Below are 230,686 nucleotides of genomic sequence, written 5' to 3'. Positions count from 1 at the left end.
GAAGTGATTCTTGCGTATACAGATTTATATTTTTGGGGTGAAAATATACCAAAAAATGATTACCAAGAATTAGCCAAAAAATACGTAGATGAGCTTTTAAAAAAGGATCAAACCTACTGGAAGGTTTATTATGCAGCAGCTCTTGTATACGGGCATTATGTTCAAAAAAACTATCTTTTAGCACTTTTTTATTCGTCAAAAGTTTTTAATTATGCAAAAAAATCGGTAGAGCTTGGGCAAGATCAATACCTTGCCCATCTTTTATATGGTATATTAAACCTTGAAACACCATTTGGGAAATTAGAACTTGCTGAAAAGCATCTTCTAAGGGCACTTGAGCTTAATCCAAACCATGTTTATACCTATGTAGAACTTGGAAAGTTGTATGAAAAGAAAAAAGAATGTAGAAAAGCAAAAGAGATGTATAAGGTGGCACTTAAAATACCTGGAATGAAAATTTGGAGTTATATAAACAAAGAGGGTAAAATAGAAGCAAGGCAGAGACTTTCGGAGGTGGAAAAGCGGTGTACAAGCGAATAAAAGGCACAGAGGATATTTTTGGAGATGATATTAAGTACTGGTATTATATTGAAAATGTTGTTAAAGAGACTGTAAGGCTATATGGTTATTCAGAAATAAGAACTCCCATTTTTGAGGCCACAGAGTTATTTATAAGAAGTGTTGGAGAAGAAACGGACATAGTCCAGAAAGAAATGTATACTTTTGAGGATAAGGGGCAAAGAAGCATTACGTTAAGACCTGAAGGAACTGCTCCAACCATTCGAGCTTTTATTGAAAATTCAATGATGGCAACGGGATTGCCAAAAAGATTATTTTATATTGGTCCTATGTTTAGGTATGAAAGACCTCAAAAGGGAAGACAGAGACAATTTCACCAATTTGGTATAGAATTAATTGGTTCTTCTTCGCCGCTTGCAGATGCAGAAGCAATAATTGTTGCTGATAGGGTTTTAAAGAATCTTGGACTTTTAAACTATACTATAAAGATCAATTCTATTGGTTGTGATAAATGTAGAGCAAATTATAAAAATGCATTAAAAGAGTATTATTCAGATAAATTGGATAATGTGTGTGATGACTGTAAAAGAAGATATAATACCAATGTTTTAAGATTGCTTGATTGCAAAGTTGATGTTGAATATGTAAAAAACGCTCCAAAGATTACAGATTATTTATGTGATGAATGCAAATATCACTATGAAGAGACAAAAAGATTACTGGATAATCTAAAAATTAATTATGTAGAAGATCCCCTTCTTGTGAGAGGGCTTGATTATTACAATGGTGTAGTTTTTGAAATTCATCACGGAGACCTTGGAGCGCAAAGTGCAATTGGTGGTGGGGGAAGATATGATAAGTTAATAAAGGAACTTGGAGGAAGTCAAACGCCGTCTTTAGGTTTTGCAATGGGAATAGAAAGGCTTATTATAGCATTAAAAAATGAAAAAATTCCAGTGGAAGATATAAAGAATAACGAAATATTTGTTGCTCATCTTGGAGAACAAGCAAGGATTGAAGCGTTAAAAATAGCCGAGGATTTAAGGGACAATGGCATATCTGTAGTATTTAGTACAATGGAAAGAGGTTTAAGTGCTCAATTAAAGCATGCATCTAGATTGAAATGTAAACTCTGTGTAATTGTTGGTGAAAATGAACTTGAAAGAAATGTTGTGATACTCAGAAATATGGAAACAGGAGAGCAAATAGAAATAGAAAGAGATTATGTTGTAGGAACAGCTAAAGAATGGATTGAAGAGTGATAGTATGAGCTATATAGAGGCAGTTATAGCTATAATCCTTGTTTTTGTAGCTGTAACTGCCGTTTTCACGTCAATTGAATATCAGCAAAAGATGTATTCTAAGATACTTGAACGTGAATTACTCCAATTGTATTCAGAAGATCTTTTCTGGTTGACTATTTATAACCTTCCAAACACAACACCTTTCGATTCCTTTGAAACCTACTATTCTACAAAAAGTGCATATGTTGTTAAGGACTTTGAAAAAGTAAGGAAAGATATTAATTGTATTACTTTTACATTTCCTAATGAGAAATCGGTGAATATATATTACTTTGATAAATAGAATATTTATAAACCAAAAGGAGGGAAAGCCCTCCTTTTTTGTTTTTTTTATATCTCTTTTTCTAATTCTAAATCTTTTAGATCTGTTGATTTTCCGAAAAATCTTAATATTGCCCAAATTAAAGAAAATCCGATTATTAAAGTAATCCAAATTGGCAAACCAATACCTACTAATATATACCCTATAAAAGCTATAATTGCAACTGTGACGGCATATGGTAATTGTGTTTTAACGTGATCAATGTGATCAGCAGATGAAGCCATTGAAGACATTATTGTGGTATCAGAAATAGGTGAACAATGATCACCAAATGTTGAACCAGTTAGAACAGCACCTAGAGTAGCAAACACTAATGTTGAAGGTTCATTTCCTGTATATGCAGCTGCTAAAGGAATAGCCAAAGGAAGCATGATAGCCATTGTTCCCCAAGACGTACCTGTTGCGAATGCAACTATTGATGACATTACAAATACTAATGAAGGGATTAACCATCCAGGCAATGATGATGAAACGACTTTTACTAAATAATCAGCAGTTCCTAGATCTGTTGCGATCGAACCAATTGACCAAGCTAAAATTAGTATTATCGTTGTTATGACCAATGATTTTGCTCCCTCTACCCATGCTTCTAAAGCTTTTCTCAAAGTCATAATGCCTTGGGAAACGGCCATTATAACTGCAACGATACTTGCTAGGGCGGATGCCCAAATTAGTGCGGCTGAAGCATCAGCGTCACCGAAAGCATTTCTAATTCCCTCTAAGCTAAATGGTTTTTCTAATCCTCCACCTGAATACCATAGGCCAATGAATGCGAAAATGATTAGTGTTAATATAGGGATTAAAGCATTTGAGACTTTTAAAGGAATATTACTGTTATCCAATTCTTTTTCAAAATCTGTAGATAACATTGGTTCTGCGTTATCTGCCAGGACTTTACCAGTTAACCTTGCTCTTTTTTCAGCTTCATACATTGGTCCAAAATCTCTGAGTAAAAGACCAACCATAAATACCATAAACAATGCAAACAAACCATACATTCTATATGGAATTGATTGGAAAAATATATTGTATGGATTCACATTTGTTCCTAAGGAATTAAAAGCATCTGAAATTAAGCCCAATTCATATCCGATCCATGTGGATATAGCTGCCATTGTTGCTACTGGTGCAGCTGTTGAGTCAACTATGTAAGATAATTTTTCTCTGGAAATTCTTAATTTATCTGTTAAAGGTCTCATAGTAGGGCCAACTATAAGAGTATTAGCATAATCATCAAAAAATACCACAACCCCCATTAAAGTAGTCACTAATTGAGCACTTCTTGGGGTTTTAGCCTTTTTTGCAAGAGCATTTGCAATAGCTCTTGTTCCTCCCATTTTTGCAATGACACCAACTAATCCACCAATGGTTAATGTGAATATAATAATTCCAGCATGCCAACTATCAGCTAGAGCATTTACAGGGTATTCAAAGGTTTTTGTGTAACTTTCAATAATTTTCATAAAAAATCCAGAGTTTGATGTTGTAAAAACATTGATTACAGCGCCTGAGAATACTCCTAATAACAAAGAAAGTATAACTTCTTTTGTTACAAATGCTAGGACGATAGCTAGTAATGGAGGAATAATTGACCAAATTCCATAGTTTACTGTTTTTGTTTCACCAGAATTTCCAAATGCTAAAGAGGCCATCAATAAAAATACTAAAAAGATAAAAGTTGCTAACATGTACTTTTTCTTCATTTTATCCCCCCTTAAAGTGTAGAATAATTTTCAAGCAGTAATTTTAGTAGTTTTTTAAGATTAATTAAATTGTTGTTTGTTGTAAAAGAAACATTTCTTTATCTTTACAGTAAAAACTCAGAGTAACATATACCTCAATTTAATTTTAACATAAATTAACACAATTTTGATATCCTAACTCTAAATATAGTTAAGTTAATTTTAATATTTAGAAATAGAATTAAATAATTAATAATGGGCTTTAAGAAAAGTATGAAAAGAGTTCAAAAATGTAAAAAGTTGGAAAATAAGTTTATTTGTTAGTAGCTAGAGAGTATTACAAAAGATTAAACTAAAAAAAATTATTTGACATTTAAATTCATATAAGATATAATTTCAATAGAATTGAAATAAATAGTGTTAAGGTGGGAATATGAATGAACTTTTAAAAATAATTTCATCACCGCAACTTTTTGAAGTACTCAATTTTTTGAAAGATAATCCAGACATGAATTCAAGTGCTATTGCAAAAAGTTTAGGTTATCATACTTTTACGGTTCAAAGGTATCTTGAAGTAATGGAAAAGTTTAACATAGTAGCATTTAGAGAGGAAAAAAAGATAGGAAGGCCTTCGAAAAAGTATAGATACATTGGGGGAAAAATCACTATTGATATAAATGAAATTTTGAGTATTTTTAAACTTAAAGGAAAAAGAATAAGGGAGAGATCAGGAGATTTTAAATATAGTTATGATTTAAATAGAGAAACAATAAAGGGTGTTATTTTAAATAAGGAAAAGATTAAATTTAATGAAATTGAAGGAAAGGTTTTGTTCTTAATTCCACCAGTTAATTCAAATGGAATAACAGCTTGTGAAATATCAGAAAAAATAAACATCAACGAATTTGATGTTTTATGTGCATTAAAAAAATTTCTTTCTTTGAATTTGATTGAGGTGGTTGAATAATGATTGAAACAATATTTACACTTGTTTTTATAGTATTCTTCAGATTCGTTGTTTTAAAATTTCTAGGATATGATAGAAAAAGTGTTTTATTAAAAGATAGTGAGTTTTGGTCGGTTTTGATATTTGTAGGTATAGTGCTTTCCATATTTTTGGACAAAAGTAATTATTTGTTGTATATTCTTGTTTTATTAGGTATTTTGATGAATGTTTTTAATTATATTAGTTATAGATTAACATTTACTTCAATGCTTTCTAGAATATTTATATTTCTAATTTTGCTGTTTCCTAAATACATTTGGATAATATCTATTTTTGCAATATTTAGTATTTACAGAATGAAAAAGACGCCTATATATAATTGGATTTATAATTCTAAAGTTGCAGAGCAAATTGCAAAAACTTGTGAAAAAGGAGAATATACAGGAAAACCTATTATTGTATTTACCCCGTTTAAAAGAACTGCTATTTTTTATGGAAAAGGTTTTACAGTAAATGTAAAGGAAGATAAAGCTATTTTTAGAATTTCTCGTAAAACACATAAATTATTAGGTTCTCCAAAACTAAGTGAGTTTTGCGAAAAATTTTCTGAATACATTAGGGGGTGGTTAAATGATAAAAGCAAGGAATTTAACTAAAAAATTTGGAAGTTTTGTAGCAGTGGATAATATTGATTTAACTGTTGAAAAGGGAAAAATCTTTGGATTTCTTGGTCCAAATGGTGCAGGAAAAACAACAACTATTAGAATGTTAACTGGTTCTTTAAGGCCAACAAGCGGAGAAATTGAAATTCTTGGGCTTAATATGAAAACACATGAGCTAGAAGTAAAAAGAAGAATAGGTGTAGTACCTGATGAGCCTAGGGTTTATGATCATCTAAAAGGATATGAATATTTAGAGTTTGTAATGGACATTTATAGAGTAAATGAAAAAGAGGTAAAAGAAAGAATACAGGAATTATCTGCTGCATTTGGAGTTAATTATTTGTTTAAACAAGTTTCAGACATGTCGCATGGTATGAAGCAAAAATTGATGCTTATAAGTGTTTTGATGAGAAAACCGGAAGTAATATTTTTGGATGAACCTACAGTAGGACTTGATGCAAAAAGCGCAAAGATTTTGAAAGAACTTTTGAAAAAATACGCTTCTCAAGGTACTACGATATTTTTGACCACACATATTTTGGAAATTGCCGAAAAAATGTGTGATGAAATTGCAATAATTGATAAAGGGAAGATAATTGCTCAGGGAACCATGGAAACTTTGAGAAATGGTGAGAATAAGTCTCTTGAAGATCTATTCTTAGAACTCACAGCTCAAGAAGAAGATATAAAAAATATTGTTGAAATGTTATAAGGGGTGAAATAATGAGAGAATTTATAATTTTATTAAAGTATTTGTCCAATCCTTATATGAATACTACAAAGAGAAAAAGATCTTCTGTAAGTAAAAATTTTTCAAAGCAACTTTTAGGTTATGCAATTGGTTCTATACCCCTTGGAATATTCGTGTTTATTTTTTCAAAACAGATCTTTGAAAAACTTTATATGGCAGATCCTGCGGCTTCAAGGCTTATGTTTCTTTTTTGGGTATCGATCTTGTCATTGTTTTTCATTGTAGGATTTATAGGTCTTGCGATGTATTCTCTTTCTCGAAATGATGAGCTAGAGATTTTATTAACGATGCCAATTTCAAGAACTACTTTAACAGTATTTCAGATATTTACAGCTACAATATCTCAAATTTATGTTCTCGTCTTTTTTGTATTTGTGACATTAGCTTATTTAATTGCAACAAAAGGAAACATTCTTTTAGGAATTGTACAATTAATTGTTCACCTAGCGTTTTTACTTTTATTATCATCTACAATAGCAATATTGATTGGAGGGAAAACTTCTAAATCATTTACAAGAAGGTTTTATATGATAATTGTTCTTTTATCAATATTCTTTTATTTCTTTGTAGTTGCACTAGTCGATGTTGATGTTGCAGAATTACAGAATTTAGTGAAAATGTTTTTGTTTTCTACAAAAGAATATAATATTTTGGCATGGAGTTTTATTTCAACAAGAACTTTGATTTTTTCAATTATATCGGCTGTAATATTATTTATGTTATTTAGAATGATATCCAGCAAAATTGGTTTTGAACCTGTTCAAAGAAGTTCTAAAAAAAGATATGATATAAAAGGGACAGGTTCAATTTTAAAGGCAATAATAAGGAAAGATTTAAAAGCAACTATAAGATATGAGCAGTTTTTATACTTTGTTTTGTATCCAATAGGATTTGGTATTTTTATGATGTTTATAAACAAAGATATTTTAAGCCCTATTATGTTTACAATTCCAATTTTTACTTTTTATATAGCACTTGAAACAGGTATGCTAATGATATCGGAAATTTCAAAAATAGAATATGTATCGGTATTCCCAGTTAAGTTTTCAACTCTTGTATTTTCGAAAATAGCTATACCTGTTTTGATTAATATTGTATTGCTTTTAATAATTTTTATTGTATCAAGCATTATTTTTACTTTAAAGCCAATAATGTTATTGGGATTATTATTCGCACTTTTGTTATTTGCAATGAGTTCTATACTTGGGGCATATTTTGCGATTTCATCCTCTAATTTAAAAATTATTAATATGAATAGAATTTTTTCCGTTTCACAAACTCTTATACTTGAAGCTGTTACCATGGGCCTTGCATTTGGAACAATATTACCACTAGGTATATTTATCCAGAAGCAAAGCTTAGAATGGTGGGGTTGGTTAATAATGATTTCTTCACTAGCAACAATAGTTTTGATTTCCATCTTATTTTTCGGAAAATTAAAAAAGAAAATAGAAATTAGACTATCTTAGATAAGAACTCCCCTTTCGGAAGGGGAGTTCTTCAAGATATTAATCATTGCCTTTTTTTCCGTTAATAAATCTTACTTCGCCTTCGCTCTTTAGCGGGATGGTTTTATATTTCAGGTTATGGTGTGAAATTATCTTTCTTAACGTTTTTGTTTTCGATCTCATAACAATAGATTCTGTTATAGCAACATTTTTTGAATACTTTACTCCTCTTAATAGATCCCCATCTGTAACACCAGTAGCTGCAAATATTACATTATCACTTTTTATTAAATCGTCTGTTTTGTATACTTTTTCAAGGTCATAACCTTTTTCGATTAAATCATTCCTTTCATTTTCATCTATTGGCCAGAGTTTAATTTGTATCTCTCCGCCTAAAGATTTTAAAGCAGCAGCAGCTAAGGTAGCTTCTGGAGATCCACCAATTCCTATATAAATATCAACATAACTTTCGGGTAAGGCAGTTGCTATTGCTGCAGCTATATCTCCATCACTAATAAGTTTTATTCTTGCGCCAACTTTTCTAACTTCTTCTATTATTTCTCTGTGTCTGTCGCGGTTCAATATTACAACGGTGAGTTCTGAAATATCTATATTTAATATTGCAGCTGCAACCCTTAGGTTTTCCCTTATCGATGCATTGATATCTAATTTCCCGGCAAGTTCAGGGCCTACTGCAAGTTTGTATGAATAAAAGGTGGGTAGATATTCGATTGCTCCCCTGTCAGTGGCAGCAATCACACTGATTGCGTTTGGAAGGCCATATGCGACAAGTCTTGTACCATCTATTGGATCAACAGCAATATCTAATTCTGGGGTGTTAGGTTCCCAATTTCCAACTTGTTCTCCGATATATAGCATTGGTGCTTTGTCTTTTTCGCCCTCACCGATTATAACAACACCTTGCATGTCTATATAGTCCAACATTCCACGCATAGCATCACTTGCTAATTTATCAACCATTTCTTTGTTTCCTCTACCTAAGTATTTGCTAGCCATAAGTGCGGCTGCTTCTGTTACCCTTACAAGCTCTAGCGTAATTTCTTTTGATAGTTGACTCATCGTTACACCTCCCCACAATTTACGGAGAAATTATAACATTATGTAACTTAAAAGTAAAACTTTTTTGATGCATGTATTCTGAAAAAATTTACACTTTATCAAAGATAATTACTGTTCGAGAGTCTTTTTCGCTGTATTATAGTCTATTTCTTTCCATTCACCCAGATCTAGATTAAAGTCATTTAGATAGAGGTTTCCTATTCTAATCCTTTTTATCTTTTTATATTTAAGACCTAAGAAACTAACAATTAACTTTACTTCATGAAATTTTCCTTCTGTAATAACTAACGAGATGGTTTCATCGTCGATTTTTGTAATTTTTGCAGGTTTAAATTTGATACCATTATTGAGTGTTATACCATCTCTTGCAATTTCAATCATTTCTTTGGTTAAGTCTCCTTCTGTTTTTACAATATATTCTTTTTCCACATTTGATTTTGGTGATATTACTTTGTGGGTGAAGTTTCCATCGTTGGTTATTAAGATCAGGCCTTCTACGTCTTTATCAAGTCTACCTACTATATGTAATTCATCAAGGTAAGGATGGTCTATAAATTCGAAGATGTTTCTTTCATATTCAGATTTACTTGATGTAAATCCTGATGGTTTATTAAAGACAATATAAACATTATGATGAGGTATTACCTCAATATCATCCACAAATACCTCATCATTTTCACCTACATTAAACTCAGGTTTTGTTACAACGTTTCCATTTACTTTTACTCTTTTTTCCTTTATTAGTTTTTTAACTTGTTTTCTTGAACCAACTTTTGCATTAGACAAAAATTTATCCAGCCGCATTTTTAATCGCCTCAATTACTTTTACTACTCTATAGTTTTCTTTTACGTCATGAACTCTTATTATATCTACATTTTTCATTGCTGAATATGCTGTTATGGCTAAAGTTCCTTCAAGCCTTTCTTCAACTGGAAGGTCCAAGATCATTCCTATCATAGATTTTCTACTTGCTCCAACGAGAACAGGATATCTAAGTTTTTTGAAATCATCAATATGTTTGAGGATTAAAAGGTTATCTATTAGTCTTTTTCCAAAACCAATACCTGGGTCAATTATAATTTTTTCTACCCCGTGTTTTTTTGAAAATTCAATTCTTTCTTTTAAGAATGTAATTATTTCACCTATTGTGTCTTCGTAAAAAGGATTTTGTTGCATATTCCTTGGTGTCCCTTTCATGTGCATTAGTATTACGGGACAATCATACTTTTTTGCTATTTTTACCATGTTTTCATCGAATCTAAAAGCGCTTATGTCATTTATTATATCAGCACCTAATTTAAGACTTTCCTCTGCCACTTTTGATTTGTAGGTGTCAACTGATACGATTATTTCAAAGTTATTTTTAATAATTTCTATTGCGGGAACAACTCTGTTTAATTCTTCTTCTAAAGATACTTCTTGTGCTCCAGGCCTTGTGCTTTCACCACCAACATCTATTATTTCAGCTCCATTCTTAATCATTTGAGAGACAGTATCGATTAGCCTATCACGATCAATTCTACTTCCAGGATAAAAAGAGTCTGGAGTTACATTAATTATTCCCATTATATAAGTGTGATCAAAATTAATTTCTTTTCCATTTTTTAATAAGTATTTCATATTTTCCCTCCTCTCTAATTATATTTTACCTTTTATATTAAATTTGTACAAATTAATAAAAAGTTAGTGCATTTTTTTATATTGAGGTATAATAATAGAGTGTATTAAATTTTTTAAGGGGGAATTATATGAATTTATTAAAATTTAGCACTAACATAAAAACGGTGGAAGTATCACAACCAATTTTTCTTGAAGGAAATAATGCCATAGGTGTTTTACTTATTCATGGTTATACTGGAAGTCCTCATGATATGAAATTTTTAGCTGAAAAATTAAATAAGGAGGGCTTTACCGTTTATGTTCCAAGACTTCCTGGTCATGGCACATCAAGCGAAGATTTTTTAAAAAGCAATCACAGAGATTGGCTTAGAAGGGTCATAGACAGTTATTTTGATTTATCTGGAAAGTGTAAAGAGGTTTATGTAGCTGGTCTTTCCATGGGAGGCGTATTAACATTAATTCTTGCAAGTATTTTTAATCCAAAAAAGATTGTTAGCATTGCAGGTGCAATTTTTACTACTGAAAAAAAGATAGCGTTAACTCCATATATTTCTCTTTTTTTAAAGAAAATAAAAAGAGAAGGATATAACGGAACTTATGAAAATAAAGATTTGCAGTATCTTTCAAAAGAATATTGGTCGTACAATTGGCCACTTCAGGCAAAGTATTTGTATAAATTAATGAAAATTGCTAGAAAAAGATTAAAATATATAAATTCTGATATTTTGATTCTTGCATCAGAAAAAGATATGACGGTTCCTCTAGAAGCTGCACATTACATTTATAACAACGTTTCTTCAAAAAGTAAAGAGTTGAAAATCTTTAAAAAAACAGGACATGTAATGACAAATGATATAGAAAAAGAAGAGGTTGCAGAAACAATTATTGAATGGTTTAAAAAATAGGAGGTGGAATTATTAAACTTTTTACCGTTGGTCCTGTTGAGATGGAAGAAGAAATTTTAGATATAGGTGGAAAGCCTATACCATATTTTAGGACATCTGAATTTTCTAAAATGATGTTGGAGATAGAGGATATTTTTAAAGAGGTAATAGATGCACCTGAAGATTCAAAATTTGCACTTTTGACTGCTTCAGGAACTGGTGCTATGGAAGCAGCTGTTATGAATATTTTTTCAAACAAAGATAAAGTACTTGTGATTAACGGAGGAACTTTCGGTGATAGATTTGCTAACCTTTGTAAAATTCACCAAATTAGTTATGATGAAATTAAATTATCCTTTGGTGAAAAACTCACAAAAGATCATTTAAAAAAATTTAATGGAAAAGATTATACGGGGCTTTTAGTAAATATTCATGAAACATCTACAGGACAACTATATGATATAGAACTTTTATCAGAATTTTGCCGTCAGAATAACATGATGCTTGTTGTTGATGCAATTAGTTCTTTTTTAGCCGATGAATTTAGTATGAAAAAGTATAATGTTGATTGTGTGATTTTAAGTTCCCAAAAAGCTTTAGCTCTTGCTCCGGGGTTATCATTTTTGTTTTTAAGTGATAGGGCTTATAAAAAAGTTTTAGAAAACGAAGTTAAAAGTATGTATTTTGACTTAAAAGATTACTTTCAAAACATGGAAAGAGGACAAACACCATTTACTCCAGCCGTTTCAGTTGTTTATCAATTATATGCAAAATTAAAGAGTATAAAAGAAAATGGAATAGAAAGCTATATTTTAAAATCAAAAAGTCTTTCACAGCATTTTAGAGAAAGTGTTAAATCACTTGTAAAGATACCAGATTACCCACTTTCAAATGCACTAACGCCAATTTTAGTTGACAATGCATTTGAGATATTTTTAAGACTAAAAGAGGAAGGAATATATGTGACACCAAGTGGAGGAAAGTTAAAAGACAAGCTTCTTAGAATCGGACACATAGGTAATCTTACAAAAAAGGATAATGAAGTTTTAGTATCATATCTAGAAAGGATGGTAAGATGAAGGCTATACTTCTTGCTGCAGGAAAAGGAACAAGAATTTCTAGAAAGATATCTAATATTCCAAAATCTCTTGTAGATATAAAAGGTAAACCACTTATATTGAGAACGATTGAGATGTTGAAGCATAATAACATAGATGTTTCGGTAGTTTTAGGCTATAAAAGAGAATTATTTTTAGAAATACTTGATGAAGTTAAAATTTATTATAACCCTTTTTATTCTGTTACTAATAGTATAGCTTCACTTTGGTTTGCAAAGGATGAATTTTCTGGGAAAGAAGATATAATAGTTGCAAACGCCGATGTTTACTGGGATGAGGAAATTTTGAAAACTTTGTGTAATTCAAAAGAAGACATTTTAATGTTGTACGATTCTTCTAGAAAAGAAGAAGGTGATTATTTATTTTATGTAGAGGATAATATACTAAAAGATCATGGAAAAGAGCTTTTGCCTGAAAAAATTTCAGGAGAATATGTAGGTGTGTCTATAATAAGAAAGGAATTTCAAGAAAAGTTTAGAGAAAGATTAGAACTTTTGGTTTCTCAAGAAAAGTACAATCTTTGGTGGGAAAATGTTTTGTATTCTTTCATTAATGAGAGAAATGTTTATGTTAAAGATATTAAGGGGTTATTCTGGGGTGAAGTAGATTACATAGAAGATTACCATAGGATTATAGATCATTTTAATGAACTTGAGGTGGAAAAATGAGATATAGAGAGATTATGAAGTATTTTGATACTCCAGCTGCACCAATTTGTTACGTTTTTGTTGATAGGATAGCTTCATTTTTTGTTTGGTTCAATGTTAACTTTTTGAAGATGCATCCCAATTATATCAGTATTTTATCTGGAATTTTTACAGTGTTTTCTGTTGTTAATTTTTCAAGAGGCTTATTTATTAAAGGGGCTCTCTTTTATTTTCTTGCGTTTTTATTTGATGCTATTGATGGCCCTTCGGCAAGGGCATTAAATAAAACGTCTATGCTTGGAGTAATACTTGAAGTTTGGACAGATTCATTGAGACTTGTTGGAAGTACCGCTGGGATTTCATGGTACTTATATAAAAGTACTTTAGATGAGAAATGGTTATTAATATTATTTATATGGCTTGTTTCATTTTCAGCAGGTCTTTGGCTTTATCCTAAAGCAAAAGAAAGTTTTAAAGATTTTAAGAAAGAAAAGAAAGTAGAAGGATACTACATTTCACCTGTCCCGACCTGGATGGATTATGAAATGATGGCGTTTTTCTTTTTACCTTTGTTTGGTCAAGTTAAGTTGGGGATGTACATACTTGTGATTGGTTATTTTATTTCTTCACTTGGCATGTCCGGATATTTACTTCTTTTGGGAGGTAAAAAGAAAGAATGAAGAAAAAATTAATATTAAACGCAATAATTGCAGTTGTACTTAGTTTGGGAATAATAATTGCCATACAGTTTTTTCAAGGCGATATATCTGGATTAAAAAATATACCAACATATATATTTATTTATACGCTAGTAGGTTATATTTTAATGTACCTAATTGGAGGGCTTAGCACAAAAATATTTTTAAAGGTTCTTGGATACAAAGTAAGGTATATAGATTGTTTTGAGAATTATTTTTTTGGTAACTTTTTCTCTTACATTACGCCCCTTTATGTTGGAGGGCAGCCTTTTCAGATTTATCATCTTTCAAAATTAGGAGTTAAGAGTGAAGATGGTACAAATTTTATTTCAACTAGGTTATTTGAGACTTTTGTTGTAAATATAATTTTGGATGTTTGGATTTTTAAATATGCATTTAAAAATTTGAATTTTGGAAATGCTAGTAAAGTTATAATTTTAATTGGTTTTATAGTTCAAGTTGCATTGACTGTAGCGATTTTAATTTTCATGTTTTTCCCACAGGTTTTTCGCTTTTTAATAAAACCGCTATCAAAATTATTTAAACTGGATTTGACAAAGTTAGAAAATTGGCTTTCAAATCTAAAAGAAAGTGTTTTTAATATGTGGAATAAGAATGCATACATAGTTTTGATTGATACGGCCTTTTGGTTTGTGATAGTTTGTTTACATGCCGTACCATTTTATCTGATGTTCAAACATTTTGCACATATGGATATTTCTTTTTTGAGACTGGTGGGAATTTTATCACTTATAAACACGGTTGCATATTTTGCCCCTACTCCTGGTGCAGCAGGAGGAATTGAGGGTATGTATCAACTATCTTTAAGAGGAATAATTTCTTCGTCTATAATTTCTCGCGCTATACTTTTGTGGAGACTTTTTAGCTATTATATTCCAATATTTTTAGGACTTGTATTCATATGGCGTATTAAGGATTGGACGCAAAGATAAAATATATAACCTTCTTTTTATACAAAACAATTTTTTAGCAAATTTGATACCAAATACATTAAAATTTAAAATACTACCACCATCTTTTTACTCTTTCCTTTTTTAGAGGAACCTTTTTTAATATATAAGCACTTTCGATTTTGGCATTTTCGTATATTTTTTGTGTTGGGCGTCTTGAAATCACATTTAGTACGTTAAACACAAAGATAGTTGGAGAAACATATTTTTGTGTTTTAACAGTTGCAAATATTGGGATTGCAAGCAGTCTAAGTATACCTTCAATTACAAAGTAAATTTGTAAACCAAAAATATGATAGTTATTAATATAAAAATTGTATTTGTTAAATATTGCAGCAAAATATCCTCCTGAGAGTGACCCTATAAGTCCACCTAGGCCTCCAAAAAAACCGAATACTGCAAAATACATAGGAGATATTCTCTTTGCTGCTTCCATTGGAAGTATTAATAGTGAAAGGTTTATTGCAGCCCAACCTACCCCAGATATTACGGCATCAAGTCCCATTGCAATTGGCCAATATTTTTCATTCATTAATATCCAAACAAACGGTGTTAAAGAGACAAGAAGAATACCTGAGATCATGACAGTTTTATTTCCTAATTTATCACTCATTTTACCCCATATAAAATAAAAAAGCATGGATATAAGTGTCATTACTATGGTTGCATAACTTATATATGTCATGGGAATATGAAGGTTTTTAAGCTGGTGGTATGAGAAAAATGGTGCGGTTAATAATAAGATAAAATTCCAATACATATTTGCAAATGCTAGTTTCAAAAAGTTTTTTTCACTAAAAACTTCTTTTAATTCACTAATAGTTCCTAAACTCTTTAAAGGTGGATCATCTACGGGAATTAACGATATAAGTCCCAAAATTGTTCCTATTAACTTTATTGAGATTACATATATATAATTATATGGTTCAGGAACATTGTCTATAATATATGAAAATAGATAGAAAATTAAAAGTGTTGAAAAAGAAATTAAAACACTTCTAATACCAAAATATCTTCCCCTTTTTTCAGATGGAATTATATCTGAAACAAGTGAAGACCAAGTGTTACCTGCCAATGAAGTAAAAGCTTGTGAAATTGCAAATGTAATTATTAAAATCATTGGGGATTTTTTACCAAGCATTATTGATATGACAACAACAAACCAAAGTAGCTTGAATGAATTGAATAACATTAAAAGTCTTTTACGGTGTTTGAATTTTTCTATAATAGAAGGAGTGACTATTTGAAGTAGCTGGAATACCATAGGAAAGGCAGCTGTTATACCCAAAAGCACTTCATTAAAATTAAAAAAAAGTGCAATAGAGGTAAAAACAACTCCCTGAGTTAAAATAAAATAAAAATTTGAAAATATTCCTTCCACTATTAATAAAGACTCATTTTTGGTCATCCTTTAATAACCCCCAGAGGAATTAATTTGGCAACTTTTTTAGAAAGATTTAATCTGTCTACAATTTCAACCACTCTGTCTATTTTCTTATACGCATCTGGAGCCTCTTCTAATATTGTTTTTTTAGATTTACTTTTAACTATTATACCTCTTTTTTGAAGGTTTGAAAGTACTTGATTTAAATTAAGTTTTTTTAAAGCTTGTCTTCTCCCTAAGACTCTCCCTGCTCCGTGGGCGGTTGATGAGAATGCAAAATTTTCGTTTGTTCCTACCATTACATACGAAGCAGTTCCCATATCGCCAGGAATTAAAACAGGTTGGCCGATGGATTTATATTTTTCAGAAATATCTGGATGATATGGCCCAAAAGCTCTTGTTGCACCTTTTCTATGGACTATTACCTTTTGATTGTCATGTTTTTCAACCTTTGCAATATTGTGTGCAACATCGTATACGATTTCAACTTTTGAATATTTGGAGAAAACTTTTCTTATGTAGTGTGTAATAATCTGCCTATTAGAAAATGCATAATTTGCTGCACAATTCATCGCAGAAAAATATTTTTGTCCTAGATCACTATCAAAATAAGCGTATGCAAGTTGTTTGTCTGGGAGGTCGTTATGTAAATTTCTCATCAGCTTTATATAATCAGTTGCAATTTGGTGTCCAAAACCTCTGCTACCTGTGTGAATCATTATTACTATTTGATTTTTATAAAGCCCCAAAATATTTGCTTTTTTCTCATCATATATTTCTTCAACTTTTTGAATTTCAATAAAGTGGTTTCCAGCACCAAGTGTACCTAGTTCTTCTCTGCCTCTTTCATATGCTGTTTTAGATATGTCTTCCATACTTGCAGGAGAAATTCTTCCAAAGTCTTCAATGTATTCTAAATCTTCAGAAAGTCCATATCCCATTTCAATTGTTCTTTTAGCTCCTTCTTCTATTATTTTTTTTAAAGATTTTTTATCAAATTTTTTTGATGTTGCTCCAACTCCAACAGGTATTACATTATAGAGCTCTTTAATAGTGCTTTCTATATATTTTTTAAAGTCATTATAGTCTATTTGTGTTTTAAGCAATCTAACTCCACAGTTAATGTCAAATCCCACACCACCAGGACTTATTAAATTAGAAAAAGCAGCAACACCTCCAATTGGAAATCCATATCCCCAATGAATATCAGGCATTGCATAAGCGGCTTTCACTATAGTTGGAAGAGAAGCCACGTTTTTAAGTTGTTCAATTGCTTCGGATATTTCTAATAAGTTGTCCGTTAAAACAAAAGCATCAACTTTCATATTCCCGGTCTTTTTTATTTTATGAATATACATTCTTATCCACCCCATAACTTAATAATTTCATTTGACAGGTCAGATTCATTAATTTGACTTGTTAAGAACTCTCCTATGATTTTTGTAGGTCTATTTGAAAGAACGTATATTTTATCGGATAACATTAATGCTTCTTTTAAATCATGAGTTACAAGAATAGTAGTTATATGATTTTTATCTATTTGAGTGTTTAGATCTTTTATTAAATCCCATTTTATGTGGATATCAAGAGATGAAAATGGCTCATCAAGTAATAGTAAATCTGGTTTAATAAGTAGTGCCCTTGCAAGATTTACCCTTTGCTTCATGCCTCCGCTAAGTTTAATAGGATAATAGTCTTTAAATTCGTATAATTTTAGAGATTTAAGAATATTATCAATCTTTTTACTATCTTCAGATACAAATTTGAGATTTTCATATATTGTTTTCCAGGGAATAAGCCTTGGTTCTTGAAAGATATATCCTATTTTATCAAAATTTTTCTCAATTTTTCCTTCAACATTTTCTAGACCTGCTATTATCCTCAAAAGTGTAGTTTTACCACATCCGGAGGGTCCAAGAAGGGCAACTTTTTCTCCTTTTGAGATTGAAAGGTTTATGTTTTTAAAAATGCATAATTTACCAAAGTTTTTGGAGACGTTTTCTAATTTAAGAAGCATAATAAAATTCCTTCCTTTTTATAATGAATTTTATTAGCCTTTCTGAAGATATTCCCAGGAGTATAGCAAATATAGTTAAAGCGTATACTTTTGGAACGTTTACATATTGTCTTGCCCAAGCAATTTGAACACCAATACCTTCATTCCCTGCTAGATATTCAGAGACTATTATAACTTTCCATATGTTTCCAGAGATGACCTCTAGTGCGGTAAATAGAAACGGAATTACTGAGCCTATGTAGATATCTTTTACTATTCTTTTTTTTGGAACATTATAAACATATGCCATTTCAATTAGTTTCTTGTCAGTATTTTTGACTCCTTGAGCTATTGCAAAGGTCGTGTTTGGAAGAAGTGATAGAACAGTTATTACAATTGGTCCTTTAAAACCAATCCCCCAAACAAATATTACTAAGACAAGCCAGGATATGACAGGCACTGACTGAAAAATAGTAAAAGCAGGTCTAAAAAGTTCGTATAGCATATCAAAAATTCCCATTAAAAAGCCAAAGAAAAAACCAAGAATGATAGTAAAAGCCAATGCAATAATACCTTTGAGTACTGTTGAAAGTAGAGAAGACCATAAGGTTTTGGTTTGGACAAGATCAATAAAAACCCTCCCTACAGAAATTGGTGTAGGGAGGATGAGTTGAGAATCTATTATTATCGAAAAAATCCACCAAATAAGGATGAATAAAATTAGTCCGTATAAAAATTTCATTTTAGATAGAAACCCTCGTCAGGTACTTGTGGAATGCCTTCTGGATAAAGTTCATGCATTGTTTTTAAAAAGTTGTGAACTTCATTTTTACATTCATTAATTGGTATATATTTAAATGTTGTTCTTTCCAGTGATTTTTTTAGAATAGCAGATGGTATAGGAAGATATTTACTTGTAATTTCAAGTGCTTCATCTATGTGACTATTTGCGTAGTCAACGCTTTTTTTGAATGTTTTTTCAACATCGTTTATTACGTTTTCAAATTCTGTAATTTTACCTACTACAAATAATCCTGCAATAGGAATACCTAATGATGAATTTGATATTTTATTCCATTCTTGTTGGAAGTCAAGAACTATTTTTCCACTATCGAGACACATTGATACAAAGGGTTCTGGAAGAGCTGCATAATTTATTTTCTTTGATTTAAAAAGTGCTACAATTTCTTGAGGAGCCGCATATGCAAATTTTACGTCAACATCTGGTTTAAGGCCGTTTTGTACCAAAAGATATCTAAGTAAAACATCAACTGTCTGTCCACGGCCGTGAGCAGAATATACTGTTTTTCCTTTAAGTGAACTTAAATCTTTAAAGTCTTCGTTTGCAATTAAATAAAAAACTTTCCATTCATGTACACCAACTAATTTTATGTCTACTCCGCTTGAATATATATTTGCTGCCGTTGTAATTGGAAGTACTACAAACTTTGAATAATTTGATGATACCTTTGAGATTACTTCATCTAGATTTTTCCAAAGCTCAATTGAAATTCCAACTTCTCCTTTTACTTTTTCGCCAAGGATAGGTGCTACTGGAAAAATAGTTGGGCCAAAAGGGTTTAATAAACTGATTCCAAATTGTAAAATGCTAAAAAATAGTATAATAGTAATAACTAATTTTTTCATATACATCCCTCCCGATTAATCGTTTAAAATCTTTTTTATAACATCTTTAAATCTTTTACCCCAAAAATATTCGTTGTGCTTTCCATCTTCATCTATTCTAAAATAAATTTTAACAGAAAAATCGTTTAAAAGTTCTTTCATTTTGTTTGCAAGTATTACCATTTCTTTATCTTCAAGTTTTCCCACATCCATATAGATTTTTCCTTTTGGAGGATTATCTTTTATATATTCAAAAATTTTCCCATTTGCAAAAAACAAAGAAGGACTCATTACAATTGCACCTGAAAATATTTCTGGATATTTTGCCAAGGCATATAAAGATATTAAACCTCCCATAGATGAGCCACCAATGAAAATTTTCTCTTTATTTGTTTTAAAATTATTGTCAATAAAGGGCTTGAGCGTTTCAACGATAAATTTTATGTAGGAATCACCTTTACCACCAGCTTTAAATTTTTCATCATACCATGGGCTATACTCATAAAGTCTATCTTCTGTGTTGTATATTCCAACAACAATGATTGGTTCAATTTCTCCTTTATTAATTAACTCATCTAATGTTTCATCTATCTTCCATTCTATTCCTATAAAAGATGTTTTTTTATCAAACAGATTTTGCCCATCGTGCATATAAATTACTGGGAGGTTTTCTTTATATTTTGGTGGGATATATACAATAATATCTCTAAAATTTTTTAGTTGCGGGGAATAAAAATTTTCATATTTTATTAGTTTTCCTTTCATATCACTAAATCCTTTTACAAATAACTTTATTTTAATATTATCTTTAAATATACGTGCAATTCTGACACTTCCAATTTCAGATTTCTCTTTGCTGCCTCTATTTACTGTAAATTTTATAACCCCAGAAAGGTCAGTCTTTAGGATATATTTTCCATTTTTAAACTCGAACTTAAAATTTGGATCACCATATTTCCAACTATTAAAAGAACCAGCTAAAAATATGTCATTTTCAACTTTTTCTAAGTTTTCTATTTCAAAATATACAGTATATGAAAATATGGAAGTTGTAATAGATAAAGTCAGAACTAAGAAAAAGAGTTTTTTCAAAAGAAAAGCCTCCTTGTATATTATAACACAAAAAGGCCTCTTATAAGAGGCCTTTTGGAGCAGGCGGTGGGACTCGAACCCACACCCTCCTCCTTACCAAGGAGGCGCTCCACCTCTTGAAGCTACGCCTGCAACCTGAAAATATTTTAACAAATTAACTTTTAATTGTCAATATCTTCGTTTTCCTCATCAACTATTTCAAAGTCGGACATTTCCTCAAACATTTTTGCAACTCTGTTAAATTCATCTTTGTCTTCGATAGTATCCAGGAATACATTTCCTTCTTTGTCAACTGTTTTCTTGAATATGTAGAGTTCTCCAAAATCTGTTATTTCTTCATTTTCTACAAATATTTCTTCACAAGCCCAATAATCTGAACCTTCATTTTCGATTTCGGCTAGTAGTATAAAGTTGTGTTCGTTTCCTTCTTCATCATAAAGTGTAAAAGCCTCTAAATGTTCGTGTTCGTGCTCATGTTCGTGATGGTGATCATGCATACTTTTCAACTCTCCTCTTTAAAAATTATTCAGAACAAGTATATCATAAATAAAATTATTTGTATAGTCTAGATACCGAAGCCAAAGCTAAAACTCAAACCAAACGAGTTTGCGTTGAATGGTGAAATATCGCGAGAAATAAGTTTTAAATTAATATTTAAGTAAATAATATGAATGTCAAATTCACTTCCAATAGTGTGTACAAATGCTTTTGCCGGGTTTATATAATCAATAAAGTAATATGGGTATAGAATTTTAAAGTTTCCATTAACAAATAATCCCGCTTTCCAATTAAGATTGGTGTTATCTAAAACATAGTTTCCTCTAACACCAAGGTTTATAATTTTTCCAGAAGTTTGTAAATATCCACTTATGTTAGGAACTTTAAAGACATAAATGCTGTTTTCTTGAAAATTTTCTAGTATAGCAGTTGCTTCAAAATTCGAAGAAATATCTAAATCAGATGCTTCATATGTTAATGTAGCTAGAGTAGTAAGAGTAGCCTTGTATCTGGCATTAGATGGTTTGATTTTTACGTTATTTATGGAAAAACCGAAGTTATTCGAATTATATCCTATTGAAAGAGAAACGCCTAAGTCATTTGCATCGAGTGAGTTAATAAAGTTATTTAAATCAAAATTATCAGAAGATATTTGATCCAATGGCAAGATTGAATATATACTTGCTTTGCCGTCTAAATTAAAGTATATTTCTGCAGGAGACGATGAAGAAGTATATTTAAAATATAATGTTTGTTGTTCATTTTTTACAGGTGTATAAAGAATAGGAATATATAGATAGGGTGCAACAAAAAATTTTCCAAGATTTATTGTTAAACCCATATTTGAAAATGAATTCGCAAGCAAAAATTTATTTTTATCATCTAGTTGATATTCATATGTGTTATCTATTTCTATGTCTCTGTTGAGAATAAAATCTTTAATTTCATCTGGAATAAACAATCCTAAGTTCCCTTCGACATTAAAGAATGGAGATACTGCAAAACCCCCTAGTTTAAATGTTCCGTATGCCGAGCTGTTAAATGATGAATAAAATGAAATCTTTTTTATATTGTTTAAATTCAATATTCCTTTATTAAGTAATATATTTAAATCTTTAATGGTTAATAGATCTTGTTTAAATAGTAAATCAACATAGAAGTTAGTACCAGCAAGGTAGAAATTTTGTTCTAGGACAAGGCCAGGGTTAGTATAGTTTCCAAAAGGATTTAAAATACTTGCAAAAATTGGGATAGATATTACAAATAAGAATATTAACGTTGTTTTTTTCATAATTACATCCCTCCTTCAAATGTAACGTTTGTTGCAACTTTCAAATCTAGTATTAAATACGGTGCGATGTCAATAAGACCTTCCGAATTAAATTGTATGAATTTTTCAGTAGGCAAGTAAACAGAAATATTTGGAGAATTTATTAATTCTTTTAATTCTGCGTTTGTTAAAGAAATTGTTGGTGTGGATTTTCCAATTAAAAATTCTTTCCCATTAATTGAAGCTTTTGCTTCTAAACCAGTTGAGTTTTCCCATTTAGCAAACGTTATTGTTGCAGAGTCAATTATATTAACCAATGGAGAAATATCACTTAAATCTAATGAATCATCATTAGCACTGGTGTACAATTCGATATTTTTTGTTGGTGTTCCAGAAAGTGGTATAGATACTAATGCATCAAAGCCAAATATAGAATCTTTTGTTAAAATTCCATCACTTGTTACAAGAGATGCTGAAATAGTAATTGATGAAGCATTTCTAATTAATTGTTCAATATAGTCACCTATATTAACAGTTCCACCATTTGAAGCAATTTCAAATGTGTTGTTAGATAACGATAAAATTAGAGTTGCATCTATTGAAGTATTTGTTGCAAGGAATTTTAACGGCATATCTATATCTAGTTCAAGACTAGAAAGAATATCAGAAGCATCTATTGTTGAAAAATCAACAAGTGTAGTTTGTGGTAGTATTTCTAATTTTTGAGATTTTACGTTGAAATTATCGAGATCAAATTTTGGAACAGAGATTATCAAATCAATACCGTAAGTTTTTCCCTTTTTTATATTTCTTATTATAGGTGTTCCAGTTGCTTCTACCGAAATATTTATTTGGCTAAGAGAGTTAAAGTCAAGGGTTTTAACATTGTTGCTTATTGTGGCATTTCCTGAATCACTAAGTAGAATTTCTTTGTTTTCAAAGAAGTTTGATTGGATATTTAATTTTAAATCGGATATATTAGTTGCTGCATAGTCCATATTTATCACAATAGTTGCATCGACAGAATTTAGAAAATCTTTAACTTTAGCGGGAATTTCAAATGATAAGTTCTGTTTCGAAGAATTTAAAAATTCGTTTGAAATTTTTGCTTGTTCAATTTCAAAATCATCAGAAAGGAATCCAGCAAATGAAATTTGATTGTCTGTAATTTTTCCTGAAATTGTTTGTAAAGTTATAGTGGCCGGTAGAGAAATACCTGAGAAATCTATATATGCTATTGTTCCAGAAGATGTTATAGCATTAGTAATTGTACTGTCAAAAACACTTCCGGTTACTTGTAAATCTGAGAGACCACTAAATTCTAAATTAACAGTTCCAGTTCCAATTTTTGTTTCAATTAAATTTTCAGGGAGTTCTATAGTTTGTGTAAAGTTAATTGGATAATTTTGTATTTCTATGATCGAAGCATTTGGAACAATCGAGTAAGTAATCGGTTTTGAAATATCTAAATCTACACTACTTCCCGAGAGTGTCAATGTAGCTTCTATAGTAAGAGGAACTGTAGAGTTTATTGATTTATTTTCATCGAAAGTAACAGGGCTTCCCGAAGCAACGATCTGACTTTCGGATTTAATAATGATCTCTTTTTCTAAATTTAAATTTGTAGCGTCAATAAAAAAATCAGATAGAATATTTCCAGAAAGTTTTATTTGATACTCTTTGGTGTCAAGTGCATTTAAGGATATAGGTGTTATTGCTATCTTAGAGTTTACACTATTTATACCTGTCCCCTTATCAACTTTTAAATTGACAAGCTTTACTTCAACATTTGCTGTAGTATATGCTTCAGAACCGGTATATGTTCCAACTAATGTTATTGTTTGCCCGTTTTCCAGTGTTAAATCTGCAACAGAATCATTGTTTTTAAATTCTTTTCCAGATATTATTATTCCCAATTCAAGATCTGGATTTGTACTTGTTAAAATTACATTTCCTGCATTAAGGTGTATAGAGGAGAATTTATCTGTTTCAAAAGTAACATCAGTAGATACAGAGCTTTGAGAGCTACTTAAGGGTATAGTAATAGATAATAAAGATAAATCGTCAAAAGATATAGGATCTAAGTTAATTTCCCCGGTTATTGATGGAACATTAGGTAAAGCGAGCGTGGTTGATTGTGTGACAATATCAAAAGCTTGATCAGCTGAGAATGAAAGACTTATACTATTTTTAAAATTTTCTAAAAAGTCATTAATTTGTTGTTCAAAATCATTTAGCAGATCTTTTGGAGAGAATTCTATATTTGTGGCATATTGTAATGTCACAGGATTTCCATCAATTACATTAATGGCTTGTTCTTGCATACTATTAAATAGATCATTAGTAATGTCTTTTGTTTCGAACTTAAAAGTTGTTATTGGTAATTCTACGTGTTTTGTATACTTGACTTCAATATTTTTAGGAAGTTCATTTGGAATTTTCAATCCACATGACCAAAGTAGAAAGGTTAAAACTATGAAAAAGATAAATAGATAAATAATTCTTTTCATATAAACCACCTCCAAAAGATTAAGTTTCAAACTTTGGTTTTACAAATTTTTCCCAATACGCAACAACAAATATTAAAAGAGGAACAGCAAAAAAGGTACCGACAAGGCCAAATATCTGATTTACAATTATTATTGCAATTATCATTAAAACAGGATTTAGGTTAAGATTCATCTTCATAACATTTACAAAAATTATGAAAAGTGCAAGATGAATAGCTATAACGAAAATATTAACAATGATAAATCCTTTTAGGCCAAGCGTTAGCGAGAATAAGAACACAGGTACATATTCAAAAAAGACTCCAACAATTGGTATTAAGTTTGTTATACCTGCCCAAAATGATAATATGGCTGCAAGATCCTTAAAGTAAAACGATGACACGATATAAAAAGCTATAGCTGTTATTACAGCATTAATTACTACAACGTTTACAAAATTAGAGAGAGTAGAGTATACTTTGTCAAAGAAAGTTGCCACATCATTTCTAATATCTTTCGGAAATAGATTAGGGAATGTGTTTTTTAACCATGAAGAGTATAGTAGGATGTATATTGTAAGTAAGATAGAGTAGAATATTGTTATAAAAAATGTAGGCGTTCCTTTTGCTACGTTATTTAGCAAAGAAGTTGTCAGATCATTCAATTTTGGCCTTACCCAATTCATAACGTCATTTACTCCGCTGAGAAGTTCTGGATTATTTTCAAGATAACTTTCCCATGCTTTATTCTCAAAGACCGAATTTATAGTAGCAATAAATTCTCCAAATTGTTGAGCTACAGATGGGATTATTAATATTATACCATAAATAATTATAAAAAAATAAATTATCAATCCTAAAATTATGGAAGTTTTTGTAGAAATCTTAATAAGTTTGAAAAATTTGGCAATTAGATTCACAATCAAAACTGACATTAATGTGAAAACAAAGATATTTAGAATTGTATCAAAAATAATGCAGAAAATAAGAAAAATTAAAGCATATATTCCAACAAAAAAAGCAGCCTTTAAATCTTTATCCTTCATGTAGTATAATCCTCCTTGAAATGTTAGGTTCAAAATATTGCCTTATTTCCTCCAGGTTGCTTGTTTTTCCGAGGACAACCATCAGTTTTATCTTTGCTTTTTGGCCTATTGGATGTTCACTCATAATAGCACCTTTTTTCCTCAAGTCAGCTCCTCCACCAGCATATCCATACACAGGGTATACTCTACCTTTAAAACATCTTGAGGTAATTATTACAGGTATTTTCTTTTCTTTTACAATTTCCTCAACTGCTTCTGCTACTAATGGTGGAACGTTTCCTCTTCCAAATCCTTCAAGTATTATTCCTTTATAACCTATTTCTGCGGCATATTTTAATAATTTTCCATCATCTCCAGTAAAAGTCTTTATTAGCGCCACCTTCTCTTCTATTTTATCGACTAAAATTTTTTCCCTTGTAAGAGATTTTCTAAAGAATATGACATTATCTTCATCAACAATTCCTAAGGGGCCGTAACCTGGAGAGTCAAAAGTTGCCACGTTGCTTGTATAAGTCTTTGTTACTTCTCTAGCTGCGTGGATTTCATCATTTAAACAGACCATTACCCCCATTTGATTAGCTTGCGGAGATAAAACTGTTAATACAGAGGAATAAACATTTCTTGGACCGTCTGTTCCCAGTTCGCCAATATTTCTCATAGCTGCTGTACAAACAACAGGTTTTTCAGATTTTAGAGTCAAGTCTAAAAGATAAGAAGTTTCCTCAAGTGTGTCTGTCCCATGAGTTACTACAACACCTATAACATCGTTATCTTTTAAAATTTCATCTATAGTTCTTGAAAGTTCCCACATTTTCTGTGGAGTCATATGAGGGCTTGGTATATTCGAAAATTCTCTAACTTCAATTTTAACACCAAGGTTTTTAAGTGAAGGTATTTCACTTATTAAAGCGTTACCCTTATCGTATGGAACTACCCCCTGTTCATTTTTTACCATAGCAATTGTTCCGCCAGTTGTTAATATTACCACCTTTTTCATATATAATACCTCCTCCTTACCCTGCTACCAATAATCATTCCATATATGAAACCACCTGCGTGAGCCCAATATGCAACACCTGAACCTGTTATGTTAGATAATGTTCCATTTAAGATTTGTATAGTAAACCATACAAAAAGATAAATAAATGCGGGAATTTCAATTAAAAATGGAACAAACCATATTACCAAAGAGACAATTTTTGAATACCAAAAATTAACAAAGTATGCTCCCATAACTGCGGAAATAGCGCCTGATGCGCCTACAAGAGGGTAAGGAGAGAAAAGATTAAAGGCCATGTGGAAAAATAATGCAAATAATCCACCTGTTAAATAAAAAAGAAGGTAGTTAAAATGTCCCATCCTATCTTCAACATTATCACCAAAAATCCACAAAAACCACATATTTCCAAGTATATGTGACCAACCACCATGTACAAACATATGTGAGATAAAAGGGAAAATAGGGTTTGAATAGATTATATTTTCTATTATATTCCATTGGTAAACATACTTTATTTTATTTGTTAATACGTGAGTATATCTCAGTGGAACCACACCATAGTTAAAGAAAAATTGTTGAAGTTCAGTGTTATTAAGTATTAACTCGTATAAAAATACGGCAACGTTTATAAATATAATAGTGTATGTAATGTACGGCTTTTTTCTGCTAGGTATGGTATCATACAATGGAAACATAAATCCACCATCCTTTCATTATGGCATGCTGTTAAGCCTTATATATAGTATTTGCCAGATTTTTAATAGTATAAAGCTACAGATTAAAAATACAATTAACACTATAGATATCAAATTTCCTTTTCTCATTTAACCACCTTTTAGAATCCCAAAAAATTCATGAGTAATTTGGGAAAATGTATAAAGTGCTTCTGCAGAGGGGAGGTAATCTAAGAAGCTGTTTCTATAGTCTATTGGATAATCACATACAATAGGAATTATATTTTTTTTTGAGTATTTTTCAAAGAGCATAATACTTCTTTTCATATGAAGAAATGAAGTTACAAGTATAATATTTTCAAAATTTTGTTCTTTTGATAGTTTTGATACAAAAATTGCGTTTTCTTTTGTTGTCCTTGCCTTGTCTTCAACAATTATATCATTAATATTTACACCGAAGGTTACTAAGATTTTTTTCATAATAGTACTTTCGCTAATTCCTTTTCCAATTACACCACCACTAATTATTATTGGAGCATTGGTTTTTTTATAAGTTTCAAAGCCTTTTAGAAGTCTTTTAAGCGTATGATTTCCTACTTCATATTTTCCGTCAAAAAAAGTGATACCACCGCCCAATATCACAATTACCGAATTTTGTGAGTCGGGAATATTTTTTTCTTTTATATAGAAACTTTTTGAAAGAAAATATACGAAAAATGGAGAAGAAATAAGATAAAAAACTATTGATAAAATAAGAAAAAATCGCCAAATTTGGCGTTTTTTTAAAAAATAATATATAGTTAAAAGAGAAAAAAATACTATTAAAATTCCAGGAAATTGCACAAAACTTCCAATAAACTTGTACAGGTATATCATTTTTCCCCTCCAAAGAAGTGCTTTCTTTCGGCTATTTCGTCTATATTTTTAATGTCTTTTCTTTGAAGTTCTATATATTCTTTATTTTTAAACCTTTCCTTAAGCTTTTCCAAAGATTTTCTTTCTTTTCTTTTTTCAAGATAGTCCTTTAAAATTTTTTCTTCCATTAATGATATTTCATAAAGCTTATCTTTTAAGCTTTCTATATATTTTTCTCCAGAGTTTTTAATTTCAAGGAGCATATTTAAATATAAACCGTTTATTTGCTTTCCAAAAATTTCATTTTCCAGAGATTTTAAGTAATCTACGGTTTTTTGAATTTCCTCTTCAATTTTCTTTTTTTCCATCCTTACTTTAAAAAGCTCTTGCTTTATTAATTCTTCTTGTTTAGATGCAAAGTCAAGCAATTTTTGTAATCTAAATTTCATATTCCTCTAAAAAATTCGAGAGTATTTTTACATATTGCTCTAGAATTTTTTTGCTTTCATTTGAAAAGGAAATTCCTGAAAAATTATCTATTGAAATATTTCCTATAACGTTATTTCCAACTTTGAATATTCCCAAAAGGGGTCTAAAATTTGGATCGAACATACCATATTTTTTAAATGTTTCCGCAAGTGGGCTTGTTGAAACTAAATCTTTTGCTCCTTCAATTTCGAATACTGTGTATCCTTCTTTTATCATCTCCTCAATTTTTTGACCGTATGAGGTTTTTTCTGGTGGAAATTCAAGTTTTGTAGCATCTTTGTATCCTACTTCGGCAATACATTTGTATTTTCCATCTTTTATTAACCACACAGTTCCTTTTTCTGCTTCAGGTATAATTTGAACAATATCTTCAAGCACTTTTTGGAGAAAATCTTCAAGTTTTGCTTTTTTCCATGAGATAACAGCTTCAACCATTTTTTCCATGGTTGTATAATATTGTTTTTTTCTTGCTTCGTTTTCTATCATTGACAAAACATTTTCAACTTTTGGCAATATTAAAGGAACAATGTAATTAGTAAGTTTAAGTGTAATTGGAGAGCTATTAATAACAACTTTGTATTCATCAAAGGGTATGACAATATATTTTACAGTATTTACACTAAACTCTTTTATTCCTTCCTTAGTCATTGCTTTCAAACATACATTTTCTGGAAAGAAACTTTTTATAATTTCATCATTTTTTATTAATGCATACTTTTCCAAGTGCATTTTTTCCTGAACTTTATCAAGGAGCCTTTCAACAAAAAAATCTTTACTCTCAAGTGGTGAAACTAAAAGTTCTCTAATTATTTCTGATACTTTTAGGTTGGCTTGAAGTACTAAATCGTTAAAATATCTCTTTGTTTCGTCAAATTCAATTCCTGCAACACCGTATGTTCCATCGCCAAGCCTAATTGGAATAACCACGACTCTGAAGAATTTGTCTTTGTATTCTTTTTCATACTCTTGATTTTTTTTCGATTTAATAACTTTTGATTCAATTTTTTCAGAAATAGTATTTCCAAAAATTTTTTGATCGGTTTTTCCTATAACCTTTCTATCATCAAGTTCATAAGTTTTTTTCCATTCCTTGTTAATCCAGACGTATCTGAATTTGTTGTCTTTTATAAATGCTGGTGATGGAAGTCTTTCAAAAAATTGTTGTAAATAAAATAGATGCCTCATACTACCTCCTCCAATCTTACTGGAACAACAGTTGAAATGTCATCAACTTTTGTAATCCCAACCATTATTTCTGCTGCTTCCATTACATTTTTCTTGTGCGTTATTAGTAAGATCTGTGCGTTTGAATTTTGCAATAAAGTTTTGAATCTTTCAGCATTAAATTCATCTAATGGAGCATCTGGTTCGTCTAAAACATAAAGTGCACTTGGTTGAGCTTCAAGAAGCGACATTAAAAGCGCAAGGCCGACCAGTGCTTTTTCGCCACCCGACAAAAGCTGCAGCTTTTGTGCTCTACTATTAGCTTTTGAAATAACTATTTCTATACCACTTTCTAAAACATTTTCTTTATCAAGAAGTTTAATGTCTCCTTTTCCACCAAAAAAAAGCTCTTCTATGTATTTTTTAAATGTCTTTCTTACAGTATTAAAGGTATTCATAAATACCTGTGTTGCTTCTTCGTCTGTTTTTTCTATTAATTCAATTAATTTTTGCTTTGCATTTTCAAGGTCCTTTTTTTGAAGCTCAAGCTCTTCGTATTTTTTTACAACTTCTTTGTATTCTTCTTCGGCTTCAAAATCAACGGGCCCGATGTATTTTATTTTATTTTCAAGGTCATCCATTTCTTTTTTTATGTTATTTACTTCCTCTTCTGAAAGCTTTATGACCTTTCTGTATTTTTCATCGATGTTTTCAATTTTCAGCTTTTTAGCTTGTATTTCAAGCTCAAGAGAGTGCATTTTTTCCCTGAGCTTTTCAGTTTCTTCGCGTAGTTTTTCCATCTTTTCTTCCGCTTCTTTTAGTTCTTTAACTTTATCATTTTTTCCACTTTTGTCTTCATTCATGCTTTTGAATAAAGATTCAGTTTCTGATTTTAATGTATTTAATTCTTGTTCTAATTCTTTTATGTTTTCTTCAATTGAGTTAATTTCGTCTCTCAAACTTTTTGCTTCTTTGGAAAAAGTGGATATTTCTACTTCGATTTCATCTTTTCTTTTCAAAGCTCTTGTAATTTCACCTTCGTATTGTAATTTTCTTTCGTATAGTGATCTAATTTCGCTTTGAAGTTCCATGTATTTTTCATTAATTTCTTCCAATTTTTCTTTATCTTCAAACATTTCTTTGTTTGAATCTTCCAACTCTTTCTTTAAAAGCTTTAATGTATTGTTAGAACTTTTTATTTCAGACTCTATAACTTTTATCCTTTCACTCATTCCCTGGACTTTTAATGAATAATCATTTTTTAACTTCTCAAGATTTTTAATTTCTTTACTCAATTCATTTTCAGACCTTACTAATTCTTGTAATAATCTTTTTGAAGATGAACTTTTACTTGAATATTCTAAAAGTTCGCTGTTTACTACCTCACTGTAATTTCTAAGTTCATCTAGCTTTATCTTAAGACTCTCTAGTTTTTTAATTATTTCCTCTTCTATCTTTTCCTTTTCAGTAAGTTCGTTTTTTAAATTTTCTAGTAAGTTTTTTCTGGCAAGGAATGACGTAGAATTTTCATATTTTCCTCCCGTCATTGCACCACTTGAACTTATTATTTCACCATCTAAAGTTGCTATTCTTAGATTGTGTTTTCTTTTTATATCTACAGCAATATCTATATTGTCTACTACAATGTCATTTCCAAATAGATAATTTAATAGTTTTTCTTTTTCGTCTATTTTTACTTTGACAAGATTTTTGGCAAAGTCAATTGCGTTTTTTGGAAGATTGATATTAGATGACTTTAGTGATATTAAATCCAAAGGTATAATAGTTACTCTACCGATTTTTTCATTTTTTGCAAAATTTAATATTTTTTTTGCAACCTCAGCACTTTCAACTACTATATGTTGTAATCTTCCTCCTAATAAAGCTTCTATAGCCTCTACATATTTTTCATCTGTTTCTATAATGTTTGCAACAACGTCAATAATACCGGGAAATTGATCTTTTTGTTCAAAAATCCTTTTAATAGCATTTGAAAAGCCTTGATATTCATTTAGTTGCTTTTGAATGACAAAAATCTCAGATTGTATTTCCTTTTTTCTGTGGACAATTTTTTCAAGATTTTCTTTTAAAAATTCTCTTTGGCCTGCTATAGATTGCATTTCCTGTTTTAATTGTTCTATTTCTTCAAGTAATTCCTTTGTCTTTTTATCATATTTTTCTGAGTTTTGCGAAAGTTCACTTATTTCTTCGTTAAGTTCCTTTGATCTTTCTAGCTTTGTTTCAAGCTGTTCTTCAACCATATTTAGTCTTTCCGTTAGATCAATTATTGATTCTGTTAGAGACTTTTTTTCGTTTTCAAGTTTATTTAAACTTTTTTCTAGTTCATCGTATTCATTTTTCTTTTTTAAAAGACTCATCTCTTTTTCAGAGTATTTTGAAGTTAATAAATTTCTTTCTTCTTCTACTTTTGATAAAATTTCTTCTTTTTCAAGGAGTTCTTTTTTTAAACTTTCAAGAATTAGATGTATTTCTTTTTCCCTTTCTGAGATTCTTTGAGTTTCTTCTTTTAGTGAATCAATTTTTGCCATTTTTTCAACATAAATGCTTTTAAGATCGTTAAGCCTGTTTGTATATGAGTTTTTGAGTTCAAGAAGTTGGTTTTGTCTTTGCTTTTGAGTTTCAAGAAGACTGGTGAAGTCTTCCATTTTTTTATTTAATTTGTTAAATTCTTCTCTTAGTATCGACCATCGACTTTCTGTTTCTGCAAGTTCATTCATCTTTTCTTTATATAGATTTTTATTTTTTAAATATTGTTCTTCCAATTCTTTTAGCTTTTCAGATTCAAAGGTATAAATAGCTCCAAAATATTTTTCTTTTAAGGCTTCTAACTTTTCAGAATATTCACGGTATTTTTCAGCCTTTTTTACCTTTATATATAGGCTTTTTTTATTTCGCTCAATTTCATAAATTATATCTTTTAGTCTTTCTATGTTTGCTTCTGTGCCTGCAAGTTTTGATAGTGCTTCTTTTTTTCTTTCAATATATACTGATGTTCCTGCAGCATCTTCAAATATTTTTTTTAGTTCTTGTGGAGTTGCCATTGCTATTTTATCTATTTTTCCTTGACCAATTATTGAGACAAGAGCATTAGATCCCAGCAAGGCTGTTATATCTTTAAGACGTGCACTTTCTCCATTTAAATAGTAAGTATTTTCTCCACTTGCATCCAATTTTCTTGCTATTTTATATTCTTGACCATTAAAATCGAATGTAAGTTCCACAAAAGCACTTCTTGCTGAAGGTGTTTTTCCATTTCCTTTAAATATCATGTCAAATTTTTCTGAAGCTCTTAATTGCTTAAGTGAGTGCTCTCCAAAGACCCATTGTATAGCTTCGACAATGTTTGATTTTCCTGAGCCATTGGGCCCTACAATTGCAGTTATTCTCGGAGATATTGGAATCTTTACGGGTCTGCCAAAGGATTTAAATCCATTTAAATAAATTTCCTTCAGCTTTATACTCAAACTTTTAGCCCTCCTACTTTTTCTTTAAATTTCTTTGAAATTTCAATAATATCTCCTGCACCTGCAAAAATATATACTCCGGGTTCTGAAGGTAAAATTTGCAATAATTCTTCTTTTTCTTGAACAAATATAGCGTCATTTATCTTTTCTACAATTAATCTAGCACTGATGCCATTTTTTGATTCAAATGCACCGTAAACTTCAGTAATGTATATCTTATCTGCTAATGATAAAGCTTCTGAAAAGTGCTTCCATTCTCTTTTTAGCCTTGAGTATCTGTGAGGTTGAAAAATTATTGTAATTTTTTTGTCTTTAAAAACGTTTTTTGCGGTTGAAAGTAAACTTTTAATTTCTACTGGAGTATGAGAGTAATCATCTATTATTATGATATCATTTTCATTAAATGATATATCGAACCTTCTTTTTGGAAGCGAAAAATCAGAAAATGCTTTTAGTACCAAATCTTTTTCATATCCCATTTCAAAGAGCAATGAAATTATTGAAAGTGCGTTGAGTGCGTTGTGAATCCCTGGAACGTTTAAAATAAAACTTTTCTCTCCGTATGGTGTATTTATTGTAATTTTTTGAGAAAATTTGTTATTTTCTATTTTATTTATTTTATAGTCCCCGTCATTTAGTCCGAACTTTATTGAATTATTTATTATATTATTTTCGACGTTTAACACACATATTTTAACATTTTTGCACGCATTTTCAAAACAACTGTTATAATGTTGTAAATTTTTAAAATTTTCTATGTGATCTCCCCGAATGTTAGTTATAATAAGATAATCAGGGTTATAGTTTTCAAAACCTGGTTGACTTTCATCCATTTCAAAGACTGCTATATTGCTTCCTTTCCTGTAGTTTCCGTGTTCTAACATTGGATGCGTTGAGCCCAGAAATACGGTGGGATCCTTTCCAAGTTTTAACAAAACATGAGCAAGCATAGCGGTTGTTGTAGTTTTCCCATCCGTTCCTGTAACACCGATTTTAGTGTATGGTCTTAAGATAGATATATGGTGTTCTAGTCTTGAAATAACAGGTATACCCTTTTCTTTTGCTTTTTTTACTTCTACGTTATCTTCAGAAACTGCTGGAGTTCTAACTATTAGATCTGCGCTATCAATATTTTCTGGAAGATGTGATTTGAAAACTTGAATACCAAGGCTTTCGAGATAATTTACACGTTCCGATGAATATGGGTCGGTTCCTGTAACTACATTTCCTGAGAAATGTTCGTGTATTGCTTGTGCACTCATTCCAATTCCGCCAATTCCAAGGAAGTGAATCTTCATTTTAACACCTCGTTTTTAATTTCTTTTGCTATTAAAATTGCTGGATTTTCCTTTGTTGATAATTTTCTTTCGCGGTTTGAAAGCTCGATAATTTTATTAATTATTTCTACAATATTTGCATCTTTTTCTCTTATAACGTATCCTAATCCGAGTTTTTCAATTTGCTTTGCGTTTTCTATTTGATGTGCTTCGGTAGAACCTTCCCATGGAATTATTATCGAAGGTGTATCAAAGAAAATTAATTCACTGACTGTTGTTGCACCACCTCTTGTAATAGCACATGAAACTGCTTTATAATAATCTGACATGTTTTCAATATAATCTAAAATTGTTAAATTTTCACTTTTACAAGGCACTTCTTTTTTTCCACTAGATAATATAAAATGATAATCCTTTAATTTATTTGAAAGTTTACATGCAAGTGAATTTAAAAATTCACTTCCACCGCTTCCTCCAACAATCAGAACGGTCTTTTTTTCAAAATTCAAATTTTCTTTATGACGTATTAGAATAGGATTTCCAGTTACAACAACATCTCTTTGAAAGTATTTTTTAGATTCCTCAAAAGACACAAACACCTTTTTTGCAAAGGAAGATAATTTAATGTTTGCAAGCCCAGGAATTACATTTTGTTCTTGAATAAAAAGTGGTATTTTTAGTTTTTTTGCAGCTATTCCAACAGGATAACTTACATATCCTCCTGTTACAAATACAATGTTCGGCTTAAATTTTTTGAGCTCTCTTAGAACAAGATTGTTAGCGTTAAAGATTTTAAATAGCCTTTTAATATTTTCAATAGAATAAATAGGTCTTTTAAGACCTTGGATTTTTAGAGAAACTGTTTTGTAATTGTAATCTTTTAAGACTTTTTCTTCTAGTTTTCCTGAAACTGTGAAGTACAAAACATCAATTGGGGCAAGCTTTTCAAGTTCTTTTAGAACGGCAAGTGCAGGATATAAATGTCCTCCTGTTACCCCGCCTGCAACCGCTATTTTTATCATTCTTTCCACACCAAATTTCTTGGAATTTTCCCTTCTAATGCATCTATTATATTTTCTGCAACCATTATAGACATCTTTTCTCTTGTTTCATATGTAGCGGATCCAATGTGTGGTAGTAATACTACATTATCTAATTTTTCCAAGCCTTCTGTAATTTCAGGTTCATTTTCATATACATCAAACCCTGCCCCAGCTATTTTTCTATCTTTTAAAAGTTCGTACAGTGCTTTTTCATCAACAATTGGGCCTCTTGCCGTATTTACAAGGATAGCATTTTTCTTTAAAAGACTTAACCTTTCTTTATTTAGAAGATGATATGTTTCTTTGGTAAGTGGAGCATTTATGGAAATATAATCACTTTCTTTTAATAAAGTCTCTAGATCTACATATTTTGCGTTGTATTTATAATCATCTTCTGCCCTTTTTCTGTTATGATATATGATTTTCATGCCAAATCCCATTGCCCTTCTTGCAACTGCTTTTCCGATCCTTCCCATTCCAATAATACCGAGTGTTTTTCCATATATTTCATATCCAAGAAACAGATTGGGTTTCCAACCTTCAAATTTCCCTTCCCTTGTGAATTTATCGGCTGGGATAATTTTTCTTGCCACAGCAAGGATTAAAGCCCAAGTAATATCTGCAGTTGCTTCTGTTAAGACATCTGGGGTGTTTGTGACATATATTCCTTTTTGCTTTGCATATTCCACGTCTATGTTATTAAATCCAACAGCATAATTTGCTATTATTTTCAATTTTTTCCCTGCGTCTATAAATTCTTTGTCTACAGGATCTCTAAGTTGTGTTACAACTGCATCCGCCTCTTTTACACGTTCCATCATTTCCTGCTTTGTCAAAAATCTTTCCCCTTCGTATACATCAACATCAAATTTTTCTTTTAATAGGTTTATTCCAGGTTCAGGTATTTTGTAAGTTATAAAAACTTTCATTTAAAAACACCTCCCAATAGATTATATCATTAATTCACAAATTTTGAGTGAAAATTTTAAAACTTTTATTTGTAAAATTTGATATACTCTTAATGGAGGTGTGATTGTGAAGAATAGAGAATTTTTAAAATCTAACTGGCGGCAAATAAAAAATACTGATAGGGAGAAAGGTATTGAAAAACCGGAGGTTGAAAAAGATTGTGAAAAAATAATTAAACTTCCAGATTTTGATTTAGGGAATAAACCTTTCAGAGAGGTTATAGAAAAGAGGAAGAGCATAAGAAAATATACAGATACACCTATGTCATTACAGGAATTGTCGTTTTTACTTTGGACAACGCAAGGTGTTAGAAAGTATATTCAAGACAAAAAAGTAGTTTTTAGAACAGTTCCTTCAGCAGGTGCAACTCATCCATTTGATACTTATTTGGTTGTATTTAATGTGGAGAGCTTGGAAAAAGGCATATATAGATATGTATCATTAAAACATGGACTTTGCAAAGTTAAAGCTGGAGATTTTAAGGATAAAATTATAGATGCAACATTAGGGCAGCAATTTGTTGGAAATAGTGCTGTAGTTTTTGTTTGGGTTGCCGTTCCATATAGAACGGAGTGGAAATATGCAAATGAGTCTTATAAGACAATTGCAATTGATGTAGGGCATGTTTGTCAAAACCTTTATCTTGCAGCAACAAGTATAGATTGTGGAACGTGTGCGGTTGCTGCTTATGATCAAAAGAAGCTGGATGAGCTAATAGGTGTTGATGGTGATAATGAGATGGTAATTTACCTTGCGCCTGTCGGTAAAATTGTGTGATATAATTATTTTAACAAAATAATATTAAGAAGGGGAGGAAAAACGTGAAAAAGTTTTTATTATTTATTTTCCTATTGTTTTCGGTTGTATTGTTTTCAAAAGCATTAATTTTTGAACATGCTACAATTTATTATCCAGATGGTTATGAAGGCCTTGCAATTAGGGTTGGAAATATCTTTGAAGATATTAGATATGATGTGGTTAATATGTTTAAAAATGATCCTGGAAGAATTAATATATTTATAAAAACAAAGACCACAATAACTAATGGTTATGCAAACCCGCTTCAGAATAATACAATTGTAATTTATACTTGGCATCCTACAGGAGTTATGTATAATTATCTTCCTCTTGATGATTGGTATAGATATCTGTTAATTCACGAATTTACTCACATTGTAACTCTTAAGCCAAGTGACGGTATTTTAAAAACACTTTCGGATTTAAAAATGCCGTATACTCCAAGCTTAGGAGAATTTTCGGTTGAGGCCCCAACAGTATTTGCAGAATCAAGTTTTTCAGAAAATTCTGGAAGGTTAAGAAACCCGGTGATCTCAGATGCACTTTTTTCAACATTTGGTGGAACTTTTCCTCAGGACAAAATTGCTAATGATTTTAGAGTTGGACAAGTTTTTTACAATGGAAACGGGGGTTTTTTTGAGTATCTTGTAAAAAAGTATGGAATGGAGAAGGTAAATAAGTATTTAAAAGATTCTATAAATAAATCGTATAGTTGGTTGGAAATTATGTTGAATATTTCAATCCCATATGTTTCACTTATAAGAATTCCTGAAATTTTTACTGATGATTTTAGGGCACATTTTGGAAATAATTTTGAAGATGAAGTTTCAGAGTGGCTTAGTAGCTTAAATGTAAAGTTTGAAGGAGAAAAAATATACGAAGGTAAAAATGAACGAATTTACAAAATAGAGAAGATTGATAATAAACTGTATATCTTAAAGAGTAAGTTTGGTGCTGCCACAGGATATTTGGGCAATCCAATAAATGAGTTAATTGTATTAGAAAAAGGGAATATACTAGCAAAATATAATCTTTCTGCATTGGATTTTAAAGTTGATTCTGGAGAGATTTATGCACTTGTGTTATCAAACAATAAGACAGAAATATGGAACATAGGCAAGAATGAAAAGATTGTTGAGGGATTTATTAGTGCATTTGATGTATTTGATGGCAAAGTCATTTATTCAATTTATGATGATAAGACAGATGAATCAATAATACATGGGTTGAGTGAGGAAATAGTTGTAAATGGATTTATAAGAAGCCTTGCATTTGATGGAGAAAATTTGTATTACTTGGTGGGGAACTCTCTTTACAAGGGTAATAATTTAATAGACAATTATTATCTTAAAGGTGCTTTTTTAAAAAAGACAAATGATGGAATATATGTAACTATGAAATTTGATAATTATATGGAATTGTTAGATGTGAAAAATTTTAGATTACTAAGCAAAGGTCTATATGCATTTGATGGAGAAGTTAGTAAAGATGAAGTTTACTATGTAAGTTATAGCCAGAATGGGATGGCGGTATATAAGACAAAGTTGTCAACAAGTACTATAGAAAGTGTAATAGCAGAGAATTCAAAATTGGATGATTATACATTTAGAAAAGCAAGTTTTTTGGAAGAAAAAAAGTATAATTTTGTACCATCTTTATTTGCGCCATTTTTCTTAACAAGTTCTGCTTTGGGAGATTTCGGAGGGTTTGGAGGTTGGAGTGTTGGTAGCATATTTGATTTTAAGACTTCAATAGATTCTGATCTTGTTTTGGCACCTTATTATTTAAGATACTTTAAAGATTATACTAATTTTTACAATGAATATGGCCTTGGATATGCTTATTTGTTATATAAGGATAGATTTAGCGTTTTAAATGCTGGACTTTTTAGAAATACAGAAGATTATTTTTATGGAATTACAGAGCTTTCTTTCGTTCCTTTTGATTATAAAGTAAGTTATAATACTGATTTATCTTTAAATGTGAATGTTTCAGGTTTTTATTTTGCAACAGGAACAACCTTTAACTATAGTTTTAACTTGACTCCTAGTATTGTATATTCCAATAACACTTTTTCATCTAGTTTATATTTAACAGTGTACTCACAACTTGGAAATGGCGAGGTCTTTTCATTATCTTCTGGCATTAGTATGTTGAATCTCCTTAACAAAAATTCGTATGTATATGGAAATGTGGAGTATGATTTTGACAATTCCGTTTATTCTTATTCTGGAATTTATATTTCAAACATTTTCCCATTTTACAAGCAATCTGGAATAGCTGTAGGAGTTACTGGTAGAAATGATTTAAATGGTTTGTTTTACGTATTTGTTGGGTTTCCAAATAATAATCAATTATATTTACAAAGCGGATTTAAAATGGACTTAAACGGTGTATTAAGTTTGTTTTTTGGATTAGGGTCCAAACCGCATTCTTTTTATTTTGTTAATGAGGTTTACTAGTTTTATAAACTGGGGTGATTTATATGAAAAAAATCGTATTTTTATTTTTGATTCTTTTCGTTTTAAGTTATTTATTTGCAGATGTTTATACTGCTCAGTTCCCTATTTCGAATTGGAGTCAGCAATATCCTGAAAAAGCATGGGGGGCTATTTTTGTAAAAAATGTTTCAACACGTGTTGTTGATAAAAAGATTGTAGCAGTAAATGTGTACAAAATTATAGATATTACGGCTGATCCTGGATATGGACCTTTTGGACAGGTCTCTCAAACTTTTTCTGTAGATTATAACGAAGATGGATATGCAGATATTATATCATTAACTTATGACGGTTGGGTTGTAATTAAAGAAAACAAAGGTGAGGAAGATGGAGAATTGGTTTTCCAAAACGTTGCACAATATAGGTTACCTGTACAAAATGGTGATGGAACTTTAATTGTTGATGATTTTGATAATGATGGAAAATTAGATTTGTTTGCATATAATTCTTGGAAGTATGCACAATTTGTTAGTGATGTTTTGGATAGTAATGGGGAAAATGCTGTTTATAAAAGAATTTATAAGGATAGTGATTTTGTAACAGAATGGACGGTTTCTGCAATGGCAAGTTATGATTACAATGGTGATGGTTACAAAGATGTTTTTTATATTGACTACAAAGGAAGAGTTTGGGTTTGGTTAAATGATCCGGAGAGGGGGAGTAGCCGTTTTTTTGATGAATCTAATATAATTGAGTTATTTCAGGATAATGATTTAGAATCAAATGGTGGAGGTGGAGTTTTAGATATAGGAGATTTAAACAACGATGGAACAATAGATATTATAGTTGGCCATACCGATAAAAAAAGTATTTTTGTATATTTTGGAAAAATTGTTAATAATCAATTGACGTTTGATATAGATAATAAGCTTGTCTTAACTACATCTAATGGGGAGCTTAGTAATTATGTCATAACAGATCCCTCTATAACAAATTCGAAATCTCCTGAAAGTCTTCCAAGTTTTGGACCTACGATTATAAAGATAACGGATGTAGATAGGGATGGATACAAAGATATTTTTATTGGGACAGATGCTTGGAGACAAGGAGAAGATTTTGGAGGGAGTGTATATCTTTTTAAGGGAATTGATATAACACCTGACAACAAACCTAAGTTTTTAAGCTTAGAACTAGTACATGGTAGTTATTCATGGGAGGATAATCCACCTTATGATTTTGATGCTGGGACAATTGCAGATTTAGATAATGATGGTATTCCAGACTTTGTTGCAGCTGATGGTAATCATTCTGGTAATTACTATAAGATAATTACTCAAACTCAAAAGGAGTATGAAACTTCTCCAGGATATCTAATAAGTGATTATCTTACAAACCTTGTTGGAATTTTACCAAAGGATTTACCAAACAATTTTGTCAAAAGAATAAAAGTAAATATTGGATTTGACTTATCGTTGGGAAACGGTTCATTTGAAATTAGATATATAAAGAGTGGAATAAAAGATCCAAGCCTTATAGATCCGTTTAGCTACCCTTTAATGCCAGATGCTAGCGGAACAATAGTAGAGAATTTTACCACGGAGATAGAATTTGATAAACCTGTTCCAGATCCACAAATAATAATAATTCTAAAACCGGAAAATGAGTTTTCTGCACCACACTTAAAGTATTTAAAGTATGAAATTGAGACAGCTCCATCGCAGGTTATTATAAAAGGATTTAATTGGAATAGAGGGGATAATTAATATGAAAAAAGGATCACTGCTTGTCGAAGCTTTAGTTACTTTGATTATAATAGTTTTTGCATTCGGTGTTGCTTTTGTGCCATCATGGAGCCTTTTGAGAAAAACAAAGGAAAATTCAGAATTAATATCCCTTGAAGAGTTACTTTTAAACAAATGTGAAGAACTTACATATTTGAATGTATCGAGTATAGTTCCACAAGAAAATTATGAAGAGTATAATGGCGTGAAGTATAAAGTTAGTATTTCTAAAAAAAATATTGAAAGCAGTGACATATTTACTCTAACTTCAGATTCAACTTTTATTACTTTTCCAGAAATAACGATAGTTACTGTAAGAGTTGAGACTGAAGATGGAAAGTATATTGAAACTCAGGTGGTGCCTCAGCAATGGTAAAAAGACATCAAGGATTTACGTTAGTAGAATTGTTAATTGTTATTGTAATAATTTCAATTGTAATGTCTGTTTCTTTTGTTGGATTTCAAACTATTTATAAAAATTATTCCACAGAATCAAAATTGAGTGGAATTCTACAAAATCTTCTTTTCTTGTTTATTGACGCAAGAAGAACGGCGATTATTGAAGATGATGTTGTATGTATAAAATATGTTAATAGAGAATTCAGCTATTTCATAGATAACGATTTGGATGGAACACCAGATTCAAATGTTATTTCATCCTTTAAAACTGATGAAAATATTAAGGTATATTTAAATGATGAGGAGAAATCTTCTTTTTTGATTTATACTTACGATAGTTTATTTTTTAAAAACAATTCTGGAGTTTTTGAAAATTCATATTCGAACACTGAGATAAAAATATCATTAGATTCTAGAATAAAGACTTTAAAGATTGAAAATTCATTACCAAAAGTTATGGAGTGATAGGATGAAAAGAGGATTTACTTTTTCAGAACTTTTAGTTTCTATGTTAATAATGGCAATAACTTTTCAAATAGTTTATTTTATTGTTGACAATTCAGTGGAATCTTATAAAAGCTCAAAGATAAATCTTCAAAATTTGTATGCCGAAAGTTCCATATCTCTTCTTTTTGATATACTTGAAAATGAATTAAAATATGCTGGAAGTGGTGGAGAACTTTTAAAGAAATTGTATAAACCTGTTTTTGTACCTGGGGACCAAGAAAGTTATATACAAAAAGGAGAGCTCTATTCTCAAATTACAGAACATTGTAAAATTGCAAATTCAATAGATTATTATGAAGATTCTCAGAAAAAAGAATTTTATATTACTTATGTTGTAACGTACAAAAATTTTTTTGTTAGAAATGGTGACGGAACTTACTCTCCCTTGTATGGTGGAGATGTTGGGAACATAAATTGGGTAATAATTAAAAATAAACTTTCTTCTTCAGCAGATGGCTATTATACAAGAATTGCAAAGGTAGATGTAAATAAACTTTCTGGACCTGGAACTTATCCTGGTGAAATCACACCATCAGACATATTTGAATTTAAGGAGATAAATCTTGCAAAAACTAACAAAACTCTCAGTTTAAGGGATGAAGACAAATATGTTTATCCTTTGTATGAAAAATCTGTAACTTTTACAGGCTATCCTAGTGTAATGATAAAGCAAACAAAGATAGTTTTTGAAAAGGAAAGTGGAAGAATTTATATGGAAAGATATTTTCCAACTCCTGATTCAACTTCAAATATTTATATTTCAAATATACTTGAAAATGTTGAAGATTTTGATATAAATGCAATGTATTATAGCAATGGTATAAAAGAAAAACCAATTTCTGAAATAGATTCAAATTTTGATTTGTCTTCTATATTTGCTTTAAAGTTTATTTTGACCTGGAAGGCTCCTTGGAAATATAAAGGTAAATATTTTGAAATTGTAAAAGAAAGAATTGTTGTTTTAATTCCTAATTTATAGGAGGATGAACATATGAAAAAAGGAATTATTAATATTTCTTTGGGAATAATTTTGATATTCTTTTCAGCTTTGTCAGCTCTTTTGCTTTCATATCTTTTTAAAGATGCCATAAATGTAGAAAAAAAGATAATTGAGACGGTGGATAATACATATTCAAAAATACTTTATATTTCTGGGGCAAATATTTGGAGAAAGTTTTTGACAGAAAATGCAGCATATTGGGATGATATACAAGCAGAATTTGAAGATGCAAGTATTTCAGGTAATTCTACAAGAACACAGATGGTTCTAAATACGTATTTAGAGTATAATTTAGGATCCAAGAAGAAATATGATTATACTTTAGTTTCAACCACAACTACTTATATTTTCGAAGAAAAATATATAAATGTTATATTTGAAATTTTAAAAAATGAAGCACAGTTATCAAAAGGAATGTCTTTTGATTTTGGCTGGCCGGGAATTTAATTAAAAATTAAAAAATGAGGAAACTTTCCTATTTTTTATATATCTATTTTTAGTATTTTTGAAAGTTTGTTTTTTAGTTCTTCAGGCTTTTCTAGATGAATTGTTTTAAATCCAAATTTTTCTCCTGCCTTTATATTTTCTATTTTGTCATCTATGTACAAACTTTCTACAGGGTTTATTTTATATTTTTCTATAAGGATCTTATATATTTTATCTTCAGGTTTGATTGATTTTACATGGCTTGATATTATCATTCCATCGAATAATTTGAAAAAGTCGTATTTTTCATACACTCTTTGAAAAGCAATTTTGCTAAAATTTGATAAGATGTATAGATTATAACCTTTTTCTTTTAGTATATAAAGAAGCTTTTTATTTTCTTCAATTGGTGTAAGTAAATCTAAAACTTTATTTTTCATGTGCTCAATTTCTTTTTTATATTCAGGATATTTATTTAATTTATTTTCCCAGAGTGTTTTTTCATCGATAACTCCTTTGTCCATAAGGTTCCAATCATTAGTGTTAAATACTTTTTTCAACAAAAAAGTAGTGGTCTTTTTATCAAAAACTTTTTTCATATATTTTTCAGGCTCCCAGTTAATAAGAACCCTTCCAAGATCAAAAATTATATTCTTAATCATTTTAAAACCTCCAAATTCCTCCATTTTAATATTTATATTCATTATCATTTTTCCTATTTTATAACATTATAGTATGAAAAATTAATTTAGACAACAATTTATAAAAATCTCCACTTTTAAAGAAAGAGGAGATTTTTTATAAGATAAGCATTAATTATACATTCTAATTCCTACAAAGTAAGGTATAAACTTTACTCATGGTATTAAAAGATGTAGATTATCATAGGTTTTAATTCCTACAAGGTAAGGTACGAACGGAGTAGGAATTCTTATCATTTCATCCTTGTGAAATATTTCAATTCCTACAAGGTAAGGTACGAACGGATAATGCATTTACCATTTTCTGGAGGAGCAACGCTAATTTCAATTCCTACAAGGTAAGGTACGAACTTCAAAAGATTATAGAAACATATGAAAATTCACAAACGTTTCAATTCCTACAAGGTAAGGTACGAACGCAAAAACAGATTGGTATACAGTTAGACTATTTGAGTTTCAATTCCTACAAGGTAAGGTACGAACTACGACTTGAGGAAACATTAGGGATTAACACCTTAAGGTTTCAATTCCTACAAGGTAAGGTACGAACCTAAAGCACTCGGAAGAGTGCTTAAAGCTTTTTGGAAGTTTCAATTCCTACAAGGTAAGGTACGAACAGGTAAGATTGGTGTTGCATTTGGAGATATGAGAATGTTTCAATTCCTACAAGGTAAGGTACGAACAATTAAAGGTATGCTTTTGCGAGAATAACATAAAAAGTTTCAATTCCTACAAGGTAAGGTACGAACTTAATTCTCGCTTGCCTAAGCTCTCTAGCAAGCTTAGTTTCAATTCCTACAAGGTAAGGTACGAACCATGAGATATATAACACCTGAAAGTATTAAAGAAAACATGTTTCAATTCCTACAAGGTAAGGTACGAACTCCTGAACTAATACGTAGCAAAGGTAAACATAGTAGGTTTCAATTCCTACAAGGTAAGGTACGAACTGTGACACTTACATTTGAAACTGCGGAAATTCAAGCGTTTCAATTCCTACAAGGTAAGGTACGAACTATAGATTACGTTATAATTATATTACATATTATTACTTTTTGCAACCTTTTTGAAAAACTCATAATAAATAATAAACAATATTAACGTAAAATACTTTGGAGTTACATAAATTTTTTATTTTTTTCAGTCGATCTCCAGGACTTTTTACACTACTACACATCGACTGAATTTTACTATAAAAATTTTGTTTCGTTTATGTACATTTAATTTGTAAAAGGATAACCGTGGAATGTTATAAAAAACTCTCCGCACAAGGCGGAGAGGTGTGATGATGATTTATCTTAATCTTTTACTTTAAATCTGTTTATTGAATTTAGCAGCTTTTCAGAAAGTTCGAAAAGTTTTTTAGAAGTTTCAAATGTTTCTTTTATTAAATCTTCTTGTTTGATTAGTTCGTTTGATGCTTCTTCAAGATTTGATGAGATTGAGAGTATAGAAGAGTTAATAGTATCCATAGCTGAACTCATTTCTTCAGTGCTTGCACTTTGCTCTTGTGCGCTTGCGGCAAGGTTTTCTACCATATTTGTCATTTCCATAATATTATTTAGAATGTTTTCAAAGCTTTCTTTAACTGATATAGCTTGTTTTGTTGCAGTTAAAACAATTTCATTTGTTTCTTTAGTAGCTTGACTTGCATTAATACTTTCTTTGAGAATTTCGTTCAATATTTTTGAGATATTTTCTGTTGCAACCTTACTTTCTTCAGCAAGTTTTCTTATTTCATCAGCAACAACTGCAAATCCTTTTCCTGCTTCACCAGCCCTTGCTGCTTCTATTGCTGCGTTTAATGCAAGCAAGTTTGTTTGTTCCGCAATTGAATTGATTGTTTCAACTATTTTGTTTATATTTTTTGCTCTTTTTGATAGGTTTTCAACTACATTTTGGGTAAACTCTGCTTTTTCTTTTGTTTGCTCTATTATTTGAGAAATGTTTATTATTTCATTTTGTCCTTTCTTTGAGAGTTCAGTAACATTTTGAGCATTTTCACTAAGATTTTGTGCAGCACTTGAAACAGTTTGAGCAGTACTTGCTACTTCCTGGACTGCGGCTGTTACTTGTTGAACAGCAGCAGAAGCATTTGTAGCTTCTGAAGCTATTTCACTGAATTTTCGTACAAGATTTTCTATTTGTTCTTTAGAGATTTCTGAAAAGTTTGAAACTTTTTTAGCTTCATCTTCGACTTCTTTGGCATTTAGTTCAATGTTTTTAACTATTTGGTTTAAAGAGTCTATCATTTGAATAAGAGAGTTCGAAAGGTTTCCTATTTCATCTTTCGAGAAATAGTTTACTCTTACTGTTAAGTCGCCTTCAGATACTGTTTTTGAAGCTTCTGTGATATTTTTTAAAGGTTTTATAATGAATTTATTTGAAATTAATTGTCCAAAGCCTATACTTACAGCAAAACCTATAATAAATATTATTACCAGATTAACTGTTTCTTTATTGACGGTTCTAAGAAGAGTGTCTTTATCAGCTATACTTGCAAATATCCAACCGTTTGGAAGTTTATTAAAACTTACAAGTAACTTTTTGCCATCATCGTCTTTTAGTTCAAATATTCCTGCTTTTGAATTGTTGCTTATTTTTTTGAATAAAGTTGTTTGACTAGCATCTGCTCCTATAAACTCTGAGTTCGAGTGTAAAATAATATTTCCTTGGCTACTGAAAAGTATATGTGTTTCATTTGAAGTATTTGAATCAAGAGATATTATTTCCTCTGAAAGTTTCGTTATATCAATATCGATTGCTAAAACTGCATCTTTACTATTTAAAGAAGTTTTCTTAGAAAGAGTCATGAGGAATTTATTTGCAATACTGTCTTTATATGGTTCTGAAATAGCAATTTTCCCTCTCTTTTTAATTGCATCTTTGTACCATGGTTGTGTAGTTGGATCAAAGTCTTCTGGGATTTCAATGTTAGGATAGATATATATATCTTTTTCAGCAGCAACATAAACAAACACTAGGTTCTCATATCCGTTTTTTGTGTTTTTGAATAAGTTCATAACGTTATTGAGGCTTTCATTCTTAATGTTTAAATCCAGGTTGTTTAGTATCTGAGAGTAAAAGTTGATTTGGCTCCATAATTTTTCTGAGAAGTAGTTAGTGTCGTTTCCCAATAAAGCCTTTTCGTTTTCTACAAGCGATGCTTTCATTGAGTTTATAGAATAAACTCCAAGTAAAATCATGAAAATGCCTAAAATAGAAGTTATGATCAATATTTTAATGGATAAACCCAGGTTTTTAATAATCTCACCTCCAGAGGTTATATTTTGTTTTTCAATTATTAATTTTATACTTTCATATTGTAAAAATATAGTAGGTTTATGTAACAATTCTACTTTAAAAGTTTATAGTTTGAAACATTTTAAGAAAATTGTTTTTTATCAGTAAAGCAGTAAATCAATTTTGGTGGAAGTTAAGTTTTTGTTTTTAATAGAATAGGTATAAAAAAGCATACTTTAGTATAAAGGTGTTTAATGATATTTTTCACACTTTATCTTTTTTACTTAAAATTAATTCATTTTACACACATTGGAAAAGTTTTAAATAACATGATAACATTAAAAATGGATAACTATACAAAAAGGGAGGAGTTAGAATGAGAATAGTTTCTTGGGGTTTAGGTGCGATGGGAAGTGGTATTGCAAAAAATATTGTTCAAAGTGGCTATATGAAATTGGTAGGAGCTATTGATTTAAATCATGCAGGTAAAGATGTCGGCGAAGTACTTGGGATGGAAAAATTAGGGATAGTTGTAGGTAGAGATAAGGAAATAATAGAAAAGACTAACCCAGATCTTGTGGTTATAGCTACATCTTCTTTTGTTAAAGAAGTGCTTCCACAAATAGAATATGCAGTAAAAAATCATTGCAATGTAGTAACTATTGCAGAAGAGATGGCATTTCCTTTTGACTCACACCCAGAAGAATCTTTATACATGGACAGTCTAGCAAGAAGATATGGAGTTACAATACTTGGAACAGGAGTAAACCCTGGATTTGTTCTTGATACATTGATTCTCTCATTGACGGGAGTATGCAATAGAGTAGACAAGATAGTGGCAAGAAGAATAAACGATCTTTCGCCGTTTGGAAAAACTGTTATGGAAACTCAAGGGGTTGGAACAACTCCAGAACAATTTGAGGAAGGTTTAAAAACTGGAAAGATAGTTGGACATATAGGTTTTCCACAAAGTATTATGATGATTGCAAGAGCACTTGGATGGAATATTACTAAAATTGAAGAAGAAAGAAAACCAATTATTTCAAATGTTCACAGAGAAACACCTGTGGTGAAAGTGGAACCAGGGATGGTAGCAGGTTGTAATCACTCTGCAAAAGCATATATCGGAGATAAAGTAGTAATTGAAATGCAACATCCTCAACAAATTCATCCACATCTTGAAGGAGTTGAAACAGGAGACTACATAGAAATTTGCGGTGATCCAGATATAAAACTTGCGATAAAACCTGAAATTCCAGGTGGAAAGGCAACAATAGCGATTGCAACAAACATGATTCCAATTGTAATTGGTGCAGAGCCAGGATTAAAAACAATGGCAGATCTTCCAGTACCACGTTCAGTTTTGTCTATAAAATGATAAGAAGGTGGAAAGCATGAAGGCAAAAAAGGGAGATTGGGTTCAAATAGAAAAACTGCTTTTAAAACCGGAAGAAAGAACGGCACCTCTTCCAGAAGATACTAAAAAGGTACCTTTAAAAATGAGAGTTAAAGGATTTTTGCAGAACGAAGATGCAAATATAGGAGATGAAGTAGAAATATTAACTCTTATTGGAAGAAGAGTAACAGGAACGCTTGTTGCGATTAATCCAAAATACGAACATGATTTTGGTGAGCCAGTTCCCGAACTTTTAACTATAGGTATTGAACTTAGAAAGATTTTAGAAGGTGATAATGATGCGTGACTTATCATATGATGCAGTAATGTCTAGGAAAAACGAAATAATGAAGAAAGCAGTTGGAATAGATTATGAAAAATTCATATCTTCTGAAATAATATTTGACTATGAAAGGATGATGCAAGAAGTAGGCTATTCACTTGATAAAGTAAGAGAAATTCAAAGTGAGACGGGAGTTGGGAATACTCCTCTTGTAGAGTTAAAACAGATAAACAGGCTTATAAAAAAGATTGCTCCAAAGGGGAAAGGTGCAAGAATTTTTATTAAAGACGAAGCTACAAACCCTTCAGGGAGTTATAAAGATAGAAGAGCATCCGTAAGTGTATACCACGCACAAAAGCATGGATATAAAGGTGTTATTGCTGCAACAAGTGGAAACTATGGTGCTGCTGTTGCATCTCAAGCAGCCAAAAGAGGCTTAAAGTGTATTATCACACAAGAATGTTACGACAATAGATGGGTAGGACAGCCAGAAATACTTGAAAAAGCAAGATCCTGTGAGGCATACGGTGCGGAAGTAGTTCAATTAACGGTTGGGCCAGAGCTATTTTATTATACCCTTGTTTTACTTGAAGAAACGGGATTTTTTAATGCATCTCTTTATACACCGTATGCGATAGCAGGTGTTGAAAGTCTTGGATATGAAATAGCAGAGCAAACTATGCAAATGGTTGGTAAATATCCCGATGCAGTTGTTATAACACATGCAGGTGGAGGAATTTTAACTGGAACAGCCAGAGGATTAAAAAAGGCAGGAGCAAGTGAGACAAAAATAATAGCAGCAAGTGTAAACCTTAGAGGGCTACATATGGCAAGTGATAATGACTTTAACAAAAAATACTTTACAACTGGTCATACAGGATTTGGTATTCCATTTGCAACATTCCCTGATAGGTCAGATGTTCCAAAGAATGCGGCACGTGCATTGAGATATATGGATAGATATCTTCTTGTAACTCAAGGTGAAGTCTTCTATATAACTGAAATGCTTGCACAACTTGAAGGAATGCAAAGAGGTCCGGCAGGAAATACATCACTTGCAGCTGCATTTGCGCTTGCATTGGAAATGGATGATGATAAAGTAATAGTTGTAAACGAAACCGAATACACTGGGGCAGGAAAATTGCCATCTGCACAATTAACTTTTGCTAGAAAAATGGGTATGGAGATAAAAAGAGGAGATCCAATAAAAGAAGATCTTCCAGGGAAAAGAATAGTTATACCAGAGCATCCTTCCCAGATTGGATACATTGAATTTGATATGGATGAAGTTAGAAAGAGTTATGTAAAAGAAGTAATAAAAAGGTATAACAAGAAGGAGTTTAACAAGCAAGAAATAGAGTTTATGGCTCAAGATACAAATACCACCACAGAGAAAATAGTTAAATTTGTTAAAGAACTTGGAGGTGAAGTAATTGAAGCCTAGAAAAGATGATTTTTTAGAAAGAAGCAAACATTTACAAAAAATGACTGATGATGAATTAAATCAATATTTTTGGCATCTTGTTGAAAAGGTTGTAGATCCTTTAATAGAACTTGCAAAAAACCATACATCACCCTCTGTTGAAAGGTCAGTTCTTTTGAGAATGGGGTTTAATAGTATCGAAGCATCAAAACTTGTTGACATGATATTCCAGAGAGGACTCCTTGGTAAGGGTGCTGGTCATATCGTTTGGAAAATTGCAAGAGAGAAAAATATGGATATTATAGAAGCAGGTAGAGCATTGATTGAAGGAAAATATTGGGAAGATGTTGATAGGCTCTTCAAAGGGGTGAAAAATGATGCTTGATCCTAAGAAGCCAATAGATATAGATGAAATATTGAAAGATCTGGACAAATATCGCCCAAAAAGGAAAGGTTGGACCTGGAGAAAGAAGTTACCAGAAGGTTCAAAAATTGGTGATTATGAATATTACCAAGTCAGCGAAAATTTAGAAAATTCTATTCCACTTCCAGCTGCACATTACTTTGGAAATATTGATCCTCAACCGGAAGTAGTAATTACTTCAGAAATAGCATCAGGAAGGTTCGAAGATGATATAAGAAGGATGAGAATGGCAGCTTGGCATGGTGCAGATCATATTATGGTTATACGAACTCTTGGTCAATCACACTACGATGGACTCATAGAGGGTACACCAGAAGGTGTTGGTGGAATTCCTATCACAAGAAAGCAACTACGTGCAACGAGAAAAGCTCTTGACCTAATTGAAGAAGAAGTAGGTCGTCCAATTAATTTTCACAGTTATGTTTCAGGCGTTGCGGGGCCAGAGATAGCAGTTTTATTTGCAGAAGAAGGTGTTAATGGTGCACACCAGGATCCACAATACAATGTTTTGTATAGAGGTATAAATCCTATTAGATCTTTTGTTGATGCAGCGGTTGCAAAAAAGATAATGGCATCTGTTAATATGCTCCAAATTGACGGTGCACACAATGCTAACGCATCAGCAAAACTTGCGTGGACGGTAATGCCTGAACTATTAGTCCAACATGGAATAAATTGCATGTATTCTTTAAAGGCAGGAATGAAAAAAGAATATATAGCGCTATCTACAGTTCCTCCAGTTGTTGCTCCAATGCCTGAGTTTAGGTATAACCTTCCATATGCTGTAGCATTGAGAGAATTATTTGATGGATTTAGATTTAGAGCCCAAATGAATACAAGATACATAGAATCTGATCTTTTTGATGCTACAAGAATACACGTTTTAAATACATTAATTTCAAGACTCACGTCAGCAGATTTACAATCAACTATTACTCCGGATGAGGGAAGAAATGTTCCATGGCATGTAAATTCAATTCGTGGTGTTGAGACTGCAAAACATACATTAGTTGCATTAGATGGAATGAAAAAATATGTAAAAATTGATGAGAAAAAGATAAGAGAAAAAGTAAGAGAACTGAAAATGAGGGCCATTCTCATGCTGGAAGAAATTTTGGATATGGGCGGATACTTTGAGGCATTAGAAGCTGGAATGTTTGTGGATAATGGATACTACCCAGAAAGAATTGGCGATGGAATAGCAAGAAAAAAGGATGGAGAAATTGCCGCTGGAACAGTCGTACCAAGGGATGAGGACTATATGGCTCCTGTTTGTGAGCACTTTGGATACAACAATCTTCCTGAAGGTATCGAAAAACCTTGTGATCTTATAGGCGGTTGTACACTTCATAACCCCGATAAAATTCAGTTTATTGATGAATTAGATGAAACAGATAATGTTAATGTAAGGCTTGAAAGAATCAGAGATATGAAAAAGAGGAATGTAATAAAGCCTGAAGTTGAGTGGTTTTCTGATGGTTGGATTCAACTAGATATGACATTTGCATTACCAGAAGAATTAGCAGAAGCTGCTGCAATTTCTTTGTGTAAGAAACTTGGGTTAGAGGAGATTACAGTAATTCACAAGGGAGTTCTTCATCCTGCAGAAGGAACATATATTGAGGTAAAAGCAAAGGTTCCATTTGAAATTGAAGTTGATAAATTGGAAATTCCAAAGAAACCTGAAACACTACCAGAGGAAGAAATATTCGAATATGTCAAAAACAATCCAATTCATGTTGTAGCAGGTACTGTTGGTAACGATGAACATTCAGTGGGATTAAGAGAAGTTTTGGATATAAAACATGGTGGAATTGAAAAATATGGAATTAAGTATACTTATCTTGGAACAAGTGTCCCACCTGAAAAACTCATTGATGCAGCAATAGAAACAGGCGCGAAAGCTATTTTAGCATCTATGATTATTACACACAACGATGTTCATGTTCAAAACATGAGAAAGCTCCATGAGCTTGCTATAGAAAAAGGAATTAGGGATAAGATTATTATAGTTGCAGGTGGAACTCAAATAACAGATGATCTTGCAAAAGAAAATGGGATGGATGCAGGCTTTGGAAGAGGAACAAAAGGAGTACATGTTGCATCATTCTTGGTAAAAAAATTAAAAGAGATGGAAAATAAATAGTAATGAATTTAAGAGTTTTAAAGCGGCCTTTGATAGGCCGCTTTTAATTTTTTGGAAAAATCATAAAGATAAAGCACAGAATTTTTGAATATTATTATGATTGCAACTAGTTGTTTTTTTAGTGGTATAATAAAAATTGAAAGGAGGGTTTTTGTGAAAATAGTAGATACACATGCGCATTTGCATATGAAGCATTTTAATGAAGATAGGGAGAAAATTATAAAAAATTTTGAAAATGATGGTATTGAGTTTATAGTTAATGTAGCAACAAATATAGAAGATAGTTATCAATGTATTGAACTTTCAAAAAAGTATGACAAGGTATTTGCAACAGTAGGTATTCACCCACATGATAGCAGTAGTGTACCAAATGACTATCTTGGAATATTGGAAAAGTTAGCAAAGAATGAAAAAGTTGTGGCAATTGGAGAGATAGGATTGGATTATTATAGAAACTTTTCCCCAAAAGAAGTACAACAGAAAGTATTTGCAGAACAGTTAATGCTTGCAAAAGATTTAAAATTACCTGTTGTTGTTCATGTTAGAGATGCATATGAAGATGCATACAATATACTTGAAATGATCGGCCCGTTTGATGGTGTAATTCATTCCTTTAGTGGTGATAGAGAGTATGCTTTAAAATTTGTCAAATTAGGTTTTTATCTAGGAATTGGTGGGCCATTAACATACAAAAAAAATCAGCAATTAAGAGATATTGTAAGATTAGTTGGAGAGGAAAATATAGTTACGGAAACTGATTGTCCATATCTTCCTCCACAACCTTATAGAGGAAAGAGAAATGAGCCATCTTATGTAAAATATGTAGTAGAAGAAATAAATAAATTGATCGGTGAAGATGTTTCTGAAAAGCTAATAAATAATGCTAGGGAACTGTTTGGGGTGAATGTATGATTCATGCTTTGAATGGAAAAGTTGAAAGTATAGAAAATGGTAAGGTATATGTAAATGTAAATGATTTAATATATGAAATAATTGTAGGAGATACGGGAGATTTTGAGGAATATATAAATAAGAATGTAAAAATATATACAAAAATGGTTGTAAGTGATGATGGAATAAGTTTGTATGGCTTTTTAGAGGTTATTAAACTAAAACTTTTTGAAAAGTTGATTGGTGTGAACAAGCTTGGGCCAAAAAGTGCTTTGAAGATTATTTCATCAAACAGTGTTGAGTCAGTAGTAAGTGCTATAATCAATGAGGATGTAAAGGCGCTCTCGAGCCTACCTGGAATAGGGCCAAAAACTGCAGAGAGAATAGTTTTAGAACTAAAAGACACAATTAAAGAGTTAGATATAAGCATCGATGAAAAAGATAGAAAAGTTCTAGAAGCTATAGAAGCATTGGTTACTTTGGGGTTTAATAGGAATCAGGCTAAAAAGGCTGTAAATAAAGTTGCAGAAAAAGACGATAAATTAGATGATATTATTAAAAAGGCGTTGAGATTTTTAAGCAGGTGATACTATGAAAGTATCTGCTATCTCAAATCCAATGCTTGGTTATAGGCTTGATCCTGGAGAGCCTGGCCTTTCACATGGTGCTCCGGCGAGTAGAAGTGTTTTAAGAGTTTTATCTCAAGAATTGAGCAATTATTATGCCTTTGAAAGAAAAGCCCAAAAAGAAGGCGGATATATTATATATGGTGGAATATATCTTGATCTTAGAAAAAGAGGTTCTTTTCTTGCTGCTGTTGCAGGCAAGACAAGGGTTTGGATGTATATTCCGGGAAAAAGTGATCAAGACAAGGAAAATTCTGAAAATGAAGGTTTAAAGGTTGATACAAAGCACGTTTCTGAAAAAATTAGGCAGCTGCAGTTAAAATTACAAATTGAAGATGACCCAGTTAAGAGAGAAGAATTAGAGAGACAGATTTTAATGCTTGAAATAGCAAAAAATGCGTTGCAGTTTGGTATGAATTTTCCAAAATATTTACTTGGAATATTGTTTGATCAAACTGCATAGATGAAATATGAGAGGTGTAAAAATGAAATTATCTGAAATTATAGAAAAGATAAATGCAGAAGTGGTTTATTTAAAAGAGGATTGCGATATTCTCCATGGTTGTACCGGCGATCTCTTAAGTATGGTAATGAAGAATGCCAAAAGTGATTCTATCTGGATCACAGTGCAAAATCATGTAAATATTATTGCAGTTGCCTCAATGGTTGGTATAAAGGCCGTTGTTTTGTGTGAAGGACTAGAGTATTCACCTGATACAATTGAAAAAGCAAAGGAAGAAGGAATTAGTCTTTTAAAATCAAATGAAAGTTCTTTTGTTGTTTCAGGTAAAATCTATTCACTTGGAATACTATGAAATGTGACTTACATGTTCACACTTGCCTTTCACCTTGTGCCGATATTTCAATGGTACCTGGTGTTTTTAAAAATTCATTTCTTGATGTAGTTGCCCTTTGCGATCATAACAGTGGAAAAAATGTAAGAGTATTTTCAAATGTGTTAAAAGAATTTGGAAAGGTAGTAATTCCAGGTATCGAGATACAAACAGTTGAAGATGTCCATATTTTAGGATATTTTTATGATATAGATTCGCTAGAAAATTTAACCGAGATTGTTTATACTCACCTTCCAAAGATTAAATACGATCCTGAAAAATTTGGTTATCAACTTTATGTAAATGAAAAAGACGAGTTTATTGGTATGGAATTTACTCCCCTTTCTTTTCCTACCGATTTATCTTTAAGTCAAGCTGTTGATTTAATAAATGAGTATAATGGTATTCCCGTATATGCTCATATTTCAAGAAAATTTGGCGTTTTATATCAACTGGGAATTTTTCCTAATGAAGATGTTAAAGTTGTGGAAGTTAACAGTAAAGATGATTTGTTGATGGCAAGAAAACATGGTTTTGTTGCCCTAAGTTCTTCTGATGCACATTTTATAAATCAAATTGGTGAAAGGTATAGTATAATTGAAGGTGAAAAAAGTGTGAAAAATATATTAGGTAGTATTATTGAAGGCAAGGTGAAAACTATATGGGACTTGTGACTCTTGCTGACCATGTTCAAGATATTACTGAAAATTCTATTAAAGCGGGTGCAAAAAATATAACTTTGGAAATATATGAAACAGATGATGAGTTCACATTTATTGTCACTGATGATGGACCTGGTATAAAGGATGTTGATAAGGTGTTTGATCCTTTCTATACAACCAGACCTAAAGAGATTCGGAGGTTTGGTTTAGGATTGCCATTTTTAAAGCAAGCAGCAGAAATGACAGGAGGAGAGGTAAAAATTGAAACAAAGCTTGGAATTGGGACAAAAGTCTACGCAAATTTTAAAAAATCTCACATTGATTGTCAACCTGTGGGAGATTTGATAATGGTATTTTTGAGTCTTTTAATGAACCGAGATGTTAATTTGACAATCAAAAGATGTAGATATAATGACTGCTATGAAATTAGTAGTGAAGTTGTTAAAAAGTACTTAGGAAGTCTAGATAGTGCAGAAAAAATTAACATTTTAAAGGAAATGATTGAGGAATTAGAAAAACGAGGAGGTTAGGGTATGAAAAAAGTGTTGGTTGTTGTTTTGAGCCTTTTTTTTGTTTTATCATTTTCATTTGTGCTTGAGAAAGTATCTTTTAACGGATTAAGTTCTCTCAGCGAGAAGGATTTAAAATTTGCATATGAAGATTATTTAGGAATGGATGTGAATGATTATGCTATAAATAACATTGTAAGGAATTTAAAATCAACAGGGTATTTTTCAAGTGTTGAATGGGAAAAAGTTGAAAAAGATAATGTTGTTGAATTAGTCATAAGTGTGGTTGAAAATAGAAAAATAGAAAAAGTTAGTCTAGAAATTAATGGAGTTGGATTAATTGAAAAAGAGACTCTTGAATCATCAATTACATTGAAAGAGGATAAGCCTTTTAGTTTTATAAAATTTAAAGAGAGTATTGAAAATATAACAAAGATATATAAAGACAACGGATATCTTGTTTCAAATGTGTTTTCTAAAAATAAGGATCAAGCATTTGTATACGTTAGCGGTACTGTTGGGTCAACAGAAGTAACTTTTAAAGTAACAGAATATGCATTATACGATATAGAATTTTCTGGAAACACAAAAGGTATAGAAGAAGTTTTGTCTGATATTAAGAAAGAAGCTAAAATAAAAGAATACAAAGATTATCTAGAAAAAAATTGGCTTTTGAGATTATTCGACAGTGAAAAAGATTACTATCCAAAGCTTTCAGACATACAAAAAGTTTACCAGCAATTAAGTAAATATGTATATTTTTCACCATATACGAATTTACAATTTTTAGAGGTTGATACTGAGAAACCATCTAAAAAATTGAATTTTGTAATTGTTCAAAATACAATTACAAGGGAGCCAGTTTATATACAAAAGGTTGATATTGCAGGTAATACATTAAATGATTTTAGTGAATTAGAAACGTTATCGGGAACATTTACAAATATTGAGCTTTTAAATATTGTTCAAAAAGTAAAAAGTTGGTACGATTCGAAAGAGTATTTTATTGAGATTAATCCAAAACTTGAAAATGGAATTTTCAAAGTGGAAGTTTTGGAGTATAAATTTGGGAAATTAAATATTGACGGTTTAATCAGGACAAAGGAATATACATTTGATGATTTAATAAAAGTTAAGCCAGGTGATTATGCAAATAGAAATAGTCTTAGAGATACATATGTTGAAATCTATAAGACTCAATTTTTTGAAGATATAGATTTTGATATAACTCCTTCTTCAACTGATACCTTAGATGTGACATTGATCGTTAAAGAAAAAGAAAAAAGGTTTAATTTTGTTGGAGGAGGTGCTTGGGGCCCCCCTGGAGATGATAGACCTTGGTATGAAGGTTTTGCAGCTCAAATGCAATTAAAAACGACTAATCCTTTTGGACTTGGCCAAACAATAGGCTTAAATGTTTCACTTGGATTGACTAATAAGGTTATTGGTTTGGAATATTCAATAAGGAAGCCTTTTGGAAAGCCTGTGATTTTTGGTAGTACTTTAAATTATAGTTATAAGAATGATTCATTGGAAGATGTGGCAAGTAATAACTTTGATTTTAATATTTCTCTTAGCACTTTAAAGATAAACAACAACAGTTTTAGTTTTGGAGTGGGTGTAAATTACAAGAAAACTATTTCTGCAACTCCGACAGAGTATTTTGGTGCAAATGTGCTCGTTGGGTACAATTACGAGAATCTTGATGATTTGATTATTCCGACAAAAGGAATTAATTTAAATCTTATGGGGCAAAAATATTTTAAATTAACAGGTGATGCACCGGTTGCTTTAAAAGTTCAAGAGGAATTTTCTTTACATATTCCATTTAACAACATAGTAGTTGCTTCAAGGTTATATGCTTCCCAGCTTTTCCAAGAAGAAGGAAGTACGATTTACAATTATCTAAACGGTTTAAATGGTCTTAGAGGTGCAACTTTAGAAGGTAATAAAACATTGTTATTAAATAATGATTTAAGGTATGTTTTAAAAGAAAATACTAATATGCCATTCTATGTTGCTCTATTTTCAGATTTTGCATATGTAGGGGAAGATTATATCTTTGATAAGTGGAATTATTCATTTGGTATTGAGCTTGGAATTAACGTCCCAATGTTTGGGCTTTTGAGATTTGGGGAGGCATATTACAATGATAATTGGAACTTTTTCTTCCTTATGGGTAAAACATTTTAAGGGAGGTCTAGCTGTTGAAAATAAGGATTGAAGAAATTTTGAAAGAAAAAGGAAAAATTTTTGCAGTTTCTTCTGAAAGCCCATTTTATGTTGACTATAAGGGTGGACAATTAGGAGATAGAGGAAAAATAGGTAATGCTAACGTTTTATCAGTAATTACAAAGAATGGAAAAATCTATCATGAAATTGATAGGGAGGTAGATCTAGGAGAAAATAATGTTGAAATAGATTTAAAGCATCAGTTGTTTGTAAGGCAACATCATACAGGACAGCACATTTTATCGGCTGTATTTGAAGAGCTTGCTGATATAAGTACTGTTGGATTTAGAATGGGATTTGAATATACCACTATTGATTTAAATGTTCCTTACGTTGTGGAAGAATTGTTGGATGAAGTAGAAGAAAGGGTAAATAGTATAATTACTGAATGTGTTGATGTGCAAGAAATATTAGTTGAAAAGGAAGAGGTTGATAGATTTCCTTTGAGAAAGAAATTAAGTGATAAAGTTGAAGAAATGGTAAGGATAATAAAAATCGGTGAGTATGATTATTCTCCTTGTGGAGGATATCACGTTGAGAACACGGGCCAAATAGGACTTTTGAAAATTTTAAAAACAGAAAAAGTAAAAGGGGAATTAACGAGACTTTATTTTGTTGCAGGATTTAAGGCGATGGAATATTTTAGAAATTATTCTAAAATACTTAAAAATATTTCGGTAAGTCTTACAAGCTCAATCTTCGAAGTTGAAGACAAAGTTAAATCCCTTTTGGGTGAAGTAAAAGGAAAATCTTCAAGGGTTGAAAGTTTAGCGGAAAAACTAGCATGTTACAAGAAAGATGAACTAAAAAAATTAAAAGAAGATGTTTATTTTCTGCATGAAGAACCAGAAATTTTGAGATATATTCCAAAGTATTTTGATAAAGAAGGACTTCTTGTGCTATACGATGGTAAAAATTACAGTTTTACATCAAATTCTTCAAAGTATATAGTAAGGGATATAATATCTGATCTTAGGGAAAGATTTGGGGGAAAAGGTGGAGGAGGAAAAGAAAAGGGAAATTATTTACCTAGTGATGGCGTGAATATAAATATGATCTTGGAGGTGTTAAAATGAAAAAGTTGACTGTTTTGTTTGGTGTGTTTTTATTTGGTATACTTCTTTTTTCCAATGCATTAGATTTTATGCCTAAAGAATATGATGTTGTAATGTATATACCAGATATTTCAAAATTGTATGATGCAGTAAAGCAAACTAATGCAGGGGATATTTTGGCAAATCAAATAGGACTTGAGCAAATGTTTACTGGAGTAATTGAGCAACAATTAATGATGCAAGGATATACTTTAGATGATTTGGATATTTTTAAGGAACTACTTATTGTAGCTGGAAAAGAGAGTACACTTTTAGTTTTGGGTCCATCAAAGGATCCAAATAAAATTAAGGAGCTTTTTGAGAACTTCTCAGGACAAAGCCTTCCAGAAGAGATAAAGATTATTAATGGTTATTTTGTTGTTGGCGAAAATTATGGAGGAGGAACTCTTCCTGAGGAATTGGAAGATTTCTTGAATAAAGGCTATCTTGCTGTTTCATATATTAATACGAATGAGGAAGATTTTAAAGTAAAGGGTTTTGGATATGCAGCTTTAAGAGATAACGAGGTAGAATTCCATCAAGAGATTGTTCCGCAAGATGATAAAACTAAGCAGCTTTTTAATGATATTGCATCAAAAGATGGAATTGACATTTTAAAGGATGAAAATATTGGTGGAGATTTATTTGGCTTTATTAATAGAAAATTACCTGATTCGCTTTTAAAGAGTCTACCAGTTGATTTACCTAAGGTTCTGGAAGGATTTAGTGGAACGGCTTATATAAGTGGTGATATATCAAGTGTTTTAACAAATGCATTATCTGGGATGCAAGTTTCTAATGTTCCATTTTACGGTGTAGTTTACTACAATAATCCATCGTGGGATATGATTGAAGGGGAAAAGAGATTTGAAAATATTGGTGGGAAGAAATATGGAATTGTTGAAACAGAAGAAGGAACGCCTGTTTTATACATTAATCTTTCAAATGAAAAGATAACATTCTATGGAGTATCACCTGATGAATATGTAGCTGGTGATAAAGAATTTATAAAAGAAAATTACAGTTCTGATTATGTAGTAGGATTATTTGTGAATTTAAGGCCTATGATATTTAATTTTATAGGAATTGATAGTGAATCTTATTTCAAATTTTATGGATATTTTAAAGATGGAAAACTCATAGAAAAAGCTCTACTAAAGTGAAAAATAATTAATTTAACATAAGCCCCCTCGTAGAGAAAAAGAGGGGGCTTATGTTATAATATATAATTGAAACTTGTAAAAAAAATTAACGGACGAGGTGATTTAGTTGAAAAATTTCAAAGATATGACTATATCTGATATTTTAAAAGAAAACAGGTCTTTTGTTGAAGAATCTATTTCAAGAATAAAGAAGGTCGATGAAAAGATAAATGCTTTTATAACAGTGGTTGAAAATGCAAATGGCAAAATACCAATAGCGATAAAGGATAATATTGTAACAAAGGGAATTAGAACAACTTGTGCCTCAAAAATTCTAGAGAATTTTGTGCCCCCATATAATGCAACAGTGGTTGAAAAATTAATTGCAAATGACTTTGCAATTGTTGGAAAAACAAACTTAGATGAATTTGCAATGGGGACAGGAACAGAATATTCTGCATTTTTTGTAACAAAAAATCCTTGGGATCATGAAAGAGTGGCCGGGGGGAGCAGCGGGGGATCTGCGGCAGCTGTCGCCAGTGGACAGGTTGTTGCTGCGCTTGGAAGTGACACAGGAGGATCTATACGACAGCCTGCCGCATTTTGTGGAGTTGTTGGGTTTAAACCAACCTATGGACTAGTCTCAAGATATGGCCTTGTTGCATTTGCGTCATCCCTTGATCAAATAGGACCTATTACAAAAACAACAAAAGATGCAGCATACCTAATGAATATAATATATGGAAAAGATGAAAAAGATGCAACGACTGTTGATAGAAAGATAAATTTTGAGGAATATCTAGATAGTGATTTTTCAAACGTTAAAGTAGCTTATCCAGAAGAGGTTTTTGCGGAAGGAGTTGAAGAAGGAGTAAAAGAAAGATTCGAAGAATTTGTAAAATTTTTGCAAAGAAAAGGAATTAAAGTAGATAAGGTATCTTTTAAAGAACTTTCCTATTCAGTTGCAACTTACTATATAATTGCTCCATCGGAAGTAAGTTCTAACCTTTCAAGGTTTGATGGAGTAAGGTATGGTAAAAGAGAAGAACAAGAGGGTTTATTGCAAACATATTTGAAAAGTAGAAAAAATCTTGGAAAAGAGGTAATTAGGAGAATAATGATTGGAACATTTACATTGAGTGCGGCATATTATGATGCATATTTTGAAAAAGCACAAAAGGTAAGAAGGATAATTTCAAATAAATTGAATGACTTGTTGAAGGAATATGATTTTATAATAACTCCTACTTCTCCAATTACTGCATTCAAAATAGGTGAAGTGAAAGATCCACTTGTTTACTATATGATGGATATTTTTACAATTCCTGCAAATTTAGCAGGTATTCCTGCAATTAGCATTCCTTTTGGATTTTCTAATGGACTACCAGTAGGAATGCAGATAATGGGTAAGCGATTTGATGATGCAAAAGTTCTTGGATTTGCAAATTATATAGAAAAAGATATTCCAGTTGTTTTACCAGAGGAGGAGAAAATATGAGATTTAAACCTGTAATTGGACTTGAAATACATGTTCAACTTAATACTAAGACAAAAGCTTTTTGTTCTTGCCCGGCTGATGTATTTGAACTTGAGCCAAACAGTGCTATTTGCCCTGTATGTACAGGGCAACCAGGGGCCCTTCCTGTTCCTTCAAAGGAAATGTATGAATATGGAATATTACTTGCAAGTGCATTGAATTGTAGAATAAATGAATATACAAGATTTGATAGGAAGAATTACTTTTATCCTGATCTTCCTAAGGGGTATCAGATAACTCAATATTTTTATCCTCTTGCAAATGATGGCTATTTAGAACTTGATGGCGAAAAGATAAGGATTAATAGAATTCATCTTGAAGAAGATGCTGGAAAGCTTGTTCATTCTTCCGAAACAATTACAGAAGCTGAAAGTTCACTTGTAGACATGAATAGATGTGGTGTTCCTTTGGCGGAAATTGTAACAGAACCAGATATCAAGTCTCCAGAGCAGGCAAGAAAATTTCTGGAGAAGTTGAGACAAATATTGAAATATTTGGGTGTAAGTACCGGAGATATGGAAAAAGGTGCTTTAAGATGTGATGCAAACATTTCTGTGATAGATACTGAAGCTAATAGGCAAAGTAACAAAGTAGAAGTTAAGAACATGAATTCTTTTAAATTTGTTGAGAAAGCACTTGAATTTGAATTTGAAAGAATAAAAAATGCAATGCTTGAAGGAAAGGATGTAGAAAAGGAGACAAGAGGTTGGGATTTATCTACAAAAACGACAATTTCAATGAGGAGCAAGGAAGAAGCTAATGATTATAGATATTTCCCTGAGCCAGATATTCCTCCTGTTGTGTTATCATCCGATGAAATAAAGAAAATTGTAGAAAAAATGCCTGAGCTTCCAGATCAAAAGAAAGAACGTTTTATGAAAGAGTATAGCTTGTCAGAATATGAAGCAAATATTTTAACTTCATCTAAGGGCCTTGCAGATTTTTATGAAAAATGTGTGGAGGTTACAAATGATCCAAAAGAAACTTCAAATTGGTTTTTGACTGAACTTTTAAAATATGAAAGTCCAGAAAGTAATTTTGAAGAATTAAAGATTAAACCTACTCACTTTAAAGAATTGTTTGATTTAATTTCTTCCGGAAAAATTACAAGAAATATTGCAAAAGAGGTATTTGAAGAAGTATACAAAACAGGTAAATCTCCTAAAGAAGTTGTAAAAGAAAAAAATATTGAAGTTGTTGGTGATGCATCGTTAATTGAAGAAATTCTCAAGAAAATGTTAGAAGAAAATCCTGATAAAGTTGAAGCATACAGGAATGGTAAAAAAGGATTACTTGGATTTTTTGTTGGTGGTGTTATGAAACAAACTAAGGGAAAAGCTGATCCAAAAGTTGTAAATGAAATTGCAAAAAAACTTCTAGGAGACTGATATTTATGAAAAGACTAAGTGCAATATTTTTAATATTGTTTGGTATTTTTGCTTTTTCAGGGGATTTTTTAGTTTTTGATAATACTATAATTATTAATCATTCACCAATATTTTTAGTCCTTGATGATGGTTTTGGTGTTGGATATTCCTATGCTACAAATACTACATATTACATAGAACAAAAACTAGGTTTTTTGAAAGTAAAAAAACCAGCCAAAACAGAGAATATGAATTTTTCCCTTTTTGTTGGTACAAATTTTGGTATTTATTTATCTATAGGTTATGAAAATCTGAATTTTCCAACATCAAGCCAAGATTTGGAGTTTTTTGTTTCTGATCAATACAGTTTCTTTACATCGAATTCTGATTCCTTTGTTGCGGTTGGCCCTATATCTTTAAGTACTGAGAAGTTATTTTTAAAAAAAGGAAAAGATTTTGGATATTCACTTGATAGGTATTTTGTTAAGTACAAAGATTTTTCTGGATATATTCTTTTGTTAAATGGAAAGAACTTTTTAGGATATTTATATTCTTTAGATAATTCTTTACAGCAAGGAATATTAGCAGGTTTAGGAACTGATTTTGGCAGTTTTTATTTAAATGTTGGAGCAAGGAAATATTTTTCAGCGGGTGAGTTTAGGGGGTTTGGATACGGTTATATTTACTCATCAACTAATGATATATTTAATATAAATTATTTGTTTGGAGTAAAGTTTATAGTTCCTTTGAAAGGGGAATTTTTGGTCTGGGATGGAAAAATTGCTTTCAGATTTAATTGGTAATGTCAACACTCTTTCAGTATATATACACATACCATTTTGTAAAAAAAAGTGTTATTACTGTGACTTTGTAAGTTATGAAGAAGGAAGTGTAGAAAATTATATTAATGCTCTTTCAAAAGAAATTGAGCTCTATGGTGATTATTTAAAAAGGGGCATTAGGACACTTTATATTGGTGGTGGAACACCAAGTTATATTAATGAACATTATATAGAACAATTGGTAAAAAAGCTTGAAAAGTACTTGATTCTTGAAGAATTTACTATAGAGGTAAATCCTGATTCTTTTGATAGGCAAAAGGCACAGTTTTACAAAGAGATAGGTGTTAGTAGATTAAGTATAGGAATTCAGTCATTTGATGATGAAGTTTTAAAAAAAGCTGGGAGAAGTCATGATTCAGCCCAGGCGTTAAAAGCTTATAATGTTGCAAGGGAATATTTTGAAAATGTTAATGTAGATTTTATAATAGGTCTTCCTGGAGAAAGCTGGAGTAGTATTGAGGAAATTGTAAAGTTTATTCGAGAAAATCATCCACCACATATTTCTGTATACTTACTAGAAATTCATGAAGGTACGGTTCTTTCAAGTTTTTACAAAAAAATTCCAGAAGAATCTTATAACAGATATGAAGTGTTACTTGATTTTTTGAAATCTGAAGGGTATGAAAGATACGAAATTTCAAATTTTGCTTTAGATAAAAATTATAGTAAGCATAATTTGGTTTACTGGGCAAATTTAGATTATATAGGGTTGGGATTATCATCCGGAGGACACATAGGAAATCTTAGATATAATAATGTTTCAGATTTTGAAACGTATTATTCTAGGTTAAAACATGACAAATTCCCCAGAAGCTATGAAAATGAGAACACTTTGGAGCGTGAAGTATTAGAAAGTATTTTTATGATGCTGAGAACAAAATGGGGAATAGATAGAAAGCTGTTACCTATACTCCCAGGATTTGAAAAAGTGATTGAACTGTTAAAAGAAAAGTACGATTTTTTTGATGGTCAAAGGTTGAATGAAATGGGTATGGATTTTTCTTCAATTTTCTTTACAAATCTTCTTGAAATCTGGGAGGACTTTTATGAGATATAGTATAATGCTTTTAGTAACTGCAATATTTGTGTTATTTATAATTGCTTCAGTTGCTTTGTATAGTATAGATTTTGCAAGAGAATATTATTCTACTGGTAGTAACTCAAATTTTTTCTTTAAATATATAGTTTACATAAGTTTAAGTATGATTTTGGCGTTATTAATTATTTTCTTTTTACCTGAAAGGTTTATAGAAGATAAAAAATATGTCTGGTTTTTTTACATAATTGTTTTGGCAATGCTTGTTTTGCCTTTGTATGGTCCATTTTCAAGTTATAAGAATGGTGCAAGACGCTGGATAGAAGTTTCTGGTAATACATTTCAGCCGTCGGAGATAGCTAAAATATTTGCTATTTACTTTATAGCTCATTATATAAAAGATAAAGATAATAAAGAAAAACTTTCTTCTTTTTGGAATGGTTTGATGAAGCCACTACTTTTGATTTCTCCAATTTTGTTATTAATATTTGTTGAACCTGATTTAAGTACCACTTTTGTGATATTTTTGACAGCGGTTGTAATGCTTTATTTTGGAGGCACACGTTTTTCTCATGTATTATTTTTATTTGTATTGATTGGATTGCTGTTTATGTTTGGGATTCAATTTGGCCTAATACATAGCTATCAGATAGGAAGAATAAAAAATTATGTTTCAAACGAAATTCCATGGCAGCTCGAGAAAGCTTATGAAGCGATAGGAAATGGCGGAATCATTGGTTCCGGACCGGCGTTAGGTAAGTATTATATACATGTTCCACAGGCAGAGTCTGATTTCATTCTTGCAACAATTGGTGAAAGCTTCGGATATTTGGGAATAATAATTGTAATTTTATCTTATCTTGCGATAGTTACTTCTTTAATAAAAATTTCAGATGAGATCGATAATGAGTTTATTAGATACTTTATTTGGGGATTTTCAACACTTATGATGCTTCAAGTTGTAGTAAATACTGGCGTTGTTAGTGGATTGTTTCCAATTACGGGGATTCCTCTTCCTTTTGTAAGCTATGGTGGAAGTTCTATTTTGGCTTTTTCGATAGGATTTGGTATAATTTTTAGTGAAATTTTTATTGAACGTGGTCGATAATTATTTTGGGAGGTGATAATTTGAGAGTAAATGGTATAAACAATGTGTATAGTTCAGTCAATACTTTGCAAATTAGCTCAGGCAAAAATGCAGCAGCTAATGTAAAAGCACCTGTAATGACCAAGGATCAGATGGCTCAACTTTTAAGCTTTATGACTTATCAACAAAACAAAATGAATTTAAAATTAGTAAGGATCGCATCACAGTTGTACACAGGAAAAAATATTGATCAATTGGTATGAAAGCTAGTGGCTCAAAGCCACTAGCTTTTTTTTAAGAATATATTAACAAAGAGGGGGATATACTTGGATATACTGGAGAAAATTGTTAAAAATGTCTCAGTTGTTATTAAAGGAAAAGAAGAGAAGATAAAAATTATTGTTGCTGCGCTTTTTTCAGGGGGACATATATTGCTTGAGGATGTTCCCGGTGTTGGAAAAACAATGCTTGCAAGGGCACTATCAAAAACGTTTTCTTTGGATTTTAAAAGGGTTCAATTTACACCTGATCTTTTACCATCAGATGTGACAGGATTATATATTTTTGATAAAGAAAGTGGAGAGTTTGTTTTTAATAAAGGACCTATATTTACGAATGTCCTTCTAGCAGATGAGATTAACAGGGCAACTCCTAGAACTCAATCGGCGTTACTTGAAGCAATGGCTGAAAGTCAAGTAACTGTGGATGGTGTAACTCACAAGCTTTATGATGTTTTTTTTACGATAGCAACTCAAAACCCTATTGAATCAGAAGGGACCTTTCCACTTCCTGAAGCACAACTGGATAGATTTATGGTGAAATTATCATTGGGATATCCGGATGAAGTGGCTGAAAAAGAGATGCTTTATTCTCAGCTTTTTGAACATCCTATTGTTGAACTTGGCTCCGTAGTTTCAAAAGAGGAGTTTTTAAATCATCTTTCTAATGTAAAAAATGTTAAGGTTTCTGATGATATAATGAGATACATTGTTGATATAGTAAGTGTTACAAGAAAGCACAAGGATATTATGATAGGTTCAAGTCCAAGGGGTTCTATATTTTTGTTAAATATTTCAAGAGCATATGCATATTTACATGGAAGAGATTTTGTGTTACCTGATGATGTTAAATATCTTGCACCTTATGTATTGAATCACAGAATCATTTTAAGTGTTGAAGCTAGAATAAAGAAAGTTGATAAATACAAGGTGATTGAAGAAATTTTGGAAGAAGTAAAAGTGGTGAAGTAAATGCAAATTGAAAATATAAGGCTAGTATTTTTGACTGTTTTAGTTTTATTTTTGAATTTTTTCAGAATAAATGGTTTTACAATTTTCTTGGATGCTTTTGTTATCATTCAATGGGTTAATTATTCAAGGATTGTAAATATATTTAAGGATATTGATATTGAAGTGAAATTGGATAAAGATAGAGTTTTTATTGATGAAGATTTTAATTTAATTATATCTCTTTGTGGTGTGAAAATACCACTGAATTTATCTATTCCAGAGCTTGGAGAGGGAAAAGTACATTTAAAAGATGTTGTTGTCTTAAAGCATAGTTTTGCAAAGAGAGGAAAATTTAAAATTGAGAAATTTTTTCTAAAGTATGATGCAGTCTTTTTTAATATAATAAAGAAAGTTGAGAAGAAAGATATACAGATAACGGTTTTTCCTAATTATGAGGAAGTTTATTTTAAAAAAGAGAAGTTGCTTGATTTAGTTCCAAATGTCGTTTCGAGAATAAGACTTTTAGAAGATCCAACAAGTATTATAGGAGTAAGAAAGTATGAAAAAGATCCTATAAAGATGATAAATTGGAAGATTTCTGCAAAACTTGGGGATATTTATGTAAAACAAACAGAATATACTTCACAGGGTAGATTATTTCTGGGGTTATTTTTAAACCTCCACTCGCAGATTTTTTCTAAGACTGCATGGAGACCAATATTAAACAAATATGTAGAAGATGCAATACTTGCGGCAAATAGCATTGTAAAAGAAGTTTCCGCTAGAAATATTCCTGTTAAGTTGATAGCTGATACGTCTGAAGGAATAAAAAAGGAATTTTCAAGCGATTGGATAGACTATTATGAAGTTTTATCCACTTCATATGGTTCTTTAGAAGGCTTTAGTTTTGAAGTTTATAACGAAGTAGAGAGAGAAATAATTTTCAATGATACTCTTCTTATTATTACAATGTTTCTTAGTGAGAAAGATCTGGAGAAAATTATGCGTATTAGAGAAAGGGTTTCTAGAATAATAATACTTGTAATGCCTTATGGTTTTAGAAGGTATAATACCAAAAAATTTAAGAGTTATTTAGACATTCCACAAGATATCGAGGCAATAAAGAAAAACTGTGCAATTTTGAGGGAGAATGATATTCATGTGATCGTATATTTAGAAAATATGTTGCTTCAGGAGGGAATAGAACTTGTTAATTGATATATTAACGGTTTTTTTAGTTTCCTTTTCGTTTTGGAAGATTAACATACTTTTTGTAATACTGTTTATGCTACTTTTTTTATCTTTTTATAGATTTAAATGGTTGTATTTTTTAGTGATTGTTTTGAGTATTATTTGGTTTAAAAATCCTTTCCCTGTCTTTTTAATTTATTTATATGAAAAAGTGAGAGCCAAAGAATATTTTTTGATTGTCTTTTTATCAGTTGTAACCTTTTTTTACAGTATAAAAGTTGCAATAATTTCGTCGGTAATAGTCTTGCTTTATGTTTTTAGAAAAAGATTCTATATTTTACTTTTTTTAATTCCACTCATTTTTATACCAAGCATTTTTTCGCCTATAAAAAGTGTTGGAATAGTAGAATATGAGATTACCCAAAATCCGCAAGTAGATATGATGCAATCGTCTAAAGTCCAGGAAAATTCAACTGAGCCAGTCAAAAAAGAGGAAGTAAAAAAACAGGTTATTACTGATGTGACAGTTTCTGAGGATTCTAACCTTGAAAAGAGCAAGATTTTTGGCTTGTTTTTTGTGTCCTTGGCCGGTCTAATAATTTTGTATGTATTTTTGAGATTGAAAAAGGATTTTTCTTTTAAGATTTTAGCTATTGGATTTTTAACATTTTTATACGCCTTTTTAATATACTTTGTTTTAGTTCCATACATAGTAAAAACTGACAATAGTTATTTACAAGCTTTTGGAGCTTCAAATGTTGCGGTAGAAAAGCTTAAGCCTGGCGAGTATGAAAAAAACATGCAAGCAACTAAGACTGAAATTACTATTGAAGAAAAGCCGTTGATTAAACCAATTTATATTTTGAGATTTATTAACATAATATCAGTAATTGTATTTGCAATTTCACTGTACATTCTCTTTATGTTTTTAACTGCTCCCAAAAAACAAGTAGAAGTCATAAAGGAAAAAGAAAATATTTGGAAGTCGGAAGATACTTTTGAAGATTTAATAGATATAAAAAATGGTAGAGACTTTATAAGGCGAGCTTATGTGTACTTAAGAGCAAAAATCTTTAAAGAATTTTTCTATTTGACTCCATATGAATTGATGAATGTTATAAATGACAAAAATTTGGAATATTTTACGGAATTATTTGTAAAAAGCCAATATAAACTTGAAAATGTAACTTTCAATTTAGAAGCTGCAAAGCAGAAACTTAAGGAATTAATTGAAAAATACACAGTCCCCTCTCAAGTTTAGAGGGGACTGTGTATTGTTATATTATTTCATTGAGCATGTTATTTAGGAATTCAAATGCACTTTGCCAGAATTCTTCTTTTGTTATATCAATTCCTATCTTGTTAAGTAGCCTTTCTGGGCTGTCTTTCCCGCCTGACTCAAGTAGTTCAATATATTTTGGAACAAATTTTTTACCCATTTCAAGGTATTTCTGATAAAGTCCTATTACGAGACAATTAGCATAGTTGTATGCGTAGACATAAAATGGTGTGTGGAAAATATGTGGAATGGATGACCATTCATATGTATATTCTTCAGGTATTTTAACACTATCTGCAAACATTATTTTTAATTCATTTTCATATAGTTTTGAGAGTTCTTCAAAACTTGCCATTCCATTTTTTTCTATTAGTTCATGAGCTTGTATTTCAAATCTTGCAAACATGTTTTGTCTGAACATTGTAGCAAATGTATCTTCAAGTGTGGAAGCAATAAAGTATTTCTTTTCATCTCCCTCAAGTTCATTTTTTATCTTATCAAAAACTAGAAATTCACCAAAAACAGATGCAAGTTCTGCCATAGTAAGAGGTGTATGATAATTTATGAAACTTTGTTTTTGGGATAAAGTTCCATGGAGTCCATGACCTAACTCGTGAGCTAATGTCATAACATCGTTAATATTACCATTAAAATTTAAAAGAACAAAAGGTTTGATTTGAGTCGTATAATATGAACAAAATGCTCCGCCAACTTTTCCAGGAACGATTTCAGAGTGGATTCTATTTTCTTTAAAGAAACTTTCAACTATATTGCCCGCCTTTTCATCAAAACTGTAGTATGCGTCTAAAACTATTTCTTTTGCTTCATCGAATGTGTACTTTTTTTCTGAGCTACTGAATGGTGCGTAAATGTCAGCGAGTGTTAACTCTTCATTCATTTCTTGAGCTTTCCACTTGTAGTATTTGTGGACTATTTTTGTGTTTTCTGTGGTTATCTCAATGAGTTTTTCGACACTTTCATCTGATACAGCATTTTCTAAGTTTCTCATAGAAATTGGTTTTGGATAATTTCTTAATCTTGCTTCTGTGTCATAGTCTTTTACTACTATATTGTAAGTTTCACCTATGGTTATTTCATCGGCTTTGTACCTTTCAAAGAAGAGTTTCATAGCTTTTTTTCTTAAATTTCCATCCGGGGATCTTCTTAAAGCTCTTACTTGACTTCCAGACAACTCTTTTTCCTCACCATCAATTTCAATTTTGAATTTATATGATGAAGTCAATTTTTCATATAAATTTGAAAGTGCATCTCTTCTTGAAATGCTTGTGGCAGCAAGAATTCTTTCTGCATCTTTTGACAGAATATGTTTTTTTTCAAGTTTTATTTTTTCTAAAGCGTATGAGTATTCAGGAATTTCTTTTGAGAGTATATCCAGCTTTTCTTCCGAAAGTTGTGCAAAAGCAGATTGTAGTGGAGAAAGTATTTCAGAAATTTTTGAACCATATTGTTCGGAAATTCCATATAGTTGTTGCGCAATTTTATCCGTTGTATTTTCAGAAAATAGAAGACTTGAATATTGTATCGGTTTTAAACCATCTTCCATTAATTGTTCAAATTCTTTGAAATAATTTCTTACCTGTTCAGTTGAAATATTTTCATTGATTAATTTTTCATATTTTTCAACAAAATTTGTTGCTCTTTTAAAAATATCTTCTAGATCTTTTTTTATTTTTTCAATATCTGGTATTTCGTAAAAAACTGTTAAATCCCACTTCATGTTAAATTCCTCCTTTGTAGATAATCTTGTTACTTTTATTCTAACATGTTTCAAAAAAAATCGTCAAATTTTCAATAAAAAATGTTAAAATATTATAGTAAATGGTTGTGGGGGGGATTGCTATTAAGAACAGGAAGATTTTATCAATTGTCTCAATTATAGGAGCAGTAGCGTTTTTAATTTTATCTAAGCGATTTGTTTTTACAACTATATGGTTTTACGATATAACTTTTTTGTTGCTGCTTTATTTTACTAATTTGATTGATTTGAAACTTAATAGGGCAAGTTTCATGTTTGAGATGCTAGTTATAATTCCTTCTCTGCTTTTTATTTCTCCAGAAACAATTGCATTATTAACTCCTATTTTTTACTTGATTTTTCAAAAAGAGCATCGTTTAACAAGATTATCAATGCGATTGTTAATGTATTCTTTCGGAACTTATTTATTTTACAGTGTATCGCACGATTATTTAAGAATTCCGTTTTTTGCCTTAGGAGTAATAATAACTAATTTTGTGTACTTGTTTTTTTACTTTTTTAAAGATATTAAATTATATTTAACTGCAATATTTAATAGTTATGTTATGATATCTCTTGGTGCATTGTTAGTAGCTAATGTTTATTTATATTCTGAAATAAAATTGTCTAATTTGATATTGTTTTTTTTAACATATTCTTTATATCTAATTTTTGTTATACTATATGCAGATAGTTTTAATATGAGTATTCTTGAAAAGATTGAGAGAGAAAAACTCAAAAAAGAAAATGATAACTTTTTGTTATTGCTAGATCTTGCTTTTAAAGAAAAATCTTTGAATTTTGATGGACAATTAAATAAAATTTTGGAAGTTATTTGTGAAATATCAGGTTTTGAAACAGCTTTGCTTAGTATTATGGATTATGAAAAGAATAAAGTAATAAGAATAGCTGGCTATGGGCTTGAGGAAGATGTAATCACGGCATTGAAAAATCAGCGGGTAAATATTGAGAATGTTCTCCCTTTATTTTCTAAGAGATTTGAGGTTGAAGGGGTTTACTTTATTCCGTATGGTTCAATTTCTTTAGATACAGAAGGTGTGTATGTTTTTGATGACTATTACACAGATTTTAATTATGAAAATTCGTGGAATCCAAATGATTTATTACTTGTTCCTCTAATTGATGAAAATTCAAGGATAGTTGGATACATTAGTTTTGATAAACCAATATCTGGTAGAAGGCCTGTTTCTAATGAATTGAAATTATTAAAGTTTTTATCATGGTTTGTAGTTCAATTTTTAAGAAAAACTCCATATGCAAAATACCTAATTTCAAAGAGTCAAGTAAATATGACTACATATCCTGAATTCGTAAGGCTTTGTGATAGTATATTGAACGAAAATGAAGAGGCATCAGTTGCATTTTTAGATATCGATGATTTTGATAAGATTAATATTAAAAAAGGCCCAGAATTTGCAGAACATATATCAAATTTTATATCAGAATATTTTAAAGATATGAAAAATGTTTATTTGTATAAATTGAATGGCGAAAATTTTGTATTTTTCATGCCTAATACGAATAAACTAAGAGCATTAACAATTTTTGGGAAGTTTGGGGAATCATTAAAGGATAAGTTTGAAGATGTTTCGACAAGTATAGGAGTAATTTATAAGGAACCTGGACAAAATAAATCTTTTTTTGAACTTCTTAAAGAAGCAAAAGAAGCTTTATTGGTTGCAAAAAAATCTGGTGGCGGGAGGACTATGATTAAATGAAACGATTTGCTATTGAATTTGCATACGATGGAACAAAGTTTTTTGGGTATCAAGGCCAACCTAATGTAAGGACAGTTCAGGGCGATTTAGAAGATGCGTTGGAAAGAATTTTTAAAGAGAGAATATATACTCAAGCAGCTGGAAGAACAGATGCAGGTGTTCATGCAAATGGTCAGGTTGCAGCTTTTAACTGTCCAATTGAAAGATTAACCGAAAAAGATATAAAAAATGCCTTGAATGCAAATTTGCCTGATGATATTTATGTAAAAAAGGCTTGGATAGTAGATAAGAACTTTAATCCAAGATTTGCGGCGACTAAGAGAATTTATCATTATTTCATTAGCACTAGTGAAAAAGACGTTTTCATGAGAAATTATGTTTGGAATTTTAGATATGATTTAGATGTTGAAGCAATGAGAAAGGCCGCAAGTTTTTTAGAAGGCGAGCATGATTTTTCTTCATTTAAAAAAGGCAAAGATGAAAAAAATCCGGTTAGAACAATTTACAGGATAAGGATTTTGACTTTGAAAAAAGGTTTAATACTAATTAGAGTAGAAGGTAGATCTTTTTTGAGAAGTATGGTAAGAAATATAGTCGGAAGTCTTGTTAGGGTGGGATTAGGTCAATGGAAACCAGAAAAAATTTTAGAAGTCTTAGAGAAACGCTCAAGGCAAGAAGCGGCTGGTACCGCGCCACCACATGGATTGTACTTATACAAAGTGTTGTTCTAATGGGGTTAACTATTGAGGCAAGTGGTGTTGTCTTTTATATGGGGGATAAAATAACGAAAGAAGCAAGTGAAATTATTTCATCATGGATGAAACAACCTGTTTTAACATTATTATACGAAGGGCCAAAAGAATATAAACTTGAATTAGAAGAGTATTTTCACAGAAAAGGATATCTTTTAGGAGATGGTGAGAAGGTTTATATTTTTATATCAAAAGGTGAAAAAATTGCTTGGAGAGTAATTTACAAGGATATGGATATTGATAATTTTAAAAGTCCTTCTTTAGATTTAACTTTACTGTATCAAACTTTGGATAATTTATTTGAAGAAAAAACTTTACCAGATAAATCTATTGCTTTTGATCCAATTACAAATCAGAGTTATATAGTTGAAAAACAAATATATCCTTTTGTAATAAGGCATAAAAAAGGAAGTTATAAAGTAGAGATTGAAGGGAAAGTTTATGCTTTTTCAGAAGGGTTTCATACAGTTGAAGGACAAGAGATTTATGTTGGAAAAGATCTAAAAATTGAAAAGAAAGATAATTTACTTGTAGGCGTTTTTGGAATATTTGGAGACTATTATTATGACGGGAAACAAGTTATCGGTGAATCGTTTAATATAGATTTTCCCGAAATTCCCCTTTATGTAGATAAAGATATAGTTATTTCGAGAAACTTTTGGTATGAAAATGGCACTTTAAATCAAAATAAGATTCCAGTATTAGATGTTCTTAACGGTTTTGTATTGTATTCTGATGGAAGTATAAGTGATATTCATAAGCTTTGGCGATATGAATTTGATAGTGTACCTTTTGATTGGTATTATAAAGATGGGATTGTTTCTTTTGCTTTTTTAAATGGAAATGTTGTACTGTTTGATCTAACAAAAAGGAGAAAGTTATTTGAAGGGAAATATAAAAAGGTTCTTGGAGTAGGATTTTTGAAAGATGCTTTGTACATAAGAACAATGGATAAAATTATGAAACTTGATACAAAAACTGGACGCATACTTGAAAGTTATAATGAAAATAGGGACTTTATTTTAATAAATGACAGTATAAAATTTGTGGATGGAATAGTTCTAAGACCACGGTATAAAAATGTTTGGTTTGATGGAATAGATTATTATTTTGAAGATTTAAAGATTAGTGGATTTAGAGAAGTAATAGTTGGAAGTAACTATTACTATATAGTATTAGAAAATGGGACATGGAGGATAAGAAAATGAAGAAGGAACGTTTGGACGTTTTACTCGTTGAAAGAGGATTGATAGAATCTAGAGAAAAAGCCAAGAGAATTATAATGAGCGGTAATGTTTTTGTTAACGAACAATTGGTAGATAAACCAGGAAAACTTGTTGATGTTGAGTCAAAAATAAGGATAAAAGAAACTGAAAAGTATGTTAGTAGAGGTGGTTATAAAATAGAAGGAGCATGGGAATCGTTTAAATTCAAAATTGAAGGAAGAGTGGCTTGTGACATAGGTGCTTCCACGGGAGGATTTACAGATTTTTTATTACAACATGGAGCTAAAAAGGTGTATTGCGTTGATGTCGGATATAATCAACTTCATTGGAAATTAAGAAGTGATGATAGAGTTGTCGTTATGGAGAAAACTAATGCAAGAAATTTAAAGCTGCCCGAAAAGGTAGATTTGGTGGTTTGTGATGTTTCATTTATTTCTTTGAAAAAAATTTTTCCAACAATAAAAGAAATATTAAAAGAGAATGGAGAGGCAGTAGTTCTTGTAAAGCCACAATTTGAAGCAGGGAAAGAAAAAGTTGGAAAAGGTGGAATTGTTAGGGACAAGAGCGTACACAAAGAAGTTTTATATGATATTATTAATAGTGCAAAAGAAATTGGTTTGTCACCAATAAATATTAATTTTTCAAAGATAACAGGGGCTGATGGCAATATAGAGTATTTTTTGCATTTGTTGAATATAAAGAAAGAAGTAATTCTGGGAATAGATGAAGTAATTGATAAAGCATGGGAGGAGTTGAAATGAGGAAAATAGGGGCTTTTCTTCTAATATATTTCTCGATATTTGCATTTTCAAACATCTTAAATTTTGTCCCGTACGATTTTGATATTTTTATACATTTTAATAATGAAAGAGGAAGTATAGGAAAGATAAAAAATGTTCCGTTTTTAAATTTTATTGTTTCCGATAATGGACTTGCCTTTGAAAATTATCTTTTAAGTTATCTAGAAAATGTAGATTATGAAAGCGGCCTAAAGAAAGAGATCTTTTTAGATGCGCTTTCATCGAATATTTTGTTTTTGTCAAAAGGCGGGGAAATAAGAATAGATGAAAACGTTTCGTTTGATTTGAACTATTACATTGACATTATACGCAACCTTTCAAAAGATTCTGCTTTGGTTTTTGAAACTGAGAATGCAACGGATTTAGCATATTATCTTGGAGCATTGTTAGACGAAAAAATAAATTTAAATGGTAATATATTCAATATAGGTGACTCTTTGTTTGTTTCTAAATTTAAAAATTATTTAATTGTTACTGGGAGTAAAAGTGTTTTAGATTATCTAATATCTACATATATGACAGATGAATTAAAATTTACAAAAAAATATCCTGATATTTTGAAAAGAGTACCGTCAGACTATTGGTTTTTAGGTTATTCAAAATCAAATGCAATTAAAATTACATTTCCGGTTGAGACAATTAAAACTGATATAAAAACCGAATATTTGTTGTTTTATGGTAGAATTGATGAGAGTGTCTTAAAGATTACTGTAAATCAAAAGTCAAATAAATTTTTTGAAAAAAGTTATGTGATAGACGATTTAATGGAGAATATTCCAGTCTTGGGTAATTATTTTGGTGGAATAAGCGTGGATGATTCCAAAGAAGCTATTGACTTTATTAAACCATGGATATTTACCTTTGAAAGTACTAGTGTTACAAAAATATATGAAATTACAAATACAATATTGAATAATTCAACGTCTACATTTTATGTAGTAGGAGATGTTGATGATGCTACAAATGTTTCCTTAGCGTTTCTTTTTAAATTGTCGGATGGAAGAACTAGTATAAAAAAAATATTGGAAAAATATAGTGCAAAATATGATAAAATAAAAGATGAGTGGTTAATGAATATTGCTGATGATGTAGATATTTACTTTTTTGAGTACGGTGGTTTTTTTGTTATAAGTAATTTGGATAAGAGCATTTATGAAAGAAAAGCTAGGGTTAAGAGGTTAATGGATATACCAGCTTATAATTTTCTTGATAGAAAAAAGAATTATGATGTTAAAATATTTTTAGATGTTGGAGATTTAATATATAAATTTTTAGGAATGGATATTGATTCAAAAGTGATTTTTTGGCAAGAAAAAGATGGGTATTTTGTTAATTATTATTTAGATATAATGTAGGAGGTGACATATATGTCGTATGAGGAATATTTAAGTGTTTTTATTGATGAAGGTCGTGAGTACGTTCAACAACTGAACGACGCTCTATTAGACTTAGAAAAAAATCCAGAAGATATGGAATATATAAACGTAGCCTTTAGAGCCTTGCATACTTTGAAAGGGATGGCAGGGACAATGGGATTTGAAAATATGGCCAAATTGTGTCATAGAATGGAAAATTACCTGGATGCTGTTAGATCTGGGAAGGTCTCTATTGATTCGGACAAGTTGGACTACCTGTTTAACGGATTGGATTTAATTGAGAAAATGCTTGAAAAAATAGCATCTGAAGGAAGTGAAGAGATAGATGAGGACGTTTCTGGACTAGTTGAGATCTTTGAGAAGCTTGCACAGGGTGAAATTGTTGGAAAGAAGCAATCTAAATCTACAGTAACTGTTGAAAATCCCCAGGATAATAATGATTCTGAAAAAAGTGAGCCTAAAGAGGAGGCAGAGGAAGAGGCAGACTACATGTATGAAGAAGATGAGGCGCTTTTACATGTTGTAAATGAAGCAAGAAAAAAAGGATATGACGTTATTTATACAAAGGTTATTTTAGCTGAAAATGTACAATTGAAATCTGCAAGAATGTATATGGTGTTTCACGGAATTGAAGAGTTAGGTGGAGAAATAATAAAAAGTGTGCCAAGCGTAGAAGATATTGAAAACGAAAAATTTGATAGAGAAGTAGAACTTTACGTTATTGCAAAGGTAGAGCCTTTAAAACTGCAAGAGAAACTTTCTGCAATTTCAGAAGTTGAGAAGGTTATAGTAAAGAAAGTAGAAATAAAGCATAAAAGCGAAGTTAAAGAGAAGGCAAAAGAAGAAAAGAAAGCAGAAAAGCATGAAGAGAAAAAGAAAAATATTAAAATAACGCAAACAGTCAGAGTTGATATTGAAAAATTAGATACATTAATGAATTTAATGGGAGAGCTTGTTATTGCAAGAAGTAGAATAATAGATATTTTGAAAAAGTACAATATAAAAGAAGTTGATGAATCTTTAGCTCAGCTTAGTAGGATAACACTTGACTTGCAAAATATTGTTATGAAGGTTAGAATGGTTCCAATTTCCTATGTATTTAATAGATTCCCTAGAATGGTTCGTGACATTTCAAAGAATTTAGGAAAGGAAATAAACTTTGTTATGAAAGGTGAAGACACGGAACTTGATAGAACCTTTGTTGAAGAAATAGGAGATCCACTAGTTCATTTAATTAGAAATGCTTTAGATCATGGGATTGAAACAAAAGAAGAAAGAATTGCAAAGGGGAAATCACCTGTTGGTACATTGATTCTGTCCGCACGCCATGAAGGGAATAATGTAGTAATAGAAGTTGAAGATGATGGTAGAGGACTTGATAGGGAGAAAATATTAAAGAAAGCAATTGAAAAAGGGTTAGTTGATGAAGTAAAGGCTTCAAGTTTACCTGATGAAAAAGTTTACGAATTTTTATTCATGCCTGGTTTTTCTACCAAAGAGCAAGTAAGTGAGCTTTCTGGTAGAGGAGTTGGAATGGATGTTGTTAAGAATACGGTAGAATCATTAAATGGAACTGTTCACATAGAGTCTAAAAAAGGTGTAGGAACAAAAGTGATAATAAAATTACCGTTGACACTTGCTATAATTCAGGCACTGCTTGTGAAAGTTGATAAATATATTTATGCAATTCCAATTTCAGTTATAGACAGCACATTAATTGTTTTACCTGAGGAAATCCAAATGGTTCAAAATAAGGAAGTAATAGTCAAAAGAGGGGAAGTAATTCCAATTATTAAACTTTGGGATGTTTTGGGAATAAAACACAACGAAGAACTTGATGAATTAAACGTAGTTGTAGTTAAAGTTGCAAATAGAAAATATGGGATTGCTGTTGATACATTAATTGGACAGGAAGATATTGTGATTAAATCTCTAGGAAAATTATTTGCTGATGTTAAAGAATTTAGTGGTGGTGCAACATTAGGTGATGGTAGTATTGCCTTGATTATTGATACGCTAAATTTAGTGGAGTGAGGTGAAAGGCATGAATGTTGAAACCGAATTTGAAGTTTTAAGTTTTAATATTTGTAATCAAGAAATGAGTTTTGATGTTGATTACGTAGAAATTGTTATAGATAAAGATGAAATTACGCCCGTTCCAAAATCAAAAGAAGTTATTGAGGGAGTTATAAATTTAAGGGGAAGAATTATTCCTGTTATCAATTTAAGAAAGATACTTGGTGGAATTTGTTCAAATATGGATGAAAATAACTTTAAAAAGATCATAATCACAAAGATAAGAGATATTGAAATGGGCTTTCTAGTAGAAAATGTAAAAGGAGTACTTAGAACATCAAATTCAGAAATTGATAGGGCCTTTAGAGATGTTGATACTTATGGAAAGAAAGCAAAAGGATTAATAAAAAAAGGTGAAAGACTTGTAGTATACTTAGATATTGAAGAGATATTAAATGAAATAATTGGTGTAGAGGAGGTATAGAAAAATGGGAAAAAGAATTTTGATTGTTGATGATGCAGCTTTCATGAGAATGATGTTAAAGGATATTGTAACGAAAGCAGGTCATGAAGTAGTTGGAGAAGCTGCAAACGGAAAAGAAGCTGTTGAAAAATACAAAGAATTAAAACCTGACATTGTTACAATGGATATTACAATGCCTGAAATGAATGGTATCGATGCTATTAAAGAGATAAAAAAGATAGATCCAAATGCTACTATTATTGTTTGTAGCGCTATGGGACAACAAGCAATGGTTATTGAAGCAATTCAAGCAGGAGCCAAGGATTTTATAGTAAAGCCATTCCAGCCTGCAAGAGTTATTGAAGCGATTCAAAAAGTTTCTGGTTAGGGGGCGAACGTTATTTCTTCTTTGGTTGGGTTTGCAATATCAATGCTGATTTTCGTAGCTGTAATGTTAGGTACTTATTTGGTTATAAAGAATAGGGTCCCCCGAAATGTAGGGGGACATTTTATCTCTGTTATTGAAAGAAAATTTATTTCTAGAAATAGTTATATAGTTGTAGTAAGAATAGTTGAAGAATATTATGTAATTTTGGTGACTGAAAATGGTGGTACTGTGTTAAAAAAGCTTGATTCAATTGAAAGTGGAGAGTTTGAAAATTCAAATTTCAAACTTGAATTTTTCAAAAATATAGTAAAAAAAGGTGACAAAAAGTGAAGCGGCTGTTTGTTTTACTATTTCTTGTAATTGTTTTTGTTTCCTTTGCACAAGATGAAGTTCCACTTCCAAATATTAGTATACAACTGAGCCCACCTCAGCAACCGAGGGATTTAGTTAATACATTAGAAATTCTTTTACTTTTAACCGTATTATCTCTTGCACCTAGTATTTTAATATTATTTACATCGTTTACAAGGATTATAATAGTATTTTCTTTTTTGAGAAATGCTTTAGGAACCAGACAAACGCCTCCGAATCAGATTTTAATAGGTCTTGCATTATTTTTAACATTTTTTATAATGCAGCCAGTTTGGAATGATATTTATAACAATGCAATCACTCCCTATTTGAATTCAGAAATTGGTTACCAAGAGCTGTTTTCTAGAAGTATGGGTAGACTGAGAACATTCATGATAACTGAATTGAAAATTCATCATAACGAAGATAATGTTTTTATGTTAGCTGATAATGTTGGCAAGGAAATAAATTCTGTAGAGGAGGCACCTAATTCTGTTCTTATTCCGGCCTTTGTTATTGGAGAGCTTGAAATAGGTTTTAAAATGGGTATTTTATTGTATATACCCTTTATTGTAATGGACATGGTCGTTGCTAGTATTTTGCTTTCTCTTGGTATGATTATGATCCCTCCAGTATTGGTTTCATTGCCATTTAAAATTCTCTTGTTTGTTCTTGTAAACGGATGGGATATGTTAATTGGTAGTTTGATTAAAAGCTTTGGAGGCGGTTAAGAATGACTATAGAAGTATTTTTAGATGTATTTGGGCTTGGAATAAAGACCTTATTAACGGTAATTTTACCACCTCTATTAATAAGTTTAATTGTTGGATTATTAATTAGTATATTTCAAGCAGCTACGCAAATAAATGAGCAAACTCTTACGTTTGCCCCAAGAATTATTGTTTTATTTTTAACGTTACTTTTTTTAGGAGGATGGATGATTCAACAGGTAATTGATCTTGCAAGGGAAATTATAACGAAATATTTTTCGATGATTTAGGATTGTAAATGTGTTTCTACAATTGATTTTATTTCAGCAAAAACACTGTCTATACTTTTTGTTCCATCTATAATAAAGAAATTATCTCTCAGTTCTGATAATTTTAAGTACGTACTTCTCACTTTTTCAAGAAATATTTGCCCTTCCTTTTCAAGTCTATCTAGATTTTTCTCTTTAAGTCTTTCCATTGCAATTTTTGTTGGAATATCTATATAGAAAACTATATCTGGATAAATGTTGTCTGTTGCAAAATCATTTAATGTGGATACAGTTTCTACTCCAATGTCTCTTGCCCCACCTTGGTATGCAATGCTTGAATCAGAGAATCTATCTGCCAAAACAAAAAAACCTCTTTCAAGATGGGGTTTTATAACTTCTTCTACTAATTGCGCTCTTGATGCGAGGAATAATAATAACTCGCTTCTTTTATTTATATTTAAATCATTATCAAGTAGAATGTTTCTAATTTTTTCACCCAGGATAGTTCCTCCAGGTTCTCTAATATTTAGTACTTTTTTCCCTTTTGATTTTAAGTATCGAGAAAGAAGATTAAGTTGAGTGCTTTTTCCAGATCCATCAATTCCTTCAAAAGCAATAAACAATTAATTTCCCTCCTGTCAAAAAAGCCCCCTTTTCGGGGGCTATTGTTTACATTTCTTCACTTTCATCTACATCTTCAATTTCAAATATTTCCTCATTATCTTCTTTTTGGTTATTTTCTTCAGTCTCTTCACTGCCGTAGGAAAGTCCTTCTCTTCCTTCAAGATATGCATCTGCGATTTTTGAAGTGATGAGTTGGATTGCCCTAATTGCATCATCATTTCCTGGAATTATATAATCAATTTCATCAGGGTCACAGTTAGTATCTACGATAGCAACGGTTGGAATTTTTAAAAGATTTGCTTCGTAAACTGCGTTTCTTTCTTTTCTTGGGTCAACAATATAAATAACGTCTGGAAGACTTGTCATATTTTTTAAACCACCAAGGTTTTTTCTGAGTTTTTCGAGAATTCTTCTTAATCTACTTTGTTCTTTTTTTGGTAAATGATCAAATTCTCCATTTGCTTCCATTTCTTCAAGTTCAATTAATTTGTCAATTCTTTTACGAATTGTTTCGAAATTTGTTAAGAGTCCACCGAGCCATCTGTGGTTTACATAAAATGCACCGCATCTTTCTGCCTCTTGTTTAATAACTTGTTGAGCTTGTTTTTTTGTCCCGACAAAGAGGATTGTTCCTCCTTCACCTGCTTTATCTCTTACAAAGTTATATGCTTCATCAAGAAGTTTGGAAGTTTTTTGAAGATCGATTATGTAAATACCTTTTCTAGCACCAAATATGTACTCTTTCATTTTTGGATTCCATCTTTGAGTTCTGTGACCAAAGTGAACACCTGCTTCTAAAAGTTGTTTCATTGTAAGTACTGCCACAATATACACCTCCTGATTTGGTTAAACCCTCCCCTTCCTTCAACTCCATTGCCGACCCTAAAAGGGCACCGAGGCAGGGATCCAGAAGGGTGAGTTATTATTTTCCGATTGCTTGTTTTGCGATATTTACGTATTCTTTAAATGACTCTGGGTCATTTACAGCAAGTTCAGATAACATTTTCCTATTAATTGCTACTCCAGCTAATTTTAACCCGTGAATTAATTCATTATATTTTAATCCTTCATTTCTAGCAGCAATATTTATTCTGGTAATCCATAGTTTTCTAAAGTCTCTTTTCTTTAATTTTCTACCAACATATGCATGTTTTTTCGCTTTGATATATGCTTGTTTTGCAAGCCTATATCTTCTACTTAAAGCTCCATGGTATCCTTTAACTGCCTTTAGTATTTTTCTTCTTTTTTTCTTAGCGTTTACTGCATTTTTTACACGCATGATTTATCCTCCCTTCAAGTCGTTTTATTTTATTTTTTACCAAGCATTCTAAGTACTCTGTCTTTGTCGCAAGCTTTTACTTCTGTTTCGACTTTAAGTCTTCTAAGTGTTGATCTTCTCTTTTTACCTGTCTTGTGCCATGCATATGCTTTTCTTCTAATAATTTTTCCATTTTTAGTAACTCTAAATCTCTTTGCGGCTGACTTATGCGTTTTCATCTTTTGTTTAGCCATATTTTCCCTCCTCAACTTTTTGGTTTTAACATCATCCACATGTCTCTTCCTTCAAGTTTTGGTGCTTTTTCAACACTAGCTACATCTTGCAAATCTTTAATAATTCTATCTAAAATTTCTTTTCCTTTATCAGCAAAAGCCATTTCTCTACCTCTAAACATTATTACAACCCTTACTTTGTTTCCCGCTTCAAGGAATCTTTTGATATGCTTTAACTTTGTTTGGTAATCATGTTCGTCTATTTTTATACGAAATTTCATTTGTTTTACTTCAATAATTTTTTGATTTTTCTTTGCCTTTTTCTCCCTTTTTGCTAGTTCGTATTTGTACTTTCCATAGTCCATAATTTTAGCAACCGGCGGTTTAGCATTTGGGGCAACCAAAATCAAATCTAATTTTTGAGAATATGCAAGCTCCAAAGCTTTTTGCGTTGGCATAACCCCTAGTTGTTTTCCTTCTTGATTTACCACCCTTACCTCTGGCGCTGTAATTTCTTCGTTTTTAATTATCTTATCGATAATTCATCCCTCCTAACATAAAAAATATCGGCGTGCAAAACGCCCGCCGATACATTAATCATCTTATTAATGTTAATCTAAAACCTCATTTACTGCTTTATAACCCCTTCGCTTTCGCTTGGGGTGGGAAGCGGGCGCTTCCTCTTTACTATATCCTGGTGGGCCGTGTGGGACTCGAACCCACAGCCCCCTGATTAAGAGTCAGGTGCTCTACCTGTTGAGCTAACGGCCCAAATTTCATGGTGCCCCAGGGAGGAATCGAACCTCCATTTGCGGATTAGGAATCCGCCGTTCTATCCGTTGAACTACTGGGGCTTTCTTTGGCAGCCCCACGGGGAATCGAACCCCGACCTTCGGACTGAGAATCCGATGGACTAGCCGTTATCCTATGGGGCCATACATCCGTTAATATAATACCATAAAAGTTTTATTTGTCAATATTTTTAGTAAAAAGTCTTGATTTATATTATTTCATGTACTTGGAGTGTATTTGTTGTTCCAGGTCTTCCCCATGGAATTCCTGCGGTTATAATTACTTTGTCGCCTTTGCTAGCAAGATTTGTTTCTTTTGCTTTTCTCATTACTTCTATAATCATTTCGTCTGTTGAAAGTGTTTGGTTAATCATAACAGGGATTACGCCCCATACTAGACTTAATCTATAATAGGTTGAAAGGTTTGGAGTAGCAGCCATTATAGGAACTGAAGGTCTTAAGCGAGCAATATTTATTGCAGTTTTTCCTGTGCTAGTTGCAGTGATGATTAACTTTGCATTTATATCTCTTGAGAGGTTATATACAGCATGTGAAATAGCATCTTCTATATTTTCTGATATATAGTAATTTCTTATCCATTCTAGCTCAATTGAATCGTAGTCTAAAAGAAATTTTTCAGTATTTTTCGATACTTCATCCATTACAGCTACTGCTCTAAGTGGGTATTTTCCTATCGAGGTTTCTGCCGAAAGCATAATAGCATCTGTCCCATCTAGTATAGCATTTGCTATGTCAGATACTTCTGCCCTTGTTGGAGTCATATTGTTGATCATTGATTCGAGCATTTGAGTAGCAGTTATAACAGGTTTTGACATTCTATTTGCTGTTTCTATTATTCTTTTTTGAGCGATTGGAACTTGAGATAGTGGAATTTCTACACCAAGATCACCTCTTGCTACCATAACACCATCAGCAATTGAGATTATTTCTTCAAGATTGTCCAACGCTTGAGCCGTTTCAATTTTTGCAATTACTGGAATGCCATTGCTTAATGACTTTGCGTATTTTACGTCTGAAGCTTTTCTTACAAATGACAAAGCAATGTAGTCAAGATCTTCTTCTATGGCAAGGTCAATAAATTTTTTATCTTTATCTGTGACAGCAGAAATTGAAAGGTCAACGCCGGGAAGGTTAACACCTCTATGGTGCGTTATTTTGCCACCTCTTATAACTTTAGTGTATACTAAATTATCTTCAACTTTTTCAACAGTTAGTTCTATTGCACCGTCATTTAATAAAATTCTGTCACCACTTTTTACTTCAAGTGAAAATCTTTTGTAATTTACAGATAATATACTTTCGTCACCTAATAAATCTTCTGTTGTTATTTTTAATTGAGAACCTTCTTTTAGTGTTATGTATTCTTCTTTGAGTTTTCCTGTTCTAATTTTTGGGCCAGAAAGGTCAATAAGGATAGAAAATGGTGTGTTTAATTTTTCTCTGATTTTTTTTAGCCTTCTAATTCTTTCTCTGTGAATTTCAATGGTGTCGTGAGATGAGTTCAATCTAAAAACATTTACACCAGAATTTACAAGTTTTTCCAGCATTTCTTCAGATTCTGTTGCCGGTCCTATAGTGGTTACTATTCTTGTTTTCCTCATAATATTCTCCCCTTTCAAAAAAGATTTTGAAAATTGAATAGATGATAAGCGTTAAAAATAAAGTTATCAGTTCGCGGTAAATGTTTACAAATAGAGGTGCTCTTATGTGACAAAATGTGTTAAATGTTGATAAAAATGCAATACTTGCAAATATCTCAGAAAGCTTTTTGTAAAAGTCACTCTTTAAATACGGAATTAAAAATGCAAGAGGATAAAATAACAATTCTTTTGTTCTTGGCCTTATGATGAATAAATCTTCGATAAACTCACGTATATTTCTTTCAAAGTCTGTAACAAATCCAAAATTACCGCTTCTAATTATATAATATATTCCAAAAATGGTAAATAGAGGTATTAAAAACTTAAGATGTGATTTTATCTTTTTGTTTTCTTTTATTATTAACTGTATTAGTAATATTGATGGTAATAACACCAGTGAAAGTTTTACTCCCCAGTATGTTTTTATATTGTTCAAATGTTCAAAATCATACAATGATAGATTTGTTAAAATACCTAAAGTGAAATAAGAAAAGAATTTTAAAATATTGTCTTTTATTTTAAAAAATATTACTACTGTTCCTAATATGCTAACTAATGAAATAAAAATTTCGTAAGAAAAATATAAAGTTGGTAATAGAAAAATTGCGTAAGGAAAAAGATATAAAACGAATAATGTTAAAATTGTTGAAAAAAAGTATTTGAATTCAATATTTGGTATATAAGGTGAAGCGTCAGAAATTTTAAAGTAGTTTTTGAATTTTTTTGCTACGGATTCAGTCATAGGTGTTTTTGGAAGAACTATTAAGTCAATACTTCTTTCGACAACTGCTCTCCAAAGTCTTTTAAATAAAGTTTTTTCATTGTATTTTGAAAGTTCCTCTGGTTTTATATAATGAACTGTTATTACCATATCTTTTGAAAGATTTTTGGCAAATTCCTTTGAAATAGTTTCAGAAATATTAAATTCTAGGATTCCAATTTTTTTTCCGTTTAAGTTTATACCTTCCAGATTAATGTTGGTAGCATCTTTAGGAATAATATACACGGCTTCTTTATTTTTAATATTTTTCCCATCAAAAAATTCAATCTTGCTTGAATTTTCAAAAACAATGTCAACTTTCATATTTTTTAAATCATTGTTAGTTCTTAATAATGCTCCAATTAAAGCAATGATTAAAAATATCGAAAGAAAAATAACCTTACTTTTCAATGTTGATAATATATCTTTTATCTTCATAGATCCTCCTTTCGATATTAGGATTTACCCAAGATATAATATATGGAGATTTTATTAATACCCCTCCAATATTAATCCATCTTTTTTCATCAAGAAAGGTTAGAGTCGAGTCTAATGTTTTATAATTATAAATACTAACATGTTTTAACTTATAATTGTCAAAGGTATCTTTTGACATTACGATCAGTAAATTTTTGCCTTTTTTAAGCTTTACTACCCCGTTATTAATTGGATTGTTGTTTAGAAGTATTATATTTTTTGTTTTATTAAGGTCATTTGATAAAACTTTAATGGAGTAATAATCATCAAAAAGTTTTTTGATTGATACGTTAATTGTCGGAGAAGTTGTATCTTTCGAAGTTATTGTTGTAATAGTTGATGTTAATGGAGTAATTTCGTAAAAGTTTCTGTTTCCTATGTAGTTTATTTTTCCAAATTTTGTTTCTTTCCCAAATTCCACATCGATTTTTTGAAAGTTAATTTTCGATTTTGGAATGTCTAAAAAAGTTGTTTTGGAAGATTCATATCCTAGTTCATCCATGCATTTGACAAATATTTTATATGTCCCGCTTGTAAGAGTACCACTTTTTTTTGAATCTTTTCCATTTACATACACTTTAGTATAGACAGCACTTTTGTCATGTATTTTGACATTGTAATATCCGATGTTTGGGAATGAGAATGTAGTTATTTCTATCTTAGGTGTATCAGGGGTAATATCATATGTACCAAGGTAGTAATCTAAATTTGTAATTTCGAAATTGTTTTTGAAAATCTTTAAATATGATATTAATTTATCTCTAGAAGTTAATTCTTTTACAATTATTTTATCATCATATATCTCAACTGGAAAACGGTCGATTACAACCTTTTCAATGTCGTTATTTGTATACAATTCAACCATTTTGTCAAAAACATCTTTAGAGACTTCTATGGTTCCATTTTGTCCGATTGTTTGTCCATCTTCAAGAACTAACAAGTCATTAGGAATGTCTACATTTCCAGTTTCTATAGAAGGGGATTTAAAATACGTTATAATTTTACCTTTAAAAGGCTGAGCTTCACCCGAAAATTTGTATACTTTTTGGCTGATAATTAGTGAATTATCAAAAGTATTAAAGTATATAGTAATAGAAAATAATGTACTAAAGAAATAGAAAATAATGATGGAAACTATTCTTTTCAAACTATTCACCCTTTTCGAGATTTTTTAATACATTTTTTAAGTCTCTTGAAAGCGGAGCAGAGGCTGCTATATGCTTATTTTTAAAGTAAAATTCCATGGAGTGACAATGTAAAAAATATCTTTTTAAGCCATATTCTCTTTTAAATTCACGATTGAGCTTTTTATCACCATAGACGTCATCTCCTATTATTGGATGATTTATCAGACTTAAATGTTTCCTTATTTGATGTTTTCTTCCTGTTTTAATATTTACATTTAAAAGAGAAAACTCTCCCAAATGTGTTTTATATACTTTTTGTGTTTTAAATGTAGTTAAAGCTTGTTTGTTTTCAAGAGGTATATCAATTTTTCCTTCTTTTGATAATTTACCTTTGCAAAGAGCGATATATTCTTTTTTTATGTTACGGCTGGCAATTATATCTCCTAATTCTCTTGCACTTTGGGTGTTTTTTGCAATTATTAATATACCGGATGTATGTTTATCTAATCTATGGACAAGGTGTGGTGTGAAATTTTTTTCTTGACCATAGTACATTAATCCTTCGATTAATGTTGCGATATGTGTTCCTTTGCCAGGATGTATTGGAATACCTGCTGGTTTATTTATTATTAGAATATCATTATCTTCATATACAATATCAAGGTCCATTTTTATTGGAACCACTTTGTTGTTGATTTCCCTATTGTATTTTGATATATCCTCTTCAATAGTAATTTCATCACCTATTTCTATCTTGTATGAAGGATTTTTTACTTTTTTTCCGTTTACTTTTATTTTTCCGGTTCTGATTAATTTATAGATTGCACTCAAAGGTAAATTTAAAAGTTTTTTTCTTAAAAATTTGTCTAATCTTGAGTAGTAATTTTCTTCGGTTACTATCATGACTTCACCTCACAAAGTTTTTTTACATTTATTATTATACCTTTAAAGAAGCAAAATTCAAAAAAATTTTTGTATAACTCTTGACAATATTTTTTTGTGTGTTAAAATAAAATTCGGTCTGGGTGCGTAGCTCAGTGGGAGAGCGCTTCCTTGACGCGGAAGAGGCCGCAGGTTCAATCCCTGCCGCACCCACCAGTGGGGTTAGTCCCCATCTTTTTTAGTTGGGGCGTCGTCTAACTGGCAGGACACTGGACTTTGGCTCCAGCAGTGTAGGTTCGAGTCCTACCGCCCCAGCCAGAGGGCTTGTATAAGCCCTCTTTTTTTCTAAGACCCCTTATTAAAACGCACGAAAGAGTGGATGAAACAAAATCTTCACTTATTTTTCAAGAGATTTTATATATAAATATGTATAATTTAGTTTGTAAAGTTTTGCGGCGTGGCTGAATCGAACAATTTAAGAGTTTTCGAAGGGAGGGTTTAGATGCCTACAATTAATCAGTTGGTAAGGCACGGTAGAAAGGTTGTTAAGGAAAAATCAAAATCTCCAGCACTTCAAGGACATCCACAAAAAAGAGGAGTTTGTGTCAGAGTTTCTACAATGACACCAAAAAAACCAAACTCAGCTTTGAGAAAAATTGCTAGGGTTAGGTTAAGTAATGGAATAGAAGTTACAGCATATATTCCAGGTATAGGTCATAACTTGCAGGAACACTCAGTTGTTTTGGTAAGAGGTGGAAGGGTTAAAGACTTACCGGGTATTAGGTATAAGATTATTAGAGGAGCATTGGATGCAGCAGGTGTTGAAAATAGAAAACAATCTAGAAGTAAATACGGTGCTAAGAGACCTAAGAAATAAGTCGGGAGGGAATAACAAATGAGAAGAAGGAGAGCAGAAGTTAGAAAAGTTCCACCTGATCCAATATATAACGATGTATTGGTTTCAAAGCTTATAAATAGAGTAATGTGGGATGGAAAAAAATCAATAGCACAAAAAATTGTATATAAAGCAATGGAGTATTTGTCAGAGAAAACAAAAAAGGATCCGCTTGAAGCTTTACATCAGGCAATTGATAATGTAAGACCACTTGTCGAGGTAAGACCAAGAAGAGTCGGTGGTGCAACTTATCAGGTTCCAATTGAAGTTGAAGAGCCAAGAAAGACTTCTCTCGCTTTAAGATGGATTGTTGAAGCAGCAAGATCAAAAAAAGGTAGACCAATGGCTGAAAAGCTTGGAGAAGAGCTTGTGAACGCATTTAATAATACAGGAACTGCGATTAAGAAGAAAGAAGATGTTCACAGAATGGCTGAAGCAAACAGAGCATTTGCACACTTCAGATGGTAAGTAGGAGGAGAGTATGAAGGAGATACAGGCTATATATGTTGACTTGAAAAAATTAAGAAATATTGGAATAATGGCTCATATTGATGCTGGTAAAACTACCACAACTGAGAGAATTCTTTTTTACACAGGTAGAAAACATAATATTGGTAGCGTTGATGATGGTACAGCAACAATGGACTGGATGGTCCAGGAAAAAGAGAGAGGTATTACCATAGTTTCTGCTGCAACCACATGTATGTGGAAAGACCATCGTATTAATATTATTGACACTCCGGGGCACGTTGATTTTACAATAGAAGTTGAACGTGCTTTAAGAGTTTTAGATGGAGCAGTTGCTGTTTTTGATGCTGCAGCAGGTGTTGAGCCGCAATCTGAAACAGTTTGGAGACAGGCTGATAAATACAACGTTCCAAGGATTGCCTTCATGAACAAAATGGATAAACTCGGAGCAGATTTTGAAATGGCTGTTCAAACAATGGTGGACAGGTTAAAAGCAAATCCTGTACCTGTCCAAATGCCAATGGGTGCTGAAGATTCTTTTGAAGGCGTTATAGATTTGATAGAAATGAAAGCAATTAGATGGTTAAATGAAAATGGTACAGAAATGGTTTACGAAGAGATTCCAGAAAAGTATAGGGCAAAAGCTGAAGAAATGAGAGAAGATTTGTTAGAAAAAGTTGCTGAATTAGATGACGAGATAATGATGCTTTATCTTGAAGGAGAAGAAATATCAAATGATCTTATTAAAAAGGCACTTAGAAAGGCAACTATTGAGAATAAAGCAACACCAGTATTTTGCGGTTCTGCAAAAATGAATAGAGGTGTTCAACCTCTCTTAGATGGAATATTGGAATATCTTCCATCACCACTTGATATGCCACCAGTTAGAGGTTGGGATCAAAACGGTGAAGAAGTACAAATTAAACCATCAGAGGATGAACCATTTACAGCTTTAGCTTTTAAAATTCAGGCAGATCCATATGTAGGAAAATTAACATTCTTTAGAGTTTACAGTGGTAGACTCGAAAAGGGAAGTTATGTATATAACTCAACTAAAGGTAAAAAAGAAAGAATTTCAAGGTTAATCTTTATGCACGCAGATAAAAGAGAAGATGTTGAATATGTAAGAGCTGGTGATATTGTAGCGGCAATAGGATTAAAAGATACAAAAACTGGGGATACCCTTTGTGATGAAAAAAGACCTGTTATCTTAGAAAAAATGGAATTTCCAGAACCAGTTATTTCAATAGCAATAGAACCTGAAACAAAAAATGATCAAAACAAGCTTTCTAAAGCATTAACATTGTTGAGTGATGAAGATCCATCTTTTAGAGCTTATGTTGATCACGAAACAGGTGAAACTATTATTTCTGGAATGGGTGAATTGCATCTTGAAATAATAGTGGATAGGTTAAAGAGAGAATTTAACACTAAAGTAAGAGTTGGTCAACCTCAAGTTGCGTATAGAGAAACCATTCAAGAAGTAGCAGAGGCAGAAGGAAAATACATCAGACAGAGCGGTGGTAGAGGACAATACGGTCATGTTATAATGAGATTTGAGCCAATTGACTTAAGTAAAACTTTTGAATTTGAAGATAGGATCGTTGGTGGAGTTATTCCTAAGGAATATATTCCAGCTGTTGAAGAAGGTGTAAGGGAAGCCGCACAAAGTGGTGTTCTTGCAGGATATCCAATGGTTGGAATAAAGGCAATACTCTTGGATGGTTCATATCACGAAGTTGACTCATCTGAAATGGCATTTAAAATTGCAGCAAGTATGGCATTCAAAGAAGCAGTTAAAAAGGCTAAACCGATTTTACTTGAGCCAATTATGAGAGTAGAAGTAACAACCCCTGAAGAATATATGGGTAACATAATAGCAGATTTAAACTCAAGACGTGCGCATGTTGAAACACTTGAATCAAGGGGACATTTAAGAATAATAAAAGCGCTTGTTCCATTGTCTGAAATGTTTGGGTATGCAACCGATTTGAGATCATTGTCTCAAGGTCGTGCAACATACACAATGGTTTTGGAACGTTATGCAAAAGTTCCAGATAAATTAGCGGAAAAAATTATTTCAAAATAAGTTATCCACAAAGGATAAAGGAGGGTGAATTATGGCAAAAGAAAAGTTTGTGAGAAGCAAACCTCACCTTAACGTAGGTACCATTGGACACATTGACCACGGAAAAACAACATTAACAGCAGCTATAACAAAGTATCTTTCATTCTTTGGTAGAGCAGATTATACTCCATACGAACAAATCGATAAGGCACCAGAAGAAAAAGAAAGAGGAATTACAATTAACATTTCACACATCGAATACGAAACAGAAACAAGACACTATGCACACATTGACTGTCCAGGTCACGCAGACTACATCAAGAACATGATTACTGGTGCTGCTCAAATGGACGGAGCAATCCTTGTTGTTGCTGCAACAGACGGACCAATGCCACAAACAAGAGAACACGTTCTTCTTGCAAGACAAGTTAACGTTCCTGCAATGATAGTTTTCATTAACAAAACAGATATGGTTGATGACGAAGAATTAATTGACTTAGTTGAAATGGAAGTTAGGGAACTTCTCAACAAATACGAATTCCCAGGTGACGATCTTCCAGTAGTAAGAGGTTCTGCACTTAAAGCAGTTGAAGGTCCAGATGATCCAAACGATCCAGTATACGCACCTATAAAAGAATTACTTGATACAATGGATTCTTACTTCCCAGAACCACAAAGGGAAACAGACAAACCATTCTTAATGCCTGTAGAAGACGTATTCTCAATCACAGGTAGGGGTACAGTTGTTACAGGAAGAATAGAACGTGGTGTTATCAGACCCGGTGACGAAGTTGAAATTGTTGGTATGAGCTACGATATAAAGAAAACAGTTGTTACAAGTGTTGAAATGTTCAGAAAGATCCTTGACGAAGGTCTTGCTGGTGACAACGTTGGATGTTTGTTGAGAGGTATTGACAAGGACGAAGTTGAAAGGGGACAAGTTCTTGCAAAACCAGGATCAATTACTCCTCACACAACATTCAAAGCACAAGTTTACGTATTGAAGAAAGAAGAAGGAGGAAGACATACTCCATTCCAAAAAGGTTACAAACCACAATTCTTCATTAGAACAGCTGACGTTACTGGAGAATTAATTGACTTCCCAGCAGGTGTTGAAATGGTAATGCCTGGTGATAATGTTGAAATGACAATTAAACTTATCTATCCAGTAGCTATTGAAGAAGGAATGAGATTTGCTATCCGTGAAGGTGGAAGAACAGTCGGAGCAGGTGTTGTAACAGCAATTGTTGAGTAAAATAAATTTTGGAAAGGGGGGAATTTCCCCCTTTCTTCCTGAAATAAAAAGGGAGGGAACAAAATGCCAGGACAGAAGATAAGAATTAGGTTGAAGGCATATGATCATAAATTGTTAGATGAATCAGCAAAGAAAATTGTTGAAATTGTAAAGCAAACAAATGCAAAGGTTTCAGGACCAATTCCATTGCCAACAGAAAGGACACTTTATGTTGTTTTAAGATCACCATTAAAACATAAAGATTCTAGGGAACAATTTGAAAAGAGAATTCACAAGAGATTGATTGATATTTTGGAACCATCACCAAAAACTATAGATGCATTGATGAAGATTAATCTTCCAGCTGGAGTTGACGTTGAAATCAACTTGTGATTTGAACTTGGAGGTGCTAGAGATGAAAATGATTATTGGAAGAAAAGTTGGAATGACCCGAATCTTTAAGGATGATAAAGTCATTCCTGTAACAGTTATAAAAGCTGGTCCTTGTTATGTTGTTCAGAAGAAAACAATAGATACAGATGGATACAATGCAATTCAGATTGGTTTTGAAGAGGCAAAAAAAGTTAATAAACCAATGGAAGGTGTTTTCAAAAAAGCAGGTGTCAAACCATTGAAAATATTAAAAGAATTCAGAGTAGAAAATCCAGAAGAATTTGAACTTGGGCAAGAAATAAAGGTTGATATTTTTGCCGAAGGTGATAAAATAGATATTACAGGATGGTCCAAAGGAAGAGGTTTTGCTGGTGCAATGAAAAGATGGGGATTTAGAGGCGGACCAAAATCTCATGGTGCAAAATTCCATAGGGAACTAGGTTCCGTAGGTCAGCACTCAGAACCTGCAAGAATTTTCAAAGGCAAAAAGATGCCGGGACAATATGGTAACGAACGTGTAACAATATTGAACTCAGAAATTGTTAAAATAGACGTAGAGAATAATTTAATAGCAGTAAAAGGTGGCGTCCCAGGAGCGAGAGGCGGCCTTGTCCTTATTAGAACAGCTAAAAGAGGATAAGAGCAAGCCTCGAAAATGAAAAAAGGAGGCATTAGGGATGGCAAAAGTTAGTTTGTTTAACTCAAAAGGCGAAAACATCGGAACAGTTGATTTAAAAGATGAAGTATTTGCTATCGAGCCAAATTTTGATGTTATTTGGCGCTATATTGATATGCAGCTTACAAATTCAAGAGCAGGAACAGCTTCTACAAAAACACGTGGAGAAGTGTCCGGTGGTGGAAGAAAACCTTGGATTCAAAAACACACAGGTAGAGCAAGACAAGGTTCAATTAGAGCACCACATTGGAGACACGGTGGTGTAGCCCACGGTCCAAAACCAAGGGTTTATTTTAAGAGATTGAACAAAAAAATGAAAAGACTTGCATTAAAGTCAGCTTTATCTTTAAGACTCAAAGAAGAAAATCTTATCGTTGTTGATGAGATTAAATTTGAAAGACCAAAAACAAAAGACTTGAGAGAAGTTTTAAAGAATTTAGGACTTGAAAATCAAAAAGTTTTGGTTGTTCTTCCAAAGAAAGTTGAGGAATATGTTAATGTTAAGATTTCTGGACGCAATATTCCAGGAGTTAAAGTTATCATTGCAGACAATCCTGGTGTTGACAGAACAAACATTGATGGATTGAACGTATATGATATTTTGAATCATGACAAACTTGTGCTCCTCCAAGGTACCGTCCAGAAGATCGAGGAGGTGCTTGGCTAATGAAGAACTATGCAGATGTTATTATTAGACCAATTGTTAGTGAAAAATCATATTATGCCAGAGAAGATAGAAAGTACGTTTTTGAAGTTTCTAAAGATGCCAATAAACCACTTATAAAGGAAGCTGTAGAAAAATTGTTTAATGTAAAAGTTGAGAAGGTTAACGTGATAAATGTAAAACCAAAACCAAAAAGAGATTTAAGACGTGGTGCAATGGCAAGACAAGGATATACCAAATCTTGGAAAAAGGCAATAGTAACTCTTAAAGAAGGGTACACGATTAAGGAATTAGAAGGAGAACATTAAAAGGGGTGAATAATGATGGGTCTTAGAAGATTTAAACCAACAAGCCCTGCAAGAAGACAAATGATAATACCTGATTTTTCCGAAATTACTAAAAAAGAACCGGAAAAATCATTAATTGCTCCACTTAAAAAAACAGGTGGAAGAAATAGTTATGGAAGAGTAACTGTAAGATTTAGAGGTGGCGGGCACAAAAGAAGATACAGAATCATTGATTTTAAAAGAGATAAAGTAGGAGTACCAGCTAGAGTAGTATCTATTGAATACGATCCAAATAGAACGGCAAGAATAGCATTGCTTGTCTATGCAGATGGTGAAAAAAGATATATATTAGCTCCTCAGGGTTTAAATGTTGGTGATACAGTATTAAATGGTCCTGATGCAGAAATTAAACCAGGTAATGCATTACCGCTTGAAAATATTCCAGTTGGTACAATTGTTCATAACGTTGAGTTTATTCCTGGCAAAGGTGGTCAAATTGCAAGATCCGCTGGTACATCATGTCAATTGATGGCAAAAGAAGGGAAATACGCATTATTGAGAATGCCATCAGGTGAGCTTAGAAAAGTTCCAGTAAAATGTTATGCAACAATCGGAGTAGTTGGAAATGAAGATCACAAAAACGAAGTTGATGGAAAAGCAGGAAGAATGAGATGGAAAGGTAGAAAACCACATGTTAGAGGTGTTGCAATGAATCCAGTTGATCACCCACATGGTGGTGGTGAAGGAAGAGGAAAAGGGCACCATCCACAAAGTCCATGGGGTCAACTTGCTAAAGGTTATAAAACAAGAAGAGGAAAGAAAGCATCAGATAAATTGATTGTAAGAAGAAGAAATGGTTAATGAGGAGGTGCAACGATGGGCAGGTCCACGAAAAAGGGACCTTATGTAGATCCCAAGTTACTAAAAAAAATAAGACAACTTAACGAAGCAGGCGAGAAAAAAATAATTAAAACCTGGAGCAGAGCAAGCATGATAGTACCTGAAATGGTAGGACATACAATAGCAGTATATAATGGTTTAAAACACATTCCAGTATACATTACAGAAAATATGGTTGGTCATAGATTAGGTGAATTTTCATTTACTAGAAGATTTGGAGGACACGCTGATAAGTCTGCAAGCAAGGGTCAGGTTAAAAAGTGAGGAGGGTGGAAACAATGCAAGTTCTCATAAAGAGAAACGGAATGAAACGTTCCAAATTCCATAGAGAGAGAAAAGAAAAATTATCAACAATGCCAGTGTATGAAGCAAGAGCAGTAGCAAAATTTGTTAGAATTTCTCCAAGAAAAGCAAGAAGTGTCGCAAATTCAATTAAAGGTAAAAATGTTTCAGAAGCATTTACAATTCTTGAATTTTCTCCAAAAAAGGCTGCAAGACTTATAAAAAATGTGTTAAAATCAGCAGTGGCTAATGCTGTTAATAACCATGGCCTTAATGAGGAAAATTTATATGTTTACACATGCTATGTAAACGATGGTCCAAGAATGAAAAGAATTTGGCCAAGAGGTAGAGGTAGTGCAGATATAATTCAAAAAAGGATGTCCCATATTACAGTAATTGTTAGAGACAAGGAAGCCGAAAAGGCTGCAAAGGAAGAAAAGTGATAGAAAGGTGAGGTGGTAAGGTGGGTCAAAAAGTTCATCCACGCGGCTTCAGGCTCGGGATAACAGCAGATTGGCAGGCAACATGGTTTAATGAAAAGAATTACAAGGAATACTTGCTTGAAGACGAAGAAATTAGAAAAGTTATAAAGAATAAATATGCACAAGCAGGAATTAGTGAGATTGTTATTGAAAGGCCAGATTCAGAAAGAGTAATTGCAATTATAAAATCTGCAAGGCCAGGAATAATTATAGGTAAAAAAGGTGCAGAAATAACAGAATTAAGACAAAATCTTGAGAAGAGATTTAACAGAAGATTTATAGTCAATGTTGAGGAAATTAAAAATCCTGAAGTTGATGCACAGTTAGTAGCGGAAAATATTGCAAGCAGAATTGAAAAACGTGCATCTTATAAAGTAGTAATGAAAAAGGCTATTTTTAATGCTATGAAAAAAGGTGCAAAAGGTATAAAAATAATGGTTTCTGGAAGACTTGCAGGTGCAGAAATTGCAAGAACAGAATGGTATTTGAAGGGAAGACTTCCACTTCAAACTATAAAATCAATAATCGATTATGGCACAGCTAGAGCTGAAACAAAATATGGTACAATTGGTATTAAAGTATGGATTTATAAAGGCGACGCCGATATCTGACGTCTAAAGGAGGTAGTACGACATGTTAATGCCAAAAAGAGTTAAGTACAGAAAACAACATAGAGGTAGAATGAAAGGAAATGCAAAAGGCGGAGCATTAGTAAGCTTTGGTGAATATGGTCTTAAAGCTATGGAGTCACACTGGATTACAGCGCAGCAGATAGAAGCATGTAGAATTGCAATTACAAGAACTTTAAAGAAAACTGGTAAACTTTGGATTAGAGTTTTTCCTGATAAATCATATACAAAACACCCGGCTGAGAGTAAGCTAGGTAAAGGTAAAGGAAACGTTGAAGGTTGGGTAGCAGTAGTAAAACCAGGTAAAATATTATTTGAAATTGGTGGAGTAGATGAAAAGCTTGCTAGAGAAGCGTTAGAATATGCTGCTACAAAACTTCCAATAAGAACAAAAATAGTAAAAAGACACGAGATAGGTGGTGAAGCAGTATGAAGGCTGCTGAACTTAGAAATTTAACAAATGAAGAATTGATGAATTTATTAGAAGAAAAGAAAAGAACACTCATGAACTTGAGATTCCAGAACGTTTTGGGACAACTTACGGACTACAGTCAAATTTCAAAGACAAGGAAAGACATAGCAAGAATCAAAACAATTCTCAGGGAAAGAGAATTGGGTGTAAGGAGGTAATTGACATGCCTAAAAAGAAATTGGTTGGCGAAGTTGTAAGCGATAAAATGGATAAGACAGTTGTAGTTGCAGTTAGTACATTAGTAAAACACCCGAGAGTGGGGAAATATATCAAGAGAACAAAAAAGTATTATGCACACGATGAAAATAACGAATGTAGAGATGGAGATATAGTTGAAATTATTGAATCAAGACCATTGAGTAAATTAAAAAGATGGAGAGTACTTAGAATTGTAGAAAGATCAGTTTTTGCGGATGAGACTTTAGACGAAGAAACGGAAGGAGGTAGTAGTGATGATAATTAATGAAAGCTACCTCAATGTTGCAGACAACTCAGGAGCAAAACTTTTAAGAGTTATTAGAGTAATGGGTGGTTCAAGAAGAAAATGGGGAACAGTTGGAGATGTAGTTGTATGTAGTGTTAGAGATGCAGTACCAAATGGAGATTTGAAAAAAGGCGATGTTGTAAAGGCTGTTATTGTTAGAACGAAAAAAGAAATTAGAAGACCAGATGGTACTTATATTCGTTTTGATGATAATGCCGCTGTCGTACTAGATAAATATAACGAGCCTAAGGGGACACGTGTTTTTGGTCCAGTTGCAAAGGAATTAAGAGAAAAAGGATTTATGAAAATTGTCTCCTTAGCGCCTGAAGTATTTTAAGGGGTGATGTGAAGTGGCAAGGAAAATAAGAAAAGGCGATACAGTAATGGTACTTTCTGGAAAAGATAAAGGAAAAACAGGTGAAGTTGTAAGAGTAATTCCAAAAGAAGATAAAGTAATTGTAAGAGGAGTAAATGTTGTAAAAAGACATCAAAGACCAAATGCACAAATGAGACAAGGCGGAATTATTGAGAAAGAATCACCAATTTATGCTTGTAAGGTTGCATTAGTGTGCCCAAGCTGTGGAAAAGCAACAAGAGTTGGATTCAGATTTTTAGAAGATGGAACAAAAGTAAGGTACTGTAAGAAGTGTGGAGAAGTCATAGATAAGTAAGGAGGCATAGAGCATGCAGTACATACCATTGAAAGAAAAGTATGAAAATGAAATCAAACCTGCAATGATGAAAGAATTTGGATATAAAAATATTCATCAAGTTCCAAAACTAGAAAAGATAGTTATTAACATGGGTATCGGTGAAGGTTCAAGAAACAAAGATGTTATTGATATTCATGCAAAAGAATTAGCACTTATTGCAGGCCAGAAACCTGTTGTAACTAGAGCAAAAAAGAGTATCTCTAACTTTAAAATAAGAAAAGGAATGCCAATAGGTTTAAAAGTAACATTAAGAGGAGTTAACATGTACAACTTCTTGTACAAACTTATTAATTTGGTTCTTCCAAAAGTTAGAGACTTTAGAGGATTGAATCCAAATGGTTTTGATGGAAGAGGAAATTATTCATTTGGATTGACCGAACAGTTGGTCTTTCCTGAAATATCTCCAGATCAAGTTAGAAGAGTCCAAGGAATGGATATTGTAATTGTTACAACTGCTAAAACAGATGATGAAGCAAGAAAATTATTAGAGCTCTTTGGATTCCCGTTTAAAAGATAATAAGGAGGTTTAAATATGGCAAGAAAAGGTCTTGTTGAAAGATGGAAAAAGCCAAAGAAATTTAAAACAAGAGAATATACAAGATGTAAGATTTGTGGAAGAGCACATTCCGTATATAGAGAATTTGGTATTTGTAGAGTTTGTTTCAGAAAAATGGCCAATGAGGGAAAACTCCCGGGAGTTAGGAAGGCAACATGGTAAAAGGAGGGGAATACAATGTGGAGCGATCCAATAGCTGACATGCTCACTCGAATAAGGAATGCAAATGTTGCATTAAAAGAACAAGTAGATGTACCAGCATCAAACTTGAAAAAAGAAATTGCAGAAATATTAAAAAGAGAAGGATTTATAAAAGACTACACATATATTGAAGATGGAAAACAGGGAATAATAAGAATTCACATGAAATACAAAGGAACAAGAAGAAATAGAGAGAGAGTAATTCATGGTATTGTAAGAGTTTCAAAGCCTGGAAGAAGAATATATGTTGGAAAAGATAATCTTCCAAAGGTTAAGAATGGATTAGGTATAGCTATTTTAACAACATCAAAAGGCGTATTAACTGACAAGCAAGCAAGAGAAATCGGTGTTGGCGGAGAAGTTATTGCCTATATTTGGTAAGGAGGTGTACTCAATGTCCCGTATAGCAAATAAACCTATTGTTATACCAAACGGAGTAGAAGTAAAAGTTGAGGGAAATGTCTTAAAAGTAAAAGGACCACTTGGTGAATTAAAACAAGATTTTTTACCATACGTTAAAGTTGAAATTAATGGTAATGAAATGAATGTAAAACCTAATGTTGACTACATGAAAAGAAGATCAGATTTGAAAAAGATGAAGATGTTTACAGGAACATATTGGAGATTATTTAACAATATGGTAATTGGAGTTACTAAAGGATTTAAAAAAGAACTTGAAATCGTTGGAATAGGTTACAGGGCACAATTACAAGGAAAGAAACTTGTTATGAATCTTGGATATGCCCATCCAGTTGAAATGGAAATTCCTTCTGATGTAAAAGTAGAAGTACCAAGTCCAAATAAAATAATTGTTAGTGGAATTGATAAACAAAGAGTAGGACAAGTTGCAGCAGATATTAGAAAATGGAGAGAACCAAATGTCTACTCAGGAAAAGGTATTAGATACGTAGGAGAAGTAGTAAGATTGAAAGAAGGAAAGAAAGCATAAAGGGGGTACACTGAGATGATAAAAAAAGAGAACAGGAATTGGAGAAGGAAAAAGAGACACCTAAGTATCAGAAAAAAAATCCATGGAACTGCAGATAGACCAAGATTGTGTGTATACAAGAGCGAAAAACATATTTATGCTCAAATAATAGATGATGATAAGGGACACACATTGGTTGCAGCATCAACATTGGATAAGGAATTAAGAGAAACTTTGAAAAAGACCTGGAACAAGGAAGCAGCAAGAGAAGTTGGGAAATTAATTGGTAAAAGAGCAATTGAAAAAGGCATTAAGAAAGTAGTATTTGATAGAGGTGGTTACAGATATCACGGGAGAGTTGCAGAACTTGCAGAAGGTGCCAGAGAAGCAGGCTTGGAATTTTAAGGGAGGTGCACTGAATGGCAGACATTGCACAGAAGATAAGAAATACAAGGGAAGACTTTGAAGAAAGAATAGTTGAAATAAGAAGAACAACAAAAGTTACTAAGGGTGGAAAAAATTTATCATTTAGAGTTTTAGCTGTTGTTGGGAATAGAAATGGAAAAGTAGGAGTTGGAGTAGGTAAAGCAAGAGAAGTGCCAGATGCAATAAGGAAAGCTTTATCAGCTGCAAGAAGAAATGTATTTGAAGTACCAATTTATAACGGAACAATTCCTCACGAAATTGTTGGAAGACAAGATGCAGCAAAAGTTTTACTTAAACCAGCAGCACCTGGTACAGGTATAATCTCAAATGGAACCGTCCGTGCTGTTGTTGAACTTGCAGGAATTCACAACATTCTTACAAAAACAAGCGGTTCAACAAACCCTGTTGTGTTAGCACAAGCAACAGTTAATGGTTTGAAAAACCTCCTATCATTGGAAAAAATTGCACAGTTGAGAGACATTACTCCACAAGAAGTTATCTATGGTGTAAAAAAGGAGGGTTAATAAATGAAAAAATTAAAAATTACACTTGTTAAAAGTCCAATAGGTTATAAATATGATCAAAAAGATACAGTAAAAAGATTGGGATTAAGAAAGTTAAATTCTACAGTAATAAAAGATGATGTTCCTCAAATTAGAGGTATGATTAGAAAAGTTAGGCATTTAGTTAAGGTAGAGGAAATAGAGGAATAAGGAGGTAATATAATATGAGGTTATCAGATATAAGACCTACTCCTGGTTCCATGAGAAAAAGAATTAGAGTGGGTAGAGGAATTGGTTCTGGAAAAGGAAAAACATCTGGTAAGGGTCACAAAGGTCAAAAAGCAAGAGGAACTGGAAAAGTTCATCCATGGTTTGAAGGTGGCCAAACACCTATTCATAGAAGACTTCCAAAATTTGGATTCAAAAACTTTGCTAAGAAAGTATATACAGTTGTTAACGTTGAAGATCTTGAAAGAAAATTTAATTCTGGTGATGAAGTGACACCTGAAAAATTGCTTGAAGTTGGTTTAATTAAGAAAATAAATGATGGGGTTAAAATTTTAGGAAATGGAGAAATAACAAAACCTCTGACGGTAGTAGCCCATGCCTTTAGTTCAAGTGCCAGGAGGAAGATTGAAGCCGTAGGCGGCAAGGCAGAGGTGATTTAATAATGTGGAAAGCGTTAAAGAACGCATTTAAAATTCCTGAATTACGCGACAGAATAGTATTTACTCTGTTAATGTTAATTGTTTTTAGACTAGGTATATATATTCCGGTTCCTGGGGTGAACTTAAAGGCATGGGGGGCTGCCTTTTCTCAAATGGGCACAGGTAGTGCAGGTGGTTTATTAAGTTTTTATGATGTCTTTACCGGTGGGGCATTTAAAAGATTTTCTATTTTTGCTTTGAGTGTTACACCTTATATTAATGCATCTATTATTTTGCAATTACTTTCTTCAGTTATTCCTTCATTAAAGGAAATGTTGAAAGAAGGAGAAGAAGGAAGAAAGAAATTCCAAAGATTAACGAGAAATTTAACAGTTTTACTTGGTGCACTTCAAGCATTTGTTATTTCCTTTGGGCTTGCAAGAGGGTTTGAAAATATTCTTGTCATTCCACTTTGGACATTTGTATTTTTGGCAACAGTTTCTCTTCTTGCAGGGACTATGTTCTTACTTTGGATTGGTGATAGGATTACCGAGAAAGGTATTGGAAACGGAATTAGTGTTTTAATATTTGCTGGAATAGTTGCAAGATATCCAACTTACTTTAGAACAGCAGTTCTTGGCGGTTTGAATATCTTTGAATGGATTTTCTTACTTGGTGTAATGTTCTTGATGGTTATTGGAATTATTTATGTACAACAAGCAGAAAGAAGAATAATGGTTCAATATGCTTCAAGAATGGTTGGAAGAAGAATTTATGGTGGAACATCAACCCATATACCAATTAAAGTTAATCACAGTGGTGTTATACCTATAATTTTTGGTTGGGCAATTGTTTCCATCCCGGTTGGAATCGCACAACTTACAAACTCTGAGACAGCAAAATCCTTATTTTCAATGACCAGTCCATTAGTAATTACAATTTATGCAGTGTTGATCTTCTTCTTTACATACTTTTATAGTGTTGTTGTTTTTGATCCAAAAGATATTGCACAGAATATTAAGAGCTACGGTGGTTACATTCCTGGTATAAGACCTGGAAAACCAACAGAACAATATATAACAAGAGTATTAAATAGAATAACATTTGTCGGAGCACTCTTTTTGGTAGCAATAGCACTTGTTCCTTATCTTGTTCAAGGTGTAACGGGAGTGAATATTTGGTTAGGTGGAACAAGTGCCTTAATTGCAGTTGGTGTGGCTCTTGACATAGCTCAACAAATGGAAGCACACTTGATTATGAGAAATTACGAAGGTTTTGTTAAAAAGGGTAAACTCCCAGGAAGGAGATGATCAATATATGAATATAGTCTTCCTGGGGCCCCCCGGGGCAGGTAAGGGGACTTACGCTAAAAGGTTAGTAGAAATGCTCAATATTCCACATATATCAACTGGTGATATGTTTAGAGAAGCAGTTGCTTCTAAAAGTGAGCTTGGAAAAAAGGTTGAGGAAATTTTAAAACGTGGGGATCTAGTACCAGATGATTTAACTAACTCAATTGTCAAAGAACGATTATCTAAAGAAGATTGTAAAAATGGATTTATCTTAGACGGTTTTCCAAGAACGGTAGCTCAAGCAAAAGCATTAGATGAGATAATGAGTTCGCTTGGGAAAGATTTAGATTACGTGATTTATTTTGAAGTTGATGAAGAGGTAGTAGTTAAGAGAATTAGTAATAGAAGGATATGTAGTAATTGTGGAAAGATATACAATTTAATTACACTACCTCCAAAGGTTGATGGGAAATGCGATGTCTGTGGTGGTACGCTTTACCAAAGAGAAGATGATAAAGAAGAAGTAGTAAGAAAAAGATACAGAATTTATATGGAAAATACATATCCTGTAATAGAATATTATCAAAAATCTAACAAACTTTTTACAGTTAACGGTGCTTTAGATGTTGATTCAGTAATAAAAGAAGTATTAAATATTATCAGAAGGTGAGGAAGTTGATTTATATTAAATCTAAGGAAGAAATTGAAAAGATAAAAATAGCTTCTCAAGCGGTTGGAACAATATTATCCGAGGCTAAAAAAGTAGCAGTTGAAGGAGCTAGCGCTTGGGATATTGAGCTTCTTGCTGAAAAAATTTTGAAAGAATTGAAATGTGCTCCTGCATTTAAAGGTTATAATGGTTATCCATATATTACAACTGTTTCAGTAAATGACGAAATTATTCATGGTTTTCCATTGAAAAAGAAAGTATTTAAAAAAGGAGATATAGTTTCAATAGATGTTGGAGCAATATATGAAGGGTACTATGGTGATGGAGCGTATACGTATATAATCGGTGAAACAGATGAAATTGGTACAAAGTTAGTAGAAATCACAAAAAAGTCTTTGGAAATAGCTATAAAGACTGTAAGAGCTGGAATTAGATTAGGAGATGTATCATACGAGATACAAAAATATGTTGAAGAAAATGGATTTAATGTTGTTAGAGATTTTGTGGGGCATGGAGTCGGAAAAAAATTACACGAAGATCCTCAAATACCAAATTATGGTAAAAAAGGAACGGGAGTAATACTCAGAGAAGGTATGACAATTGCTATAGAACCAATGGTTACTGAAGGCGGCTGGCACGTAGTAATTTTGGATGATGGTTGGACTGTGGTTACTAAAGATGGGAAAAGAGCGGCACATTTTGAGCACACATTGTTAGTAAAAAAGGATGGATGTGAAGTTTTAACCCGGCGGGGTGATGGATTTGTCGAATAAGGAAGATATTATCAAGATGGAAGGTACAATTGTTGAGGCTTTACCTAATGCGATGTTTAGAGTAGAGCTTGAAAACGGCCACAAAATTTTGGCACATATCAGTGGAAAAATGCGGAAGAATTTTATAAGGTTAGTGCCTGGAGACAAAGTTGTTGTTGAACTTACTATCTACGACTTAACTAAGGGAAGAATAGTCTATAGGAAAAAGTCATAAAAAGAAAGGAGAGAGGAATCATGAAAGTACAATCCTCAGTTAAGAAAAGATGCGAGCATTGTAAGATAATAAAAAGAAAAGGAAGAGTATACGTAATTTGTAAAGTAAATCCAAAGCATAATCAGAAGCAGGGTTGAGGAGGGAGATAGATGGCTCGTATCGTCGGTGTTGAAATACCAAACGATAAGAAGGTAGAAATAGCGCTTACATATATATACGGTATTGGTAGAACAAGAGCAAAGCAAATTTGTGAAGCAACAAATATCGATCCAGATAAAAGAGTTAGAGAATTGAACGATGAGGAAATCAGTAAAATAGCAACATACATCCAACAAAATTTCAAAGTTGAAGGTGAATTGAGAACTGAAGTTATGCAAAATATAAAAAGGCTAATTGACATTGGATGTTATAGAGGATTTAGACACAAATTGGGCTTGCCGGTTAGAGGTCAAAAAACAAAATCAAATGCAAGAACTAGGAAAGGTCCAAGACCAAGCAGAATTAAAAAGAAAAAATAGGGAGGGACATAAATGGCCAAAAAAACACGTAGAGTTGTAAAAAGAAAAAAGAAATTAACAGTTGATCGTGGAGTAGTTCACATAAAATCAACATATAACAATACAATAATTACTTTGACCGATCCAGATGGTAAAGTAATCACCTGGGGTAGTGGAGGAACTGCTGGGTTTCAAGGAACAAGAAAAGGTACCCCATATGCAGCACAGCTTGCAGCCGACCAGGTTGCTAAAGAAGCAGTCAAGCTTGGTATGAAAAAAGTTGACATTTTGGTAAAAGGCCCAGGTTCAGGAAGAGAAGCTGCAATAAGGACATTCCAAGCAGCTGGACTCGAGATAGGAGTAATAAAAGATGTTACACCAATTCCATTCAATGGCTGCAGGCCAAAGAAGAAAAGAGTTTAAGGGAGGGAAATAAATGGCTAGATATACAGGTCCACAATGTAAACTTTGCAGACGCGAAGGAATGAAGTTGTACCTGAAAGGTGAAAGGTGCTTTACAGATAAATGTGCTTTTGATAGAAGACCTTTTGCTCCAGGTGATCATGGAAGAGACAAGAAAAAATTAACTCAATATGGAATTCAATTAAGAGCTAAACAAACAATGAAGAGAATCTACGGAGTTCTTGAAACACAATTTAGAAGATATTATGAAACAGCTTCCAGAAAATCAGGAGATACCCGTGAAAATCTTGTAGTTCAAGTAGAAAGAAGACTCGATAACGTAGTATATAGACTCGGATTTGCAGTTAATAGAACAACTGCAAGGCAACTAGTAAATCATGGACATGTTTTGGTAAATGGTAGAAAGGTTACTATTCCTTCTTACCAAGTAAGACCAGGAGATGTAATAGAAATAAGGGAGAAGAGTAGAGATATTTTACCAGTTAAAAATGCAATTGAGTTGAATAAAGATAAAAATACAATGCCATGGCTCACAGTTGATTATGAAAATTATAAAGGTACATACGAAAGAAATCCAAAACTAGAAGAAGTTATTGATCTTCCAGTTGATGTACAAGCAATTATCGAATTGTACTCGAGGTGATAAAATATGGAATTTGTTATGCCTAAAAGACTTAAGATGGAGGAGCACAAAGAATCGGATGATTACTATTATGCACGTTATGTGCTTTCTCCTCTTGAAAAAGGTTATGCTACAACAATTGGAAATACATTGAGAAGAGTTTTGTTATCATCGATACCTTCTCTTGCAATAACGGATGTAAAATTTGTAAGGCCAGAAAAATATCATGAATTTGATACTATCGAAGGTGTAAAAGAAGATATTCTTGAGATTCTTTTAAATTTAAAAAAAGTTCAGCTTTCAATGGAAGATTATGTAGAAGAGCCTGTTGAGTTGACAATTCAACATAAAGGTGCTGGTGAGATAAAAGCAGGAGATATAATAGTCCCAGCAGGTGTGAGCGTAACAAATCCTAATTTACATATTGCAACTTTAAATGAAGATGCAGATCTGGAAATAAAGCTTTATGCAACTATAGGAAAAGGATTTGTACCAGCAGCAGAAAGAAATGAAAAACCTGATATAGGTTGGATAGTTTTAGATGGAGTTTATAATCCAGTTTTAAAAGTTAACTGGATTGTAGAAAATGTTAGGGTTGGTAAAAAGACAGACTATGATAAGTTAGTATTGGAAATATGGACAAAGAAGAATATTAAGCCATCAGATGCATTAAAGAAAGCTGTTAAAATAATAAACGATCACTTTAGGATTATTGAAGAAAGTTTTGGAGAATTTGATGAAGAAAAGGATATTGCTGAAGTGAGTGAAGTAAGTTCAATTGAAGAAGAAGAGGTTGTTGATGAGAACGATATTTTGAGTAGAAAAATTGATGAGTTAGATTTATCAATGCGTGCACTAAATTGCTTAAAACGCGATAAAATTGAAACAATTGGTGATTTGTTGAGTAGAGGAGAAGAGGAACTATTAAAAATCAAAAATTTTGGTCAAAAATCACTTGATGAAGTAAAAGAAAAGTTGATGGAAAAGTTTGGGCTCAGCTTCGGAAAGGGGGAAAGTTGAAATGAGACATCGAATGAAAAGACACAGAATAGGTAGATATGGAAGCCATAGAAAAGCAACTTTAAGAAATCTCTCAAGAGAAATTGTTGAACATGGTAGTATAATTACAACAACTCCAAAGGCAAAGGCTGTACAAATTTTCTTTGAAAAATTAATGACAAAGGCTGTAAAAGCAAAAAAAGCTGATAAAAAGGAACGAGAAGTTGCATTGAGAAGAGAAATATTCAAAGCACTTGGAGATAGAAGATTGGTAAACAAGTTAGTTGATGAAATTGCTCCAAAATGCTTGGACAGACAAGGTGGATATACAGCAATTTATAAGGTTGGCCCAAGAAGAGGCGACGGCGCAGAAATGTCATTAATTAAGCTTGTAATAGAAGAGTAAGGGGGAATACCCCCTTTTTTACTCTTGAGGAGGTGCGGTATGGAAATTAAAGAACTTGGTGTTGATAAAAACATTGTGACAAAAGAATTTATATTTGATTCTGCAGAGATACAAAGAGCTGAAAAGAGAACATTAAACGAACTTAATAGAAAGTACACTATAGAGGGATTTAGGAAGGGTAAAGTTCCTCTTTCTGTTTTTAAAGCTAGATTTGGAAAAGATTTTTATGATTATTTTGTTTTCGAACAATTAGTTGAGGAAATATATAAATCTTTTGAGGAAGAGTCAAATTTGTTACTTATACCAGAAATTGCAGAAAAAGAAATAAATAGTGAAAGTGCGAAAATAGTTGTTAATTTTCACAAAAAACCAGTAGCTAAAGTAGATTTTGAGAAAATTAAGGTAAAAGTAGCAAACAAAGATCAAGTTTTAGAAAATTATCTTGATTTAAGATTAAAAACATTAAGAGAGGAAAATGCAGTATTAGAGCCAAAAGAAGGGCCAGCAGAGTTTGACGATTTAGTAAGAGTTAAGACGTACGTAACTAACAAAGAAACAGGTAAGGTTTTGGTTGATGGTAATGAAGATGAGTATGTACTTTATAAAGATGATGAAAGACCTACAATTCAAAATCTTGTAGGGCACAAAAAAGGCGATGTTGTTGAATTTGATAGAGAATTTCAAAAAGATGAAGAAGAAAAAATAGTTTATCACTACAAAATAGAGATTTTAGATGTTTACAAGAGAATTCTTCCAGAACTTACCGATGAATTTGTAAAGAATAATTTGACTGAAATGCATTTAGAAACACTTGATGAATTGAAAAATAAAATTTTAGAAGAAGGTACAAAAATATACGATGATGAAATAAAGCATTCAATTAGAGAACAAATTCTTGCACAACTTCCAGAAGCAACAGAATTGTTTATTTCAGAAAAAACAATTGATTATGCAGTAAGATTGATTGTAAATAACATGAAAGAAGAAGGGAAATACGAAGAGTACGTAAAAAAATATGATAATGAAGAAAAGGCTAAAGAAGCAATTAGAGAATACTATGTTAGCGAATTGAAAAAGGAAGCAGCAATTGAAAAGATTGCTAAAGAATACGATATTGAAAGAAAAGCAACTGATGAAGAGCTTGAAAAATATGCAGAAATTCTTGCTCCATATTGGGGTATTAGTGTTGAAAGAGCTAAAGTATTAGTTAAAGAAAGGGCAGAAGTAAGAAATGAAGTAGAAAATATGATTTTTGTTGATAAGGTTTTAGATAAGATTTCAGAAAATGTTGAGAAGGAAATCGTTGATATAAACAAAGAAGGTGGCGAGGATGAAGGAAATAATTAATCAGTACGTTCCAATGGTTGTTGAAAGTAATGGAAAATATGAGAGAGCATACGATATATACTCAAGACTTCTTAAAGATAGAATAGTATTTTTGGGAAGTGCAATAGATGATCATGTCGCTAATTTGGTTGTAGCCCAGCTTTTGTTTTTAGAGGCAGAAGATCCTGATAAAGATATTCAACTTTATATAAATTCACCTGGTGGTTCTGTAAGTGCAGGGCTTGCTATATATGATACAATGCAGTATATAAAATGTGATGTTGCTACGATTTGTATTGGGCAGGCTGCTTCTATGGGAGCTGTTTTGCTTGCAGGAGGTACAAAAGGAAAGAGATTTTCTTTGCCAAATAGCAGAATAATGATTCATCAACCACTTGGCGGGGCAGAAGGTCCTGCAAAAGATGTGGAGATAATGACAAAAGAGCTTTTAAGAATAAAAAATAAAATTAATGAGATACTAAGTTTTCATACAGGCCAACCAATCGAAAGAATTGAAAAAGACACAGATAGAGACTTTTTTATGACACCTGAAGAAGCTTTGGAATACGGTTTGATAGATAAAGTTATAAAACCAGAAGATAGAAAATGATTTATGGTATAATGTAGATGATAAGGATTTTTTGAAGGAGGTAAAAAAATGTCAGGTCACAACAAGTGGGCAAATATTAAGCACAGAAAAGCTGCCCAAGATGCGAAAAAATCAAAGATCTTTACAAAATTGATTAGGGAGATTATAGTTGCTGCTAAAGAAGGTGGGGGAGATCCAGAAACAAACCCAAGATTAAGGGCAGTCTTAGAAAGAGCAAGAGCAGCAAATATGCCTAAAGATACAATTGAAAAGTCAATTAAGAAAGGTACCGGAGAATTAGAAGGTGTAGACTATCAAGAAATCATATATGAGGCATATGCTCCAGCTGGAGTGGCTCTTTACATTTATGCAATGACAGATAATAAAAATAGAACTGCTCAAGAGTTGAGACACCTTTTAAGTAAACACGGTGGTTCATTAGCAGAAAGTGGTTCAGTTGCATGGCTATTTGAAAGAAAAGGAATCATTGAAATTCCAAAAGAGAAAATTGCTGATTTTGAGGAATTTGCAATGGTTGCAATCGATGCTGGTGCAGAAGACATAATTGAAGATGATCCAATTCAAGTTATTACAGCTCCAGATATGTTAACTGAAGTAAAGGATAAATTAGCAGAAAACGGTTTTGAAGGTGAAGCAAAAGTAACGTTTATTCCAAAAAATACTGTTAAAGTAACAGGGGCAGATGCTGAAAAAGTATTGAAATTGGTTAGTGTTCTTGAAGATAATGATGATGTACAGGAAGTTTATGCAAACTTTGAAATTGATGATAAAGAGCTTGAAGAAATAATGTCAAAACTAGAAGGATAAGATGAAAAAAATTGTAATATTTTTCTTTTTATTTCCTCTAACAATTTTTTCAAATATTTTAGGTTTTTGGGTTGATCCATTTAATGCATTATATGGATTTAGTATAAGTCAAAATATAGAATTTTGGAATATAAAAGCCCTGCTTCGTTATGATTTGCCTGTTAAATGGGAGCAGGGCTTTCCATTATTGAGGCCAGAACAATTAAATATTAATTTTGAATTATATTCTGAAACATACTCGGTTGAGTATGGTTATTTCCATAAGAAGATACCATTTTATGTAAGTGTAAATCCTTATGAAAAAAATTTAAATATTGTTTGGGGATTTACTGGCTTTTATGGCAATTATAGTTACTTTAATAGTGATATTTTTGATTTTATATTTAGAGAAGATATGTACGGCTTTGCATTAAAATATAATGATTATAGATTCTTTTTCGAAAATAGTACAGAAAATATTTTGGGGTTTGAATATAATGGTATAGTTGTTTATTTCGATAGATTTGGTTTAGAAATTGCATTAAATATTAACAATGAAAATATGGGCTTTTATTTTGTACCGGTTAATGGAAATTTTGGTTTTGTTTTAAAAGATAATGAAAATTTTTTGTTTTTAAACGATGATGAGGTAAATTTTAAATGGAAATGGGGTGAGATATATGTCGTTGGAGGATTTCAAAAAGAAAAGAGACAGTTTTCAATTGAATTCTCTATCTGGTAATACACGAGAATTTCCAATGGAAGAATTTAACTGGTTTTTGGAAGTTGTAAAAAAAGATTTCAATTTTGATCTTACAGGTTATAAACCACATAGAGTTAAAAGAAGAATAGAGATGTTAATTAGAAAGTATGGTTTAAAGTCATACAAAGAGTATTATGAGCTTATAAAAAAAGATGAAAAAAAGAAGGATGAATTTTTTGATAGGATGACTATAAATGTTACTGAGTTTTTTAGAAACCCAGAAAAATGGTGGGAACTTAGAGATAAATTTATACCTGAACTTTTAAAGGAAAGTGGTTCAAAGTTTAAGGCATGGAGTGCAGGATGTTCAACAGGAGAAGAACCATACTCTCTTGCAATACTTCTTGAAGAACTAAAGGCACCATCTAGTGCAAAAGTTCATGCAACGGATATTGACATTGGTGTTCTTACTAAGGCAAGAATGGGTGAATATGAGGAAAGATCATTTGTAAGTACTCCACCACAATATTTAAAAAAATATTTTGAAGTAACTAGTAGAGGGACATACAGGGTAAAACAAAATGTGAAAAATAGAGTAATTTTTAAAAGGCACAACCTTCTCCAAGATAGATTTGAAACTGGATATGATTTGATTCTTTGTAGGAATGTTGTTATATATTTTGAAATGGAGACAAAAATGGAATTGTATGAAAAATTTGCAAAAGCTCTTAGACCGGGTGGAATATTATTTATTGGAAATACGGAAAGGATTTTTAATTACAGACAACTTGGATTTGAAGTTGTATCACCATTTATATACAGGAAACTGTGAGGTGGTTTTTTGTTCTGGCTTACTCTTGCTTTTGTTATTGATCAAATTACAAAATATATTGCAACAGAGTATTGGAGATTTAATCCAACGCGGCTTTTTAACTTTTTTTATTTAACGTATGAAACAAATAAAGGTGTAGCATTTGGTTTGTTTTCCAGCTCTAAGGAAATAGTTATTTATTTAACGCTTGCGATTATTATTGGTCTTTCAATTATACCGCTTTTTAAGAAGTTAACTTTCTGGACAAATATGTTTTTAGGATTTATTATAGGCGGAGCTCTTGGCAACGTTGTTGACAGAATAAGATTTGGTTATGTTGTAGATTTTATAACTATGCCTTACTGGCCTACTATTTATAATTTAGCAGATTTTTTTATTTTAGTTGGTGGGATCGGTATAGGATTAGTACTTCTTTGGAGGAGAGATATTGGAGATCAACGTAACAGCGAGAGAGAAAGGTTGGAGATTGGACAAATTCGTTCAGGAGAAAGCACCGAGTTGGATTTCAAGGACGTACATTCAGAAAGCGATAAAGAGTGGAGAGATAAGAGTAAATGATGAAATAAAAAAGCCAAGTTATAAATTAAAACTCGGTGATGTTGTTTTTTTGGAATTTCCAGAAAAACCTAAGGAAGTAGAAATTTTACCTGAAAATATCCCACTGGATATTTTATATGAAGATAAAGATATTGTTGTTGTAAATAAAAGTGCGGGAATGATAACCCATCCAACACCATCTTTTATATCTGGCACGCTTGTAAATGCGTTAATGTATCATTGCAAAGATTTTCAAGGTATAAGTGGGGAATTGAGACCTGGAATAGTACATCGCCTTGATAAAGATACAAGTGGTGTTATCGTAGTTGCAAAAAATGATAAGGCTCATCAGAGTTTATCAAAGCAATTTAAAGATCGAGTAACCGAGAAAGTTTATGCGGCAATTGTAAAAGGTATAGTAAAAAAAGATTATGGAACTATAGAAGTTCCAATTGGAAGAAATCCAGTTGTAAGAACCAAAATGGCCGCAGTTGATTGGGGTAAAAATGCACTTACGTATTTTAAGGTTTTAAGAAGATTTAAAGACGCAACGCTTGTTTTTGCATACCCTAAAACTGGAAGAACACATCAAATAAGGATACATATGAAATACATAGGCCACCCATTATTAGGTGATGAATTATACGGCAGCGGAAAGAAAGATGAAGTTTATGGCGCTACAAGGCAGATGCTTCATGCGTTAAAACTCTCTTTTTATCATCCTACAACAGAAGAAAAAATGACATTTGTAGCTCCTCTTCCAAAAGATTTTAAAAGAGTTTTAAAGATTTTATCTGAAATTTATTGATTTTTATTGATAAAGTGCTATAATTAGACTATAAAGGCATTAAATGCCTTATTTTTCTTTTTTATTAATGTTAGGGGGTGTTATCTGTGGGGATTGACGAGATTTTCAGGATAATTGAAGATGAGAAAATCAGATTTGTAAGACTCCAGTTTTCCGATATTAACGGAGCTTTGAAGAATGTAGAAATTCCATCTGCAGATTTGAAAAGGGCCTTTGAAAAAGGTATTATGTTTGACGGCTCATCAATTGAGGGGTTTGTTAGAATTAACGAATCTGATATGTATTTAAAACCAGATCCGGATACCTTTGCAATTTTACCATGGACTCTTGAAGGACAAAGAAGTGCTAGAATTATTTGCGATGTTTACAAGCAAGATGGCACTCCTTTTGAAGGTGATCCACGTTTTAGATTAAGAAAAGTGATGCAAGAAGCAAAAGATATGGGATTTGTCCCACATGCAGGTCCAGAAGTTGAATTTTTCCTTCTTCCAAGAAAGAACAATAAACCTTCGTTTGAGTTCTTAGATGAAGGTGGATATTTTGATCTTTTGCCAGTAGATATTGCAGAGCATTTAAGAAGTGAAGTTGCAGTTATGCTTGAGGAAATGGGAATAGATGTTGAAGCAACTCACCATGAGGTTGCACCATCCCAACATGAAGTTGATTTTAGATACAGTAATGCACTTTCTGCGGCAGATGCAGTTCAAACAGTAAAACTGGTTATAAAGACTTTAGCAATAAAAAATAATCTATATGCAACCTTTATGCCCAAACCATTTTTTGGTGTAAATGGTAGTGGTATGCACGTACACGTAAGTTTGCTGTCAACTGATTTGCAAAAAAATATGTTTTTTGATGAAAAGAGTGGAGACATTTCTGAATATATGAGATACTTTATTGGTGGAATATTAAAATATTCAAAGTCAATTACTGCTGTTACCAATCCGACAATTAATAGTTATAAAAGGCTTGTTCCAGGATACGAAGCACCGGTAAATATTGCATGGTCTCTTGCAAATAGATCAGCCCTTGTTAGAGTTCCTGCGGCAAGGGGAATGGGAACAAGAATTGAATATAGATCTCCAGATCCTTCTTGTAATCCTTACCTTGCATTAGCAGTGATAATTAAAGCTGGATTACAGGGAATAAAAGACAAAATAGAGCCACCTCTTCCAGTTGAAAAGGATATTTATCACATGAAAGAAGAAGAAAAGGATAATTTTGGAATTGATCATTTACCTTCAAATTTGAAAGAAGCTTTAGATGAAATGGAAAAATGCGAGCTAATAAAAGAAGCTTTGGGGGAGCATATTTTTAATAAATTTTTAGAAATGAAAAGACTTGAGTGGAAGGATTTTTCAATTGCAGTTACAGAATGGGAAAGGCAAAGATATGAAATAATATAATATAAAATTAAAGAGGCCAACTTATTTGGCCTCTTTTTCTTTAAAATATTTAAGTGCGCCAGAAATGTCAGAGAGTTTTTTGTTTTTATTTGCTGGATATCCAAAAAAATTATGTTTTTCGCACAGTTCTATAAATTCATTTATCATTTGGCTGTTATCAAAAAAGGGTGAAAAAATATAATCTGTAACAAGGACAAATTTACCTTGGTTTTGGATTTTTTGTATGTATTTTAGTCTATTTAAAGTAATTTTTTCATCAATTCTTTTCTTGTATTTAAAGAATAAAGATTCTATTCCTATACCATCGATAGCATTTATATAATTGTTTGAAATATCATAATATAATATATTTTCTCCGTTTTGTGGCACGACTAAAAAATTTCCTTTACTTTTTACATAATTTGATATTTGAAAGACAAAGTCAATCATCTGCAATGCTGTAAATTCTTTTGGGTATCCATTTTCTGACCAATAAACGAATGAATCGATTAGATCGAGGTAGAGACCGTCTACTTCATATTTCAAGATTTCATCAATCATATTAAAAACAATATTTTGCCATTCTTTATGCCAATACTTTACTTTGTAATTTCCAGGCCACTTTGGATTTTCACTTCCTAGCCACTCAGGCGGATTTTTATCCCACTCTTTTTTCCAATAACTTCTATAATCTTCGGCTTCACCTATGCTTAAGTAAGAAAGGATTGTTGTTCCATTTTCCTTAAGTTTTTTAATATAGTATATATCCTTTTCATCAATATCTTGGACATCAATAATCAAAAATTTAGGCTTGTAGTATGAATATATTGTTCTTAAATTGATTTTTTGAAGTTGATATATAAGAGGTACCTCAACTCTTTCAATGGATAATGGTTGTATAATTAAAAAGAGTAGTATTCCAATCGTAAGTAGCTTAATAAAATTTTCCACATTTTCACCTCAAAAAGAAAATTTTCATTCTTTTCCCTTGCATTTGGATTATGTATATATCATTTTCGAGATAAAAAGAAACAATTTTACCTCCAATTATTTTCTCTATTGGAAGTTTAGTTTTTAAAAGAAAGTATTTGGGCATTAGTGAATAATTTGGAATTGTTATTTCTATATAATTTTCATTTATCTTGTATTCGTATTTTTGAGTTAAATAGTCAAGAAAGTAAGGATATGCTTCAGAAGCTGTATAGTTTTTTAGCCAAGGCATTTTAGATTTTATTTTGTAGTAAAATCTATCAAGTATAGTTATTAATTCTTCCCAATCTTTTTGCATTGGGTTTCTGTCTTTTGCAAAAAAATCGTCGGGATGTATAAAGTGTTGAAAGCTTCCAAAATTTGCAAGTGTATTTATACTAGAAATTAGGATTCTTTTTAATGGATAATAACCATATGTAGATCTTGGTATGATCACAACGTTGCTATTGTAAATCATATATTCTGAAAATTCATCTGTGGAACTATACGTTGTCCCTATAGTGGTAACTTCAGGTAAGGCTTTTATAAGGTTTTGAATACCATATTCATCTATTATGTTATTTGGTGCCACATAGCTATTTAAAAATATTTTATGACCCAATATTGATTCTAAAAATTTTTTAGCTGATCTAAGACTTTCAACTATATTTTGAGGGTTTGGCCAATTTTCCTTTGTTAAAGATAAATGATTATATCCATGAAGTCCTAATTCAAAATCTGAATTATCTATTTCTATAAGAGTATCTTTTGGAAAATGAGTTATTAGATATTCGGAAAATTCAAAAGGAGGATTGCTGACTCCATTATAACTTAACGGTGTTACTATTGTATATTTAATGTTGTAACTTTTTGCAAAAGCTTTTATATCTTTCCACCACATCTTATAGTAAAAATCTGTGTCTATTACATCTCTTTTTGTTACATTATATGAGGGGATTGGAAAGTCATCAAGATAAAATATAAAAGAATTAAGAAATCCAGATATATTAAAATCCTGCATTTCAAGAATACACTGAAGAATTAATCCTCTTGTTTCCTTCATTATTATTGGTGGATATATATAACCTATGTAACCATTTCCTTCTTTTTTGTACCAAACGGCTGGGATAGGTTTGCTTCCAACAAGATTTGCAAGTACTATGTTTGAGGTGTCAAGATCAACATTAAAGTCAATATCAAAATCTATATCAAATTCGCATCCTTTATCTGTGTTTGACAAGAAGAACAATTCTTTATTGAATAATATTTTTTCGATGTTGTTTTTTTCAATTACTATATTTTTATTCCATGGAGTGTTGTATGGATCTGTTATGAATAACAATGTTCCACCGTTATTTATAAATCTTTTAATAGTATTAGTATGTATAAATTTTGAATCAGTTATCCATATTATGTATCTAAAAGGTGTAAGATCTATATATGAATGGTCAAAAAAATTTTCAACGTAAACTGTTTCAAAATTTATTTTGGCATATCCAAGTAATTTTTTTAGTTGAAATTGCTTTTCAAGATAAAGTTCTTTGTCATATTTATCGCAAACAACTAAAATTTTATTTTCCCTTCCAACTTTTTTGTTTGTAAGATAGTGCAATATTTTTTGAATATCTAGTATAACATTTCCTTTATTGTCAATAAAACTATTGAATATTGCACCGCCACCGTTTTTTGAGAGAAAAATCATTGGATATTTTTTATCAACTGTTTTAAAAGAAAGGATTATTTTAGTCTCTTTACTAAATACTTCATATTCTTCAACTGGCCTGCTTAGACCAGTGCTTGGAGGTGTTGTAAAAAAGTTTTTATCGTATTCTATATTATAAGTGCTCAACTGTTTGTATCCATATTTGTAATGTACACCAATTTTGTTGAAAACATTATTTACTTCCCTTGCATCTGCATTTGCACCAATATTGTTAAAAAAGAAAAAAGTTCCACCATTTTCTATAAATATTGAAAGCTGCCTAAGATATAATACAGAGTTTTCAAGATCATTTGAATAATACCAAGTTATTATTGTTGAAAAGTCATTAGAATTTATACGGTAAAAGTTCATTCTTTCAACATCAAGCAATTCATACTTTATTTTATTTTTCTCAAGATAGGGAATTACATAGTCTTTTAACATGTATTCTCCATATTGTTCAGAGCCTTTGTAGAGAAGAAGAAACTTTTTTTGTGAAAATGTAATAATACTAATTACCGCTAAAAATATTATTAATACTTTCTTCATTTTAACTCCTCCCTAATTTTTTCTAGTTCGTTTAGCCTAAGATAATATCCTTCTTCAAGATCAACCTTTTGTCTTGAATATTCTATTTGTATAATTTTGTTGACCCTTTTTTTGAGCAAGCAATATGAAATAAAGGTTCCAATTGCAAATGAAAATGCATAACCTGAACCAAGGGCTGCATACCCAATTTTGTTTATAAATATAGTACTTAGTAGAGCATTTAAACCTAAGACACTTAGATTTATTGCAAGGGCAAGATTTCTAAAATCAAAATAAAGTATTAACAAAAGCATCATTAAATAAAATCCATTAAGCATGGCACCTATTAATCCAAGACGAAGTATAGGTTTTGAAAGTTGATTAGAAAATGGTAGCAACTCAAGTTCATTAAGGATGAAGAATACTGTTGTTATAAGTGCTTGAATTTTTATTGTAAGGCTTATATTTTGCTTTAATTCTTTTTCCATAGAATTTTTTAATAGAATTATTTCAGATAAAACGTAACCTTTGATCAAAGAGTCATAAAAACTTTTGTATTTTTTGTAGAATCTAGTTTCTAAAACAAGAATAAACATTGTTATTGTTGGAATTATAGTAAGATAAGAAAAAAACATTGGACTATCATATACATATGAAAATTTAAATCCACTAATTGGTTCTTCACCAAATTTTGGATGATTCCAAACTATTATGTCATCTATCCATATTGAAAGATAGTAAGTAAAACCAATTAATAGGTTTTGCCAGTAGTTTTTAACTTCTTTCACCCATTCAAAGGAAATTTTTTTGGAACTTGAGCCAAAATAATAAATAACTACGAATACGTTTATTATTATTCCTATATTTACTGCGATTGCATAACCTATAATTCCAAAATATTTTGCTAGGATTATTGAAGAAATGCCCATAGTTAAATATGAAAATATATACCAATTTACTGAATCAGTGGCAAGCGATGATATCGATATTAACCATAACGTCGTAAGTGAAGTGGTTAAATAGGAAAAGGAAAGAATGAATTTGATGCCGTGTTTAAAGATTAGAAAAAATATTAGAAGATAAGTAATTACAATTAAGTTATTTACTAGGATTATTGAAAGTGTTTCAGGAAGTATTTTTTCATATTTTTTCGAATATATAAGATCTGAGGTTCTTCGTGAGAGAAACATGGAAAAAATACCAGAAAAGATAATTGAAAGTATGAATGCATATATAACAGCCATATTAAAGTATATATCTGCTGACTTTAGAAAATATATAACAACCCATAAAGATATAGTTGTTATTATCCAAGGCCCCGACGATGTTAAAATTGAATATATTACTGCAAGAACGTCTGTTGATATTTGATTTTTGTAGAATAATTTATTAAGTTTGAAGCCCACGCCTGCCATTTAATTCACCACCGAGAGATATAGTTTTTTGTAGTTTTCTATCATTTGATCCAATCTATACCTCATCTGTACACGTTTCTTTCCAGTTTCTGATGCGTTGAGTCTAAATTTATCATTTTCATACATATAAATTATTGCATTTGCAAGTGATATAAAGTCTTTTGGTTTTACTACAATTCCGGCAGGTGATATAAAATCTTCTTTGCTTCCATATATAAGTTCCCTGCATGCACCAACATTAGTAGATACTACTGGTATACCTACGGCAAATGCTTCTAATATTACAAGGGGTTGACCTTCGCTTACACTGGATAGAATCATTAAATTTATTTCTGGGTAATATTCTTTTACATCAACCATACCAGTAAATTCAACTGTATCTTGCAAATTTAGAATATCAACTAACTCTTTGCACTCTCTAAAGTATTCAGGCTCTTCATCTGTTGGTCCAATAATAAAGAGCTTAAAATCTTTTATTCTTTGCTTTACAATTTTTGCAGCCTTAATTGCTGTTTTAATATCCTTTATTTCCACAATGCGTCCAACTAGACCAACATTGAATGGAGTTTTTCTTTTCCTATATGTAAGATTTGAAAATTTGTTAGTATCTATACCGTTGGGAATAATTAAGAATTTTTCTTCTATAGAACAAAATTCTTTTTCATATTTTTGATTTTCACTGAATAAAGTTGTTATTTTGTCAGAGCCTTTGTAAACTACAGAACTTATTGTATTAAATAACTTAATCCAACCTGTTTTGAATTCTTCTTTTATCCAATCAGCTCTTAAGATTTCAAGCTGCCTTTCTCTATGGTATATCCCATGCTCAGTAAGTATTACAGGGATATTGTATTTTAAACCATTTAGAATGGCCGAAATGCCAGCATAACCGGTTGTAATAGTATGATATACATCACACTTTGGAAGATCAACTGTCATAGAATTTAAAAATGGAATAAGCATTGAGTATAATGTCCAATAATAGTTTGTAAAGTTTTCATATGGAAGATACTTTTCGTAAAAACTTACAATCGTGTCCCAATAATATTGAGATTTAAATATACTTGTAAAATCAAGAGAGGGATTTTTTTTAAATAATTCATATAGATCTTTGCCCATAAGGTTTTCATCAAATGGATAAGAAATTATATTTTCCAAAGCATTTGTAATTTCTTTTCCTATTTTTCTTTTTTTAGGAAATTTATAGTTTGCAAAAAGATAATATTCAAAATAATCTGTGATGTTATCTGGAAATTTATACTTTGGGGATTTCTTTTTTGGAACATCGCCAACGTGGATAACACAAAATTCTACATCTTTCATATTTGAAATTAAAGAATTTCCCCAACTTGAAACACCGCCTACAATATAAGGATAAGTTCCTTCAAAAATTATTCCAACTTTCAATTTGTTCACCTTCTATTAATTTTTGCAATTCTTCTTTTGAAATGTTTTTATGTTTAAGAATATAGAGTCCTAACCTTTGTGTTTGGGTAAGATTAAGTTTTTCTAATTCATTGGTAAGGATTAAAAATTTAAGATTTTCAGCAAAATCATGCTTTTTTCTTTCTTTTAATATCGAAGATATTTTTATTAATTCTTCAACATCTTTGATATCATCTATTGTAAGATTGTTTTTTTTGTAAAGTTTGTCGTAAAGTTCGGTCATTTTAATGTAAAGACTTCTCTTGTCAAATGGAAGTTTTTTAAGTTCTTCAGCCGATGTTGTCTCAACTTGGTTTATATTAACAATAATAACTAAAAATATTAGTATTAATACCAGACTAAAGAGTACTTTATCCAATTTTATCCCTCCAATAAGATTTTGAGGCTTTCGTTTTTGAATGTGTATTTATAGCTATGAAATTCTGTTAACAACTCTTTTACTTTAGAATGTTTTCTATATTTTAGATAATAGAGTATAGCTATTTCAAAAAGTTCTCTAGATTTAATTTTTGAAAGTTTTAGTTCCAGTAGTTTTTCAATTTTTTCATGTTCTTCTAGATCTTCTAGAATTTTAATAAGTAATGTAAGGGCATCTATATTGTATGGATATTTTTTAATAAAATCTTCTAGAAATTTTTTTGTGTTGTTTAACAATTCAATTTTTTGTTCTTTTTCTAAAAATGGAGAGTTTGCGTAATAGTAAGAGTATCTTGCATAATCAACAGAATTTTTATCTTTTGATTCATATAGTTTTCTCAGTAAAATTTTTTCAAGATAATTTGAAGCTTCAGTTGCATAAAGAATTACATCTTGATCGTTTTCTTTGGATATTGTTGTATAAATCATTTTAAGACCTTCATTAAAATCAATTTCCTCTTTTGATGTAAGCTCTAAAATTAATCTTGTGGCTTCTTTTTTTTGCCCCTTATCACCATACTTTAAAATTACATGAAAAGGTGCAAGATCAATTGTTTTATACGAAGGATTGATAGTTTCTATTGGTTTGTACTCAAAATCCAATGGTACGTAATGAGGCGTTTGCCCTTTTAAAATAAAAAATTGTATAAGTGGAAGATAAGGGAACATGAAAATTGAAAGGATTACTTGAAACAAATCAAGCTTATATATTATTGTAATAAGAGCATTACCTATCAGATATAACAGAAAAAGAATTAAGAAATATTCCTTATGTATTAGAGAAAATAATCCAATTAAAAATAATATAAATTCGAGAACAAAGAATTTTCTCATTCTTTTGTATATGCCTCCTCGATTTCTATTTGTTTAAAATCTTTTAATTTATCTAGGACTCTTTTTAGTCCTATGGAATTACATGACGTTAGAACTATTTTTAATTCTGAATTTTTTTCGTCAAAAAATACAAAATCTGTTTCGCGGATGAATTTTTTGATATTTTCTATGTTAGAAATTTCTTTAACCTTTGCTTTTATAAATGAATAAGGGATTTTAAACCTTTCAAACCTTTCTTCTATCTTTTCAAAAATAAAGTTAAATTTTTCAATATCGTTTTTAATTATTTGATTTTCAAGCTCTGATGAAACATATAACATGTTTGATAGCCAGTCAGATAGTATTTTAAGATATGTTTCTGTGTTTTTGTTTATTTTTTCAGGGTCTATATTTTCTATAACTATAAACCCTAAGATCTTTCCCATATGTTCAATTTTTGAAGCCATGGCGGGCTCAAATGAAAAATCTATATCAATATTAGAAAGGTATAATATACTAGCAGAGGCAAAGCCTAAATCTTTTGCGGTTGAAAGTACTTTGGATTTTTCAAGAGGGAAAGAATTTGGAAGAATTTGTGGGCCTTTTCTTACTTTTAGTCTTAAAAAGTCGTTATTGCTTAATGTATATATAGACACTGTTTTTGCTTCAATAAAATCATAAATTAATTCAACAGCTTCATTAAAAATATCTTCTGGATTATTGTACTCAATGTCTTTAAGCTTATCGACAAATATGGAAACACCTTTATTTTCCAGTAGTAGCTTATTTTGCAAGTCATTTGTTAGATTTTCATATTTTCTAATGGTATCTTCTAATGTTTCAATTTTTTTGGAAAGTATTTTTATTTTTTCTTCTTGTTCATTTATTGTTTGAATGTAGCTATCTCTAAAAAACGCAATAAGAAAACCGAGGGAAAGAACGAAGAGTGGTATTTTTAACACTGGCCAAGAAAATAAAATTAAGTAAACGTTTAGGCCATATTGAATATGTATAGATAAAAAGTAAAAAAATGTACTCAATGTTGCAGAAACAAAGAATATATTTGTTCCGTATCTAATAGCAACATATAAATTTAATATTAGATAGGGATTAGGGTTTACAGTAATATAGCCATAGTTTTTAAATAATAAATCAAGGATAAATATTATTAGATTTATTATTGAAAGTTCAAGAAAGCTGTATAAATGTTTTCTTTCCATTTTTTCACCATCCTAAAATATATTATATCAAATAATCTTGTATTAATAATTTTTAAAGAAAATTAAGAAAAATAATACTTTTATTACAATTTTTATTAGGAAAAAGTGGTTAAAATGTTTTAAAATAATATCAGAAGATGGTTGAAAAATAATTTTGGAAGATTCCATAGCTGTGTTGACAATAATGTAAATTAATTTTACAATAAATAACGAAAATGAATATTGTGATAATAATGGGTTTCGATTCTAAAACTTTGGAAAGGGGGAAGGGAGTTATGAAAAAAATTTGGAAAAAGGTGGTAGTTTTTGCATTGGTAGCACTTCCATTCGTAATTTCAACAGTAGGTAACTTGACCTTGTGGCCTTTAAAAGGTGGTAAGTAATTTAGTTTTTTGTTTGAATAGCTGCTGTGGTATAATCGTACTAAAGAGTCTAAAAAATAAGTAGTAGGTGATGGGGTGAAGAAAAAAGGTGTAGCTTTAGATTTAAAAGAAGGTTTGGTTCATATATATACTTTAGCTCTTGGGGCCATATATATGGCCCTATTGTTCTTTACTATTAAAAAATATGGATTTGATTATTCGAATATAGATTTTTATCTTTTTTTCCTATTTTCTTTATTCTTTGAGTTTATTCCTGTAAGGTTTCAAACCTTTTTAGAAAATAAATTTGATGAAAAAAACGATAGTAAATTTGCTTTGTATTTAAGTGCAGGGCTTATTGTTAGTGTTTTGTCGGCGATACATTTAAATATTTCTAATGCCTTGATAATCCCTTTTTTAGTTTTCTTAGTTTTAAGATCTAATGTTTTATTTTCAAAAAATTATTATTACTTTATTTTTAATGTATCGATTCTTGGTATTTTGATTTTTTTATCATTTAAATTATATAATGTTTTTCCAAATGTTATAAAGAATAATTTAATATTTTCGTCTTTTGTAGTTGCGCTGATTTCAGTAGTTTATTTTATTGCAAATCTTATTTTTGTGTTAATTTTTTTAACTCTTTTATATAAACAATTTTCAAAAGATGTTATTTTTATGCTAATAGGTGAAGGTAGACTTACTAACCTTTTTTCAACATCAATTAATACTTTCATAGTTTACATTTTGTATAAATTCATTGGTATTTCTGCAATTCCTGTCTCATTTTTTACAATTATAGGAATACAGCTTGGAAATTATTATGCGACAAAATATAGGCAAGCAAAGCTTGATTTACTTACTGCGCTTGCAAAGAGTTTGGAAGAAAAAGACAGCTATACATTTGGGCATGGAGAGAATGTAGCAAAGATTTCAGTAGCAATAGCAAGGGAGCTAGGAATACAAGATAAAGAGCTAAATTTGATAGAGATTGCAGGACTTCTTCACGATGTTGGAAAGATTGGAATACCTGACTTTATAGTTACAAAAACTGGAAAATTAACCCGTGAAGAATACGAAATAATGAAAGAACATCCAAAAAAAGGATATGAAATTTTAAGTCAGATAACAGAATTTAAAGATACAGTTGCAAAGTGGGTCTTACATCATCATGAAAGATGGGATGGAAAGGGTTATCCTGAAGGAATAAGTGGTGAAGAAATCCCGTTAGAGTCTAGAATTTTAATGATAGCAGACGTTTATCATGCTTTAACAAGTGATAGACCATATAGGGAGGCTTGGTCGAAAGAGCAAGCGATTGGGTTTATAAAAGATAATGCGGGTATCATGTTTGACCCTGAAATTGTAAATATATTTTTAAAATTAATAGAGGGTGGTAGTATATGATAGTATATATATTCTTGATAGCTTTTTTGATTTCTATATTTACGAAAAGGATTAAACATGTAATAGAAAGAAATTATAGATATTTTTATTTGTTTCCCATACCTTTTATACTACAAATGATTCCGAGCTATAGAGAAATTTTAATGCCACTTTCTTTTGCATTTTTGCTTGTTTTGTTGATATTAAACAAGCATATTCCTGGTTTTTCATTAATTTCAATTGGAACAATTTTAAATTCCTTTGTTATGATGATTAATAATTGGAAAATGCCAGTTTTAAGTTGCTGGGTTGAAAAGTTTAATCTTCCTGTTGGTATGAGGCATTTAGTTGTAGATAGCTTTTCTTGGAAATTATTTTTAGGAGATTGGATTCCAGTTATGCTTCCATGGAGAGAATATTACGTAATTAGTATAGGGGATATATTTGTGTATGTTGGAGTTTTTTATTTTTTACTTAAGATAAATTCAAATAGGTAATTGAGTAATGTAAATATACAGTTTTAAAAAGGTAAAAGGGGGGAAGAAATCCCTCTTTTATTTTTTTAAATATGATAAAATTAAATAGAAATGGAGGGATAAAATATGAAAATACTTGCTTTAGATACTTCAACATCAAAAATTGTAGTGTATTATAGAGATTCTGAAAAGATTATTACTCAGACCTACATGGGAAAGGATAAACATGGAAGAAATTTGGGTGTTGTAATGAATAATTTAAAAAATTTGAATATAAACTTTGAAGATATTGATGTTGTAGGTATTGGAATAGGTCCCGGAAGTTTAACTGGCCTTAGAGTTGGAATATCTTTTGCTCTTGGACTTTCTATAGATAAAAAGATAGTTGCCATTCCTTCGACAAAACTTATTGCGGCCAATTTAATGAATAGTGGAAAAAATATAGTTATCACAAGAAAAGCACGGCAAGGGTATATTTATGGAGCAATATATGATGAATATTTAAATACTATTGTTGAACCTTTTGTTGAGTCAATAGAGAATTTTTCAAAAGAGCTTGAAAAGATGGAAAATTTTTCGGTTATAGGAGATGGTGCAGAGTACTTTGGTGGAAATCTTCCAGAGATATATCACTATCCTGAACCATCTAGACTAGGTTATTTAGTTGAAAAGGAAGTAGAACTTGGAAACTTTGTCGAGAAAGTTGAACCTTTGTATATTCAAAAATCTATTGCAGAAATTAATTTTGAAAAAAAGAATCAACGAAAGGATGGTTAAATTGAAGAATTTAACCCCAATGATGAAACAATATATGGATATAAAGAAAAATTATGAAGATGCAATTGTACTCTTTAGGCTTGGAGATTTTTACGAGGCTTTTTTTGAAGATGCAGAAATTATTTCAAAGATATTAAATATAGTTCTAACAAAAAGGCAAAATGCTCCAATGGCCGGTATACCCCATCATGCTCTCGATAATTATTTGAAAAAATTGGTTGATAGTGGTTATAAAGTTGCAATTTGTGAGCAGATGGAGGATCCTTCTCAGGCTAAGGGTATCGTAAGAAGAGAAGTAACAAGAGTTATTACTCCTGGCACTTTGATTGAAGAAGATTTATTAAGCTCTGAAAATAATTATTTAATGGCGGTTGCATTTAGAGAAAATTTTAATACTGTTTTTGTTGATGTCTCAACTGGTGAATTGTTTGTAAAAGATTTTGAGGCAATTAACGATCTGATTGATTTTGTTTCTATAGTAAATATATCTCAGATAATCTGTGAAGAAAATATCTTTGATGAATTAAAGGATAACCTGCCAAATAAATTTATAGAAAAGCTTGATGATTGGTATTTTGAAGGGTTTGAAGACAAAGTGAAGGAAACGTTTGAAATTGTTTCACTTGATCACTTTGAGCTTTCAAATGAACAGCTAAGAGTATTAGGTGCATTATTAAAATATTTAGAATACACGCTAATGAGTAATTTAGCATTGGAAGAACCAAAAAAATTGGAAGAAAGTAAATGGATGATTCTAGATTCAAAGACAGTTGATAATCTATCTCTAATTCCTGGTGAAAAAGGAAAGAATTTATACGATATTTTAAACAAAACAAAAACTGCCATGGGTTCAAGACTTTTAAAGAAGTGGATTTTGCAACCTTTGAAGGTAAAAAAGGATATAATAGAACGTCAAGAAATAGTTGATGCATTTTTTAATGATAGATTATTGTTAAACGAGATAAGAGAATATTTAAATGGAATATTTGACGTGGAAAGAATTTTAACCAGGCTTCAATATGGTAAAGTATCTCCAAAAGATTTAATTTCTTTGAAAAATACGCTCTATATTATTCCAAATATTTTAGATGCTTTGAAAACAAATGAAAAATTTTCAAAGTATATACAAGAAATAGAAGAATTTCCAGAAGTTGTAGAACTGCTTGAAAGAGCTTTATATGATGATCCTTCAAGTACAGTTGGAGATGGGAATGTAATAAAAGATGGATATTCTCCTGAACTTGATGATTATAGAAATCTTTTATTTCACTCTGAAGATAAATTAAAAGAATTTGAAAAAGAGGAAAGAGAAAGAACAAATATTCAAAAATTAAAGGTTGGTTTTAACCAAGTGTTTGGGTATTATATTGAAGTTCCAAAAGGTCAGGTGAAAAATGTACCAGATTATTATATAAGAAAGCAGACACTTGTAAACTCGGAAAGATATATTACTCAAAAACTCAAAGAATTTGAAGAAAAGATTATGTCAGCACGTGAAAAGGTTGAAATTCTTGAAAAAGCTTTATTTGATGAATTAACTAAGATGATATTAAAATATGTAAATGACATTAAAAAAACTGCAGAAAAAATAGCAGAGTTAGATGTTTTATCAACGTTTGCATATGTATCCCAGCTCTATGGTTATGTAAAACCAGAGTTTGATGATGAAAAATTTATTGTAAAAGAGGCAAGACATGCTGTTGTTGAAAGGTATGTATCAAACTTTGTTCCCAACGATATATACATGGATAGTTTAAGACGAATGTATATTATAACAGGGCCTAATATGAGTGGGAAAAGCACTTATATAAGGCAAGTTGGTTTAATAGCAGTTATGGCCCAAATTGGCTGTTTTGTTCCAGCAAAGAGTGCAAAGCTTCCAATTTTTGATAGAATTTTTACTAGAATGGGTGCAAGAGATGATATTTCAACTGGAAAGAGTACATTTTTAGTTGAAATGAGCGAAGTTGCATTAATTTTGTCAAAAGCAACTAAAGATAGTCTGGTTCTTTTAGATGAAGTAGGTCGAGGAACTAGTACTTTTGATGGGATAAGCATTGCATGGGCAATGAGTGAATATATATATAACGAGATAAAATGTAAAACAATATTTGCTACTCATTTTACAGAGCTTACAGAACTTTCTGATGTGTATAAGGGTATAAAAAATTTAACGATAGAAGTTGAAGAAACAAATGATGGTATAGTTTTTTTACATAAAGTTGTTGACGGAGTTGCAGATAGAAGTTATGGTATTGAAGTTGCTAAAATTGCGGGAGTTCCAGATGGTGTAGTTGAAAGAGCCAAGGAGATTTTAGAGGTTATAACTAAAAAGAGTGAACTTGAGAAAAAGGTAAGAGTTTTAAAAGAAGGGCAATTAAGGCAAATAAAAAGCAGAAAAAAAGCTGTAGAAGGTCAATTAACTATTTTTGAGGTGAATAATAGTGAGTTTTAAAAAATATTTTATGAAAAAATTTCTCAGATATGTAATTATAGGTTTGGTTATTTTGTTTGCAATATTTATCTTTTTTGAGTATATTATAGTTAATAATATTGGTAAAAAGTTTCAAAATATTTCATCTAACTTTGTTAAGATTAGTTTAGAGCTATTAAATAGGACTATTCAGGAAGTTAGTTATAGTTTTGAAAGAAAAATTGATGAAACTGTCTTAAATATTAAAAACAATCCTGAGAATTTTGAAGAGTACCTAACATATTTATTTGCAAGAGCACCTTATTATTTCAAGGATGTTTATTTTGAAGAATTAGATATAAATAAAATACCAAGAACTTTGAGAAAAAATCTTGGAAAAGATCAGATAACTTATTATTCAGTGAAAAATATAAGTAGTGGATATTTTGAGAATAGATTGTATATTAGAGTAAAGGAAAAAGTTTATTTGCTTTTCATGAAACTTCCAACAACAATATTAAAGGATTTTTTTAAAGAGTTGAGAGATTTAAACATTCAATATTCTTTTATCAATTCGATTGAACTTTACTCTGAAAATGGTGCAGAACTCAATGGGAAAATTAATAGATTTATTGCTGACCATTTTAATGAAATAGTTAGTAGAAATGAAGAATATAAAATAGCTAGAGACAGGGAAAACTATGAAGTTTTTTATCCTGTAGTTATAAAAGATGATCATAGTATTTTTGGACCAATGATATTGAAAATTTCCTTCAATTTTTCATTTGTTTTTAGAGTATTTTATTTTTTTGTATTTCTAGCTGTCATTTTTGTTATGATTTCATTGTTAATTATTTATAAACTTTCAGTTAGAATTTCTAAAGATATAACGGAAGATCTTAATGTTTTAATTAATAACATGAAGCAATTTAAAGAAAAAAAGGAATTATACAAGCAAAAACTCCTTAGTTTTAAAATAGACGAAATAAATGAAATAGTAAAACAATATTCTTTAATGGCAGAAGAATTAATTGCTTATATGCAAGAATTAAATGCTACAAACCAAGAGTTGGAAAGTAGTTATTTAGAAATAGAAAAAATCAATAAAGAACTAGAACAAGCTTATATTGATTTTAGTTCTCAACTTGCTATGATCGCAGAAGGTTATGATGAAAACACAGGGAATCACATAGAAAGAGTAGGAATTCTATCAGCATTTGTTGCTGAAAAGCTTGGATTTTCTAGTGATTTTGTTAATAATATACGTTATTATGCACCACTTCATGATATTGGTAAAATATTTGTTCCACGTGATATTTTATTGAAAGAAGGGAAATTAACAGAAGAAGAGTGGGAAGAAATGAAAAAACATACTATATATGGTGCAAGATTGATAGGAGATAAAGAGCAATTTGAAACTGCGCGCAATATTGCACTTTATCACCATGAAAATTATGATGGGACAGGATATCCATATGGTTTAGAGAAAGCAGAAATACCAATTGAGGCGATGATTACTCATATTGTTGATGTATATGACGCATTGCGTTCAGAAAGACCATATAAGAAAAGCTTTACTCATGAAGAGACTATGAAAATTATATTAGAAGGTGACGGAAGAACACAGCCTTCGCATTTTGCACCAGAGGTTTTAGAAGTTTTTAAAAGATATGAAAAGGAAATAGAAAAAATATGGAATGAAATATACTTAAATTAATGGTATCGTTCAACTGTAAATTTAAATATTTTAAAGTCATCATCAAAAATTCCAGCTTTTAGCTTTGCAATTCTTATTTGTTCTTCTATAGTATCTACCCCTTCTATATCTGGTAAGAGCAAACCTCTTCTAAATCCTTTTGCAACTATGATTCCATATTTTTTAGGATCAAGTTCGCTGATAGAAGATACAGGTTGAATTTCGCTCAATATATCAACAGATACTACTATGTTGTTGAGTTCTTCTTTTGATACAGGTGGAAATCTTGGATCTTGAGAGGCAGCTGCAATTGCATTGTTTCTTATTTCAAATGCAAGGTTTTCTTGAGTAGGTTCAAATGTTCCTATACAGCCTCTTAAATTACCATTTTTGGTGTGTAAAGTAACAAAACAGCCAGCTCTTTTTTCAAAAAGTTCTTTTGGAAGAGAATTTGGATCGGGCTCTATTACTTTTGAGTGTAAGATATAATTTTCAATAACTTTAATAGCCCATTTAACATAGGGATGGGTTCCTATCATAAGATCACCTCCATATTAATTTATATTATTACTAGAGCCAGCTTCTTTAGCCTTATTAATATAGTCCTTAATAGAAGTGTTTGCATTTGCAATTGTAGTTAATGCTTTATCAATTGTAGAGACCTTACTATTAATATTTTCGATAGTTTGGAAAAGTAAAGAAACTATTTGCTTATATTTTCCAATGTCTCCTTCTTCCTTTAGTCTTATATACTTATCTTGTAATGTATGAGCTATAACAAAAACATCTTTGTAACTACATAAAAATACATTTTTTCTCGGCCTAATCCAACAAGTTCAGGGGCAATTTCTAAGATAGCTTCGGGCACAACTAAAATACAACTATCTATAGTATTTAAAAGATTTTAATATTTTTGAACTCTTTGAATTTCTTTCTTAACTTTATTTATAATTTCTTTCTTTAATTTGTCTCGTTCTTTTGAACTTTCCACTTTGTTGTATTCTTCTAATAGTTGAAATACATCTGGGAATTTTGAATCAATTGGAATATACTTTCCGTCACCAAGATCTCAGGCAAATTCTACTTCACCACTCTCGGTTCTTAAATTCGTTTTAATTAATCCAACCTTTATTGATTCTTTTAATGCTTCTTTTAGAAGAAATTCACCAGTCATGCCTCTGGTTTTCGTTCCAGACACTGTTTTTGTAAACATGGAAATCATTCGTTTCATATCTTCGATTTGGGCATCCCTTCTTTTTTCGATTTCTTCTCTTGATTTTCCTTGTTCATTTAAAAATTTTTCGGTATTTTTCTTTTGTTCTTCAAAGAAATTTCTCATTTGCTCAACTAACTCATTTATTCGCTTTTCTTTTTCCTCATCAATTTTAATAGTTTTGTTGCTTATCTCTGAAAATAACTTTTGAGTGTTTTCTATAAACTCTTTAAATCTTTTTTCTTTTTCTTCGTTTAGTTTTTCTCTTTGTTTTTCAGCTTCAAACCTTGCTTTTTCTATTTCTTCATATTTGGCTTTTAATTCTGCTATTTGGATAGAAAGATTATTGGTTGTAGAAAGATTAGAAGATAATTCTTCATTTGTAGCCTAAAAACAAGCCTATTAATAATCCTAAAGAAATCAAAATTATGTATATAAATTCTTGCAAAATAATTCCTCCTTATCTCTTTTTTATCTGATTAAAGAGCCATTTGATCATTTCTTTATCGTTATATGCCAACTCCCAAGCTGCGTGAGGGTGAATCTTTTTTGAAGATAGTAATCCTTTTGGATATTCAGTGTATCTAATATTTCCACCTATACTTTTGCTTTTTTCGAAAAGCTTTCTTGAAAAATCTACGGAAATTACTGGATCATCTTCTGCATGAAAAAGCCAGATTGGTACATCTTTATATCTTGGCACTTTGTCTAAATCGCCGCCACCACAAACAACTACACCTGCTGCAAATTTTTCCGGAAAGTCTGATAATAAGATTAGAGTTCCAAAGCCTCCCATTGAAAGACCAGTGATGTAAATTCTATTTTCATCTATTGGATTTTCTTTTGAGATTTTATTAATTAATAGCATAACACTATATAAAATAGTATTAGCTTCAAAAACAAAGTCATCCTTTTTATAACTACCCCACCAGCTATTTTCAGGACATTGAGGCGCCAAAATAAAGCATGGATTTTCTGATTGAATATTAGGATCAGCCCAAACAGTTGCTCCTTTATTTGCTGTAATTTGTTTTATATTATTATTTCCACGCTCTCCGGCTCCATGAAGAAATATAACTAAAGGATATTTTTTATTATTTTCTATTTTTGGTGAGAATAATCTGTAAGGAAGAGTAATAAATTCGTCTTTATATACAAAGGGTTTAAATAAATCAAGGTAATTCAAATTAAACACCTCTTTTTAACTCAATTAAAGCTTAATTTAAAGTGATATTTTTCGCAAATAATGCTACCTTATTGAGAATAAAAAATATTTCAAATAAGAAAATCTCACTAATCTTATGATTATTTTTAATTTTTTAATGTTATTAACTGTGGTAGGAGCATTTTTTTAATTTAGTCAATTACTTACTTTTTGTTCTATGGAATAGGTCTATAATAAGTCTTACTTCTCCTATACCCATTCCAAATCTCTTTGCAATTTCGGCTTCTTCAACCCCTTGGTTGTATAACTCAATAATTTGTTCTTCTCTTGTCATTTCGGTTTTTTTGGTTTCTCTTTTTTCTTTTGTTTCTTCTAAAATATTTTCAAAATTTTCTGAGTTTGCCTCAACTTCCTTCTTTTCTTCGTATGATGTTTTAGAATTAGTTTTAATGCTTTTTTGATATTCAGATACTTCCAGAACTAATTTTGAATAAAGGTCATTTATTTGAGAAATTAAATCGTTTAATTCTTTTTCTTTTTCTTCTAAAATCTCTATTTTGGAATCAACAAAGACTCTTACTCTTCCCATAAGTTGAATTAAACGCTCTTCATCTTCCTTGATTTTTTCGGGAAGATTTTTGCTATTATGTAAATTTATTAAATAAACTGCCCATGAAAAAGATAGGGTTGAAATTGTGCTAATTAATACTAACCATTCTATGATTCCCATCATTTCCTCCTATATATCACCGTTGGAAAATTTTTGAGACTTTTTCCATCCCAACTTAATTTATTGTTTTCAAAGCTAGTTGGTGTTGGATTTGAAGAAACTAAAATGCTATCTTTTGGTATGTAAACAATAAAAAGAGAATTGGGATTTGGATTTATTTGAATATTTCCCATGTTTAGAGTATAGGTATTATTTGAAACATCTACAAGATTTTTTAATATAGCAACTTCTTCTATCTCAAGAATTCCTGCACGCTCTTTTGCAGAATTTTCATAATTTAATACAGTTATTGTTTTACCTATTTCCTTTGAAATTTGTTCAAAGTAATTTAAGAAAGTTTTTGATGATGCATTTGTGTAATTTTCTTTATATTCATACATTGTTTTTTCGTCTTTAAATGAAAGACCGGCAATTGTTGTAATTGTAGCGGTGTCAGAATAATCCGTTTCAACGACAGTTTTGTAGAATGTTATATCAAATTTTGGACGTCTGTTAAATACTGTAAATAGATCAAATATTAAAAATACAACTACAATGAGTATAAGGATATACATGAAAGTCTTATTTTGCAAGATATTGACCTCCTTTTTAAAGCGTACTTAGAATTTTTTCTTTGGTTCTACAGAATTTGCATGTGTCAGAAGTAGTTGGAAATCCGCATTTTTCACAGAATTTAAGTTCTACTTTTTCTTCTGGTAAATACTTTTTCATTTCAAGTATCGAATAAACGATGTTTAATTTTTGATCCCTTGAAAATTCTATATCTTTTTTAAATTTTTTCTGAGTACTTTCCAGAGAATTCGGACATGCACAACCCACATATGGAAGATTTTTAAGTTTTGCATAAAGTAGTATTTCTTGTTCTGTAAGGAAATATAGTGGCTTTATTCTGCCAACAAGTTTTTTATCTTTTATAGTTTGAGTAAGTGGGCCTGTTCTTTGCAGCTGCGTAATATTTTTGTTGAACATATTATTGAAAATGAAGAAAACTTCATCATCTAAGTTGTGGCCAAGAACAACGTAATCAAAATCGTTTTCAAATGCATATTTGTTAAGAATATATCTTCTAATCATTCCACAGTATGAACATGGTTTATATTTTATATCCATAATGGTAAATCCTTCTTCTTTTTTCAAATCATATATTGTTAGAGGATAATTTATGCTTTCTGTTACCTTTGTAGCTATTTCTTCGGATTTTTCTGTAAATACTGGTATTCCAAGTCTTATAAAGAAATATTCAATTTGAAGGTTGAATTTTTCTTTTAGTTTTGAAAGAACATAGCTTACAACAACTGAATCTTTACCACCAGATATGGCTACCAATAACTTTTTGTTTTTAATTTTATACTTATCTAAGAATTTACCAATTTTTCTTTCAAAGTATTCTACGAAATGATCTTCACATAGCCTTGGAGATTTTAGTATCGCTTGTTTTTTACAATGTTGGCACTTCAAATGCTACACCTCCACTAACATTTTCCTATATAGTCTAATACATCCTTATCAAATTGCTTTACAGAATTGGTAAGTTTTCCAACGCGTCTTATTGTTTCTTCAACATCTTTTGCAACTATACCATTTCCACAAGGAACATCAATATTATTTATTGCAAGCTCACTTACTTGAATAGCGGTAAGTGTTCCAGCTACTGCTTTTAGAGCGCACCCTCTTTTTGCCCCGTCGCAAGTTAATCCAAACAATGTTCCAATTGTGTCGTTAATTGCATTTTTGATCTGTTGTCTGTTGCCACATTTTAGATAGGTGAGTCCAGCTGCAGCTCCTGCAGCAGAAATACTTCCTGCCCCGCAAATTGGAGTTAAAAGACCAGTATATGCTTTTATATATATTGTAACTAATATACTTAGCAATGTTGCTTTTAAGATTTTTTCTTTATCGTATTCTTCTCTTTTTGTTGCTATTGGTAGTATGCATGAAAGCCCTTGATTTCCGCTTCCAGCAACAGTCATTACTGGTTTTAAGACTCCGCTCATTCTTGCGTCAACACCTGCACTTACGTATTTTACATATTCGTTTATTGCAGCATTTGAAAAGTTTCCTTTTATTTGCATTCCATATTTTGCAATATCTATGTTCATTTCAATTGCTTTTTCTACATAATCTAAAACTTCTTTGTCCGGATTTTCAACATAATCGATAATTTCATCTATTGAGTATTTTTTAATGTTTTCTAATGTAGTTTTTGATGGATTAAATGGTTTGTCAAGAATTGTATTAGAATCAATGGTTATTTTTGCAATGTTGTCATGTTTTCCTTCAATTAAAATCTTAACGGTGTGATTGTTTTTTGATACAGCTATTGTTTCTACATAGAGATATGGCATATCATTAATTTCTATTTTAATTTTATTTTTGAGGTTCATGGCTTTACTCAAGCATTGAGAATTTACATCTTTTAAAACTTCAAGCCCTTTTTCTGGGATCCCACATAAATATCCCAAAGCAGCAGCAATTTCAAGACCGTATATATTTGTGCCCGGGATATTTACAACAAGCCCGTTTTTGTAGGTGTTTTTGTCAAGAGATATTTTTATTTCTTTTAATTCTTCTAAAGTTTCATTTAAATACTTTTTGGCCGTAGCTGTAGATAATGCTACAGCTATGGGTTCGGTGCAACCATACGCCGGCTTTACCTGATCAAAGAATATATCTTTTATCAAAATAAAACCCCCTTTCATTGAAATTATAACATATGATACAATAATATGATAAATTAAAATACGGGAGGGAAAGGTATGAGAAAACTTTATTTTATGCTTTTGATACTTGTTCCACTATTTTTATTTTCATCAATTATTAGTATTTCAGATGCAAAAGCTCTTAGCGATGGGAAAGATATAATTGTCAGAGGAATTGTTACCGTTGAACCAGGCCCTTTTGATGTAAACATTATCTTTATTCAGGATGAAAGTGGAGGAATTAATGTTTACCTTCGTGGAGGTCATTTTGAAGGTATAAACAGAGGGGATTTAGTTGAAATTAGTGGATACATGTGGACACATAGATTAAATAGAGAACTTGTAATTGATGCTGACAAAGAAAAGTATTACATAAAGGTCTTATCTAAAAGCAATACTTTACCTCAACCAAAAAAAATATCAACAAATGATATTAATAATGAAGAATATCAAGGATTGTTTGTAGAAGTAGAGGGTGATGTAGTAAAAATAGAGCAATCAGATCCAAGAAAAGTATATATTGATGATGGAAGTGGAAATGGTATGGTATTTATTCGTGAAAATACCGGCATACTTACATCTTATTTTAGAGTTGGAATGCATCTTAAAGTAAAGGGAGTCCTTGGAAGATATCAATCGTTTTTTGAACTTTGGCCAAGAAGTATGGAAGATATAGAAGCCGGTGATGTCTTTCCACCTGAAGTAAAATCAGTATTTTTAAAGGATGATAAGGTATATGTTGTTTTTAATGAACCAGTTTCTGAAAAAAGCGTTATAGATAATAAAACTATAAGGATTGCAGGAAGAAGTATAAAAGGGCACATGATGTACTTTAATAATAGAGTGGTTATACTTGAGCTTGATAAAAAAATAGATTCAACGGTTAAAATAATGATAAGATTTGTAAAAGATATGAATGAAAACCAGATGGGATCAGTAATTGCTTCTATTGATCCTGAAAAAGATGTATTTACTAAAAGAGTTTTATTTGATGAAGGCCATGGACAGCAAGCAGGAAATGCAGATTGGGTAATATATGGAGCATATTCTGATTTTGCTGAAGCACTTAAGAATGAACTTGGTATGTACGTTGAAAGTACAAAAGAGAATCTTACATATGAGCTTTTAAGCCTTTATAAAGTATTTATTATTCCTGAACCTAACAGACCTTTTAAAGCAGAAGAAATAGATGCAATATTAAAGTTTGTTGAAAATGGTGGAGGACTGTTTTTAATAGCTGACCATGGCGGTTCAGACAGAAATGGAAATGGTTGGGATTCTCCAAGAATATTTAATGAATTTGTAGAAAATTTTGGTTTTAAATTTACTGGGGATAGTATAGAAGAAGAACCATTAGAATACGTGTATGAACATGAAATAACGGAAGGAATAAATAGTATTGGGGCTTGGGCAGGAAGTACTATCCAGGCTTTAAGAGATGATGTAAAAATTTTAATTTCCGATAGAAACAAAAAGCCTTATTTAGTTTTGAGTAGTTACGGAAAAGGTTTTGTTGTTGCTATAGGAGACAGCTCTCCATTTGATGATGGAACAGGGGATAAAAATGATATATTACACGATGGTTGGAGCTATGGAGATGATGCCAAACTTGCGGTTAATATAGTTAAATTTCTTTCATCTCACTAATTTTAACTAGCGCCCCTTGGGCGCTAGTTTTTTAATCGTTGTTATCTGTTAATTTTTTGATGTTGGAATAAATATTACGTAGTGAAGAATAAATTTTTTTGTATGCTTTTTTGTATAATTCATTGTAAATCTCAGCTTCTTCTTTGTCTGGGTAAAAAATTTTACTGTAATGAATCATATTTTTAATTGCTTCATCTATTGTAGAATATGCACCAAAGATGCATAATGCAGCACCAAGTCCAGAGGTTTCATGTGTTTTTGGTTTATAAACTGGAAGGTTAAACATATTTGCTGTAATTTGACATATTTTTTCACTTTGTGAACCGCCACCAGAGACTGTTAGCCTTTTTATTTTTATTTTTCCTCTTTTTTCTATTCTTTCCATGCCATCTTTCAATGCAAAATTTATACCTTCTATAATTGCTCTGTAAATATGACCTTTTGTATGATAATCGGAAAATCCGATTATAGCTCCCCTTGCATTTGGCATATCAAGCCCTGGTGTCCACATAGGGTGTAAGATTAATCCTTCTGAACCAGCGGGTATATTATCAAGAAATCCATTTAATATTATCTCTGGAGCAACGTTTAATTTTTCTGATAATTCAAGTTCTTTTTCTCCAAATTCCTTTATAAACCATTTTACAAGCCAGTATCCCCTAAATATTTCAATTTCTGGATTATATGCATTTGGAATAACCGCAGGATATGGTGGTATGAAAGGGATTGTTTCAAAATATTTTTTTGAAGTTGTCTGAATAGTAGCAGTTGTTCCAAAACTTAAACTTGCACAATCTGAAGAGGTACATCCAGAACCAATAGTTTCACATCCTTTGTCTGATCCAGAAGTTATAATGGGTGTACCTTCAGGAATTCCCGTTTGGCTTGCAACTTCTTTTGAAATCTTTCCAACAATTGTGCAAGGTGGAACAAGCTCCGGGAGCTTTTCTTTTTTAACTCCAAAGACTCTCCATCTCCAACTATGTTTATTTTTAGGCCAGCTTTGGTGTTTATAATCAAATGGGATATGTCCTATTTGAGAGGCGGTTGAATCTATGAACTTACCTGTGAGTTTGAATAATAGATAACCTGATAAAAGCAGGAATTTGTGAGTCTTGTCCCAGATCTCGGGTTCGTTTTCTTTGATCCAATTTGGTCTTGATTTTCTATATATTCTTATTGCGGTTTCTTTCATTTTAATTATTGAAAAAGCAATATTTTCGAAAAAATTAAGTGGATTTTTGTACGAAGCTTTTCTTTGATCAAGCCAGATTATAGCCGGTCTTAATGGAACACCATTTTTGTCAACCAAGACTGCTGTATCCCTTTGTGTAGTTATACTGACACCAATAATTTTTTTGAATTTTTCTTTGTTTCTGTCTTTTAAAGTATTAACAGCTTTGCATAAAGACTGCCAATAGATATTGGCATCTTGTTCTGCCCATTCTGGATTTGGTGAATAATATGGGGTGTATGAAATCCTTTCCATATCGTGTAGGTTTCCAAGCCCATCGAAAAGGAGAGCTCTAAGGCTTTGTGTTCCACAATCTATGCTAAGTGCAAACTCCAATTATCTTCACTCCCTAAATAATAGTTTGGCTAATTAAAATTATATCTTAAATGGTAAGAAAATTAAAATTAAAGAGGAAGGAAAAATTTAAGGAAAGAAAATAAGCCATGGAGGTCCATGGCTTATTTTTAAAGGATTGGATTTTCTACAAAATATTCTTCAACAAGTTCGGTATAATCATCGAGCCAGTATGCGTTTGGATTTCTTTTGTATACCATTATTTTTCCAGCATTTTTTGGATCATGTGCGCGTTGATATCTAAATATAATATGCTCCTTTGTAAGAGCAGAAACTTCTATTTTTCCTGTCTCGTGTGACATTGCAAATCTTGCTCTTTTTGCAAGTCCTGATACATTCATGATTGCTTTTAAGAATATTTGATAGCCTTCTTCTACCGGAACTGCAAAAGGTTTATTTCCGGCAACAGGCCTTCCTTGAAATACGTAGTATGGAGGAACACCTATAAATGAAAGCTTTTTAAATAGTTCCATAAGCGTTTTCCAATCTGCGTTAACTCCTTTTATCAAAGGTGTTTGATTTGCAAGAATTGCCCCCGCTTTTTGAAGCATATTTACCGCTTTAATAGCTTCTTTAGTTATTTCTCTTGGATGGTTAAATTGTGTCATAATGTATATTTTCTTTTCATCAGTTGAATATTTTTTGATCAATTCTATTAATTCAGGATCTTCGGTGATTCTATATGGATTAAATGCGATCATTTTACTTCCAATCCTTATTATCTGAACATGATCAATTTCTCTGATCTGACTTATTATTTTTTCAAGTTTTTTTGTAGCAAGTAATAGTGGATCGCCACCGGTTAATAACACGTTTGTTATTTCTTTATGCTTTTTTATATATTTTAGATCTTCAGAAACGTCCCTAACTACTTCTTCTCCTACATTGATAAAGAGGCGCTTTCTAAAACAAAATCTACAAAATCCACCGCAAACATCGTTGACTAATAAAAGGGCGGTATCTCTGTATTTGTGTTGTAAACCTTTGGAAATTGTATAGGATTTTTCATTTGAGGCATCGAGTCTTCCCCATTCTTCTAACTCACCGATTTGTGGGATTATTAAATTTCTTATTGGATCATTTGGATCATCCCAATTAATCAAGTTTAAATAATAATCATTAGCTCTAAACTTATACTTTTCCGTCACTTTTTTTAACTTGTTTTTTTCTTCCTCGGAAAGTTGTGGAACTTTTTCGATTTTTGTGATGTAGTTTACTTGCATGAGGATTCCTCCTTTCTTTGTGGTGGGATTTTGTAGGAAAAAGGGGCATTTTCATTCTAACAATTAGATTTTAATTTAATACTACATATAAGAAAATATAGAGTAACATATTTATATCTTTTTGATTAAATATATAATATTTTTAAAGGCAAGAAGGCTGTGAGAGAATTTTGGAAAGGTAGGCTACATCGCGATGAAAAAATAATATAATAAAAATATAATCCCCCTCCTTTAAACAAGGAGGGGGATTTTTCTAAAGCCTGCATATAAATGTGTATATTTTAAATGGCTCGTATTCTAAAATTATTTTATTATTTTTCACGCTTAGTTCTTCTTTAATTTCCTCTAGTATATTTGAAATATATGCTTTTTTTAAGTTTTCAATTTCTATTTCTAGTGTTCCACTTGTTCCAACAACTTCAGCAAGTCTAAGCACTATAGTATTTGGTGTTAGTTTTTTTAGTGCTAGTATTTTGAAGTTATCAGGAGAAATTCTTATTGAAAAGTTCTTAGTATCGAATTTTTCTAGCGCGAATATTCTTTTATTAAAGTTATCAGCGATTTGTATAGTATCTTTAACATTTGAGCTTTCAAAAATTGCATATGAAAATTCGTGGAAGCCTTCATCTGCAAAAAAATCAGGATATGTTCCAGCTTTTATTAGTGAAAGCCCGATTACGTTGTTGTCAACACTGTGACCGTATTTTCCATTGTTAATTATAGACACTCCAAAGTCAGGTTGAGAAATATTTACCCACCTATGTCCTAGAACTTCAAAGCGGGCTTTTTCAAAATTTGTATTTTTGTGAGTTGGCCTATCAATGTATCCGGCGTCAAGATCAAATTTTGCGTATCTACTTAATACATTAGTTGGGAATAAAGCTTTTAGCAAGCTTCTTCTAAGATGCCAGTCAATTTCTGTTTTTACTTCAATCAAATTTGAATCTGTTTGAAGAATGTAATATTGAACAATTTTTGAATTTTCCACTTTATATTCAACTTTAACGACTTTCCTTATTGGTCCTTCCTCTACTACTTCAATTTTATTTGCGTCGAGTTTTCTACCACTTTTTGCATAATTTGCATCGATATCCCAGTTTTCCCAGTAATATGGAATGTCTTTGGAAAGCATTAAAATATTTCCACGATTTTTGAAGAGATATTTATTAGTTTTTTTGTCGAATATATTTATGCTTCCATCTTCAAATATGGTAAGATCTATTAATTTATTTTCAAATGGTTTGTCTTCAAATTCTGGCATTTTATCTTTGATATTTAATTGTATAGCTTCAAGGGGATTAATGTATTTATCTATATAATAAAGATACTTTCCATCGTATGTTTTTTGAAGTTTTAGTGATTTTCCATCTAATTCAAGGTTTAATAATTTATCAGATTCAAAGTATATTTTTTGTTTGAATGAAGAAGGATTAAATATTACAAGTTTGTTTTTACTAGTTTTGGTTAGAATTTGTCTTTTAATATCTTTGGCTTTGTCTAACACTTTATTTAGATCTCTTTCTGCGTCTTTATATACTTCGTGAATTGAGGAACCAGGCAAAATATCATGAAATTCATTGTATAACACAATATCCCAGAGCTTATCAATTTCTTTTTGATAATTTTTCCCATAGAGTGTGTTTAATATTTCAATTTCTCTTAGTTTATCTTCGCATTTTTTGTGTAATATTTTTGTTCTAGATTGTGAGGTTAGTGTTCCTCTATGAAGTTCAAGGTATAATTCTCCATCCCAGACAGGGATATCTTCTTTTGGAAGATTTTTAGTAAAGTTATCTACTGTACTGTATTCAACTTGTGGTATTCCTGGGATTTCCTTTAAAGCGTAATAGTTTTCGCACATTTCTTCTGTTGGACCGCCACCACCATCACCATATCCAAAAGACAAAAGAATTGAAGATGTTAAGTCTTTATGCCTAAAATTTTCAAATGTGTTGATTATAGATTTGGCTGAAATTTTTCCGTTATAGCCTTCTTCCATGTTTTTGTAGCTATAATAAATTACTTCACTGCCATCTATACCGCGCCATTTACATAGATCGTATGGAAATTCGTTTGATTCATTCCAGTATAGTTTGGTTGTGACAAAGTAGTCTATGTCAGCTTCTTTTAATATTTGAGGTAAAATCCATGAAAAGCCAAAGACATCAGGGAGCCAGCAAGTTTTAGATTTTTTTCCAAATTCTTTTTCGAAAAATTTTTGGCCATAGTAAAATTGTCTAATTAATGATTCAGCGGAAGGAACATTACAATCAGATTCAACCCACATTCCTCCAACAGGTTCCCATTTATTTTCGGAAACCAATTTTTTTATTTCTTCAAATAATTCAGGATAATTTTCCTTTATATCTTTGTACATTTTTGCAGAAGATTGTGTGTAGATAAACTCTTTGTATTTTTTAGAAAGAGTTACTGCATTTGAAAAAGTTCTTGCAATTTTTCTTTTTGTTTCGTTTATGGGCCAGAGCCATGCATAATCTATGTGGGCATGTCCAACTACAAAAACTTTTCCATACTTTGGAAATGGAATATTTTTAATCTTTTTCTTAAAGTTATTAAATTTTTCTAGAACAATTTTTTTAACATCACTGTTATTTCTAGAATGGGTATATTCAAGTTTTGGTGGATTCCAAACACTCTTAATTTCTTGTATAATTGCCGGATTGTCTAGAACATTGTTAAGATATTCTTTAGTATTTCTTGGAACGTAAATAGATGAGAGAAACTCATCAGTAATATTAATTAATGCTTGTGCTAAATATTGGTCCGAGGTTTCTTCTGCAACCTGAATTACGTTATACACAAAATTTAGAGCTTTTTTTAATTCAATATCGTAGTAAATTAAGAAGGATTCATTGAAAACCGGAGGTTCTTTTGTTCCAAATAATCCTCTTGGAACAGTTTCTACCTTTATTGAATGAACATTTCCATCACAATATGGTGATAAATCAAAATCTCTATGAAATGGATTTATTTCCCCTACTGGTTGTTCGTCAATAAATATAAGTGTTTCACCACCAAACCATGCTCTCAAGTATGTGTTTTTATTGTCAATTTTAAATTCATTTTCAAATGTAATTTTTTGGAGAGACCATTCATATGGTATAGAAATTTCTTTTCCATTATGTTTCCAGCCTGTATATTCTTCACGTTTTAGAATACAATATGGATATATTTCAGAAAGAGCTCTTTTTAAGTGGTTAATTTCTTTACTTTTTTCTCTGTACATTTTTTCACTCCTTTTCTTTGCATCCACAAGAATTTCGGATTATTAGTTTTGATTCAATTTTATTTTCAAGTGCTACCTTCTCGTTCTTTATGAGACTTACCATTAAAGAAGCAGCAGTTTCTCCAATAAGGGATAAATCTTGATTTACTGTTGTAAGTTTGGGATTCACAATTTTTGAAACATAGTCATTGTCATATCCTAAAACTTTAATATCGTCTGGAATTTTGATATTATTTTGTAAAAGTGTTGTTATTCCTCTAACAGCCATCATATCATTGCAGAAGAATATAGCATCTGCCTTTTTAGCAAATTTAATTATTTGGGAATAATCTCCATCTATTTTTGAAACTTTGATGATTTCTGGAGAAAATTTGAGCCCGTCTTTTATACCATTGTATCTTTCATATACGCTTGAAATTGTCATATCTTCACTGGTTACATAAATTGCACTTTTTATTTTATGAACTTTTTTCATGTGCTCACCAAGCATTTTCCCTCCACTGTAGTTGTTGTTAATTACGGTAGGAACTGGAAAACCTATATCGATAGATCTATCAACAAATACAACTGGAAAATTATCTTGTAGTAGTGATTTTAAAATGTCATTCGCTCTGCTGGTTGCAGTTGGTTCCATAATTATTCCATCAACACCCATAGATAAAAGTTGTTTTATTGCCTGTTTTTCAGCTTCAAGATTCTCTACTCTTTCAACAACAAAACATTTGCTTCCAATTTTAGAGCAGAATTTTATTATTCCATATACTATCTTTGTGTTTTGAACTATAATCCCTATTTTTTTCTTTGAAACTATATTTATTTCTGTGACAAATGTGCCAAGGCCAAATACTCTGGTAATGATCCCTTTTTTTTCAAGTTCTGCTAATGCTTTTCGTACAGTTGTTCTGGTTGTATTAAATTGTTCTGAAAGTATATTTTCTGAAGGGATCTTATCTCCTGGTAAATATTCACCTTTTAAGATTTTAGTTTCAAGATAATTTGCAATTTTTAGATAAAGTGGGATCATATTTCTTCCTCCTATTAATTTTCATATTTAAGCCAATCAATTATTTCATTTATATATCCAAAGCAGAGTGCAGTAACTGTATCAGCTGCTCCATAGTATATTGCAACTTTATTGTCTTTAACCAATGCAGAAACTGGAAAAACTACATTTTGAACATCACCGATCTGTTCATATATCATTTGTGGTGATAAAAGATATTTTTTTGATTTCTTTATTACTTTCCATGGCTTGTCAAGGTCTAATAAAGCTGCTCCAAAACTGTAGACATAACCATTGCATGATAAAAGTACTCCATGGTAAAATAAAAGCCAGCCTTCATTTGTTTCTATGGGGCTAGGTCCTGCTCCAATTTTAAGTGATTGCCATGGGCTGTATCCAGGGCTCATTACAAATCTATGATTTCCCCAGTGAATCATATCAGGGCTTTCACTGTAAAAAATGTCACCAAAAGATGTATGACCCTTATCTGACGGTCTACTAAGCATTGCGTATTTTCCATTTATTTTTCTTGGAAAAAGCACACCATTTCTATTGTATGGTAAAAATGCATTTTCTATCTGGTAAAATTTTTCAAAATCAAAAGTAAATCCAACACCTATAGTTGGTCCATGATAACCATTACACCAAGTAATCCAGTATCTATCTTCTATATATATTACCCTTGGATCATATTTGTATTCACTTTCTATTTCTTCATTTTCTCGAATAAAATTTATAGGACTATCATCAATTTTCCAATTTATTCCATCTTTACTAAAACCACGTCTTAAATTCATGTTCCTTTCTGTATCATCAACTCTAAAAACTCCTGCAAAACCTTCTTTGAAATTTACAACTGCACTGTTGAATATGCTGTTTGAATTTCTAGCTTGATTTCTTTTAATTATTGGATTTTTTGAATATCTCCAAATAACATTATTACAATCTTTTGGTCTATCTTCCCAAGGAATCATCTTTGATCTCCTCCTTACTTTAATCCGGAAAGCTTAATTCCTTCGATTAAGTATTTTTGGGCTACAAAGAAGAAAATAATAGTAGGAATAAGTGTAAGTGTTGCAGCTGCCATTGCCTGATTCCAATAAGTTCCATATCGGCTCATAAACATTGGCATTCCAAGTGCAAGTGGATATTTACTTTCACTGGTTATATAAATTAATGGTCCCATATAATTATTCCAGCTTCCTGTGAATGTAAAAAGTGATATAAGTGCAAGAACTGGTTTTGAAAGAGGTAGCATAATTTTGAAGAATATTTTAAAATCACTTGCTCCATCGATTCTAGCAGCTTCAAGAATTTCATTTGGAATAGTGTTGAAAAATTGTCTGATTAAAAAAACATTCATAGCACCTCCACCCAAAAATGCTGGAACTATAAGTGGGAGGAATGTGTTTAACCAGCCAAGTTTTTTGTATATTAAAAACACAGGGATCATTGTAACAGCTCCAGGAAGCATTATACTTGCCATCATCGTAGCAAATAAAAATTCTCTTCCACGCCACTTTATTTTTGAAAAACCATATGCAACAAATGGAGCAGATAAAATAACTCCAATTAAGTTTCCTATGGTTATTATTATACTATTTTTAAGGTATGTAAAAAAAGGGAATTTTTCTAAAGCTTTTGCATAATTTGACCAATCTGGATTTTCAGGAAATATTTTTGGTGGAAAAGTTAATAATTCACTATCTGGTTTTAAAGACGTTCCCACCATCCAGAAAAATGGGAGCAAATAAATGAATGTTATTAAGATAAGGATTATTCTTCTTACTATATATGTATTTTTCATTACATTCACCCCTTAATTTCCAAAATAATAAACCCATTTTTTTGAAGTGACAAAGTATATTATTGTCAAAACAAATGTTAAGAAAAATAGTATCCAGGAAAGTGCAGAAGCATACCCCATATTCGTATATGTAAATGCATGTTTATAAATATACATGGAAAGTGACATACTAGCGTTAGCAGGTCCTCCATTTGTCAACAACATTGGAAGATCAAATATTTGAAGAGCCCCTATAGTTGAAGTAATAAGATAATAAAGAATAGTTGGCGTTATTAATGGCAAAGTTATTTTTCTGAACATAGTAAAACTCTTTGCACCATCTATTTTTGCAGATTCGTAAAGCTCTTTTGGTATATCTTTTAATGCTGCTGAGAATATAAGCATTGCACTACCTACACCCCATTGTGCTGCAATTATTATTGTAGGTTTTACCCATTTTTCGCTACTTAACCACAACGGTCCGTTAATTCCAAAAAGTTCTAAAATGCTGTTTACAAGTCCAAGATATGGATGGAAAAACCATGTTACAACTGCAGAAAATGCAAATGCAGGGACAATTGATGGCATATAAATTGCTGCTCTATAAAAGGAAACTTCTTTCAAAGGTTTATTCATAAGAAATGCTGTTGAAAGTGCAACAACAAGGCCAAGTGGAACAAGTCCTATTGCAAAAACAAGTGTGTTTTTAAGACTTTTCCAAAATAATGGGTCGTTAAATATTCTTTTGTAATTTTCTGTTCCAACCCATTTTACATCCGTTGTAATACTAAATTCGGTAAAAGAATAGTAAAAAGAAGCTATAAATGGAATTAATGTAAAAACTATAAAACCAATTAACCAAGGGGAAATGAATATAAGACCTTTGCCAATTTCTCTTAGCTCTTTCTTTTTCAATCTAAATCCCTCCTGTGAATGCCCCACGTGCTAGAGCACATGGGGCGATAAATAGATTAGAATGATTCAAGTCCATATACTTCAATTTCATAAATTCTTGCAGCTTTATCTCCGACTTGTGTAGGAGTTTCAATGAATAATCTAAAGAATCTTGCTTTTACTGGTGCAAATGAATGTGTGGTTACTCCTTTTGTATTATTTCTTATTATTGCAACATCTTTCCAGTTTATTCCATCGTTACTTACTTGGAGCCTAAAATCTTTAGTATTCCAGTCAGCGGATTCATGTCCTGCTTCAGCATGTTTTATGGTGACACTGCTAATTATTACTTCTTTTTCAAAGTCAATTACTATCCAATGTGGGAGATCTCCAACTGCACACCACTTACTATTGTTTTCAACAGTTCCATCAACAGCCATAGAAGGTTTTTCGGACGGGACATTAGAGCTTGCGTAAGTCTTTTTATTTAATGCAAGATTCTTAATTTCTTTTGCTTTTTCTGTAACCACAATTAGTGGATTGAATATTTTTACATCTTCACCCTCGCTGTTCATTGCCACTAATATAGCTGGATATATTCCTTCTTCTTTATAAGTTACTGTAGGATTCCATTCTCTAGATACGTTTGGAGTTGCTCCGGGAAGAATCCAGAGGACCTTTTCTGTAACTTCAGAAGAAAGATTTTTGAATGTTACAGTACTTTCTGGGAGTATAATAGTATTGCTAACTTCAAAGTTAGCCTTTGGCTTTGGATATGGAGGCCATTGAAATGTAACTTTTTTAGGGGTACTTTTTGTAAACCCTTCTGAAACTCCAACAACTTCCAGTGTGGTAAATTTCTCTTTACCGTCTCTTTTGATTTGTGTGATGTAGGTGTAAGGATTGTAGGATACCCATACAAGTTTTCTTTCACCGTTTTTAAGTATTCTGTATATTTCATAGTATTTGGCTTTTGAATTTTCACAGTGCAGATTTATTTGTGCATAGAGTCCTTCTTTAAACTCTATATTGTCAATTTTTACATCTCCTATGTAAGAATCATAATTTTTGATAGGTATAAGTCCTATCATACCTAGATTAAAGTTATAACTTGTATCTTCAGTTGCTGCTATTTTAAGAGAAATTGATGAAATAGTATTGTTATTTTCCAAGTTATAGATTGTTTTAACCCAGTCATTGAAGAATTTTAGAGGGAATTCTTTTGAAGTGTTATCGCTGTAACTTAAAACTAAGGATACCTTTATATTTCCAATACCTTTTATTACACTTTCTAAAGTTGTTTTATCGTTGATTTTTAAATCTGTAAGGTATAAAGTTACATTTGTTTCTTGCCCTTTTTTGAGGTTTCCTTCAAATTTTAGTGATGAGCCACCGTAGTATGCATCTGAATAATCAACAGATATATTCACATCATTTCCATCTATTTTCCATCTATATGTTGGGAATACATCCATCATACTTCGATTATTCCATTCGGAATCTTTTGCAACATTTCCATCTATAAAGAATTTGTATCCATGTCCTACATTAAAGAATGTTATAAACGGAAGAGATGTAACAGGGGATTTTTCTACAACGTATTTTGCAGGAGATTGCCACTTGTATTGTTCATAATCTTTGTTCCATTCGATTTTGAAAAATTCAGATTTTGAGTTGTAGTTTAGCACAGGATGATCTGCTATCCAAAAGGTTTCTTCTTTATCCCAGAATTCTTTAATTTCTTTTGAGGAATAATAAGTCCAACTTGGACAATAAAAACCTAAGGATACCTTTAATTTTCCATTATTATCTATAATTTTTGGCCAGTTTGAGTACGTATAGTATCCATTTGCTTGAAGATCAAATCCTACAAAGACTCTGTCCTTAGATATGTTGTATTTTTTCATAGTATTTAATGTGTTTTCAATAGTCTCTGGTCTTTTAAGTGATTGCCATCTAAAGTCTATAAATATTGCATCGGAAATATACTTTTCACTGTTTTTTAGAAAGACGACGTTTTTCTCGTTTAATTCACCTTGCCACTCTATAGCACCAGTATTTGACATTGAATCGTACCAGATTAATTTCATCCATGGAGCCTTTTCTTTTATGTAATTTAGAAAGTCTATCATATCTTTTACATGTGAATCTTTGCAGCCGTTTGTTTCTTGGTTTATAAACCAGCCATCAAAACCATAGTATTTCGTTATTTCAATTAATTTGTCTGCTATGACAAATTTTCCATTTTCCTTTCTTAGTAATTGATCTACCCAATTTCTTCTTCCTCCATATACATTAGGAGGGAAAAATATTGTTCCAAGTACGTATACACCATTTTTATGGGCGGCATCTATTATATCTGCACTTGGTGGTACAATAATTCCTTCACCGGCTGAACCTGCCCAAGCAACTAAATAATCTACATATTGCCAGAAAGTGAAAGGGTATGCTTTAAAAGAATTATTGCTCCCTTGAGAAGGCATTCCACTGGTTGATGGGTTCATTATTGATAAAGCCATTATTTTTATGTCTTTGCTTGCACTATCGGTAATAGGTGTTCCTATAACTCTTCTTGCAAGTGGAACATGCGAAACGTTGTAAATTGCTTGTGAATCTGTTTGAGGAGACCAATCTAAAATATCATTTGGATACCAGTATGAACTTTCAGGAATTTGTGCAAAAATAGCTATAGAAAGAATTGAGAATAATATTATGATTATTTTTTTCATTATTTACCACCCACTCTTTGCATTATTCTGTCGTATTCTTCTTGTACTTCTTTTTGAGCGTCTAATAGAGCTTGCTCAACTGATTTTTGTCCTGTTAAAACAAAATCTCTTGCTTCAACTAATTTGTCCCATAAAAGTGCGCCGACTGGAAGTGGTGGTCTTGTTTTTGCGTGATCCAGTAAATCTACAAAAACTTTTTGTGAAGGATCTTTCTTTAGAAAATCATCAACTGCAGGTTTATATGTTGGAAGGTGTAACGTATCAACTGAATAAATTACTTGACCTTTTGTAGCAATAAAGTATGCAAGCTTTGCAGCAGCTTCTTTATTTTTAGCACCTTTTGGAATTGCAAGACTCCAACCACCGGCCCAGGTAACTGGTTGGCCACTTTTTGTTGGAATACCAGTGATTTCATATTTAAAATCTTTTGGAGCAAACATTCTTAATCCAGAGATGGTCCAGTTTCCATCGACAATCATCGCAAGTTTTCCTGCCGTAAATGGGTTTAAATCTCCTATTTGCAAGGAACCAAAAGCATTCAGTGCTTCATAACCGAATCTATCTGCCCATTCTTTTTGCCATTTGTATGCCTCAATAACGCCTGGATCAGTTGCGAATACAAATTTTCCAGTTTTTTTATCAAATACCTTTCCTTCAAAGGCGTATATCCAAGTATATGGCCAACCCTGTGCATACCATGGTATAAAACCTACAGTTTCATACCTTCCACGTTTTCCCTCAACGGTAAGTTTTTCAGCTACGTCTATCATTTCATATACAGTTTTTGGTGGTCTTGAATAACCGGCTTTTTCTAATAGCTTTTTGTTGTAAAGAAGAATTCTAACGTCGGTATCAAATGGTAGGGCCCACATTTTTCCGTTGAAAATACATTCTTCAATGGCAAAATCGTAGAATTGCTTTTTCATTTTTTCGATATTTATTCCTGCCATTTTTAAGTAATCTTCCATAGGTTCAAGAACATTGTTAGCGGCTCTTTGCGAGACAGTAAATCTATCTAGATAAACTAGATCTGGTCCTGTACCAGCTGCTACAGCCGTTAAAAGCTTGGTTGAATCGGTTTCCGCAGCAGGAACAAGTACAACTTTGACTTTAATGTCCGGGTTTTCTTTTTCAAATTCTGCTATGATTTTGTCAATACTACTTTTATCGGGATCTCTTGAAAGACCATGCCAAAAAACTACTTCTACCTGTGAAAATAAGATACTTACGGTTAAAAATGGAATAATGATACTTAAAAATTTTTTCATGAAAACACCTCCCCTTTATTGTGATTGTTAACTTGATTTTACAAGTTTGTTTAACATAAAGTCAAAGTCATTGAGCTTCAATTAGATTTGTTTATACCTGTATATACAGGTATAAACAAATAGATCTTTTCTTTTTGTTAGAAAATCTTTTTTTATTTATTATGCGTTGCATAAAAATTAACAATTTTGATACTTTATTTGTAATATAATATGTTTTAAAGTATATTATGCGATGCATAATAAGGAGGTGTTATTTTGGAAAAACTTGGAAGATTTGTACAAAAAAACGCTCTTTGGATTGTTTTGATTACTATGCTATTAACAGTATTTTTTAGCTATGAAATTAAGGATTTACAGATTCAAGATGACATTACGAAATACCCGCCAAAGGATGATCCTTTGGTTCAAAAGTACGATTCACTAGCAAGAGAGTTTGGTATTAATTCGATGTTGATGGTTGGATTTTCTATTGATTCGTCTAATGATTTAAAGGTTATTGATAGTCTAACCCAGGAAATTTCAAAACTTGAAGGTGTAGAGCATGTAACTTCTCTTACGAATATTCCTTTAGTTGTTGAAACAGACTATGGAATAGAAGTTTCAACGGTTTCTGAAATATTAAAAACAAGAGATATTGAACCCATCTATCTTTTAAAGTATAAAACTTTAAAGGATAAATTTATTTCAGATGATGCAAAAGCTGGTTTAATGCTTGTTTCTCTTGAGAGCGGAAAAGAGTCTGAGGCTTTTTCAAGATTAAAAGAAGTTGTTGAAAATAAATATCCAAAAGATGTACATTTTTTTGGGGTTGCTGCTGTTAACGAAGCGGTAAAAGAAATTACATTAAAAAATATTTTAAGGCTTGTTCCAATTTCAATATTTATAGTAATACTTATTCTTTCAGTAACTTTTAGAAAAATTTCAGGAGCAATTTTACCCATTTTAGGTGTAATTGTAAGTGTGATTTGGACAATGGGTTTAATTGCATTGTTTGGTTTTAACATAACGGTTGCAAATTCAATTATTCCAGTTGCACTAATTTCTATAGGTACAGCCTATTCTATACATGTTGTAAATAAATATTATGAAGAAAAAGGAGAAAGAGCTCAAAGAGTAGTTTCGACGATTTCAGATGTTGGTCTTGCGGTTATTTTAAGTGGACTTACAACTGCTGTTGGATTTCTTTCACTTTTGACGGCTGATATAAAACCTGTTTGGATAATGGGGATATTTTCAAGTATAGGAGTAATGTTATGTAACTTTATAGCACTCTTTTTTGTTCCCGCATTATTGTATTACATAAATCCAAAACCTGTTTTCCACGTTGAAAATAAAAATCATTCCAAATTGATTTTAAAACCAAAGCTTACAATATCTATCCTAATTATCCTTGCAATTGTAAGTATTCCTTTCTTACTTAGGATCAAAACTGATATGGATATTGTAAATTCCTTAAATCCAAACGAGAGAATAATAGTTGATAAGGAATTTTTGGATGAAAACTTTGGTGGTAGTGATTATTTGTTTGTTGATATAAAAGGAGATTTTAAGGATCCTTCAACTTTAATTGCGATGAATGAAATTGAAAGAAAATTAAATAAAATTCCTGGAGTAGTTAATACTTTTTCAATCGTGGATACAATTTTGGATTTGAGTGAAGCATTTACTGGTTTTTATTCAATTCCATTTTCTAAAGATGAACTTTCAAATCTTTGGTTTTTCTTGCTTGGTAATGACACTATTTATTCAGTTGTAAATAAAGATTTGAATAGGGGAATTATTCAAGTAACAGTGAAGACTGAGAGTGAAAGTGAAACTAGAAGGCTTTTAAAAGAAATAGATAAAGTTTTAAATAGCACTCCAAAGGGATTTAAAGTATCAAATGATGTTGATTTTAAATACTATTCTAACATTTTAAATGTCGAAGAAAACAATCTAAAGAAGTTGTACGAAGCTGTTAAAAATGTAAGTTTTTCTACCCTTTCAAAGCTGCATAGAGAAGATATATTAAATTCAATTAATCATATAGAAGAAATGTATGGTTTTTCAGTTGATAACAAAGAAGAAGTTCTAAGAAGAGTAATTAACTTAAAAGATTTTTCTGAAGAAGAATTTGAAAAAATTATGGAAGATAATCCTGACTTTGGTTACGCATTATACAATGAGCTTTATTTAAGTGTTAAAAAATGGAAAGCAATGTATTTTGCAGATCAACTAAGTATTCCTTATGACAAAAACACGGAACAATATTTAAAGATTGTTGCAGAAGACAGTGTGTATAATCCATCGGATCAATCTACCTATATTGCTGTCCATACTGGGGCACAGGAGATAGCACTTTATGTTAGTGATTTATTATTCAAAAATCAATATCAATCGATGTTACTTACACTTTTAGTTGTATTTTTACTTCTTTTGATTCAAATGAGATCTTTCAAAGTTGGGGTAATTGGTATTATACCTTCTATCTTTACGGTGTTCTTTAATTTTGCTCTTATGGGAATATTTAATATACCGTTAAATACCGCAACTATATCCATTGCTGCAATTGCGATTGGTGCAGGAGTTGATTATGCAATTCACTTTATTTCAAGATTCAGGATTGAAAGTAAGAGGATAAAAGATTCTAAAACTGCTATTGTAAGGACAATATATACAAGTGGGAGAGGGATACTATTTAATGCTCTTGCAGTTTCTTTTGGTTTCTTTACGTTCTTTTTCTCAAGCATTAGAATGCTAAGACAATTTGGAGTATTAACTGGTATAACTTTACTTTTGAGTGCAATTATTACAATATTATTTTTATCATCAGCGTTCTTATTAATGAATAAAGGAGGTAGAAAGTCATGAGGAAAGTTTGGGCAGTTGTATCGATACTAGTTTTTTCAATTTTTGCTTTTTCACTGACAGGACAGCAAGTATTGGATATGGTTAAGGATAACTATCAAAATGTAAAAGATGAAAAAGCAGTATTTACATTGAAAATGACGGATGAAAAAGGTGAGGTAAAGGAAAAGCAGTTTGTTATATACCTTTACAAAAAGAGTGAAGATGATGTGTACGCCATTATACGTTTTGAAAAACCAGTTTCTGATAAAAGACTTACATTACTTGTAAAAGGTGCAGACAGTATTTATCTTTACATGCCTGCATTTAGGACTACAAAAAGAATAAGCGGAGCTGCAAAAAATGATAGATTTGCTGGATCAGATTTTACATACAAAGATATAGAACTTGTTTACAAAGTAAGTGATAAAAATTATAAAGCAGAACTTGTAAAAGAGGATGAAAAATATTATTACCTTCATATCACGCATAATGATGCAGAATTGGATTTTAAAGAGTTGAATATGAAGATAGACAAAGAGCTTAAAACACCTGTCTATATTGAATTTTTTAACTGGCAAGGCGAAAAATATAAAACTATAACTTTTGAAAAGATTGAAAATATTCAAGGATATAATGTTCCAACAAAGATATTGGCAAACAATATTAAGGAAAATACTAAAACTGAAATTATTTTAAATGATGTAGAGTTTGACATAGGTATACCAGAAAGCTTCTTTTCACCTATGACTATTTCAAAACCAATATTAAAATTTTAGGGGGTGACTTGTTATGAAAAAGGTTATATTAGCTTTATTAGTGATATTAGCAAGTTTTGGATTTTCATATTCCCTTTTGTTTGAAGGTGGATATTTATACTATGACGGAAACGATTTTTCACTTGAAACTAACAGTTTAACATTTATTCCTGTAAATTTTAGTACCGATACAAGGTTTGATGGAGCATTTTATACAAAATCCTCTTTGAGATTTGATCAAACATTTGATAATTCATATGTATACTTTGATGGGCAGTTTTTTACCGCGTCATTTTTTGTTCCTTTAGCAGTTGTAAATGTAAATGAAGCATATGTTGAGACATATACAGATTTTGGAGATTTAAAGGTTGGAAAATTTGTTGAAAAACTAGTGGATTCTGAAGTTTTTAAAGTATACGATAAAATAGGAAGTTACCTAGCAGGCGAAAAATTTTCTATTACAGGGGCCAAGTATGCTTACACAACAAATTACGGAACTTTAGGGATCTACACCTTTTCGACATTTGAAAGTTTACCATCTTCTACACCAGCTTCGTATGTTTATACTGTAAAAACAAATTTGCCTGATGAAACAAAGATGGCAATTTTAGCTTCAATGCAAAGTGGAGGATTACCGACTGTTTTTGAAGATCAAAAATTTGTAGATCACTTTGCCTATGCCATAAATTGGAGTGGAAATGTACTCGGTGTTGATTATGGTATTTTGCTTACTTATAAAAAGGCAAATTATTTAATTGTAGATAAAATTTTGGAGGATGGAGTTCATCTTAAATGGCCATTTATTTACACTGCATCGTTATCATTTGTTTATCAAATACCATCAACCAGTTTTATAGTCCATAACTACACTGGTTTTGAATCTGAAAACAAAAGTACGTTTAATTTGCCAGTTGAAGGATTAGGAGAAGTGGAAATAGAGGAAAAAGTGCCAAGTATTTTAGAAAATGTTTTTGGCGTAGAATATCAAATTGGAAGTCAAGGACTTGTAGGATTTGATGGATACATAAGGTTATATGATTTTAATTATTTTGATAGCGCTATATCAGCATATGGAGATTATAAAAAGGATGAATTTAGTGTAAAAGGTATGGTAAAATATAACATGAAATCTGAAAAAATTGATGTTATGTACGAAGGATCATACAGTTTTGATGATTATACAGCACTTTTTGCAAGAGGATTGTATAGCAAAGTAGATGGCAGCGATACAAACATAGTAATGGTCGGTGTAAAAGTTAGTTATTAATCTTTCTGGGGGATCTCCCCCAGATTTTTGGGGGAATACAGTGAGGATAATTAAAAAGTATAAAAACAGAAAGTTATATGATACAAGTATAAAAAAATTTATTACTTTAAGCGATATTGCGAATTTTGTTAAAAATGGTGAGGCGGTAAAGGTTGTTGATAACCTGGGTAATGATATTACCCAGGAAATTTTTTTGAAGGCAAGAATAAAAGGCAAAGTTTTTGGTAGTTTAAAAAAAGAAATGGTAGAAAAGTTAATACAAGGATTTATTAAGATATTTAAAGGAAACACCGATGATTTTATTGAAATACTTCTTGATCTTGTAAATCAAGGAGTACTACCTGCAGATATTGCAAAAGAACTTGGAAATGCAGTGATCAGACATTTTAACGAATTTGAAGACAACATGAAAAAGGATATAATTGAATTGATTAAATCGACAGGTTTTGTCCCAAAAGAAGAGTATGATAAATTAAAGAAGGAATATGAGCTTTTAAAGAAAAGGTGTGAAGGTCAAGGTGAATAAAGAGTTGAGATTTCTACTTTATCTGTTTTTAAAAGGTTTTAAATAATTTTAAGATTGGTTATTGAAAAAATTTTATTTTTTACGTATATATATATGTACTTGACATATATACAAAAATATCATATAATAAAAATGGAAAGTGGTAAGACCAGGACAGGAGGTGAGGTATATGCCATTCTATGGTGGTGGATACGGACGTGGATATGGTAGAGGAATGGGATACGGAAGAGGATTTGGTAGAGGATACGGACGTGGTTTTGGTAGAGGCTTTGGATATGGAGCCGGTTATGGTTATCATGAGCCCTCAATTGAAGAAGAAAGAGCCATGTTAATGGACTATAAAAGATACCTTGAAGAAGAATTACGTTTTGTAGAGGAAAGATTAAGAGAAATTGATAATTATCAAGGAGGTGATAGATAATGCCAGGTTTCGATGGCACAGGACCAATGGGAACAGGACCAGTTGGAAGAAGATTGGGACCATGCTCTAACATAAATGCACCTTATACTCCAAGATACGGTTGGTTTAGACCAGTAGCTGGTTGGTTTTACGGATATGGTAGAGGATATGGAAGAGGTTTTGGTAGAGGATATGGAAGATTTGCTGGGTATGGTCGAGGCGGATTTGGTCGAGGCGTAGGTCGAGGTTTTGGAAGGTTTTGGTGATAAATTACGTTGAAAGAGGGTTGGAAATCCAACCCTCTTTTAACTTAAGATAGGAGGTTGGATATGAAGATAACAATATTAAGTGGAAAAGGCGGAACTGGTAAAACAACTGTTTCTACTAATTTGGCCTATACACTTTCTAAAAAGTATAAAGTTCAATTGCTTGATACCGATGTTGAAGAACCAAATGATCATCTTTTTTTTAATGTAAACGTGGAAAAAGAAGAGAGTGTTGATATATTATTACCAGTAGTTGATAATGATGCATGTATAAGATGTGGTGAGTGTGCAAAGGCGTGTCAGTTTGGTGCTATTACCTCCTTTCCAAATGCAACTGTAGTTTTTAAAAATTTGTGCCATGGTTGTGGTGCATGTTCTATGGTTTGTCCTGTTAATGCTATTACAGAAGTTCCAAAGAGTATTGGAAAAATTGTATTGGGGAAGATAAATGATAATTTGAAATTTGGAATGGGGCTTTTGAATATAGGTGAGCCGTCTGGGGTTAGAATAATAAGGCAATTAAAGAAACACATAGATGAAAATGTTGATGTAGTTTTAATAGATTCTCAGCCAGGAACTTCGTGTCCAGTTGTTGAAAGTTTAAGGAATATAGATTTTGCAATTCTTGTTACTGAACCTACTACATTTGGGTTACACGATCTTTCACTAGCTGTTGATTTAGTTAAAGAAATGGAGATTCCGGCTGGGATTGTAATTAATAGGGATACTGGAAATACAAATTTGATTGATGAATATGCAAAGAAAGAGAACATTCCAATATTGTTGAAAATTCCATTTGATAGAAAGATTGCAAAATTATATTCTGAAGGAAAGATTTTTTCAGAATATTTGCCAGAATGGGAAGAAAAGTTTGCTAATGTCTTTGATACAATAAAGGGGATGGTCAAATGAAACAGTTAGCAATAGTTAGTGGAAAGGGTGGAACTGGTAAAACAACATTAAGTTCATCTTTTGGTGCACTATTGAGTCCTGTTGTTCTGGCAGATTGTGATGTTGATGCAGCAAATCTTAATCTTATGTTTAATGGTAAATTAGAAGAAAAATATGACTATTATGGTGGGAAAAAGGCTATAATAGATCAAGATAAATGCGACAAGTGTGGAATTTGTAAGAAAGTTTGTAGATTTGAAGCGATTAACTTTGAAAATAACATATATGAGGTAGACCCATATGCATGTGAAGGTTGTAATGCCTGTGTTATTGCATGTCCTCAAAATGCTATTAGTTTGGAAACAGCACTTTCTGGAGAGTATTATTATTCTGTTATAGATGAGCAAAAGGAAATTGTCCATGCGAATTTAAATCCTGGAGAGGAGACCTCAGGTGGTTTAGTTGCAGAAGTAAGAAAACTTGCTTTGAAAAAGGCGGAAGAAAAAGGTAAAGATATTGTTTTAATAGATGGTGCGCCTGGGATTGGTTGTCCAGCCACATCATCTATAACTGCTACAAATTATGTTATTATAGTTACTGAACCAACTTCTTCAGGGTTGCATGATTTAAAGAGAATTGTTGAGACTGTTAGGCATTTTAGAAGAGAGTTTGGGGTAGTTATAAATAAATACGATTTAAATCCTGATGTAAGTAAGCAAATAGAAAATTACTGTTTGAGTGATAATATTGAAATTTTAGGGAAAATACCATTTGATGAATTGGTTGAAAAGTCTAATCTTGAAATGAAACCAATTGTATTGTATGAAAATAGCATAGCTGGGAAGGCTATAAAGGAAATATTTGAAAAAGTAATGGAAAAACTTAAATAAAACAGGAGGTGTTAAGATGAAGATAGCTATACCATCACAAGGTAAAACACTTGATTCATTGAGCAATGATAGATTTGCAAGGGCAGAGTTTTTTGTAATTTATGACTTAGATAAAGGTGAGATCGTAGAGGTAATAGAAAATACGGCGAATGAGGCACATGGAATGGGACCAAAAGTTTCTCAAATGCTTGCTGAAAAAGGTGTAAATGTGTTAATTCTGGAAAGTGTTGGGCAAAACGCTTTTGAAGTATTAAAAGCTGCAGGGATTGAAGTATATTTGACGAAAAAAGATACATTGGCAAATATAATTGAAAATTATAAAAATGGAAAATTGGAGAAAGTAGAAAATGCAACCCATTAAGGAGTGAGATTAGTATGAAAGTAGCATTCGGTACTATAGATGGGAAAAAGATAAATGATGAACATTTTGGACATTCAAATATATATGTTGTATATGAATTTGATGGAGAAAATTTTAAAAAAATTGATGAGATAAAAAATCCTTATGCTGAAACGCATATGCACGCTAAAGTTAATGAAATTTTGGAATTTTTGGGACATTGTAAAGTTTGGGTTGGAAATTCAATGGGAAAAGGTTCTATGATTCAACTAAAAAAATTGGGATATAAACCTATTTTAGTTGAAAGCAGGACTGTAGATGAAGCATTGGAAGAAGTAAAGGAACTATTAGGTGAAGAAAAATAGTTGTTTTTTCTTTGGAGGTGATTACATGCCCTGGGTAAAGGAAAGTGATTGTATTAAATGTAAGGTATGTGTAAATGTATGTCCAGTTGAAGGGGCTATAACGGTAAAAGATGATGGTTATCCTTATATAAACAATGATATTTGTACAAGATGTGGGGTGTGTATGGAAAAATGTCCAAAAAATGCTATAAGGCCAAACTATGAAAATCCTTCCTTGCGTGGAATGGGAGGAGGACGTGGTGGATTTGGTCGTGGCATGGGAAGAGGAATGGGAAGAGGTTTTGGAAGAAATAGAGAATTTTGAAAAAAGATAAGGGAGAGTGGTTGCCAATGAAATTTGGAAACTTTGAAGCAAAAAATCATATTTTTATGGCTCCTATTAAAACTGCATTGGCTACACCAAAAACAGGTTTTATTACTGATGAACAAATTAGATATTATGAAAAAAGAGCTAAAGGTGGAGTAGGAACAATAATTTTAGAGCCGATTGCTGTACTTTCTTCAGGGAAAGAGCATCCAAAGCAAACTATGTTAAATACAGATGAACATATTGAAGGATTAAAAAAATTAGTAGATACATTACATAAATATGAAACAAAACTTATTGTTCACTTAAATCATGCAGGAAGAGCGGCTAATCCAAAGGCGTCAGGTGAAGTTCTTGCACCTTCATCAATAAAATGCCCATCTACAGGGCAAATTCCAGAGGAATTAACTGTTCAACAAATAGATGAAATAATCAATGCATTTAAAGAAAATGCATTGAGAGCACAAAAAGCTGGAGCAGATGGAATTGAAATTCAATTTGGTCACGGTTATCTCGTTCACCAATTTTATTCAGAAAGATTAAATAAAAGAACGGATGAATATGGAAAAGACAAACTTAAATTTGTAAGAGATTTACTTATTGAAATAACAAAGGTCATTGAAATACCAATATTTATTAGAATTTCGGGAAGCGAATTTGTTGAGGGTGGTATTACAAACGAAGATTTATCAAAGATACTAGCATTGGCAGAAGAATTTGGTGTTTCGGCTGTCCATGTTGGATGGGGAAATGCATGTGATTCTGCTCCATGGTATTACAATCACATGTCGCTTCCATTGGATGTTATGGACGAGAAATTAAGAGAGATAAGAAAATTAACGTCACTACCTATTATTGCAGCAGGAAGAATGTATAAGAATGAAAGATATAAATATTTGGTTGAAGAAAAGGTTGTTGACGGTGTTGTTTTAGGAAGACAATTGATTGTAGATCCTGAATTTCCAAAGAAAATAATTTCTAATTCAAATGACTATATTAGGTGTGGAAGTTGTCTTCAAGGATGTCTTGGAAATGTAAAAGCAGGAAAACCAGTAGGTTGTATTGCAAACCCAGAGGTTCACGTTGAATTTAATGGAAAAGCAACATCAAAGAAGAAAGTTGCAATTATTGGAGGAGGTCCTGCAGGATTATTTACAGGATTGTATTTAAAGAAAAAAGGATATGATGTGACCATTTTTGAAAGAAACAATTATTTAGGCGGACAATGGGTATTAGCGTATAGAGCACCAGGAAAGCTTTCTATGAAAGATACTTTGGATGATTTAATTAGAAAGGCAGAGAAGGAATTGAATATAAAATTGAATACGGAAGTTTCTGTAGAGACATTTAAAAAAGAAAAGTTTGATGTGATTATTGTAGCAACTGGTGCAAAACCATTTGTTCCACCAATAAAGGGACTTGAAAATTATATTACTGGTTTTGACTTTTTTGAAGGTAAAAAAGTAACAGGGGAAAAAGTATTAATAATAGGCGGAGGATTAATAGGTTTAGAAGTTGCAGAAGCGTTGGTCATACAAGGAAAAAAAGTGACTGTAGTTGAAGCCTTAGATTCAATTGGAAGAGGTATGGAAATTGTTGCAAGTAAGTTGTTCCAAAAAAATTATGCACCTAAAATTGATGTGTATACAAACACATTAGTTAAAGAAATAAAAGACAAAGAGGTAATTGTTGAAAAAGATGGTAAAGAATTTTCTTTGGGGGTATTTGATGAAATTATTGTAACAGCAGGTACAAGGCCGGAAAGTCAAATATATGAAAAATTGGTTAGTGAATTTGATAATGTTTATTTAGTTGGAGATGCTATGAAGGTTGGTCAGATAATTGATGCTGCTCAAGAGGCATTAGAGCTTTCAGAAAAGATATAATAAGATTAAAATAATCCCAGTAGCTAAAAGCTACTGGGTTATTTATTTTTTTACATTTTTGATAAGGCATCTTCGGCTGCAACTGCAAGCGGATAAACAGTTGGAGCAGCGGTTAGTAGTGGATGTGTACCAATTTGCATGGTAAGTAAGTCTTTTATATTAACATCTTTTTGAATTGCAAGACTTATGATGTTTATTATTTCTCCTACACTCTTTCCACCTACAATTTGTGCACCTAATAGCAATCCACATTCCTTTGAGAAGATTAATTTCATTGTAATTTTTGAAGCGTCTGCAAATTTACCTGGATGTCTATCGACAACTTCTGCTCTACCAACTACAACGTCAAAACCTTCCTCTTTTGCAACAGCTTCCGTTATGCCAGCAGAAGCAAATGTTTTTCCACCGATTACGGTTGAATAAGCATTTAGTGAGCCTTTATTTGTCCTTAGAAGTCTTAATTTGTAAAGATTTGATGCTGCAATTCTTGCATCAAAAACGGCTGCGGATGCGAGCATTAATCTTGAAGGTTTTCCAGTGAAATAATCTTTGTGTTGTACACAGTCACCTGCTGCAAACACATCTTTTACTGATGTTCTCATATAATCATCAGTTTCTATGTATCCTAATTCTGTAACTTTAATTCCGAGTTTTTTTGCTAGCTCCGTATTTGGTTTATATCCGGTTGCTATGATAACTACATCGGCTGGTAGCTCTTCTCCATTTTCCAAAATGACTTTTTCTACTTTTCCATTTCCTTCAATTTTTGTAACTTTTGTACTTAATAGCACTTTGACATTGTCACTTTCAATTTCTTGTTTTGCTATTTCACCAAAATCTGCATCAAATGAGGCGGGTAATAGGTAATCTTTTGCTTCTATTAAGGTTACATTTTTACCAGATTTTTTAATTTCATCAGCAACCTCAACACCGATAAATCCTCCACCTATAATAACTATATTTTGAGCGCTCTTAACTTTTTCTTGAACTTCTCCCAAGTATTTGTAATTTTTTGGTATGGAGAATACGTTTTCTAAATCATTTCCAGGGATTGGAATAACAAATGGTGTTGACCCTGTCGCAATAACTAATTTATCATATTCAAATTCTTTTCCATTTTTTGTTACTATTTTCTTTTCATTAACGTTTCCGTCTACCACTTCATCAATTAATAAATCAATACCATTTGCCTTGAATTTATCTTCTATCCCCATGTAATCGTTTTCTACTTTTCCGAGAGTATGGAATATATAAGGAATTCCACAAGGGACAAGTTCTTTTTCAAGCTTCTTTACAACAAGAATTTTCTTATCTTTGTAAAGTTTCCTAGATGTTAAAGCTGCTACCAATCCTGCTGCGCTTCCTCCTATTACAATAATATCGTATTTCATAAGGTCACCTCCAATAAAGTTATATAATTCACATGTGAAAAATATATATGTACATAATATATTATATCACAAATACAGATATGTTGTTTAAATATATAGAATTTTTCGAAGAATGCTTTTGAATTTTTACTAATAGTTTTCTAACTATTAGTTGAAAAGTATTTGGAACATTGTGAGAAGAATGGAATTTTATGTTTTAAAAAACATTTTATTGTGAAAACTAGAACAAGAAGAAACCTATAATTCCAGAGATAAAAATCACGTATATTGGATCAATTTTGGTTTTTGTAAATAAAAGAAATGCAACTATAGATATTAAAATTTGATAGAAACTGCTTATGTTTGTAAGGAGCGATATGAAGGTAAGTGAGATCAAAAAAATAACACCAAATTTAAGTGCTGTTATAAATTCTTTTGGAAGTCTATCACGGACTATAAAAAATAGTGTTGTAAATGTAATAGGTGCAACAAGCACTGCAATAGAATTTAAAATGGCACCTGTTATTCCGTACATTTTTAGCCCAACGTACGTTGCCGTATTGAGCATTACAGGTCCTGGTGTCATTTGAGATATTGAAAGTATTTCTTTGAATTGTTCGGGAGTTAACCAATTATTAGAGAGAACAGCATCTTTAATTATACCAATAATTGACCAACCACCACCAAATGCTATAAATCCTATTTTTACAAATTCTAAGAAAACTCTTAGCACTTTACACACCTCTCATTTGTTAATTAAGTAAAAAGAAATTCTCTCTACACGAGAGAATTTCTTAAAGAAAAAATTTTTTATTCTTCATTTTTAGGTTCTGTCCAAGACATAAAATCGCAATCTGGGTTGGTACATGTCCAATATGTTTTACCGTTTTTACTTCTTCTCATAACTACCAATGAACCACATTTTGGACATTTTGCCTGGGCTATTTTATATCCTGAAACTGTAAAATCACAATTATCACATTTGAAGTAGTATCCATATCTACCTTTTTTTCTGACTAGATGGCCACCACATTTTGGGCATGAATTTTCTGAAATGGTTTCATTTGCATGATTTTCGAGTGCCTGTGCAATGAACATTTTATTTTCTATTAGAACCGCATTTATTGTATTATCTATACTTTTATTTGTTTTGCATTTTTCACAATTTAAATATAATCCATACTTTCCAATTTTTAATTTGTAATTTTCTTCTTTACAATCTTGACAAGGTAAATCTGTTTCATAGTCAATAGTGTAAAACTCTTTTTGTGCGGTTGAAAGGTATTTTGAAAACTCAGAGTAGAATTTATCTAATACTTCTTTCCATTCTTTTTCTCCTGATTCTACTTTATCTAATTCTTCTTCCATTAATGCGGTAAACTTTTTGTCAACAATTTCTGGGAATCTTTTTGTCAAAAAGTCTTCTACGGTAAATCCGAGTAATGTAGGAATGAGTTCTTTTTTTTCTTTTTTTACGTATTTTCTTGCAAGAAGTGTAGAAATTATAGTAGCATAAGTACTTGGTCTTCCAATTCCTTCTGCTTCTAAAGTTTTTACTAAACTTGCTTCTGTAAATCTTGCAGGAGGTTTTGTAGTATCTTTTTCAATATTTACTTTTGATACTTTATATGTTTTTCCTTTTTCAAGCTCTATTTTTTCTTCTTCCTTGCTAGAAGTGTTATATATTTTTTCAAAACCATCAAAGATTAGATGAGAATATGTTGTTCTAAATTCATATTTTTCGCTTTGAAAAATAAATGTTCTTTCTTTATATTTTGATTCTTTCATTTGTGATGCCATAAATCTTTCCCAAATTAGTTTGTATAACTTATAGTAATCACTTGATAGTAAAGATTTTGCAATATCTGGAGTTATTTCTGGATTAACGGGCCTTATACATTCATGTGCATCTTGAACATTTTTTGAGTTTTTCTTTTTCTTTTTTGAGCCGCCAATATATTCTTTTCCAAAGTTTTTTTCTATAAATTCTTTAGCCATTTGTTTTGCTTCTTCTGATACACGGGTTGAATCAGTTCTCATGTATGTAATAAAAGCAAGATGACCCTCTTTTGTATCAATACCTTCGTACAATGCTTGTGCAATTTTCATTGTTTTTGAAACAGGAAAACCTAACTTTGTAGCTGCGTCTTGTTGCAGCGTACTTGTAATGTAAGGATTTGGAGGAGATTTTTTTCTTTCTTTTTCGACTATATCTGAAAGTGTTACCTGTTTTACATTACTTTTAATATCTTCTGCAATTTCTTTTGTTATATTTTCCTGTTTGATTTTTTTCCCGTTAATGCTCCAAAGATTTGCTTTAACTTTTTTTATATTAATAGATACTTTATAGAATTCCTTTGGTTTAAATAAGAATCTTTCTCTTTCCCTATCACAAATTATTTTCAGCGCAGCAGATTGAACTCTTCCAGCGCTCATAGCTCCTTTAATTATTTTCCATAGTAATGGACTTATTTTGTAGCCTACGATCCTATCTAAAATTCTTCTTGCAAGCTGCGCGTTAACTTTTTTTATATCTATTTCTCTGGGGGTCTCCACAGATTTTTTAATGGTATTTGGAGTAATTTCGGTAAATACTATTCTATTTTTCCCTTTAAGGTTGAAGATTTGTGAAAGGTGCCAAGCAATAGCTTCTCCTTCTCTATCCATATCTGATGCAAGAAGCACTTCTTTTCCTTTTATTTCTTTCTTTATACTTTCAATTACGTTTTCTTTACCAGGAATAATTTCAAATTCTGGTTCAAAATTATTTAAGTCCACACCAAATTTCTTTTGAGGTAGATCTCTAACGTGTCCTTTTGAAGATATAACCTTATATTCATCTCCAAGAATTTTTTCAATAGTTTTAGCTTTTGCTGGTGATTCTACTATGATCACTTTCTTTTTTTTGGACATATTAACCCCTCTCATCGTGTTTTAATAAGATTCTTCTTCCAAGACTTGGATCAAAATCACTCCAGATTTTTTCTGGGTTTATTTCAAGTTCTCTTTCTTTGATGTTATGCATCCTGTTTAATTTTGAATCCATGTTTTCAATCATATGCAGTACATAAGCTTCTGGAGTCTTTGGTAGAACTGGAGAACCCCATTCAAGCTCACCGTGGTGAGAGAGTATCATATGTAGTAGCTTTTCTGAAAGCTCACTGCTAGCATTTATTTTATTCAATTTTTCCTTTACTATATCAAATCCACTTACGATATGACCAATTAATTCTCCTTTTTGTGTTAGCTCAATACCATGTGAAGATATTTCATAGTCGTATATTTTTCCAATGTCATGTAATAAAGCACCTGTTATTAGAAGATCTCTATCAAGCCATGTGTATATTTTTGATACATTTTCACATATACTAGCAACTGTTATACTATGCTCTGCAAGACCACCTACATAATTGTGGTGAACTCTAAGTCCTGCAGGTGCACTCATAAATGCTTCTGATAAATTTTCATCATTTTTAAATATTTCTATTAGTAATTTTTTTAGAGTATCATTTTTTATTGTATCAATGAAATAACTGATTTTAGTTTTGGCACTTTCTGAGGACATCTTAGATTCCGATACAAATCTTTCAATGTTGTATTCATCTTCATTGAGAACAATGATATTTGAATCTTCTAAAATGTTTAATTGTATTCTTCCATCGTATATTACTACCTTTCCTTGTGTCCTTACAACATTTCCAACGTTTATTTTAGCATCATTTTTTTCTGCATTAAACCAGTCAATGGCCCTAAGTATACCCGTTTTGTCTTCAAATGTTAAAAGTAAATATTTTTGCCCATTTTTAGTTTCTAAAAGTCTTTTACTTTTTACCTTTACTATTGTTTCAACTTTTGAATTTATGTAATTTTCAAGTTCTGAGATATAAGGTTCTCTAAATTTTTCGATCAGTTCTTTAGGTAACTTCAAAATTCCACCCCTTTGTAAATTCTAGGCACCCTTTCTGAAATTCTGCAGGTAACCTCATAGTTTATGGTTCCAACCTTATCAGCAATTTCTTCTGCGCTGATAAATTCATTTCCCTGTCTTCCTATTAGAATTACTTCATCGCCTATTTTAACCTCATCATCTGCTTCTACAACAAATTGATCCATACAAACCCTTCCCAAAATTTTTCTTCTTTTTCCATTTATCAGTACTTCCCCATTATTTGAAAGATGTCTCCAGTATCCATCTGCATATCCTACAGGTATGGTTGCTACTTTCATATCATAAGGTGCAGTAAATGTTCTTCCATAGCTTACGGTTTCACCTTTTTTCAGTGTTTTTACGTGAGATACGACACTTTTCCACGTCAAAACTGGTTTTAAATTTTCATCTTTTACTTGATTGCTTGGCATTAAGCCATAACTTGCAATACCTATTCTTACATAATTTCCACAAGATATGATTCCCGATAATGAGGCAGCACTGTTATTTGTATGCTTTATTTTAACAGGTAAATCAACCTCTAAAAATTTTTCATATTGTTTTTTTGTAAATTCAATATCTTCTTTCTTTAAAGAGTCTGCTACGGCAAAATGTGTGTATGCACCTTCAACTTTAAATCCATATGAAATTAATTTTTCGTAAACTTTCATAGCATCTTTTGGCTCAATTCCAACTCTATTCATACCGGTATCTATATTTATATGAACCTTTGGCTTTTTGATTAAATCCTTATATTCTTCAACCTGCTCATTTGAAATTATTGTAATTGTAATATTATTATCAGCTGCAATGGGAACAAAGTCTTTATCCAGATAGTTAAAAACTAGAATATTGGTATTTATCCCATTTTTTCTTAAAATTAATGCTTCTTCCAAAAATGCAACTGCAAGATAATCAATCCCCATTTTTTCTGCAGCTTTTGCTAACATTACTGCACCGTGCCCGTAGGCGTTAGCTTTTATAACGGGCATTACCTTTGCCGGGTTACATTTTTTTTGAAAGTATTTAAGATTATCAATATAGTTATTTATATTTATTTCCGCAAACGTTCTTCTACTTTCCGTACCCATCCCCCCAATGGCAAAAATGTGTATTTTTTTCCTTCAGACCTTATTTTAACACAAAAAAAGGAAATCTGAAAAGATTCTATTTTACTTATCTCAAATCTTTTTTTATAAAATATGCTTTTAAATATAATGAATTTATCATCTATTTCAAACTTGTAAGTTATTGCTTCTAAAAAAAGCACTAATATAGCTGAGTATGATAAAGTGATTAATAATAAAGGGATAATATTGATGGGGAGAGTCAAAAGGTAGGCAACAATTAGTGTTGAAATAATAAATATTATGATTAAAGCTAGTCTATACAAAAAAAACAAAGCGGGTCCCCCCGCTTCATTATGCTTCGATTGATTTGCTGACGTATCTTTTTACCTTTCCTGCGCTTAGACAGTCGGTACAAACCCACATTCTTTTTACTGTTCCATCTTCTCTTAAGACTCTTACTTTTTGTAAGTTTGGTCTGAACCATCTATTTGTTCTTCTGTTTGAATGCGATACGTTCTTTCCGGAAACGGGTCCTTTTCCGCAAATTTGACATTTTGCCATTTTGCTCCTCCCCTTTCTTCTATTTAATAATTATTAATTATCTACTCTGACACAAACTATATTTTACACTTTTGTTTTTACTGTGTCAATTTTTTTAATGTAAAAAATGTGTTTCATTAATCAAAAACCCTTATAGCTTCGGCAGGACTTATTTTTTGTGCAAGGTTTGCAGGATAAATTGTAAATATACTTGTAATTAAGTAAATACCTGCAATTATTTCAATTATTTGAATCCATGGGATAGTTATTGAAAAGTCAGGTAATTCGCTTGAGATCATAGTAGTTAAATCCATGGTAATGAAGAATGTTGTAATTATTGCTGTTAATATAGCAATAGTAACTATTAAAAATGCTTCGGTAATAAAGAATGAAAAAATAGTTTTTCTATTTACTCCCAAAGCTTTTAGAGAACCTATTATTCTTTTTCTTTCATATACGTTCTTTAGGCTAAGAATTGTAAGTCCAGAAAAGCCGCTTATAAAACCAAAATAAAATAGTTGTACAGCGACATTTATAAAGTATTTTATACTCAAGAATACTTTATTAAGCTCTTCAGTAACATATAATGGGGCATCGAATTTTTCATATATTGTATTTTTAGCTTGATTTACGTATTCATCTTTTACAACCCCGGCATATCCTTGTAGGGCACCAGATACCTTTTTATCGTAAACAAATATTCCATCGAATGGGACTATAACATTTTTGGGATCAAAAGTATCGACTACTTTAAAATTTTCGTAAAATCTGGCACTTATACCTGGCAGTATTCCTTTTATCAAAAAAGTATAGGTTGAATCCTTAGAAAAGATTTCTTTATTTGCTATTCCTTCCTTTAAAGATAAGTCATTAACTTTTACATTTTCAATTTTTAAAGATTTTTCAATGCCGCTTTTTGCAAGTATAATCGTAAGATTTCTATTATCAAGTTTTGCGTTTACAAGTTGTATTTTTACAAGGTTTTCAAACATTGATTTAAAATTTTCATCTGTTTCGTAGTAATCTGTTTTGAAAAAACTTTTTAATGGGTTTTCTATAATTAAAAAGTTATAACCTACAATTCCGCTATCAAGTTTTTTGTCAACATAATTAAAAACGCTACTTGGAATAACAGCTGTTAAAAGTATTACAAGAGTTATTATTGCATAGACAAAGAATACTATGTAGTTTCTCATTTTTTGTTTTTCAATGTATGAAATTGCAAGTATGTTTGAAAGGCTATAGAATTTTCTAATAACGTTTTTTATTAAAGGAAGAATGGAAAATATTATTACTACACTTGCCGCTAAAAATATTCCTGATCTTGCAAGATAATCCCATCTTTCTCCCGTCCCTATTTTGTTGTAAATGGTGAGAATGGAAAGGACTCCCGCAAGAAGTTGCACATAACTTTTTTTAAAGAAAACAGATATTAAGATTATTAGCACAGACAGTGAATAAAGTGGATTAATAAAAAAGAAAGCTACAACGATTAAAAATGCTAATATAAATACCCATCTTTTTTTAGGTAGTATTTGTTCTTCTGAGAGAAGAACGACTGGTGGAATTTTAGAAAATGAAATGCTTCTAGTAATTAATAATATTATTGGTAAAATAATTGAAATTAAAATCCCAAGGAAAATTGATTTATATGTTATCACGTATGGAATTTTTTCAGCAATAGTTGTGTCTGATGATGCAATATTTGGAAGGTTATTTACAAAAGAGAGCAGGTACCTACCAAAAATAATTCCAAGTAGTGCTCCAACAATTGAAGAAGAGATTATATACATCAATCCTTCCAAAAAAAGGATAATACCACTTTTTTTCTTTGAAAGTCCCAATGCTCGTAAAGTTCCAAGTGTTTTTCTTCGATCTTCAGCAAGTACACCGAAAAAGTTTGATATGAATAAAAAGCTGCTTAGTATAGAAAATCCACTGAATCCAAGAAATAGATAGCCTATAACTTTATTTAATGGTGAGTATTTCAAGTTATATTTGGTTGGAGTGGTTCTTAGATCAAGGTCTTTAGAGAGCTTTTCAGAAAATTCTAGATGCTTTTTTAAATCAAGATTTAATGATATAAAGACAGTATTTGGAGCGTTATATGTGTACATTCTTAGATTCAGCATCAAGTCTTTTGGAATAAAAATACTACCATTTGTCATACCAGTTTCTCCACGGAAGTTAAATTCTTCAAGTCCAATGTGATCAATTTTTAATTCTTTACTTCCGCTTGGAGTTATGATTGTTATTGTGTCGCCTTGTGTTATGTTTAGAGTTTTTGCAAGATCACTAGATAAAATGATTCCATCTATATCTTTTTTTGAAAATTCCTTTATTTTTTCATCATAACCGATGGCAAAAATATCATAAAAATTGCCATTATGTTTTATTCTTGAAGACACCAGATAGGTAAAGACGAAATCTTTTACAACACCTTCATTTTTATATTTATTAAGATATTTTTCTACTTGTTCCACATTTAGTGTTTTTGGAAAAAAGAATGTATCACTTTTATCTTTTGCAACAATGTCTATATTTCCAAAATTATTTCTTAATTTAGAATTAAACCAGCTATTTACAGAATCGTTCAATGAAAGAGCTCCAACAACCAACATTGTTGCGATCATACTTCCAAGTATTACAAGCAAAGAGAGTTTAAAATTTGAAAAGAAGTTTCTAAAGGCTATTTTTATCATAACGTATCACCCTAATAAATTACCGCACAATATGTGCGGTAAAATTTCATGATTCATCAAGCATTTTGAATAAAAGCTTTAAATATCTACTTCTTGAAGGATGTCTTAGTTTTCTTAAAGCCTTAACTTCTATTTGTCTAATTCTTTCTCTTGTTACATTAAAATATTGTCCTACTTCTTCAAGGGTTTTTGCTTTTCCATCTATAAGACCATACCTCATTTTAAGAACCAACTTTTCTCTATCATTTAATGTTTCAAGAACTTTATCTACTTCTTCACGTATTAACATTCTCATTGCTTCTTTCTTTGGTGAAGCGATCGTTTCATCTGCGATAAAGTCTCCTACAGTTGAATCATCGTCTTCACCAACTGGTGCCTCAAGAGAAGTTGTTTCTTTTGCTGCTTGTAGAATTTCCTCAACTTTTTCTACAGGTTTTCCGATTAATTTTGCAAGTTCTTCAATTGGTATTTCTGTTCCATGTTCTTGATAATACTCTCTCATTATCTTCTGAACTTTATTTATTGTTTCTACCATATGTACTGGAACCCTTATAGTTCTTGCCTGATCTGCTATTGCACGAGTAATTGCCTGACGGATCCACCATGTTGCATAAGTTGAGAATTTATAACCTTTTTTCCAATCAAATTTTTCAACGGCCTTTAAAAGACCAACATTACCTTCTTGTATAAGGTCTAAGAATGAAAGACCTTTTCCGACATATCTTTTAGCTATACTTACAACTAGTCTTAGATTAGATTCTACCAATTTTTGCTTTGCCCTTTCATCTCCAAGTTGTGCGCGTCTTGCAAGTTCTCTCTCCATTGACTGACTTAAAAGTGGAATCTTTCCAATGTCTTTTAAGTACATCTTTATTAAGTCTTTAGTTGCCATATTGTCATAAAACTTTGGAGATTCTTCTAAGAAATCTTCCAAAGTTACATCTTCAATTCCATCGTTTGTACTTTCTTCAGTAATTGCAACATTGTTTTTTTCAAGCTCTTCGTAGACTTTTTCTAATACATTTCCATCAAACTCATCTGCCTTTTCTGGCGGGAACATCTTGTCAATATCTTCATATGTAACAAAGCCTTTTTCTTTTCCAATAGCTATGAGTTTTTCAATTTTTGAATCTAAAGAATCTACAGTTTTTTTCTTTGCCATCAGGAGTTCACCTCCCAAGTTTTTTGAGCTTTCTAACAAGTTCCATTCTTGTTTGTAAAAGCACCCTTTTTTCTTCATCTGTTGCTGAGTTTAAATATTTATCTATTTCTTCTATCCTTTTTTCTAAAGTTTTTTCTTCAATTTTTTTCTTTACTGTGTTTATATACTCTTCATTTATTTCAAATTTTTCCATTTTTTTCAATATATTTTCAATATATTTTTGCAAATCTTTGGACAATTTTTCAAATGAAAAGTTCTTAAGATTTTTTAAAGATTTAATGAATTCTTGGGTAAGTTCATTAAATATTTTCAGGTTTAGTTCTATATCAACTTTCGGATTGTTTAAAAGTAAATATATAACCATTTCATCTAAGGTTGGAAGATTAGTTTTTTGTTTTGGCTTAGGTACAGAAACGGCTATGCTCGTTTTTGATATCCTTTCAGCAGTTTTTCTAAATGTTTCAAGTTTTTCTGGAAAATTTTCGAATATTTTTTCCCAGTTTTTGAGTTCTCTTGTATAGAGAGGTATTGCATTTGAGTTGTTTAAATCATAGTTTTTGCTTAAAACATAAGGGATAAATTCTTCAGCTGGTATTGCTTCTTTTAAGAAAGAATATAGTCCAGAACTACCTTGAGTTTTGTAAATTTCGTCAGGATCTTTTTCTTTTGTTTTTCCAGCAACCATAACATTAAATTGCATTGAAATTAGTATTTTTATACTTTGAAGAGCTGCTTTTACTCCAGCACTATCAGTATCAAAAGCTAAGATAACATTTTGGGTAAGTTTTTTAATAGAAAAAGCGTGAAATTTTGTAAAGGCTGTTCCAAGTGTTGCAACGGCGTTTTTAAAATCAGCTCTATGAAATGCAATAGCATCAAAATAGCCTTCACAAATAATGGCAAAATCTGCAGTTTTAATTTTGTCTTTTGCAATATCTAGTAAAAAGAGGGTTTTCGATTTTTTAAAAAGATCTGTTTCATATGAATTAAGGTATTTTGGTTGACCTTCACCTAAGAGTCTTCCACCAAATGCTATAACATTTGAATATTCATTTTTAATTGGTATTATTAATCTTCCTTCAAATTGATCATGATTTGAAAAACCAAATTTTTTCAAGGATTTAATATCTAATTTTTTAGCAATTTTTTGAGGGATTTTAGAATTTATAGGTGAAAAACCAAATTCATATTCCTTTATTTCTTCTTCACTAAAACCTCTTGAAAATAAATAATCAAGGGCAATTCTTTCATCAAATAACTTTCCCATATATTCTTTATGAAGTTCTTTATAAAAATTAAAGTATAGCTGTTGAAAGCTATTCGATGAGCTGTATTCAATTTTTACTCCTGCTTCGTCAGCCAGTTTTTTTAATGCTTCCATGAATTGTATACCTTCAATTTCCTGAACAAACTTAATCACATCCCCAGACGCTCCACAGCCAAAGCAGTGGTATGTCTTAAAGGATGGATTTACATAGAAGGAAGGTGTTGTTTCTGTGTGGAAAGGACACAAGCCACGATAACTATTTCCCACTTTTTGTAGACTTACATAACGGGAAATAAGTTCAACTATATCAATTTTTGATTTGATTTCTTCAATAGTGTCTTTAAGAATAAGTAATCACCTCTTTTAAACGAGGAAAACGTGGCAGTATTTCTACTGCCACGGTGAAGTTATATAGCAAATAAGGAATATTAACGTTTGGAGAATTGAGGTGCACGTCTTGCTTTTCTGAGACCGTATTTTTTCCTTTCGACCATTCTTGGGTCTCTTGTGAGAAGGCCTTTTTCCTTCAATGTAGGTCTGAGGTCAGGATTGTATTGAAGTAATGCACGTGCAATACCAAGTCTTATAGCGCCTGCTTGTCCAGATTTTCCTCCGCCTTGAACTCTTATAAAGAGATCAAAAGAACCTTCAAGGCCGGTTACTTTTAATGGCTCAAGAGCATGAAGAGTCCAAACTGAATTTTCAAGGTAACCATTTAAATCTTCATATTCTTTATCATTAACTGTAACTTTTCCATTACCTTCTTTTAAATATACCCTTGCAACTGATGTTTTCCTTCTTCCAGTACCCATGTAGTATTCAGCCATTTTCTACATCCCTCCTTGATTAAAAATTCAATTCAATTGGTTTTTGTGCGCTATGTGGATGTTCTGAACCTGCATATATTTTAAGTCTTTTTAATGCTTTTCTTCCAAGAATCGTTTTTGGAAGCATTCTTTTAACAGCAAGTTGAATGAGTTTTTCTGGGTTTCTTTGTTGAAGTTGTCTTGCTGTAAATTCTTTAATTCCTCCAGGATAACCAGAGTGTCTGTAGTAGATTTTTTGATCCCATTTCTTACCAGTTAATTTAATTTTGTCAGCATTGATTACAACGACAAAATTTCCACAGTCGACATGTGGAGTCCAGTTTGGTTTATTTTTTCCCATAAGAACAAGAGCAATTCTTGTTGCAAGTCTACCAAGTGTTTGACCTTCTGCATTTATTAAGTACCAATCTTTTTTTACTTCTTCTTTCTTTAATAAAGTTGTTTTTTGTATAGGCAACGTTCTTGCCATTGTTATTCCTCCCTCCTTATATTCTCGCTTCATCTGGTTCTAAAATGTTTTTAACGCGTCTATGAATTATTCCATTTATTACTGAATCTATAGAAAATTTAATTGCATTAAAGCCAATAATCCATGGCAGAAGTTTAAATACTTCTTCCAAAGGAATTTTCCAATAATATGGAACTACTATCATATTCAAAAGTGCCATTCCACCAGTTGCAGCGACAGTACCAATTATGTAGCCTAATATTTCTCTGAATCTGTTCTTTTTTCCATATATTATTGCAGCAGGAACGATAAACAAAGCTCCGGCTGCAAAATTCATAGCAATTCCGACTATATCTTGTGATTTAAATATGAAAAACAAAATATCTTTTATTGCTAGCACTATTACTCCAACAGTTGGAGAATATATAAAAGCAGTTAATAATACTAAAATATCGCTAGGATCATATTTTAAAAAGTTAACTGCTGGAAATATTGGTATTTCAATATACATTACTACAAATGCAAGTGCAGCAAACACCCCTATAATTGCCACTTTTTTGGCGTTAAGCATAAATGCCCCCCTTATTTTTCTTCATATACGCTTACGTATTTTCTGTTGTTTCTAACTTCAAATTTAACTACACCATCTTTGAGTGCAAATAGAGTGAAGTCTCTTCCCATACCAACATTTTTACCTGGCCAGAATTTTGTTCCTCTTTGTCTGACAATAATAGTGCCAGCTAAGACCTTTTGACCGTCGCCTCTTTTAACTCCAAGATATTTAGGATTGCTGTCGCGTCCATTTTTGGCAGTACTGCTTTTTGCGAAAAGCTGTATGTTAATTTTCATCATTGCTCACCTCCAGTTTAAGGTATTTTGGGTATTGTTCCTCTAAATCTTTTAAGGTATCAATTAATTCGTTTACAAATATTTGGGAAGTATTATCGTGCGAAATATTTTTTACATCTAAATATCCATCTTTTATTTTGACAGATGCTCCATTTTTTAACAGATATCTTGCCGTGTGCTGAGCAATAACACTTACTGCTGCACAAACAATATCTTTACCTTTTTGAGCATACATTGAATGTCCTGTTATTAAAAACTTTTCAAAAAACCCGTTTTCTTTAAAAAATTTACACGTAATCATTTTACTTGGATTTCTTCTACTTTAATTGCGGTGTACCATTGTCTGTGACCTTTTATTCTTCTATAGTTCTTTCTTGGTCTAAATTTTCCAACTACAACTTTTCTTGCTCTGCCGTGTTCAACAATAGTTCCTTTAATTTCTACATTGTCAAGATATGGTTTTCCAACTAAAACTTTTCCATCATCTGTTTTTACCATAAGGACTTTGTCAAGTTTGACTTCTTCTCCTTCACCTTTACCGACAACTCTTTCAGTGAAAAAGACTTTTCCTGGTTCAACACGAAACTGTTTTCCACCGCTTTCAACAATAGCGTACACAAAGTTCACCTCCTCAGTTTTTTTGAAATAAACAACCGCTGGAACATGTAGCCTTTTTTCGGCGTTTAAGACACGTTCCAGGCGACTATAACCTAAGATATTTTACCATTTTTGATGAATATTTATGAAAACATTCTGTTAATATTATTTTTCTCGACGTTAACACAAGTGAGCTGTATGTAAGGAATTAGAGGTGTGTAAAAAAGGTTAGTTATTAGGTGAAAAAGATTAAAAAATGAATTATGAATTTAGAGTGAAGAGAGATGTGGATAGATTTTTCTTTTTAGTCAAAGATTCAAATAATGTATCTTATCAACTCACATTTTTCAAAATTTAAGAAATTTATTCCTCATAGGTAGATTCTAAACTTATTGAGGCAATCACAAAGAAATTCGGTAGAGAAGTACGTTTTCATTCCTCATAGGTAGATTCTAAACGAGAAAGGAGAGAGGCAAGAAAAGCTGCTGCTCAAAGAAGTGTTTTCATTCCTCATAGGTAGATTCTAAACTGGATGTAATTTACAAGAATAGAGCGTTAAAAGCAAGATATGTTTTCATTCCTCATAGGTAGATTCTAAACATTTAATAACAACGTTGCTTTAATAATGTACGAAGCATACAGTTTTCATTCCTCATAGGTAGATTCTAAACCGAATGGACGTGGCGTAATTGCCACGTTTGTTATAGTTTTCATTCCTCATAGGTAGATTCTAAACGAATATTCTGAAATTGACTTCAATAAGATTTACAACGTCGTTTTCATTCCTCATAGGTAGATTCTAAACGTTTTGAGCGAATACGATCCATTTTTTGTACCAGATTAGTTTTCATTCCTCATAGGTAGATTCTAAACACTCCGGGACAGATGATAACCATTTTAGAAAAGACGCCCCTGTGGGTTTTCATTCCTCATAGGTAGATTCTAAACAAGCTACAAACACCTGATATGGTACAGCTGGGAAAGTTTTCATTCCTCATAGGTAGATTCTAAACTATTATGTTGAATTCGCAGAACCAATCGAAAGTATGTTGTTTTCATTCCTCATAGGTAGATTCTAAACTAGCAGGTTTAGCCTGCAAAAACTAAAAAGGAGGAGAAAGTATGGTTTTCATTCCTCATAGGTAGATTCTAAACGCGGCAAAAATAGGGAGCAAGCTTAAAAGATTTGCATTGTTTTCATTCCTCATAGGTAGATTCTAAACCCGTAATAATTATAATATATACAAGCAAACCCGACAAGTAACGGAATCTTTGAGCTGAAGTAAACGAAATGTAAAACCTTTTATTTAAGAGCTTTTACGAAAAAACGGGTATAAAAAGATCTCCTGGAAAGTTAGATAATTTTTGTGGTTTAACATAAAAGTTACAATAGTCAAAAAATAAACATATTATTTTTGAGGTATAAAGAATTTAGTTACAAGAAAGTTAATATTTTTTATTGTGTTAATTTAATATATTCAAAAATATCAGTTAAAAAATAATGTATATTATTTTTAATTAATATTACAAGAATAAGATTAAATTTATTTTTAGATTTGAAAAAATAGTAAAATAAATATGTTGTGATTAAAACTGTTTTTAAATGATATTATATTGCATAATATGCGTTTTTTTAATTCCTCCAAAAACGTTCATAATACAAACTAACTTATGGTTACAATTTACTTTTGATTAACTATATAATAACAATATAGTTAATTTTATTTTTAGTGTTGATGCTAATTTTTTGATTTTACAATGTAAAAGTTATAGGATACAAATAATATTTAAAGTTTTTAATCTTTTGTTTTAGACAATGAAAGAGAAAATTGGTATAATAATCTTGATAATTCGTAAAGCTAAATAATAAAAGGGAGGAGAACGAAATGGAGTTGTGGGGAGCAATATTTCACTTTTTTGCAGATTTTTTTAATGCTTTTGTAAAACCTCTTGCCCCTCATTTTATTGACAAATTAGGAATTGATAACAAAACATTTGCAAGCTTTATAGCTTTACTTGGTGGTATTACTTCTATATTTCAAGTGTTTTTTGGTATGTATTTTGATAAAATAAAAAGAGATGGTATTTATATAACTATAATTGTTGTATTAGAAGTGTTTTTGGTATCTTTTTTGGGAATTGTAAAATCATCTATTTTATTTTTCTCTCTTGTGGTTGCCATTAGGCTTTTAAATTCTATGTTTCATCCTCTGGGTGCAAGCTTTGCTGGAAGACGTTCTAAAGGGAAGCATGTTGCCTTATTTTCAGTTGCAGGAACATTAGGTGCCGGTATAGCACCAGTCTTTATAACTTTTTATCAAGAAAAAATAGGAATTGAAAAACTATACTTTTTAACGTTATTTTTTATTCCAGTTCTTTTACTTCTTTCCCTCAAGATATTTAACTATGAAAAACCAGTTGAAGCAAAAAAATTAAGTTTTAAAGGTGATATATTCAAACTTTGGCCTATTTTTCTAATAGTTTCATCAAGAAGTTTTTCTATGGATATATTTCATACATATATTCCAATTTATATGAATGAGGTTGGAAAGTCTTTAGTAGTAGGTGGTTCAATATTAACATTTGGAATGATGTTTGGAGTTTTTACTAATTTCTTTGGTACAATTGTACTTGAAAAAACTAATGATAAATTTACCAATACTATTGGTTTTGTAGGAATGGGAATATTTGGACTGTTGTTCGTATTTGTACCTAATTTGTGGTTAAAAGTAATTTCTTTTATCTTGTTTGATGGCTTTAGCTTTTTTACAATGTCTTCTAACATTGTTTCGGCTCAAAAACTTTTACCAAATAATAAGGCTCTTGCATCTGGAATTTCAATGGGATTTTCTTGGGCAATAGGAAGTTTCCTTTCAAGTGGTTATGCAGCGATATTCGGTAATAACACAATATTCATGTTTTTGAGTGCAAGTGTTTTTCCGCTATTAACTATATTAATATATAATTTTGGAGTGAAAAACAAATAAAAAGTGGAGGTATTTATCTTTGAGAATAATAGGTGTTGATCCGGGATATGGTATACTTGGATATGGGATCCTAGAAAAGAATAAAAACAGAATTTCACATGTCACGCATGGGGTTATAACCACTGAAAAAGATGTTCCAATGTATAAGAGATTGGGGTATATATATGATAGATTTGTGGAGCTATTGGAAGAATATTCCCCAGATGCTTGTGCAATTGAAAGCTTGTTTTTCTACAAAAATGTAAAGACAGCCATCCATGTAGGAGAAGCTCGTGGAGTAATTCTTCTGGCCTCTTCGCAAAGGAACATTCCTTTGTACGAGTTTACGCCTTATCAGGTAAAGAATAACGTTACCGGATATGGAAGAGCAGATAAGAAACAAGTTCAAAAGATGGTTAAAATGCTTTTAAATTTAAATGATATTCCAAAACCCGATGATGCCGCCGATGCATTGGCAGTTGCTTGGTGCCTTGCAGTTGAAATAAGAGCATAGGGAGGATAAAAAATGAAATATGTTTTTCCAAATTTGAATATCCCTATTACAAAACTTTCAGAATATTTTAATCTGGAACTTTCCGGTGAGATTGTAAAAATTGTATACGATACAAAATCTCAATCGCTTACTTTTTACTTAAATGAAGCGATTGGAGATTTAGAAATTTTAAGTGAGAAGTTGAAGATGTTTTTTGGAGTCGATGTGTTTTTAGAATATAGTTTGCCTGAGATAAATAAAGAGAAAATATTGAACATGCTTAATGGTAATGCTCCTTATGTAAAAGATGTTGAATTTCTTGAAAATGAAATAGTTATTAAAGCCTTTGGTGAATTTGCAGCTAAAAAAATAGAAAGTAAATTAAAAAGAATTGAAAGTTTAACTAAAAAGAATGTTAGAGTAGAAATAATTGAAGAGGAAATAAGTTTTACTCCTCCAAAAGTAGAAAGTTCTTTGAAAACATTTGAAGATGGAAAAATAAAATATTATTTTCCATCAACTATTTCAATGAATGCAAAGGGAGTTTTCTTAAGAGGAAAGGTTTTTAAAATTGAAAAGTCCGAATATGGATATCCGGTATTAAGTATATATGTTACAGATAACAAAGATTCCATACTTGCAAAAGTATTTGAGAATGTAAATAAAATAGAGACCTTGGTTTCCGTAAATAATTGGTATTATTTTAAGGGATCGATGAGCGTTGATAGAAATGGGGAGTTTTATTTTTCTGTTAAAGAAATTTACGAAGATCCAGAGCCAATTGAGAGAAAAGATTTATCACAAGAAAAGAGAGTGCCCTTGCATGTTCATTCAAAAATGAGTGATTTAGATGCAATTATAGATATAAAGGAATTTGTAAAAAGAGCAAAAGAATGGGGTTGGAAGGCAGTTGCTATAACGGATCATGGAAATGTACAGTCTATACCATATTTATATGAAGAAGCTAAATCCAACGAGATAAAACCCATATTTGGAACTGAAATGTACTTTCTTAATGAACCAGGAGATATTGTAAAGAATTTAGACAAAGATTATGTGATTAAGGATTGTGTTTATACAGTCTTCGACCTTGAAACAACAGGTACAAACGCACGATTCGATGAGATAATTGAATTTGGTGCAGTAAAGTACAAAGATGGAAAAATTATTGATACCTTTAAAAGTTTTGTAAAACCAAGCAAAGATATAAATGAATTTACCCAAAAACTTACTGGAATAACAAATGATATGTTAAAAGATGCACCAGGTATAGAAGAAGTTTTTCCAAAATTTTTGGAATTTATAGAAGGTACTGTTCTTGTTGCACATAATGCAGACTTTGACTATGGATTTATTAGGGAAGTTTACAGGAAAATGTACGATAAAGATTTTATAATGCCTTATCTTGATACATTGAAACTTTCAAGGGTAGTTTTGAAAGGGAAGGTTAAGTCTTTCGGCCTCGGAAAACTTGTTGAATATTTCAAACTTGGACCATTTAAGCATCACAGAGCTTTTGAGGATGCAAGTGTGACTGCAGAACTTTTTGGTAAATTAATTGAAATATTAGGTAAGATGGGAATAAATAGTTTAAATGATATAAATAAACTAAAAGCAGGTACTTCTATTTCCAGTATAAGGACAAAGAGAGTATTTAATCACATAACTATCTTAGTTAAAGACAAAATAGGATTGAAAAATTTGTATAAATTAGTTTCAGATGCACATGTAAAATATTTCAAATATGTGCCTTTTGTTCCAAAGAATGTTTTAAAAGAATATAAAGAAGGGTTGATATTTGGTACAGGCTGTGAGCAGGGAGAAATTTTTGAAGCATTAAAGGGTTCTGCAACCGATGAGGAAATAATTGAGCTTTTAAAAGAGTATGATTATGTTGAGATTTTCCCGCTTAGTACTATTGTTTCAGTAAATAAAGAACAGGCAAAGGAGATATTTAAAAGGCTTTATTTCCTTGCAAAAAGGTTAAAAATGCCCGTTGTAATGGTTGATAACGCTCATTATTTAGAACCAGAAGATATAAAGGCAAGGCATGTTTTACTTTCGCCGAAGGAAAAAAGTAATCCACATGATGAAGATCTACGCGATAAAGATGCACAGCTTTATCTTAGAACTACTGATGAATTACTAAAAGAGGCAATGGAAATATTTGAAGACGAAAAAATTGCTAGAGAAATAGTTATAGAAAATCCAAATAAAATTGCAGATATGATTGAAGATATTGCGCCGGTAAAGAAAAAGCTCCATCCACCAATAATTGATGGCGCAGAAGAGAATGTTAGAAATTTATCTCTAAAGAGAGCCAAAGAGCTTTATGGTGATCCACTTCCAGATGTTATTGAAAAAAGGCTTGAAAAGGAACTTAAAAGTATAATTGATAACGGTTATGCAGTTTTGTATGAAATCGCACATCTTATAGTAAAAAAGGCAAATGAAGATGGTTATGTTGTTGGTTCTAGGGGTTCTGTTGGTTCTTCATTTGTTGCATACCTTATGGGTATAACGGAAGTTAATCCACTTCCGCCGCACTATATTTGTCCAAACTGCAAATACCTTGAATTTTCAAAGAAAGTTGGTTCAGGTTATGATTTGCCTGATAAATTGTGCCCAAAATGTGGAACAAAATTAAATAAAACAGGTCAAGATATTCCTTTTGAAGTTTTTATGGGATTTAAAGGTGATAAGGTTCCGGATATAGATTTGAATTTTTCTGGTGAGTATCAAGAAAGGGCGCACAACTATATTGTTGAGTTATTTGGAAAAGATAACGTTCTTAGGGCTGGAACAATCAGTACAATTGCCGAAAGAAGTGCAATTGGTTATGTTAGAAGTTATGTGGAGTTAAAAGATGAAACTTTAAATACAGCGGAACAAGTAAGGCTGGCAGAAAAGGTTGCAGGGGTAAAAAGAACAACAGGTCAGCATCCTGGAGGTCTAATGATCGTTCCGAAGGATATGACCGTATATGATTTTACTCCAATCCAGTATCCAGCAAACAAGAAAGATTCTGAAATGTGTACAACTCATTTTGCATATGAATCAATACATGATGATTTGGTAAAACTTGATGCACTAGGGCACGATGATCCTACAATGATTAAACTTTTATATGAGTATACGGGAGTAGATCCCACCACAGTTCCTATGGATGATAAGGAAACGTTGGAAATTTTTTCGTCTTTAAAGCCTTTAAAAGTAAGAGCATCTGATTTAGGAATGGATGTTGGTACTATTGGAATTCCTGAATTTGGTACCGATTTTGTCCAGGAAATGCTTAAAGAAACAAGGCCAAAATCATTTGCAGAGCTTGTTAGAATTTCAGGGCTTTCACACGGTACCGATGTTTGGCTTAATAATGCGCAAGATATAATTAGGTCCGGAAAAGCAACACTTTCAGAAGTTATTTCTTGTCGTGATGACATAATGATTTACCTTATAAAAGCAGGGGTTGAAGAATCAACGGCCTTTAAGATAATGGAGAAGGTTAGAAAAGGAAAAGGTATTACAAAAGAAGAAGAGGATTTGATGAGAGAGCATAATGTACCAGAATGGTTTATAGAATCTTGTAAAAAGATAAAATATCTTTTCCCTAAGGCTCATGCTGTTGCGTATGTTAGTATGGCATTTAGAATTGCTTACTTTAAAGTACATTTTCCGCTTGCATATTATGCAGCGTTCTTCTCTATTAAGGGAGATGAATTTTCCATTGAAATAATTTTGAAAGGTCCAAATGCTATAAAAAAGAGATTAACTGAACTTAGTGTAAAAATGAAAAAAGATGTAAAGGAAAAGAACGAAGAAAAAGTACTTGAAGCAGCTTTAGAAATGTATTTAAGAGGTTTTTCATTTTTGCCTCCAGATATATTAAAGAGTGATTACAGAAGGTTTTTAATTGAAGATAATAAACTAAGGATTCCTTTAAACAGAATTCCAGGTGTTGGAGATAGTGTTGCATATTCAATTGTTCAAGCAAGAGAAGAAAAAGAATTTACTTCAATAGAGGATTTGAAAAAGAGAACAAAATTAAGTAAAGCACATATAACTACTATGAAAAAATTGAAGATATTAAATAACTTACCTGAAACAGACCAGTCATCGTTGTTTGATTTCTAAAGAAAAACGAAAAAAAAATCAATATTTTATGGTAAAAAATAAAGTTGTAATATGATCAGAATATAAATTTTTATAAAATTTTGAATTTTTGTAATTTTATGTTAAAATATAATCGTATTAGTAACAGTTCTATTAATATCTGTTCAAGGAGGAGTGGTATAGCTATGGAAACACTTAAGGTTAGCTCAAAATCTAATCCTAACAAGGTAGCAGGTGCTATTGTTGGATCTCTAAACAAGAATGAAAAACTTGAGATCCAAGCTATAGGTGCTGGAGCTGTTAATCAAGCTTCAAAAGCTCTGGCAGTAGCAAGAAGGTTTTTATCAGAAGAAGGTAAAGATTTATATGCCGTTCCAGGATTTATTGAAGTAGAGATCGATGGTGAAACAAGAACAGGAATTTCTTTTAAAGTATATTTAACAAAGAAGGCGGAATAATTATTGGATGAATGATTTAGAGTATATTGCTCAAAGCTGTAGGGATGATGAAAGACTCTTGAATATTGTTAAAGATGTTGCAAACATGAGTGGCGAGGAACGAGAAGACTTTGCTAAAAAGGTTCGCCAATACTTTTTAGGTAAAAATTCAGAAGAAGATAATAACGCGTATAAGTTTTTTAAAATTATTTTGGAAGATGAAAATGCAAGAAAAATACTTGAGATTCTCGGGGAGAAATAACCCCGATTTTTTTGTTTACAGGAGGTTATTGTATGAAAGTCGGAGGTCAAGCAATCATTGAAGGTGTTTTGATGATGGGTAAAAAGATTGTAATTGCTGTAAGAAATGAAAAAGGAGAAATTGTAAAAGAAGAACTTGGAAAGATAAAAAATAAAAAAGTTTTGAAAATACCATTTGTAAGGGGACTTTTTAGTCTTTTTTATTCTATGTATTTTGGTCTAAAAGGTCTTGATAGGTCTGCAGAGATTGCAACAGGAGAAGAAATGAAAAAATCTGAAACATTTTTTTCAATTTTTATAGCAATAGTAGTTGGTATTGGATTGTTTGTAATGCTACCGGTGTTTTTAACAGGTCTTTTGGGGGTAAAAGATGATGAATTTTTATTTTCTTTGGTGGATGGGTTTATAAGACTCGGACTGTTTTTGTTGTATGTTTGGATAATTTCATTTATGAAAGATGTAAAAAGAGTATTTCAATATCACGGTTCAGAGCATAAAACCATTCATGCGTATGAAAACGGTGATGAATTAACTGTTGAAAATGTTAAAAAATATTCAACCATTCATCCAAGATGTGGAACAAATTTTGTAATGATCTTTTTAATAGTTGCTATAATTCTTTTTAGTATTTTCGGGATTTATCGTCCACTTTCTTGGGTTGAGAGGATAGTAATTAGAATAGTTTTAATACCTGTTGTGGCATCTGTTTCATATGAACTTTTAAAATTATTTGATAAATTTCCATTTTTAAGATTTTTGTCCTTTCCAGGTCTACTTCTTCAAAAACTTACTACAGCTGAACCTGATGAAAAGCAAATAGAGGTTGCTATAGAATCGTTAAAATTTGCCCTTGAAGGAGAAGAACCAGATGAAGATGTAGAGTACGTTGGATAGTTTTTGATGAGTGGGGGGAATCTTTGGTAAAGGTTGAATCTTTGACAAGAACATATAAAATTGCAGACAATAAAGAGGGAAATTTTTTTGTAAGGTTATTCAATCCTCGATTTAAAACTATCACAGCTTTGGAAAACGTTAGTTTTTCAATTTCTAAAGGTGAAAAGGTTGCAGTTTTGGGTTTAAATGGTAGTGGAAAATCAACGCTTTTTAAGATATTAACTGGGATCATACCGCCTTCTTCGGGGGGTTGTAAATGTATGGGGTATGATCCTTTTTCAGATAGAAAAAGGTATGTAAAAAACATTGGTGTTCTTTTTGGTCAAAAATCTCTTCTTATTCCAGAACTTACCGTTTATGATAGCCTAAAATTATATAAAGCTGTATATCAATTAAATGAAAAGCAACTTGACAAGCGTTTAAAAGTTTTTGATGAATATTTTGGAATAGAAAAGTTATTAAACAGGATAGTTAGAACACTCTCTCTTGGTGAGAGAATGAAGGCAGAAATACTTATGGCATCAATTCATGATCCTTCCATCTTTTTCTTTGATGAGCCTACCATAGGACTTGACGTAAATGCAAAGAGCGCTTTTAAGGAGTTCCTGTTAAATTACCCATTTGGATCTGAAAAGACGGTATTTATAATAACACATGAATTTTATGTGATAAAAGATTTTTGCACCAGAATTTTGCTGCTAGATAATGGAAAATTAAAATTAGATATTGAAACAAAACATTTAAAAAATAAATTTGGATACAAGAACCTTGTTATTGATTTTGAAGGAAAACCAACTAAAACTATAGTTGAAAATATCAGATTATTTGGATATCCCATAGAGATTGAAAGAAATAGTGTTAAAATAAAAGTTCCATATGAGAATAAAGAGGAAATAGAAGAGATAAAAAGAAAGATTTTGATGTATTCAAATGTTGTGTCTTTCAGAATTGAGGAAATGAGTTATGAAGAAATTATAAATTGGCTTGTGGGGGAATTCTGTTGAAAAGTCTTAAAAGAAATTTTGAGTTACTTAAAATTGGTATGGAGCTGAGTTTGAGAAGGCTTTTATATTTTAGAATTTCAACTTTATTTAATGTACTAGGAAATGCCCTTTTTCTTATAGTAAACATACTATTTTGGAAGCTTATTTATACAAATATAGAGGTTTTTAATGGTTGGACATTAGAACAAATGTACCTTTTTACAGCATTTTCAGAGTTTTTTCATATCTTTACTATGATTTTTTTTCCTGTTGCAGGAAAATTATGGAAGTTTATATATACAGGAAAACTAGATATATACCTTACAAAACCTTTAGAACCGTATGTACTAATAAATATACTTTATATACGCCTGGAAAATATTTTTAATGCTATTCCTTCAATTATATGGATAATTATCATTATTAATTTTTACAAAATTAAATTAGACATTTTATCGTTTTTTATAGGTCTTCTTTTTAATTTTATTGCTGTTTTTATTTACTCTTTGGTTCAAATGTCTACAAGTACAGCTTCTTTCTGGTTTGGGAAAATATCAGCTATTGATGAACTTTCTGATTCTCTTGCTATGCTAGTAAATTACCCTCATACAATATTTCCATTCTTTATTCGTATTTTTATGATTACCCTTTTGCCTTTTGGATATGCTTCAACTGTTCCCGCTTTTGTTACCTTGAAAATGAATTATATTGGAACTTTTTGGGCGCTTTTATTAGGGGCTGTTTTTTCTATTATGATGTGGATAACTATTTTCAAAATTTTATGGAAACTAGGAATGAAAAGATATGAAAGCTATGGAGGATAAAAGATGAGAATTCTAAATATAATGAAAGAAGCATATATTTTGAATTTGAAAAGATCTTTTAGTAATAGGATGGAGCTATTTACAAAGCTTTTTGGTTATCCTGCAAGATTATTTATGATCTACTTTCTATGGATATCTATTTTAGACAACAAGGCATTTTCTGGGGTAGAAAAATCGTATGTTCTTGGTTATTACACAGTTTCACTTTTTTTAATTCAAATGTATCCTTTTATAAGAAAATCACGTGAAATAAGGGAAAAGATTTTTTCTGGAGAGATAGTTAATTACCTTTCAAGAAATATCCCGTTTGGAGTTGTTAATCTAATGGAATATGCGTCAACAGTTACGGTGTACTTTCTTTTTGTAGCTCCAATTGCATACATACTTTTGGGGTTGGTAACTAGAGTTTTTCCAGATTTTCTAACACTGATTTTGTTTTTAATACTTGCGTTTTTGGGTAGTATATTAAGATTTTTAATTTGGTATGTTATAGGATTGATTTCTTTTTACACGCATGAAAATATTGGGATTATAACATTCTATTTGACGCTTGAAAATATACTTTCTGGAGCACTTTTGCCATTAAATCTTTTTCCACAACAGTTTCAAACAATTTTTGGACTACTTCCTTTTAGATTAATGTTGTATACGCCTGTAAATTTTCTCTTTGATAGGGCGACTTTTTTAGACTTTTTTAACGTACTTTTTCTACAACTATTCTGGTTAATTGTTGTTTTTGGTATATCTGAATTTGTTTGGAAAAATGGACTTAAAAGATTTACAGCATTTGGAATTTAGATTTATCGAATAAAGTGCAAAGAAGACTCCACCTTCTATAAGGTGGAGATGAATTTGCGATTTTTGCTGATAATATGATATAATATTTAGTGTTAATACACGATACGGAGGCGAAATAATTGATTCTTGAATCTAATAATCATTCAGTATTTAAATTAAACTATCATCTTGTGCTCGTGACAAAATATAGACGCCCGGTAATTAACGATCGTATATCGAATCGTCTTAAAGAGATTTTTGAATATATTGGTGATAAGTATCGTATTAAACTCAAGGAATTTAATCATGATAAAGATCATATTCATGTTTTGTTCTCTGCGCAACCAAATTCGCAGCTATCTAAGTTCATAAATGCATATAAAAGTGCTTCGTCTAGACTTGTTAAGAAAGAGTTTCCGCAAATCAAAGATAAACTTTGGAAATCCGCTTTTTGGTCTAAGAGCTATTGCCTTTTGACAGTAGGTGGAGCGCCTTTAGAAGTACTGAAAGAATATATCAAATCTCAAGGACGTGATAAAAATGTTAATAACCTACAAATTTCGTATTTACCCTACGAGAGAACAAGAAGAAAAACTTTCTAAACATTTTGGTCACACCAGATTTGTGTACAATTTCTTTTTGAATTACGCCTCTACCATTTACAAAGTGATGGGACGTTCTACATACTATAACGAATGGGCATCTGTTTTGACAAAACTCAAAAGGATGGACAAATATTCATGGCTAAAGGAAGTAAATTCTCAAATGCTTCAACAATCACTAAAAGACTTAGAACGCGCATTCAAAAATTTCTTCAAAAAACAAGCCGGCTATCCAAGGTTCAAGAAAAAGAAATTCTCTCGACAAACTTTTCGTGTTCCACAACATATTCAGTTGTATATTAAAGAAGATAATCCAAAATACGGCCTTATATTTGTACCAAAGTTTAAAGAAGGCATAAAATTTCGATTGCACAGAAAGATTACGAAAGATGGAAAAATCAAACAGGCAACGTTCATCAAAACGGCGACGAACAAATACTATGTTGCAATAGTCTTTGAAGTCAAAGACGTTAAAGTACAAAATACTTCTACCAATATTCTAGGTATAGACCTTGGGATTAAGGACACAATTACATTGAGTGATGGTAGAAAATACAGCATGCCAGATCTTTTTGAATACGAGAAACGACTCAAGAGACTTCATAAGCGATTATCAAGAAAACAAAAAGGTTCAAAGAATAGGGATAAGGCACGTTTGCGTCTTGCAAAATTGTACGAAAAAATAGCAAATATAAAAAGTGACTGGATTCATAAGATTACACACAGTCTTACCAGCAAAAACCAAGTTGGTAAGATTGTGGTAGAAGCTCTTAATATCAAAGGTATGGTTCAAAATCACAAACTCGCAAAGCACATCCACATGCAATCGTGGGGTAAATTCAAAGAACTTCTCGAATACAAAGCAAAACGCTGTGGGATTGAAATAATAAAAGCAGACAGATACTATCCATCAAGTCAGATGTGTAGTGAATGCGGATACATAAATAAAGAAGTAAAAAACTTAAGTATTAGAGAATGGACGTGCCTTGAATGTGGAGCACACCATGATAGAGATGTAAATGCTGCTAAGAATCTAGCTAAGTATGGCTTAATACTATCAGTAGGGCGGGAACCGTCCGAATTTACGCCCGTGGACCGTGCACTGGCAGCGGAACCCAAATGGGGTCTACGAGTCATCACGGGTTGAAACGGGAAGCCATGACTTCTATAACTCATGGTAGTTCACGCATAAACAGCGCTCCCTAGTTTTTTGTACATTATTATTTTATTACAAAATTACATTTTTAAACAAATCATCAAACGTTTCTCGTTTTCTGATAAGCTTTGTTTTACCATCTTTTGTAATTAAAACTTCTGCAGGTCTTATTGTTCCGTTATAGTTGTTTGCCATTGAAAAACCGTATGCACCTGCGTTTTTGATAACTAATAGATCCCCAATTTCAGGTTTTTTAATTTTTCTTTCCTTTGCAAGAAAATCTCCAGATTCACATAGAGGGCCAACTACATCAACGAGAATTTCGCCTTTACTGTTATTTAATATCTCTATTTTGTGATATGCATTGTAAAGTGCTGGCCTAAGGAGATGATTCATTCCACTTTCAGTTACAACAAAGAATTTTTCATCTGTTTTTTTGACCAATATTACCTTTGTTAAAAGAAATCCTGCAGGAGCGATTATAAACCTTCCAAGTTCATTTATGACTAATTTAAAATTTTTCAAAAGTGGAATTATTTCTTCTTTGTATTCTTGAGTATTTATCTCATTTTCATCTTTATATTTAATTCCCCATCCTCCACCGATATTTATCTTTTCTATGTTGTATTTTTGGCAAAGTTTTAAAGTTTTTTCTATAGCCTCTTTGAAAGGTTTTACATCTGTTATTTGGGAGCCAATATGTATATGAACCCCGCTAATTTTTTGAGATTTTAAAATTTCTTCAGCTGTTTTAAAATCAACACCAAATTTGTGCTTTTTTAATCCAGTTGATATGTATGGATGTGTTTTTGCATCTATATCGGGATTTACCCTTAAAAACAGTTCAAAATCATCTCCGTTTTTCCATAAATTTTCAAATTCTTCTTTGCTGTCAACATTTACATATTTTACTTTATATTCCTTCATTAAATCTTTTTGCTCTTTTGTTTTACCGTTTCCATTCCAGACAATTTTGTCTCCCTCTATTGAAGCAATTTTACATGCAAGAAGTTCTCCTTCACCTAATATATCTACTCCAAATCCATGATTTTTTAGAATTTTTAAAATCGCAGGATTGTTGTTTGCCTTTGCTGCAAATGTAGGGAAAAAATTAATTTCTTCAAAGACATTTTTTACTTTATTTATTCTCTCTTCTAAAATTTTTTCAAAATATATGTAAACAGGTGTTCCAAATTCACTAGCAACTTTTTGGAATATCTCATTCATACTTCCAACTCCTTTAAAAAATTGAAAACAAGATCTGCATAATATGGTATAACTTCGTCGTTAGGTAAAAACTTTGGATTGTGAAGTCCGTATTTTTCGCCTTTTGAAACTCCCGCCCAGAACATCAATGAAGGATATTCTTGAGAGAAATAACCAAAGTCTTCACCTGTATATTTCATTCCACAATCAATAAATTGTATATTATTTTTTTGTGCAAATTCTCTAAATAGTTCATACAATTTATCATTCACAATTACAGGTGGGTATACAGAACCTTTTGATATTGAAAATTCTCCACCATTTTTTTGAACAACACTTTTTGCTACTTCTTGTATTTTATTTATTATTTCTTCAGTGATATTTAAAGATTCTGATCTGATACTTCCCATTAATGTGGTTTGAGGAGAGACAATGTTTCTTGCATTTCCTCCTTCTATTTTTCCAAATCTTGCAATTGCGTTGTCAAAAGTTAGATTGTAAAATTCGGTCAAAAATTTACTTGCAAGATATATTGAGTCAATACCAGATTTGTAGAAAGCAACGTGAGAGGCTTTACCGGAGAATGCTAAGTCAATTTCGGTAGCACTTGCAAATAAAACTCCTTTAGTTGTTGCAACAGTTTTAAAATCATATTCATCGGTGACGTGTAATGCCAGAGCAAGTTTTATGTCAAGTTCTTCAATTTCATCTAACACGTACCTTGCACCGGCTCCTGTTTCCTCACCTGGTTGGAATATGAAGACAAAATTTTTTTCTATATTTGAAGAAAGTATTTTTTTAATTAGTTCATATGCGACTGACATATGCACGTCATGGCCGCATGCATGCATATTAGAATTTTTAGAAGCAAATTCCCATTCTGTCTCTTCTTCAATTGGAAGTCCATCAATGTCTGATCTATAGAGTATGAAAGGTTCACCTTTCTTTGGTTCGTACAATGCAATTACGCCTGTACCAGCTATTTTATAAATTTTTAGTCTTTCGTCTTTGAGATCCTTTAGGGCTGAAAGTAATATTTTTTGAGTTTCAAATTCTCTAAAAGATATTTCTGGGTTTTGGTGTAAAATGTGTCTGAGCTCGATTGAATCCATTTACTTCACCTCCTATTTGTTTAAATGATAGCATATATATGTTATAATTAATATTGAATTTCGTTTCATACAGGTTAAATTTGGAGGTGTTTTGATGGACGAGATCAAACAACTTGTTGATGCTGCCAAAAAAGAAATAGATAACGCAGAAGATCTTCAGCAATTAAATCAGATAAGGGTTAAATATCTTGGAAAAAAAGGGTTAATAACCTCTCAGATGAAAAAGTTAAAGGATCTTCCACAACAAGAAAGACCAAAATTTGGTGCAGTTGTTAATAAAGCAAAATCGGAAGTGGAAGATTATTTAAATAATAGAATGAATGAGTTATATAGAATAGAAAAACAAAAAAAATATGAAAAACTAAGAGTTGATGTTACACTTTCAGGTGCAAGAAAAGATAGAGGGCATTTGCATATTCTTACAAAAATACAAAAAGAGTTGGAAGATATATTCATTTCAATGGGTTTTGAGGTAGTAGAAGGTCCAGAAGTGGAGGATACATGGCACAATTTTGATGCATTAAATACACCAGAATGGCATCCTGCAAGAGATGTTCAAGATTCATTTTATTTTACAGATAAAATTTTGCTAAGAACACATACTTCACCAGTTCAGGTAAGAACAATGCTTGAAAGAAAACCACCACTTGCTATTATTTCACCAGGTAGAGTTTTTAGGAGAGATTATGATTCTACACACCTTCCAATGTTTACCCAAATGGAAGGCTTGTATGTAGATAAAAATGTTACGGTAAAGCATTTAAAATATACATTGGAGGAGATGGCAAGAAAAGTTTTTGGTGACAATGCAAAGGTTAGATTAAAACCGAGCTTTTTTCCATTTACAGAGCCAAGCTATGAAGTTGATATCCTATTTAATGGAAAGTGGCTTGAAATTTTAGGAGCAGGTATGGTTGATCCAAATGTCTTCAAAAACGTAGGATATGATCCAAATGAATGGTCTGGTTTTGCATTTGGCCTTGGCCTTGAAAGAATTGCGATGGTTAAGTACGGAATAAGAGATATTAGAGATTTTATAAAAAATGATGTGAGGTTTTTGGAGAATTACTGATGGTAGGATTTTTGAATGCATTTAAACCAAAAGGTGTCACATCTCATGACGTTATTGATGAACTAAGAAAAAAGCTTAAAATAAAGAAAATAGGCCATGCAGGAACACTTGATCCTTTTGCAGAAGGTGTTCTAGTTATTGGTATTTCTGGTGCAACAAGACTTTTGGAGTATTTAAAGAATGAAAAAAAGAGATACTATGTAAAAGCTATCTTAGGATTGATTACAGAAACTTTTGATATTACTGGACAAGTAAAGGAAGAAAGAGTATGTCAAAAAAGCTATGATGAAATAAAAGATGCAATTTTATCTTTTAAGGGAAGATACAAGCAGGTTCCACCGGCATATTCAGCCAAGAAATATAATGGTGAAAGGTTATATAAACTTGCAAGAGAAGGAAAGATTATTTCACTTCCACCTGTTGAAGTTGAAATATATGAAATAGAAAATATAAAGATAAATCCTCCAGAATTTTCCTTTGAGGTGGTAGTTTCACCGGGAACATATATTAGAAGTTTGTGTATGGATATAGGTTACAAGCTTGGTTGTGGGGCAACAGCTGTTGAACTTGTAAGAAAAAGTGTAGGAAAATTTTCTATTGAAGATTCAATTAATCCATTTGAATTATCTTCTGAGCAAATTGTAAATAGGATTTTAAGAGTAGAGAAAGTTTTGGATTTACCACAGGTTGAGGTTTATAAAGATTACGTTGAAAAGATATTTAATGGTGTACAACCAACTATGGATTTTGTAAAAGAGATAAGGGATGATTTTAAAAAAGATCAAGATGTTATGCTTATTTGTGATGGTAGATTAGTTGCAATTGCCATTTCGCAGAGAACGTCAGGTTTTCTAAAAAAGAATGAGGTAAGAGGAAGTGTATTTAAGTTAAAAAAAGTTTTTAGGGAGGGAATGTTTTGAAGATAGGAATAATTGGTCTTCCACAAGTTGGAAAGACGACCATATTTTCACTTTTGACTGGAATAGAGGTTGATCCATATTCTCCTATACATCAAAAAGGTGTTGCAAAGGTTTATGATAAAAGAGTTGATATTTTGTCAAAGATGTACAACCCAAAAAAAACAACTTATGCAACCCTTGAATTTTATGATACGCCATCTCTTGATCCTTCAGATAAAAAGAGTAGAACACAGGTATTTAATATGGTCCAAAATGCCGATGCACTTTTATTAGTTTTGAGGGCTTTTAAAAATGATAGTGTTCCATATCCAGAAAATGGTGAAACAGCATTTAAACAATTGAAATTGGCTTTGGATGAGTTTATATTTAGAGATCTTGAAATTATTACAAATAGAATTGAAAGACTTGAAAATGCAAAAAGAAAACTTGATAATCGCGAAGAAAATGAGTTAAAGCTTTTAAAAGAACTGGCAAAGGTTCTTGAAAACGAAGAGTTTCTTTCAAAATATGAATTAACCGATGATCAAAGAAAATTGATCTCCAGCTATTCTCTTGTAACTTTAAGACCAATTATAATAGCACTTAATCTAGATGAGGAGCAATTTTCTTCAAATAGTTATGAAACAAAAGAAGAAGTATTAGAGCTTGTTAAAGAGTACAATTTTGCATATATTGAACTATGTGGATTAATGGAAAAGGAAATACAGGAACTTGATGAAGAAGAAAGAGCAGAGTTTTTAAAGGACCTTGGAATTGAGCAAACAGGAATAGAAAGACTTTCAAAGGTTGTATATGACCAACTTGGCCTTATTTCATTCTTTACAGTTGGACCTGATGAAGTTAGGGCATGGACTTTAAAGAAAAAAAGTACTGCTGTAGAAGCAGCGGGAGCAATACATTCTGACCTTGCAAGAGGATTTATTAAAGCCGAGGTTATTAAATACAAAGACTTAATAGAGCTCGGTAGTGAAAAAGAGGTAAAGGAAAAAGGATTGATGAAATTAGTTGGAAAAGAGCATATAATTGAAGATGGTGATATAATTACAATAAGATTTAATGTTTAGGGGTGAAAGCGTGGAACAAGTTGTGAAAATCTCAAATAATCTTTATATTCCAAGAAACCGTATAATTGCAGTTTTACCGATTTCTTCTGCTGTTGCCAGAAAAATGAGGGGAATGCATAAGGTTGGGGGAAGTATTGTGAATATGACATTTGGTGAGGAGTCTAAGACTATTTTAATCATGGACAGTGGGCATATTTTCGTTACATCGAAAACATTGGAAGAGGTTGATGAGGCTCTGTGGAGATAAAGAGATTATTATTTAGATACAGCCAAAATAATAGATATAGTATAACAGCGCTTGTTGCGTCTATTTATTCTTACAGAAAGGATTTAGAACTTGTTGATATAAGGAACTTTGAAGAAATTTTTTCGTATAAAAAAGAGGGGACAGTAGTCCTCTATTCTTTTATGAGTTTTGATCTTGAATCGGTGGTAGTTGAGTTAAAAGAATTAAAGAAATCAGGATATATGGTGGTTGCTGGTGGCCCTCATGCAACTGCGATGCCACAGCAATTATTGAATTTTGGGTTTGATTATGTATTTGTTGGTGACGGGGAAGAAAATATACGTAATTTTATAGATAGTGATTTTCCAGAAAATAGAATATATGATGGGATAACAAAAAGGGTAGATCTTTCTGATTATCCTCCGTTTTGTCCTGAAAAAAGTTTGTATATGCCTATAGAGATAACAAGGGGATGTCCATTTTCGTGTGGATATTGTCAGACTCCAAGACTTGCTGGAAAATTAGTAAGGCATAGACCTATCGAGCAAATAGTTGAATACTCAAAAATAGGTGTGAAAAATAATAGGAAAATTGCAAGATTTATTTCTCCAAATTCATTTGGATACGGTAGTAAAAATGGTGTAACTCCAAATCCTGAAGCAGTTGATACCCTACTTTATAACTTAAAAAAGGTTGGAGTTGAAGAAATATATTTTGGAACGTTTCCTTCGGATGTTAGACCCGAGAGCGTCAATGAGGAAATACTTAAGGTTATAAAAAAGTATGTTAATAATAAATACATAGTAATTGGGGCGCAGAGTGGAAGTGAAAGAGTATTGGAAATGATAAGAAGAGGGCATAATTTAGAGGAAATTGAAAGAGCACTATCATTATTAAAAGAATATGACTTTATTCCTCGAGTAGATTTTATCTTTGGTTTTCCGTTTGAAACTGAAGAGGATATTGAAAAAACTTTTGAATTTATCAAAAAAATTGTAAATAAATACAAAGCCAAGGTGCATGCGCATACCTTTATGCCACTTCCAGGTACTCCACTTGCAAATATTGGACCAGGTGTTCTTACAAAGAAACATTACAAATTCCTGGGATTATTAACTTCACAAGGGTATCTTGATGGTTATTGGTTAAAACAAGAGCAACTTGCAAGGAGGGTTGCAGATGTTAATAGCAGCAGCCCAATTTAGTCCAAAACCTGGTAAATTTGAATACAATTTAAAAAAACATATAGAGTTTATTGAAAAGGCTGGAGAGATAGGTGCTAGTTTAATTTTATTTCCCGAACTTTCAATTTCCGGCTATACTTACGATAAAAGTATACTTGAAGATTCGATAAGCTTTTTCAATGAGATACAATCTGAGCTTTTAAAGCTTTCAAGAAAATACAACTTGGCTATTGTAGGTGGCGTTCCAAGAAAGGTACTTTCTGAAGTTAGAAATTCTGTGTTTGTTATAAAGAAGAAAAAAGAAATCTTATTTTATGATAAAACACATTTATTTAGAGGGGAAAAAGATGTCTTTTCACCTGGTGAGAGGTTTTTAGTGTTTAAATTCCAAGGAGTTAGATTTGGTATTTTGATATGCTATGAGATAGGATTTCCTGAAATATCAAGGATTTTAGCGCTTAATGGTGCACAAGTTTTACTTGCACCATTTGCATTTTCAAAGGAAAGAAAGAATATTTATGAAATTGCAACTAGAGCAAGGGCTCTTGAAAATGGAGCGTTTCTTGTTACATCGTCAACAAGTGGGAAAGGATTAATGGACTTTATTGGAAGCTCAAGGATAGTTGGTCCAGATGGTAATGTTATAACTCAATCAAAAAGAAAAGAAGAACTTATTTATGCAGATCTAGATGTTTCAAAACTAGATTTTTTTAGGTACAAAGAGGAAGGAATATCGCATGCGTATTTTTTAAATAGAAATAAAGAACTATACAAGGATGTGATAAGATGAACTTATTTTTAAAAGGAATATTACTAAGTTCTGCTGCTGGGATGGCTACATCTTTAGGGGCAATCCCGTTTTTGCTATTTAGAAAAGGAGCAAGTGAAAAGTTTATTGATGCCCTTTTAGGTATGGCTGCAGGTATTATGCTTGCTGCAAGTGCTTTTAGTTTGGTTGCGCCTTCTATCGAACTGGGCGGACTTTTAAGGTTTGCTATAGGATTTTTCTTGGGAGCGATACTTGTTGATCTTATGGATAAATACTCACCACATGAGCACTTTTTAAAGGGGCACGAAGGTGCTGAACTTAAAAGACTAAGTAAAATATGGCTTTTTGTTATTGCAATTACAATTCACAATTTACCTGAAGGTATGGCGGTTGGTGTGAGTGCGTTTTCAGATCAAGCATTAAATATAGCATTTGCAATTGGAGCGCAAAATATACCAGAAGGAGCTGCTGTTGCTGCAGCACTGTTAAATGCCGGGTATTCTGTAAAAACATCGTTTTGGGTGGCATTTTTAACTGGTGTAGTTGAGATAATTGGAGGTATTTTAGGTTCTGGAATAGTATCTATTTCAAGAGCGCTTCTTCCATATATGATGGCATTTGCTGGTGGTGCTATGATATTTGTAATAAGTGATGAGGTAATTCCAGAGACACATCTTCGAGGAAATGAAAGATTGTCAACGTACTTTTTAATAATAGGTTTCTTTATAATGTCTGCACTTGATGTCGTTTTAGGATAGGAGGAAGATATATGTTAAAACTAGCATTGATAGGATGTGGAAGGATAGCAACAAAAAAACATACAGAGGCATTGATACAAAACAAAGAATTATTTGATGTGGTTGCAGTATGTGACATAGTAAAAGAAAAAGCATCAAATTGCGCTGATATTTTTGAAGAAAGAATAGGAAAAAGACCGGAAGTTGAAACAGATTTTAAAAAACTTCTAAAGAGAGAAGACATAGATGCAGTAGCTATTGCAACAGATAGCGGAAGCCATTATGAGATAGCAATGGAAGCATTAAGTAATGGAAAACATGTGCTTGTTGAAAAACCAATGGCGCTATCTACAAAACATGCAGATGAAATGATAAAACTTTCAAAAGAGAAAAATTTAAAGCTTGAAGTATGTTTTCAAAACAGGTTTAATCCACCGATACAAGAGTTAAGGAAAAAGATAGAAGGAAAAGATTTTGGAGAAGTTCATTATGGAGTTGCGACAATAAGATGGAATAGGAACGAAAGTTATTACAAACAAGCAAGTTGGAGAGGGACATGGGAGAAAGATGGAGGAGCATTGATGAACCAATGTACACATAACATAGACTTGCTGCAGTGGATGCTTGGAGGAGAGATAGAAGAAGTATATGGGGTAATAAAGAACTTTAGTCACCCATATATAGAAGCAGAAGACTTTGGAGGAGCGATAATAAAGTTTAAAGATGGAAAAGTAGGAATGATAGAAGGGACAACAACGATATATCCAAAGAACTTGCATGAAAAGCTAGCAATATTTGGAGAAAAAGGGACAGTAGTAATAGGAGGGCTGGCGGTAAACAGGATAGAAGAATGGAGATTTGAAGGAGAAGAAGGACATCCATTTATGTCTTTGCCAGATCCAGATACAGTATATGGAAGTGGACATGTACCTCTATATAGAGATTTTTATGAATCAATAGTGAATGATAGAAAACCATACATAAGTGGAGAGGATGGTAAAAAAGCGGTAGAGATAGTCCTTGCAATATATAAATCTGCACTTGAAGGAAAACCGGTTAAATTTCCTTTTGAATTTTCTACATATGAAATAAAGGAGAAAAAATATGAAATATGAAATGATATATTTTGATCTTGATAATACAATATTAGATTTTGACAAATCTGAAGAATATGCTCTAAAAAGTGTGTTTGAACATCTTAATATTGGTTATGATGAAAGTTACATAGAAGTTTATAGGCCTATAAATGAAAAATGGTGGAAGCTTTTTTCAGAGGGAAAGTATAGAAAAGAAATGATTGTTGTAGAAAGATTTAGAGAATTTTTTGAAAAAATTGGAGTATTTAATTTGAATTTTAATGAAGTTGCACAGGTTTATTTAAAAGGACTTTCCAGTGTTGCTTTTTTTATAGAAGGTGCTGAAGAGTTTTTAGGAAAATTGAAAGAGAAAGGCTTTAGAATGGCTGCTATTACAAATGGTGTGGAATCTGTTCAGCAAAAAAGAGCAAAAATTGCAAGACTAGATAGATTTTTTGAATTTGTACTTACCTCAGAAAAGGTTGGAAAACCAAAACCAGAGCCTGATATATTTTTCTATGCAGAAAAATTATCAAATGTTCCGCTTTCAAGATCTATTTATATAGGAGATAATATAGAAACCGATTATGAAGGTGCAAAAAGGGCGAAACTTGATTTTATTCTTTTTGATCCAAAAAATAAGTTTGAGGATAATATAAAGAAAGTTTCAAATTACAAAGAATTATATAGAATATTGATTGATTAAAAAATGTACTGCGTTAAAACAAGGAGCCTTTAAGGCTCCTTGTTTTTTGCTTTTTAGTGATTTATTTTTTTTAGAAGTAATAAACTTTGAGGATTTAGGTAGCTATTGTTATTTTGAAAAGAAAGTGACATATTTATTAACTCGTATATAGTAATACCTTCAAATTTAATGTCTAAAGTTTCTATAACAGCACCATTTTCTAGATTATATTCAAAATTAATAGTGGTTGTATTAGAATCAGAATCATAACTAAATGAGACAAATTCAAGATTCTTGCTAATAAAGGTTAAATAGCTATTAAGTATGTCGACATTTTGAGTATTTATAGCCATTGTAAGTTCTGTTATTGAAGCAACATTAAGTATATCTAGTATTCCATCATTAATCTTTAAATTACAATTTTTTAAGTCGAGTGCTGAAGTATTTAATTTTTCAAAATCAAGTTTCAATGAGTAGTTGATGGTTGCGGTACTTTCTAAGTTTATTGGAGTTGCAAAGTTAATATTTAAAGTTAAGGTGTTATCTGGTAAAGCCGAATCTAAAATTTTAAGAACATCTATTGCTGTTGTAGAAGTGTTAACTTCTTTATCATTCAAAGTTATACTTGCACCTTTTGGAATATCTTCTTCAATTAAAGGAGTGTTGTACCATTCAAGTGTAATTGATATATTATCTGCTTTATTTTCTCCAAAGGTCCAAATTGTAGTTTTTCCATCTTTTCTAAAACCATTTTCATCTGTTTTTCTAATTTCATATTCATTAATTTCAACAATTGTTTTTATAAGTAGATCCGAGAGATTAATAGCATCATCAACCCAATTGAGTACAAAAGCCTCAGGAACAAAAATGTCATTTAGGTCAAGATAATTTTTATCTTCAGAAATGTCCGAGATTTTGTCCAGAGTATTTTTGAGATCGTTTAAAAATGTTGGGTTTGAAAAATAGGAGAAATCTATATTAGAATAGGAAGCTTCAAAGGTGCTAACTAAATTTGTAAATTCCTCTCGAATAATTGGCTCAATGTTGTTTTCTGATGAATCTCTTATAATTTTTACAAGTTTATCATGATTATCATGAACAAATATAAATGGTTCAATGAGTAAATTTAATACCATGACATCTCTAAAATCGATGTATAAATTTGTACTTGAAGCACTTGAATCTAAGTCTTTTAGTTGTCTTAAAGTAGTTTCTAACTTATTTTTAGCGTTTCCCGTAACTTCAGCATAGTATTCATACCTGTTTTCATACTTTAGCAGATTGTTCACAGCTTTTCTAAATTGTTTCATCTTGTTGATCAATTTTTCTTTACTTGATATTGCATCGAAAATTTTAATTAGTTGATCATATTCATTTTTATATGAAACATTTTCAGTTAATGGAATAGGTGTTTTTAAAAGATCTTTTGAATTTTTTGATGAAGTTGTGTTTTCCCCATTAGATGTGCTAGCAATTTGGTTTATTAAATCTACAAAATCATCGTCTGTTACAATATCAATTGCGTATGCCGGCGATTCAGGATCGTTTCCTGTATCACTTATTTCAGAAGGTCCAAGATCGATAGGATTTGTATTTACACAACCAAAAATAAATACAAAAAATATGATCAATACTATCCAAAAACTCTTAAAAATTTTCATAATACCACCCCCATAAAATGATCAGGTAAACTTTTAATATTATTTACCTACAAAATGATTATAACAAAAATGTATCAAATTTACAAATAATTCTTATTTCTTATTAGTAACATAAATATTTAATATATGTTAAATTACTATAGATAAATAACTGGTAGGAAAAATTTTGACGAAGAATAGCAAGTAATCATTTTTGAGTTAGCTTTTATAGAAATTTTTTATTTTGTTGTATTTATTAAAGAAAATTTCTACAATTTTTGGATCAAATTTCTTTTTGTTGAATTCTTTTATATATTTTAAAACCTTTTCTTCTGGCCAAGCTTTTCTATATACTCTATCTGTAGATAGAGCATCATATACATCTACAAGTGCAACAATCCGGGCTTCGAGTGGTATTTCTTCGCCTTTTAATCCTTTTGGATAACCACTTCCATCCCAGTTTTCATGGTGACAAAGGGCAATGTTGGCTGCCATTTTGAATAGTGGGTTGTCAACTGTGCTTAAAATTTTGTACCCTATAATTGTATGCTGTTTCATAATTTCCCATTCATCATCTTCGAGTTTTGTAGGTTTATTTAATATAGCATCAGGTATTCCAATTTTTCCAATATCATGTAACATTGCCGCTGTTGATATAAACTCAAGTTTTTGGTTTTTAAATCCCAATTCACTTGCTATAATTTTAGTTATTAATCCTACACGTTTTACATGTTCTCCAGTTTCAAATGATCTTGTCTCTGTTGTTTCAGAAAGTATATATATAATTTGGTACAGGTTATCAATAAGTTCTTTAGAGAGGATATTGTTTTCAATGTTTAAGATTTGCTTTGATAAAGTTAAGTTTAATATGTTTTTGTATGCATTACTTAGTTGATTGTCAAATTTAATTGTATATTTTAATCTTTTTTCTTTTTCTGCCTTTATACATATTTCAACTTCGCTGTTTGATTTCCATAGAGTTTTGTCGATAATGTCACATTTGTCTTCATTTTCTGAAGATTCTAATTCAAAATATTCAATATTTATATTCGTAGACAAGATGTTTTTTATTTTTTCAAAAAATAGATTTAAATCATCTAAATTGTGAAAATTTATGTTTGCAAATTCTTCTAATATTTCTCTTTGATTATATAGTTCTAGAAGATCTGAATACTCTCTCAATTTTGAAATTACGAGTGTAAAAAGGGCATTACTTGAAAATTCGCTTTTTTCTCTATAGTCATTGATATCATATTTTAGTATTATATCTCTTGGTGGAGCAACTCCAGGTTGGCCAGTTCTAACAACTATTCTCATAAGCTGATTTTTTACCTCTTCCCTTATGAATTGTATGAGTTTAAACCCATCATCTTTATTTTCCATTACAATATCTACAATTGCAAGTGCAATATCTTTTTTGTTTTTTAATATTTCTTTTGCTTGATCTAGGGAATATGCGCTAATTGTTTCTACTTTTTTTCCTTCAAATTCAATATCTTTAAGTATTATAGATGTTAATGTATGAACGTCTGGTTCATCATCAACTATTAGAATTTTCCAATTATTCATTGTTTTCCTCCTTCAAAGGAATTATAATTATAAATTTGGTTCCTTTTCCTTTAGCACTTTTTACTTCAATATGCCCTTTTAGTAATTTAACAACCAATTGATGAACTATACTTAAACCAAGTCCAGTTCCTTTTTCTTTGTCGGTTGTAAAGAAAGGATCAAAAATTTTTCTTTGGATTTTTTCATCAATTCCAACACCATTGTCACTAACTATTATCTTAAGGTGTTTTTTATTTACTTCGGCAGTTATTGAGATTATCTTTTCACTCTTTTCACCTTTGAATGCATGGTCAACTATATTGTTAATTAAGTTCATCAGAATTTGTGCTATGGCTCCAGGATTTGAAAACACATTTTTATTATCGACATCAATTATTGTTTTTATATTATTTTTTTTCAAATTGAAAGATAAGGTGTCAACAATATCTTCTACCAGCTCTTTAATATTAAATTTTGAAAAGTTATCTGATACTTCATGAATGGCAGTTTTTTTAAGTGATCTTATGATCTCTGCTATTTTTTGAGAGTTTTTGATTATTATCTTTGAAAGTCGTTTTAAAGTTTCTTTGTCAGTTTTATTATTTTCTAAAATGTTTTCAATTTCAGTTGATGCTGTAAAAATTATTCCTATAGGTGTATTTATATCATGTGCGATACTTAACATTAACTTTCCAAGAGCTGCCATTTTTTCTGAAATAATTAGGGATTCTTGAGTTTGTTCAAGTTCTCTAATAGTTTGCTCAAGTTCTTCATTTGATTCAGATAATTCTTCGTTTAATTCAAATAATTTTTTTGTCTTTTCAACGTTTTTAAAATACAAAAATGCTATAATCATGAAAGATTGAGTTATAAGGAAGATATATAAGAATGTAGATATAACTCTAGTAAGAGAAACATCAAAATATATAGAGCCAATAATTATACCTTCAAAGAAGGCAGTTTTAGAATATCTTATCGAAAATATTTTCTTTTTCCCCTTTTCTAAAAGTAAATTACCGTTTTGATCAAATATCTCTATGTGGCAAAATTCCTTATCTTTTAGAATTATATTTGACAACATATCTAAGCCATCATTATCTAACAGCCATAGAGGGTATTTAATACCACTTGAATAAACTTCAACTTTTTGTGAGATGTCTTTTTGCCAGTAAGATAGATATATGAAGAAAGATATAAACGAAAATAGGATTATTAAAAAATAAATAATTTTTTTATTTAACATTTAATTCCTCCCATGGTATATTGTACTTTTCATAAACTTTTTTATATGTTTCATCTTTTCTAAATCTTTCTAATAATTTTGTAATTTGCTCAGATAAAAACTTACCAAAATACGTTTTTGAAAAACCAACATAATATTCTTGTTCTTTAATTGTCTTTGAGTACTCAACATCAATTTTGTACTTATTCGCATAAAATAGCCCCACATAAAGGTTTGTTATAAATAAATCAATCCTTTTTTGTGAAAGAAGAATCATACCTCGCTCGTCCGAATCTACAGGTACTTTTTTGTAAGGTGATTTGAAAAACTCTTTAGGATATGCATAACCTTTTATGTATCCAGCAATATTCCTATATGGGTTGCCTTTTAGAAAAAAATATACATCTTTTCCGTAACTAATAGGTATACTTGAAAAAAAGAGATACTGTTCTCGAACTTTAGTCTTTCTTAAAGATAACAAAATATCTGTAGCCTTAGATTTTGCTAGTTGAATACACCTACTCCATGGATATAGATAAGTAACAAGTTTTAATCCAAGTTCTTTTAAAGCAATGTTTAGTATTTCATAATCTATTCCGTACCATTTTCCGTTTTCGTAGTATTCGTATGGAGGCCATTGTATAGATGCAAGTTCAACTATATTTCCGGGAATTATTCCATAATAGTTATCAAATAATTTTTCAAAGTCATTAGTATTAAATAGTTCTTTTAAAACGTTGTCAAAGATCTCGATAACTTTGCCATCAACATTTTTTGAGAAAGCAATATATTGTCTATATTTCTCAGTTTTAATATTTATAAATTTTAAATTGTCTTGATATAGTTTTTGATAATATTCAAGTATGAATGAATTGTATGATACGAAATCGATTTTATTGTTTAAAAGATTTTCAATTGCTTTTGATATGTTATTAAATTCTATGAATGTTGCATCCTTAAAATACATTTTTGATAGTTTAGCTGTTTTTGAATTAGTAATGACACCGATTTTTTTTCTCTTAAAGTTTGACAAATTGATATTTTTTTTCTTTGAAAGCAAAGCAAGGCGTACACTCCAAAGTGGATAATTTGTGAATTTAAATTTTTTTAGTCTTTCTTCGTTTTTTGCAAGACCTATGAATGTTTGAATTTCATCTTTTTCAAGGGCAGAGAGGATTTCGGAGAGATTTTTAGGGTAGGTTGATTTGTATTTAATTTTGATGTTGTATTTTTTTAATCTTTCGTTCAAAATTTCGACAAATTTGTGAGATATACCAGTCAATTGTCCTTTTTCATCAAAAAACTTTACGTTATCTTGTGGATAAGTATATAACGTTAAAGAAAAATAGACCATATTATATATTATAATGAAGAATAAGAATATTAATTTTTTCATATTATTCACCTCATATTAATTATACCACTTTTTAAAAAATAGAAAAAGCGTTTTATTTTATATTAAAATAAGAAATAAATTTCCTGATATCGTCTTGGAGTTGTTTTTTGTTAATTTCTAGTGAATTTTTCAAAACTTTATCAATATTTTCAAGATATTTATTTGCAGTACTTTCCCATGTATATTTTCTAGATAATTCAATCAATTGTGAAGTGTTGTATTTAGTTAAGGCAATATACAATTTGTTTGCAATATCATCAATGTTTTCAGGGTCAAATAGTAGTTCCTTATTATCAGATAAAATTTCAACGGGACCGCCATATTTTGTTGCTGCAACGATTAATCCACAAGCGGCTGCTTCTATAATAGCTAGCCCGAATGGTTCATAGTGCGATGGTAAGGTAAAAACCGAATTGCGTTTTGCAGCGACTCTATATAAAGAAGCAAGACTTTTTTGATTGGAAATATTCAAGAAAAATATACTATTTCCGATTTCTTTTTTACCTTCATTAATTATTTCTCTTAAGATTTCTGATTCTTCGCTATCTTTTTCATTTGCAAATTTAATGACATCATCTATTGCTCTTACTACAATAATTAAATTTGCATTTTCTTTTAAATTTTTATTTTTTAAAAATGCGCGGACAACTGCTATATGATTTTTCTTTCTATCGATCCTGCTAGATAAAATTATAAATGGTAGTTTTTGTCTTTCTTTTGGAGCACTTGAAAGTACATTGTTTAAATAATTTTCTATTATTTTATCATCTTTTTGAGGTTTGGGATTAAATATTTTGGAGTTAATTCCAGGAGGAATTATTTTAAATTTATTACTGTATGGATCAGCGTTGTACATTTTATGTGAATATTGCACATATCTTTCATGAGAAGTACTACAAACAACAAAAGATGAGTATTTTATCGCAAGATTTTCTGCAAGTATTCTTACAGAGAATTTAAATTTTCTTTCAAGTTCTTCTTGAGAAAATCCTTCATTTAGCATTTTTTCAAGTTTCCATGCACCTAGCGAATGCCCAGTAAAGGAAAATGGAATGTCTGTTTTTTCTAAAAACAAAACACCACTTATTCCTCCATCACCATAATGGGTTGTAACAAAATCTGGAAAACTTCCTTCTTTTTTGTAGAGGCCGTAAATTCCCTCTACATATTTGGGAAGATGGTTCCAAAGATTTTCTTTATTTAAGAACTTTTTTCCACCAAATGGTATTCTAACTATTCTTAAATTAGGAGAATCTGGATAATAATCAAAGGGCTCCGAAAATTCAGGCCATTTTTCATCTATTATTTGTCTTGTTATAATATCAACTTGTATTCCTTTTGAAACTATTGCTTTTGCAAGTTCTTTAACGTATACTAGTTGCCCTCCAAAGTCTGGATGTTCAGTTAAATGACTATCATTTTTATCGAAATTTCCTTGAGGATTGAAAAAAGCAATTTTTTTCATCGACATCACTCCCATATTTTATTATTTAACTCTACATCAGCACCAACAAACTTAAGAATATGAACTGAAACTTTACTCCCCATTTTACAAGACTCTACAAAATTCTTTCCATTTAATATTCCGTAGTACAAGCCAGCCCAGAAACCATCACCTGCACCAGTTGCATCAACAACTTTTTTTGCATTACTTGGAATATGTATTACATCTTTTCCATCAAAAATATATGCCCCATGTTTTCCTGCAGTTAATGCTATATTTTTAACGCCTAAGTCATGAAATTTATCTATGTAATATTTTATGGTATCTTCAAGAGAATAATCTTTTTCGCCAAATATAGCTACGCCATCATCGAGCGAGGGCTTGCAAAAGTTAGTATGTTTCAAAATAAATTTTACTTTTTCTTTATCTACTTTTCCACATTTGAAGATTTTATCCCTGCAATTTGGATCAAAACCGATTAAGATTCTATTTTTAATAGCCTCGTCTAAAATTGAAACTATTTTTTTAAATAAGTCATCGTATGAAATAGTCCAACAACTTAAATGGAGTATTTTAATTCCATTAAATATATCATTATCAGGTAGATTAATAAATCTATCTGCACCTCTTAAAACAAAAAAATCTGGGGTATCTTTTGTTTTTTGAACGAAAACAAGAGTTGTTCCGTATTCTTTATCTATTTGAATGTAGCTGGTATCTACACCTTTTTGTCTTAGTTTATTTATAATCCTTTTTCCGATAATATCGTTTCCAACTCTAGATAATATTCGTGTTGTAACTCCTAATTGGGATAGATAAGAGGCTATATTACCTGGAGATCCTCCAACTTTCATTTCAAAGTACTCGGCTGTGTCAAATGATTCTTCAGCAATCATGTCTGCAAGTAATTCGCCAACAAACAATATCATTTTTGTTCCTCCTATATTTATATATTAATATTATTATACAACAAAACCGTATTTCTTTTTTAAATCAGTGACATAAAAAATCAGCAGCCTAAAAAGGCTGCTGATTTTAAAGTTATTTTTAACTGTTTAGTCGCTGTATACTAATTTTCCTTCAATAAATACCTTTTCTGCTTTAGCTTTAAAGTCAAATGGATGTGTGTTCCAGATAACTATATCTGCATCTTTTCCTTCTTCGATTGAGCCTACTCTATCGTCAATTTTTAATATCTTAGCAGGATTTATTGTAAGCATTTTTAATAGATCTTCTTCTTTTGCACCATATCTTAATGCTGTTGCAGCTTGAATATTAGCATGTTCAAGGTGTATTACTGGGTGATCACACATTAAAGCTGCCAGAATTCCTTTTTCATTAATAATTTTAATTGCCTCGTATGTCATATCTGTTAATTCAAGCTTTGTTCTAAAACCAAATAATGGACCCAAAACAACGGGGATTTTCTTTTTCTTTAGAAAATCAGCTATTTTATAGCCTTCTGTTGCGTGCTCAATAACTAAGTCAAAATTAAATTCTTCGGCAATCCTTATGGCTGTAACAATATCGTCAGTTCTATGAGCATGACATCTAGCTGGAATTTCCTTCTTTAAAACTTTTACGCCAATCTCGAGAGTAAAATCAATTGGAGTTTTTGGATCTTCTTGTCTTCTTCTCATATAATCTTTTACCTTGGTAAAATATTCTCTAATAACTGCTGCAACTCCAAGCCTTGTCATTGGTGTTTTGTTTTGAGAACCATAAACTCTCTTTGGGTTTTCCCCAAAGGCCATTTTAAGCCCTGCTGGTTGCCTTATAACCATTTCATCAACAATATCGGATTTGAATTTGAGAATAAATCCCTGTCCACCAATTGGATTTGCACTGCCTGGTACAACCATTACAGTTGTTACACCGCCGGACAAAGCCCTCTTTATTGCCTTATCACCAGGATAAAATGCATCTAATGCTCTTACATGAGGTGTAAGTGGATTTGAATATTCGTTTCCGTCTTGGTAATAAAATTCACCTACTCCTTCTTCAAAAACACCTATATGTGAGTGTGCATCAATAAACCCTGGGAAGATGTATTTACCAGTTGCATCAATAACCTCTGTTCCTTTTTCTTCGATGTTTTCTCCAATTTTTTTAATTTGTCCATTTTCAATTAAAATATCTCCTTTAAATGGACTTCTTGTAATTGGATAAATTGTTCCGTTTTTTATCAATATCATACCATTCACCCCCTGTAAAGTAAATTATAACATATAGTTCGCATTTCAAACAAATAACCCCCCTCAATTTTTGAGGGGGGTTATCTCTATTATTGGTTATTAAGCCATTTTTTCTTTTTCTTGCGCAAGTCTTGGAGTTTCTTCTATTTGAATGTTTGCAAACATATCAAGACCTGTTCCTGCTGGTATCAATTGTCCGACAATGACGTTTTCTTTTAAACCAAGTAATAGATCTTCTGCTCCTTCAATAGCTGCTTCGGTAAGAACTTGTGGTGTTTGTTGGAAACTTGCTGCACTTAACCAACCAACACGTTCAAGTGATGCCTTGGTAATTCTGAGCAATCTTCTTCTGTATTTAATTGGTTCTTTTGGAAGAATTTGATATGTAACAATTTCTCCCTCACCGTTTTTCACTATTAGGTCTTTAATTCCAAGTTTTATAGCTTTTTCTAAAATTTCTTCTGTTACCTCTTCACCTTCTTTTGCAATTTCTACTATTTGTCCATTTTCATCTTCTGCGATCAGATGATGATGTAATTCTTTTCCTATAACACGTTTTCTGTTTGAATCAACTTGTACGTTAGATTCTAGAATTTCTTTATTAATCCTTTTTACCGTTTCAAGTCTTACCAAATCACCAGGTAGATAATCTGTATCACCTGGATCTACTACTTCAACTTTATCAAGCATCTGTTTTATTATAATTTCAAAGTGTTTATCGTGAATATCAACACCTTGTTCTACGTAAACTTTCTTGATTTCCTTTAACAGGTACAATGCAGTAGCATCAACATCAAGTGTTTCAAGAATCTTTCTTGGTCTAATTGCTCCAGTTGATAGGGATTGCCCTGGAAGTACCTTTTGTCCCTTATTAACCGCAACTTTAACTTTAATCGGAATTTCGTATTCGTGAATGTCACCAGCTTCATCTTCTATATAAACTTTCTTTTGACCAGTTTCGTCTTCAACTATATCTTTTACATATCCTTTTACTCTTGAAAAGACGCCTTCAGGTTCTTTAAGTTTCTTTCTTGCTTCAAATAATTCTTCAGCTCTTGGAAGACCTTGTGTAATATCTGCTGTTGTTGCGATACCACCTGTGTGGAATGTTCTCATTGTTAGCTGCGTACCTGGTTCACCGATTGATTGTGCAGCAACAACACCAACTGATTCACCAACACCAACAATCTGGTGATTTGAAAGATCCATACCGTAACATTTTGAACATACGCCGTGCTCTGCTTCACAAGTAAGAACTGATCTAACTATGATTTCTGGTCTTACTTGTACTGATTCAACATTATTTTCTTCAAGGATTTTTGCGGTTGTAACTTCTATTAATTCTTCATCAACAACAAGTTGTTTGGAATCTTTACTGCTTAATACTGTCTCAACTGATACTTTTCCAACGACTGGATATATCTTTACTTTCAACTTTGAAAGTCCTGCAGATGTTGCTTTTCTAATTATATCCCAGTTTACTTCTGTTCCAACTTCATAGTGTACATCGTCATATACAAAATCTTCTGCGAGTTCACAATAGTTTTCTGGAAGTTCAGGACTGCTTAGATCAATTTCGCCTTCAGTTACTACTGGAATTCTTACAGAATAATTTCCTAAGAACTTGGCATCATCATCATCGATCATTGTATCTCTTGTGTATTGTTTGCCCGTTTCTGGATTTACAAGAACATTATTTGTTTTTGGATCAAATACATCTTTTGCAAGAACTCTACCGAATAAGAAGTCTTCAAGTTTTTCAACAGTTAAACCATCGCTGCTCTTTAGGACAGTTGCTCTAACACCGTTGTGTGTTCCACAGTCGGTTGTTGTAACAACTACAGATTGTGCAACGTCTACAAGTCTTCTTGTAAGATATCCTGCAGAGCTTGTTCTAAGTGCAGTATCTGCCGAACCTTTTCTTGCACCATGTGTACTGATAAAGAATTCAAGCACTGATAATCCTTCTCTAAAGTTTGAAATAATTGGGATTTCAATAGTTCTTCCAGAAGGATCAGCCATTAGACCACGCATACCTGCAAGTTGTTTTAGTTGGTCTTTATTACCTCTAGCACCGGAATCAACCATTATATAGATTGGGTTAAATGGATCTTTTCCTATGTATTCAAATGTTGCATCTTGAACTTTTTCGGTTGCATCAGCCCATATTTTAATAGTTTCTCTGTATCTTTCTTCGTCAGATAGGAACCCTTCTGCAAATAATTCTTCTATTTCACTAACTTTTGCTTTTGCTTGTTCAATAATTTTCTCCCTTTCAGGAGAGATATAAAAGTCTGTAATACTTACAGTTAATCCTGAGATCGTAGCATAGTGGAATCCAAGATCTTTTATGTCGTCAAGAAGGTCGGCTGTTCTGTCGACACCGTATTTTTTGAATGTATTGTAAACTAGGTCTTTAATTGCACCTTTACCATATGTTTTGTTGTAATCTTTAAATTCGTCTGGAACTATACTTGCAAAGATTAATCTTCCGTATGTGGTTTTAATTACTTTATCATCAACTTTTACAAGGATTGGATCATGAAGTGTTATATATCCAAATTCATATGCAAGTCCTGCCTCTTCTATTGAAGAGAATTTCCATTTTATATCTTTTTCCTTTACGTTATCAAAGTTTTTGTCTACCATTGTTAAATAGTAAACACCTGCAACTATATCTTTACCTGGCATGGATATTGGCTTTCCATGTGCAGGTGATATTATATTGTATCTTGAAAGCATTAAGAACTTTGCTTCAGCTTGCGCTGCAGCAGAAAGTGGTACGTGAACTGCCATTTGGTCACCGTCAAAGTCCGCATTAAATGGAGGACAGACTAATGGGTGAAGTTGTATTGCATTACCTTCAATAAGTCTTGGTTCAAATGCTTGAAGCGACATTCTGTGCAATGTTGGAGCTCTGTTTAAAAGAACTGGGTGTCCTTTAATTATTTCTTCAAGTACTTCATATGCTTGTGGCAATTCTTTTTCAATTATTGCCTTTTTCATCTTTCTTGCAGTTTTGCTTGTTTCATCGTCTTTATTCAAAAGCTCTGCAAGAACAAATGGCTTGAATAATTCCATAGCCATTTTCTTTGGAAGACCACATTCGTGTATTTTAAGGTGAGGACCAACAACAATAACTGCACGACCGGAGTAATCCACACGTTTACCAAGTAGGTTTCTTCTAAACCTTCCCTTTTTCCCTTTTAATAGGTCGGTTAATGATTTTAATGGTCTTCCATTTCTATCCGTGACTGCTTTACCCATTCTTCCGTTGTATATTAAGCTGTCAACTGCTTCTTGGAGCATTCTCTTTTCATTCTTTATTATTATCTCTGGTGAATTCATTTCATATAGTTTTTTAAGCCTGTTGTTTCTGTTAATAACGCGCCTATAAAGGTCGTTAAGGTCGGTCGTTGCAAATCTTCCACCTTCAACCTGTATCATTGGTCTTATATCAGGTGGAACAACAGGTATTGCCTCAAGAACCATCCATTCTGGTTTTGTTTCACTTTTTAGAAGATCCTTAACTATTTTTAATCTTCTTAGTAATTTTTTAGCTCTACCGCTGCTTTTTGAAACTTTTTTGAGTTCTGCTTCAATTTCTGCTTTTAGTTTTTCAAGATCCAAGTTTTGAAGTAATTTTTTAATTGCGGCAGCACCTGAATCTGCTTCAATCTTTTCTCCATAGAGAACTCTATATGCCCAATATTGATCATCGGTAATAATATCACCAATTTTTAAGCCTGTTTCAACTGATACTTCATCGTCAATTTTTGTGATAACAACGATTGGTCTGTCATTTTCAACTTCTGATTCTGCAGTGAACATTGCAGGGTAATGTTCCTCAAATATTTTAAATTCGTCAATTGTTAGATATTCATCTTCAAATAAGAATCTATCGGCAATTACATCACCTTCATTAATTTCTTGACCGTCTTCTACATATACCAATGCACCTTCAAATAGTGGATAATGTTTTTCTTCTACAACATTTTCTACGTATAAAGTTCCATTTTTGAGCACTTCATATTTTCCATCTTCTCTTGGCCTTACATTGAGATCTTTACCAAAGCTTATAGTACCACTTACAGATGCTACAACTGCTGGAAGTACTGTTCCATTTGTTAATTGGTCACCTTTCTTTACCTTTGCACCGTTTGAAACGGTAGGTTTAACTCCATATGGTAAAGAAAATGTAACAGGAATATCTTTGCTTGTTGAAAGTGGCCTAACGGTAATTGATTCTGATATTTCATCTATTTCAACTGTTCCATCGAATGGAGCATATATTGGATCAATCTGCATTTCTGAGACTATTTCATCACCTTGATTTACTTTATCGCCATTTTTAACATTTAAAATCATTCCGGTGTATAGTCTATGCTCTGCTCTTGATATTTTTCTTACATCTACCCAAGTTATTTCTCTATCTGTATGAGTTTTCTCATGTCTAATTTTTACTTCACCTGAAATGGAAGAAGTAACAGGAGTTGAAGGAGATTTAATTATAACTCCTGGAACTACTTCAAAATCTAATTTTTGACTGTATATTTCATATTCTGTTTGGTATAATTGTGAACCTTTTATAAAGTCTGTATTTTTTGGATCAGTAACAATCAATATTTTTTCAATGATTCTTTTTCCACCATAGTAAACAACGTTTTCAAGTTCCTTTGCAGGTATTCCAAGAAGAGAAGATAAAATACTTGGGCTGCTTTTTAGATACCAAACATGTACAACGGGTGCAACTAAGTCTATATGCCCCATTCTTCTTCTTCTAGCTTCCTTAGACTCTACCCTTACTCCACATCTTTCACAAACTGTTCCTTCATATTTTTTGCCTTTATATTTTCCACAAGCACATTCGTAGTCCTTTGTAGGACCGAATATTTTTTCACAGAAAAGACCATCTTTTTCAGGTTTGAATGTTCTGTAGTTGATGGTTTCAGGTTTTTTTACCTCACCGCTTGACCAGCTTCTAATTACCTCGGGTGAGGCAACTTTGACAGTAACTTTTGCAATTTTTCTCTTAAAAGTTGAACCCATCATTTTCCCTCCTTATGGGGCATTATAACTTTTCGATGTCTATTTCGTTTCCTTCACTGTCATATACTCTGACGTCTAGTGCGATTCCTCTTAATTCTCTTACAAGCACTTTGAAACTTTCTGGAAGACCAGGCTCAGGAATGTTTTTACCTTTCATTATTGCCTTGTAAACTTCATTTCTTCCCATTATATCGTCACTCTTTACTGTAAGCATTTCATTCAATGTATGTGCGGCACCATATGCTTCAAGCGCCCAAACTTCCATTTCTCCAAACCTTTGACCACCAAATTGTGCCTTACCACCCAATGGTTGTTGGTGAATTAATGAGTAAGGTCCAGTTGATCTAGCATGTATTTTATCTCTTGCTATGTGAATTAGTTTCATTACGTACATATAACCGACAAGTATTGGGTGATCAAACTCAAGACCCGTTCTACCATCTCTTAAAGTAACTTTTCCAGTTGGATTGTTTTCATCATCTCCAACTTCAAGTCCAAGTTTCTTTCTTGCTTTATAAAGTTCAGGGAGAATGTCTTTTTCTTTTGCACCATCAAATACAGGTGTTGCAAACCATTTATTTGTAAGCATTGCAAGCCATCCCAAACTTGTTTCAAGAATTTGACCTACGTTCATACGAGATGGAACACCTAGTGGACTTAATACAACTTGAACAGGAGTTCCGTCTGGTAAAAATGGCATGTCTTCTTTTGGGAGTATCTTTGATACAACACCTTTGTTACCGTGTCTTCCTGCAAGTTTATCTCCAACTTCAAGTGGCTTTCTTATTGCAACATAAACCCTTATTAATTTATTGACTCCTGGTCCAAGGTCCCCGTCTTTTTCCTTATCAAATACGTGCACTGCAATGACTCTTCCTTCAATACCGTGTGGAACTCTTAGTGATGAATCTTTTACTTCTTTACCTTTTTCACCAAAGACTGATCTAATGATTTTTTCTTCTGGGGTTGTATCACTTTCACTCTTTGGTGTAACCTTACCAACCAATATATCTGTTTCTTGTACATATGCTCCAATTCTTATAATTCCATCTTCATCCAGGTTTCTTAGTTTTTCTTTACTTACATTTGGTATATCTGGTGTAATTTCTTCAGGACCAAGTCTTGTATCTCGTGCCGTTGTTTCATAAACTTCTATGTGAACTGAAGTATAAGTTTCTTTTTCAAGAAGTTCTTCACTTATAAGAATAGCATCTTCAAAGTTATAACCTTCCCAAGGTACAAATGCAACAAGGACGTTTTTACCTAAAGCAAGTTCTCCCATATCTGTTGCAGGACCATCTGCTATTGGATCGTCTTTTTTAACAACTTCTCCTACATTAACAATAGGTCTCTGATTTATACATGTATCTTGGTTTGTTCTTGTAAATTTAAGTAGTTCGTATGTATCAAGAACTGGATTTCCCATTGAATCATACATTTCTTTTCCAGTTTCATCTATTCTATGAATTATTATTTTATTAGCATCTACTTTTTTAACAATACCATCGTGTTTTGCTAAGACAAGTGTACCGGAGTATTTTGCAGCTTCCCATTCCATTCCTGTTCCAACCCTTGGAGCTTCTGTTTCTATTAGTGGAACACCTTGCCTTTGCATGTTTGAACCCATGAGAGCCCTGTTAGCATCATCGTGTTCCAAGAATGGAATTAGTGATGTAGAGACACTGACAATTTGGTTTGGTGCAACATCTAAAAATTGAACATCATATTTACTAACGTACAAGACTTTTTCCTCATATCTTACTGTAACATTTTCGGGTATGATGTTTCCTTCTTCATCGACGGGAGTTGTTGATGGAGCTATTTTGTAATTTTCTTCTTCATCTGCTGTAAGGTAAACAATTTCGTCTGTTACTTTTCCTTTTACTACCTTTACATAAGGTGTTATCAAAAATCCATATTTATCAATTGTTGAATATACTGAAAGTGATGTGATAAGACCTATATTTGCACCTTCAGGTGTTTCAATTGGACACATTCTTCCATAGTGTGAGTGGTGAACATCACGAACTTCAAATCTTGCACGTTCTCTTTTTAATCCACCAGGACCAACTGCTGTAAGCCTTCTCTTGTGTGTAAGTTCTGCAAGAGGGTTTGTCTGATCCATAAATTGTGAAAGAGGGTTTGTTGCAAAGAATGAATTTATAGTTGCGATAATTGATCTAACATTAATGAGGCTCTGGACTGATATTTTATCAAGAGAAGTATATGTGGCAAGTTTTTCTTGGATCATGAAAACGGCTTTTGAAAATGCCCTTTCAAATTCAATTCTAATAAGTTCTCCAACGGTTCTAACCCTTTTGTTTCCAAGGTGGTCTTTTGTATCCATTGTTCCTGGATGTTTATCTATTTCAATTAAATTTCTTGATGCAAGAACAATATCCATTGGGGTTAAAACATTGGAATTTTCTGTATATTTTACTCCTTCTACTTCTTCAGGTGACTTTCCTTCTACATCAATCAAGTATTTTCTATATGCTTCTTCGAGTCTGTTATTCATTTTGAAACGACCAACTTCAGAAAGTTCGAATCTTTCTTCGTTAAAGTAAAGATTATTTAAGAATATTTTTGCAGCATTTATCCTTGGGAGTTCACCAGGTCTTAATTTTCTAAAGATTTCAATATATGCTCTGTTTTCTTCTACGTCATCTCCATAAGTGTGTTTAAGTTTTTCTAAAGTATTTACAGCATATCTGTGAGCTACTTTAATCTTTTCAATTTCAGAATTTGCAAGTTTTTCAATTAATCCTTGAGTTATAACATCACCGCGTTTTGCTATTAATTCACCACTTTTTGTTTTAACATCTTCAAGTACGATGAGGCCTTCAGAATGCATTAATGTGTATTCGTCATCGACATCAATCCATTGTGGGAAGAGTGATAATAGTTTTAAATCATCACTATATCCTAGTGCCTTGAGCAGTAAGAAAAGATTTACTCTTCTTTTTCTGTCAATTCTTGCATAAAATACTTCATCGTTAAGGTTTAACAATATTTCAAGCCATGCTCCCCTTACTGGCAAGAAATGAGCAACATAGATTGGACGAGTTCCACTTGTTTTTCTTGGTTCTTCCACAAAATATATACCAGGGCTTCTTACTAGCTGGTTAACGACAACTCTTTCAGCACCGTTAATTATGAAAGTTGTTCTTGGAGTCATGTAAGGTAAGTACCCCAAGAAAGCTTCTTCTTCTATCATTTCATTTGTGCTGTTATCTGTAATACGAACTGTTGTATATACTGGAACTGTGTAAGTTAAAAGCCTTTCTTTACATTCTTGAACAGTATTTTGTGGTTCACCAACACGTACAGAAACAAACTCAAGGGAGAATCCCTTTTCCTTTCTCAAATCTGATTTGGAAGATGTTATAGGGGAGAACTTTTTAAGTACTTTTAGTATCCCATTCTCGAGGAAATCCTGGTAAGATTTTGTTTGAATTTCCACGAGGTTGGGAACTGGGATAGGTGCCTGGACCCTTCCAAAAGAAAAACGGGTCCTTTTTCCACTTTTAATCTCTTTCATCCTATCACCTCAGTTAGAAAAATTTAGGGGGGAATATTACACCAATTATATATTAAAACACAAAAAAACCCCATACACAACACTGTGTACGGGGTTGATACAAAATCTTTTCTTTTTAGAAACTTATGTTACTATTATTTAAGCTCTACTTCTGCGCCAGCTGCTTCCAATTTTTTCTTGATTTCTTCTGCTTCTTCTTTTGCTGCGCCTTGTTTTACAACAGCATCTGGTGTTCCTGCTTTTTCTACGAGATCTTTTGCTTCTTTAAGTCCAAGTCCTGTAATTTCTCTTACGACTTTGATAACTTCAATTTTCTTTGCACCGAAGCTCTTGAGAACTACATCAAATTCTGTTTTTTCTTCTGCTGCTGCAGCACCACCTGCTGCTGCTCCTGCCATTGGCATTGCCATAACTGGTGCGGATGCACTTACTCCAAATTTGTCTTCTAACATTTTTACGAGTTCTGCAAGTTCTGCTACTGTTAATTGTTCAATTGCGCTAACGATTTCTTCTAATGTCATACGTATACACCTCCTAAAATAAAATTATTCTGATTTTTTATCTTTAATAGCATTAAGAGCATAAAGTAAGCTCTTGAGTGTACCAGATAGTACGTTGACAAGCCCTCTGATAGGTCCTTGTACACCACTGACAACCATAGCAAGAAGTTGTTCTTTGGATGGAAGCTTGGATAGGTTTTCAACTTCATCAGCGCTAAAGAATTTGCCGTCAAGGTAAAGACCTTTGAATGAAGGAATTCCTTTCATTTCTTTGGAGAAATCGTAGATAACTTTTATTGCTTCTATTGGATCTCCATCTTCAACGTAAAGAATTGCAAGTGGACCAGCAAAAACATCTTCGATTTCTTCTACGTTGTAACCTGCCTCTTTTAGTGCAAGATATGCGACACTATTTTTTATTACTCTATATCTTGCACCATCAGCAAGTTTTTCTCTAAGTTTTTTTCTGAGGTCTGTAATCTGTGCAACGTTAAGTCCTTTGTAGTCAGAGAAAAGAATTAAAGATGAATTTTTTAAAACTTCTGATAATTCTTTAACTAATTGTTCCTTTTGTGCTCTAGTCAGCAATTTCTCCACCTCCTACAAAAAAATAAACCTCGGTTTTCCGAGGCAACAACAAATGGGAAAATAATATTTCCCATTCTGCCTCGGGCAGGCGGCATACGCCTTTATTTAACCTGCCGTCTTCAGCATCGACTAAATTTTACCATACATTTGTAATTTTACAAGTTTATGTTATGTAAACAATGTGTAAATAGTTTTGTTGGGGAGAACTTTAGAATTTGAAATTAATTTACTAGTATTTAAGGAAAATCAATTTTACAAGTTATTTTAGAACTATTTGGATTTAATTTACAATTTTAATCTGCTTAAATTTAAAAATGACCATAATAGTAATCTTTTATTTTGGCCAGAAAAATGTTTATCTATTGTTTTTATTACAAAATCTTTATTGATATAATTATAAAATTCTGTATTGTTAGGTTTGTTTAAAAATTTTATTAGGTAATCTTTTCCTTTTGCTCTGTACCAAGAAGCATCAGGAGAGCTAAAACCTTGTTTTTTTCTTTCTATTATTTCGTTAGGAATAAATTTTTTCATAACTTTTCGTAGAATATTTTTCCCGATATTTGTCTCAAAATATTTGTCTTTTTTCTTTATTTCATTTTCGTCTATTTTCTGATATTCTTCATAATTTTTTAGTTTGTATTCTAATGGAATTTTTGTTGCAAAATCAACTAAATCATTATCCAGAAATGGAACTCTAGTTTCTAGTGAATGTGCCATACTTATTTTATCTTCAATAATTAAAAGTCCATGCAAGAATGTTTTTAATTCAAAATATAGCGATGCATTTATGAGATCTTTGTTTGTTTTTATAGGAAAATCATATTCTTTAAAAACATATTTAAAAGCTTCATAAGCATTATACTTTGGAATCTTTTTCTTTATTTCATCAGTGTATAATAAGTTTTTTTCATCGTCTTTTACAAGTCTTTGCCAATAATTATAGTAAGAATCTATAAACTCATTTTTACTTTTTTTTCCAAGAGCATGGTAGTATCTCCAAGGATAACCTGCAAATAATTCATCTCCACCAGCACCACTTAAAACAACTTTCACAAATTTAGAAGCTAGATTTGCGATATAGTAATTCGAATAAGACATTCCCAGTCTTGGGTAATCTAAATGATATACCAGATCATCAATAACTTCATATAGATCTCCTTCGTGTAAGACAACTTCATATTGTTCTGTTTTATATGTATTAGATATCATTTCAGCATACTGTCTTTCGTCAAAACCAGCTTCAAAGCCAGCAACGGAAGTCATATCATAGCCACATGTAAATGTTTTTAATCTTTTTAAACTTCTTGAAGCTATTGCTACAATGGATCCAGAATCCATGCCACCACTTAAGTATGATCCCAAAGGTACATCACTTATTAATTGTCTTTTTACAGCTTGAATGAACAATCTTTCTAATTCTTCTATAGCTTCATCTTCTGAAATTTGTAGTTCATCGTGTAAATTAAAATCCCAATACTTATATTGTTCAAAAACTATTTCATTTTTTCTGGATTTAACTATTGCATAATGCCCAGGCTTTAATATTTTTATGCCTTCATATAAAGTTCTATCTGTAAAAATATTTTGAAAAGACATGTATTCATCAAGGGCAAGTAGATCAATTTCTTTTTTGATAAAATTCCACTGAAATAAAGCTTTTATTTCAGAGGCAAATAATAATTTTGCATTATCTAATTTATAGTATAATGGTTTAATTCCATATCTATCTCTAGCTAAGTAAAGTATGTTATCATTTCTATCATATATTGCAAAAGCAAACATACCGTTTAATTTGTCTATTATTTTGATGTTATATTCTATAAATCCGTTTAATACTACTTCAGTATCCGTATTAGAGTAAAATATGTATCCTTTTGATTGTAATTCACTTTTTAATTCCAAATAATTATATATCTCGCCATTATAAGTAATAACATATCTTCCATCTTTAGATATCATTGGTTGATGACCGTGATATGAAAGGTCAAGAATAGACAACCTTCTATGTCCAAGCCCAACGTTTTTATGAGTATATATTCCATAATCATCAGGACCTCTGTGAACAATAGCGTTTGTCATTCTTTTAATGTCTTGAGGTGAAACCGAATTATTTTCGTTAAGGAAAGCACCAACTATTCCACACATATTATTTCACCAACGATTTAGATAATTTAGAATAAATTGTTTTGTATTTTTCGGTATTTACCACTTTTTCATTGGCTTTTTCAAGTTTGTTAGCTTCTTCAAACTTGTTTCTGAGCCTTAATGAAAATATTTTTTTTGCAATAAGTTCAATATTATCTCCAAGATTAATTCCATTTGATATTTCAAAATCTAGTCTTTCGTAATCTTTCTTTTCAAGTAATATATCAGTTATTTTAGAATAATAATTACTTGCAAATGATTTATTTTTGATGACAGAATCAAATTCAGATAACCATTTTTGATTAAATATAAAAGGTATTTTTTCGTTATCCAATAGAACTTGATATAAATCTTTATATAACTTAGCAATCTTGTCGGCTGAAAAGTTTTCGATTACGTATTTTCTCTTTTCATTAATAGTTGATGAATAATTATTGATTAGATATTCAATTTTTTCTTCCAATTCTTTTTCAGAAAAGACAGAATGGATTGGTGCGAATAATTTTGGATCACCATTTATAAATTCTGATTCATGAACAGTAGAGATAACTTCCCTTCCAAAATACAAACTTTCTAAAGAAAACAATCCTATGGAAAAATTGATTTGATCAATGGCAATTCCCTTTCCAGAGTATATTTTTTTGGCCTCTTCATGTTTTAAATTTGTAATAAGTTTAAATTCTATTTTAGGATATTTTAGTTTTAGTTTATCAAATACTTTTAGTACATATTTTGAACCTTTAATAAATTTATTTGAAGGAGCGTGAATTATGCTAAAGTTATTATTATATTCTGTGATTTGATAACTTTCTGGATCAAAGGGAATAGGTATCATAATTCCATAAGGGGTATGCTTTAACTGTTCACTATCTCCATGAACAATTGCATCACTATATTTTGAAAATTCCCATATTTTAAAATACTGATTATAAGTATTTAAAGGTGGATAAGGTAAATTTTTTTCTCCTTCAAATTTAAGTTGATAGTATACAAACTTTGAATTGTTTCTTACATCAGATCCCCATGAGCTTACAACAATTTTCTTTCCTAAGTTTTTGAAATATTCTAATTCCCAGTACGGATTTTTTTCAGGGTATGCATTCCATCCTCCAAAAGAGGTTCCAAATGTTAACGTATCAAAAAAATGATAATGAATAATATCAAACTTTTTAAAAAAATCTATATTTTCAGAAAAGAATTTTTTTACGATTTTATTTCTTTCGGGGAGGGGATATTTATCTAAATTTAGATTGATATCGCCCTTAAAATCTAACCAAGTTTTAAAGTATGAAATGACTTTTGAGTTAACTCCTAATTTTTGTAAATATTTAGATATAACAACTGAATTGTTAGCAATTACAACTGGGCAGTGAAGAACAGAAATCATAACTATCACCTGCTGATTAGTAGAAATTTTTAAAAGGTTTTATCTTGTCATTTCCTAAATTTTCTATGTTTTCTAATAACATTAACTTCTGATCGCCTGTAATTACTCCTAACTTTCCATTAAAATTTACGATAGTTCCTGGTTTTCCATAGAAAATTGTGTTGGTCATGGAAGCTTTCCAAATTATAATTTTGGAATTTTCGAAATAAGTAAATGCACCAGGATAGGGTTTTGATTGTGCTCTAATAAAATTATAGCATTTCTTGATTGGCCAGTTCCAATTAATTTTTCCGTCTTCGGGTTTTCTTTGTAAACAATATGTAGCATCTTCCTCTTTTTGAAGTTTAAGATTTAAATCTAAGTTGTTTTTTATTGAAAAAATAAATTTTTCTATTATTTCAAGATCAAGAGCGCTAATTTTTTCTATAATATCTGATATATAGTCTTTTTCATTTATTTCTATCTTTTTTTGATCAAATATTAGCCCATTATCAATACCATTTGCTAGTTTAAATAGTGTTGTTCCTACGACTTTTTCATCATTAATAACTGCCCAAACTAATGGAGAGCCACCTCTATATTTTGGTAAAAGGGAGTGATGTAAACCAAAAAATCCCATTGGGACCATTTTTAATATATGTTCTGGGATTATTTTATACCATCCGACTACTAAAGCTAAATCAGGTTTTTTTAAATTTATTATTTTTTCTATTTCATGATTATCTCCTATAAATACGGGAATTTTTAAATTTTGTCCGATTTTTATTATGTTGTTTTTTCTACTTCTCATATCAATTTCATCATTAATTGTTACTATTCCACAAAGGCTTTCTGGTAATTTATTAGCTATTAATTTAAGTGTTTTTTCTCCAATCTCTTTACTGCCAATAAATAATATTTTTTTCATTTTTCACCTCATCCCTCGAATTTTTTCTAGTTCATAAACTGAAAAATTCAGAAGAGTTTCACGTGATTAAAAAAATTAAAAACTAAATATTTTTTTCCACACTTTTTTTAAATTAGTTATTACATAACTTAATTCATATTCTGTCATTTCAAAATACATTGGTAGAGATATAGTTAATTTATCGGCTTTATAAGAGTTAATACAGTCATAATCATTTAATTTGTATTTATTTTTATAGTAACCTAATGTGTGTGACGCATGAGTGCCTTGCCGTGTTGCAATACCTAAATCTTCTAATTCGCTCATTAATTTATTTCTTTTTTCGCTGGCTTTTTCGATACTTATGTTTAATACGTCATTATCAATTCTACATACAAATGATTGCCAGCCATGTTCGTAATTTTTTGGAACAAATGGTAAAACAAACCCTTTAAGATCTTTTAGTTCTTCAAGATATATTTTTGCTATTTCTTTTTTTCTGTTTAATATTAAATCTAGTTTTTTCATTTGATGAATTCCTATTGCTCCTTGAATATCTGTCATCCTATAATTATAACCTAACAAATTGAATTCAGGTAGCAAATACCCTTTTTTTAAATGTCTTTGTAAATCAGATAATGTTGCACCATGGGATCGTAAAGCCTCTATTAATTCTGCTTCCTTAAGATTATTAGTCACTATCATTCCGCCTTCACCGGTTGTAATAGATTTTCTGGGATGAAAACTAAAGGCACACATGTTACCGAAATTTCCAACATGTACATTATTAATCCTTGCTCCTACAGCACATGCGCCATCTTCTAAAATTTTTAAATTGTATTTAGTTGCTATCTTGTTTAATTCTATTATATCCGAAGCTAGTCCAAATTGATGAACAGTTAAAATTGTAGTTAATATATTTCCCGTTTTTTTATTTACAAGATTGTTATTTTTAAAAATATAATTTTTTTCTATAATCTCTTTTACTTTTTTTGGATCTAAGTTATAAGTTCTTAAATCTATGTCACAAAAAATAGGGGTGGCTTTTGTATATTCTACAGAATTTGGAGTAGCAACATATGTAAAAGAAGGAACTATTACGTCTTGACCTTTTTCTACTCCTAATACAGTTAATCCTAGATGCAAAGCTGTAGTACATGAAGAAGTAGCTTTTGCATACTTGACACCCGTGTATTTTGAAAATAATTCTTCGAATTTTTTTACCTTTGGTCCTTGAACTAACCATCCACTATCTAAAGCTTCTTTAATTTCATTATATTCATCTTCTGAAAAATAAGGTTTAGTAATAGGAATTTTCACTTTAGATCTTCCTTTCTTTTTTATCTTTTTTTCTCCATTCAATTAAACTTTTTAAGCCTTCTTCCAATTCAACAGATGCTTTAAATCCTAAATCTTTTTCAGCCTTTTCTGTTGAACCAATTCTATGAGTTACAAATGTTTTACCTTGAGGAACATATTTTATTTTACCTTTAAAGTTAGTAAGTTTAATTAACATTTCAGCTAAATCTTTAATTGATGTTCCTTTTCCTGTACCAATGTTATAGAAACCGCTTGTAACATTGGCTTTTAATGCTGCAATGTTAGCTTTTGCAACATCTCTAACGTGTATGAAATCGTACGTTTGTGAACCATCACCATAAACTTCAGGTTGTTCTCCAGCGTCTATTTTATCAAGTATTTTCATTATTACTGAAACATAAGCACCGTTATAATCTTGTCTAGGTCCATAAACATTCATATATCTTAACCCAACATAATTTAAACCATATCTCTTGTGAAAAGCATGTAACATTTGTTCACCTGCAATTTTTGTTGCACCATAAAAAGTTTCGTTGTTAAATGGATGAGTTTCTTTCATTGGAATTTCTAATGCATTTCCATATACTGAAGCAGATGATGAAAAAACTAGTTTTTTTATATTGTTATTTTTACAAGCTTCGATCACGTTGAAAGTTCCAGCTATATTTGTTTCAAAAGCAGCTCTTGGAAAATCATAGCATTGTAATAACCATAGAGCAGCTAAATGAAAAACATAGTCTATACCTTTCATTGCTGAATTTAAAATATCAATATCTCTAATATCTCCACCATATTCATATATTTTACATCTAGGATCTTTTAAAGCTTCATTTAAATTTTTCATTTTTCCCCTTACAAAATTATCGTAAATAATGACTTCTTTAACGTCTTCTTTTAATAATTCTTCTACAACATGAGAACCTATAAAACCTGCCCCACCAATTACTAAAACTCTAGAGTTTTTTAATTCAAACATAAAATCCCTCCTATTGTAAGTAATTCAAAAAATAGTGACAAAATTTATTTTGTATGACTTGATTTTTTTAGTTTTTAAGAATTTGATAGTTATTGATATTTATGATACAAATAATTTTATTTTTGTAAATTGCACTTTATAATTCTTTGCTTTTTTATTTTTATCCTAAAAAAACTTAAGTGGGCGGTGTGCCCACTTAAGTTTGTTAAAAATATAATGTTTTATCTTAACAATTGCAATACATTTTGAGGTTGAGCATTTGCTTGAGCAAGCATTCCCATACTGCTTTGGAGGAGTATTTGTTGTTTGGTAAACTCCATCATTTCTTTTGCCATATCTGCATCTCTTACACGGCTTTCTGCTGCTGTTAAGTTTTCAGCTGCAACACCGAGGTTGGAAATTGTGTGTTCTAATCTGTTTTGTACAGCACCGAGAGCAGCTCTTTGTGAACTTACTTTGTGGATGGCTGCATCAATGACCATGATTGATCTTTCTGCAGCATCTTGAGTTGTGACATCGAGAGATGTTGTTGTAATACCAAGAGCACCAGCACTCATATCATCAATTCCTGCAATCATATTGTGTCCTTCGTTTGAACCAATTTGGAAGATTAATTGATTTGCTGATGTGTTTACTGCTTCTACTCTTACAACTGCACTATCAACGACTTCATTTTTAGGTAATGCCCCACCAAAATCATCTATATCGAACACTGTTGAATCCCATTTGAAAGTTATATTTCCTAAAGTAGCAGAAGCTGCTCCAAGGGTTGCTGAAGTAGTGCTTGTTCCACCGGCTGTTATGAGTGTAATCCTTACATCTAATGCACTAGTTTCAGCACCATTGAGTTGACCTACTTCTATAATATAAGTTCCCTCTGATGCAGCGGAACTAACAGGAGTATTGAGTTCTAAGTTAATATTACCGCCGGTAACGACTTTAGCATCGACTTCGGACCTAAAGCTTTCGAGTTTACCATCAAGAAGCTTTTTGGTGTTAAATTCGGTTGTCCTT

The 230,686-nt window shown here is 31.4% G+C and carries 226 protein-coding genes, 6 tRNA genes and 2 CRISPR repeat arrays (1 of these 234 only partly in view); of the genes, 136 read left to right on the top strand and 96 right to left on the bottom strand.

Annotated features, from left to right (window positions below; all coding sequences use genetic code 11):
• The 3 genes in view from HNP65_RS03825 to HNP65_RS03815 are tightly spaced (at most 4 nt apart) and all read left to right on the top strand, a layout consistent with a single transcriptional unit that may run on beyond the window.
• On the top strand, positions 1–540 hold the 3' portion of the coding sequence (locus HNP65_RS03825; protein WP_246348168.1) for a tetratricopeptide repeat protein. Its footprint begins 165 nt before the window's first position; only the last 540 of its 705 coding nucleotides appear in the window; the start codon falls outside the window, past its left edge; it ends in the stop codon at positions 538–540.
• Positions 525–1,781: a histidine--tRNA ligase gene (gene hisS, locus HNP65_RS03820; protein ID WP_184618993.1), complete on the top strand. Its 1,257-nt coding sequence runs from the start codon at positions 525–527 to the stop codon at positions 1,779–1,781. Before HNP65_RS03825 ends, hisS begins: the two co-directional genes overlap by 16 nt.
• 4 nt (positions 1,782–1,785) lie before the next feature.
• Positions 1,786–2,106, top strand: a complete 321-nt coding sequence (locus HNP65_RS03815) for a hypothetical protein (protein WP_184618992.1) — start codon at positions 1,786–1,788, stop codon at positions 2,104–2,106.
• A gap of 47 nt (positions 2,107–2,153) precedes the next feature.
• Here the strand turns inward: HNP65_RS03815 and HNP65_RS03810 are convergent, their stop codons facing one another.
• Positions 2,154–3,848 carry a Na+/H+ antiporter NhaC family protein gene (locus HNP65_RS03810; RefSeq protein WP_184618991.1) on the bottom strand — a complete coding sequence of 565 codons (1,695 nt, stop codon included), beginning with the start codon at positions 3,846–3,848 and terminating at the stop codon, positions 2,154–2,156.
• Between the two features lie 412 nt (positions 3,849–4,260).
• On the opposite strand from HNP65_RS03810, the gene HNP65_RS03805 reads away from it, so the two are divergent.
• From HNP65_RS03805 to HNP65_RS03790, 4 genes are read left to right on the top strand one after another with little or no spacing between them, the layout of a single operon-like run.
• A complete protein-coding gene (locus HNP65_RS03805; RefSeq protein WP_184618990.1) occupies positions 4,261–4,794 on the top strand; it encodes a helix-turn-helix domain-containing protein in 534 nt (177 codons plus the stop codon).
• Complete coding sequence (locus tag HNP65_RS03800; RefSeq protein WP_184618989.1) at positions 4,794–5,429, top strand: hypothetical protein; 636 nt, start codon at positions 4,794–4,796, stop codon at positions 5,427–5,429. The genes HNP65_RS03805 and HNP65_RS03800 overlap by 1 nt, the downstream gene beginning before the upstream one ends.
• The gene (locus tag HNP65_RS03795) at positions 5,404–6,147 is read left to right on the top strand and encodes an ABC transporter ATP-binding protein (protein ID WP_184618988.1); all 744 of its coding nucleotides are present in this window, start codon (positions 5,404–5,406) and stop codon (positions 6,145–6,147) included. Before HNP65_RS03800 ends, HNP65_RS03795 begins: the two co-directional genes overlap by 26 nt.
• An 11-nt stretch (positions 6,148–6,158) precedes the next feature.
• The gene (locus HNP65_RS03790; protein ID WP_184618987.1) at positions 6,159–7,655 is read left to right on the top strand and encodes a hypothetical protein; all 1,497 of its coding nucleotides are present in this window, start codon (positions 6,159–6,161) and stop codon (positions 7,653–7,655) included.
• A 39-nt stretch (positions 7,656–7,694) separates the two neighbouring features.
• Here HNP65_RS03790 and glpX read toward each other — a convergent pair whose 3' ends face one another.
• The 3 genes from glpX to folP form a co-directional block, all read right to left on the bottom strand.
• Positions 7,695–8,714, bottom strand: a complete 1,020-nt coding sequence (gene glpX / locus HNP65_RS03785) for a class II fructose-bisphosphatase (protein ID WP_184618986.1) — start codon at positions 8,712–8,714, stop codon at positions 7,695–7,697.
• Between the two features lie 108 nt (positions 8,715–8,822).
• Positions 8,823–9,518, bottom strand: a complete 696-nt coding sequence (locus tag HNP65_RS03780; protein WP_184618985.1) for a pseudouridine synthase — start codon at positions 9,516–9,518, stop codon at positions 8,823–8,825.
• Entirely contained in the window at positions 9,505–10,335 is an 831-nt protein-coding gene (gene folP / locus HNP65_RS03775) for a dihydropteroate synthase (protein ID WP_184618984.1), read from the bottom strand. Before folP ends, HNP65_RS03780 begins: the two co-directional genes overlap by 14 nt.
• A 128-nt stretch (positions 10,336–10,463) precedes the next feature.
• Between folP and HNP65_RS03770 the strand changes: the two genes are divergently transcribed.
• Genes HNP65_RS03770 through HNP65_RS03750 form a run of 5 tightly spaced genes read left to right on the top strand, consistent with a single transcriptional unit; the run spans position 10,464 to position 14,635 of the window.
• The gene (locus HNP65_RS03770) at positions 10,464–11,240 is read left to right on the top strand and encodes an alpha/beta hydrolase (RefSeq protein ID WP_184618983.1); all 777 of its coding nucleotides are present in this window, start codon (positions 10,464–10,466) and stop codon (positions 11,238–11,240) included.
• Between the two features lie 41 nt (positions 11,241–11,281).
• Positions 11,282–12,298, top strand: a complete 1,017-nt coding sequence (locus HNP65_RS03765) for a pyridoxal-phosphate-dependent aminotransferase family protein (RefSeq protein WP_184618982.1) — start codon at positions 11,282–11,284, stop codon at positions 12,296–12,298.
• Complete coding sequence (locus tag HNP65_RS03760) at positions 12,295–13,005, top strand: phosphocholine cytidylyltransferase family protein (protein WP_184618981.1); 711 nt, start codon at positions 12,295–12,297, stop codon at positions 13,003–13,005. Before HNP65_RS03765 ends, HNP65_RS03760 begins: the two co-directional genes overlap by 4 nt.
• The gene (locus HNP65_RS03755) at positions 13,002–13,664 is read left to right on the top strand and encodes a CDP-alcohol phosphatidyltransferase family protein (RefSeq protein WP_184618980.1); all 663 of its coding nucleotides are present in this window, start codon (positions 13,002–13,004) and stop codon (positions 13,662–13,664) included. The genes HNP65_RS03760 and HNP65_RS03755 overlap by 4 nt, the downstream gene beginning before the upstream one ends.
• Positions 13,661–14,635 (top strand): lysylphosphatidylglycerol synthase transmembrane domain-containing protein, encoded by a 975-nt coding sequence (locus HNP65_RS03750; RefSeq protein WP_184618979.1) that lies wholly within the window; start codon positions 13,661–13,663, stop codon positions 14,633–14,635. Before HNP65_RS03755 ends, HNP65_RS03750 begins: the two co-directional genes overlap by 4 nt.
• Positions 14,636–14,708: 73 nt before the next feature.
• Here HNP65_RS03750 and HNP65_RS03745 read toward each other — a convergent pair whose 3' ends face one another.
• From HNP65_RS03745 to HNP65_RS03650, 20 genes are all read right to left on the bottom strand, one after another.
• Positions 14,709–16,061 carry an MFS transporter gene (locus tag HNP65_RS03745; protein ID WP_184618978.1) on the bottom strand — a complete coding sequence of 451 codons (1,353 nt, stop codon included), beginning with the start codon at positions 16,059–16,061 and terminating at the stop codon, positions 14,709–14,711.
• Positions 16,058–17,395, bottom strand: coding sequence for an RtcB family protein (locus HNP65_RS03740; RefSeq protein ID WP_246348167.1), 1,338 nt, complete (start codon positions 17,393–17,395; stop codon positions 16,058–16,060). Before HNP65_RS03740 ends, HNP65_RS03745 begins: the two co-directional genes overlap by 4 nt.
• Positions 17,396–17,397: 2 nt before the next feature.
• Positions 17,398–18,054: an ATP-binding cassette domain-containing protein gene (locus HNP65_RS03735; protein WP_184618976.1), complete on the bottom strand. Its 657-nt coding sequence runs from the start codon at positions 18,052–18,054 to the stop codon at positions 17,398–17,400.
• Complete coding sequence (locus HNP65_RS03730; protein ID WP_184618975.1) at positions 18,044–18,775, bottom strand: ABC transporter permease; 732 nt, start codon at positions 18,773–18,775, stop codon at positions 18,044–18,046. The genes HNP65_RS03735 and HNP65_RS03730 overlap by 11 nt, the downstream gene beginning before the upstream one ends.
• A complete protein-coding gene (locus HNP65_RS03725; protein ID WP_184618974.1) occupies positions 18,772–19,680 on the bottom strand; it encodes an ABC transporter substrate-binding protein in 909 nt (302 codons plus the stop codon). Before HNP65_RS03725 ends, HNP65_RS03730 begins: the two co-directional genes overlap by 4 nt.
• Positions 19,681–19,695: 15 nt before the next feature.
• Positions 19,696–20,751 carry an alpha/beta hydrolase gene (locus HNP65_RS03720; RefSeq protein WP_184618973.1) on the bottom strand — a complete coding sequence of 352 codons (1,056 nt, stop codon included), beginning with the start codon at positions 20,749–20,751 and terminating at the stop codon, positions 19,696–19,698.
• A gap of 55 nt (positions 20,752–20,806) precedes the next feature.
• A tRNA-Thr gene (locus tag HNP65_RS03715) sits at positions 20,807–20,883 on the bottom strand.
• A 29-nt stretch (positions 20,884–20,912) separates the two neighbouring features.
• A complete protein-coding gene (locus HNP65_RS03710; RefSeq protein WP_184619027.1) occupies positions 20,913–21,248 on the bottom strand; it encodes a DUF1292 domain-containing protein in 336 nt (111 codons plus the stop codon).
• Between the two features lie 68 nt (positions 21,249–21,316).
• Positions 21,317–22,540 carry a hypothetical protein gene (locus tag HNP65_RS03705; RefSeq protein WP_184618972.1) on the bottom strand — a complete coding sequence of 408 codons (1,224 nt, stop codon included), beginning with the start codon at positions 22,538–22,540 and terminating at the stop codon, positions 21,317–21,319.
• Between the two features lie 2 nt (positions 22,541–22,542).
• Entirely contained in the window at positions 22,543–25,029 is a 2,487-nt protein-coding gene (locus HNP65_RS03700) for a hypothetical protein (RefSeq protein ID WP_184618971.1), read from the bottom strand.
• A gap of 19 nt (positions 25,030–25,048) precedes the next feature.
• Entirely contained in the window at positions 25,049–26,053 is a 1,005-nt protein-coding gene (locus tag HNP65_RS03695; RefSeq protein ID WP_184618970.1) for an AI-2E family transporter, read from the bottom strand.
• Complete coding sequence (locus HNP65_RS03690; protein ID WP_184618969.1) at positions 26,043–27,050, bottom strand: asparaginase; 1,008 nt, start codon at positions 27,048–27,050, stop codon at positions 26,043–26,045. Before HNP65_RS03690 ends, HNP65_RS03695 begins: the two co-directional genes overlap by 11 nt.
• Positions 27,047–27,748 (bottom strand): rhomboid family intramembrane serine protease, encoded by a 702-nt coding sequence (locus HNP65_RS03685; RefSeq protein WP_184618968.1) that lies wholly within the window; start codon positions 27,746–27,748, stop codon positions 27,047–27,049. Before HNP65_RS03685 ends, HNP65_RS03690 begins: the two co-directional genes overlap by 4 nt.
• Before the next feature lie 129 nt (positions 27,749–27,877).
• Complete coding sequence (locus HNP65_RS03680) at positions 27,878–28,603, bottom strand: YdcF family protein (protein WP_184618967.1); 726 nt, start codon at positions 28,601–28,603, stop codon at positions 27,878–27,880.
• Positions 28,600–29,031: a flagellar export protein FliJ gene (fliJ, locus tag HNP65_RS03675; protein WP_184618966.1), complete on the bottom strand. Its 432-nt coding sequence runs from the start codon at positions 29,029–29,031 to the stop codon at positions 28,600–28,602. The genes HNP65_RS03680 and fliJ overlap by 4 nt, the downstream gene beginning before the upstream one ends.
• The gene (locus HNP65_RS03670; protein WP_184618965.1) at positions 29,021–30,256 is read right to left on the bottom strand and encodes a PAS domain-containing protein; all 1,236 of its coding nucleotides are present in this window, start codon (positions 30,254–30,256) and stop codon (positions 29,021–29,023) included. Before HNP65_RS03670 ends, fliJ begins: the two co-directional genes overlap by 11 nt.
• A complete protein-coding gene (gene smc, locus HNP65_RS03665) occupies positions 30,253–33,720 on the bottom strand; it encodes a chromosome segregation protein SMC (protein ID WP_184618964.1) in 3,468 nt (1,155 codons plus the stop codon). Before smc ends, HNP65_RS03670 begins: the two co-directional genes overlap by 4 nt.
• Complete coding sequence (gene murC, locus HNP65_RS03660) at positions 33,717–35,018, bottom strand: UDP-N-acetylmuramate--L-alanine ligase (protein ID WP_184618963.1); 1,302 nt, start codon at positions 35,016–35,018, stop codon at positions 33,717–33,719. Before murC ends, smc begins: the two co-directional genes overlap by 4 nt.
• Positions 35,015–36,019 carry a UDP-N-acetylglucosamine--N-acetylmuramyl-(pentapeptide) pyrophosphoryl-undecaprenol N-acetylglucosamine transferase gene (locus tag HNP65_RS03655; protein ID WP_184618962.1) on the bottom strand — a complete coding sequence of 335 codons (1,005 nt, stop codon included), beginning with the start codon at positions 36,017–36,019 and terminating at the stop codon, positions 35,015–35,017. The genes murC and HNP65_RS03655 overlap by 4 nt, the downstream gene beginning before the upstream one ends.
• Positions 36,016–36,969, bottom strand: a complete 954-nt coding sequence (locus tag HNP65_RS03650; protein ID WP_184618961.1) for a 2-hydroxyacid dehydrogenase — start codon at positions 36,967–36,969, stop codon at positions 36,016–36,018. Before HNP65_RS03650 ends, HNP65_RS03655 begins: the two co-directional genes overlap by 4 nt.
• Before the next feature lie 106 nt (positions 36,970–37,075).
• On the opposite strand from HNP65_RS03650, the gene HNP65_RS03645 reads away from it, so the two are divergent.
• Genes HNP65_RS03645 through HNP65_RS03615 form a run of 7 tightly spaced genes read left to right on the top strand, consistent with a single transcriptional unit; the run spans position 37,076 to position 44,382 of the window.
• Positions 37,076–37,786 carry a SagB family peptide dehydrogenase gene (locus tag HNP65_RS03645; protein WP_184618960.1) on the top strand — a complete coding sequence of 237 codons (711 nt, stop codon included), beginning with the start codon at positions 37,076–37,078 and terminating at the stop codon, positions 37,784–37,786.
• A gap of 44 nt (positions 37,787–37,830) precedes the next feature.
• Positions 37,831–40,269, top strand: coding sequence for a hypothetical protein (locus HNP65_RS03640; RefSeq protein ID WP_184618959.1), 2,439 nt, complete (start codon positions 37,831–37,833; stop codon positions 40,267–40,269).
• A 23-nt stretch (positions 40,270–40,292) separates the two neighbouring features.
• Positions 40,293–42,011: an FG-GAP repeat domain-containing protein gene (locus tag HNP65_RS03635; protein WP_184618958.1), complete on the top strand. Its 1,719-nt coding sequence runs from the start codon at positions 40,293–40,295 to the stop codon at positions 42,009–42,011.
• Position 42,012: 1 nt separating this feature from the next.
• Positions 42,013–42,405 carry a hypothetical protein gene (locus HNP65_RS03630; protein ID WP_184618957.1) on the top strand — a complete coding sequence of 131 codons (393 nt, stop codon included), beginning with the start codon at positions 42,013–42,015 and terminating at the stop codon, positions 42,403–42,405.
• Positions 42,399–42,893: a prepilin-type N-terminal cleavage/methylation domain-containing protein gene (locus HNP65_RS03625; protein WP_184618956.1), complete on the top strand. Its 495-nt coding sequence runs from the start codon at positions 42,399–42,401 to the stop codon at positions 42,891–42,893. The genes HNP65_RS03630 and HNP65_RS03625 overlap by 7 nt, the downstream gene beginning before the upstream one ends.
• A gap of 4 nt (positions 42,894–42,897) precedes the next feature.
• Complete coding sequence (locus HNP65_RS03620; protein WP_184618955.1) at positions 42,898–43,914, top strand: PilW family protein; 1,017 nt, start codon at positions 42,898–42,900, stop codon at positions 43,912–43,914.
• Between the two features lie 12 nt (positions 43,915–43,926).
• Positions 43,927–44,382 carry a hypothetical protein gene (locus HNP65_RS03615; protein WP_184618954.1) on the top strand — a complete coding sequence of 152 codons (456 nt, stop codon included), beginning with the start codon at positions 43,927–43,929 and terminating at the stop codon, positions 44,380–44,382.
• Between the two features lie 35 nt (positions 44,383–44,417).
• On the opposite strand, the gene HNP65_RS03610 is transcribed toward HNP65_RS03615, so the two are convergent.
• A complete protein-coding gene (locus HNP65_RS03610; RefSeq protein ID WP_184618953.1) occupies positions 44,418–45,023 on the bottom strand; it encodes an HAD family hydrolase in 606 nt (201 codons plus the stop codon).
• A gap of 160 nt (positions 45,024–45,183) precedes the next feature.
• A CRISPR array of direct repeats spans positions 45,184–46,078; the repeat unit is 30 nt; unit sequence GTTTCAATTCCTACAAGGTAAGGTACGAAC.
• A gap of 282 nt (positions 46,079–46,360) precedes the next feature.
• Positions 46,361–48,268 carry a methyl-accepting chemotaxis protein gene (locus tag HNP65_RS03605; protein WP_221236827.1) on the bottom strand — a complete coding sequence of 636 codons (1,908 nt, stop codon included), beginning with the start codon at positions 48,266–48,268 and terminating at the stop codon, positions 46,361–46,363.
• Between the two features lie 413 nt (positions 48,269–48,681).
• Here HNP65_RS03605 and ord point away from each other — a divergent pair, with 413 nt between their 5' ends.
• From ord to HNP65_RS03490, 23 genes are all read left to right on the top strand, one after another.
• On the top strand, positions 48,682–49,683 hold the full coding sequence (gene ord / locus HNP65_RS03600; RefSeq protein ID WP_184618952.1) for a 2,4-diaminopentanoate dehydrogenase: 1,002 nt from the start codon (positions 48,682–48,684) through the stop codon (positions 49,681–49,683).
• A gap of 16 nt (positions 49,684–49,699) precedes the next feature.
• On the top strand, positions 49,700–50,008 hold the full coding sequence (ortA, locus tag HNP65_RS03595) for a 2-amino-4-oxopentanoate thiolase subunit OrtA (RefSeq protein ID WP_184618951.1): 309 nt from the start codon (positions 49,700–49,702) through the stop codon (positions 50,006–50,008).
• Positions 50,001–51,428: a 2-amino-4-oxopentanoate thiolase subunit OrtB gene (ortB, locus tag HNP65_RS03590; protein ID WP_184618950.1), complete on the top strand. Its 1,428-nt coding sequence runs from the start codon at positions 50,001–50,003 to the stop codon at positions 51,426–51,428. The genes ortA and ortB overlap by 8 nt, the downstream gene beginning before the upstream one ends.
• On the top strand, positions 51,418–51,792 hold the full coding sequence (locus tag HNP65_RS03585) for an ornithine aminomutase subunit alpha (RefSeq protein ID WP_184618949.1): 375 nt from the start codon (positions 51,418–51,420) through the stop codon (positions 51,790–51,792). Before ortB ends, HNP65_RS03585 begins: the two co-directional genes overlap by 11 nt.
• A complete protein-coding gene (gene oraE / locus HNP65_RS03580; RefSeq protein ID WP_184618948.1) occupies positions 51,785–53,977 on the top strand; it encodes a D-ornithine 4,5-aminomutase subunit OraE in 2,193 nt (730 codons plus the stop codon). Before HNP65_RS03585 ends, oraE begins: the two co-directional genes overlap by 8 nt.
• Before the next feature lie 153 nt (positions 53,978–54,130).
• Entirely contained in the window at positions 54,131–54,889 is a 759-nt protein-coding gene (locus HNP65_RS03575; protein WP_184618947.1) for a TatD family hydrolase, read from the top strand.
• Positions 54,886–55,455 (top strand): Holliday junction branch migration protein RuvA, encoded by a 570-nt coding sequence (ruvA, locus tag HNP65_RS03570; RefSeq protein ID WP_184618946.1) that lies wholly within the window; start codon positions 54,886–54,888, stop codon positions 55,453–55,455. Before HNP65_RS03575 ends, ruvA begins: the two co-directional genes overlap by 4 nt.
• Positions 55,456–55,459: 4 nt before the next feature.
• Positions 55,460–55,957 carry a hypothetical protein gene (locus HNP65_RS03565; RefSeq protein ID WP_246348166.1) on the top strand — a complete coding sequence of 166 codons (498 nt, stop codon included), beginning with the start codon at positions 55,460–55,462 and terminating at the stop codon, positions 55,955–55,957.
• A gap of 22 nt (positions 55,958–55,979) precedes the next feature.
• Positions 55,980–56,309: a DRTGG domain-containing protein gene (locus HNP65_RS03560; protein ID WP_184618945.1), complete on the top strand. Its 330-nt coding sequence runs from the start codon at positions 55,980–55,982 to the stop codon at positions 56,307–56,309.
• Positions 56,306–57,001, top strand: a complete 696-nt coding sequence (locus HNP65_RS03555) for a PHP-associated domain-containing protein (RefSeq protein ID WP_246348165.1) — start codon at positions 56,306–56,308, stop codon at positions 56,999–57,001. Before HNP65_RS03560 ends, HNP65_RS03555 begins: the two co-directional genes overlap by 4 nt.
• Positions 56,989–57,519, top strand: coding sequence for an ATP-binding protein (locus tag HNP65_RS03550; RefSeq protein WP_184618944.1), 531 nt, complete (start codon positions 56,989–56,991; stop codon positions 57,517–57,519). The genes HNP65_RS03555 and HNP65_RS03550 overlap by 13 nt, the downstream gene beginning before the upstream one ends.
• A 3-nt stretch (positions 57,520–57,522) precedes the next feature.
• Complete coding sequence (locus tag HNP65_RS03545) at positions 57,523–59,691, top strand: BamA/OMP85 family outer membrane protein (protein WP_184618943.1); 2,169 nt, start codon at positions 57,523–57,525, stop codon at positions 59,689–59,691.
• 14 nt (positions 59,692–59,705) lie between these two features.
• Positions 59,706–60,806: an alanyl-tRNA editing protein gene (locus HNP65_RS03540; RefSeq protein WP_184618942.1), complete on the top strand. Its 1,101-nt coding sequence runs from the start codon at positions 59,706–59,708 to the stop codon at positions 60,804–60,806.
• The gene (locus HNP65_RS03535; protein ID WP_184618941.1) at positions 60,803–61,987 is read left to right on the top strand and encodes a hypothetical protein; all 1,185 of its coding nucleotides are present in this window, start codon (positions 60,803–60,805) and stop codon (positions 61,985–61,987) included. The genes HNP65_RS03540 and HNP65_RS03535 overlap by 4 nt, the downstream gene beginning before the upstream one ends.
• A 124-nt stretch (positions 61,988–62,111) precedes the next feature.
• The gene (gene gatA, locus HNP65_RS03530; protein ID WP_246348184.1) at positions 62,112–63,464 is read left to right on the top strand and encodes an Asp-tRNA(Asn)/Glu-tRNA(Gln) amidotransferase subunit GatA; all 1,353 of its coding nucleotides are present in this window, start codon (positions 62,112–62,114) and stop codon (positions 63,462–63,464) included.
• Complete coding sequence (gene gatB / locus HNP65_RS03525; RefSeq protein ID WP_184618939.1) at positions 63,461–64,891, top strand: Asp-tRNA(Asn)/Glu-tRNA(Gln) amidotransferase subunit GatB; 1,431 nt, start codon at positions 63,461–63,463, stop codon at positions 64,889–64,891. Before gatA ends, gatB begins: the two co-directional genes overlap by 4 nt.
• Positions 64,892–64,896: 5 nt before the next feature.
• On the top strand, positions 64,897–65,673 hold the full coding sequence (locus HNP65_RS03520) for a hypothetical protein (protein ID WP_184618938.1): 777 nt from the start codon (positions 64,897–64,899) through the stop codon (positions 65,671–65,673).
• Positions 65,642–66,769 carry a radical SAM family heme chaperone HemW gene (gene hemW, locus HNP65_RS03515; protein ID WP_184618937.1) on the top strand — a complete coding sequence of 376 codons (1,128 nt, stop codon included), beginning with the start codon at positions 65,642–65,644 and terminating at the stop codon, positions 66,767–66,769. The genes HNP65_RS03520 and hemW overlap by 32 nt, the downstream gene beginning before the upstream one ends.
• Positions 66,759–67,856, top strand: coding sequence for an FtsW/RodA/SpoVE family cell cycle protein (locus tag HNP65_RS03510; RefSeq protein WP_184618936.1), 1,098 nt, complete (start codon positions 66,759–66,761; stop codon positions 67,854–67,856). Before hemW ends, HNP65_RS03510 begins: the two co-directional genes overlap by 11 nt.
• A 20-nt stretch (positions 67,857–67,876) precedes the next feature.
• Entirely contained in the window at positions 67,877–68,098 is a 222-nt protein-coding gene (locus HNP65_RS03505; RefSeq protein WP_184618935.1) for a hypothetical protein, read from the top strand.
• A 69-nt stretch (positions 68,099–68,167) separates the two neighbouring features.
• Positions 68,168–69,085: an AAA family ATPase gene (locus HNP65_RS03500; RefSeq protein ID WP_184619023.1), complete on the top strand. Its 918-nt coding sequence runs from the start codon at positions 68,168–68,170 to the stop codon at positions 69,083–69,085.
• Positions 69,086–70,282 (top strand): DUF58 domain-containing protein, encoded by a 1,197-nt coding sequence (locus HNP65_RS03495; protein ID WP_184618934.1) that lies wholly within the window; start codon positions 69,086–69,088, stop codon positions 70,280–70,282.
• Positions 70,272–71,516 carry a hypothetical protein gene (locus HNP65_RS03490; protein ID WP_184618933.1) on the top strand — a complete coding sequence of 415 codons (1,245 nt, stop codon included), beginning with the start codon at positions 70,272–70,274 and terminating at the stop codon, positions 71,514–71,516. The genes HNP65_RS03495 and HNP65_RS03490 overlap by 11 nt, the downstream gene beginning before the upstream one ends.
• A 16-nt stretch (positions 71,517–71,532) precedes the next feature.
• Here HNP65_RS03490 and HNP65_RS03485 read toward each other — a convergent pair whose 3' ends face one another.
• A complete protein-coding gene (locus HNP65_RS03485) occupies positions 71,533–73,272 on the bottom strand; it encodes a M3 family oligoendopeptidase (protein ID WP_184618932.1) in 1,740 nt (579 codons plus the stop codon).
• 290 nt (positions 73,273–73,562) lie between these two features.
• Between HNP65_RS03485 and HNP65_RS03480 the strand changes: the two genes are divergently transcribed.
• From HNP65_RS03480 to fliQ, 11 genes are read left to right on the top strand one after another with little or no spacing between them, the layout of a single operon-like run.
• Positions 73,563–75,029, top strand: a complete 1,467-nt coding sequence (locus HNP65_RS03480) for a GGDEF domain-containing protein (RefSeq protein WP_246348164.1) — start codon at positions 73,563–73,565, stop codon at positions 75,027–75,029.
• Positions 75,026–75,760 (top strand): tRNA pseudouridine(38-40) synthase TruA, encoded by a 735-nt coding sequence (gene truA, locus HNP65_RS03475; protein ID WP_184618930.1) that lies wholly within the window; start codon positions 75,026–75,028, stop codon positions 75,758–75,760. The genes HNP65_RS03480 and truA overlap by 4 nt, the downstream gene beginning before the upstream one ends.
• The gene (locus HNP65_RS03470; RefSeq protein ID WP_246348163.1) at positions 75,655–76,989 is read left to right on the top strand and encodes a hypothetical protein; all 1,335 of its coding nucleotides are present in this window, start codon (positions 75,655–75,657) and stop codon (positions 76,987–76,989) included. Before truA ends, HNP65_RS03470 begins: the two co-directional genes overlap by 106 nt.
• Complete coding sequence (locus HNP65_RS03465) at positions 76,986–77,768, top strand: TlyA family RNA methyltransferase (RefSeq protein ID WP_184618929.1); 783 nt, start codon at positions 76,986–76,988, stop codon at positions 77,766–77,768. The genes HNP65_RS03470 and HNP65_RS03465 overlap by 4 nt, the downstream gene beginning before the upstream one ends.
• A complete protein-coding gene (locus tag HNP65_RS03460) occupies positions 77,765–79,162 on the top strand; it encodes a hypothetical protein (RefSeq protein ID WP_184618928.1) in 1,398 nt (465 codons plus the stop codon). The genes HNP65_RS03465 and HNP65_RS03460 overlap by 4 nt, the downstream gene beginning before the upstream one ends.
• 12 nt (positions 79,163–79,174) lie before the next feature.
• Entirely contained in the window at positions 79,175–81,217 is a 2,043-nt protein-coding gene (locus tag HNP65_RS03455) for a chemotaxis protein CheA (protein WP_184618927.1), read from the top strand.
• Positions 81,218–81,227: 10 nt separating this feature from the next.
• Positions 81,228–81,683 carry a chemotaxis protein CheW gene (locus tag HNP65_RS03450; protein ID WP_184618926.1) on the top strand — a complete coding sequence of 152 codons (456 nt, stop codon included), beginning with the start codon at positions 81,228–81,230 and terminating at the stop codon, positions 81,681–81,683.
• A 4-nt stretch (positions 81,684–81,687) separates the two neighbouring features.
• The gene (gene cheY, locus HNP65_RS03445; RefSeq protein ID WP_004101411.1) at positions 81,688–82,050 is read left to right on the top strand and encodes a chemotaxis protein CheY; all 363 of its coding nucleotides are present in this window, start codon (positions 81,688–81,690) and stop codon (positions 82,048–82,050) included.
• Positions 82,051–82,071: 21 nt separating this feature from the next.
• Positions 82,072–82,380 carry a flagellar biosynthetic protein FliO gene (locus tag HNP65_RS03440; protein ID WP_246348162.1) on the top strand — a complete coding sequence of 103 codons (309 nt, stop codon included), beginning with the start codon at positions 82,072–82,074 and terminating at the stop codon, positions 82,378–82,380.
• Positions 82,377–83,132 carry a flagellar type III secretion system pore protein FliP gene (gene fliP, locus HNP65_RS03435; protein WP_184618925.1) on the top strand — a complete coding sequence of 252 codons (756 nt, stop codon included), beginning with the start codon at positions 82,377–82,379 and terminating at the stop codon, positions 83,130–83,132. The genes HNP65_RS03440 and fliP overlap by 4 nt, the downstream gene beginning before the upstream one ends.
• 2 nt (positions 83,133–83,134) lie before the next feature.
• The gene (gene fliQ, locus HNP65_RS03430) at positions 83,135–83,401 is read left to right on the top strand and encodes a flagellar biosynthesis protein FliQ (protein WP_004101414.1); all 267 of its coding nucleotides are present in this window, start codon (positions 83,135–83,137) and stop codon (positions 83,399–83,401) included.
• On the opposite strand, the gene tmk is transcribed toward fliQ, so the two are convergent.
• The 12 genes from tmk to HNP65_RS03370 form a co-directional block, all read right to left on the bottom strand.
• Positions 83,398–84,003, bottom strand: coding sequence for a dTMP kinase (gene tmk, locus HNP65_RS03425; protein ID WP_184618924.1), 606 nt, complete (start codon positions 84,001–84,003; stop codon positions 83,398–83,400). The two genes, fliQ and tmk, sit on opposite strands and share 4 nt — an antisense overlap.
• 46 nt (positions 84,004–84,049) lie before the next feature.
• Entirely contained in the window at positions 84,050–84,829 is a 780-nt protein-coding gene (gene rpsB / locus HNP65_RS03420) for a 30S ribosomal protein S2 (protein WP_184618923.1), read from the bottom strand.
• A gap of 97 nt (positions 84,830–84,926) precedes the next feature.
• Positions 84,927–85,283, bottom strand: coding sequence for a 50S ribosomal protein L20 (gene rplT / locus HNP65_RS03415; RefSeq protein ID WP_004101417.1), 357 nt, complete (start codon positions 85,281–85,283; stop codon positions 84,927–84,929).
• A 29-nt stretch (positions 85,284–85,312) separates the two neighbouring features.
• Positions 85,313–85,516 carry a 50S ribosomal protein L35 gene (rpmI, locus tag HNP65_RS03410; protein ID WP_004101418.1) on the bottom strand — a complete coding sequence of 68 codons (204 nt, stop codon included), beginning with the start codon at positions 85,514–85,516 and terminating at the stop codon, positions 85,313–85,315.
• Between the two features lie 11 nt (positions 85,517–85,527).
• A complete protein-coding gene (gene infC, locus HNP65_RS03405) occupies positions 85,528–86,022 on the bottom strand; it encodes a translation initiation factor IF-3 (RefSeq protein WP_041427210.1) in 495 nt (164 codons plus the stop codon).
• 168 nt (positions 86,023–86,190) lie between these two features.
• A tRNA-Lys gene (locus HNP65_RS03400) sits at positions 86,191–86,266 on the bottom strand.
• 8 nt (positions 86,267–86,274) lie between these two features.
• A tRNA-Arg gene (locus HNP65_RS03395) sits at positions 86,275–86,349 on the bottom strand.
• Positions 86,350–86,355: 6 nt separating this feature from the next.
• Positions 86,356–86,430 (bottom strand) — tRNA-Glu (locus HNP65_RS03390).
• A 65-nt stretch (positions 86,431–86,495) separates the two neighbouring features.
• Complete coding sequence (gene pyk, locus HNP65_RS03385; RefSeq protein ID WP_184618922.1) at positions 86,496–87,908, bottom strand: pyruvate kinase; 1,413 nt, start codon at positions 87,906–87,908, stop codon at positions 86,496–86,498.
• Entirely contained in the window at positions 87,859–89,145 is a 1,287-nt protein-coding gene (locus tag HNP65_RS03380) for a DUF5693 family protein (RefSeq protein ID WP_184618921.1), read from the bottom strand. The genes pyk and HNP65_RS03380 overlap by 50 nt, the downstream gene beginning before the upstream one ends.
• On the bottom strand, positions 89,108–90,340 hold the full coding sequence (locus tag HNP65_RS03375) for a hypothetical protein (protein WP_343043457.1): 1,233 nt from the start codon (positions 90,338–90,340) through the stop codon (positions 89,108–89,110). The genes HNP65_RS03380 and HNP65_RS03375 overlap by 38 nt, the downstream gene beginning before the upstream one ends.
• The gene (locus HNP65_RS03370) at positions 90,333–91,214 is read right to left on the bottom strand and encodes an RluA family pseudouridine synthase (protein WP_184618919.1); all 882 of its coding nucleotides are present in this window, start codon (positions 91,212–91,214) and stop codon (positions 90,333–90,335) included. Before HNP65_RS03370 ends, HNP65_RS03375 begins: the two co-directional genes overlap by 8 nt.
• Positions 91,215–91,334: 120 nt before the next feature.
• Between HNP65_RS03370 and HNP65_RS03365 the strand changes: the two genes are divergently transcribed.
• The 45 genes from HNP65_RS03365 (at position 91,335) to HNP65_RS03150 (ending at position 118,005) form a co-directional block, all read left to right on the top strand.
• Positions 91,335–91,409 (top strand) — tRNA-Val (locus tag HNP65_RS03365).
• Positions 91,410–91,436: 27 nt separating this feature from the next.
• Positions 91,437–91,511, top strand: a tRNA-Gln gene (locus tag HNP65_RS03360).
• 184 nt (positions 91,512–91,695) lie between these two features.
• Complete coding sequence (gene rpsL / locus HNP65_RS03355; RefSeq protein WP_184618918.1) at positions 91,696–92,070, top strand: 30S ribosomal protein S12; 375 nt, start codon at positions 91,696–91,698, stop codon at positions 92,068–92,070.
• 18 nt (positions 92,071–92,088) lie between these two features.
• Positions 92,089–92,556: a 30S ribosomal protein S7 gene (rpsG, locus tag HNP65_RS03350; RefSeq protein ID WP_004101430.1), complete on the top strand. Its 468-nt coding sequence runs from the start codon at positions 92,089–92,091 to the stop codon at positions 92,554–92,556.
• 13 nt (positions 92,557–92,569) lie between these two features.
• Positions 92,570–94,645, top strand: coding sequence for an elongation factor G (gene fusA, locus HNP65_RS03345; RefSeq protein ID WP_184618917.1), 2,076 nt, complete (start codon positions 92,570–92,572; stop codon positions 94,643–94,645).
• A 31-nt stretch (positions 94,646–94,676) separates the two neighbouring features.
• Positions 94,677–95,879 carry an elongation factor Tu gene (gene tuf / locus HNP65_RS03340; RefSeq protein ID WP_184618916.1) on the top strand — a complete coding sequence of 401 codons (1,203 nt, stop codon included), beginning with the start codon at positions 94,677–94,679 and terminating at the stop codon, positions 95,877–95,879.
• Positions 95,880–95,942: 63 nt separating this feature from the next.
• Positions 95,943–96,251 (top strand): 30S ribosomal protein S10, encoded by a 309-nt coding sequence (rpsJ, locus tag HNP65_RS03335; protein WP_004101436.1) that lies wholly within the window; start codon positions 95,943–95,945, stop codon positions 96,249–96,251.
• A gap of 22 nt (positions 96,252–96,273) precedes the next feature.
• On the top strand, positions 96,274–96,891 hold the full coding sequence (gene rplC / locus HNP65_RS03330; protein WP_004101438.1) for a 50S ribosomal protein L3: 618 nt from the start codon (positions 96,274–96,276) through the stop codon (positions 96,889–96,891).
• A 37-nt stretch (positions 96,892–96,928) separates the two neighbouring features.
• A complete protein-coding gene (rplD, locus tag HNP65_RS03325) occupies positions 96,929–97,594 on the top strand; it encodes a 50S ribosomal protein L4 (RefSeq protein ID WP_126992588.1) in 666 nt (221 codons plus the stop codon).
• Positions 97,594–97,899, top strand: a complete 306-nt coding sequence (gene rplW, locus HNP65_RS03320) for a 50S ribosomal protein L23 (protein WP_004101443.1) — start codon at positions 97,594–97,596, stop codon at positions 97,897–97,899. The genes rplD and rplW overlap by 1 nt, the downstream gene beginning before the upstream one ends.
• Before the next feature lie 15 nt (positions 97,900–97,914).
• Positions 97,915–98,739, top strand: a complete 825-nt coding sequence (rplB, locus tag HNP65_RS03315; RefSeq protein ID WP_184618915.1) for a 50S ribosomal protein L2 — start codon at positions 97,915–97,917, stop codon at positions 98,737–98,739.
• A 15-nt stretch (positions 98,740–98,754) separates the two neighbouring features.
• Positions 98,755–99,042, top strand: coding sequence for a 30S ribosomal protein S19 (rpsS, locus tag HNP65_RS03310; protein ID WP_004101445.1), 288 nt, complete (start codon positions 98,755–98,757; stop codon positions 99,040–99,042).
• A 14-nt stretch (positions 99,043–99,056) separates the two neighbouring features.
• Positions 99,057–99,503 (top strand): 50S ribosomal protein L22, encoded by a 447-nt coding sequence (gene rplV, locus HNP65_RS03305; protein WP_184618914.1) that lies wholly within the window; start codon positions 99,057–99,059, stop codon positions 99,501–99,503.
• A 20-nt stretch (positions 99,504–99,523) separates the two neighbouring features.
• Complete coding sequence (gene rpsC, locus HNP65_RS03300; RefSeq protein WP_184618913.1) at positions 99,524–100,153, top strand: 30S ribosomal protein S3; 630 nt, start codon at positions 99,524–99,526, stop codon at positions 100,151–100,153.
• A gap of 22 nt (positions 100,154–100,175) precedes the next feature.
• Entirely contained in the window at positions 100,176–100,604 is a 429-nt protein-coding gene (rplP, locus tag HNP65_RS03295) for a 50S ribosomal protein L16 (protein WP_126992590.1), read from the top strand.
• Positions 100,601–100,801 carry a 50S ribosomal protein L29 gene (rpmC, locus tag HNP65_RS03290; protein ID WP_004101450.1) on the top strand — a complete coding sequence of 67 codons (201 nt, stop codon included), beginning with the start codon at positions 100,601–100,603 and terminating at the stop codon, positions 100,799–100,801. Before rplP ends, rpmC begins: the two co-directional genes overlap by 4 nt.
• A gap of 5 nt (positions 100,802–100,806) precedes the next feature.
• A complete protein-coding gene (gene rpsQ / locus HNP65_RS03285) occupies positions 100,807–101,106 on the top strand; it encodes a 30S ribosomal protein S17 (RefSeq protein WP_126992591.1) in 300 nt (99 codons plus the stop codon).
• A complete protein-coding gene (gene rplN / locus HNP65_RS03280; RefSeq protein WP_004101458.1) occupies positions 101,096–101,464 on the top strand; it encodes a 50S ribosomal protein L14 in 369 nt (122 codons plus the stop codon). Before rpsQ ends, rplN begins: the two co-directional genes overlap by 11 nt.
• 13 nt (positions 101,465–101,477) lie before the next feature.
• Positions 101,478–101,798: a 50S ribosomal protein L24 gene (rplX, locus tag HNP65_RS03275; RefSeq protein ID WP_126992592.1), complete on the top strand. Its 321-nt coding sequence runs from the start codon at positions 101,478–101,480 to the stop codon at positions 101,796–101,798.
• A gap of 13 nt (positions 101,799–101,811) precedes the next feature.
• Positions 101,812–102,357 (top strand): 50S ribosomal protein L5, encoded by a 546-nt coding sequence (rplE, locus tag HNP65_RS03270; protein WP_126992593.1) that lies wholly within the window; start codon positions 101,812–101,814, stop codon positions 102,355–102,357.
• Positions 102,358–102,372: 15 nt separating this feature from the next.
• Positions 102,373–102,558: a type Z 30S ribosomal protein S14 gene (locus HNP65_RS03265; RefSeq protein ID WP_004101463.1), complete on the top strand. Its 186-nt coding sequence runs from the start codon at positions 102,373–102,375 to the stop codon at positions 102,556–102,558.
• A gap of 15 nt (positions 102,559–102,573) precedes the next feature.
• Entirely contained in the window at positions 102,574–102,978 is a 405-nt protein-coding gene (gene rpsH, locus HNP65_RS03260; RefSeq protein WP_004101465.1) for a 30S ribosomal protein S8, read from the top strand.
• A gap of 13 nt (positions 102,979–102,991) precedes the next feature.
• Positions 102,992–103,546, top strand: a complete 555-nt coding sequence (gene rplF, locus HNP65_RS03255; protein WP_004101466.1) for a 50S ribosomal protein L6 — start codon at positions 102,992–102,994, stop codon at positions 103,544–103,546.
• Positions 103,547–103,561: 15 nt separating this feature from the next.
• Positions 103,562–103,930: a 50S ribosomal protein L18 gene (gene rplR / locus HNP65_RS03250; protein ID WP_004101467.1), complete on the top strand. Its 369-nt coding sequence runs from the start codon at positions 103,562–103,564 to the stop codon at positions 103,928–103,930.
• A gap of 14 nt (positions 103,931–103,944) precedes the next feature.
• Positions 103,945–104,475, top strand: a complete 531-nt coding sequence (gene rpsE / locus HNP65_RS03245) for a 30S ribosomal protein S5 (protein ID WP_004101468.1) — start codon at positions 103,945–103,947, stop codon at positions 104,473–104,475.
• 3 nt (positions 104,476–104,478) lie between these two features.
• Positions 104,479–104,664 carry a 50S ribosomal protein L30 gene (gene rpmD / locus HNP65_RS03240; protein WP_004101469.1) on the top strand — a complete coding sequence of 62 codons (186 nt, stop codon included), beginning with the start codon at positions 104,479–104,481 and terminating at the stop codon, positions 104,662–104,664.
• 14 nt (positions 104,665–104,678) lie between these two features.
• On the top strand, positions 104,679–105,122 hold the full coding sequence (gene rplO, locus HNP65_RS03235; RefSeq protein ID WP_184618912.1) for a 50S ribosomal protein L15: 444 nt from the start codon (positions 104,679–104,681) through the stop codon (positions 105,120–105,122).
• A gap of 2 nt (positions 105,123–105,124) precedes the next feature.
• Positions 105,125–106,411 carry a preprotein translocase subunit SecY gene (gene secY, locus HNP65_RS03230; RefSeq protein WP_126992596.1) on the top strand — a complete coding sequence of 429 codons (1,287 nt, stop codon included), beginning with the start codon at positions 105,125–105,127 and terminating at the stop codon, positions 106,409–106,411.
• 7 nt (positions 106,412–106,418) lie between these two features.
• Entirely contained in the window at positions 106,419–107,063 is a 645-nt protein-coding gene (locus HNP65_RS03225; protein ID WP_184618911.1) for an adenylate kinase, read from the top strand.
• A gap of 5 nt (positions 107,064–107,068) precedes the next feature.
• Entirely contained in the window at positions 107,069–107,836 is a 768-nt protein-coding gene (map, locus tag HNP65_RS03220; RefSeq protein ID WP_184618910.1) for a type I methionyl aminopeptidase, read from the top strand.
• Positions 107,820–108,050 (top strand): translation initiation factor IF-1, encoded by a 231-nt coding sequence (gene infA, locus HNP65_RS03215; RefSeq protein WP_038042330.1) that lies wholly within the window; start codon positions 107,820–107,822, stop codon positions 108,048–108,050. Before map ends, infA begins: the two co-directional genes overlap by 17 nt.
• 20 nt (positions 108,051–108,070) lie before the next feature.
• Positions 108,071–108,187: a 50S ribosomal protein L36 gene (gene rpmJ / locus HNP65_RS03210; protein WP_012057198.1), complete on the top strand. Its 117-nt coding sequence runs from the start codon at positions 108,071–108,073 to the stop codon at positions 108,185–108,187.
• 12 nt (positions 108,188–108,199) lie between these two features.
• A complete protein-coding gene (gene rpsM, locus HNP65_RS03205) occupies positions 108,200–108,568 on the top strand; it encodes a 30S ribosomal protein S13 (protein ID WP_004101491.1) in 369 nt (122 codons plus the stop codon).
• 12 nt (positions 108,569–108,580) lie between these two features.
• Positions 108,581–108,970, top strand: coding sequence for a 30S ribosomal protein S11 (gene rpsK / locus HNP65_RS03200; protein WP_012580084.1), 390 nt, complete (start codon positions 108,581–108,583; stop codon positions 108,968–108,970).
• Between the two features lie 13 nt (positions 108,971–108,983).
• Positions 108,984–109,613 (top strand): 30S ribosomal protein S4, encoded by a 630-nt coding sequence (gene rpsD / locus HNP65_RS03195; RefSeq protein WP_004101494.1) that lies wholly within the window; start codon positions 108,984–108,986, stop codon positions 109,611–109,613.
• Positions 109,614–109,619: 6 nt separating this feature from the next.
• Positions 109,620–110,612: a DNA-directed RNA polymerase subunit alpha gene (locus tag HNP65_RS03190; RefSeq protein WP_184618909.1), complete on the top strand. Its 993-nt coding sequence runs from the start codon at positions 109,620–109,622 to the stop codon at positions 110,610–110,612.
• A gap of 1 nt (position 110,613) precedes the next feature.
• Complete coding sequence (rplQ, locus tag HNP65_RS03185) at positions 110,614–110,997, top strand: 50S ribosomal protein L17 (protein ID WP_184618908.1); 384 nt, start codon at positions 110,614–110,616, stop codon at positions 110,995–110,997.
• Positions 110,998–111,036: 39 nt separating this feature from the next.
• Positions 111,037–112,344 carry a trigger factor gene (locus HNP65_RS03180; RefSeq protein WP_184618907.1) on the top strand — a complete coding sequence of 436 codons (1,308 nt, stop codon included), beginning with the start codon at positions 111,037–111,039 and terminating at the stop codon, positions 112,342–112,344.
• A complete protein-coding gene (gene clpP, locus HNP65_RS03175) occupies positions 112,328–112,933 on the top strand; it encodes an ATP-dependent Clp endopeptidase proteolytic subunit ClpP (RefSeq protein ID WP_004101502.1) in 606 nt (201 codons plus the stop codon). Before HNP65_RS03180 ends, clpP begins: the two co-directional genes overlap by 17 nt.
• Positions 112,934–112,981: 48 nt before the next feature.
• Entirely contained in the window at positions 112,982–113,740 is a 759-nt protein-coding gene (locus HNP65_RS03170) for a YebC/PmpR family DNA-binding transcriptional regulator (RefSeq protein WP_012580086.1), read from the top strand.
• Position 113,741: 1 nt separating this feature from the next.
• Positions 113,742–114,461, top strand: a complete 720-nt coding sequence (locus HNP65_RS03165; protein ID WP_184618906.1) for a hypothetical protein — start codon at positions 113,742–113,744, stop codon at positions 114,459–114,461.
• Positions 114,400–115,254, top strand: coding sequence for a CheR family methyltransferase (locus HNP65_RS03160; protein ID WP_184618905.1), 855 nt, complete (start codon positions 114,400–114,402; stop codon positions 115,252–115,254). Before HNP65_RS03165 ends, HNP65_RS03160 begins: the two co-directional genes overlap by 62 nt.
• A 9-nt stretch (positions 115,255–115,263) precedes the next feature.
• Complete coding sequence (lspA, locus tag HNP65_RS09765; protein WP_246348161.1) at positions 115,264–115,812, top strand: signal peptidase II; 549 nt, start codon at positions 115,264–115,266, stop codon at positions 115,810–115,812.
• Positions 115,721–116,599 (top strand): RluA family pseudouridine synthase, encoded by an 879-nt coding sequence (locus tag HNP65_RS03155; protein ID WP_246348182.1) that lies wholly within the window; start codon positions 115,721–115,723, stop codon positions 116,597–116,599. The genes lspA and HNP65_RS03155 overlap by 92 nt, the downstream gene beginning before the upstream one ends.
• 86 nt (positions 116,600–116,685) lie before the next feature.
• Positions 116,686–118,005 (top strand): glutamine synthetase beta-grasp domain-containing protein, encoded by a 1,320-nt coding sequence (locus HNP65_RS03150; protein ID WP_184618903.1) that lies wholly within the window; start codon positions 116,686–116,688, stop codon positions 118,003–118,005.
• 21 nt (positions 118,006–118,026) lie between these two features.
• Here the strand turns inward: HNP65_RS03150 and HNP65_RS03145 are convergent, their stop codons facing one another.
• The 7 genes from HNP65_RS03145 to HNP65_RS03115 are packed head-to-tail and all read right to left on the bottom strand — an operon-like array spanning position 118,027 to position 126,494.
• The gene (locus tag HNP65_RS03145; protein WP_184618902.1) at positions 118,027–118,935 is read right to left on the bottom strand and encodes an MJ1477/TM1410 family putative glycoside hydrolase; all 909 of its coding nucleotides are present in this window, start codon (positions 118,933–118,935) and stop codon (positions 118,027–118,029) included.
• Positions 118,936–118,939: 4 nt separating this feature from the next.
• The gene (locus HNP65_RS03140; RefSeq protein WP_184618901.1) at positions 118,940–121,204 is read right to left on the bottom strand and encodes a DUF2194 domain-containing protein; all 2,265 of its coding nucleotides are present in this window, start codon (positions 121,202–121,204) and stop codon (positions 118,940–118,942) included.
• Positions 121,201–122,598 (bottom strand): exopolysaccharide Pel transporter PelG, encoded by a 1,398-nt coding sequence (gene pelG / locus HNP65_RS03135; RefSeq protein WP_184618900.1) that lies wholly within the window; start codon positions 122,596–122,598, stop codon positions 121,201–121,203. Before pelG ends, HNP65_RS03140 begins: the two co-directional genes overlap by 4 nt.
• Complete coding sequence (gene pelF / locus HNP65_RS03130; protein WP_343043455.1) at positions 122,599–124,014, bottom strand: GT4 family glycosyltransferase PelF; 1,416 nt, start codon at positions 124,012–124,014, stop codon at positions 122,599–122,601.
• Entirely contained in the window at positions 123,983–124,402 is a 420-nt protein-coding gene (locus HNP65_RS03125; RefSeq protein ID WP_184618898.1) for a hypothetical protein, read from the bottom strand. Before HNP65_RS03125 ends, pelF begins: the two co-directional genes overlap by 32 nt.
• Before the next feature lie 2 nt (positions 124,403–124,404).
• The gene (locus HNP65_RS03120) at positions 124,405–125,295 is read right to left on the bottom strand and encodes a hypothetical protein (RefSeq protein ID WP_184618897.1); all 891 of its coding nucleotides are present in this window, start codon (positions 125,293–125,295) and stop codon (positions 124,405–124,407) included.
• The gene (locus HNP65_RS03115) at positions 125,292–126,494 is read right to left on the bottom strand and encodes a hypothetical protein (RefSeq protein WP_184618896.1); all 1,203 of its coding nucleotides are present in this window, start codon (positions 126,492–126,494) and stop codon (positions 125,292–125,294) included. Before HNP65_RS03115 ends, HNP65_RS03120 begins: the two co-directional genes overlap by 4 nt.
• Before the next feature lie 458 nt (positions 126,495–126,952).
• Here HNP65_RS03115 and HNP65_RS03110 point away from each other — a divergent pair, with 458 nt between their 5' ends.
• From HNP65_RS03110 to HNP65_RS09760, 5 genes are all read left to right on the top strand, one after another.
• On the top strand, positions 126,953–128,263 hold the full coding sequence (locus HNP65_RS03110; protein WP_184618895.1) for an HD domain-containing phosphohydrolase: 1,311 nt from the start codon (positions 126,953–126,955) through the stop codon (positions 128,261–128,263).
• Positions 128,260–128,739, top strand: coding sequence for a DUF5317 family protein (locus HNP65_RS03105; RefSeq protein WP_184618894.1), 480 nt, complete (start codon positions 128,260–128,262; stop codon positions 128,737–128,739). Before HNP65_RS03110 ends, HNP65_RS03105 begins: the two co-directional genes overlap by 4 nt.
• 105 nt (positions 128,740–128,844) lie before the next feature.
• A complete protein-coding gene (gene tsaB / locus HNP65_RS03100) occupies positions 128,845–129,495 on the top strand; it encodes a tRNA (adenosine(37)-N6)-threonylcarbamoyltransferase complex dimerization subunit type 1 TsaB (RefSeq protein WP_184618893.1) in 651 nt (216 codons plus the stop codon).
• Positions 129,488–131,950 (top strand): DNA mismatch repair protein MutS, encoded by a 2,463-nt coding sequence (gene mutS / locus HNP65_RS03095; protein ID WP_184619020.1) that lies wholly within the window; start codon positions 129,488–129,490, stop codon positions 131,948–131,950. Before tsaB ends, mutS begins: the two co-directional genes overlap by 8 nt.
• A 10-nt stretch (positions 131,951–131,960) precedes the next feature.
• Positions 131,961–133,625 carry an HD-GYP domain-containing protein gene (locus HNP65_RS09760; RefSeq protein WP_246348160.1) on the top strand — a complete coding sequence of 555 codons (1,665 nt, stop codon included), beginning with the start codon at positions 131,961–131,963 and terminating at the stop codon, positions 133,623–133,625.
• Here the strand turns inward: HNP65_RS09760 and amrA are convergent.
• From amrA to HNP65_RS03055, 7 genes are all read right to left on the bottom strand, one after another.
• Positions 133,622–134,143 (bottom strand): AmmeMemoRadiSam system protein A, encoded by a 522-nt coding sequence (amrA, locus tag HNP65_RS03085; protein WP_184618892.1) that lies wholly within the window; start codon positions 134,141–134,143, stop codon positions 133,622–133,624. The two genes, HNP65_RS09760 and amrA, sit on opposite strands and share 4 nt — an antisense overlap.
• 530 nt (positions 134,144–134,673) lie before the next feature.
• Positions 134,674–134,943 carry a hypothetical protein gene (locus tag HNP65_RS09685; RefSeq protein ID WP_221236825.1) on the bottom strand — a complete coding sequence of 90 codons (270 nt, stop codon included), beginning with the start codon at positions 134,941–134,943 and terminating at the stop codon, positions 134,674–134,676.
• A 334-nt stretch (positions 134,944–135,277) separates the two neighbouring features.
• Entirely contained in the window at positions 135,278–136,012 is a 735-nt protein-coding gene (locus tag HNP65_RS03075) for a carboxylesterase family protein (RefSeq protein WP_343043453.1), read from the bottom strand.
• Positions 136,013–136,181: 169 nt separating this feature from the next.
• The gene (locus HNP65_RS03070) at positions 136,182–136,715 is read right to left on the bottom strand and encodes a DUF6115 domain-containing protein (RefSeq protein ID WP_246348159.1); all 534 of its coding nucleotides are present in this window, start codon (positions 136,713–136,715) and stop codon (positions 136,182–136,184) included.
• Positions 136,712–137,284, bottom strand: a complete 573-nt coding sequence (locus tag HNP65_RS03065; protein ID WP_184618890.1) for a DUF4897 domain-containing protein — start codon at positions 137,282–137,284, stop codon at positions 136,712–136,714. Before HNP65_RS03065 ends, HNP65_RS03070 begins: the two co-directional genes overlap by 4 nt.
• A 16-nt stretch (positions 137,285–137,300) precedes the next feature.
• Positions 137,301–138,170: a PP-loop family protein gene (locus tag HNP65_RS03060; RefSeq protein ID WP_184618889.1), complete on the bottom strand. Its 870-nt coding sequence runs from the start codon at positions 138,168–138,170 to the stop codon at positions 137,301–137,303.
• Between the two features lie 14 nt (positions 138,171–138,184).
• Positions 138,185–139,393, bottom strand: a complete 1,209-nt coding sequence (locus HNP65_RS03055; protein WP_184618888.1) for an L-cysteine desulfidase family protein — start codon at positions 139,391–139,393, stop codon at positions 138,185–138,187.
• Positions 139,394–139,468: 75 nt separating this feature from the next.
• Between HNP65_RS03055 and HNP65_RS03050 the strand changes: the two genes are divergently transcribed.
• Positions 139,469–141,058, top strand: coding sequence for a DNA-binding protein (locus HNP65_RS03050; protein ID WP_184618887.1), 1,590 nt, complete (start codon positions 139,469–139,471; stop codon positions 141,056–141,058).
• A gap of 31 nt (positions 141,059–141,089) precedes the next feature.
• On the opposite strand, the gene HNP65_RS03045 is transcribed toward HNP65_RS03050, so the two are convergent.
• From HNP65_RS03045 to HNP65_RS03005, 9 genes are all read right to left on the bottom strand, one after another.
• Positions 141,090–142,628: an FGGY-family carbohydrate kinase gene (locus tag HNP65_RS03045; protein ID WP_184618886.1), complete on the bottom strand. Its 1,539-nt coding sequence runs from the start codon at positions 142,626–142,628 to the stop codon at positions 141,090–141,092.
• 128 nt (positions 142,629–142,756) lie between these two features.
• The gene (locus HNP65_RS03040) at positions 142,757–143,869 is read right to left on the bottom strand and encodes a KamA family radical SAM protein (RefSeq protein ID WP_184618885.1); all 1,113 of its coding nucleotides are present in this window, start codon (positions 143,867–143,869) and stop codon (positions 142,757–142,759) included.
• Between the two features lie 253 nt (positions 143,870–144,122).
• Positions 144,123–147,116 (bottom strand): alpha-mannosidase, encoded by a 2,994-nt coding sequence (locus tag HNP65_RS03035; protein WP_184618884.1) that lies wholly within the window; start codon positions 147,114–147,116, stop codon positions 144,123–144,125.
• Positions 147,117–147,120: 4 nt separating this feature from the next.
• Entirely contained in the window at positions 147,121–148,140 is a 1,020-nt protein-coding gene (locus HNP65_RS03030) for a GntR family transcriptional regulator (protein ID WP_184618883.1), read from the bottom strand.
• Positions 148,141–148,154: 14 nt separating this feature from the next.
• Positions 148,155–149,093, bottom strand: a complete 939-nt coding sequence (locus tag HNP65_RS03025) for a glycoside hydrolase family 130 protein (protein ID WP_184618882.1) — start codon at positions 149,091–149,093, stop codon at positions 148,155–148,157.
• A gap of 14 nt (positions 149,094–149,107) precedes the next feature.
• On the bottom strand, positions 149,108–149,926 hold the full coding sequence (locus HNP65_RS03020) for a carbohydrate ABC transporter permease (protein ID WP_004101577.1): 819 nt from the start codon (positions 149,924–149,926) through the stop codon (positions 149,108–149,110).
• Between the two features lie 12 nt (positions 149,927–149,938).
• The gene (locus HNP65_RS03015; RefSeq protein WP_184618881.1) at positions 149,939–150,820 is read right to left on the bottom strand and encodes a carbohydrate ABC transporter permease; all 882 of its coding nucleotides are present in this window, start codon (positions 150,818–150,820) and stop codon (positions 149,939–149,941) included.
• Between the two features lie 56 nt (positions 150,821–150,876).
• Positions 150,877–153,528, bottom strand: coding sequence for an endo-beta-N-acetylglucosaminidase (locus tag HNP65_RS03010; protein WP_184618880.1), 2,652 nt, complete (start codon positions 153,526–153,528; stop codon positions 150,877–150,879).
• Entirely contained in the window at positions 153,528–154,796 is a 1,269-nt protein-coding gene (locus HNP65_RS03005) for an ABC transporter substrate-binding protein (protein WP_184618879.1), read from the bottom strand. The genes HNP65_RS03010 and HNP65_RS03005 overlap by 1 nt, the downstream gene beginning before the upstream one ends.
• Positions 154,797–155,051: 255 nt before the next feature.
• Here HNP65_RS03005 and HNP65_RS03000 point away from each other — a divergent pair, with 255 nt between their 5' ends.
• The 12 genes from HNP65_RS03000 to HNP65_RS02945 all read left to right on the top strand — a co-directional run bounded on the left by HNP65_RS03000 (position 155,052) and on the right by HNP65_RS02945 (position 165,518).
• A complete protein-coding gene (locus HNP65_RS03000; protein WP_184618878.1) occupies positions 155,052–157,646 on the top strand; it encodes an efflux RND transporter permease subunit in 2,595 nt (864 codons plus the stop codon).
• Positions 157,643–158,401 carry an outer membrane lipoprotein-sorting protein gene (locus HNP65_RS02995; RefSeq protein ID WP_184618877.1) on the top strand — a complete coding sequence of 253 codons (759 nt, stop codon included), beginning with the start codon at positions 157,643–157,645 and terminating at the stop codon, positions 158,399–158,401. Before HNP65_RS03000 ends, HNP65_RS02995 begins: the two co-directional genes overlap by 4 nt.
• A 13-nt stretch (positions 158,402–158,414) precedes the next feature.
• Complete coding sequence (locus HNP65_RS02990) at positions 158,415–159,647, top strand: hypothetical protein (RefSeq protein WP_184618876.1); 1,233 nt, start codon at positions 158,415–158,417, stop codon at positions 159,645–159,647.
• Between the two features lie 40 nt (positions 159,648–159,687).
• Entirely contained in the window at positions 159,688–160,173 is a 486-nt protein-coding gene (locus tag HNP65_RS02985) for a polyhydroxyalkanoate synthesis regulator DNA-binding domain-containing protein (protein WP_184618875.1), read from the top strand.
• A 169-nt stretch (positions 160,174–160,342) separates the two neighbouring features.
• Entirely contained in the window at positions 160,343–160,594 is a 252-nt protein-coding gene (locus HNP65_RS02980) for a DUF5320 family protein (RefSeq protein ID WP_184618874.1), read from the top strand.
• Positions 160,594–160,839, top strand: a complete 246-nt coding sequence (locus HNP65_RS02975; RefSeq protein ID WP_184618873.1) for a DUF5320 domain-containing protein — start codon at positions 160,594–160,596, stop codon at positions 160,837–160,839. Before HNP65_RS02980 ends, HNP65_RS02975 begins: the two co-directional genes overlap by 1 nt.
• Positions 160,840–160,902: 63 nt before the next feature.
• Entirely contained in the window at positions 160,903–161,751 is an 849-nt protein-coding gene (locus HNP65_RS02970) for a P-loop NTPase (RefSeq protein ID WP_184618872.1), read from the top strand.
• Positions 161,748–162,620: an ATP-binding protein gene (locus HNP65_RS02965; protein WP_184618871.1), complete on the top strand. Its 873-nt coding sequence runs from the start codon at positions 161,748–161,750 to the stop codon at positions 162,618–162,620. Before HNP65_RS02970 ends, HNP65_RS02965 begins: the two co-directional genes overlap by 4 nt.
• A gap of 16 nt (positions 162,621–162,636) precedes the next feature.
• On the top strand, positions 162,637–162,981 hold the full coding sequence (locus tag HNP65_RS02960; RefSeq protein WP_184618870.1) for a NifB/NifX family molybdenum-iron cluster-binding protein: 345 nt from the start codon (positions 162,637–162,639) through the stop codon (positions 162,979–162,981).
• Positions 162,982–162,995: 14 nt separating this feature from the next.
• Entirely contained in the window at positions 162,996–163,325 is a 330-nt protein-coding gene (locus HNP65_RS02955; protein ID WP_184618869.1) for a NifB/NifX family molybdenum-iron cluster-binding protein, read from the top strand.
• 25 nt (positions 163,326–163,350) lie between these two features.
• Positions 163,351–163,629, top strand: coding sequence for a 4Fe-4S binding protein (locus tag HNP65_RS02950; protein WP_184618868.1), 279 nt, complete (start codon positions 163,351–163,353; stop codon positions 163,627–163,629).
• 26 nt (positions 163,630–163,655) lie between these two features.
• A complete protein-coding gene (locus HNP65_RS02945) occupies positions 163,656–165,518 on the top strand; it encodes an NAD(P)/FAD-dependent oxidoreductase (RefSeq protein WP_184618867.1) in 1,863 nt (620 codons plus the stop codon).
• Positions 165,519–165,568: 50 nt separating this feature from the next.
• Here the strand turns inward: HNP65_RS02945 and HNP65_RS02940 are convergent, their stop codons facing one another.
• The 15 genes from HNP65_RS02940 to rplU all read right to left on the bottom strand — a co-directional run bounded on the left by HNP65_RS02940 (position 165,569) and on the right by rplU (position 180,299).
• Positions 165,569–166,909: an FAD-dependent oxidoreductase gene (locus HNP65_RS02940; RefSeq protein WP_184618866.1), complete on the bottom strand. Its 1,341-nt coding sequence runs from the start codon at positions 166,907–166,909 to the stop codon at positions 165,569–165,571.
• Positions 166,910–167,129: 220 nt separating this feature from the next.
• On the bottom strand, positions 167,130–167,621 hold the full coding sequence (locus HNP65_RS02935; RefSeq protein WP_184618865.1) for a chromate transporter: 492 nt from the start codon (positions 167,619–167,621) through the stop codon (positions 167,130–167,132).
• Between the two features lie 77 nt (positions 167,622–167,698).
• Complete coding sequence (gene topA / locus HNP65_RS02930) at positions 167,699–169,801, bottom strand: type I DNA topoisomerase (protein WP_184618864.1); 2,103 nt, start codon at positions 169,799–169,801, stop codon at positions 167,699–167,701.
• 1 nt (position 169,802) lies between these two features.
• Positions 169,803–170,816 carry a 3'-5' exoribonuclease YhaM family protein gene (locus HNP65_RS02925; RefSeq protein ID WP_184618863.1) on the bottom strand — a complete coding sequence of 338 codons (1,014 nt, stop codon included), beginning with the start codon at positions 170,814–170,816 and terminating at the stop codon, positions 169,803–169,805.
• A complete protein-coding gene (gene alr, locus HNP65_RS02920; RefSeq protein ID WP_184618862.1) occupies positions 170,813–171,907 on the bottom strand; it encodes an alanine racemase in 1,095 nt (364 codons plus the stop codon). Before alr ends, HNP65_RS02925 begins: the two co-directional genes overlap by 4 nt.
• A gap of 330 nt (positions 171,908–172,237) precedes the next feature.
• On the bottom strand, positions 172,238–172,447 hold the full coding sequence (gene rpmB, locus HNP65_RS02915; RefSeq protein WP_184618861.1) for a 50S ribosomal protein L28: 210 nt from the start codon (positions 172,445–172,447) through the stop codon (positions 172,238–172,240).
• Positions 172,448–172,563: 116 nt separating this feature from the next.
• A complete protein-coding gene (locus HNP65_RS02910) occupies positions 172,564–175,128 on the bottom strand; it encodes an ABC transporter permease (RefSeq protein ID WP_184618860.1) in 2,565 nt (854 codons plus the stop codon).
• A 46-nt stretch (positions 175,129–175,174) separates the two neighbouring features.
• A complete protein-coding gene (rpoD, locus tag HNP65_RS02905) occupies positions 175,175–176,290 on the bottom strand; it encodes an RNA polymerase sigma factor RpoD (protein WP_126992653.1) in 1,116 nt (371 codons plus the stop codon).
• A 7-nt stretch (positions 176,291–176,297) separates the two neighbouring features.
• Positions 176,298–177,905: a DNA primase gene (gene dnaG, locus HNP65_RS02900; RefSeq protein ID WP_184619017.1), complete on the bottom strand. Its 1,608-nt coding sequence runs from the start codon at positions 177,903–177,905 to the stop codon at positions 176,298–176,300.
• 80 nt (positions 177,906–177,985) lie between these two features.
• A complete protein-coding gene (rpsI, locus tag HNP65_RS02895) occupies positions 177,986–178,384 on the bottom strand; it encodes a 30S ribosomal protein S9 (protein WP_004101630.1) in 399 nt (132 codons plus the stop codon).
• A 19-nt stretch (positions 178,385–178,403) separates the two neighbouring features.
• On the bottom strand, positions 178,404–178,853 hold the full coding sequence (gene rplM, locus HNP65_RS02890; protein WP_012580142.1) for a 50S ribosomal protein L13: 450 nt from the start codon (positions 178,851–178,853) through the stop codon (positions 178,404–178,406).
• Between the two features lie 16 nt (positions 178,854–178,869).
• A complete protein-coding gene (locus HNP65_RS02885; RefSeq protein WP_126992657.1) occupies positions 178,870–179,403 on the bottom strand; it encodes an ECF transporter S component in 534 nt (177 codons plus the stop codon).
• Between the two features lie 11 nt (positions 179,404–179,414).
• Positions 179,415–179,681 (bottom strand): 50S ribosomal protein L27, encoded by a 267-nt coding sequence (gene rpmA, locus HNP65_RS02880; RefSeq protein WP_004101635.1) that lies wholly within the window; start codon positions 179,679–179,681, stop codon positions 179,415–179,417.
• Positions 179,671–179,982: a ribosomal-processing cysteine protease Prp gene (locus tag HNP65_RS02875; RefSeq protein WP_184618858.1), complete on the bottom strand. Its 312-nt coding sequence runs from the start codon at positions 179,980–179,982 to the stop codon at positions 179,671–179,673. Before HNP65_RS02875 ends, rpmA begins: the two co-directional genes overlap by 11 nt.
• Entirely contained in the window at positions 179,979–180,299 is a 321-nt protein-coding gene (rplU, locus tag HNP65_RS02870) for a 50S ribosomal protein L21 (protein ID WP_126992659.1), read from the bottom strand. The genes HNP65_RS02875 and rplU overlap by 4 nt, the downstream gene beginning before the upstream one ends.
• A gap of 338 nt (positions 180,300–180,637) precedes the next feature.
• Positions 180,638–181,501: a CRISPR direct-repeat array (repeat unit 30 nt; unit sequence GTTTTCATTCCTCATAGGTAGATTCTAAAC).
• A gap of 663 nt (positions 181,502–182,164) precedes the next feature.
• Here rplU and HNP65_RS02865 point away from each other — a divergent pair.
• The 11 genes from HNP65_RS02865 to HNP65_RS02815 all read left to right on the top strand — a co-directional run bounded on the left by HNP65_RS02865 (position 182,165) and on the right by HNP65_RS02815 (position 193,772).
• Positions 182,165–183,265, top strand: coding sequence for an MFS transporter (locus tag HNP65_RS02865; RefSeq protein WP_184618857.1), 1,101 nt, complete (start codon positions 182,165–182,167; stop codon positions 183,263–183,265).
• A gap of 19 nt (positions 183,266–183,284) precedes the next feature.
• Positions 183,285–183,758 (top strand): crossover junction endodeoxyribonuclease RuvC, encoded by a 474-nt coding sequence (ruvC, locus tag HNP65_RS02860; RefSeq protein WP_184618856.1) that lies wholly within the window; start codon positions 183,285–183,287, stop codon positions 183,756–183,758.
• Between the two features lie 12 nt (positions 183,759–183,770).
• Positions 183,771–187,868: a PolC-type DNA polymerase III gene (locus tag HNP65_RS02855; RefSeq protein WP_184618855.1), complete on the top strand. Its 4,098-nt coding sequence runs from the start codon at positions 183,771–183,773 to the stop codon at positions 187,866–187,868.
• Positions 187,869–188,032: 164 nt separating this feature from the next.
• The gene (locus HNP65_RS02850) at positions 188,033–188,305 is read left to right on the top strand and encodes a stage V sporulation protein S (protein ID WP_004101650.1); all 273 of its coding nucleotides are present in this window, start codon (positions 188,033–188,035) and stop codon (positions 188,303–188,305) included.
• 7 nt (positions 188,306–188,312) lie between these two features.
• On the top strand, positions 188,313–188,546 hold the full coding sequence (locus HNP65_RS02845; RefSeq protein ID WP_184618854.1) for a hypothetical protein: 234 nt from the start codon (positions 188,313–188,315) through the stop codon (positions 188,544–188,546).
• 32 nt (positions 188,547–188,578) lie between these two features.
• Positions 188,579–189,439, top strand: coding sequence for a DUF1385 domain-containing protein (locus HNP65_RS02840; RefSeq protein WP_004101654.1), 861 nt, complete (start codon positions 188,579–188,581; stop codon positions 189,437–189,439).
• A gap of 23 nt (positions 189,440–189,462) precedes the next feature.
• The gene (locus HNP65_RS02835) at positions 189,463–190,443 is read left to right on the top strand and encodes an ATP-binding cassette domain-containing protein (protein ID WP_184618853.1); all 981 of its coding nucleotides are present in this window, start codon (positions 189,463–189,465) and stop codon (positions 190,441–190,443) included.
• A complete protein-coding gene (locus tag HNP65_RS02830) occupies positions 190,440–191,246 on the top strand; it encodes an ABC transporter permease (RefSeq protein ID WP_184618852.1) in 807 nt (268 codons plus the stop codon). Before HNP65_RS02835 ends, HNP65_RS02830 begins: the two co-directional genes overlap by 4 nt.
• Positions 191,247–191,249: 3 nt before the next feature.
• Positions 191,250–192,044 carry an ABC transporter permease gene (locus HNP65_RS02825; RefSeq protein WP_184618851.1) on the top strand — a complete coding sequence of 265 codons (795 nt, stop codon included), beginning with the start codon at positions 191,250–191,252 and terminating at the stop codon, positions 192,042–192,044.
• 119 nt (positions 192,045–192,163) lie between these two features.
• Positions 192,164–192,625 carry an IS200/IS605 family transposase gene (gene tnpA, locus HNP65_RS02820; protein WP_126992666.1) on the top strand — a complete coding sequence of 154 codons (462 nt, stop codon included), beginning with the start codon at positions 192,164–192,166 and terminating at the stop codon, positions 192,623–192,625.
• Positions 192,564–193,772, top strand: a complete 1,209-nt coding sequence (locus HNP65_RS02815; protein ID WP_184618850.1) for an RNA-guided endonuclease TnpB family protein — start codon at positions 192,564–192,566, stop codon at positions 193,770–193,772. The genes tnpA and HNP65_RS02815 overlap by 62 nt, the downstream gene beginning before the upstream one ends.
• Before the next feature lie 81 nt (positions 193,773–193,853).
• Here HNP65_RS02815 and lysA read toward each other — a convergent pair whose 3' ends face one another.
• Complete coding sequence (lysA, locus tag HNP65_RS02810; RefSeq protein ID WP_184618849.1) at positions 193,854–195,008, bottom strand: diaminopimelate decarboxylase; 1,155 nt, start codon at positions 195,006–195,008, stop codon at positions 193,854–193,856.
• On the bottom strand, positions 195,005–196,099 hold the full coding sequence (locus tag HNP65_RS02805) for a M20 family metallopeptidase (RefSeq protein ID WP_184618848.1): 1,095 nt from the start codon (positions 196,097–196,099) through the stop codon (positions 195,005–195,007). Before HNP65_RS02805 ends, lysA begins: the two co-directional genes overlap by 4 nt.
• 94 nt (positions 196,100–196,193) lie before the next feature.
• On the opposite strand from HNP65_RS02805, the gene pheS reads away from it, so the two are divergent.
• Genes pheS through HNP65_RS02760 form a run of 9 tightly spaced genes read left to right on the top strand, consistent with a single transcriptional unit; the run spans position 196,194 to position 203,853 of the window.
• Entirely contained in the window at positions 196,194–197,171 is a 978-nt protein-coding gene (gene pheS, locus HNP65_RS02800; RefSeq protein ID WP_184618847.1) for a phenylalanine--tRNA ligase subunit alpha, read from the top strand.
• Entirely contained in the window at positions 197,171–198,091 is a 921-nt protein-coding gene (gene truB, locus HNP65_RS02795; protein ID WP_184618846.1) for a tRNA pseudouridine(55) synthase TruB, read from the top strand. Before pheS ends, truB begins: the two co-directional genes overlap by 1 nt.
• Positions 198,088–199,155 (top strand): DUF933 domain-containing protein, encoded by a 1,068-nt coding sequence (locus tag HNP65_RS02790; RefSeq protein WP_184618845.1) that lies wholly within the window; start codon positions 198,088–198,090, stop codon positions 199,153–199,155. The genes truB and HNP65_RS02790 overlap by 4 nt, the downstream gene beginning before the upstream one ends.
• A gap of 10 nt (positions 199,156–199,165) precedes the next feature.
• Complete coding sequence (locus HNP65_RS02785; RefSeq protein ID WP_343043450.1) at positions 199,166–199,402, top strand: extracellular matrix/biofilm biosynthesis regulator RemA family protein; 237 nt, start codon at positions 199,166–199,168, stop codon at positions 199,400–199,402.
• A complete protein-coding gene (locus HNP65_RS02780; RefSeq protein WP_184618843.1) occupies positions 199,393–200,586 on the top strand; it encodes a TIGR04013 family B12-binding domain/radical SAM domain-containing protein in 1,194 nt (397 codons plus the stop codon). Before HNP65_RS02785 ends, HNP65_RS02780 begins: the two co-directional genes overlap by 10 nt.
• The gene (locus tag HNP65_RS02775; RefSeq protein ID WP_184618842.1) at positions 200,561–201,355 is read left to right on the top strand and encodes a carbon-nitrogen hydrolase family protein; all 795 of its coding nucleotides are present in this window, start codon (positions 200,561–200,563) and stop codon (positions 201,353–201,355) included. Before HNP65_RS02780 ends, HNP65_RS02775 begins: the two co-directional genes overlap by 26 nt.
• Entirely contained in the window at positions 201,352–202,092 is a 741-nt protein-coding gene (locus HNP65_RS02770) for a ZIP family metal transporter (RefSeq protein ID WP_184618841.1), read from the top strand. Before HNP65_RS02775 ends, HNP65_RS02770 begins: the two co-directional genes overlap by 4 nt.
• A gap of 11 nt (positions 202,093–202,103) precedes the next feature.
• Positions 202,104–203,186 (top strand): Gfo/Idh/MocA family protein, encoded by a 1,083-nt coding sequence (locus HNP65_RS02765; protein WP_184618840.1) that lies wholly within the window; start codon positions 202,104–202,106, stop codon positions 203,184–203,186.
• Positions 203,176–203,853: a YjjG family noncanonical pyrimidine nucleotidase gene (locus HNP65_RS02760; protein ID WP_184618839.1), complete on the top strand. Its 678-nt coding sequence runs from the start codon at positions 203,176–203,178 to the stop codon at positions 203,851–203,853. The genes HNP65_RS02765 and HNP65_RS02760 overlap by 11 nt, the downstream gene beginning before the upstream one ends.
• A gap of 53 nt (positions 203,854–203,906) precedes the next feature.
• Here the strand turns inward: HNP65_RS02760 and HNP65_RS02755 are convergent, their stop codons facing one another.
• The 17 genes from HNP65_RS02755 to HNP65_RS02675 all read right to left on the bottom strand — a co-directional run.
• The gene (locus tag HNP65_RS02755) at positions 203,907–205,493 is read right to left on the bottom strand and encodes a hypothetical protein (protein ID WP_184618838.1); all 1,587 of its coding nucleotides are present in this window, start codon (positions 205,491–205,493) and stop codon (positions 203,907–203,909) included.
• A gap of 198 nt (positions 205,494–205,691) precedes the next feature.
• The gene (locus HNP65_RS02750; protein WP_184618837.1) at positions 205,692–207,041 is read right to left on the bottom strand and encodes a response regulator; all 1,350 of its coding nucleotides are present in this window, start codon (positions 207,039–207,041) and stop codon (positions 205,692–205,694) included.
• On the bottom strand, positions 207,034–208,263 hold the full coding sequence (locus HNP65_RS02745) for a sensor histidine kinase (protein ID WP_246348158.1): 1,230 nt from the start codon (positions 208,261–208,263) through the stop codon (positions 207,034–207,036). Before HNP65_RS02745 ends, HNP65_RS02750 begins: the two co-directional genes overlap by 8 nt.
• Positions 208,253–209,638, bottom strand: a complete 1,386-nt coding sequence (locus HNP65_RS02740; protein ID WP_184618836.1) for a substrate-binding periplasmic protein — start codon at positions 209,636–209,638, stop codon at positions 208,253–208,255. The genes HNP65_RS02745 and HNP65_RS02740 overlap by 11 nt, the downstream gene beginning before the upstream one ends.
• 52 nt (positions 209,639–209,690) lie before the next feature.
• Positions 209,691–211,103, bottom strand: a complete 1,413-nt coding sequence (locus tag HNP65_RS02735) for a glycosyltransferase (RefSeq protein WP_184618835.1) — start codon at positions 211,101–211,103, stop codon at positions 209,691–209,693.
• Between the two features lie 5 nt (positions 211,104–211,108).
• Complete coding sequence (locus HNP65_RS02730) at positions 211,109–212,011, bottom strand: carbohydrate kinase family protein (protein ID WP_184618834.1); 903 nt, start codon at positions 212,009–212,011, stop codon at positions 211,109–211,111.
• 126 nt (positions 212,012–212,137) lie between these two features.
• Complete coding sequence (locus HNP65_RS02725) at positions 212,138–213,277, bottom strand: amidohydrolase (RefSeq protein WP_184618833.1); 1,140 nt, start codon at positions 213,275–213,277, stop codon at positions 212,138–212,140.
• A gap of 99 nt (positions 213,278–213,376) precedes the next feature.
• Complete coding sequence (locus HNP65_RS02720; RefSeq protein WP_184618832.1) at positions 213,377–218,329, bottom strand: DNA-directed RNA polymerase subunit beta'; 4,953 nt, start codon at positions 218,327–218,329, stop codon at positions 213,377–213,379.
• Positions 218,330–218,348: 19 nt separating this feature from the next.
• Positions 218,349–221,867, bottom strand: a complete 3,519-nt coding sequence (gene rpoB / locus HNP65_RS02715) for a DNA-directed RNA polymerase subunit beta (RefSeq protein ID WP_184618831.1) — start codon at positions 221,865–221,867, stop codon at positions 218,349–218,351.
• Between the two features lie 134 nt (positions 221,868–222,001).
• Positions 222,002–222,388, bottom strand: a complete 387-nt coding sequence (gene rplL / locus HNP65_RS02710; RefSeq protein ID WP_114703158.1) for a 50S ribosomal protein L7/L12 — start codon at positions 222,386–222,388, stop codon at positions 222,002–222,004.
• Positions 222,389–222,412: 24 nt separating this feature from the next.
• A complete protein-coding gene (gene rplJ / locus HNP65_RS02705; protein WP_184618830.1) occupies positions 222,413–222,955 on the bottom strand; it encodes a 50S ribosomal protein L10 in 543 nt (180 codons plus the stop codon).
• 285 nt (positions 222,956–223,240) lie between these two features.
• Complete coding sequence (asnB, locus tag HNP65_RS02700; protein WP_184618829.1) at positions 223,241–225,103, bottom strand: asparagine synthase (glutamine-hydrolyzing); 1,863 nt, start codon at positions 225,101–225,103, stop codon at positions 223,241–223,243.
• Between the two features lies 1 nt (position 225,104).
• Positions 225,105–226,490, bottom strand: a complete 1,386-nt coding sequence (locus HNP65_RS02695) for a glycosyltransferase family protein (protein WP_184618828.1) — start codon at positions 226,488–226,490, stop codon at positions 225,105–225,107.
• A 16-nt stretch (positions 226,491–226,506) separates the two neighbouring features.
• On the bottom strand, positions 226,507–227,397 hold the full coding sequence (locus HNP65_RS02690) for a methionyl-tRNA formyltransferase (protein WP_184618827.1): 891 nt from the start codon (positions 227,395–227,397) through the stop codon (positions 226,507–226,509).
• A gap of 75 nt (positions 227,398–227,472) precedes the next feature.
• Entirely contained in the window at positions 227,473–228,696 is a 1,224-nt protein-coding gene (locus HNP65_RS02685; RefSeq protein ID WP_221236823.1) for a DegT/DnrJ/EryC1/StrS family aminotransferase, read from the bottom strand.
• A 1-nt stretch (position 228,697) separates the two neighbouring features.
• Positions 228,698–229,672 (bottom strand): NAD-dependent epimerase/dehydratase family protein, encoded by a 975-nt coding sequence (locus HNP65_RS02680; RefSeq protein WP_184618825.1) that lies wholly within the window; start codon positions 229,670–229,672, stop codon positions 228,698–228,700.
• 221 nt (positions 229,673–229,893) lie between these two features.
• Positions 229,894–230,686 (bottom strand): flagellin (locus HNP65_RS02675; RefSeq protein WP_246348157.1); only part of this gene is annotated, 793 nt, incomplete at its 5' end.

It is taken from the genome of Thermosipho japonicus (assembly GCF_014201655.1).
In the GTDB taxonomy this organism is placed as follows: Bacteria; Thermotogota; Thermotogae; order Thermotogales; family Fervidobacteriaceae; genus Thermosipho; species Thermosipho japonicus.
Note: the sequence above shows the minus strand (reverse complement) of the source record. Positions and strands in the feature narration are given on the sequence as shown.

Bases quoted from the DNA above. Each gene is read 5' to 3' on its own strand.
- HNP65_RS03805 (WP_184618990.1), top strand. From the start codon at position 4,261: ATGAATGAACTTTTAAAAATAATTTCATCACCGCAACTTTTTGAAGTA.
- rpmD (WP_004101469.1), top strand. From the start codon at position 104,479: ATGAAAAAATTAAAAATTACACTTGTTAAAAGTCCAATAGGTTATAAA.
- HNP65_RS02960 (WP_184618870.1), top strand. From the start codon at position 162,637: ATGAAGATAGCTATACCATCACAAGGTAAAACACTTGATTCATTGAGC.
- HNP65_RS02990 (WP_184618876.1), top strand. From the start codon at position 158,415: ATGAAAAAGGTTATATTAGCTTTATTAGTGATATTAGCAAGTTTTGGA.
- rpsM (WP_004101491.1), top strand. From the start codon at position 108,200: ATGGCTCGTATCGTCGGTGTTGAAATACCAAACGATAAGAAGGTAGAA.
- rplL (WP_114703158.1), bottom strand. From the start codon at position 222,388: ATGACATTAGAAGAAATCGTTAGCGCAATTGAACAATTAACAGTAGCA.
- HNP65_RS03800 (WP_184618989.1), top strand. From the start codon at position 4,794: ATGATTGAAACAATATTTACACTTGTTTTTATAGTATTCTTCAGATTC.
- rpsS (WP_004101445.1), top strand. From the start codon at position 98,755: ATGGGCAGGTCCACGAAAAAGGGACCTTATGTAGATCCCAAGTTACTA.
- HNP65_RS03105 (WP_184618894.1), top strand. From the start codon at position 128,260: ATGATAGTATATATATTCTTGATAGCTTTTTTGATTTCTATATTTACG.
- rplM (WP_012580142.1), bottom strand. From the start codon at position 178,853: ATGGCAAGAACGTTGCCTATACAAAAAACAACTTTATTAAAGAAAGAA.
- HNP65_RS03755 (WP_184618980.1), top strand. From the start codon at position 13,002: ATGAGATATAGAGAGATTATGAAGTATTTTGATACTCCAGCTGCACCA.
- topA (WP_184618864.1), bottom strand. From the start codon at position 169,801: ATGTCCAAAAAAAAGAAAGTGATCATAGTAGAATCACCAGCAAAAGCT.
- HNP65_RS03485 (WP_184618932.1), bottom strand. From the start codon at position 73,272: ATGAAGTGGGATTTAACAGTTTTTTACGAAATACCAGATATTGAAAAA.
- rpmB (WP_184618861.1), bottom strand. From the start codon at position 172,447: ATGGCAAAATGTCAAATTTGCGGAAAAGGACCCGTTTCCGGAAAGAAC.
- HNP65_RS03190 (WP_184618909.1), top strand. From the start codon at position 109,620: ATGGAATTTGTTATGCCTAAAAGACTTAAGATGGAGGAGCACAAAGAA.
- HNP65_RS03690 (WP_184618969.1), bottom strand. From the start codon at position 27,050: ATGAAAAAGGTGGTAATATTAACAACTGGCGGAACAATTGCTATGGTA.
- fliQ (WP_004101414.1), top strand. From the start codon at position 83,135: ATGACTATAGAAGTATTTTTAGATGTATTTGGGCTTGGAATAAAGACC.
- folP (WP_184618984.1), bottom strand. From the start codon at position 10,335: ATGAAATACTTATTAAAAAATGGAAAAGAAATTAATTTTGATCACACT.
- rpsL (WP_184618918.1), top strand. From the start codon at position 91,696: ATGCCTACAATTAATCAGTTGGTAAGGCACGGTAGAAAGGTTGTTAAG.
- HNP65_RS03040 (WP_184618885.1), bottom strand. From the start codon at position 143,869: ATGCAAGTAAACTACATCACAAAAATCGAAAAAGTTCCACAACTTTCC.
- HNP65_RS03380 (WP_184618921.1), bottom strand. From the start codon at position 89,145: ATGAAGATAAAAGATATATTATCAACATTGAAAAGTAAGGTTATTTTT.
- pyk (WP_184618922.1), bottom strand. From the start codon at position 87,908: ATGAGGAAAACAAGAATAGTAACCACTATAGGACCGGCAACAGAATCT.
- gatB (WP_184618939.1), top strand. From the start codon at position 63,461: ATGAGATTTAAACCTGTAATTGGACTTGAAATACATGTTCAACTTAAT.
- HNP65_RS03560 (WP_184618945.1), top strand. From the start codon at position 55,980: ATGAAATTATCTGAAATTATAGAAAAGATAAATGCAGAAGTGGTTTAT.
- HNP65_RS02975 (WP_184618873.1), top strand. From the start codon at position 160,594: ATGCCAGGTTTCGATGGCACAGGACCAATGGGAACAGGACCAGTTGGA.
- HNP65_RS02995 (WP_184618877.1), top strand. From the start codon at position 157,643: ATGAGGAAAGTTTGGGCAGTTGTATCGATACTAGTTTTTTCAATTTTT.
- rpsQ (WP_126992591.1), top strand. From the start codon at position 100,807: ATGCCTAAAAAGAAATTGGTTGGCGAAGTTGTAAGCGATAAAATGGAT.
- HNP65_RS03760 (WP_184618981.1), top strand. From the start codon at position 12,295: ATGAAGGCTATACTTCTTGCTGCAGGAAAAGGAACAAGAATTTCTAGA.
- rplP (WP_126992590.1), top strand. From the start codon at position 100,176: ATGTTAATGCCAAAAAGAGTTAAGTACAGAAAACAACATAGAGGTAGA.
- tsaB (WP_184618893.1), top strand. From the start codon at position 128,845: ATGAAAATACTTGCTTTAGATACTTCAACATCAAAAATTGTAGTGTAT.
- rpsE (WP_004101468.1), top strand. From the start codon at position 103,945: ATGGCAGACATTGCACAGAAGATAAGAAATACAAGGGAAGACTTTGAA.
- HNP65_RS02730 (WP_184618834.1), bottom strand. From the start codon at position 212,011: ATGATATTGTTTGTTGGCGAATTACTTGCAGACATGATTGCTGAAGAA.
- rpmA (WP_004101635.1), bottom strand. From the start codon at position 179,681: ATGAAAATTAACATACAGCTTTTCGCAAAAAGCAGTACTGCCAAAAAT.
- HNP65_RS02680 (WP_184618825.1), bottom strand. From the start codon at position 229,672: ATGTTTGAATTAAAAAACTCTAGAGTTTTAGTAATTGGTGGGGCAGGT.
- amrA (WP_184618892.1), bottom strand. From the start codon at position 134,143: ATGATAGGAACCCATCCCTATGTTAAATGGGCTATTAAAGTTATTGAA.
- hemW (WP_184618937.1), top strand. From the start codon at position 65,642: ATGGAAAAATTGCTTTCAGATTTAATTGGTAATGTCAACACTCTTTCA.
- HNP65_RS03120 (WP_184618897.1), bottom strand. From the start codon at position 125,295: ATGAGAAAATTCTTTGTTCTCGAATTTATATTATTTTTAATTGGATTA.
- HNP65_RS03730 (WP_184618975.1), bottom strand. From the start codon at position 18,775: ATGAAATTTTTATACGGACTAATTTTATTCATCCTTATTTGGTGGATT.
- HNP65_RS02845 (WP_184618854.1), top strand. From the start codon at position 188,313: ATGAATGATTTAGAGTATATTGCTCAAAGCTGTAGGGATGATGAAAGA.
- rplQ (WP_184618908.1), top strand. From the start codon at position 110,614: ATGAGACATCGAATGAAAAGACACAGAATAGGTAGATATGGAAGCCAT.
- HNP65_RS02775 (WP_184618842.1), top strand. From the start codon at position 200,561: ATGTTAATAGCAGCAGCCCAATTTAGTCCAAAACCTGGTAAATTTGAA.
- mutS (WP_184619020.1), top strand. From the start codon at position 129,488: ATGGTTAAATTGAAGAATTTAACCCCAATGATGAAACAATATATGGAT.
- HNP65_RS03750 (WP_184618979.1), top strand. From the start codon at position 13,661: ATGAAGAAAAAATTAATATTAAACGCAATAATTGCAGTTGTACTTAGT.
- HNP65_RS09760 (WP_246348160.1), top strand. From the start codon at position 131,961: ATGAAAAAATTTCTCAGATATGTAATTATAGGTTTGGTTATTTTGTTT.
- HNP65_RS03520 (WP_184618938.1), top strand. From the start codon at position 64,897: ATGAAAAGACTAAGTGCAATATTTTTAATATTGTTTGGTATTTTTGCT.
- HNP65_RS03455 (WP_184618927.1), top strand. From the start codon at position 79,175: ATGTCGTATGAGGAATATTTAAGTGTTTTTATTGATGAAGGTCGTGAG.
- HNP65_RS02885 (WP_126992657.1), bottom strand. From the start codon at position 179,403: ATGCTTAACGCCAAAAAAGTGGCAATTATAGGGGTGTTTGCTGCACTT.
- rplN (WP_004101458.1), top strand. From the start codon at position 101,096: ATGATAATTAATGAAAGCTACCTCAATGTTGCAGACAACTCAGGAGCA.
- asnB (WP_184618829.1), bottom strand. From the start codon at position 225,103: ATGTGTGGAATAGTTGGTGCTTTCCTTAACGAAAATAATTCGGTTTCA.
- rpsI (WP_004101630.1), bottom strand. From the start codon at position 178,384: ATGGCTGAATACTACATGGGTACTGGAAGAAGGAAAACATCAGTTGCA.
- HNP65_RS03780 (WP_184618985.1), bottom strand. From the start codon at position 9,518: ATGCGGCTGGATAAATTTTTGTCTAATGCAAAAGTTGGTTCAAGAAAA.
- HNP65_RS03670 (WP_184618965.1), bottom strand. From the start codon at position 30,256: ATGAGGCATCTATTTTATTTACAACAATTTTTTGAAAGACTTCCATCA.
- ortB (WP_184618950.1), top strand. From the start codon at position 50,001: ATGCGTGACTTATCATATGATGCAGTAATGTCTAGGAAAAACGAAATA.
- HNP65_RS02945 (WP_184618867.1), top strand. From the start codon at position 163,656: ATGAAATTTGGAAACTTTGAAGCAAAAAATCATATTTTTATGGCTCCT.
- HNP65_RS03470 (WP_246348163.1), top strand. From the start codon at position 75,655: ATGGAAACCAGAAAAAATTTTAGAAGTCTTAGAGAAACGCTCAAGGCA.
- rplC (WP_004101438.1), top strand. From the start codon at position 96,274: ATGAAAATGATTATTGGAAGAAAAGTTGGAATGACCCGAATCTTTAAG.
- clpP (WP_004101502.1), top strand. From the start codon at position 112,328: ATGAAGGAAATAATTAATCAGTACGTTCCAATGGTTGTTGAAAGTAAT.
- HNP65_RS03650 (WP_184618961.1), bottom strand. From the start codon at position 36,969: ATGAAAGTTTTTATAACTTACAAAATACCTGAACCTGGAATAAACCTA.
- HNP65_RS03025 (WP_184618882.1), bottom strand. From the start codon at position 149,093: ATGATTCCTTGGGAAGATAGACCAAAAGATTGTAATAATGTTATTTGG.
- HNP65_RS02910 (WP_184618860.1), bottom strand. From the start codon at position 175,128: ATGATAAAAATAGCCTTTAGAAACTTCTTTTCAAATTTTAAACTCTCT.
- HNP65_RS02850 (WP_004101650.1), top strand. From the start codon at position 188,033: ATGGAAACACTTAAGGTTAGCTCAAAATCTAATCCTAACAAGGTAGCA.
- HNP65_RS03770 (WP_184618983.1), top strand. From the start codon at position 10,464: ATGAATTTATTAAAATTTAGCACTAACATAAAAACGGTGGAAGTATCA.
- rplB (WP_184618915.1), top strand. From the start codon at position 97,915: ATGGGTCTTAGAAGATTTAAACCAACAAGCCCTGCAAGAAGACAAATG.
- HNP65_RS03695 (WP_184618970.1), bottom strand. From the start codon at position 26,053: ATGAAGGATAAAGATTTAAAGGCTGCTTTTTTTGTTGGAATATATGCT.
- rplW (WP_004101443.1), top strand. From the start codon at position 97,594: ATGAAGAACTATGCAGATGTTATTATTAGACCAATTGTTAGTGAAAAA.
- HNP65_RS02940 (WP_184618866.1), bottom strand. From the start codon at position 166,909: ATGAAATACGATATTATTGTAATAGGAGGAAGCGCAGCAGGATTGGTA.
- HNP65_RS03010 (WP_184618880.1), bottom strand. From the start codon at position 153,528: ATGAAAAAAATAATCATAATATTATTCTCAATTCTTTCTATAGCTATT.
- pheS (WP_184618847.1), top strand. From the start codon at position 196,194: ATGGACGAGATCAAACAACTTGTTGATGCTGCCAAAAAAGAAATAGAT.
- rplE (WP_126992593.1), top strand. From the start codon at position 101,812: ATGCAGTACATACCATTGAAAGAAAAGTATGAAAATGAAATCAAACCT.
- HNP65_RS03740 (WP_246348167.1), bottom strand. From the start codon at position 17,395: ATGTATATTCATAAAATAAAAAAGACCGGGAATATGAAAGTTGATGCT.
- rplD (WP_126992588.1), top strand. From the start codon at position 96,929: ATGGCAAAAGTTAGTTTGTTTAACTCAAAAGGCGAAAACATCGGAACA.
- HNP65_RS02865 (WP_184618857.1), top strand. From the start codon at position 182,165: ATGGAGTTGTGGGGAGCAATATTTCACTTTTTTGCAGATTTTTTTAAT.
- HNP65_RS02750 (WP_184618837.1), bottom strand. From the start codon at position 207,041: ATGAATAATTGGAAAATTCTAATAGTTGATGATGAACCAGACGTTCAT.
- HNP65_RS03605 (WP_221236827.1), bottom strand. From the start codon at position 48,268: ATGATTTTACTTGGAGTTTATTCTATAAACTCAATGAAAGCATCGCTT.
- rplT (WP_004101417.1), bottom strand. From the start codon at position 85,283: ATGCGTGTAAAAAATGCAGTAAACGCTAAGAAAAAAAGAAGAAAAATA.
- HNP65_RS03685 (WP_184618968.1), bottom strand. From the start codon at position 27,748: ATGTTTCCATTGTATGATACCATACCTAGCAGAAAAAAGCCGTACATT.
- HNP65_RS02760 (WP_184618839.1), top strand. From the start codon at position 203,176: ATGAAATATGAAATGATATATTTTGATCTTGATAATACAATATTAGAT.
- HNP65_RS03555 (WP_246348165.1), top strand. From the start codon at position 56,306: ATGAAATGTGACTTACATGTTCACACTTGCCTTTCACCTTGTGCCGAT.
- rplV (WP_184618914.1), top strand. From the start codon at position 99,057: ATGCAAGTTCTCATAAAGAGAAACGGAATGAAACGTTCCAAATTCCAT.
- murC (WP_184618963.1), bottom strand. From the start codon at position 35,018: ATGAAGATTCACTTCCTTGGAATTGGCGGAATTGGAATGAGTGCACAA.
- HNP65_RS02825 (WP_184618851.1), top strand. From the start codon at position 191,250: ATGAGAATTCTAAATATAATGAAAGAAGCATATATTTTGAATTTGAAA.
- HNP65_RS02720 (WP_184618832.1), bottom strand. From the start codon at position 218,329: ATGATGGGTTCAACTTTTAAGAGAAAAATTGCAAAAGTTACTGTCAAA.
- rplO (WP_184618912.1), top strand. From the start codon at position 104,679: ATGAGGTTATCAGATATAAGACCTACTCCTGGTTCCATGAGAAAAAGA.
- HNP65_RS03735 (WP_184618976.1), bottom strand. From the start codon at position 18,054: ATGCTTCTTAAATTAGAAAACGTCTCCAAAAACTTTGGTAAATTATGC.
- HNP65_RS02755 (WP_184618838.1), bottom strand. From the start codon at position 205,493: ATGAAAATTTTTAAGAGTTTTTGGATAGTATTGATCATATTTTTTGTA.
- rpsJ (WP_004101436.1), top strand. From the start codon at position 95,943: ATGCCAGGACAGAAGATAAGAATTAGGTTGAAGGCATATGATCATAAA.
- HNP65_RS03265 (WP_004101463.1), top strand. From the start codon at position 102,373: ATGGCAAGAAAAGGTCTTGTTGAAAGATGGAAAAAGCCAAAGAAATTT.
- HNP65_RS02965 (WP_184618871.1), top strand. From the start codon at position 161,748: ATGAAACAGTTAGCAATAGTTAGTGGAAAGGGTGGAACTGGTAAAACA.
- HNP65_RS02980 (WP_184618874.1), top strand. From the start codon at position 160,343: ATGCCATTCTATGGTGGTGGATACGGACGTGGATATGGTAGAGGAATG.
- HNP65_RS02745 (WP_246348158.1), bottom strand. From the start codon at position 208,263: ATGTTAAATAAAAAAATTATTTATTTTTTAATAATCCTATTTTCGTTT.
- pelG (WP_184618900.1), bottom strand. From the start codon at position 122,598: ATGGCAGGCGTGGGCTTCAAACTTAATAAATTATTCTACAAAAATCAA.
- HNP65_RS02735 (WP_184618835.1), bottom strand. From the start codon at position 211,103: ATGAAAAAAATTGCTTTTTTCAATCCTCAAGGAAATTTCGATAAAAAT.
- HNP65_RS03745 (WP_184618978.1), bottom strand. From the start codon at position 16,061: ATGACCAAAAATGAGTCTTTATTAATAGTGGAAGGAATATTTTCAAAT.
- rplF (WP_004101466.1), top strand. From the start codon at position 102,992: ATGTCCCGTATAGCAAATAAACCTATTGTTATACCAAACGGAGTAGAA.
- HNP65_RS03545 (WP_184618943.1), top strand. From the start codon at position 57,523: ATGAAAAAAGTGTTGGTTGTTGTTTTGAGCCTTTTTTTTGTTTTATCA.
- HNP65_RS02815 (WP_184618850.1), top strand. From the start codon at position 192,564: ATGTTAATAACCTACAAATTTCGTATTTACCCTACGAGAGAACAAGAA.
- HNP65_RS03480 (WP_246348164.1), top strand. From the start codon at position 73,563: ATGTTTGAGATGCTAGTTATAATTCCTTCTCTGCTTTTTATTTCTCCA.
- infA (WP_038042330.1), top strand. From the start codon at position 107,820: ATGGATTTGTCGAATAAGGAAGATATTATCAAGATGGAAGGTACAATT.
- ord (WP_184618952.1), top strand. From the start codon at position 48,682: ATGAGAATAGTTTCTTGGGGTTTAGGTGCGATGGGAAGTGGTATTGCA.
- HNP65_RS02725 (WP_184618833.1), bottom strand. From the start codon at position 213,277: ATGATATTGATAAAAAACGGAACAATTTATCCAATTACAAGAAGTCCA.
- rpoB (WP_184618831.1), bottom strand. From the start codon at position 221,867: ATGAAAGAGATTAAAAGTGGAAAAAGGACCCGTTTTTCTTTTGGAAGG.
- HNP65_RS02690 (WP_184618827.1), bottom strand. From the start codon at position 227,397: ATGAAAAAAATATTATTTATTGGCAGTAAAGAGATTGGAGAAAAAACA.
- lysA (WP_184618849.1), bottom strand. From the start codon at position 195,008: ATGAATGAGATATTCCAAAAAGTTGCTAGTGAATTTGGAACACCTGTT.
- HNP65_RS03160 (WP_184618905.1), top strand. From the start codon at position 114,400: ATGTCGTTGGAGGATTTCAAAAAGAAAAGAGACAGTTTTCAATTGAAT.
- HNP65_RS03680 (WP_184618967.1), bottom strand. From the start codon at position 28,603: ATGATATACCTGTACAAGTTTATTGGAAGTTTTGTGCAATTTCCTGGA.
- HNP65_RS03535 (WP_184618941.1), top strand. From the start codon at position 60,803: ATGAAAAAGTTGACTGTTTTGTTTGGTGTGTTTTTATTTGGTATACTT.
- HNP65_RS02695 (WP_184618828.1), bottom strand. From the start codon at position 226,490: ATGATTTCTGTTCTTCACTGCCCAGTTGTAATTGCTAACAATTCAGTT.
- HNP65_RS03815 (WP_184618992.1), top strand. From the start codon at position 1,786: ATGAGCTATATAGAGGCAGTTATAGCTATAATCCTTGTTTTTGTAGCT.
- HNP65_RS03655 (WP_184618962.1), bottom strand. From the start codon at position 36,019: ATGATAAAAATAGCGGTTGCAGGCGGGGTAACAGGAGGACATTTATAT.
- oraE (WP_184618948.1), top strand. From the start codon at position 51,785: ATGCTTGATCCTAAGAAGCCAATAGATATAGATGAAATATTGAAAGAT.
- rpmC (WP_004101450.1), top strand. From the start codon at position 100,601: ATGAAGGCTGCTGAACTTAGAAATTTAACAAATGAAGAATTGATGAAT.
- HNP65_RS03620 (WP_184618955.1), top strand. From the start codon at position 42,898: ATGAAAAGAGGATTTACTTTTTCAGAACTTTTAGTTTCTATGTTAATA.
- HNP65_RS03550 (WP_184618944.1), top strand. From the start codon at position 56,989: ATGGGACTTGTGACTCTTGCTGACCATGTTCAAGATATTACTGAAAAT.
- ruvA (WP_184618946.1), top strand. From the start codon at position 54,886: ATGATTCATGCTTTGAATGGAAAAGTTGAAAGTATAGAAAATGGTAAG.
- rpoD (WP_126992653.1), bottom strand. From the start codon at position 176,290: ATGGCAAAGAAAAAAACTGTAGATTCTTTAGATTCAAAAATTGAAAAA.
- HNP65_RS03700 (WP_184618971.1), bottom strand. From the start codon at position 25,029: ATGAAAAGAATTATTTATCTATTTATCTTTTTCATAGTTTTAACCTTT.
- rpmI (WP_004101418.1), bottom strand. From the start codon at position 85,516: ATGGCTAAACAAAAGATGAAAACGCATAAGTCAGCCGCAAAGAGATTT.
- HNP65_RS03510 (WP_184618936.1), top strand. From the start codon at position 66,759: ATGAGATATAGTATAATGCTTTTAGTAACTGCAATATTTGTGTTATTT.
- HNP65_RS02950 (WP_184618868.1), top strand. From the start codon at position 163,351: ATGCCCTGGGTAAAGGAAAGTGATTGTATTAAATGTAAGGTATGTGTA.
- HNP65_RS03705 (WP_184618972.1), bottom strand. From the start codon at position 22,540: ATGAAAAAAACAACGTTAATATTCTTATTTGTAATATCTATCCCAATT.
- HNP65_RS03460 (WP_184618928.1), top strand. From the start codon at position 77,765: ATGAGGAAAATAGGGGCTTTTCTTCTAATATATTTCTCGATATTTGCA.
- HNP65_RS03005 (WP_184618879.1), bottom strand. From the start codon at position 154,796: ATGAAAAAATTTTTAAGTATCATTATTCCATTTTTAACCGTAAGTATC.
- HNP65_RS03050 (WP_184618887.1), top strand. From the start codon at position 139,469: ATGAGAAAACTTTATTTTATGCTTTTGATACTTGTTCCACTATTTTTA.
- HNP65_RS02955 (WP_184618869.1), top strand. From the start codon at position 162,996: ATGAAAGTAGCATTCGGTACTATAGATGGGAAAAAGATAAATGATGAA.
- HNP65_RS03495 (WP_184618934.1), top strand. From the start codon at position 69,086: ATGCAAATTGAAAATATAAGGCTAGTATTTTTGACTGTTTTAGTTTTA.
- glpX (WP_184618986.1), bottom strand. From the start codon at position 8,714: ATGAGTCAACTATCAAAAGAAATTACGCTAGAGCTTGTAAGGGTAACA.
- truA (WP_184618930.1), top strand. From the start codon at position 75,026: ATGAAACGATTTGCTATTGAATTTGCATACGATGGAACAAAGTTTTTT.
- HNP65_RS02805 (WP_184618848.1), bottom strand. From the start codon at position 196,099: ATGGATTCAATCGAGCTCAGACACATTTTACACCAAAACCCAGAAATA.
- HNP65_RS03450 (WP_184618926.1), top strand. From the start codon at position 81,228: ATGAATGTTGAAACCGAATTTGAAGTTTTAAGTTTTAATATTTGTAAT.
- HNP65_RS02765 (WP_184618840.1), top strand. From the start codon at position 202,104: ATGTTAAAACTAGCATTGATAGGATGTGGAAGGATAGCAACAAAAAAA.
- HNP65_RS02875 (WP_184618858.1), bottom strand. From the start codon at position 179,982: ATGATTACGTGTAAATTTTTTAAAGAAAACGGGTTTTTTGAAAAGTTT.
- HNP65_RS03180 (WP_184618907.1), top strand. From the start codon at position 111,037: ATGGAAATTAAAGAACTTGGTGTTGATAAAAACATTGTGACAAAAGAA.
- alr (WP_184618862.1), bottom strand. From the start codon at position 171,907: ATGGGTACGGAAAGTAGAAGAACGTTTGCGGAAATAAATATAAATAAC.
- HNP65_RS03225 (WP_184618911.1), top strand. From the start codon at position 106,419: ATGAATATAGTCTTCCTGGGGCCCCCCGGGGCAGGTAAGGGGACTTAC.
- cheY (WP_004101411.1), top strand. From the start codon at position 81,688: ATGGGAAAAAGAATTTTGATTGTTGATGATGCAGCTTTCATGAGAATG.
- HNP65_RS02855 (WP_184618855.1), top strand. From the start codon at position 183,771: ATGAAATATGTTTTTCCAAATTTGAATATCCCTATTACAAAACTTTCA.
- HNP65_RS09685 (WP_221236825.1), bottom strand. From the start codon at position 134,943: ATGAGAAATTTCTTTGAAGAACAAAAGAAAAATACCGAAAAATTTTTA.
- HNP65_RS03790 (WP_184618987.1), top strand. From the start codon at position 6,159: ATGAGAGAATTTATAATTTTATTAAAGTATTTGTCCAATCCTTATATG.
- rpsH (WP_004101465.1), top strand. From the start codon at position 102,574: ATGTGGAGCGATCCAATAGCTGACATGCTCACTCGAATAAGGAATGCA.
- HNP65_RS03165 (WP_184618906.1), top strand. From the start codon at position 113,742: ATGAAAAAAATTGTAATATTTTTCTTTTTATTTCCTCTAACAATTTTT.
- HNP65_RS03035 (WP_184618884.1), bottom strand. From the start codon at position 147,116: ATGTACAGAGAAAAAAGTAAAGAAATTAACCACTTAAAAAGAGCTCTT.
- HNP65_RS03070 (WP_246348159.1), bottom strand. From the start codon at position 136,715: ATGATGGGAATCATAGAATGGTTAGTATTAATTAGCACAATTTCAACC.
- HNP65_RS03020 (WP_004101577.1), bottom strand. From the start codon at position 149,926: ATGAAAAATACATATATAGTAAGAAGAATAATCCTTATCTTAATAACA.
- HNP65_RS03765 (WP_184618982.1), top strand. From the start codon at position 11,282: ATGGAAGAAGAAATTTTAGATATAGGTGGAAAGCCTATACCATATTTT.
- ortA (WP_184618951.1), top strand. From the start codon at position 49,700: ATGAAGGCAAAAAAGGGAGATTGGGTTCAAATAGAAAAACTGCTTTTA.
- secY (WP_126992596.1), top strand. From the start codon at position 105,125: ATGTGGAAAGCGTTAAAGAACGCATTTAAAATTCCTGAATTACGCGAC.
- HNP65_RS02840 (WP_004101654.1), top strand. From the start codon at position 188,579: ATGAAAGTCGGAGGTCAAGCAATCATTGAAGGTGTTTTGATGATGGGT.
- gatA (WP_246348184.1), top strand. From the start codon at position 62,112: ATGACTATATCTGATATTTTAAAAGAAAACAGGTCTTTTGTTGAAGAA.
- rpmJ (WP_012057198.1), top strand. From the start codon at position 108,071: ATGAAAGTACAATCCTCAGTTAAGAAAAGATGCGAGCATTGTAAGATA.
- HNP65_RS03710 (WP_184619027.1), bottom strand. From the start codon at position 21,248: ATGCATGATCACCATCACGAACATGAGCACGAACACGAACATTTAGAG.
- rplR (WP_004101467.1), top strand. From the start codon at position 103,562: ATGATAAAAAAAGAGAACAGGAATTGGAGAAGGAAAAAGAGACACCTA.
- truB (WP_184618846.1), top strand. From the start codon at position 197,171: ATGGTAGGATTTTTGAATGCATTTAAACCAAAAGGTGTCACATCTCAT.
- HNP65_RS02970 (WP_184618872.1), top strand. From the start codon at position 160,903: ATGAAGATAACAATATTAAGTGGAAAAGGCGGAACTGGTAAAACAACT.
- HNP65_RS02740 (WP_184618836.1), bottom strand. From the start codon at position 209,638: ATGAAAAAATTAATATTCTTATTCTTCATTATAATATATAATATGGTC.
- fliJ (WP_184618966.1), bottom strand. From the start codon at position 29,031: ATGAAATTTAGATTACAAAAATTGCTTGACTTTGCATCTAAACAAGAA.
- HNP65_RS03795 (WP_184618988.1), top strand. From the start codon at position 5,404: ATGATAAAAGCAAGGAATTTAACTAAAAAATTTGGAAGTTTTGTAGCA.
- HNP65_RS03370 (WP_184618919.1), bottom strand. From the start codon at position 91,214: ATGATAGTAACCGAAGAAAATTACTACTCAAGATTAGACAAATTTTTA.
- HNP65_RS03610 (WP_184618953.1), bottom strand. From the start codon at position 45,023: ATGATTAAGAATATAATTTTTGATCTTGGAAGGGTTCTTATTAACTGG.
- HNP65_RS03030 (WP_184618883.1), bottom strand. From the start codon at position 148,140: ATGATCCCACTTTATCTAAAAATTGCAAATTATCTTGAAACTAAAATC.
- HNP65_RS03170 (WP_012580086.1), top strand. From the start codon at position 112,982: ATGTCAGGTCACAACAAGTGGGCAAATATTAAGCACAGAAAAGCTGCC.
- HNP65_RS02770 (WP_184618841.1), top strand. From the start codon at position 201,352: ATGAACTTATTTTTAAAAGGAATATTACTAAGTTCTGCTGCTGGGATG.
- HNP65_RS03615 (WP_184618954.1), top strand. From the start codon at position 43,927: ATGAAAAAAGGAATTATTAATATTTCTTTGGGAATAATTTTGATATTC.
- HNP65_RS03630 (WP_184618957.1), top strand. From the start codon at position 42,013: ATGAAAAAAGGATCACTGCTTGTCGAAGCTTTAGTTACTTTGATTATA.
- rpsG (WP_004101430.1), top strand. From the start codon at position 92,089: ATGAGAAGAAGGAGAGCAGAAGTTAGAAAAGTTCCACCTGATCCAATA.
- HNP65_RS03115 (WP_184618896.1), bottom strand. From the start codon at position 126,494: ATGGAAAGAAAACATTTATACAGCTTTCTTGAACTTTCAATAATAAAT.
- HNP65_RS03635 (WP_184618958.1), top strand. From the start codon at position 40,293: ATGAAAAAAATCGTATTTTTATTTTTGATTCTTTTCGTTTTAAGTTAT.
- rpsK (WP_012580084.1), top strand. From the start codon at position 108,581: ATGGCCAAAAAAACACGTAGAGTTGTAAAAAGAAAAAAGAAATTAACA.
- HNP65_RS03140 (WP_184618901.1), bottom strand. From the start codon at position 121,204: ATGAAGAAAGTATTAATAATATTTTTAGCGGTAATTAGTATTATTACA.
- HNP65_RS03565 (WP_246348166.1), top strand. From the start codon at position 55,460: ATGAAAGTATCTGCTATCTCAAATCCAATGCTTGGTTATAGGCTTGAT.
- HNP65_RS03625 (WP_184618956.1), top strand. From the start codon at position 42,399: ATGGTAAAAAGACATCAAGGATTTACGTTAGTAGAATTGTTAATTGTT.
- fusA (WP_184618917.1), top strand. From the start codon at position 92,570: ATGAAGGAGATACAGGCTATATATGTTGACTTGAAAAAATTAAGAAAT.
- HNP65_RS03465 (WP_184618929.1), top strand. From the start codon at position 76,986: ATGAAGAAGGAACGTTTGGACGTTTTACTCGTTGAAAGAGGATTGATA.
- HNP65_RS03725 (WP_184618974.1), bottom strand. From the start codon at position 19,680: ATGAAAAAATTAGTTATTACTATTATACTATTTTTTAGCATTTTACAA.
- rpsD (WP_004101494.1), top strand. From the start codon at position 108,984: ATGGCTAGATATACAGGTCCACAATGTAAACTTTGCAGACGCGAAGGA.
- tuf (WP_184618916.1), top strand. From the start codon at position 94,677: ATGGCAAAAGAAAAGTTTGTGAGAAGCAAACCTCACCTTAACGTAGGT.
- HNP65_RS03810 (WP_184618991.1), bottom strand. From the start codon at position 3,848: ATGAAGAAAAAGTACATGTTAGCAACTTTTATCTTTTTAGTATTTTTA.